The organism is Pseudomonas sp. V88_4 (genome assembly GCF_029967985.1).
GTDB lineage: Bacteria > Pseudomonadota > Gammaproteobacteria > Pseudomonadales > Pseudomonadaceae > Aquipseudomonas > Aquipseudomonas glycinae.
In genome coordinates, this window is sequence record NZ_JASCAF010000002.1 from 340,589 (window position 1) to 571,274 (window position 230,686).

Here is a 230,686-nt window from a genome sequence, read left to right on the forward strand (position 1 = left end):
GTCGATGGGTTCCAGTTCGCCGAACCGTGAGAAGGCGTTAGCGGGGGGATTGAATGTTTCGGTGGTTATGAACTTGTCCGTCAACTTGCCGTCAACGACCAGATCACCTGACAGATAGAGGTCGAGAATGGAAACACGGAGTCTCTCTATTTTTGAATGTTCGCCGTTTGCATTACTCAGGCTGACAGGATGATAAAGCAGTAACCACTCCAGAATGTTGCGCTCACCCAATGACGGGTCGAACCTGGCTTTGAATACTCGTTGTTCAAGATAATCGCCCGCCGGCAAAACGCGTTTCAGCGCTTGCAGTGCCAACTCCCGTCGTTCAGGCGGAACAACTGAAATACCTGTCTCGACTTCATTCAATGCTTCGGCATATTCGCTGAAACGGTTGGCGGCGATGATGAAGGCATCTACGTCATATTCATTGTCGGTCGTCGCAGGCAAGACACCGTTGAGCATTGCCCACTGGATAACCGGCGTGATGGTTGCCAGTTCGTGCATCGCACGTTGAGCGGTACTGACGGGCGCCAGTTCAGAAAATGCCTTCACCCGGGCGTAGGTCATCAGACGCGAAGCGCCGGGCGCGGCGAGCTCAATCAGTGCGACCGCCTGGGACAGAATGACCCAGCCAGGCTTGCCGATCGTCAATTCGACGGGCATTTGCTGAACGAGGAACTGGGGTGCCGCGCCTGCCAGCAACAGGTGTGCGGCCAAAGGCCCCAGTTCAGGCTCCAGCTGCGTTTCGACGATCAGTTGTTTTTCAAATGCCTGTACCACCTGCGAAGGGGTCCTCAAAGCATTGTCCGGTTGATACAGAGCAAACCCGGCGATTGTTTTCGCGTGCCGTTCGACATCGACTTTCAGATCCAGAATCAACGCGGTGGCTGCCAGACATTTGATTTGTCGTTTCGCCACTTCCCGGTCAGCCTGTTCCAGGTGCCATTGCAGCCGCTGATGCAGAACTTCACCCAGCATTCTGGCTTTCGGCGAATCGAGAAAGCGTTCCAGGTAGTCGGCCGCGCGTTCGCGCCGACCAACTTCAGGCACCTGGCGCAGATCTTCCGTGGCAATGAACTTCAACAGACTGGACTGACCTTGCGTGAGCTCGTCAGTGACCAGCGTGATGGTTTTGCGTGCCTCTGCCGACAGGTGAAAAGGCGAGTCGACGGGTTCCCCCAGCAATTGATAAAAGTCGGCTGTATCCGGGCTTTGCGGAATTTCGAACTGAAGAAACTCGACCAGATTACGCACTTGTTCAACATTGCCGGGCAGGGTGTATTCATGAAAGCGAAGCCACTGTTCGACTGCAAAGAACTCCCCGGAAAAAACACAGCCGCCGGTTTTTTCCGCGCAGTCCCCCAACATCAGGATGTCATTGAGCAAGTCGGTGCTAATGGCGGAGTCGTTGGTGATATCAACCCATCCATCCTTGATCAGGACCCTGAGCCTGGCCTGCTCATCAATACAGACAACAGTGTCATCAGGCAGAGAATGTTTCTGCGCAAGGAAAGCAAAGTCCTCGGTTTCGAGCATCTTTGACAAAGCGACGCGGGCAAATTCCAGAGCATTATCAAACGTCGTGCCGGACAAACGGGGCACTGTGGTGTCGCGCAAATCGATGAGTTCAATGTCCGGGCGTTTTCCTGCAAGGGTAGAGAGGCTTGAAGCAATGCTGGATTTTTCTGTTTGATCGAGCTTTCGACGCGAGGCAACATTCCCGAAGTCGAATGTAGCGTCGTCTATATCCAGCAGGCTTGTGCCCTGTGCAAGTTGCATAAGCAATTTATCCTTGGCTTATATTCTGAATTAGTTGTCCTCGGCAGTTATGTAAAAGTTGGTGGTGCGTATAAAACACAACTACGGAACAGTCGCAGAATAGTTTTGTTCTGCGGCTGATGAACAGTTGTAGTTGGTTTCAAAGTTGGTCAGGGCAGATCCAGGATCCGCCCTTTGAATAGTTCGGGAATGGAAGTTGAAACTTTCAGGAACACTCAAGTACGGCTTTGACTTTGTCTCGTAACTGATCGATTGAAAACGGTTTGCCGATCACGTGCATGTCCGCAGGCGCTTCAATCGTCTCTGCGTAACCGCTGGCGAACAGGATGGGCAGAGTCGGGCGCAGTGTGCGGGCTTCGGTAGCCAGTTGACGGCCATCCATGATCGGCAAGCCGACGTCGGTCATCATCAGGTCGATGTGCTGATTCAAATCCTTGAGGATTTCCAGCGCCTGTTCGCTGCCATCGGCCTCCAGAACCCCGAACTCCAATTCCTCCAGCACGTCGACGATCAGCATGCGCACGATGGAGTCGTCTTCTACTACAAGAATGGTGGGCGTGGTAATGGACATAATGGCGGCTCTCAAGAATGGGGTGGGGCGCCGGTCGATCAAAAATGCCGGGCTCTTGCATGAGTAAGTGGCGCATGGCCACAAGTTCCCGAATGGATACAAAAAAGAATAGGCGCAAACGGGCGGGCAAGGATACCTGTTGGCTCGCGATTCGGCGTAGGCAAATGTAGGAAAACAGCACTAAAGCAGTGAGAAAAATGGATCCATACCGCCTTTTTGGGGCAAACTCTCTGGTTTTCAACAGTTCGACAAGGCTGCCACATGTCCTCTCCGTCTTCGGTTGATGAGCAACGGTTTCGCAAACTACTGAGCCGCAACGTCAGTCTGCCGCTGGGCGTCGGCGTCATCAGTGCCGTGTTCTTCGTTTCGCTGATCACCTATTTGTTGTCGGTTATCCAGTGGGTGGAGCACACCGACCGGGTGATCAATAACGCCAATGAAGCAGTGAAACTCACGGTGGACCTGGAAACGGGCATGCGCGGGTATCTGCTCAGCGGCGACGAGCATTTCCTCGATCCGTACGAGACGGCCAAGCCTCGCATTGCTGTAGCTCTGAATACCTTGCTCGAACTGACTGCGGACAATCCGGCCCAGACCGACCGCCTGCGCCGTCTTCAGGCGCTGCAAATCGAGTGGGCGAATTACGCGCAGTCGATGATCGATCTGCAACGCGCCAGTGGCGATTACAAGTCGGCGGTCAAAGCGGGGAAGGGCAAGCGCCTGACCGACGAGATACGTAAGCAGTTCGAAGATGTGATTGAAACCGAACAGTTGCTGCGTGCCTCCCGTAACGAAGACGTGCGCCGCACCACGGTCTGGAGCATCAGTCTTTATCTGCTGTTCGTCGCGGGCATCAGCGGTCTGCTGGCCTATGTCGGCAGGCGCGATTTGCTCAATCTGTCGCAAAGCTATGCCGCGACCCTGGCGGCGCAAGAGGCCAGTGCAAAACGTCTGGAACAGCAAGCCTGGTTGCGCAACGGCCAGACCCAGCTCGCCGAACAAGTGCTGGGGCAACTGACGGTCAATCTGTTGGGGCGCAATATCCTGCAGTTCTGCGCCCAGTATCTCGGAAGCGCCGTGGCTGCGTTGTATGTGCGCGAGGAACATGGCGGCCTCAAACGCGTGGCGACTTACGGCTTCTCCCGCGAACAGGAACAACAGAACCAATCGATCTACAGCGAAGAAGGTCTGGTCGGGCAGGTCGCCCAGCAGGCTCGGCTGATTCGTCTCGACTCGGTGCCCTCCGACTACTTCAAGGTCAGTTCCGGCCTCGGCGAAGGTCTCCCACACAGCGTTCTGGTGGTGCCGACCAGCGATGACGACCGGGTCAACGGCGTGATCGAGCTGGGTTTCCTGCGTCCACTCACCGACCGTGATGTGGCGTTGCTGGAACTGATCGCCGGCAATATCGGCACGTCTATAGAAGCGGCGCGATACCGTCAGCGTTTGCAGGAAGTGCTGGCCGAAACCCAGCAACTCAACGAAGAGTTGCAGGTGCAGCAGGAAGAGCTGAAAACCGCCAACGAAGAGTTGGAAGAACAGTCGCGGATTCTCAAGGAGTCCCAGGCGCATCTGGAAACCCAGCAAGTGGAGCTGGAGCAGACCAACGAGCAACTGGCCGAACAGGCCAAGACCCTGGCCGAGCAGCGTGACGCCATGGATCAGAAGAACAATGAGCTCAATCAGGCCCAAGTGCAGCTCGAAGAACGCGCCGAGGAATTGCAGCGTTCAAGCAAATACAAGTCCGAGTTCCTGGCCAACATGTCCCATGAACTGCGCACGCCGCTGAACAGCTCGCTGATCCTGGCCAAGCTGTTGGCGGAAAATCCGCAGGAAAACCTCAGTGCCGAACAGGTCAAGTTTGCCGAATCGATCTATTCCGCCGGTAACGATCTGCTCAACCTGATCAACGACATTCTCGACATTTCCAAGGTGGAAGCCGGCAAACTCGAAGTGGTGCCGGAGAACACCAGCGTGGCACGTCTGGCCGACGGCTTGCGCGGGATGTTCGAACCGCTGGCGGCAGACAAGCAACTTGCATTCAGTGTCCAGTTGCAGCCCGATGCACCGAGTACGCTGTTCACCGACCGCCAGCGTCTGGAGCAGGTGATCAAGAACCTGCTCTCCAACGCGGTGAAATTTACCGAAAACGGCGCAGTCAGCCTGACCATCGCCGGCCAGCCAGACGATCGCATCGCCTTTATCGTGCGCGACTCGGGGATCGGGATCGCGGCGGATCAACAGGAAAGCATTTTCGAAGCTTTCCGCCAGGCGGACGGCACCACCAACCGCAAATACGGCGGCACTGGCTTGGGCCTGTCGATTTCCCGGGATCTGGCGACGTTGTTGGGCGGCTCGATCAGCGTCAGCAGTACGCCGGGGCAGGGCAGTGTCTTCACCCTGGTGCTGCCGCAGCACTACCGCGAACCGGGCGACGCGCCTGTCGCGCCGCTGACGTTCAGCCCGCCAGCAGCAGCTCCGGTCATGGCATCCGCTGTAGCGGTGTCGCCGCTGGCCTCTGTCGAGATTCCGCGCTTCAACGATGACCGCGATAAAGCGCCGTTCAATAGCCGCTGCATTCTGGTGGTGGAGGACGAACCGAATTTCGCCCATATCCTCTACGACCTGGCCCATGAACTGGGTTATCAGTGCCTGGTCGCCCACGGTGCCGATGAAGGTTATGACCTGGCGAGAGAGTTCGTGCCGGACGCGATCCTGCTGGACATGCGCCTGCCGGATCACTCGGGCCTGACCGTTCTGCAACGCCTGAAAGAACACGCCGAAACCCGGCATATCCCGGTGCACGTGATTTCCGTGGAGGACCGCGTCGAAGCGGCGATGCACATGGGTGCCATCGGTTACGCGGTGAAACCGACCACCCGCGAAGAGCTCAAGGACGTGTTCGCCCGTCTTGAAGCGAAGCTGACCCAGAAGGTCAAACGCGTGCTGCTGGTCGAGGACGATGATCTGCAACGGGAAAGCATCGCCCGCCTGATTGGCGACGACGACATCGAAATCACTGCCGTGGGCCTGGCGCAGGACGCGCTGGAACTGCTGCGCACGACGATCTTCGACTGCATGGTCATCGACCTGAAGCTGCCGGACATGCTCGGCAATGACCTGCTCAAGCGTATGTCCACCGAGGACATCTGCTCGTTCCCGCCGGTCATCGTCTATACCGGGCGTAACCTGACCCGCGACGAAGAGGCCGAACTGCGCAAGTATTCGCGTTCGATCATCATCAAGGGCGCCCGCTCGCCAGAACGTCTGCTGGACGAGGTCACACTCTTTCTGCACAAAGTCGAATCGCAGTTGTCCCATGAACGGCAGAAGATGCTCAAGACCGCCCGCAGCCGCGACAAGGTCTTCGAAGGCCGTAAAGTGCTGCTGGTGGACGACGATGTACGCAACATCTTCGCCCTGACCAGTGCGCTGGAAACCAAGGGTGCAGTCGTGGTGATCGGCCGTAACGGTCGTGAAGCGATTGAAAAACTGAATGAAGTCGAGGACATCGACCTGGTGCTGATGGACGTGATGATGCCGGAAATGGATGGTTATGAAGCCACCATGGAAATCCGCAAGGATCCGCGCTGGCGCAAGCTGCCGATCATCGCGGTGACGGCCAAGGCCATGAAGGACGATCAGGAGCGCTGCCTGCAGGCGGGAGCCAATGATTATTTGGCCAAGCCCATCGACCTGGATCGCCTGTTCTCGCTGATTCGCGTGTGGTTACCCAAGATGGAACGCATTTAGTGGAACGTAGTCATCCCGTTGAACGGAACAGTGAAATCGAACTGCGATTGCTGATCGAGGCGATTTATCTCAAGTACAGCTACGATTTTCGCGATTACTCCGGCGCGTCGATCAAGCGCCGCGTGCAGCACGCATTGAGCCAGTTTGAATGCGCGACCATCTCGGCCTTGCAGGAGAAAGTCCTGCACGACCCGACGGCGTTCATGCAATTGCTGCAACTGCTGACGATTCCGGTCAGCGAGATGTTCCGCGATCCGTCGCACTTCCTGGCGATCCGTCAGGAGGTGGTGCCCCTGCTCAAGACCTATCCGTCGATCAAGATCTGGATCGCCGGCTGCAGTACCGGCGAGGAGGTCTACTCGATGGCGATTCTGCTGCGCGAGGAAGGCCTGCTCGACCGCACGATCATCTACGCCACCGACATCAACCCGCGCTCGCTGGAAAAGGCCAAGCAAGGGATTTTTTCGATGGAGAATGTGCGTGCGTACACCGCCAATTATCAGCAGGCGGGCGGCCAGCACTCGTTTGCCGACTACTACACTGCAGCCTATGGCTACGCGATTTTCGACAAGAGCCTGTGCGAGAACGTGACCTTCGCCGATCACAGTTTGGCGACCGATAGTGTATTCTCCGAAACTCAATTAATTTCGTGTCGTAACGTGTTGATTTACTTCAACAAAAAACTTCAGGATCGAGCGTTTGGGTTGTTCCATGAGTCGTTGTGCCATCGCGGTTTTCTGGTGTTGGGCAGCAAGGAAACCCTGGACTTTTCCAGCTATTCCAACCAGTTCGAACCGTTGGTGAAACAAGAGCGGATCTATCGCAAATCATGATCAGTACAGCGGATTTGCCTCGGGTCGAGGCGATTGTGGTCGGAGCCTCCGCCGGTGGCGTCGAGGCCTTGCTGACCTTGCTCGGTTCGCTGCGGGCCGGGTTCGCGTTACCGATCATCATCGTGCTGCATTTGCCGGAAGAGCGTCGCAGCCAGCTCGCCGAGGTGTTTGCCCGGCGGCTGGCGCTGCCGGTCGCCGAAGCCATCGACAAACAGGACATCACTCCCGGCACGGTGTACTTCGCCACGCCGGGTTATCACTTGTCGGTGGAGCAGGATCGCAGCCTGTCACTGAGCCTTGAAGACCGCTTGCACCATTCGCGCCCGTCGATCGACTTCCTGTTCGAGTCCGCTGCCGATGTTTACGGGCCAGCGCTGGCGGCGGTGTTGCTGACGGGCGCCAACCACGATGGCGCGCGGGGGCTGGCACAAGTCAAATCTCAGGGCGGGCTGACCATCGTGCAGGACCCTGAAGAGGCGCAAGTCGCCACCATGCCTCGCGCGGCGCTGAAAACGCACCAACCGGATTACATCCTTCCCATACACGGCATCGGCCGTCTGCTTGTCGAGCTGGAACGAATCGCATGCTGAGTAATATCCAGGCAAAACTGCTGATCGTCGACGATCTGCCCGAGAACCTGCTGGCCCTCGAAGCGCTGATCAAACGCGAAGACCGCACCGTCTATAAAGCGTTATCGGCGGACGAAGCGCTGTCGCTGCTGCTGCAACACGAATTCGCCATGGCCATTCTCGACGTACAGATGCCCGGCATGAACGGCTTTGAACTGGCCGAACTGATGCGCGGCACCGAGAAAACCAAGAACATCCCGATCATCTTCGTCAGCGCCGCCGGCCGTGAACTCAATTACGCGTTCAAGGGCTATGAAAGCGGCGCGGTGGACTTCCTGCACAAGCCGCTGGATATCCATGCGGTGAAGAGCAAGGTCAACGTCTTCGTCGACCTGTACCGCCAGAGCAAGGCGATGAAGCAACAGGTCGAAGCCCTCGAGCAAAGTCGTCGCGAACAGGAAGCGCTGCTGCAGCAACTGCAGCGCACCCAGGGCGAACTGGAGCAGGCAGTGCGTATGCGCGACGACTTCATGTCGATCGTCGCCCATGAAGTGCGCACACCGCTCAACGGCCTTATCCTCGAAACCCAGTTGCGCAAGATGCACCTGGCCCGCGACAACGCGGCAGCGTTCACCCTCGACAAGATGCACGCGATGGTGGACCGTGACGAACGCCAGATCAAAAGCCTGATTCGCTTGATTGAAGACATGCTCGACGTGTCGCGGATCCGCACAGGCAAGCTGTCGATCCGACCGACTCGTTTCAATCTCGCGCAATTGGTAGGCAATGTGTTGCAAAACTTCGCCCAGCAGATTGAAGCTGCCGAGACGGAAGTCAGCTTCACAGCGGCTGAGCCGGTGGAAGGGCATTGGGACGAGTTTCGCATCGAGCAGGTCGTGTCGAACCTGCTGACCAACGCCTTGCGTTATGGCGGAAAAAGTCCGATCCAGGTACGGGTCTATCGCCAAGGCAATGAAGCCCGGGTCGAAGTTCAGGATCAGGGCATCGGCATCAGCGAGGAGAACCAGAAACGCATTTTTCAACAGTTCGAACGGGTTTCCGCCAAGACGGTGGTGGCCGGCCTCGGGCTGGGTCTGTTCATTTCCGAGCAGATCGTCGCCGCCCATGGCGGCTCCATCGTCGTCGAAAGCAAGATCAACGAGGGCGCCCTGTTTCGCGTTTGTCTGCCGCTCCAGGAAAACGGCGAAACAAACGCAACCTCTGAGTGACCACACGGTCGTATCAGCAGCTATTGACCGAACAAAGGCTTCCCATGAGCGTAGATGCACAAGATGTAGTACTCGTCGTCGAGGACGAACCGGTGATCCTGATGGTTCTGACAGACTATCTGTCAGGCCAGGGCTATCGCGTATTGCAGGCCGAAAACGGCGAGCAGGCGTTCGAGATTCTGGCGAGCAAGCCGCATCTGGACATGTTGATTACCGATTTTCGTTTGCCGGGCGGCATCTCGGGCGTGCAGATCGCCGAGCCTGCTGTCAAATTGCGCCCGGATCTGAAAGTGATCTTCATCAGCGGCTATCCGCAGGAAATCCGCGAGACCGGCAGCCCCATCACTCGCCGGGCGCCGATTCTGGAAAAACCGTTCGATCTGGATGTGTTGCAGGAGAAGATTCAGGAACTGCTGGCCTGAGGCGTGAACCGCCTCAGCTCTTGATCATTTCCCGTACCTTCGCCGTCAGCAGATCGAAGGTGAACGGTTTGGTGATCATCTGCATGCCGGAGTCGAGGAACCCGCCGCGCACCGCAGCGTGCTCGGCATAACCGGTGATGAACAGGACCTTCAAGTCTGGCCGGTATTGCCGGCCGATTTCAGCCAATTGACGTCCGTTCATGCCGGGCAGGCCGACGTCACTGATCAGCAGATCGATGCGTTGTTCCGAATCCAGAATCGGCACGGCTCCGTCGGCATCGCTGGCTTCGACAAATCCATAACCCAGTTCACTCAATACCGCACTGACCAGCACCCGCACCGCTGGGTCGTCTTCGACGATCAATACAGTTTCGCCTTCCATGGCATCGGGTGCCTGTTCCGCGTGCACTGGTGTGTGAGGCAATGATTCGCCCTTGAAGCGCGGAAGATAGAGTCTGACGGTAGTGCCCTCGTCGATTTTGCTGTCGATCGAGACATGCCCGCCGGATTGCTTGCTGAAACCGTAGATCATCGATAGGCCCAGGCCCGTACCCTGGCCGATCGGCTTGGTGGTGAAAAACGGGTCGAACGCGCGATTAATCACACTTTCGGGCATGCCGCAGCCGTTGTCCGTCACGCTCAAAACGACATAATCGCCGGGTTCCAGGTTGCTGTAAGCGTCGGTGAAATCCCGCTCAAGCACCTGATTTCCGGTCTCGACTACCAGGTTGCCGCCATCGGGCATCGCGTCACGCGCGTTGATCACCAGGTTGAGCAGGGCGCTTTCCAGTTGATTCGGATCCGCCTCGGCCACCCACAATTCTTTATGCAGGCGCATGTCCAGCTGAACGCTTTCGTTGAGGCTGCGCTGCAGCAGTTCACCCATCGATTGCACCAGATCGTTCATCTGTACGGCTTTGGAATCCAGCGATTGGCGACGGGAAAACGCCAGCAGACGATGGGTCAGGCCAGCGGCGCGGTTGGCCGAAGTCACCCCGAGATCGATGAGGCTGTCGAGATCGTCAAGACGGCCACGAGCCAGTCGCCGACGCAGCAGTTCGAGACTGCCGATGATCCCGGTCAGCATGTTGTTGAAGTCGTGGGCGATACCGCCGGTGAGTTGACCGACCGCTTCCATCTTTTGTGACTGACGAAGAGCTTCTTCGTTGTGCCGCAGTTGCGCCGTGCGTTCCTCGACTTGTTGCTCGAGGGTTTCGAGGGTTGATTGCAGGCGCCGCTCGCTATTGCTCAGGTCGATCAGGCGATCGCGGGCCTCGTATTGTCGTCGTCGCCCTCGCAGGGCCGTGGAGATCAGGCTGACCAAGGTCACCGGATGGAAAGGGCGCTCGAGAAACGTCACGTTGCCCAGTAATTTGCTGAGCTGAGACGAGGGGCCCTGTCCTGAGCCGCCATGGTGTGTCAGTAGCACAATGGGCAGGTCTGACCAGGCGGGCTGTTGATCGAGATATGACAGCAGGGATTCCAGCTCCGGGCCACGCAGGGCCTCGGCGGCGATTAGCAGTAACCCGGCGCCGGGTTCAAGTTCGGCACAGAGCGTAGCCAGATCGGGCGTGATCAGACCACCGTAGCCGGCCTCGTTGAGGATCATCAGCGCCACCTGGCTGTCGCGCCCCATGGGCGCAAGGATCAGTGCTCGTTCCGACAGCGGTACGGTGACGGTCACAAGTTCTCATCCTTAAGCAGCGGGTTGCTCGCGCCGAGGTAGGTGGGCACGCCGCGCAGTACGCCCTGGAAGGCGTCCAGCGGTTCACCGATGGTCATGCCACGTTTGGAAATACGGTACTCGCGAATGGTTGATTCGTGGCTGCCGGTACGTTTCTTGATAATCGAAATTGCCCGGCGAACCTTGCCGATCGCTTCGAAATAACGCAGCAGAATCACAGTGTCGGCGAGGTAAGTGATGTCGACCGGGGCCTGCATGTCGCCGACCAGACCATGTTGAGCGACGGTCATGAACGTCGCGGCGCCCTTGCGGTTCAGGTACAGCAACAGTTCATGCATGTGCAGCACCAGGGCGTTCTCCTCCGGCATCGCGGCCTGATAGCCGTTGATGCTGTCGATCACCACGGTCTTGATGTCACCTTCATCGACGCAGCGTCGCACCCGGTGGGAAAACTCGCCGGGGGACAATTCGGCGGCGTCCACCTGTTCTATCAGCAGATTGCCGGTGGCCTGCAACGCCTTGAGGTCAATGCCGATGTTGTTCATGCGCTCGAACAGCAAGCCCAGCTCTTCATCGAAAATGAACAGCGCAGCCTTTTCACCACGCGCCACGGCCGCCGCCGCGAAAATCATCGTGATCAAGGATTTGCCCGTGCCCGCCGGTCCGAGAATCAGCGTGCTGGAGCCGGTCTCGATACCGCCACCGAGCAAGGCGTCCATTTCCTTGATGCCGCTGGACAGTTGCAGCCGTGGGTAATCGCCGCGGTGCTCCGCCGCCACCAGACGCGGGAAGACGTGCACGCCATCGCCCATGATGGTGAAGTCATGGAAGCCGCCACGGTATTTCTGGCCGCGGTACTTGATCACCCGCACGCGACGACGTTCAGCGCCATAGTTGGGGGTCAGTTCTTCAAGGCGGATCACGCCGTGGGCGACACTGTGGACGGTTTTATCGAGGGATTCGGTGGTCAGGTCATCCAGCAACAATACCGTAGCGTCGTAACGCACGAAGTAATGCTTGATCGCCAGGATCTGTCGACGGTAGCGCAGCGAGCTTTGCGCCAGCAGGCGAATTTCCGACAGGCTGTCCAGCACGACCCGGGTGGGCTTGAAGCGCTCGACCACTTCGAAAATCTGTTTGGTTGCCTCGCCCAGTTCAAGGTCGGAGGAGTAGAGCAGGCTCTGATGATGCTCGGCGTTGAGCAGGCTTTCCGGGGGAGTCAGCTCGAAAATCTCGATATTTTCGTTCAGCTCCCAACCGTGGGATGCCGCGCCCTGACGCAACTCGCGCTCGGTTTCGGACAGCGTGATGTACAACGAACGTTCGCCGGCACGGGCGCCGGCCAGCAGAAAATGCAACGCGACGGTGGTTTTACCGGTTCCAGGCTCGCCCTCCAGCAAGAAAACGTGACTGCGGGACAGACCACCGGCGAGGATATCGTCCAACCCTTCGATGCCGGTGGCGGCTTTTGCACTGATCAACGCGTTCGATGTAGACAAAAAATGCCCTCTCATGACTAGGGAAAAGGAGGCAGCGGGCGCCGGACGCCGTTTTGCACTACCTGATTACTTGACCCTTTGCCGAGACCACGGTTCCGAGTTTCTTGCCGGATGTGTCCAGATTACCGCTAGAGGCCTTGCTGCAACGAGGGATCGTCCGGGTTCATCTGTTCGAGCTGAGCGAGCAGAATCTGTACGTTCTGCAACTGGCCGCTTTCTTTCCAGTAATTGATCAACAGCACTCGCGCCTTGCGGTCGGCAGGATGGCGCTGGACAATTTCCTGCAACTGCTTTTGCGCCGCTTCCAGCTCTTCGGCGCTGTGCAGGGTGGTTGCGAGGTCGTAGCGATAGTCTTTGTTGTCGGGCTCCAGCTCCACGGCTTTGGACAAGCCGAGCAGGGCATATTCACGTTGATCGTGGTGCAGCAGCCAGAGGCCCAGGGCATGCTGCAGATAGGCCGAATCGGGCTGGGCCTTCAACTGTCGGGCCAGCAGTTGCCGGGCGGCATCGCTCTGTCCCTGACGGTCGAGCACTTCGATCTGCATTACCAGCGCCGGAAGGTTGCCGGGATCCAGGCGCAAGGTCTGCTCCAGTGCTTGCTGTGCCTGTTTCAGTTCGGCGTTGTGCAGATACAGACGCGCCAGCTGCGCATAGTTGGCGGCGCTTTCCGGCTGGCTTTTGAGCGCCTGCTCCCACATGTCGATGCCTTGCTGGAGCGGGGCAAAATACAGGCCCAGTTGATCCGGAGACAAGCCGAGCAGGGCGTTGATCGCAGCAAAGCGTACGGTTTGATCCTCATCGTCGAGCAACGGGCCCAGGAGCAGACTGCGCTGGCCGCCCGGCACCAGGCCGGTCACGCTTTTTATTGCCGCCAGCCGGACCTCCGGCGATTGGTTTTGCAGATCGGCGTCCGCCAGTTTCAGGGCCTGGGGGCTCGGATAATTGGGTAACTCCGCATGCAGCCAGACGCGACGTTTGACCGACAGGTCCGGACGTCCCAGTTGCTGGTACAAAACCCGAGCGGCACCCGGCTGGCCGGCGCGCGCAGCGGCCAGTGCTTCACTGTAACCATGCTTGATCGCTTCCGGCACCACGGGCGCGGTACTGCGCAATGACAGCCAGGCCACGCAGAGGGCCAGCACAAGGCCGAGGCTGATGAGCAAATAACGGCGAGACTGAGACATGCGAATTTCCGAACTTTCGTTTTGTAGCGGAGGTCGCAAGCTTCTGTCAGCTCGCGCCGTGAGTCAAACTCTCTGCCCGATATGACCTACTGCAAGCGTTGAATCGACCTACAGCCCGTGTCCACCCTGTTAGCCGTCATGCCCTCCATGCAGTGTCTACGCTTTCAGAAGTTGTTTCGACGAGGCTATCCATGCAATCCCTGTTCATTTACTTCAGAGCGGTGATCCACCCAAGCCAGGCAGTGCTGCTGTTCGCTTTGCGCACCATCGTCGCCGGATTGCTGACCTTGTACCTGGCGTTCCTGTTCGATCTGGATCAGCCGAAATGGTCGATCATGGCGGTGGTGATCATCAGCCAGCCACTGGCCGGCATGGCGCTGGCACGCAGCTTCGGGCAAATCATCGGGACGACCCTTGGCGCAGTGGTGGCGGTGGTGCTGATGGCGATTTTCCCCCAGGCGCCGTTGCCGTTCATCACGACCCTGGCGCTATGGCTGGCCCTGTGCACGGCCGGCGGCACATTGCTGCGCTACACCAGCTCCCAAGCGTTCGTGCTCAGCGGTTATACCGCCGTGGTGGTGGCGCTGCTGGCGATTCCGGACCAGGACGGCACTTTTCTGCTGGCGGTGACCCGGGTTACTGAAACCTTGCTGGCGGTGGCGTGCGTATGCGTCGTCAGCCTGCTGACGGCGCGGCCCGAAGCGGTATCACGCAACTATTTCGCGAAGGTCGATCAGGTCATCAGACTGGCTGCTACCCATGCTGCCGCCGTGTTGCGCACCGAAGAAAGCGAAGCGGACTTTCAGCGCCGGCAAATGCAGCTGCTGGCGGAAATCAGCGCCCTCGAAGGACTGCGCCGGCATTTATACTTCGACGCCCCGCGCCTGCGCAGTGCCAACAATCTGGTGCTCTTGCTGGGTAATCAACTGATGCTGCTGACCTCGCGCCTGACTGCGTTGCGTCATCAGCGGGAATTGCTCACCGAACGCTGGGAGGGCGATCTACCGTTGGATATCCAGCAATTGCGCGCCGAGGAGCTGGTACTTCTTGATCAGCTCGCACAGCAAGGACGCTCATTGCCAGCCGAAGCGCGACATCAGTTCGTTGCGCTGCAACAACAGTTCGAAGGACTTGCCTACAAGGCCGAACAACTGACGGAAGACATGAGTGCAACCCTGCGCTCGCTGGCCTGGGCATTGCGCTGGGAACAGGCGCGGCTGTTGCAACAACTGGAACAGATACTCGAGTTGAGCGACGCGATACAGGAGGGGCGGGAAGCCAGTTGCATGTTCCGCGGCCAGTCCAGCCCCTTGCACCTGGATTTCACCCTCGCGACGATGAACGCCATCCGCGCCTTCAGCGCGTTGCTGGTAGCCGGATTGATCTGGATCGAGACCGCCTGGGACGGCGCGCGGGGCGGGATGATTCTGGTGGGGATTCTGTGTTCATTGATGGCGACGTTTCCGCGCCCCTTGATCGCCGCGCAGAGTTACGCCCGAGGGTTGGGGCTGGCACTGGTGGTATCGGCGTTCTATCAGTTCATGCTGGTCCCGGCGATCAATGATTTCGAAATGTTGGCCTTGCTGCTCGCGCCTTTGCTGTATGTGATTGCAGTCGGACTGTCCAGCCCGGCCACCGCCGGTATCGGCATGGGCCTGGGCCTGTCGAGTTTCCTGATGCTTGGGCCGCAGAACGTCGGCACCGGGCAGAACACCGCCATTCAATGGTTCGAATTTGCCGGAGCCTACGTCAGCGCAGCGATGCTGGCTCTGATCGTCTACGCCTGGATTTTCCCGTTCCGCCCGGCCCTGCGCATCCGGCGCTTTTACAACGAAGCGCGGGAGCAGGTCTACCAATTGACCAAGAGCCCGGCCAGCGACGAAGAGCAATTTGCCTTCGAAAGTCGAATGGTCGATCGTCTGACCTCGATGCAGGGCGTGTTGCCGGCCGCCAATGATCGGGACATGCAACGTCTGTATGAGATCAGTCTCGCCTGCGTGGCGCTGGGTGTGGCCATGCACCAGCTCAGGCAACAGGCACAGAACAACACATTGCTCACGGACGCTTTCGGTCAAGAACTGTCGACGGCATTGCGTCAGACCGGCCGTTTCGTCGCCGGCCGCCCGGACGTGCGCCTGACACCGTTGCTGACCACGCTGCATGCGCTTGGCGATGAGTTGGATGCCTTGCATGTCGCCACCCATGAACACTTGTGGTCGGTGTTTCGCATGCGTGTGGCCCTGTTGATCGTGGTGTCGTTTCTGGAGCGACATGGCGAGCATTTGCAGCCCGACCGTTCTGAAGGAGAGCCCGTCCTTGCCCATTGATTTCGAGATCGGCGGCGTTTACCTGCCCCCCATTGCTCAGGCCCTGTTACTGGCCATACCGGTTTTTCTGCTGCTCGACTGGGGGTTGCGCCGGCTCGGCGTCCTGCGCTTTGTCTGGCATGAGGCCCTGTTCGAAGGCGCCTTGTACGCCTGTGTATGCGCCACCTTTATTCTGTTAATGGGAGCCTGAAACCTTGAAGACGTTGCTCACTCGATTGACGACATTGGCAGTGGTGCTGCTGGCAATCGTGCTTGGCTGGTTCGCCTGGGAACATTACACCCGGGCGCCGTGGACGCGGGATGCGCGGGTGAGGGCGGACGTGGTGACGCTGTCAGCGGACGTCTCGGGCCGCATCGTCACGCTGGCGGTGCAGGATAACCAGCATGTCGAAAAGGGTCAGTTGTTGCTGGAGATCGACCCGGCTCGCTACAGCCTCGCCGTCGAGCATGCGAAACGCTCGGTGGAGGTCTCAAAGGCCACGCTTGGTCAGTCGCAAGCGGCCATTGTCGCCAGCGAAGCATTGCTCAAACAGCGCCAGAGTGAAGAGCGCCGGCGACGTACGCTCAAGCAGGGGTTCGCGATTTCCGGAGAAGAGTGGGAGAAGTCCAGTACCGACGTGGCGGTGGCCCAGGCCGATCTGCTGCGCAATCAGGCGAATCTCGGCCTGGCCGAAGCCAACGTGCAGCTGGCGATTGCCGCACTGACCCAGGCTGAACTGGATCTGCAACGTACCCGAGTCGAAGCGCCGGTCAGCGGATATGTCACCAATTTGTTGACCCGTCAGGGGGACTACGCGGTGGCCGGCGGTGCCTTGCTGGCGCTGGTGGACAGCAGCTCCTTTTATGTCAGCGGCTATTTCGAAGAAACCAAGTTGCCAAGGATCGAGGAGGGTGACCGGGTGCGGATCGAATTGATGAGCGGGGAAAAATTCGGCGGCACCGTGCAGAGCATCGCCTTCGCCATTGCTGACCGGGAAAACGCGCCGGGCAGTCGCTTGCTGGCCAACATCAACCCCAGCTACACCTGGGTAAAACTCGCGCAACGAGTACCGGTGCGGATCGGTATCGATCCCGATTATTCAGGTAAGGACCGACTGAGAGCCGGCACCACAGCGACAGTTACGGTGCTGGAAAACCCTGAAAGACAGGCGCAAAAAAGCCCCGCGACCGAATGATACGCGGGGCAAAAAATTTGGTTGGTTGCGGCCAACCAAAGGAGCTCTTTAAAAAACTGTTACTTGCTGGCGACCGTCTCTGGCTGCCAGCCACCACCAAGAGCCTTGTAGATCGCGACGATGCCGCGGTACAGGTCCACTTCGGCCTGGGCCTGGCTGTCTTCGGCGTTCAGACGTTCACGCTGGGCGTCGAGCAGCACCAGGAAATCGGTGGTGCCTTCGCGGTAGCGAATCTCGGCGAGGTCGGCAGCCTTGCGGCTCGATTCGCTCTGACGGATCAGCGAAATCAGACGCTGCTGACGCTTGCCGTAATCGCTGAAGGCGTTTTCCGACTCTTCCAAGGCCAGCAATACTTGCTGCTCGTAAGTCGCCAGTGCGCCTTCAGCATCGGCATCGGCGCCGCGCAGACGGGCCCGCACGCTGCCCAGATCAAACGCTGCCCACGTGATGCTCGGGCCTAGCGCCCAGGCGTTGGCCGCCGAGGAACCGATCTGCGAACCACGGCCAGCCGTCCAGCCGAGGAAGCCGCTGAGGCTGACTCGTGGGAACAGGTCGGCCTTGGCCACACCGATACGCGCCGTGGCCGAAGCCAGTTTGCGTTCGGCGCTGAGGATGTCCGGACGGCGTTGCAGCAGTTCGCCCGGATCACCGATCGGCAGAGCCTTGGCAATCGCCGGCAGATCTTTCGGGCTCAGGTCGACGGTCAGTTTGTCCGGACGTTCACCCAGCAGGGTGGCGATCCGGTTTTTCTGCCGGGCCTGTTCCGCCTGCAACTGCGGCACGCTGGCTTCGACCGACGCCAGACGCGCATCGGCCCGTTCAACATCGAGCTGATCGCCAACGCCGGCGTCACGCAGGCTGATGGTGATCTTGCGTGACTCCTGCTGGTTGTTCAGGTTGGCCAGGGCGATCTTTTCCCGCAGTTGGGCACCGCGCAGTTGACCGTAAGCGTCCACCAGTTCGGCAATCATGGTGACTTGCAACTGATACAGATCGGCTTCGGCCGCTTGCTGGTCGGCGTCGCTGGCTTCCAGATTGCGCTGGATGCGGCCGAACAGGTCCAGCTCCCAGGCCATGTCCAGTCCCAGGTCATAGCGTTCGCTGTTGACCCGTTTGGTGGTCTGGCCAGGGATCTGACCTTTGGCCAGATCGCTGCTCGCGCGGCTGGTGATGGTCGGCATCGCATCGTTGCTGACATCGTCGCGGATCGCCCGGGCGGCTTTCCAGCGGGCGAATGCCACGCGCAGTTCACGGTTGCCTTGCAGCGATTGAGTCACCAACTGGTTGAGGGTCGGATCGTCAAACTGCTGCCACCAGATGCCTTCGAATTTCGAACGATCGAAGTTCTTCTGGCCGGCGGCGCCGTCGGTGGCGGACGTGATGTTCGCCGCCTCCGTCGTCGGGGTCTTGTAGTCAGGGCCGACGGCGCAGGCACTCAGGGCCAGCACCAGCAGGCTCGGCAGGAAGACTTTCAGACTCATGGGTGCGCCTCCAGTGGCTTTTGAAGATTTTGCGCCTTGGCCGCTTTGCGAGCTTCACTGCGCTCCACGAAGTTGCGGATCAGCACATAGAACACAGGGGTCAACAGCAGACCGAAGAAGGTCACACCGAGCATCCCGGAGAACACTGCCACACCCATGGCATGACGCATCTCGGCACCGGCACCGCTGGAGAACACCAGTGGCACAACACCCATGATGAACGCGAACGAGGTCATCAGGATCGGCCGCAGACGCAGACGGCAGGCTTCCAGTACAGCTGCCAGCGGATCCAGGCCTTCTTGCTGTTTGTCCTTGGCAAACTCGACGATCAGAATCGCGTTCTTACAGGCAAGTCCCACCAGTACGATCAGACCGATCTGAGTGAAGATGTTGTTGTCGCCGCCAGAGATGATCACACCGGTGATGGCCGACAGCAGGGTCATCGGTACGATCAGGATCACTGCCAGTGGCAGGCTCCAGCTTTCGTATTGCGCCGCGAGCACCAGGAACGCCAGCAATACGCAGAGCGGGAACACGAACAGCGCGGTGTTGCCGGACAGAATCTGCTGGTAGGTCAGGTCGGTCCACTCGTAGGTCATGCCGTTCGGAAGTTCATCCTTGAGCAGTTTCTCGATGGCTTTTTCGGCCTGGCCGGAGCTGTAGCCCGGGGCTGCCGCACCGTTGATTTCAGCGGTGATGAAGCCGTTATAGTGCATCACGCGATCAGGGCCCGAGGTGTCGCTGACCTTGATGAAGGTCGCCAGCGGGATCATTTCGCCTTTGTTGTTGCGTACTTTCAACTGACCGATCTGGTCGGATTCGAGGCGGAACTGCTGCTCTGCCTGAACGTTGACCTGATAGGTACGACCGAAGCGGTTGAAGTCGTTGGCATACAGCGAACCCAGGTAGATCTGCAGGGTGTCGAAGATGTCGCTGACGGCCACGCCGTGGGTCTTGGCTTTTTCCCGGTCGATGGCGGCATCGACCTGCGGCACGTTGACGGTGTAGCTGGTGAACAGGTTGGCCAGTTCCGGAACGTTATGGCTCTTGGCAATAATGTTCATGGTTTCCTTGTACAGCTCTTCGTAGCCCAGGTTGCCCCGGTCTTCGATTTGCAGGCGGAAACCACCGATGGTGCCTAGCCCCTGTACCGGCGGCGGCGGGAAGATCGCCATGTAGGCTTCCTGAATCCCGGCGTACTGGCCGTTCAGGGCACCGGCAATCGCACCGGCGGACATGCTCGGGTCTTTACGCTCGTCGAACGGTTTCAGGGTCACGAACACGATGCCGGCGTTCGGGCTGTTGGTGAAGCCGTTGATCGACAGGCCCGGGAACGCTACGGCACTTTCCACGCCTGGCTGTTTCAGGGCCAGGTCGGACATGCGCTTGATGACGTCTTCGGTACGATCCAGGCTCGCGGCGTCCGGCAGTTGCGCGAAGGCCACCAGATATTGCTTGTCCTGGCCGGGTACGAAACCGGTCGGGGTGCTGGAGAAACCGAAGAAGGTCAGCACCATCAGGCCTGCGTACAGGAAGAGGGCGATGCCGCTGCCACGGATGACCCGGCGCACGGTGCCGACGTAGCCATGACTGGCGCGGTCGAAGAACCGGTTGAACGGACGGAACAGCCAGCCACCGAAGATCTTGTCCAGCACTCGCGAGAAGCGGTCTTTCGGTGCGTCATGACCTTTGAGCAAGACCGCGGCCAGCGCTGGCGACAGGGTCAGCGAGTTGAAGGCCGAGATCACGGTGGAGATGGCGATGGTCAATGCAAACTGTTTGTAGAACTGACCCGTGAGGCCCGAGATGAACGCGGCGGGTACGAACACCGCACACAGCACCAGCGCCGTGGCAATGATCGGGCCGGTTACTTCACCCATGGCTTTTTTGGTCGCATCGAAGGGGTTGAGCCCCAGTTCAATGTTCCGCTCGACGTTTTCCACCACCACGATGGCGTCATCCACCACGATACCGATCGCCAGTACCAGGCCGAACAGCGACAGCGCGTTGAGTGAGAAACCGAACAGGTGCATCACCGCAAATGTACCGATCAACGATACCGGCACCGCCACCAACGGAATGATCGAGGCGCGCCAGGTTTGCAGGAACAGAATCACTACCAGAACCACGAGAATCAGTGCTTCGAAGAGGGTGTGAACCACCGCCTCGATGGAGCCGCGCACGAAGATCGTCGGGTCATAGACGATGCTGTAGTCCATGCCTTGCGGGAAGCTTTTCTTCAGTTCTTCCATCTTGCCGCGAACTTCGTTCGAGATTTCGATGGCGTTGGAGCCAGGACGCTGGAAGATCGGGATCGCTACGGCCGGCTGGTTGTTCAGCAGCGAACGCAGGGCGTATTGGCTGGAACCCAGTTCAACGCGGGCGATGTCCTTCAGGCGAGTGATTTCACCGTTGTCACCTGCGCGAATGATGATGTTCTCGAACTCTTCCTCGGAGACCAGACGGCCCTGAGTGTTCACCGACAGCTGGAAGCTCTGGGCATTCGGGGCAGGGGGCGCGCCCAGTTGGCCGGCAGCCACCTGACGGTTCTGCTCGCGAATCGCGGTCACCACATCGGTTGCCGTCAGATTGCGTGAAGCGGTCTTGTTAGGGTCGAGCCATACCCGCAGCGAGTAGTCGCCCATACCGAACAGCTGCACGTCACCCACACCACCGAGGCGAGCAAGCTCATCCTTGATGTTGAGGATCGCGTAGTTGGACAGGTACAGCATGTCGTAGCGTTTGTCCGGCGAGGTCAAGTGCACAACCATGGTCAGGTCGGGCGACGCCTTGTCGACGGTGATACCGATGCGCGTCACTTCCTCGGGAAGCTTCGGCTCGGTCCGGGTCACGCGGTTCTGCACCTGCACCTGCGCGTTGTCCAGGTCGGTGCCCAGAGCGAAGGTGATGGTCAGGGTGATCTTGCCGTCAGCGGTGGATTGCGAGGACATGTACAGCATGTTCTCGACGCCGGTGATGGCCTGCTCCAAAGGAGCGGCCACGGTTTCACCGATGACTTTCGGGTTGGCACCCGGGAAGTTGGCGCGCACCACCACGGTCGGTGGCACGACTTCCGGGTATTCACTGATCGGCAACTGGAACAGCGAAATCGCACCGGCGATCAGGATCAACAGCGAAAGCACCGCTGCGAAGATCGGCCGTGAAATGAAGAATTGGGAAAAATTCATCGGAGTTGTCGTCCCTTAACCGCGTGGGGTCGCAGCAGCCAGTTTCACAACCGAACCCGGCGCGCCTTTGGCAGGTGCGACTTTGGGCAGGTTGCTGGCTTCCAGCGCTTGTCGTTGTTGAGCGAGAGCGGCAATGGTTTGCTCGCTGGCCATCGGGATCACTTCAGGCGAAACCGGGGAGCCAGGGCGAACCCGTTGCAGACCCTTGACGACGATCGTGTCGTCCTTGTTCAGGCCGCTGCGCACGATACGCAGCCCTTCGATCTTCGGACCGAGTTCAACGGCGCGGTAGGCGGTCTTGTTGTCGCCATCCATCACCAGCACGAACTTCTTGCCGAGGTCGGTACCGACCGCTTCGTCGTTGATCAGCATGGCGTTGTAGGTGCCGCTGCCGACCAGTTTCAGGCGTGCGTACAGACCCGGGGTGTAGCTGCCGTCGCTGTTGTCGAACACCGCGCGACCACGGATGGTGCCGGTCTTCGGGTTGACCTGGTTGTCGATAAAGTTCATCTGGCCCAGGTGCGGGTTGCCGTCTTCATTGGACAGGCCCATGTATACCGGGGTGGTGGCGCCGCGCTGACCCTGACGGGCGAGTTGGGTGTATTTGAGGAATACACGCTCGTCGGCGTCGAAGTAGGCGTAGACCTTGTCGGTGGACACCACGCTGGTCAGCGGGGTGGTATCGGCAGTCACCAGGTTACCGGCGGTGATCTCGGCACGGCTGACGCGGCCGCTGATTGGCGCGGTGACGCGGGTGAAGCTCAGGTTGAGTTTGGCCAGATCCAGTTGCGCTTGCAGGGCGCCGACAGCGGCGCGTGCTTCCTGTGCAGCGCTGGTGCGCGAGTCGGCCAGTTCGGCGGAGATCGCGTTGCTGGCACGCAGGCGTTCGCCTCGGCCGGCTTCGTTTTCACTGCGGGTGGCGTTGGCGCGGGCCTGGGCAACCAGAGCTTCGAGGCGGCGGACCTCAGCCTGGAACGGACGCGGGTCGATCTGGAACAGCAGGTCGCCTTTCTTGACCAGCGCACCTTCGGTGAAGGCGACTTCGTCGATCTGGCCGGAGACCCGCGGACGGATTTCAACGGTTTCCGGCGCCTCGAGGCGCCCGGTGAATTCGTCCCACTCGTTGACCGGTTGTTCCAGCACCTTGGCCACGCTGACCTTGGCAGCGGGCATGGTGGCGGCGGTTTCCGGAGTCTTGCCGCACGCGCTCATCACCAGCACGGCCAACAGAGCCAACGGGAAGCGCAAATGTTTGAGTGATTGTTCCATGGATGCATCCGCCAATGTATTGAAGATGGGCGGATGATGCTCGGCGGGTAGATGGCAAACGAATCGAATGACACGAAGGTAACTATCATTCGGAATGATATAAGCCCGAGGAAAGCCCTCTAGCATGCACCTTTCGTTAGGAGGCTATCAATCGATTCGATGACAATTCTGTGTTGCGTGATCGGCAACTGTCGCAGGCGAAATTGCGCGGTGAGGATTATGCGGCGATTAAATATTCCGCTGAAGTTACCGAGCCTCGACATCCTTGCGGAGCATATGGCGCTTGTTTACAAAGACCTCGCCTGGCTGCTGGAGCAATACGCCAACATCAAGAGTCCTGTTACCCGGAACAGGCAACCCACAACATTTCGCTCTAACATGACCTGATACTCATGCCTCGATGTTTTTCCATTCCCGGACCCTGTGTTTATGAGAGATCTACCCCCGACCGCGACCTTGCGCGCTTTCGAAGTATCCACCCGGCACCTGACTTTCACCGCTGCCGCGCAGGAACTGCATGTGACCCAGAGCGCGGTCAGCCATCAGCTGCGGCACCTGGAAGATCTATGGGGCTTGCAGCTGTTTGAACGGGGCAAGTCGTTACGCCTTACGCCCGCGGGCGCTACCCTGGCGCCGATTGTGCGCGAGTTTTTCATGAGCCTTGAGGCGACGCTGGCTGATCTGCGTGAGCAAAAGGGCAGGGTCCGGCTCAGCGTCAGCACGACGTATTCCTTTGCGTTGAAATGGTTGCTGCCACGCTTGCCGAGCCTGGCCCGCCAGCACCCGGAACTGTTGGTGTCGCTGGACACCACGGACAAGGTCATCCATTTCGCCAGCAGCGAAGCCGATGTCGCGATCCGCTTGGGCAAGGGCAACTACCCCGGTCTGTATTCGCAGTTTTTGTTCGGTGAGCAGGTTTTTCCGGTGGCCAGTCCCGAACTCCTGCAACGCGTCGGAATGCCGGGCAGCCCCGCCGATTTGCTGCAGTTGCCGCTGCTGGCTCGTGACGGCGCCGAACTGGCGCCGAAATGGGAAGCGTGGTTCCAGTCCGTCGGGCTGGCGTTTTCCCCGCTGCGAGAAAGCGTCAGGTTTGGCGATACCAATATGACGGTGGAGGCGGCTTTGCTCGGCCATGGCATTGCTCTGGTGCGCAGCCGGCACGTCGAGAAGGAAATCGACGATGGCCGTCTGGTGCGGCTGTTCGATGTGCCGTTTCAGTCACCGCTCGCTTATTACTTCGTTTGCCCCAAGGGCGTTGAGACGCAGCCGCACATTGAGAGTTTTCGCGAATGGTTGCTCGGTGAGGCGCTTAAAGTGCAAGGCGGGCAGGTTTGAGGCATGAAGAATCACTCATGGTGCAATGAGGAGTCTTCTCTGTAATCAGGCCGCTCAGACTGCCTAGAATGGCCAATGCCTACTCATCTCGTCTTCCTTGTCCTGTTCGCCGCGCTGCTGCACGCCGGCTGGAATGCACTGCTGCGCGGCGGTGCCGATCGGCTTTGGTCGATGACGGTGATGTGCGTTGCCATCGCCATGGCCTGTGCCGTTGCCGCGATATTCATGGCGGCGCCTGCACCTCAGAGCTGGGGGTATGCGCTGCTGTCGGCATTGCTGCATGTTGGTTACAACCTGTTTCTGGTGCGCAGTTACCGGGTCGGCGATCTGGGACAGATTTATCCGATTTCGCGCGGCTCATCGCCTGCGTTGATCACGCTCGGCGCCGCGCTGTTTGCCGGCGAAACCATCACCCCCGGCCAGTTGCTCGGCATTGCGCTGGTGTCAGGCGGAATCATCTCGCTGGCCTTCCGGGGGCGCAGCCTGTCGGTGCCCAGCCTGCCTTATGCGCTGGGCACCGGTGGTTTTATCGCGGCTTACAGCGTGGTCGACGGCATTGGCGCCCGGCTTTCCGGTGCGCCGCTTGCCTACACGGTGTGGATGAGCGCCTTGTGGGGCGTACTGATGCCGGCGGTGTACATCGGTCTGCGCGATGCCCGCAGCCTGTTTTCGATCCGACCCGGAATGTCCGCTGCAGCGATGGGCGGGCTGGTCTCTCTGCTTGCCTATGCAATCGTTATTTACGCGATGAACGAAGCCCCGCTGGGCGCGGTGTCAGCCCTGCGTGAAACCAGCGTGCTGTTTGCGGCGCTGCTTGGCTACCTGTTCCTCGGTGAAACACTTACCGTCCGCCGGATGCTGGCCTGTGTGGTGATCGCCAGCGGCGCGATCATCATCGGCTGAATCGGCTTCATCTGCTCAGGAGTAGTTTTATGGTTAACGTCTCGCAGGCTCCGCTGATTCTGATTACCGGTGGCAGCCGAGGAGTGGGCGCCGCCACCGCCCGACTCGCTGCCGAGCAGGGCTACGACGTGGCGATCAGTTACGTCGCCAATGAGTCTGCCGCGCTGGCGGTAGCGGCAGATGTAGAAGCGATGGGGCGCAAGGCGTTGGCGATGCGCGCCGACAGTGCCGACCCCGAGCAGGTCGCGAGGCTTTTCACAGCGATCGACCGCACGTTCGGGCGCATTGATGTCCTGGTCAACAACGCAGGCGTGCTGGCACAGCAGTCACGCCTTGAAGATCTGGGCTTCGAACGCATGCAACGCATCTTTGCGGTCAATGCGCTCGGGCCGATTCTGTGCGCCCAACAGGCCGTTAAGCGCATGTCTCTGCGGCACGGCGGTGCGGGCGGCGTAGTGATCAATGTGTCGTCGGCTTCGGCGCGTTTGGGCAGTCCGAATGAGTATGTCGACTACGCTGCATCGAAGGGGGCGCTGGAAACGTTCACCATCGGATTCGCCAAGGAGGTGGCGCGTGAGGGCATTCGCGTCAACTGTGTCCGACCGGGCCACATCTATACCGACATGCATGCCAGCGGCGGCGAACCGGGGCGCGTCGATCGGGTCAAGGACTCAATCCCGATGGGCCGGGGCGGGCAGCCGGAGGAAGTGGCGCGGGCCATTTTGTGGCTGGCCAGCGCAGAGGCATCATTTGTCACCGGTACATTCCTCGACGTCACGGGCGGTAAATGAGTCAGAGGCAAGGATCATCGACTCCTTGCGCTCGAGTTCAAGTAACCGCCGGTTGCCTCGCCTTGCGACTCAAACCCGGTGTCCTGCCCGTAATGCGCTTGAATGCACGACTGAAAGCAGCCTGGGAGGTATAGCCCAAGCGCTGCGCCACCTCTTCAATCGGCAGCCTTTCGAGCGTCAGCCACTGGCTTGCAAGCCGCATTCGCAGTTCGGTCACGTAGCGCAGTGGAGTCATGCCAATCGTGACCTGGAAGCGCTCTGCGAATACCGAGCGCGAGGTATTGCAGTGCTCTGCCAACTGCGCAACGGTCCAGTCGCGGCCCGGTTGTTGATGGAGCGCAAGCAGTGCACCGGCCAAGCGTGGATCGCGCAAGGCAGCGATCAGCCCGGAAGCATTGCCGCAGGCGCACTCCACCCAGCCGCGAACAACCATGGCGGCCACCACGTCGGCCAACCGCGCGAGGATACCGGCGAAGCCGACACGGGCGGCGCTGACCTCGCGTTCCATGGCGGTCAGGATCGGTACCAGCCCCGGGTAACGCTGGCCGCCGGCATCAATCAGCATTAAGCCCGGCATCAGCCGGCCGAGCCCATGGATACTGCCCAGTTCAAACTCCATGCAACCACTGAACAAGAGAGTGCTCGGCGTAGGGCTGGCATCGGTTCCGGTATCCACCGCACTGATGGTGTCACCCAAGGTTTCGCCGTTTAAACGGTCAATGTCTTGTACAGGCGCGTCCGGATGGGAAAACAGTTGATGGGCCGCGCCATGGGAGATGAACACGGCGTTGCCGGCAGACAGCGCGTAGGTGTTTCCGTCCTCCATTCGCAGTTCCGCATTGCCGACGGCCATGAAGTGGAACCAGGCGTGCCCAGGCTTTTGCGCGAAGCTCAATCCGAACGTGGGACCCGCTTGGATACGCCGGTATTCAACGCCACGCAGGCGCATGCCGCGCAATAGCTCATTGATGAGGTCCGAGGAGAGAGCAAACTGATCTGCAGACATTGTTCAGGTGTTTTGATCAAAAAGTAGAGACTTTGGATCATAGATCATCCGATTTTCGGCGCCTAGACTTCGGCTCGCAATGAACATTGGGAGAACCGTGCAATGACTGACTGTTTAAGTAACACCGTATCCGACCGCCATTGCGGCGTCGGCGCGGACTTGGAACCTTCGACGCCCGCGTGGATGGCCGTCTTCTCGTTGGCAATGGGGGTGTTCGGATTACTGACCGCAGAATACCTGCCGGCGAGTTTGTTGACGCTGATGGCTAACGATCTGGGAGTGTCCGAAGCGCTGGCTGGCCAGGCGGTAACGGTGACAGCCGTGGTGGCGCTGTTCGCGGGCCTGTTGGTGCCAGGCCTGACCCGCGGCATCGATCGACGTTGGGTGTTGCTGGGTTTTTCCACGTTGATGGTCGCCTCGAATCTGTTGGTCGCCGTTTCCTCCAGCTTCGCGGTGCTGTTGTTGATGCGCATCTTGCTGGGTATTGCCCTTGGCGGGTTCTGGAGCATGGCGGCAGCGGTAGCGATGCGCCTGGTGCCGAGTGCGCTGTTGCCTCGGGCGCTTTCGATCATTTTCAGCGGCATAGCCATCGGGACGGTCGTTGCGGTGCCGCTGGGCAGTTATCTGGGCGGGTTATATGGCTGGCGCAGCGCGTTCTTTGCAGCAGCGGCGGTAGGCATGGTGACCCTGGCTTACCAGTCGCTCACTCTGCCGCGCCTCGCGCCGCGCCGGCCGGCAGGACTGCGCACCGTTCTGGAGGTATTGCTGCGCCCGGGCATCGCCATGGGCATGTTCGGTTGTGTACTGGTGCATAGCGGGCACTTTGCGATGTTCACTTATGTTCGGCCATTCCTAGAAGGGACTACCGGGATCGGCCCGCAAGGATTGTCGCTGATGCTGCTGGGGTTCGGTGTGGCGAACTTCGTCGGCACGTTGTTAGCCGGGAGACTGCTGGAGCGCTACCCGCTGGCCACTCTGGTATTGATGCCCGCGCTGGTCGGCGTCGCAGCACTGGCGTTGGTGCTGTTGCCCGCTTCGGTGCCGGGGCAGGCGGTACTGCTGGCGATCTGGGGCCTGGCCTTTGGTGGTGTGCCGGTGGCGTGGTCGAACTGGGTCGCCAGCGCGGTACCTGATCAGGCGGAAAGCGCCGGAGGCATGGTGGTGGCCTCTGTGCAGTCCGCCATCGCAACGGGCGCGGCTGCTGGCGGCGCGATGTTCAGCCTTGGAGGAAGTGCCGCCGTATTCGTGGCGGCGGCCGTGTTGATGTTGCTGGCCGCGTTACTGATTGCGCTGCGTGTCCGCGTGCCTTCTGTCCATGGCGTTCGCAAGGCCAAACCCGCGTTGCACCTTTGATCCGGTTTGCCAAACCGTTTCGAGCGCGTTCGTAATCAGGAGATGCCGCAAAGGAAGCCTAGAGACTGTCAGGGTCCCCAAAAAACATCTGAATCCGCGACCGCAACCACCGCTCCCCCGGATCATTATCCTGCGACCCACGCCAGGCCATGTGCAGCTCGAACGTGCGCGTCGGCAGCGGTGGGTCTTCGGCCCGCAGACCGCCAGCGGCAGTCAGGGCTTCCGCCGTGTAATCGGGGACGGTCGCGACGATGTCGGTGCCCGCCAGCAGTGTACCCAAGCCGTTGAACTGCGGCACGGCCAATACCACGTGCCGTTTACGCCCGAGTTTTTCCAGTTCCTCATCGACGAAACCACTGAGGTCACCGGCAAACGACACCAGTGCGTGCGGTCGGGCGCAGTAATCGTCCAGGCTCAGCGGCCCCGGTACGGTATCGGCGCGCAACAATTTGGGGGCGCTGCGGCGCAGTACCTTGCGCTTGGCGTTGGCCGGCAGGTCGGTGGTGTAGCTGACGCCGATGGAGATTTCGCCGGAGGCGAGCAGGCCCGGCATCAGGATGTAGTTGACGCGGCGTACCACCAGCACGATGCCGGGCGCTTCGGCGCGCAGGCGCTTGAGCAGCATCGGCAACAGTGCGAACTCGACGTCGTCCGAGAGGCCGATGCGGAATACCGACGTGCTGGTGGCCGGATCGAATTCCGCCGCGCGGCTGACGGCCGTCGAAATCGAGTCCAGGGCCGGGGAGAGCAGGGCGAAGATTTCCACCGCGCGGGCGGAAGGCTCCATGCTGCGCCCGGTGCGCACAAACAACGGGTCGTCGAACAGGCCGCGCAGACGTGAAAGCGCCGCGCTGATCGCCGGTTGTCCGAGAAACAGCTTTTCCGCTGCACGGGTCACGCTGCGCTCATGCATCAGCGTTTCAAACACGATCAACAGGTTGAGGTCGACACGACGCAGGTCATTACGATTCATCTGGAGTCCTGGCAGAGTCATCAAGCTTGACGAGAGTGGCCATATGAGAACAATGGCCGGCATGAATCTTACGGGGAAAGGCTGGTACTCTGCACCGGGTAATTCAGCTTTACTGAGAAGGTTGCAGCAGTTTTTCATGGATTTTTTCGATGCTGGCCATGCTGCGGAATCAATGACAGGCATGTCGACTATTAATAGCCACTGATAGTCGTGGCTGGAAAGCCCAGATAGAGTTCATGGCATTAGAGGTTACTTTGACGAGGTTTGCGATGTCCCGCACGATCCGTTTTCACAAGTTTGGTCCGGCCGAGGTGCTCAAATGCGAAGAGCATGCGGCTGCTCAGCCAGGTCCTGGCGAAGTGCAGGTGCGTGTCGAGGCGATCGGCATCAGCTGGTATGACACGCTCTGGCGTCAGAATCTGGCGTCGTCCCAGGCGCGCCTGCCTTCAGGCCTGGGCCATGAAATGGCCGGTGTGGTCACGGCCATCGGCGATGGCGTCGAAGATCTGGCAGTGGGCGACAAGGTGGCCAGCTTCCCGGCCGAGAGCCCCAACGATTACCCGGTCTACGGCGAACTGATCGTTCTGCCGCGCACCGCGCTGACCCGTTATCCGGACGTGCTCAGCCCGATTGAAGCCAGCGTGCATTACACGCCGCTGTTGATCGCCTATTTCGGCTACGTGGATCTGGCACGAGTCAAACCCGGGCAGTTCGCCCTGGTGACCGACGCCAGCCACTGCGCCGGCCCATCCTTTGTCCAGTTGGGCAAGGCGCTGGGTGTGCGGGTGATTGCTGCCACCAAAACGGCGGAGGAACGTGAGTACCTGCTGTCTCTCGGTGCCGAGAAAGTGATCGTCACCGAAGAAGAAGACCTGTTGATGCGCATCAACAAGATCACCGACAACCGTGGTGTCGACGTTGTGTTCGACGGTCTCGGCGGGCCACAGATGTCGCTGCTCGGCGATGTGCTGGCACCCCGTGGCAGTCTGGTGCTGTACGGCTTGCAGGGAGGCAACCAGACGCCGTTCCCGGCCTGCGCAGCGTTCCAGAAGAACATTCAGTTTTTCGTGCATTGCATCGGCAATTTCACCGGCAAGCCGGAGCTCGGCATCATTCAGGATCACGTCGCCTTGCAGCGTGCCTTGCGTGATATCAACCAGCTCACTGCGGACCGTGTGCTGCTGCCGCTCAAGACCCGCGTGTTTCCGTTCAACGAGTTTGTCGAAGCTCACCGTTACATGGACGAGTGCCCGTGCCGCGAGCGGGTTGCCCTGCAAATCGAAACTGCCTGACCTTCCCGATCAGAGTCCGTGGCCCCACGGACTCTTGTGCGTTTTATCCTTCAGACACCGAGAATCCCTGGGTCAGACACCTGGGGACGTTCAGCAACTGAACTGGTTTTTACTCTCGATCTGTATCTTCTAATTGCCCTCCAGACCCTGATAATTAAATGACTACTTTCATCTCAGGGAATGAGCTATGTCTGTGCATTCTATTTGCTTCGTGCAATATCAAGCGGCTGTTTATCATCGCGCCTCAAACTTTTGTTTAATGTTTGTAGGGGTGCCATGTAATCCTTTCTTTTTTTCTTGTGCTCATCATGTGCAGGGGCTTGTAAGAAGTTTCCTAGGAAAACGCGTTCTCGCGAAGGGCCCAGTAACGGCGCGGCTTTCAGGCTTGCCGTTGGTCAAGCACAAGTGCCGCGCGCTCAACTGTTTCAAATAACTACAAAAACTTAAGTGTTAGCATTTCAGCGTCTATTAATTAATGAAGAATGATTGTGCGTTCACCACTCGTGGCCGCGCGATATAAACCTTTGATACCGGGTGAAGTACTGATGAGCACGATCCATGATCAGGCAATGAATTATGTCTACCAGCAAGTATTGCAACGATTGCTGAGTTTTTTTTCCCGTGCTGAACGCACGGCGTTGCAGTTGCTGATCCAGAGGCTGGCGGTCGCTGCCGGGGGCATGGATCGCATCGGTGATTTCAAGGTGTTGGCGATTCAATCGGGCACGCGCGATTGTTGCTACAGCCTGGCCCTTTTACGTGCAGCCCAGCTGAGCATTGCCGGGCGTGCACCGGCCACGTTTCAGTTGCGGGTCGCTACCCTGCGCAGCAATGGCGTACCGGCTTCGGCATTGCACAACCTGCATCGCTGTTTCAGTGCGCTGTTTCTGCATGACGACCCGAGAGTCGAGCTGTTGATGGTGGATCATCGCGAGATCCTGCCATTCAACCATCTGGCGCCTGTCTGCGACGAGGGGCGCGAGGCCGGCAGACTCAATCTGCTGATGGTGGGGCATCGCCGCGGATGGGATGAGGCGCTGACCCTATGGGATGACCTGTACCTGAGCACTGCCGAGTTCTACGGTCAGGTCGCCCGCTGGAACAACGGGGTCGACGCATTGATCAGCAGCGACAACGCACTCCGTCAGGAGCAGTTTCTGGATGGGCTGGAGCGGGCGGTCCGCAAGGTTGGCCTGGGCGAGCTGTCGCGCAAGGGTGGCGGGTTCGAAGAGCTGTTCTGTCTGCTCGACAGCCTTGGCGGTGATTGCTATCGCGAACTTTATAGCCAGGACGACCGGGTGCCGTGGCGACCGCTCGGTGAATTCGAAGCCTGTCGCCGTACCAGCTATATCGGTATCGACGATATGGTGGTGGGCAAAATGGAAGAGCGGTGGCCCTTGCTCAGCGACTTCCTCGGGTTTCAGGCAGACGACCTGATGCTTGAAGCGCGTACCGGCGAGTGCGCCGATCCTTTGATCGGCGCCTATCTGAAAGGGTTGCAGGCCAGTTACATCGAAGGGCGCACCTATGAGACCGGGGTTTTGGAGTATCAACAGCAATGCCTGGCGACGATGCGCCGCAGGAACACGCCGGAGCAGGTTTGTGAGCGGTTTGAATCCGCGTTCACCAATCTGGCTGATCTCGCAGAGCACCGATCGCTGGCGGCGGCTGCCCTGCAGAAGAACTTCGACCTTGATGAGCCGCAACTGGTGTGCCTGTTGTTCGCACCCTTCATCAATGCAGGCGCTGGCCTTGAGCGATTCCTGCGCACCTGTCATCCGGGGATGCTGGTCGCCATGCCGGAGCTGCACCGCGCCATGCAGGGCCTGCATGCGCCGGAGCAGGTGCTGCAGTGGATGACAGATGTCAGCGGCTTGCCCCTTCGACTGATCAGCCGGTTGTACGCAATGGAAGCAGTCCCGATGGGCGATCACCTCGCAAAAGCGCCCGAGTTGCCCGAGCAGGAAGTCACGCTGGGCGACCGTTCGGCGGAAGGTTGAGTGTGTTTGTATTGCTCGACCACGGGGATCTGCTTGCAGGCGCCCGCTCATGAGTGAGTCGCGAGGATCCGATTTTGCCTATCAGGCGGTCTATCGTTACCTGACGCAACTGATCAGCGAGCCGGGCAGTGAGGGCGCGATTCGACTGCCATCGTTACGGCAGCTGGCCGAGCGGCTTGGCGTATCGATCTCGACCATTCAATACGCCTACGCATTGCTGGAAAAAGAAGGCCGGGTCTATTCCGTGGCCAAATCGGGATATTTCGCACAGCCGACATCGGTGGTCATGCCGCCCGGACGCGGCAGTGATTTGCTGGAAACGGTTTACGTCAACGCCAGGTGCACCGGGATGCAGGTACTCAGCGCCGATGAACCGGCGTCGATCCAGCCCCTTGACCGCCCTTTGCTGATGCTTGAACGAGAGCTGTTGCGCCAGTATCCACGACACTTGCAGACGCCGGCCCAGCCTTGCGGCGAACTGGAGTTGCGCACGCTGCTCGCCGCCCGCTACACCTCATCGGCCGACCATTGCTGGCACGCCGAAGACGTCTATATCGGTGCCGACCTGCGTGGGGTGCTGGAGATCCTTATTGCTGTCCTTGAGCTGCGTCACTCGACGGTGGTGGTCGAGTCGCCATGCGACTGGATGATCCTGCGCCTGTTCCAGTCCGCCGAGGTTCGGGTGATCGAGCTGCCGCTTCAGCCGGACGGGGCTTGCGATCCGCAGAACCTCCAAAGGTTGCTTGAAAGCGAGCGGGTGCGATTGATCCTGCTGTCCTCCAGATTGAACATGCCGCACGGCAGCCGTATCCCGCCGGCCTGCCGTGAGGCCATCGCGGATTTGCTCCTGAGTCATGGCACCTGGTTGCTGGAAAATGATTGTCATGGCGAATTGCTGGACGACGCTGAAGGGGAACCGCTGCGTGAGCTGGTGGATCCCGACCGTCTGCTGGTTTTTTCCATGTTCGAAAAAATCATCGGGGTCGAAGCCCCCTACGGTTTTGTCATCTCGCGACAGTGGCGCGCAGACCTGCAGCGCCATTTCCTGCTGCGTTCGTTTCGTCTGTCGCCAATCCGCCAGAAGGCGATTGCCCGGCTCTATGCGAGCGGGCGGGTCGACCAGCATCTGCCGGTGCTCAAGCACTTGCTCAGGGAGCGTCGAACGCAATGGATCGATTTGATGCGTGAGCGTCTGGGCGACATTGTGCAGATCGTCGAACCTCAGGGAGGCGCAACAATCTGGCTGCATTCTGCACATCCGGTTGCGATGGACACGGTGTTTCAACGCTTGCTCAAGCAGCATGTCTTGATTGCGCCGGGGGAGCTGTTCAGCCTTCAGGGGCTGCACGCGCAATACATGCGCGTGAGCGTCACGGGCAGCGCCGAACACGAGTTGTTAAGACTTGTCGGACTGCTCGGGGATGCGTTACGACTGGCTCCGCGGGCGGATGTTCGAAAACACCCGGCCTGTATGCAATAGACCCCATCGCACTCTGGACGAACTGCCAGTAAACTCGGTTTCAATTTCCTGAACCACTCTATTTCAGAGGTTTTGCATGACACTCAGTCCTTTTGCGGGCAAACCGGCACCGGCAGAACTGTTGGTCGACATCCCGCGACTGGTTACGGCGTATTACACCGGGCAACCCGACGCCTCGGTTTCCACCCAGCGCGTGGCGTTCGGCACCTCCGGGCACCGGGGCAGTTCCTTTGATTTGAGTTTCAACGAGTGGCACGTTCTGGCCATCAGCCAGGCAATCTGCCTGTATCGCGAAGCCCAGGGCATCACCGGGCCGTTGTTCGTCGGTATCGACACCCATGCGCTGTCGACCCCGGCCGGGGCCAGTGCCCTGGAAGTGCTGGCGGCCAACGGTGTGACCGTGATGATCGCCGAAGGCGATGAGTACACCCCGACCCCGGCGGTCTCCCACGCCATTCTTTGCTACAACCGGGGGCGCACCAGCGGCCTGGCCGACGGCATCGTCATCACCCCGTCGCACAACCCGCCACAAAGCGGCGGTTACAAATACAATCCAACCAACGGCGGCCCGGCCGATACCCACATCACCAAGTGGATCGAAGCCAAGGCCAACGAACTGCTGGCCAACAAACTGGCCGGCGTCAAACGCATCAGCTACGAGCAGGCGCTCAAGGCCGAAACCACCCACCGTCACGACTACGTCAACACCTACGTGGCCGACCTGATCAACGTCATCGACTTCGATGCCATTCGCGGCGCCAAACTGCGCCTGGGTGTCGATCCGCTGGGCGGAGCAGGGGTGCGCTACTGGTCGGCGATTGCCGAGCACTATCGTCTGGACCTGGACGTGGTGAACAAGGAAGTCGATTCGACGTTCCGCTTCATGACCGTCGACTGGGACGGGCAGATTCGTATGGACCCATCGTCCAGTCATGCCATGCAAGGCCTGATCGGTCTGAAAGAACGCTTTGACGTGGCCTTCGCCTGCGATCCGGATCACGACCGTCACGGCATCGTCACGCCGTCCGGCGGCCTGCTGGCACCGAACAACTACCTGGCCGTGTCCATCGACTACCTGTTCCAGAACCGTCCGCAGTGGCGCGCCGATGCGGCCGTGGGCAAAACCGTGGTCAGCAGCGGTCTGATCGATCGCGTGGCCAAGCGTCTGGGCCGTCGCCTGTACGAAGTGCCGGTCGGCTTCAAATGGTTCGCCGATGGCCTGTTTGACGGCTCGCTGGGTTTTGGCGGCGAAGAAAGCGCCGGCGCCTCGTTCCTGCGCAAGGACGGCGGGGTCTGGAGCACCGACAAGGACGGTCTGATTCCAGCCCTGTTGGCCGCTGAAATGACCGCCCGTACCGGCCGCGACCCAAGCCAGGCCTACCGTGCGCTGACCGACGAACTGGGCGAACCGTTCTCGGTGCGTGTCGACGCCAAGGCCAATCCAGAGCAGAAAGCCCTGCTGAGCAAACTGTCGCCGGAGCAGGTCACCTCGACCGAACTGGCGGGCGAGAAGATCCAGAGCATTCTCAGCAAAGCGCCGGGCAACGATCAGGCCATTGGCGGTCTGAAGGTGATGACCGAAAACGGCTGGTTCGCCGCACGTCCGTCGGGCACCGAAGACATCTACAAGATCTACGCCGAGAGCTTTATCGGCGACGACCACCTCAAGCAACTGGTGGCTGAAGCGCAAACGCTGGTAGACGGTGCGATCAGCACCCGGTAAATCCAGGCAACGGAAAAGGGCGACCCTGAGGTCGCCCTTTTTTGTGCCCGCGATTCACCGATCAGGCCAGATCCACCAACACGATCTCGCTGTCTTCCAGCGCCGTGACGGTCAACACCTGTTCATCAGCCACTGCCACACCGTCTCGAGCTTGTGCGCGCAAGCCGTTGACTTCAATGACACCCGTAGCGGGAACCAGATACGCCCGGCGTCCGGCATCAAGGCGATATTCAGCGGTTTCACCGGCCTTGATATTGGCCGCCACCAAACGCGCGTCGGCGCGGATGCGCAGGCTCTGGTCGTCACCAGTCTTGCCGCTGGCGAGCGTTACGAAACCTTCACGGTTGCCTTTGGGGAACGGTTTGGCGCCCCAGGACGGCGGCGCGCCGGTTTCGGTCGGCAGAATCCAGATCTGGAAAATCTTGGTATCCGTGGTTTCCAGGTTGTATTCACTGTGGGCGATCCCGGTGCCGGCGCTCATCACTTGCACGTCGCCAGCCTCGGTGCGGCCCTTGTTGCCGAGGTTATCCTGGTGGCTGATCGCACCTTCACGCACGTAAGTGATGATTTCCATGTCGCGGTGGGGGTGAGTCGGGAAGCCCGTACCGGCGGCAATGATGTCGTCGTTCCACACGCGCAGGTTGCCCCAGCTCATGCGTTGCGGATCGTAGTACTCGGCGAACGAAAAATGGTGATGGGCATCCAACCAGCCGTGATGGGCGCCGCCCAGCGAGCTGAAGGGTCTGAGTTCAAGCATGATCGTCTCCTCAAAAGGTTCGTCATGGGGCGTGATGCCTGAGCCACGAAGCGAGACCGGTGATTGATGGCACGCATCATCTATCAGTCAAACATCGATAAAAAGCGTAAAAAGTGCGGCATTCCAATCGAATCAATGGATATATAAAAAGCTCGAAACCGTCTCATCCCACCTTCAATTCATCGCCTAAACCAATGACCTGTAAGCATTTCGCTAGAACAAAAAAGCAAATGCAGACACCATAGCCCACAACAGCCTCACATCCGGAGTCCGTCAGCGTGGCGCAACACACCCCCGATCTTCCTCCCGAACTTCGCCCCCTGGCCGAGATGCCATGGTTCAAACGCCTGGCGGCGCGTTTCCTCGGCCACGGCCTGACGCAACTGCGCGCCCAGCACCGGGCCTCGTGGCTGCATGGTCAGGCCGATGGCTTTCGCAACGGACATACCGCCGGCGTGGATTACGGGTACAAGGAAGGCAAGGCGGACGGGCTGGAAGAAGGCCGCCAGGTTTTGTTGATCCGCGACAGCCGTAATACGGAGCATCGTCCTCCGGGCATCGATAATCATCTGTTCGACGACTGGCGCCTGCCACTTGGCGCAGAACTCAAGAAACGCATGAAAGCCGACGTTGCGCGCCTGCTGCCAGCCCACGCCCAACCAAGCGCGGCGCAATGGAAGATGATCTTCAGCGATACCCCGTCAACCTCGGTGATTGCCGGCGCCGGAGCCGGCAAATCGACCACGCTGGTGTTGCGGATCCTGCTGCTGACTCATTACCTGGGCTTTGAGCTCGATTCGATGACCGTGGTGACCTTCACCCGCGAATCACGCAAGGACTTCATCAAAAAATTGATCGAGCTGTTCGCGTTGTGGGGCCGGGCATTGAGTCAGAACGCTGCGAAGGATCTGGTGCGCACTTTTCACTCGCGGATCTTGCCGATGGTTCGCAGCCTGCCGGGGTTCGAGCGCTTGCAGGCATTCGAAAACCTCAGCCAGCGCGGGCCGGGTGCAGATGAAGACATCGACAGCAATCCGTTCGATTTGCGCATCAACGACGCGCAACGCCAGCAGCTCAACGCCTGCTACCACCGTCTCTACAACCAGGATCCGCGTTTTGCACAACTGATCCAGCCCTTGTCACGGCATGCCCTGCAATTAAAGGAGCTGGAACGCGATCACCCGGATGTGCAAAAGCGCGTGGCCGTGACAGAGCTGGCCGCTCGCCGCGATGAAGAGCTGTGCGACATGATCGAGGATATGTGGCTGGGTGCGGGCGCCTGGCCGATCAAGGGTATCGAGCCCAGCCGCCAGACATTCGAAATCAACGGCGCATCGTTCCATTGCCACGGCTACATCCCAAGTCTGGATGCCTGGGTTGTATTGGGTTTCGATCCTCGGGAAAACCCGCAGGTCTGCCGTCCCAACGCCAAGCTGACGGTGCGTGCAGAGTGGGCAGTCAAGCGCACCCTGTTTCAAGCTTTCTGTCGTAAACCACTGATTTGGCTGGATAGTTACGAATCTTCAAAGCGTTTATTGGCCACGCTGGCAGGCGATGTCAGCGCCGGTCCCGGCTTCGATTACAAGGTCAAGGGCGAGCTGGCGTCCGCGCCACTGCTCGACTGTTTTGTCGCCGCCGCCGGTTTTATCGAGAACCTGGGCCTGGATGTGCCGGACGCCGTTGGCCGCATGAGTTTCGTCAAGGATGATCCAGACCGGTTTTTCTTCGAGGCTTTAAGTCTGTTCTGGCGAGCGCTGGAAGATCACCTTCTGGATCAGAAGCCGCCGGTCATGACTTACAACCGGATGTTCGCGCTGTTCAGCGAGCATTCACCGGAAAACTTCAAGCTGCTCAGCGATGAGCTGTTGCGGCCGATGTCGCACCTGATGATCGATGAGTTTCAGGACGTTTCGCCGCAAATCGTCTCGTGGATTCGCGCCAGTCTCTCGGAAATCCGCAGTCGTGGCCCGGCCATGCACGTCGGACGAGGCGCACAGCGATCATCGTTGCTTTGCGTAGGCGATGACTGGCAATCGATCTATGGCTGGCGCGGCAGTTCGCCAAGCTACTTCATGGAATTCAACAAGGAATTCGCGTCGCCGAGTACGACCCGGGTGATGCTCAGCGACAACTATCGCAGCCATCAGCACATCATCGACGCGGCAGAACATATTGTCCGGGCAGCGCCGGCGATTCCGGGCAAGAAGGCCAAGGCCAGCGGCGAGGAGAGGCCGTTGCAACCAGTCAACGTGCTGGAGCGCGATGATCAGGCACTCGGCCAGCGCCTGGAGGAACACTACCGCAAGGGCGATTCAATTCTGATGCTCTATCGAAAAAGCAGCGATAAGTTATTGATAGAACACCATATTCAGTCTGTAGTTAATGTGGATTCGAGCTTGCCGTACGAGTCCCGCCGACTGAAACAACTGACCTATCACAGCGCCAAAGGTCTGCAGGCCGACGCGGTTTTCCTGCTGGGCGATTGCCAGCACCTGACCAGTTCCCCATACAAGAATCAGGTGTATCGCATGGCCGGACTGGGCAAGGCCGGCGACAGCGAGCCTTATGACAGTGCGCAAAAAGACGAAATCCTTCGCTTGGCCTACGTCGGTATCACCCGTGCAGTCAGCCATTGCTACTGGTACGTCGAGCCGCAAGACACGCAGGCAGTCAACATGCCTCGAGCTTCGGACCGGGTTGCCAAAGGCAAACCGTTCTTCGTCGATCATCGTCCGGAAAAGAAAACGGCCTGAATCCAATGCCCATGAAAAAGCCCGCATGAAGCGGGCTTTTTATTTTAAATCAGTTAGTTACGCGTAACTCTTGAGAGACTCCGGAGGAATGAACGCCTCCAGCTCGTCCTCAACGGCTTCGATTATTCGCTCCACATCCGCCGCGTTCATCACTGTGGCACAGGGGATGCCGGCGATCGCGATCAGGGTTTCGCCGCTGGCCCGATCGAACAGACGCGCGACCAGACTGCCCGGCGCATCCATGGTCGCCTCGAAACCCATGGGATGAAAATGCCAGCGCATCAGCTGGCAGGCATTGGGAAACGTGACCTTGCTTGACCCTTTATTCATGTGTTGCCCGCCTTCTTCATCGAGCGCTTCCGTTCGCTCATGGTAGGTGGGAAGAGCCGTCATTGGCCCAACCGTTGATTGCCTTTAAAAGTAGCATCTGGATGTGAAGTTCCTGTGAGAATTTTCAGTCGATTTAGCGATTGCCGAGATTTTTTTGATGTAAGTCACTGTCCATCGCGACTTTCGGCAAAGTGCCATCACTGTCGGTTATTGAAGCAACATCAGAAGTTGGGCAAGCTCGATTCTTTTTCCATGAGTCTCTTATGCACGCCGACGATGACGGCCCGGAACAGAGCCGGGCCACGGCCGAAACGGTCATGCGCTATCACCTGTGCTGGAAACACCGGGACCTGGATGGCGTCATGGCGCTGTACCACCCGGACATCCAGTACAACGATTTCTTCCAGAACCGCGTGCTCGGCCTCGACGAGTTGCGCGAGTACGTCCGGGTCAGCATGCCGCGCGAGTCCGACGAAGCGCTGGAGCATTGCGACCGCATCCGTATCGACGGCAACACCGCCTTCATTCAATACGAAGTGACTTTGCGCGGTGGTAACGGGCTGGTGTCGTTTCGTTCCAGCGAAGCGATCACGGTCAAGGACGGACAGATCTGGCGGGTCAACGAATATGCGTCGCTGGTGCGCGAACAGGCCGACAGCTTGACGGCAACCCGCCAGCGCCCGGCGACGAGTCGCCTGGGCCTGTCGCCCCGTCAGCTGAGTTTCATGGCCGATGACTTGCAGCAGTATTTCCAGCGTCAGCAGCCTTATCTCGACCCAGAGCTCGACCTGCAACGGGTGGCGAAGGAGTGCGGGTACAGCCGTAACCAGATTTCCTACCTGTTGAATCAGGTGCTGGGGCAAAGCTTCTACCGCTACGTCAATCAGGCGCGCCTGCAGCATCTGTTGCAGTCGCTGGATAACGCCACGCCGCCGTTGCGCATCGATGAACTGGCCTTCGCCGCCGGGTTCAATTCGCTGTCGGCTTTCTATAGCTGCTTTCGCCAGCACACCGGCCAGTCGCCCAAGGCCTACGCGAAGCAAATTTCTTTGCGGACACGCGCGCAAGACAATCCCTGAGTTCTGCCTCTAGGATCGACGCCATCGAAACCTGGATTGGCGGAGTCTTGCATGCCGGCGTGGCGCACTATCAGTTTGTGGATGGATCAACTCGACGAGCCGCTGACCGCGCGCCCGTCGCTTGCGCAGGACCTGGACGTCGACGTGGCGATCATCGGCGCCGGTTACACCGGACTGTGGACGGCGTACTACCTGAAACAACAGGCGCCGAGCCTGAACATCGCCATCATCGAAGCGCAAACCGCCGGGTTCGGCGCGTCCGGTCGCAATGGCGGCTGGTTGATGGGCAATCTGCTGGGCGAGGATCGCCTGCTGGCAGGGCTGTCGCCACAACAGCGCCGCGCTTCATTCGACCTGTTGCACAGCATTCCCGATGAAGTAGAAGTCGTCCTCGAACGCGAAGGCATCGACTGTGATTACCGCAAGGGCGGGGTGCTGTACTGCGCCGCGCGCTATCCCGAGCAGGAAGCCAGTCTTCGTGACTACCTGAACAAGCTCCACGCCCAGGGCCTGACCGACGACGATTACCGCTGGCTAAGCCCGGAGCAACTGGCGCAGCAGTTGCGCATCGCCAAACCCTATGGCGCCATCTTCGCCCCGCATGTGGCGACCATTCACCCGGCGAAACTGGTGCGCGGTCTGGCGCGAACCGTCGAAAGGATGGGGGTGAAAATTTACGAAAACAGCCCGGTGACCCATTGGCAGGCCGGCAGTCTGCGTACCGACAAGGCCAGCGTACGCAGCCGCTGGATTGTCCCGGCCATCGAAGGTTATTCCGTCACGCTGCCGCCGCTGGGCCGTTATCAATTACCGGTACAGAGCCTGATCGTCGCCACCGAGCCGTTGTCCGCCGCAACCTGGGACGCAATAGGCCTGAGCCGAGGCCAGGCTTTCAGCGAGTTCAGCCGTCAGGTCACTTATGGCCAGCGCAGTGCCGACAACCGGCTGATCTTCGGCGCCCGTGGCGGTTATCAGTTCGCTGGCAAGCTGCGCCACAACTTCGACCTGACCCGCGAAGAAGTCGAGCTGCGTCGCTACCTGTTCGGCGAGCTGTTCCCGCAACTGAAAAACGTGCAGATCACCCACGCCTGGGGCGGCAACCTCGGCATGTCCCGGCATTTCAAACCGCACATGCTGTGTGACCGGGCCAACGGCATCGCGCTGTCCGGCGGCTATGGCGGGGAGGGTGTCGGCGCTTCCAATCTGGGCGGACGGACGCTGGCGGATCTGATTCTTGAGCGCGACACCGAACTGACGCATCAGCCATGGGTGCTGCCCGACGGCGGGATCCACGCACTGCGAGCGTGGGAGCCCGAGCCGTGCCGCTGGCTCGGCTACAACGCGATCATCAAAAGCTTCGTCCACGAAGACCAGACCCTGGCCAATCCGGCGACCGCACCCTGGCGGCGCAAGCTTGCCCGCCAGGTGGCCGGATTCATGGAAGGTTTCATGCACTAAACGTTTTACTACGAGACAGGTAACGCCATGAGCATCACCCAATTCAAGAACACCGCCACGTTGCAACTGGATGAGTCCAACCCGGTGGCCGTGCCGCTCGGCACGCCGGTAGCGATTGCCTCGACCACCAGCGTCGAGCGCGACGACGGCGTCGAAACCGGGGTCTGGGAATGCACGCCGGGCCGCTGGCGGCGGCAGATCACCGCTCAGGAGTTCTGCCACTTCATTTCCGGTCGCTGCACGTTCACCCCGGACGACGGCGGCGAAACCCTGCACATACAAGGTGGCGACGCACTGATGTTGCCGGCCAACACGCTCGGAATCTGGGACATCGAGGAAACCGTGCGCAAGACCTATGTCCTGATTTTCTGACGTTTTGATCCTTTTGATTGCCTGCCAACAACAATAGCCAATACAGGAATCGATCCATGATCCGAAAGACCCTCGCGCTCGCACCTTTGATGCTCGCCGTTTCCCTCGCTCAGGCTGCGGATACGGTCAAGGTTTACAACTGGTCCGACTACATCGCACCGGATACCGCCAAAAACTTCGAAAAGGCCAGCGGCATCGGCGTCACCTATGACGTCTACGACAGCAACGAAACCCTAGACGGCAAGTTGATGACCGGTAAATCCGGTTATGACGTGGTGTTTCCCTCCAACCATTTCATGGCGCGGCAGATCGAGGGCGGGGCGCTGAAGAAGCTCGACAAGAGCCAGCTGCCCAACTGGAAGAACCTCAACCCGGTGTTGCTCAAGGCCTTGCAGGCCAACGATCCGGGAAACGAACACGGCTTCCCGTACCTGTGGGGCAGCACCGGCATCGGCTACAACATCGCCAAGGTCAAGGCCGTGCTGGGTGATAACGCGCCGGTCGATTCCTGGGATCTGATCTTCAAACCGGAATACATGGAAAAACTGCAGAAATGCGGCGTGGCGATCCTCGACAACGGCCCGGAACTGCTACCGGCAGCGCTCAATTACCTGGGGTTGCCGCACCACAGCAAGAATCCGGAAGACTATAAAAAAGCCGAAGCGCTGCTGATGAAAGTGCGGCCGTACGTCAGCTATTTCCACTCCTCTAAGTACACCAGCGACCTGGCCAACGGTGACATCTGCGTGGCTGTCGGTTTCTCCGGCGACATCCTGCAAGCGGAAAACCGCGCCAAAGAGGCGAAGAACGGCATCGACATCGGCTACGAAATCCCCAAGGAAGGCGCCGCGATCTGGTTCGACATGGTCGCCATGCCGGCCGACGCACCGGACGAGAAGGCCGGCTACGCATTCATGAACTACCTGCTGCGCCCGGACGTGATGGCCGGCATCAGCAACTACGTGCACTACGCCAATGGCAACGAGCAGGCCGACAGCCTGATCGATCCGGCGATCAAGAACGACACCAAGGTGTATCCGAGCCCGGAAATGATGGGCAAGCTGTTCGCGCTGGAAGCGATGCCGCTGAACATCGACCGGATCCGCACGCGGGTGTGGAACAAGATCCGTACTGGCAGCTGAAGAAAAACAGGCGAGGGCGGCACAGCCCTCGCCTGATTATGTTCTGTCGGAATTACTTGATATCAATACACTGGCATCGCACTGATAAAGTGCAGCAAAGTGAGACGTTGCTAACAAAAAACAACTTACCGATATTTAATATTTAAATAAGAAATCGTCAGACAATTAGGCAGGCTCACCAAACTTGCAACATTCTTTCGGCGGCACGCGCTTTGTTTACGGGAGTTTCCCGGAACAGTTCAATTTGATCTCGAAAAAACGCTAGACGACAGATTTCAAATTGTGTCAGGTTTCTTACGCCTTCATTGGGCGAGTGATAGGACAATCTCGCCAGGGGTTGTCGCTATCGGACAAAAACTGTTCCATTGCTAAACAAGGAAGTGTGTTTATGTCGAAAGTAAAAGCTAACGCTGTTGATACCGCCGAACAGGCTTTCCAGCTGGGCGCGGCGCCGCAACCTCTGGCAGCGACCAGCACGGCGTATAACCAGATCAACAGCTTCAGCCATCAGTACGATCGTGGCGGCAACCTCACGGTCAATGGCAAACCCTCCTTCTCCGTCGACCAGGCCGCCACCCAGCTGCTGCGCGACGGCGCTGCCTATCAGGACAAGGATGGCAGCGGCAAGATCGAGCTCACCTACACGTTCCTGACCTCGGCATCGTCCAGCACGATGAACAAGCACGGGATCAGCGGGTTCAGTCAGTTCAGTACCCAACAAAAAGCCCAGGCCGTGCTCGCCATGCAATCCTGGGCCGATGTGGCCAACGTGACCTTCACCGAGAAAGCCTCGGGCGGTGACGGTCACATGACCTTCGGTAACTACAGTGGTGGCCAGGATGGCGCTGCAGCGTTCGCTTATCTGCCAGGCACCGGCGCCGGTTATGACGGCACGTCGTGGTACCTGATCAACAGTGGCTACACGCAAAACAAAAATCCGGATCTGAACAACTACGGACGTCAGACCCTGACCCACGAAATCGGCCACACCCTTGGTCTGGCGCACCCGGGCGACTACAACGCCGGCAACGGCAACCCGACCTACAACGACGCTACCTACGGGCAAGACACCCGCGGCTACAGCGTCATGAGTTACTGGAGCGAAAGCAACACCAGCCAGAACTTCAGCAAGGGCGGTGTGGAAGCCTATTCCTCCGGCCCGCTGATGGATGACATCGCAGCGATCCAGAAGCTCTACGGCGCCAACATGACCACCCGTACCGGTGATACCACTTACGGCTTCAACTCCAACGCAGGTCGCGACTTCCTCAGCGCCTCGTCGTCGGCCGACAAGCTGGTGTTCTCGGTGTGGGATGCAGGCGGCAAGGACACCTTCGACTTCTCGGGTTTCACCCAGAACCAGAAGATCAACCTCAATGAAGCCTCGTTCTCCGACGTGGGCGGCCTGGTGGGCAACGTGTCCATCGCCAAGGGCGTTACCATCGAGAACGCCATCGGCGGTTCGGGCAACGACCTGCTGATCGGCAACAGTGCGGCCAACGAGCTCAAGGGTGGTGCCGGCAACGACATTCTTTACGGAGCCGGTGGTGCCGACAAGCTGTGGGGCGGCGCGGGTTCGGACACCTTTGTGTTCGCGGCCAGCTCGGACTCCAAGCCGGGTGCGATCGATCAGATCCTCGATTTCGTCAGCGGTCTGGACAAAATCGACCTGACCGGTATCACCAAGGGCGCCGGCCTGCACTTCGTCAGCGCCTTCACCGGCGCAGCGGGTGATGCGGTTCTGACGTCGTCGGGCGGTAACAGCCTGCTGTCGGTGGACTTCTCCGGGCACGGCGTGGCTGATTTCCAGGTCAGCACCGTTGGCCAGGCAGCCACCAGCGACATCGTGGCGTGACGTAACACGGGAAAGCGGCGCGTGATGCGCCGCTTTCTTTACTTGCATCGCCATGGCCGGTAAGCAAGGCTACGTGCCGGAGTGAAATTTCCTATGATCCAATTCGCTATTACCCGCAAAGCGGCGGCGTATCTGTTGCCGATGCTGATGATTTCTGGAGAAACAACCATGGCAAGCAGCCTCAGACTTGAAGACCCATCGGTATTTGCCGGGCAGTGGCAGGCGACCCTGAGCGCCCGCAGTGACAGCCCCGAAGCGCAAGCCCTGCAAGACAAACCGTCGAACACCTGCCAGATCGACCTCGAGGCGAACCAGACCTTGGGCAAGGGCGCCGATTGCCTGAGCGCGTGGTTGCAGGACGCCGCCATCGGCTGGTTTCCCGATCCGGACGGTCTGTCGATCACCGGCAAGGAAGGCTCAAGAATCCAGTTTTTCAGCCGACAACGTGAAGGGCTTTATCTGAGCACTTTGAAGTCGGGCCTGGTGATTACACTTGAGCGTTCCTCGCAGCAGCCGTAACGACCGAAACCGACTGACCGTTTAAATATAAAGCGCCCCGTTACAGTTATAAGCGACAGTGCAATAACTTGCAGGCCGGTTTTAATCGCCGAAGTTGTTGTTGAAGTGTAAGCAGGTACTGGCGGTTTATGTCCCGCACGCCATGCGGACAATTAATTGAAGTCTCGCCAAGCAGGGCGGGAAATACCATTTCAGGAATAATCAATGAAGATGGCGAAGGCCCCAGCCACCGCTCCCTTATTCAAGGCATTAGGTGACTATAAAAGCATTCTGATCAGCGTCGGATGCTTTACCGCACTGATTAACGTGCTGATGCTGGTGCCCTCCATATATATGCTTCAGGTCTACGACCGAGTGCTGTCTTCGCAGAACGAAACCACCCTGGCGATGCTGTCGCTGATGGTCGTCGGTTTCTTCGCCTTCATCGGTCTGCTGGAGGTGGTGCGCAGCTTTATCGTGATCCGCATCGGCAGCCAGTTGGAGCGCCGTTTCAATCTGCGGGTCTATCAGGCGGCGTTCGAGCGCAATCTGTTCAAGGGCGAGGGTAACGCCGGGCAGTCCCTGGGCGACCTGACCCACATTCGCCAATTCGTCACCGGGCCTGCGCTGTTCGCGTTCTTCGATGCGCCGTGGTTCCCGGTTTATCTGTTCGTGATTTACCTGTTCAACGTCTGGCTCGGCGTGCTGGCCACGGCAGGTGCGCTGCTGCTGATCGCGCTGGCGTGCCTGAACGAATACATGACCAAAGAGCCGCTGGGCGAAGCCGCCGGTTTCTCGCAGAAGTCCAGCCAGTTGGCCACCAGTCACTTGCACAACGCCGAAACCATTCAAGCCATGGGCATGCTCGGCGCCTTGCGCAAGCGCTGGTTCCAGGTGCATTCGCGCTTCCTCGGCCTGCAGAATCAGGCCAGCGACACTGGCGCGGTGATCAGCTCGCTGAGCAAAACCTTGCGTCTGTGCCTGCAATCGCTGGTGCTGGGCCTCGGCGCACTGCTGGTGATCAAGGGTGACATGACCGCCGGGATGATGATCGCCGGCTCCATTTTGATGGGCCGGGTACTGAGCCCGATCGACCAGTTGATCGCCGTGTGGAAGCAGTGGAGCGGGGCGAAGCTGGCTTACCGTCGCCTCGATGCGTTGCTGCAAGCCTTCCCGCCGAGCGATGACGCCATGGCGCTGCCGGCGCCGAAAGGCCAGATCACTTTCGAACAAGTCAGCGCCGGTCCTCCGGGCCAGCGCGCCGCAACCCTGCATATGGTCAATTTCAACCTGGGGGCCGGTGAAGTGTTGGGCGTGCTCGGTGCTTCCGGCTCCGGCAAATCGACTCTGGCGCGTGTGCTGGTCGGCGTATGGCCGGCCCTTGGCGGCACGGTGCGTCTGGACGGCGCTGATATTCACCGCTGGAACCGCGATCAGCTCGGCCCGTACATCGGCTATCTGCCGCAGGACATCGAACTGTTCAGCGGCAGCATCGCCGAGAACATCGCCCGTTTCAGCGAAGCCGATCCGCAAAAGGTTGTGGCCGCCGCGCAACAGGCCGGCGTGCACGAACTGATTCTGCGCATGCCACAAGGCTACGACACGCAACTGGGCGAGGACGGCAGCGGTTTGTCCGGCGGGCAGAAACAGCGCGTGGCCCTGGCCCGTGCGTTGTACGGCAACCCGAGCCTTGTGGTGCTGGATGAACCTAACTCCAACCTCGACACCGTCGGCGAAGCCGCGCTGTCCAGCGCGATCGTGCAGCTCAAGGCCCAAGGCACGACTGTGGTGCTGGTGACCCACCGTTCTTCGGTGCTGGCCCAGGCCGACAAGCTGCTGGTGCTCAACGACGGTCGCCTGCAAGCCTTCGGCCCGAGCCACGATGTGCTCAAGGCGCTGTCCGGCAACCCGCCCGGCAACCCGCCACAACAAAATGAAAAACCTGCGCAGGCACCGGCCGGGCTCAGCATGAGCCGACAGTATCAGCCGACGACAAGGAATTCGGGTGTATGAGCAGCGCGAGCATGAACACGCAAAACGAAGCCACGATGGAACACGACTACATCACCGAGCGCCCGGAGCGCGACGCAAAGTTTTTCGCCCGCATGGGCTGGATTCTGGCGCTGGTCGGTGCCGGCAGTTTCTTCACCTGGGCGGCATTGGCGCCGTTGGATCAAGGGATTCCGGTACAAGGCACCGTGGTGGTGTCGGGCAAACGCAAAGCCGTGCAGTCGATGAGCAGCGGTGTGGTCAGCCGGATTCTGGTGCGCGAAGGCGAAATCGTGAAGCAGGGCCAGCCGCTGTTCCGTCTCGACCAGACTCAGGTCGCCGCCGACGTGCAGTCGCTGCAGGCGCAATACCGCATGGCTTGGGCCAGTCTTGCGCGCTGGCAGGCCGAGCGTGACAACCTCAAGCAAGTGACCTTTCCGGCAGAGCTGAGCGACAACGCCGATCCGCGCCTGGCACTGGTGCTGGAAGGGCAACGGCAACTCTTCAGCAGCCGCCGCGAAGCGTTTGCCCGCGAGCAGGCCGCCCTGCGTGCCAGCATCGAAGGTGCCACTGCGCAACTGGCGGGCATGCGCCGCGCCCGTACTGACCTCAACGCCCAGGCCGATTCGTTGCAACAGCAACTGAGCAACCTGCAACCGCTGGCCGACAACGGCTACATCCCGCGCAACCGCTTGATGGAATATCAGCGTCAGCTGTCGCAGGTGCAGCAGCAACTGGCCGAGAACACTGGCGAAAGCGGCCGGGTAGAGCAGGGCATTCTTGAGTCGCGCCTCAAACTGCAACAGCACGGCGAGGAGTACCAGAAGGAAGTCCGCACTCAACTGGCTGACGCGCAACTGAAAAGCGTCACGCTGTCGGAGCAACTGACCTCCGCCGGTTTCGACCTGCAACACAGCGAAATCCTTGCCACCGCCGATGGCGTGGCGGTCAACCTCGGCGTGCACACCGAAGGCGCCGTGGTGCGTCAGGGCGAAACCCTGCTGGAAATCGTCCCGCAAGGCACGCGCCTGGAAGTCGAGGGCCACCTGCCGATCAACCTGATCGACAAGGTCGGCACGCACTTGCCGGTCGACATCCTGTTCACCGCATTCAACCAGAGCAAGACGCCACGGGTGCCCGGCGAAGTCAGCCTGATTTCCGCCGACCAGATGGTCGACGAGAAAACCGGCGTGCCGTACTACGTGCTGCGCAGCAGCGTCAGCGATCAGGCCATGGAAAAACTCAACGGCCTGGTAATCAAGCCCGGCATGCCGGCGGAAATGTTCGTGCGCACTGGCGAACGTTCACTCCTCAACTACCTGTTCAAGCCGCTGCTCGACCGCGCCGGTTCCGCGTTGACCGAAGAATAAGGATGTTCGGCTGTATGAATAAGCTTTCCATGCTGGCGGCAGCGTTCGCGCTGCTCGCGGGCAACAGTGCAGTGGCGGCCATGGGGCCGTTCGAGATCTACGAACAGGCGTTGCGCAATGACCCGGTGTTCCTCGGCGCGATCAAGGAGCGCGACGCCGGCCTCGAAAACCGTGCCATCGGCCGCGCCGGCCTGTTGCCGAAACTGGGTTACAACTACAACAAGGGCCGCAACTCGTCGAAGGCCACGTCCCTCGACGAACGCGCGCGCAATCGCACCGATGAGCGTAATTACAGCAGCTATGGCTCAAGCCTGACCCTGCAACAACCGTTGCTCGACTACGAAGCCTACGCGGCCTATCGCAAGGGCGTGGCCCAGTCTCTGTTTGCCGATGAGAACTTTCGCGGCAAGAGCCAGGAACTGCTGGTTCGCGTACTGGATAACTACACCAAGGCCTTGTTTGCCCAGGACCAGATCGACATCGCGCAGGCCAAGAAAAAGGCCTACGAGCAGCAGTTCCAGCAGAACGAGCACATGTTCAAGCAGGGCGAGGGCACTCGCACCGACATCCTCGAAGCCGAATCGCGTTACGAACTGGCGACTGCCGAGGAAATCGAGGCTCGCGACGAGCAGGATGCCGCGCTACGGGAGCTGGGCGCATTGGTAGGCGTGCCGGCGATGGACATCAGTGATCTGGCGCCGCTGGATCAGAACTTCCAGACGTTCGCCTTGGTGCCGGCCAACTACGACACCTGGCATGAGCTGGCGGTCAGCAACAACCCGAACCTCGCGTCCCAGCGTCAGGCCGTGGAAGTGGCGCGGTACGAAGTCGAGCGCAACCGCGCCGGGCACCTGCCGAAAGTCAGCGCTTACGCCACGATGCGCCAGAACGAGTCGGAAAGCGGCAACACCTACAACCAGCGTTACGAAACCAACACCATCGGTTTCGAAGTCAGCGTGCCGTTGTATGCCGGTGGCGGCGTGTCGGCTTCGACCCGTCAGGCCAGCCGCACCATGGAACAGGCCGAATACGAACTGGACGGCAAGACCCGCGAGACGCTGATCGAGTTGCGTCGCCAGTTCAGTGCGTGCCTGTCCGGGGTCAACAAGCTGCGCGCCTATCAAAAGGCCCTGGCCTCGGCCGAAGCGCTGGTGGTGTCGACCAAACAAAGCATTCTCGGCGGTGAGCGCACCAACCTCGACGCCCTGAACGCCGAACAACAACTGTTTACCACCCGCCGTGATCTGGCCCAGGCCCGCTATGACTACCTTATGGCCTGGACCAAGTTGCATTACTACGCGGGCACCTTGAGCGAGCAGGATCTGGCGCGGGTGGACGAGGCGTTTGGTGTGGCTCGGCGTTGATGTGCATGGCTTCAGACCGGCCCTCACCCTAACCCTCTCCCGGAGGGAGAGGGGACTGATCGGGGGATATTTTGGAGGTACACCGACCTGATCGGGCGTCGCCGAATCCAGCATCGACCCGGTTTTTTCAGGTCGATGTATGACGCAAGACACCTCGGTCAGCTCCCTCTCCTTGGGGAGAGGGCTGGGGTGAGGGGAATGGGCAACACCGCAGAATAAACCTGCATAAAACAATAAAAGTGAGTGGTGAACATGGACGTACGCATCAAGCCGATTTCGGTCGGCACCCTGCTGCTTGTGATTTCTTCGACCCAGGCTCAGGCCCAATACCTCGAAGCCGGAAAACCCGGCGATCCGGCCAGTTGGCGCAGTGCCGAATTCCTGCGGGACTGGGGCCTGGGCCGGATGCAGGCCGATCAGGCCTACGCCGTCGGCATCACCGGCAAGGGGGTGAAAATCGGCGCGCTGGACTCCGGCTTCGACGCCGCCCATCCCGAATTCGCCCGTGACCGCTATCACCCGGTGCTGGCCAGCGGCAGCTACCTCGACGGCTCGCTATTCAACGTCAACGGCACCCTCAACCCGAACAACGACTCCCACGGCACCCACGTGGTCGGCACCATGGGCGCGTCCCGCGATGGCACCGGCATGCATGGCGTGGCGTACAACGCGCAGATCTACGTCGGCAACACCAACAAGAACGACAGTTTCCTGTTCGGCCCCAACCCTGATCCGCGTTACTTCAAAGCGGTGTACGACGCCTTGGCCGATGCCGGCGTGCGGGCGATCAACAACAGTTGGGGCAGCCAGCCGCCGGATGTCAGTTACCGAACCCTCGCGGACTTGCACGCCGCTTACGCTCAGCACTGGAACAAGGGCACCTGGCTGGATGCGGCGGCAGACGTTTCCCGTCGTGGCGTGATCAACGTGTTCAGCGCCGGCAACAGCGGCTACCCGAATGCCAGCGTGCGTTCGGCGCTGCCGTACTTTCAGCCAGACCTGGAAGGCCACTGGCTGGCAGTTTCCGGTCTCGACCAAAGCAATCAGCAAAAGTACAACCAGTGCGGCATCGCCAAATACTGGTGCATCACCACGCCGGGGGCAAAGATCGACAGCACCATTCCCGACGGCGGTTATGCGATCAAATCCGGCACCTCGATGGCCGCGCCACACGCCACCGGCGCACTGGCGCTGGTGATGGAACGCTACCCGTACATGAACAACCAGCAGGCTCTCGAAGTGCTGCTGACCACCGCCACTCAACTCGACGGCTCGGTGACCGACGCGCCGACCGAGCGAGTCGGCTGGGGCGTGGCCAACCTGTACCGGGCGATGCGCGGGCCGGGGCAATTGCTCGGGGCTTTTGACGCGAATCTGGCGGCCGGGCAGAGCGATGTCTGGAGCAATGACATCAGCGACAAGGCGCTGATCCAGCGCCAGAGCGAAGACCTCGCCGAACAAAGCGCCTGGCAGCAAACCCTGCAAAGCAAGGGCTGGCAGAACGGTGTGCCGGCTGGTGCCAGCCAACAGGATCAAACCGATTACGCCGTAGGCATGGCCCGCGACGCAGCGGCGGCCGGTCGGGTTTATCAAGGCAGTCTGATCAAGTCCGGTGAAGGTCGACTGATTTTGACCGGTGACAACACCTATCGCGGGCCGACCACGGTCAATGGCGGTCTGCTGACGGTAAACGGTTCGCTGACCTCCGCCGTGACCGTCAATGACGGCGGCACCCTCGGCGGCTCAGGGCGGATCGGCGCAGTGACCGCCAATAGCGGTGGCCGTGTGGCACCGGGCAACTCGATCGGTATTTTGAACGTGGCCGGTGACGTAACCTTCGCGCCAGGCTCGACCTACGCCGTGGAGTTGTCTCCCACCAGCAGCGACCGCATCGTCGCCGGCGGCAATGCGTCGATCAACGGCGCCACCGTGAGCCTGTCGCTGGAAAACAGCCCGACACTGCTCAGCACCAGCGAAGCCAGAAGCCTGCTCGGCCAGCAGTACAACATTCTGCAAGCGGCGGGCGGCATTCAGGGTCGGTTCGGTGCAGTGCTGCCGGATTATCTGTTCATCGGTGGCAGCCTGGCCTACAGCGGCAACGGCATCGGCTTGAGTGTCGAACGCAACGCGACATCCTTCGCCAGCGTCGGCCAGACCCCGAATCAACGTGCTGTGGCTGCCGCCGTGGAAGGCATGGGCGCGGGCAGTTCGGTTTACGAAAGCCTGCTGTTGTCGGCCACCGCCAGCGACGCGCAACAAGCCTTTCAACAGTTGAGTGGCGAAATCTACCCGGCCCTCGGCTCGATGCTGATCAACGACAGCCGGCAACTGCGCGATGCCATCGGCGAACGCCTGCATGACGCCCAAGCCACGCAAAGCAATGGCTGGATCAAGGCCCTCGGCGCCTGGGGCACAACCGACTCGCGCCACGATACCGCCGGTTACAGCACCTCCATCGGTGGCTTGCTGGCCGGTGTCGACGGCGCGGTCGACGAGCAGACCCGCATCGGTCTGGTCACCGGTTACAGCGACAGCTCGCTGAGCATGGGCTCGGGCACCCACTCCTCGGCCAAGGTCGACAGCTATCACCTCGGCGCCTACGCCGGTCACGACATCGGCGCGTGGCGTCTGAGCACCGGCGCCGCCTACAGCTGGCATCGCGCCGATGTGAAACGCGACTTGCAGTACGGCAACGTCAGCGCCAGGCAGAAAGCCAAAGTCGATGCCGCCACCACTCAGGTATTCGGCGAAGCGGCCTATCGACTGAACCTGCAACCGCTGGCCCTGGAACCGTTCGCCAACCTGGCTTACGTGCACCTCGATACCGACGGCTTCACCGAGAAGGGCGACGCCGCCGCGCTGAAAAGCGGCGACGACCAGCGCGATGCGGTGCTGAGCACCCTCGGCGTGCGGGCGATCAAGAGCTTTGACCTGCCGTCCGCGCAGAAACTGGACGTGAGCGGGCATCTGGGCTGGCAGCACAGCCTGACCGACATCGACTCCGAACAGCATTTGCGCTTCGCCAGCGGCAGCGCGCCGTACACGGTCGAAAGCTCGCCACTGGTGCGCGACGCCGCGCTGGTCGGCGTGCAGGCCAGCCTGGCACTGACCCGCGACGTGCGGGTGAACCTCGATTACACCGGACAACTGGCCAGCCGCGAGAAGCAGCACGGCGTGGGCCTGAGCCTGAACTGGCAGTTCTAAACACACGGATTTTTCGCAACATCACTAAGGAAGGTCGCTGGATGAAAAACAACAACACCCCCGCGCAATCGGGTGGATGCTTTCGCCTGAAAACTCTGAACTTTGCCTTGCTCTGCGCGATGGCCACCTGGGGCAGCGCGCACGCCGCGCCCTACGTGGAAAGCGGCCGGGCAGGGGATCCGGGCAGTTGGCGCAGTGCCGAGTTCAAGGCCGACTGGGGCCTGGGCGCCATCGGCGCGGATTACGCTTACGCCGCCGGCTACACCGGCAAGGGCGTGAAACTGGGGATCTTCGACCAACCGGTCTACGCCGCGCATCCGGAGTTTTCCGGCAGCAACAAGGTCATTACCCTGGTGACCTCGGGGATCCGCGAATACACCGACCCGTACATCCCGGTCAAAGCCGGGGACGCGTTCCGCTATGACGGCTCGCCCTCGGTCGGTTCCGACGGCAAGCTCGGCGCCCACGGCACCCACGTCGGCGGTATCGCCGCCGGCAGCCGTGACGGCGGGCCGATGCACGGTGTCGCATTCGGTGCACAGATCATCAGCGCCGACAACGGCGACCCGGGCCCGGAAGACGGCATCGTGCGCGGCAACGACGGCGCGGTGTACAAGGCCGGCTGGGATGCGCTGATCGCCAGCGGCGCGCGGATCATCAACAACAGCTGGGGCATCGGCATCACCGACCGTTTCGACCTCGGTGGCCGCGACCCGGCGTATCCGCACTTCACCGTCAACGATGCGCAACTGCAGTTCAACGAGATCCGCACACTGCTGGGCACCAAACCCGGCGGCGCCTACGACGGTGCCATCGCCGCCGCACGCAGCGGGATCGTGACGATTTTCGCGGCGGGCAACGACTACAACCTGAACAACCCGGACGCCATCGCCGGCCTCGGTTACTTTGTGCCGGACATCGCGCCGAACTGGATCACCGTCGCCGCATTGCAGAGGAACCCGGATCAGACCAGCGCCAATCCGTACATCATGAGTACGTTTTCTTCGCGCTGCGGCTACACCGCCAGTTTCTGCGTTTCGGCACCGGGCACGCAGATCTACAGTTCGATCATCGAAGGCACCAACGCCGACAACCTGACCACCGGCTACAAGAACTACAACGGCACCTCGATGGCCGCGCCACACGTGGCCGGCTCCATGGCAGTGCTGATGGAGCGCTTCCCGTACATGACCGGCGATCAGGTCGCCAGCGTGTTGCGCACCACGGCCACTGACCTCGGCGCACCGGGCATCGACGCCCTGTACGGCTGGGGCATGATCAACCTGCGCAAGGGCATCGACGGCCCGGCGATGTTCGTCACCGAGCAGGACATTCCCGAAGAATTCCGCATCCAGGGCGCCTACGGTTCCGGCCAGTTCGTGGCCGATCTGCCAGGCATCGGCGCGATCATCGATGCGGGCAAACCCACCGAGCGCGTGTGCAACGACATCACCTGCGGGCTCGACACCTGGCGCAACGATATTTCCGGTCATGGCGGTCTGACCAAGCAAGGCATCGGCACTCTGGTGATGACAGGCAACAACACCTACAGCGGCCCGACTCTGGTCAATCAGGGGCGACTGGCAATCAACGGCTCGCTGCAATCGGCGGTGACGGTCAATGAGGGCGGCGTCCTCGGCGGCAACGGCCGGATCGCCGCGCTGACCGCCAATCGCGGCGGTACCGTGGCGCCGGGCAATTCCATCGGCACCTTGAACGTGGCCGGTGACGTGACCTTCGCCCCAGGTTCGATCTACGCGGTGGAAGTGTCCCCGACCAGCAGTGACCGGATCGTCGCCGGTGGCAAAGCGCTGATCGAAGGCGCAACCGTAACCCTGTCGCTGGAAAACAGCCCGACGCTGTTGACCACCGGCGAAGTGAAAAGCCTGCTTGGCACCCAGTTCAACATCTTGCAGGCAGCGGGCGGCATTGAAGGGCAGTTCGGGCAAGTGTTGCCCGACTACGCGTTCCTCGGCGGCACCCTGGCTTACTCGGCTAGCGGTGTGCAACTGGACGTCGGCCGTAATGGCGCCTCGTTCGCCAGCGTCGGCCTGACCCCGAACCAGCGCGCGGTCGGTGCAGCCGCCGAACGCCTCGGCGCCGGCAATGCGTTGTTCGAAACCCTGTTGCTGTCGCCGTCGGCGGCCGCTGCGCAGGATGCCTTCCAGCAACTGTCCGGCGAGATTCACCCGGCCATCGGCACGCTGCTGATCAACGACAGCCGCTACCTGCGCGATGCCGTGGGCGAACGTCTGCGCGAGCGTGATCTGTTCGATGCCGGCGCGCCGACCGATGACCGCAGCAACGCCTGGCTCAAAGTGCTGGGCGCCTGGGGCAAGAGCGATGGCGGGTCGAAATACGCCGATTCCACCAGCTCCATCGGCGGCCTGCTGGCCGGGGTCGACGGCTTGATCGCTGAAGATACCCGTCTGGGTTTCGTTACCGGTTATAGCGACAGCTCGTTGAGCATGGGAGACGGGACACATTCGTCCGCCTCGGTCGACAGCTATCACCTGGGCGCTTACCTGGGTCATCAGATCGATGCGTTGCGTCTGACCGCCGGTGCGGCCTACAGCTGGCACCGCATCGACGTCAAACGCGACCTGCAGTTCGGAGGCGTCAGCGGCAAACAGAAGACCAAGCGTGATGCAACCACCGCGCAACTGTTCACCGAAGCGGCCTACGACCTGGGCCTGCAACCGATGAACCTGGAGCCGTTCGCCAATCTGGCCTACGTGCACCTCAACAGCGACAGCTTCACCGAGAAGGGTGATGCCGCCGCACTGAAGGGCGGTGAAGACAACCGCGATGTGGTGCTGTCGACCCTCGGTGTGCGGGCCAAACGCACGTTTGCCCTGTCGGAGAAACACCAGCTGGAACTGGGCGCCAGCCTGGGTTGGCAGCACAACTTGAGCAGCGTGGATTCCGACAGTCACCTGGCGTTCGCCAATGGCAACAGTGCGTTCACCGTGCAAAGTGTGTCGATGGATCGAGATGCCGCGGTGGTCGGTGTGCGCGCCGGTCTGGCGCTGAACCGCGATGTTCGGGTCAACCTGGACTACAACGGGCTGATCGGCTCCAACGAAAAGGACCACGGCGTGGGCCTGACGCTGGACTGGCAGTTCTAAGGGGTAACGGCAGTTCTTTCGAGAACTGCCGTTTTTTAAAGGAAGAGAGAGCACAACATGGGACTGTTCGATTACAAAAATGCCGACGGCAAAGCGCTGTACAGCGATGCCATCGCCCTGACGCTGTATGCCTACACGCCGACTGGCCAAGCCTTGCCCGGTACAGGCTGGAAGCCGATCGGCGCCACGGCGCTGGGCTATCAGGGCAAGGTCGGGGCACAGGGCACGTTCTTCGGCGAGAAGGACGGCTTCACCAGCGCCGAAGCCGAAGTGCTCGGCAAGTACGACGCCGCGGGCAAGCTGATCGGCATCGGCGTGGCCTTCCGCGGCACCGGCGGGCTGGGTTACAGCGACACCTTCGGCGACATGAAAAACAATCTGCTGGCTGCCATTGGCCCGTCGGACTACGCCACTCAGTACGCGAAAAACGCCTTCGACAACCTGCTCAAATCGGTAGCGGCTTTCGCTGTCGCCCACGGCATTGCGGCCAAGGACGTACTTGTCAGCGGCCATAGCCTCGGCGGTCTCGGGGTCAACAGCGTGGCGGAGTTGAGCGCGAGCAACTGGGGCGGGTTCTTCAAGGACGCCAACTACATTTCGTTCGCCTCGCCGACCCAGAGCAGCACCGGCACGAACGTGCTGAACATCGGCTACGAAAACGACCCGGTGTTCCGCGTGCTCGACGGCACCACGTTCAGTACCGCGTCGATGGGCAAGCACGACAAACCGCACGATTCGACCACCGACAACATCGTCAACTTCAACGACAACTACGCGTCTACCGCGCAGAACCTGGTGCCGTTCAGCATTGCCAATCCGCTGAACTGGTCGGCCCACAGCTCGCTGGGGTATGCCGACGGCCTGAATCGGGTGATCGCGTCGAAATTCTACGGCCTGACGCACAAGGACTCGACGATCATCGTCTCCAACCTTGAGCAAGCGTCGCGGGGCAAGACCTGGGTCGAGGATCTGGGCCGCAGCGGCGAGCCGCACACCGGCAGCACGTTCATCATCGGCACCGACAGCGGCGACTGGCTCAAGGGCGGGGCGGGCAACGACTTCCTCGAAGGCCTGGGCGGCGATGACCGTTTCCGTGATGACGGCGGTTTCAACATCCTGCTCGGTGGCCAGGGCCACAACACCTTCGAGCTGCAAAAGCCGCTGCAGAACTTCAGCTTCGCCAACGACGGCGACGGCACGCTGTACGTGCGTGACGCCTACGGCGGCATCAGCATGACCCGCGACATCGGCGCGCTGGTGAGCAAGGAGTCGGGTTCGTGGTGGGGCAGCAAGGAAATCACCTGGACGGTCACCGCCAAAGGCCTGGCCAACGGTGCCGAACTGAGCCAGTACAACCATTCGCTCAGCGGCGGCGCCATGGGCGACATCCTCAAAGCCACCGCCGACGGCGACTGGCTGTTCGGACTGGCCGGCAACGATCACCTGCTAAGCGACAAGGCCCACGTGACCTTCGTCGGCGGTGCCGGCAACGACGTGATGAGCGCGGTGGGTGGCAACAACACCTTCCTGTTCAGCGGCGCCTTCGGCTTCGACGCGATCAATGGCTACCAGGGCAGCGACAAACTGGTGTTCATGGGCGTCGAAGGCGCGGGGCAGGGCTACGACTACAAGCAACACGCGTCGCAGTCCGGCAGCGATACTGTGCTGAAGATTGGCGACTTTGCCGTGACGCTGATCGGGGTCGGTGTGGCTAACCTGTCGGATTCGAGTTTCGTCTTCGCCTGACAAACGAAAGTTGTACTGAAATGCTCCGGGGCGCCTCGGGAGGGGCGTTCTGGTTGTGAGCTATCTCTGAACAATTCCAACAAAAAGAGAGGCAACAGCAATGGGTGTGTATGACTACAAGAACTTCGGTACGGCGGAATCCAAGGCGCTGTTCAGCGACGCCATGGCCATTACGCTGTACTCCTATCACAACCTCGATAACGGCTTTGCCGTCGGTTATCAGCACAACGGCTTCGGCCTCGGCTTGCCGGCCACGCTGGTGACCGCGCTGATCGGCGGCACGGATTCCCAGGGGGTGATTCCCGGTATTCCGTGGAATCCCGATTCGGAAAAAGCCGCACTCGACGCGGTGAAAAAAGCCGGCTGGACCCCGATCACCGCCTCGCAACTGGGTTACGAAGGCAAGACCGATGTCCGGGGCACCTTCTTCGGCGAAAAGGCCGGCTACACCAGCGCCCAAGTGGAAATCCTCGGCAAATACGACGCTCAGGGCCATCTCACGGAGATCGGCATCGCCTTTCGCGGCACCAGCGGCCCGCGGGAAATCCTGATCGGCGATTCCATCGGTGACGTGATTAACGACTTGCTCGCCGCGTTCGGCCCCAAGGATTACGCCAGGAACTACGTCGGCGAAGCCTTCGGCAACCTGATGAACGATGTGGTGGCGTTCGCCAAGGCCAATGGCCTGACCGGCAAAGACGTGCTGGTCAGCGGCCACAGCCTCGGCGGGCTGGCGGTCAACAGCATGGCGGACCTGAGCACCAGCAAATGGGGCGGGTTCTTCCAGGATTCCAACTACATCGCCTACGCCTCGCCAACCCAGAGCAGCACCGACAAGGTGCTCAACGTCGGCTATGAAAACGACCCGGTGTTCCGCGCCCTCGACGGCTCGACATTCACCGGCGCCTCCCTCGGCGTGCACGACGCACCCAAGGAGTCGGCGACCGACAACATCGTCAGTTTCAACGACCATTACGCCTCGGCGGCGTGGAATGTGCTGCCGTTCTCGATCGTCAACATTCCGACCTGGATCTCACACCTGCCGACCGCCTATGGCGACGGCATGAACCGGGTGATCGAGTCGAAGTTCTACGACCTGACCAGCAAGGATTCGACGATCATCGTCGCCAATCTGTCGGATCCGGCACGGACCAACACCTGGGTGCAGGACCTGAACCGCAACGCCGAAACCCACAAGGGCAGCACGTTCATCATCGGCAGCGACGGCAACGACCTGATCCAGGGCGGCAGCGGCAACGATTATCTGGAGGGCCGCGCCGGCAATGACACCTTCCGCGATGGCGGGGGCTACAACGTCATCCTCGGCGGTGCCGGTAACAACACCCTCGATTTGCAACAGTCGGTGAACAAGTTCGACTTCGCCAACGACGGCGCCGGCAACCTGTACATCCGCGATGCCAACGGCGGCATCAGCATCACCCGCGACATCGGCAGCATCGTCACCAAGGAGCCAGGCTTCCTCTGGGGCCTGTTCAAGGATGACGTGACCCACAGCGTCACGGCGACCGGCCTGAAGGTCGGCAACAACGTCACTCAGTACGAATCGAGCGTGAAAGGCACCAGCGGCGCCGACACCCTCAAGGCCAAGGCCAGCGGTGACTGGCTGTTCGGGCTGGACGGCAACGACCATCTGATCGGCGGGGCGGGCAACGATGTGTTCGTCGGCGGCGCCGGTAATGATCTGATGGAGTCGGGTGGCGGGGTGGATACCTTCCTGTTCAACGGCACATTCGGCCAGGATCGCGTGGTGGGTTACACCGCCAACGACAAACTGGTGTTCCTCGGCGTGCAGGGCGTGTTGCCGGGCGACGACTTCCGCGCCCATGCCACGGCGGTGGGGCAGGACACGGTGCTGAAGTTTGGCGCTGATTCGGTAACGCTGGTCGGGGTTGCCTTGAACAGCCTGAATGCCGACGGGATCGTGATCGCCTGACGGCAAGGGTGGGGAGGGAGCGTATTCCCTCCCCATAGCAAAAGTGACTCACCAGCCATTCCCTGACTCCAATCCCTGCACCAACAGGAAATGCGGCCTAAAGCCATGACGGCAACGTTCGTCATGTAAGGGTCGCCAACGAGTACAGGAGATTCACACGTGAAAGGTTTCAAGAGGTTTTTCGGTATCGCGGGACTGGCGCTGCTGTCGGCCAATGCCTGGGCCGATCTGCCTCACAGCTCGATTCTGAGCCGCTATGGCGTGACACCCGATCAACTGCCAGAGCCGGCCAAAAGCGAAGATGCCAAACCCGTCGAAGAAAAAAGCCGCTTTCATATCCAGCCCGAACAACCGTTCGTGACCGTTCGCATCGGCGAAGACCATGAGCCGGAAATGACCGGCAACCTGAGCATCGACCGCATGGCGCAACAGGAGCGTCAGCGCTGCCAGCGCTTGCAGGAAGAACTGGTTCGCCGCGGCGAGCGTCCCTTCAGTTGCGACGGCTCCCTGCCGGGCATGGCGTTACCACGCTGACAAATGCAAAAAAGGCTGCGCTCCAACAGAAACGCAGCCTTTTTTGATGTTGTATCCGTCAGTCTTCCTTGCGCACCGTGGCCACTTCGTCGGCACGTACGCGGACTTTGGCGCCGGAAATATCCTTGAACTCGTAGAAGCCGTCCTCGGTTTTGGTATCGGGCATGTCTTCGGTCAGGTACTGGGTGCCGTTCTGCAAGGTCACCACTGTCGGGGTCGAGCAACCGGCCAGGGTCAGCAAGGCTGCAACAGCCAACGGAATTCCGAGAGTCTTGATTTTCATAAGCAAGCATTCCTGTTCATTTCGACCATTGTCGGCCTCTAACGCGGTTGGTGCCATTACGCCCGGAAAAGTTCGATGGCCACCTGAAAAAAACCGTAATGAATGTGCCACCCATCTTTTTCCGTTTGCGCCTGCCGGGGCAGGCTGGTATCTGTACGCATAACCAGTACTTGCTTGCCATGGCCCCGAAATTACCGTGACTGCCAATCCCCTCGACGATCCGTTCTATTACCTCAACAACTTCTGCCAGGTGCTTGATTGGCTTGAGCTTCGTTACGCCGATGTGATGAGCGAAGCGGAACACGCTTTCATTCGCGACTTCACGGCACTGCCGCGCGGATCCCAGGGATTGCTGGTGCGGATGGTGATGCGCAAGGGCGTGCATTTTCGCGCCGGCAAGCTGAATTATCCGGAAATCGGCGACATCGCCGAGGCGGCGCAACCGCTGCTGGATCACGGCTGGCTCGATGAACAGGCGCCGTTGTCGATGACAGATCTGTTCGAGGTGTTGCTCAAGGCCGAGCTCCTGCAAGCCTTCGGCCCGGCCATCGACCAGCCCAAAGGCAAGAAAGTCGACTGGTTGCCGCAGTTGCACGAACAATTCCCCGAGCCCCGCAGTTTCCGGCAATGGTGCCCGGCGCTGGCGGACCGGTTGTTCAGCCTGACGCTGATGGACCTGTGTGATCGTTTTCGCCTGATGTTCTTCGGCAACCTCTATCAGGACTGGTCGGAGTTCGTGCTCGCCGACCTTGGCATCTTCACCTACGAAAAAGTCGAATTCAGCGCCGATTCCCGGGGCTTGCGCAGCCGTGCCGACGTCGATGCCTGCCTGTTTCTGCACGACTGCCAGCTGTATTTCGAAGCCGGCGAGCCGCTGGAGCCGATCGTCGGACAGGTCGCGGCGCTGCATTTTGACAACCCGTGGCTGCAACGTCGGCGCGGCAAGCTGTTGTTCCAAATCGGCCAATACTGCGAGCGCCTGGGCGAGTTTGCCCTGGCGCTGAAGATCTATCGCGACTGCGCCTATCCCGGCGCGCGGTTGCGGATGATCCGCGTGCTGGAACGCAGCGCCGACTACGCGCTGGCCCTGGAACTGGCGGTCATTGCCGAACAGGCGCCGGAAACCGCCACCGAACAGCAGGGCTTGCAACGGATATTGCCGCGCCTGCGGCGCAAGCTCGGCGGGCCGCCGATCAAACGCACGGCGCCGGGCATGGTGGAACGACTGGATCTGCACCTGCCGCGTCTCGATCCGGCGTTGTCGGTGGAATATCACGTTCAGGCGCACCTGCACGAAGAAACGGGGCCGGTGCATTACGTGGAAAACAGCCTGATCAATTCACTGTTCGGCCTGCTGTGCTGGCCGGCGATCTTCGCGCCATTGCCGGGCGCGTTTTTTCACCCGTTCCAGCGCGGGCCGATGGATCTGCTCAATGAAGACTTCCAGCCCCGCCGCGCCGAGCTGTTTCAGACCTGTCTGGCCGAACTTGACGATGGCCGTTATGCCGACACCATCCGCGCGCGGTTCACCGCCAAATGGGGCGTGCAGTCGCCGTTCGTGTTCTGGGGCGCGCTCAATGAAGAACTGCTGGAGCAGGCGCTGGCCTGTCTGCCGGCCGAACACCTCAAGCACTGGTTCAGCCGTCTGCTGCTGGACATCAAGGCCAATCGCGCCGGCATGCCCGACCTGATCCAGTTCTGGCCGCAGCACAAGACCTACCGGATGATCGAAGTCAAAGGCCCCGGCGATCGTTTGCAGGACAACCAGCTGCGCTGGCTGGAGTTCTGCAACACGCACCGGATGCCGGTCGCCGTGTGTTACGTGCAATGGGCGGAGCAGGGCGCTTGAGCTACAGCATCGCTGTGCGGGCGCTGTGCGAATTCACCGCGAAAACCGGTGACCTCGACCTGCGCTTCACCCCGTCACCGACTGCGCTGGAGGGCATCGCCGGGCATCGCACCGTGGCGTCCCGGCGCAACGACGCGTACCAGAACGAAGTGGCGCTGGAGGGCGCAATCGGGCCATTGAAGGTCAAGGGCAGGGCAGACGGCTACGACCCGACGCAGAACTGCCTGGAAGAAGTCAAAACCTATCGCGGTGACCTGAGCAAACAGCCGGCCAACCACCGCGCGCTGCATTGGGCCCAGGCGAAAATCTACGGCTGGTTGATGTGCTGTCGCTTGCAGCTGGAGCAGATCAATCTGGCGCTGGTGTATTTCGACATCGTCACGGAAAAGGAAACCTGTCTGGTCGAAGCGTTCAGCGCCGATGCGCTGTGGCAGTTCTTCGAACAACAGTGCGGTTTGTTCCTGGCGTGGGCCGAACAGGAAATGGCCCACCGCGAAGCGCGCAACCGGGCGGCGCAGCAATTGGGGTTTCCCCATGCCGCGTTTCGCCCCGGTCAGCGTCACCTCGCCGAATCGGTGTTCAAGGCCGTCAGCACCGGCCGCTGTCTAATGGCCCAGGCCCCGACCGGGATCGGCAAGACCCTCGGCACCCTGTTTCCGATGCTCAAGGCCATGGCGCCGCAGCAACTGGACAAGGTCTACTTTCTTACCGCCAAGACGCCCGGACGCAAACTGGCGCTGGATGCGGCGCAAGTGCTGTTCGATCACAGCGAAACCTTGCCCCTGCGAGTGCTGGAAATGGTCGCCCGGGACAAGGCCTGCGAACACCCGGACAAGGCTTGCCACGGTGAATCCTGCCCGTTGGCCCAGGGCTTTTACGACCGTTTGCCCGCTGCCCGCGAAGCCGCCAGCCAATTGCGCCTGCTGAATCAGGCCGCGCTGCGTGAGGTCGCCGTGCAACACGGGGTGTGCCCGTATTACCTGAGCCAGGAAATGGCCCGCTGGGCCGACGTGGTGGTGGCGGACTACAACTATTACTTCGACTTCAGCGCTCTGCTGTTCGGTCTGGCCCAGTTCAATCAATGGAACGTTGCGGTGCTGGTGGACGAGTCGCACAACCTGGTTGAGCGCGGGCGGCAGATGTACAGCGCGACGCTCGATCAGGCAACACTGGGCAGCGTGCGCAAAACCGCGCCCGAGGTCCTGAAGAAGTCGTTGCAACGCGTCAACCGCGAATGGAACGCCTTGCACAATGACCAGTTGGCGCCGTATCAGGCTTACGACAAGGCGCCGGAAAAACTGCTTCAGGCGCTCTCATCCTGCACGGCGAGCATCGGCGACTACCTCAACGATCACCCGCAAGGGCTCGACAGCGGACTCCAGAACTTCTACTTCGAGATGCTGCAGTTCGGCCGAGTGGCGGAACTGTTCGACGCGCATTACCTGTTCGACATCAGCAAACGTGACCTCGAACGCAAACGCCCGTTATCGCAACTGTGCCTGCGCAACGTGGTGCCGGCGGCGTTCATCGGCCCGCGCCTGACCGCGGCGCGCAGCAGCGTGCTGTTTTCCGCCACCCTCAGCCCGCGCCACTATTACGCGGATTTGCTCGGCACCCCGGCCGACACGGTCTGGATCGACGTCGAGTCGCCGTTCAGCGCCGAGCAATTGCAGGTGCAGATCGTCAGCCGGATTTCCACCCGTTTCGCGCATCGTCAGGCGTCGCTGGAACCGATTGTCGAGTTGATCGCCCGCCAGTTCAGTGAACGTCCGGGCAACTACCTGGCGTTCTTCAGCAGTTTCGATTACCTGCAACAGGTCGCGCAGTTGCTGGCCGAGCGGCACCCACACATCACCCGGTGGCAGCAATCCCGAGGCATGGACGAAGGGGCGCGTCAGGCGTTTCTCGATCAATTCACCGCCGACAGCCAGGGTATCGGCTTCGCTGTGCTCGGCGGCGCGTTCGGCGAAGGCATCGATCTGCCCGGCGCGCGGCTGATCGGCGCGTTCATCGCCACCCTCGGACTGGCCCAGCTCAACCCGGTCAATGAACAGATGAAGCGGCGTATGGCCGCGATCTTCGGCGCCGGCTACGACTACACCTATCTGTTCCCCGGCGTGCAGAAAGTGGTACAGGCCGCCGGACGGGTGATCCGCACCCAGCAGGATCGCGGCGTGGTGATGCTGATCGATGATCGCTTTGCCGAGGGCCGGATTCGGCAGTTGCTGCCGCGCTGGTGGTCGCTGGAAGGGAGTGAATGTGCAGGAAATCTGTCGGGTTGACGTACGTTTTCGGGAATTTGAACAGGGCGATTTTCACCGCAGACTGTAGGAATAATCATCTATAAAACAGTGACATACGTTGTAAATATCTTGTCTTTGATGAGGTCAGAAAACCGGTCTTTAGTCAAAGGGCCGGTCACCGGTATCCCTCAAGACGAGATAAGGAAATCATTGCATGTCTGTCACCACTGCCTACCACTACACCTACACGCCGGAGCAGGTCACTGCTGCTTTCGATACCCTCAGCCCGACGCTGTTTTCCGCAGTAACGGCCGAGACCACACCCCGGATGCTGGTCGCTGCCGGCGTGCAAAGTTCGGGCAAAACCTACCTTCTGGAAAAAAGCCTGCTGCCTTCCGGTCGCTATCAAAACCATGTTCGCCTTTACCTTCCCCAGTATCGGGAAAAGCATCCGCAATATGAGGAAATGATCAAATTCGGCGTATTGCATGCCTACGAACACACAGAGACGTTCGTCCGCGATCTGTGCCAGAAGATTTTCGAAAGAGCCTTCAACGAGAAACTCAACATCATTCTGGAGTGCGCATTCGACACCATCGAATTTGCCGCCTTGCCTGAGTACGCCGCCAATGCCGGCTATCAGCTGGAAGTGCACGTGGTCGCCTGCAACTACCCCTTTGCCTTTATTTCCGGGGTTCGACGCGGGCTCAAAAGCCTCGAAAAGGGCGAACTCGAGCGTTTCGTCAAACCGTCGGTGCTGAAAACCAGCCTTGGTAACGCTCATGCGGTGCTGTACACGCTGGAGGCGGCCGCCAAAAAAGTCAGCGGATCGCAGATTTTTCTGTACGAACGCGGCCTGGGGGCCTTGCAGGATCGGGTCCTGCGCGCGCACAGCACATACAGCCTGGACAGCCAGAACAGGCTCTCCATTTCCTCGACATTCACGCCTTACAGCTACGAGGCCTATCAGCGTATTTTCAGCAAATCGGTCAATGGCGAAAGCGAGCGTAATGAAATGGTCAGGGAGAGCCATCTGGCCTTGTCCAAAGCAACGCAATACGCGACGCAGGTACCGGATTTCCTCTTCAATGCGCTTTACGCCAGGATCGTCAGATATGTCCAGCGATGAGCTGCTGTCCCTTGCCTTGCCTGGCCCGGTATGCTTTTGCAGCTGTCCATTCCACCGGTTTGACGCATACTCCTGCCATTGAGAATTTGCTTTGAGCCAAGCCTGATGAGCGAGAACAAGAAGTCCGCTGCAATCGAAGACATGCGCTTTCGTTTGCTGATCGATGCGGTGGTCGATTATGCGATCTACATGATCGACCCCGAGGGGATCATTACCAGCTGGAACTCCGGCGCCAAGCGCTTCAAGGGTTACGAAGAAGCCGAGATCCTTGGCGAGCACTTTTCAAGGTTCTACACCGACGAAGATCGCGCCAACGGTTTGCCGCAGCGGGCGCTGGACACGGCGATTCGCGAAGGCCGGTTCGAGGGGGAAGGCTGGCGGGTACGCAAGGACGGCACCCATTTCTGGTGCCATGTGGTGATCGACCCGATTTTCAGCCCGAGCGGGCAATTGCTCGGCTTTGCCAAGATCACCCGCGATCTGACCGACCGCAAGATGGCCGAAGAGACCCTCAAACAGAGCGAACAGCAGTTTCGTCTGCTGGTGCAGGGCGTCACCGACTACGCGATCTACATGCTCAGCCCCGAAGGCCGGGTGACCAACTGGAACCCCGGTGCGCAGCGGATCAAGGGCTACAAGCCGGAGGAGGTCATCGGCCAGCACTTCTCGATGTTCTACACCCCGCAAGACCGTGAGGCCGGTGAACCTCAGCGTGCCCTGGAGACGGCGGTGCGCGAGGGCCGGTTCGAAAGCAAGAGCTGGCGCCAGCGCAAGGACGGCACGCGGTTTCTGGCGCATGTGGTGGTCGATGCGATTCGCGGCGACACTGGCACTTTGCTCGGTTTTGCCAAGATCACCCGCGACGTCACCGAAGCCACTCAGGCACGACAAGCCCTGGAGAAAACCCGCGAAGCGCTGTTCCAGGCGCAAAAGATGCAGGCCATCGGCCAACTCAGCGGCGGCATTGCCCACGACTTCAACAATTTGCTGACGGTGATCCTCGGCAACCTGGAAATCGTGCGCAAACGCGTCGGCGATGACCCGAAAGTCAGCCGTCTGCTGGAGAACGCCACCCAGGGTGCATTGCGCGGCGTGTCGCTGACCCAGCGCATGCTGGCCTTCGCCCGGCGTCAGGAACTCAAGACCGAACCTGTCGAGATTCCGCAACTGGTACAGGGCATTACCGGGCTGTTGCGCAGTTCACTGGGGCCGGGGATCCGCATCGAAACGCAGTTCCCCGAAGACCTGCAAGCGGTGCTGGCCGACAGTAATCAGCTGGAGCTGGCGGTGCTCAACCTGGCCACCAATGCTCGCGATGCCATGCCCGAGGGCGGCAGCGTCACCCTCAGTGCCGAAGCCGAAGTGGTCAACGAACAGAACGATTCAACGTTGGCGGCCGGGCGTTATGTCTGTCTGCGAGTGAGCGATACCGGTGAAGGCATGGACGCTGACACGCTGGCGTCGGCGACCGATCCTTTTTTTACCACCAAGGGGCTGGGCAAAGGCACGGGTCTGGGGTTGTCGATGGTCCATGGATTCATCGAGCAATTGGGTGGCCGCTTCATTCTGAAAAGCACCAAGGGGCAGGGCACCACCGCTGAACTGTGGTTGCCGGTAGCCATCGAAGGCGCCGCGGCCAAATCGATTGGCTCGAATGCATCCACCGATACCGTGCCGCGCCTTAGCGTGCTGGTGGTCGATGATGACAGTCTGGTACTCACCAGCACGGTTCTGCTGCTGGAAGACCTTGGTCACCGGGTGGTCAGTGCCACCTCTGGCGCCCGGGCCCTGGAGCTGTTCGAACGGGGCGAGGTGATCGATCTAATGATCACCGATATGGCCATGCCGAAAATGAGCGGCGCGCAACTGGCTCACGCCGTGCGCCTGCTAAAGCCGGATCTGCCGATCATCCTCGCCACCGGCTATGCCGAACGCCTCGAAGGATTTGCAGCGGGGTTGCCGCGACTGTCGAAACCGTTCAATCAGCTGAATCTGGTGGAGATCATTGCCCGGTCGATGAAGTGAGTTCAGGGTTTGTGTGTTTTATGCCGCGCATAGCGCGCGAGGATCGGCTGGGTGCTGACGCCGTGCAGCAGAATGCTCAGGGCCACGACCGACAGGGTCAGGTCGGTACACAACGTGGCCACGTTGTCTCCCAGCCCATGGTTCAACGCATAGAAGAGGTAGAACAGACTGCCGATGCCGCGGATGCCGAACCAACCGATCAATAACCGTTGGCGTCCTGCGAGCAACGCCCCCCACGGCATCAACCCCACGCAGACGGGGCGAATGACACAGAACAGCACGCCGCCAACCAGCAGTGCCCGCCAGTCCCAGTGGCTGACCAGCACCACGCCGAGCAGCGTAACCAGAAACACCTCCATCGCCCGCTCCACCAGACCACCGAAGGCGAGCATGTCGCCCATCATGATGCCGGCGGCGACCTGGCTGTCTTCCAGCCGTTCGGTGTTGCCGTGTACCGCTTGCTGCGGCTCGACGTTCTGATGACCGACCACCGGTTGCACCATGTGCTCGGCGGGCGGTTGGTGGGCGCCGGTGGATTTGACTTCCTCCTGACGCAAGCCGAGGCCGGCGGCGAATACCGACAGAAACCCATAGCCACCCATGGATTCCGCCACCACATACGCCAGCGCAATCAACGCCAGGGCCAGATAGTCATTCGGGCTCAGAGTGCTGTCATCGTTGCGGATACGTAGCGAGAGGGTCAGTCGACCGATGCCACGGCCCATCCAGTAGCCGCAAAGCAAACCGGCGGGAACCGCCCAGAGCACGCTGCGCAGAACCCAAGTGGGCCACTCGCTGGCAAACCCTTCACCGTGCAGCAGCAACAGACCAAGGATCACGAACGGAAAGGCAATCCCGTCATTGAGCCCGGCCTCGCCGGACAGGCCGAACCGCACACTGTCGACATCCCGCGCATCGTTGACCTGCACCAGCGCCGCAAGCACCGGGTCGGTCGGCGCCAGAATCGCGCCGATCAGTAGCGAAGGCCCCCAATTGAGATCCAGGCCAAAATGCAGCAACAGGCAGACGCCAATGATCGTCAGCACCATCACCGGCCCCGCCAGGCCGAATGCAATCCGCCAACGTTTGTCGCGCAACGGCAAACGCAGTTTTAAACCGCAGACGAACAGGGAGAACAGCACCGCGACTTCGGTCAGGTGCTCCATCCACAACGAGGCTTCGTCCAGCGGCAGTTTCAGCAGATCGAGCCCTGCCGGCCCGATGCCAACCCCCAGCAGCAGGCAAACAGCCGAGGTGGTGACCGGCATCCAGCGCAGGTACGACGACGTCAGCGCAAGCGTCAGCAGCACGGCACCGAGCACCGCCACCCAGATGATGAAGCTCATGACGCGCGGCCCGTAAGGTCAGTTCTATGCCGCCCCGACATGACGACCTCCTGATTTCTTGCAACCCGAATGGGCCATGAAAGTATGGAGAGGTCGCCCTGTCCAGCGGTTCACTTTTTCTGGCAAGCGGTTCAGAGCATCGGTTTGCCGCCCGTCACGCCGTAGCGCTGGCCGGTGATATAGCTGGCTTCGTCAGACGCCAGCAGCACGTAGATCGGCGCGACTTCCACCGGTTGGCCGGGCCGCCCGAGTGGCGTTTGCTCGCCGAAGTTCTGCACTTCTTCATCGGGCATGGTCGAGACGATCAGGGGCGTCCAGATCGGCCCCGGGGCCACGCAATTCACGCGAATTTCTCTCGGACCGAGCATTTGCGCCAGTCCGCCAGTGAAATTGGCGATGGCTCCTTTCGTCGTGGCGTAGGCGAGCAGGGTTGGCTTGGGCATGTCCGAGTTGATCGAACTGGTGTTGATGATGGAGGAGCCAGGTCCCATGTGTTTGATGGCGGCCTGACACAGGCGGAAGATCGCCGTGATGTTGACGTCGAAGGTCATCACCCATTCGTCGTCGGGAATCTCCTCGAAGGTTTCGTGGGTCATCTGGAAAGCCGCGTTGTTGACCAGCACGTCGATGCGGCCGAAGCGCTCGACGGTCTTGTCCACCAACACCTGGCACTGGGCTTTCTGGGCAATGTCACCAGGCAGTAACAGGCACTGGCGGCCGGCCTGTTCGACCCAGCGCGCGGTTTCCTTGGCGTCTTCGTGTTCGTTGAGATAGGCGACCGCGACATCGGCGCCTTCACGGGCGAAGGCAATGGCCACCGCCCGGCCGATGCCGCTGTCGGCGCCGGTGATCAAGGCGATCTTGCCGGCCAGCCGACCGGAGCCGGTGTAGCTTTGCTCACCGCAATCGGGGTAGGGCTCCATCTTGCGCTGGGAGCCGGGAACCGGCTGCGCCTGTTTTGGGAACGGCGGTTTTGGATAGTCAGTCATCGTCAATCTCCGGGGCTCATGGCAGGTAGGCCGGTTGACCCGGCCAGTCTGCGGTGAGTTCGATCGGATTGACGCTTGGATTTGCCCTGACTTGATTACCGGGACTTGAGGGCTCGCTCCATCCGGGCAATGCCTTCTTCCAGCATCGAACGCGGGCAGCCGAAGTTCAGGCGCACAAACCGTTGGCTGTGATCGCCAAAATCCAGGCCCGGGCTGAGGCCGACCCGGGCGTGGTCCAGGAAAAATTTCTGCGGGTCGTCCAGGTCCAGCGCCGAGCAATCGAGCCAGGCCAGGTACGTGCCTTGCGGCACATTGAGGGTCACGCCGGGCAGGCGGCTGCGCACGGCGTCCACCAGCCAGTCACGGTTGGCTTGCAGGTACTGCTTGAGTTCTTTGAGCCACGGACCGGCTTCGCTGTAGGCCACGCGGGTAGCTTCCATGCCCAGCGGATTGACGCTGTCGACCATGCCGCAACGGGCGTGGTTGACGCGCTCGCGCAGGGCCGCGTCCTGAATGATCATGAACGAAGTCTTGAGGCCGGCGATGTTGAAGGCCTTGCTTGCCGACATCAGGGTGATGGTGCGGCGGGATATTTCCGGGCTCAGGGATGCGGTCGGAATATGCACGCGGCCGTCGTAGCACAGCTCGGCGTGGATCTCGTCGGAGATGATCCAGGCGTCCTGCGCCACGCAGATGTCCGCCACCGCTTGCAGTTCTTCACGGCCAAAGACCTTGCCGATCGGGTTGTGCGGGTTGCTCAGCAGCAGGGCGCCGCCAAAGGTCAGGGATTCACGCAACGCGTCCAGCGGGGTGGCGTAGGTGCCGTCGGCCTGGGCGTTGAATTCCAGCTCGACCTTGTTCAGGCCCCAATGGCCCGGTGCATGGCGCAGCGGCGGATAATTCGGGGTTTGCACCACGACGTTCTGCTGCGGTTGCACCAGCGCCTTGAGCGCCATGTTGAAACCCGATTCCACCCCCGGCAGGAAGATCAGCTCTTGCGGTTTGACCCGCCAGGCGAACTTGTTCCAGAGGTCGGCGACGATGGCCTCGCGCAGGTTGTCCTGGGCCACGCTGTAGCCAACCAATGGGTGCAGCAGGCGTTGTTGCAGCGCCTCGATGACCACCGGCGGCGCGGCGAAATCCATGTCAGCGACCCACATCGGCAACACGTCGGCCGGATAGCGGCTCCACTTGGTGCTGCCGGTGTCGTGGCGGTCGAATACCTGATCAAAATCGAAAGTCATGCGCAGTCTCTGAAGGCGGAGATGGGTCGTGCCCGCCATGATAAGCCCATGCCCCCGGAGGAGCACACAAAACCTGTGGGAGCTGCGGTGCGACGATTCGACTTGCCAGCGATGGCGGTGAGTCAGTCAATATTCATTTCGGATGTGCCGACGTCATCGCTGGCAAGCCAGCTCCCACAGGTATTCATATATTTGGCCGACGGTCGGTTTTCACACAGGTCCCAGAGGCATTGTCTACAGTGAAACAGTCGGTACCTGTGTGCCGCCACCGTGATTGTCCAGAACAAACCCGGCACCAGTACCGGGTTCCACCTGATCAGGAGTGCACGATGGATCTCAGCCGTCGTCAGTTCTTCAAGGTCGCCGGTATCGGCCTTGCAGGCTCTAGCCTGGGCGCGCTGGGTATGGCCCCGACGCAGGCCTTCGCCGAGCAGGTGCGCCACTTCAAGCTTGCCCACACCCATGAAACCCGCAACACCTGCCCGTATTGCTCGGTCGGTTGCGGCTTGATCATGTACAGCCAGGGCGACGCGGCGAAGAACGTTGCGCAAAACATCATCCATATCGAGGGCGACGCCGACCACCCGGTCAACCGCGGCACCCTGTGCCCGAAAGGCGCCGGTCTGCTGGACTTCATTCACAGCCCCGGCCGCTTGCAGTACCCGCAGGTGCGCAAGCCCGGCAGCAGTGAATGGATCCGGATCACCTGGGACGAAGCCCTCGACCGCGTCGCCGACCTGATGAAGGCCGACCGCGACGCCAATTTCGTCGAGCAGAACGCCCAGGGCCAAACGGTCAATCGCTGGCTGACCACCGGCTTCCTCGCAGCGTCGGCGGCGTCCAACGAAGCGGGCTACATCACCCACAAGGTGATTCGCAGTCTCGGCATGCTGGGGTTCGATAACCAGGCGCGTGTCTGACACGGCCCGACGGTGGCAAGTCTTGCCCCGACGTACGGCCGTGGAGCCATGACCAACACCTGGACCGATATCGCCAACGCGAATCTGATCCTGGTGATGGGTGGCAACGCAGCAGAAGCCCACCCTTGCGGCTTCAAATGGGTGACCGAAGCCAAGGCGCACAACGCCGCGCGGCTGATCGTGGTCGATCCGAGGTTTACCCGGACCGCGTCCGTGGCCGATTACTACGCGCCGATCCGCACCGGCAGCGACATCGCGTTCATGGGCGGGCTGATCAATTACCTGCTGACCGAGGACAAGATCCAGCACGAATACGTGCGCAACTACACCGATGTGTCGTTCATCGTCAAAGCCGGGTTCGGCTTCGAGGACGGGCTGTTCACCGGTTACGACGCGGCCAAGCGCAGCTACACCGACAAATCCACCTGGGGTTACGAACTGGGCGAGGACGGCTTCGTCAAAGTCGACCCGACCCTGCAGGACCCGCGCTGCGTCTATCAACTGATGAAGCAGCATTACAGCCGCTACAACATCGACCTGGCGAGCCAGATCTGTGGCATGCCAGTCGATGCCATGAAAAAAATCTGGGAGGAAATCGCCACTTGCTCGGCGCCGGGCAAGACCATGACCATTCTTTACGCGCTGGGCTGGACTCAGCACTCGATCGGCTCGCAGATCATCCGCAGCGCGGCGATGGTGCAACTGTTGCTCGGTAACGTCGGCATGCCCGGTGGCGGGGTCAACGCCTTGCGCGGGCACTCGAATATTCAGGGCCTGACTGACCTCGGTCTGCTGTCCAACGCGCTGCCGGGTTATCTGACCTTGCCGACCGATGCCGAGCAGGATTACGCGGCCTACATCCATAAACGCACGCAAGTCCCGCTGCGGCCGGGGCAATTGTCCTACTGGCAGAACTACAGCAAGTTCCACGTCAGCCTGATGAAAGCCTGGTACGGCGCCAATGCCACCGCCGAGAACCAGTGGGCCTACAACTACCTGCCGAAACTCGACATCCCCAACTACGACATCCTCAAGGTGTTCGATCTGATGGGGCAGGGCAAGGTCAACGGCTACATGTGCCAGGGCTTCAACCCGATTGCCGCGTTGCCGGACAAGAACCGGGTGATGGCGGCACTGGCCAAACTGAAATGGCTGGTGGTGATGGACCCGCTGGCCACCGAAACCTCGCAGTTCTGGGAAAACGTCGGGCCGTTCAACGACGTGAAGAGCGCCGATATCCAGACCGAAGTGATTCGCCTGCCAACGACGTGCTTTGCCGAAGAGGACGGTTCGCTGGTCAACAGCAGCCGCTGGCTGCAATGGCACTGGAAAGGCGCGGACGGCCCCGGCGAGGCGCGCACCGACGTGCAGATCATGAGTGCGCTGTTCCTGCGCCTGCGTGAGCGTTATCAGGCCGAGGGCGGAAAATTCCCCGATCCGCTGTTGAAGTTGTCGTGGCCGTACAAGATCGCCGAAGAACCCTCGCCGGAAGAGATCGCCAAAGAGGTCAACGGCTACGCCACCACTGATTTCACCGATGCCACCGGTGCGGCAATCAAGGGCAATTCGCAACTGGCCGGGTTCGCCCAGCTCAAGGATGACGGCAGCACCGCGTCCGGCTGCTGGATCTTCTGCGGCAGCTGGACCGAGGCCGGCAACCAGATGGCCCGCCGCGACAACGCCGATCCGTACGGCATGCATCAGCATCAGGGCTGGGCATGGGCCTGGCCGGCCAACCGGCGGATTCTCTATAACCGCGCCTCGGCGGACGTCGCCGGCCAACCGTGGGATCCGAAAAAGCGCCTGGTCTGGTGGAACGGCAAGGCCTGGGGCGGCACCGATGTGCCGGACTACAAGGCCGACGTACCGCCGGAAGCCGGGATGAACCCGTTCATCATGAACCCCGAAGGCGTGGCGCGATTCTTCGCCGTCGACAAGATGAACGAAGGGCCATTCCCCGAGCACTACGAGCCGTTCGAAACGCCGATCGGCATCAACCCGCTGCACCCGGAAAACAAGAAAGCCACCAGCAACCCGGCGGCACGGATTTTCGATTCGGTGTGGGACAGCCTCGGCGTGGCCAAGGATTACCCGTACGCCGCCACCAGTTATCGGCTGACCGAGCATTTCCACTTCTGGAGCAAGCACTGCAAGTTGAACGCGATTGCCCAGCCCGAGCAGTTCGTGGAAATCGGCGAAGTGCTGGCCAAGGAGAAGGGCATCGCTGCCGGCGACCGGGTACGCGTGAGCAGCAAGCGCGGGTTCATTGAAGCGGTGGCGGTGGTGACCAAAAGGATCCGGCCGTTGCAGGTCAACAACCAGGTGGTGCACCAGATCGGCATTCCGCTGCATTGGGGCTTCACCGGCCTGACGCGCCACGGTTATCTGACCAACACCCTGGTGCCGTTCCTCGGGGATGGCAATACCCAGACCCCGGAATCCAAGTCATTCCTGGTCAACGTGGAGAAACTATAAATGGCCAGCCAAGACATCATTGCCCGCTCGGCCACTACGACACCGGCACCCTCGGTGCGCAATCAGGAGGAAGTCGCAAAGCTGATCGACACCACCAAATGCATCGGCTGCAAGGCCTGCCAGGTCGCGTGCTCGGAATGGAACGAGCTGCGCGACGAGGTCGGCCACAACCACGGCACCTACGACAATCCGCAGGATCTGAGCGCCGATTCATGGACGCTGATGCGCTTCACCGAGCACGAAACCGACGCCGGCAACCTCGAATGGCTGATCCGCAAGGACGGCTGCATGCACTGCGCCGAGCCCGGATGCCTGGCGGCGTGCCCCAGCCCTGGGGCGATCATCAAGCACGCCAATGGCATCGTCGATTTCGATCAGGACCACTGCATCGGTTGCGGTTATTGCATCACCGGGTGTCCATTCAACATCCCGCGCATTTCGCAGAAGGATCACAAGGCCTACAAATGCACGCTGTGTTCAGACCGGGTGGCCGTGGGGCTGGAACCGGCCTGCGTGAAAACCTGCCCGACCGGCGCCATCGTGTTCGGCACCAAGGACGACATGAAGACCCACGCTGCAGAACGCATCGTCGACCTGAAAAGCCGTGGTTTCGACAACGCCGGCCTGTATGACCCGGCAGGTGTCGGCGGCACCCACGTCATGTACGTGCTGCACCACGCCGACACCCCGAAAATCTACGCCGGCCTGCCGGACAACCCCGAGATCAGCCCGCTGGTGGGCTTGTGGAAAGGCATCAGCAAACCGCTGGGCCTGCTGGCCATGGGTGCGGCGGTGCTGGCCGGGTTTTTCCATTACGTGCGGATCGGCCCGAACCGGGTCGAGGAAGATGAACATCCCGAACCGCCCGACACCTCGGTGCACGTTGTCGATCCGGCGGTGCACACCTTCGACCCACGCGGGGAGGACCGGCCATGAGCAACAAGACGATCCTGCGCTACACCGCCAACCAACGCACCAATCACTGGCTGGTGGCGATCCTGTTCTTCATGGCCGGGCTGTCGGGGCTGGCGCTGTTTCATCCGTCGATGTTCTGGCTGGCCAACCTCTTTGGCGGCGGGCCGTGGACGCGGATCCTGCACCCGTTCATGGGCGTGCTGATGTTCGTGTTCTTTCTGGGGCTGGTGTTTCGCTTCTGGCGCTCGAACTTCTTCATCGACAACGACTGGAAATGGCTGCGGCGCATTGACCGGGTGCTGGTCAACGACGAGGAGACCGTGCCGGCGGTGGGCAAATACAACGCCGGGCAAAAGCTGCTGTTCTGGACTTTACTGCTGTGCATGCTCGGATTGCTGTTCACGGGACTGGTGATCTGGCGCGCGTATTTCAGTCATTACTTCGGCATCACCACGATCCGCTGGGCGATGTTGCTGCACGCTCTGGCGGGGTTTGTGCTGATCCTGAGCATCATCGTGCACATCTACGCCGGGATCTGGATCAAGGGCTCGGTGGACGCAATGATGCACGGCTGGGTCAGCCGCGCCTGGGCCAGGAAACACCATGCACTCTGGTATCGCGAGGTGGACAGCAAAGATCCGCCAGAGCGACCGGTCACGAAAAAGGGCTGACGTTTGCCAACCATCCTCGAACCCGGAGAAATCGAAGCGGCGGCCAGTTCGCCGCCGTTTCTGCACCTGCCGCCGCACGACCTGTTCCTGTTGCGGGCTCAGCGTCTTGAGCGCTTGGCCGAAGGGCATCCGCTGGCCGATTACCTGCGCTTGATTGCTGGCTTATGCCATGTCCAGCAGCAGATCCTCGATGATCCGCCCACGACCGCGCCGCTAGATCAACAGCGACTGGAGGTCTGCCGACAACACGGCATGCCACCGTTCGCCGCCGACACCCTGATTCGCGAGGACATCTGGCAGCTGTATCTTGAGGCCTTGCTCCAGCGTTATGTCGCTCCCGAGCAACCGGCCGTGATCGAAGCCGTGACCACGCTGCGCATCGCCAGCCCCGGCCAGTGGCGCGCGTGGGCGGTGGCGCTGGTCAGCGGCCAGTATTCGTTGGTGCCGGCGGCGCTGGTGCCGTTTCTCGGGGCGGCGCTGCAAGCGGCGTGGAGTCACTGGCTGCTCAGTGCGCAAAATCTGCAACTGACGCCCGGCGACAGCCTCAGCCAGTGCCCGGCCTGTGGCTCGCCGGCCATGGCCGGGGTGATCCGCCATCGCGGCAAGCACAACGGCCTGCGTTATCTGGTGTGTTCGCTGTGCGCCTGCGAATGGCATGTGGTGCGGGTCAAGTGCGTGTATTGCGAGCAAAGCAAAGGGCTTGAATATCTGAGCCTCGAGGATGACCGTCACGCCGCCAATCAGGCGCCGTTGCGCGCCGAAGTCTGTCCCGGCTGCAACAGCTACCTGAAGTTGCTGTATCTGGAGAACGACGGGGAGGGCGAGGCGCTGTCGGCGGATCTGGGCAGTCTGCTGCTCGACATGCGCCTGGCTCAGGACGGCTATCAGCGCCTGGCGCCTAATTTGTTGCTTGCGCCCGGCGACGAATAAGCATCAGCGATGGGGCAATTCAACCCGTGCGCGTAAGCCGCCGCTGCGGCGATTGCGCAAACTCAGTTCGCCACCCTGTTCACGAATGATTCCCCGTGCCGCCGAAAGACCGAGCCCGACCCCGCCGGTGTCGCGGTTGCGCGAGGTCTCGAGTCGGAAGAACGGATCGAACACCCGCTCCAGCGCGTCCTCAGGAATTCCCGGACCCTCGTCTATCACCTCGATGAGGATCGACGTGTCATCGCAGCTCAGCGCCACGCTGGGTCGCTGTCCGTATTTCACCGCGTTATCCAGCAGATTGACGATGACCCGTTTGATGCCCAGCGGCCGGCCGTCATACACCACATGCGCCGGACCGCTGAAACCGATGTCGAGGTGCTGATCGCGGTAGTCATCGACGATGGTTTGCAGCAACTCCGACAGATCGAACGCGGTGGATTGCTCCAGGTGGGTGTCTTCCCGGAAGAACGCCAGGGCGGCGTTGATCATCGATTGCATTTCCTCGATGTCGCGGATCAGTTTGCCCTGATGGTCCAGATCCTCCATGAACTCGCTGCGCAGGCGCATCCGGGTCAGCGGGGCGCGCAAGTCGTGGGAGATGGCGGCGAGCATGTGGGTGCGCTCGCCGATGAAATGCTGGATCTGCGCCTGCATCGTATTGAAGGCGACGATGGCCTGGCGGATTTCATGGGGGCCTTCGAGGTGGATCGGCGGCGCTTTCAGATCTCCGCCAAAACGCCGCGCCGCGTGGGCAAAGCGCTGCAACGGCTGGGCCAGTTGCCGTGTGGCGAGCCAGGCGACCAACAGGGTGGCGACCAGCCCCAGGGCAACGATCACGGCAATCCGCACGTTCAGGCTCAAGCCCCAACTGCGCTCCGGCGGCGTGAACGACAGCCAGCTGTCATCCGCCAGCCGCACCAGCGCCATGTAGTGCGCGCGAGGGCTGCCGGCGGGCCAGTCATCGGGGTTGAACACATCGATCTGTCGGTCATCGCCAAGCAATTGCCGCAGCGCCGGCACTTTTCCGGCCTCGACCTGCTCGCCGTCCCCCGGCAGGCCGAAGTCGACCCGACGAGGTTTCCACACTACCTCAAGCATCGGGCTGCTGGCGGCGCCGGCCAGTTGCGGGCGCAGGTTTGCCGGCGCAGCCTCGATCACTCGGGTGGTGGCGGCGATCTGTTCCAGCAGTCCGGTGCGCTCGATCGGCGGCCGGGCCCAGATGCCGGCGACCTGAACGAACAGTGCATTGAGCAGCAGCGAAGCGAGCATCGCCGCGACGATTGTCAGGGCAATCCGCCGGCTGAGGGTGTCGCGTCGCAGCATCCGGCCGATCATGAGCGGCTGACCTTGGCGGTGAACATGTAGCCGCCGTTGCGCACGGTGCGGATCAGGTCCGGGCGCTTGCTGTCCGGTTCGATCTTGCGCCGCAGCCGGCTGATCTGCACGTCGATGCTGCGGTCGTAGGCGTCGTGGCCCTGGCCGTGGGTCAGGTCGATCAGTTGTTCGCGGGTCAGGATGCGTTGCGGATGTTCGAGCAACACCAGCAGCAGGTCGAATTCGCCAGCGGACATCGGAATCATCACGCCGTCGGGCGAGCGCAGTTCACGGCAGGTGATGTCCAGATGCCAACCGGCGAAGGCCATGACCGGCCGTGAAGGCTCGGCACGGGACGGAGCGTTCTCACCGACCCGACGTTGCAGCGCGCGCACCCGGGCCAGCAATTCCTGTGGGGCGAAGGGTTTGGTCAGGTAATCGTCGGCGCCCAGTTCGAGGCCGACAATGCGGTCGCTCAACTCGGCCATGGCCGTGAGCATGATGATCGGGATGCCCATTTGCGCCCGGACCTTCTGGCACAGGCTGAGGCCGCCCTCGCCGGGCAGCATCAGGTCGAGGATGATCGTGTCCGGCCGCGCCTGCGCGATGGCCGCCCACATGGCCTCGCCATGGGCGGCGACATCGACCTGATAGCCGTGCTGAACGAAAAACTTCTTCAGCAAGGACAGAATTTCCCCGTCGTCATCGACGATCAGCAATCTGCTCACGTTTGCGCAATCCATGAACCCAAAAGAAGCGCATCTAAAACCATTTCGATGCGCCGGTCATATATTTCAATCCTGCAACATTCCTTCAGCGCGGACATCAGCCGGACATCGTCGGGCAAACATCCGCAGGCACTCTGCAGGCCTTCCAACCAAGGGGGCTCAACATGAAGGACATCAACAGCGGCTACATCACCCGGGACCATGGCGCCGTGCGCCCGTTGATCCTGACCCAGCGCACCACCGCACCGGGCCCGGACACGCCGCTCCTGTTCCAGGAGACGTGCCTGGGGCTGGCCAACGATCAGAGTCAGTTGATCCTGCGCCGCTATTTCGAACGGTTCAGCCCGACCGAGGCCCATTGGGTCGAGTACCTGCACACGATTCCTACCGCCGAATTCATTCAATGGATCATGACTCACGGCCAGTTGCGCATCGAGTGCTCCGACAACACCCCGCACAGCCAAGTCCACGCCTGAACAAGGAAACACCATCGATGACTAGCCATCGCTCACTGGCCGTGCTGTTTGCCGCCACCCTCAGCCTGTCGGCGTGCAGCAGCAAGAAGCTTCCAGCCGCGCCGCAGGCCGGGTTTCTACGCGATTACAGCGTGCTCAAGGAAGGGCAGACCGCTTCGGGGCAGACGATCCTGAGCTGGGTCAGCCCGGCATTGGCGAGGGGTCGCTACACCCAGGTTTACCTGGCGCCGAGCCAGTTCTATCCACCGCCCCAGCCTTCGCCGCGCATTCCACAAAGCACCTTGTCGGGCGTGACGCATTATTACGACGCAGCCCTCAGGCTGGAGCTGGGCAAAGTGCTGCCGCTGGCGTCGAAACCCGGCCCCAACACGCTGCTCGTCAAACCGGCCATCACCCAGGTCGCGGCCAGCACACAGGGCCTGCGTTTTTATGAATGGCTGCCGGTGACGCTGGTCGCGGCCGGGGTGAGCAGCGCCACCGGCATTCGTGACCGGGACAGTGAGATCGCCACGGAAGTGTCCTTCGAGGACGGTTCGACCGGGGAGGTTGTGGCCGAGGTGGTGCGCAAGGGCAAGGGCGTGCCGCTGGAGAACGACAAACAGGTCATGACGCCCGATAACGTGAAAGCCGTCCTCGATGGCTGGGCCACGGACTTGAGTCAAACCTATGTGCCGGTTCAGCGAGCCGCGCTGCGCTAGAGGCAGGGTGGTCTAACATCATCAGGCGTATTTCGATTTCGGGAGTGCCTGATGTCCGTGAGTGTTGCCCTGCGGTTACCGTCGATTGACAGCCTGTTGCGCCACCCCGCGTGCCAGCCATTGGCCGAGCGTTACGGGCGCGAGGCGCTGTTGACGGGGTTTCGCCAGTTACTGGATGACTTGCGCGAAGCCGTGGTGGCGGGGCAACTGACCGCCGTTGAAATCAGCCCGGAAGCGCTCGCCGGAAGAGTTGCCGAACGTCTGGCATTGAAGCAGCGCAGCCAGGTGCGCCGGGTGTTCAACCTGACTGGCACGGTACTGCACACCAACCTCGGCCGCGCCTTGCTGCCCGAAGAAGCCATTGACGCCGTGCAACTGGCGGCGCGCTATCCCTTGAATCTGGAATTTGATCTGGCCAGCGGCAAGCGCGGTGACCGCGACGACTTGATCGAAGGCCTGATCCGCGAACTGACCGGCGCCGAAGCCGTGACCGTGGTCAACAACAATGCCGCTGCGGTGCTGCTGACCCTCAACAGCCTCGGCGCGCGCAAGGAAGGCATCATTTCCCGGGGCGAGCTGATCGAGATCGGCGGCGCATTCCGCATCCCCGACATCATGAACCGCGCCGGCGTGCGCCTGCACGAGGTCGGCACCACCAATCGCACCCATGCCCGCGACTACGAGGCGGCAATCAGCCCACGCAGCGGCCTGATCATGCGCGTGCACGCGAGCAACTACAGCATCGAAGGCTTCACCGCCCGGGTGCCGACCTGCGAACTGGCGGCGTTGGCCCATCGGCATGACCTGCCGTTGCTGGAAGATCTTGGCAGCGGCAGCCTGCTGGACCTGACCCGCTGGGGTTTGCCGGCGGAACCGACGGTGCGTCAGGCGCTGCTCGATGGCGCCGACATCGTCACCTTCAGCGGCGACAAATTGCTCGGCGGGCCGCAGGCGGGGGTGATCGTCGGGCGCAAGGACTTGATCGCGAAGATCAAGAAGAACCCGCTGAAACGCGCGTTGCGGGTCGACAAACTGACCCTGGCGGCATTGGAAGCGGTGCTCGGGCTCTATCGCGACCCGGATCGTCTGGCCCAGCGCTTGCCGAGCCTGCGCCTGTTGACCCGACCGCAAGCCGACATTCTGGCCCAGGCCGAACGCCTGCAACCGGCCTTGTCCGAACTGTTGGGCGAAGGCTGGACCGTCACCGCGATGCCGGCGCTGGGCATGATCGGCAGCGGCAGCCAACCGGTGGCGCGCCTGCCGAGCGCAGCGCTGTGCCTGCGCCCGCAAGTCTCGAAACGCCTGCGCGGACGTTGCCTGCTGAATCTGGAAGCCGCGCTGCGCGCCTTGCCGATCCCGGTGCTCGGGCGCATCGATGACGACGCGCTGTGGCTGGATCTGCGGCAACTCGACGATGAACCGGCGTGGCTGGCGCAACTCGGACAGTTGCAAACGTGATCGTCGGCACGGCAGGGCACATCGACCACGGCAAGACGTCACTGCTGCAAGCGCTGACCGGGCAAACCGGCGACCGCCGCCCGCAGGAACGTGAGCGCGGGATGACCATCGACCTCGGTTATCGGTACGCCGAACTGACGCCCGGCGCCGGGCTGACCGGTTTCATCGACGTACCGGGGCACGAGAAATTCACCCACAACATGCTCGCCGGCGCGCAGGGCATCGATCTGGTGTTGCTGGTAGTGGCGGCGGATGACGGGGTGATGCCGCAGACCCGCGAGCATCTGGCGATTGTCGAGCTGCTGGGCATTCCACGGGCGCTGGTGGCGATCACCAAGTGCGACCGGGTCGAGGCGGGCAGGGTGGAGGAAGTTCGCCGACAGGTTGAAAGCCTGCTCGCAACCGGCCCCTATGCCGAAGCACCATTGCTGACGGTTTCCAGCGTGACGGGTGAGGGCGTCGATGCGCTGCGCGAAGCGTTGCGGCAGATAGAAGGCGAGGAGCGCAGTCGCGAAGGCGGTTTTCGCCTGGCCATCGACCGGGCGTTCAGTGTCGCCGGCGCCGGGATCGTGGTGACGGGGACGGGGCTTTCGGGCTCGGTCGCCGTGGGTGACAAGCTCAGCCTCGGCCCGGCAGGCAAAACCGTGCGGGTCAGAGACCTGCACGCGCAGAATCAGACTGCGGAACAGGCCTTCGCCGGCCAGCGCGTGGCCCTGAACATCAGCGCGGATCGCCTGGAACTCGGGCAGATCCATCGCGGGCAATGGTTGCTCGCCGAATGGCTGCACGCACCGACCCAGCGGCTGGACATCGAATTCCGGCTGTTGCCGGGCGAGCGGGTTTTCGAGCATTTCCAGCCAGTGCACCTGCATCTCGGTACGCAGGACGTGATCGCCCGGGTCGCCTTGCTGGAGGGTTCAAGCCTGGCGCCCGGCGAGCGCATGTTTGCGCAACTGCTGACGAACGCCCCGGTGCACGGCGTCCACGGTGATCCGCTGATCCTGCGTGACGCCAGCGCCCAGCGAACGCTCGGCGGCGGGCGCGTCCTTGATCCTTTCGCCCCGGCCCGCCAGCGCCGCAGTCCGCAACGGCTGGCGCAACTGCGAGTGCTGGCAATCAGTTCCGAGCTGGAACAGGCGTTGCCGACGTTGCTGGAATACAGCGAAAGCGGCCTCGACCCGCAGCGTCTGGAACGCCAGTTCAATCGTCCGCGTGACAGCTGGATGCTGCCGGACAACGTCCGCCTGATCGAAACCCGTCAGGGCCCGGTGCTGTTCAATGCGCAGCGCTGGGGGATGCTCAAGTTCAACTTGCTGGAACAACTGGCGCGCTTTCATGAACTGGAACCCGATCAGATGGGCCCGGATCGTGACCGTCTGCGGCGTTTCAGCGGTTTGAGCCTCGAACGCGCGACCTTTATCAGCCTGCTGGAAGAACTGCTCGGCGCCGGTTCACTGGCCGCCAGCGGGCCGTGGCTGCATTTGCCCGACCATCAAGTGCGCATGAACGCCGACGACGAAACCCTGTGGCAGGCGCTGCAGCCATTGTTCGAACAGGCCGGCTTCGATCCGCCGTGGGTACGCGACGTGGCGAAAGTCGTCGGTCAGGAAGACGCGGCTGTGCGTTTGCTGCTGCGCAAACTCGCGCGCCTTGGCGTGATGCATCAAGTGGTGCGCGACCTGTTTGTCACCGACATCACGCTGCGGCAAATGGTGGCGGTGCTGCTGCGCCTGGCCGAAGAAAATCCGCAGATCGAAGTCACGGCATTCCGCGATGCGCTAGGCTTGGGACGCAAGCGCAGTATTCAGATCCTCGAATACTTCGATCGGCTGGGCCTGACCCGGCGCGTCGGCGAAGGCCGGCAAATCCGCACCGACAGTGCGCTGGCCAACCCCGGCGCGGACTGAGTTCAAGGAAGGCAATCGCGCCCGGTGGCGCGGCCGGGCTTCAAACCCGGTTGGGGACGGCATCCGTTCCCGGGCAGGTTCGACTCCGGCTGCCTTCCGCCAATTTCCCTCAAAAGCCCAACGGGTACTGGATCACCACGTAGATCCGGTCGATGTCATCGCCTGCCTGAGCGCTGTTGGCCCGATGCGAAACGTGAGACAGCTGCAGCGACAGATCCTTGGCCGCGCCGGACTGGACGATGTAGCGCAGATCGATGTCGCGTTCCCAGTGTTTGCCGCCGTCCCCTTGCTGAGGCTGATATTCACCGGAGTCCGCGTCGAACGGGTTATAGGCGCCGCCCTTGGGCGCGTGGGTGCCGTCGATGTGGCTGCCGGAAACGTAACGGGTCATGAAGTTCAGCCCGGGAATGCCGAAGGCGCCGAGATCCAGGTCGTAACGCGCTTGCCAGGAGCGCTCGTGAGCGCCGTTGAAGTCGGCGTATTTGATCGAGTTGGCCAGGTAAATCGAGTCGCCACCGACGAAATCGAACGGCGTGTCGCCATTGATGCGTTGCCAGCCGAGCATCACCGCGTGGGCGCCGAAGGTATATTTGCCCGATAGGCTGAACGCGGTGTTGTCGATGTCGCCGGCCAGTGCCTGCCCGGTGTCGCGGGTGTGGTAGACGTTGGCATCGAGCAACAGACCGGACTGTTTGAAATGCAGGTTGGCGTAGTACTGGCGCCAGGTGTCGCTCAGGTCGGACGCATACAGCGCGCCGCCCACCGGGCTGTCACTGAACAGGTCGGTGCCGATAAAGCTGATGCTTTCGCCTCGGGTGCTTGCGCCATAGCCTTGAAAGTCGCCTTTGCCGGAGGAACTGTCCTGGTTCTTGAACGCCGTGAAGCGCCCGGCCACAACCCGCGCGTTTTCGATCTCGCGGCTGTCGAGCAGAAACCCCGTGGCGTATTCCGGTTGCAGGCGTTTGTCCGAGGTGTCGAACACCGGCGTTTCCACGGTCATTTCACCGAAGGCGAGGGTGGTTCTGGAAGCCTTGAGCTTCAGCGCACCGCCAGCGCTGGAATACTCGCTTTCGCTACGGCCGTCGCTGTCTACCGGCAACAACCCGGTGCCGGAGTGCCCCTTGCCACCATCGAGTTTCAGCCCATAAAAGGCGTGGGCATCAAGGCCAAATCCGACAGTTCCATCCGTGAAACCGGATGCAAAAGTGCCGATAAACCCCTGAGCCCATTCCTGTTTGTAGTTTTTACCGGCGGGTGAGGGTGAGCGGTAATCGTTGCTCAGGTAGAAGTTGCGACTGAGCACTTCGGTCTTGGCGTCGTCGAGAAATCCGCTGGCGCAAGCGGTGTCGGCGAGCCCGCCAATCATTAAGACGAGCGCGAGGCGCGGTTTGGATAAAACCATCATTTGTCAGCAACCAGGATTGGCGGAAGGTGACGCCATGCTCACGCGGATCGGCTGCCATCGATTGAGCGCATGTGCTGAGTTGAATGTGTGAACAAGCGTCATGTTCCGTCGGCCGGCTCAGGATTGATTGCGCAAAGCACAAGACTTCACGCTCAAAAGCCGGATAATGGCGGCCAATTTGTTTAGCCCGCTATTCTGGTAACCCGCATGGAAATCAAGGTCAATTTTCTCGACAACCTCCGACTCGAAGCCAAGTTCGATGACTTCACGGTGGTGGCCGACCAACCGATCCGTTACAAGGGCGATGGCTCTGCACCGGGTCCGTTCGACTATTTCCTGGCGTCGTCGGCCTTGTGCGCGGCTTACTTCGTAAAGTTGTATTGCAGTACCCGCAACATCCCGACCGAAAACATTCGTCTGTCGCAGAACAACATTGTCGATCCGGAAAACCGCTACAACCAGATCTTCAAGATCCAGGTCGAGCTGCCGGCAGACATCTCCGAGAAGGATCGCCAGGGCATCCTGCGCTCGATCGACCGTTGCACGGTGAAGAAGGTGGTGCAGGCCGGTCCGGAGTTCGTGATCGAGGAAGTCGAGAACCTCGACGCCGATGCCCAGGCCTTGCTGATGCCGGCTTCCACCTCAGGCGCGGGCACCTGCATTGCCGGCAAGGACCTGCCGCTGGAACAAACCATTGCCAACATGTCGGGGATTCTGGCCGACCTGGGCATGAAGATCGAAATCGCTTCGTGGCGCAACATCGTGCCCAACGTCTGGTCGCTGCACATTCGCGATGCGCAGTCGCCGATGTGCTTCACCAACGGCAAGGGTGCGACCAAAGAGAGCGCGCTGGCCTCGGCGCTGGGCGAATTCATCGAGCGGCTGAACTGCAACTTCTTCTACAACGACCAGTTCTGGGGCGAAGACATCGCCAATGCCGAGTTCGTGCATTACCCGGACGAGCGCTGGTTCAAGCCCGGCGCCAAGGATGAGTTGCCGGCAGAAATCCTCGATGAATATTGCCTCGGCATCTACAACCGCGACGGCGAACTGCGCGGCTCGCACCTGTACGACACCAACTCCGGCAACACCCAGCGCGGTATCTGCTCGTTGCCGTTCGTGCGTCAGTCTGACGGCGAGGTCGTGTACTTTCCGTCCAACCTGATCGAAAACCTGTTTCTCAGCAACGGCATGAGCGCCGGCAACACCCTGGCTGAAGCGCAGGTGCAGTGCCTGTCGGAAATCTTCGAACGGGCGGTCAAGCGCGAAATCCTCGAAGGCGAAATGGCCCTGCCGGATGTGCCGCAGGAGGTGCTGGCGAAATACCCGGGCATCCTCGCCGGCATCCAGGCGCTGGAAGAGCAGGGTTTCCCGGTGCTGGTCAAGGACGCGTCGCTGGGCGGTGAATTCCCGGTGATGTGCGTGACACTGATGAACCCGCGCACTGGCGGCGTGTTCGCCTCGTTCGGTGCGCACCCGAGCTTCGAAGTGGCGCTGGAACGCAGCCTCACCGAATTGCTTCAGGGTCGCAGCTTCGAAGGCCTCAACGATCTGCCGCAGCCGACCTTCTCGGGCCAGGCCGTGACCGAACCGAACAATTTCGTCGAGCACTTCATCGATTCCAGCGGCGTGGTGTCGTGGCGCTTCTTCAGCGCCAAGGCCGACTTCGAATTCGTCGAGTGGGACTTCTCCGGCAACGGCGAAAACTCCAACGCCGAAGAGGCCGCAACGCTGTTCGGCATCCTTGAAGACATGGGCAAGGAAGTCTACATGGCGGTCTACGAGCACATCGGCGCCAAGGCGTGCCGCATTCTGGTGCCGGACTATTCGGAGATCTACCCGGTAGAAGACCTGATCTGGGACAACACCAACAAAGCGCTGCAATTCCGTGCCGACATCCTCAACCTGCACAACCTGAGCAAAGTCGGCCTGCGTAATCTGGTCAAAGGCCTGGAACACAGCGAACTGGACGATTACACCGACATCACCACCCTGATCGGCATCGAGTTCGACGACAACACGCCATGGGGCAAGTTGACCATTCTCGAACTGCGCCTGCTGATCTACCTCGCCTTGCAGAAGTACGAGCAGGCCAAGGATCTGGTCGAAGCCTTCCTGCAATACAACGACAACACCGTCGAGCGCGGCTTGTTCTACCAAGCGGTCAACGTGGTGCTGGAAATGGAGCTGGACGAGGATCTGCAGCTGGAAGACTACGAAGCCAACTTCCGCCGCATGTTTGGCGACGAGCGCATGGATGCGGCGATCGGCTCGGTCAACGGCAGCGTGCGCTTCTACGGCCTGACGCCGACCAGCATGAAGCTGGAAGGGCTGGATCGGCACCTGCGCCTGATCGAGAGCTACAAGAAACTGCACGCGGCGCGAGCCAACTTCGCGGGTTGAGTCCGTTGGCAGCACGTACAAAAAAAGCACCTTCGGGTGCTTTTTTTGTGGTCGGCAAAGGATGGTGTCAGAGCGCGGCTTTCACCTGCAATCCAAACACCAACGCATTGTCGATGTCCTGGCCGGAGAACGCACCCGGTTCGATGATGTATTGCACATTCGGGCGCAGCGTCAGCCATGGGGTAGCTTGATAGCCGTAGCCGAGCTCGATCAATTGTTCGGCGCTGTCCAGATTGGGGAACGCGGCGCCATTGGCCATGGCGGTGTCTTGCAGCACATCGCGGCTGCGCGGGTTTGGCACTGCGCGGCCGTAACCCAGCGCGACGGTGTCGCGAGGGCGGCCTTCGAAAGGCTTGTACAGCACCAGGCCGGTGCCGTACCACTTGCTGAACGGCGAAGCTGCTTCGCTGGCCGCCGAGTATTGGCCGAAGGCGTGCAGACTGCGGCCTTCGGAGGTGTCCGAGGCCCAGACGGCCTGGTCGATCAGGACGTAATGGCCGCCACGTCCGGACACGTCCTTGTCACTGCCGATGCGTTTGACGTCGGAGCTGTCGTAGTAATACCCGAGCTTGTACTCGCCGGGCAGTTTGCCTGCCTGCTTGTAGACAAGTTCGATCGGCACCACGGTGCCGGTGGTGTGTTTCGGGCCCAGGTGCCAGGCGCGGCTGGAATTGCCGTTGCTTTCCGGGTCGACGTTGAACGCCGCCACGCGCAGTTGCCAGGCCGGGGAGAGGTCGTATTTCACCCGCACACCGAGGTGGGCGTTGGGGTAGTTGGTCCAGCCGCTGCCACCGGACATGTTCAGCGGATGGCCGCAGAAACCGGCGTTCATGAAGTTGCAGAGAATGCCGCTGTCCAGCCCACCGAGGTCGTTGCCCATGGCCATGTAGCCGAGTTTGACGTTCAGCGCCGGGGTAAACAGGCTGCGCTCGTAGCTCAGCTCGGTCAGGCGGGTGTAGAGGCCACCGTAGTTTTCCTGGATCGGCAGACGGTTGCCGACCAGGTCTTCCGAGGCACTGTTGCCGCGTCGATCGTTGATGGTCAGCTGAACCTTGCCGGCGTTGTCCACGCCGTACAGTTTGCTCAGGTCGAACTGCGCGCCGAGCTTGATGTTCTGCGAGTAACGCGCCGAGCGGTGCAGGCCGCCGTCGGCGTTGTAGGCGGTTTCGCCGGTGTAATCACCGGTGAACTTGACGCCGTCTTCGTCGAACTGGTGACGCAGGCCGCCCCAGTCGCCGGTCAGGGTGTTGCGGGTAAATACGTTCGAATCGGTATCGGCGAGGGCGGGCAGGGCAGCGCCGCAGGTGAAACCGAACAGCATGCCGGTGAAGACTCCGGCGTGAGAAAAGCGAACAACCAATGACATTGCGCAAATCCAGAACGAAGGACATGAAACAACGCGGCACCCGAAGGTGCCGCGCACAAGTGAAACGAAGGCGAACGCGACGGCTTACGGCAGGGCGTAAGCCATTACGTAGTCGCCACGGTCGGTCGACTGACGAGCGCCACCGGCGGTGATGACCACGTATTGCTTGCCGGTTTTCGGCGACACATAGGTCATCGGGCCACCCTGGCTGCCGACTGGCAGACGCGCTTTCCAGATTTCTTCACCGTTGGCGCTGTTGAACGCGCGCAGGTAGAAGTCCTGGGTGCCGGCGATGAAGATCAGGCCGCCCTGGGTCGACAGTGTGCCGCCGAGGGTTGGCAGACCGATCTTGATCGGCAGGTGCATGCGGATGCCCAGCGGGCCCGTGTCTTCAACGGTGCCGACCGGCACTTGCCAGGCGACTTTCTGGGTTTTCATGTCGATGGCGGTCAACGTACCGAACGGCGGGGCCTGGCACGGAATGCCGGCGACCGACAGGAAGCGGTTTTTGTTCACGGCGTATGGCGTGCCCTTGAGCGGCACGGCGCCCATGCCGGTGTTCAACGCTTCGCCACCGGAAGTTGCCTGGCCTTTGTTCTGCGACGGAATCATCTGAATCCACAGGCCCAGACGCATGTCGTTGACGAAGATGAAGCCGTGCACCGGGTCTGTGGAGATGCTGCCCCAGTTCATGCCGCCCAGCGAACCCGGGAAGCTCAGGGATTTATCAGTGCCCGGCGCGGTGTACAAGCCGTCGTAACGCATCGACTTGAAATCGATCCGGCACAGCAGCTGGTCGTAAGGCGTGGCGCCCCACATGTCCGATTCGGTCAGGTGCTGGGCACCGATTTGCGGCATACCGACCGATTTAGGCTGGGTAGGCGAGTACGGCTCGTTGGGGATATTGGCTGCCTTGACCGGCACTTCTTTTACTTCGGTCAACGGTTTGCCGGTGGCGCGGTCGAGTACGTAAATCTGCCCGGCCTTGGTACCGATCACTACCGCTGGTACGGTTTTGCCGTCCTTGGTGAAGTCGATCAGACTTGGCTGCATCGGCAGGTCGAAGTCCCAGAGGTCGTTGTGCACGGTCTGGAATACCCACTTTTCTTCGCCGCTGTTGGCGTCCAGCGCGAGGATCGACGCGCCGTAGGTGTGATCCAGTTTGCTGCGCTCGACACCATAGATGTCGGTGGACGAACTGCCCATCGGCAGGAATACGGTGTTGGTCGCCGGGTCATAGGACATCGGCGCCCAGCTGTTCGGCGTGCTGCGAACATAAGTTTTGCCATCGGCCGGTGCCTTTTTATCCTGCGGATTGCCCGGGTCGAACGCCCAGCGCATGGCACCGGTCATGACGTCGAAACCACGGATCACGCCGCCCGGCATGTCGGTTTGCACGTTGTCGGCCACACGACCGCCAACCACCACGGTGGTGCCGGCCATCAGCGGCGCGGAGGACAGTTGATAGTAGCTGTCCGGGACATCACCCAGACCGGCCTTCAGATCGACCTGGCCGTTGTTGCCGAAACCCCGGCAGAACTCGCCGGTGTCGGCATCGACCGCGATCAGGCGGGCGTCGATGGTGTTGGTGAGCAAGCGACGCGTGCAGTTGGCGACCGGGGCGGTCGGGGTCTCGCTCACTGGCGAGCTGGCCGGTTTGGCGACGGCGGCGCTGGCGTCGAAATACGCCATGCCACGGCAACGCTGCCAGACTTTGGACTGAGCGTTGATCGCGTTTTTCCAAAGTTCTTTACCGGTGTCGGCATCCAGCGCAATCAGGTTGTTGTGCGGGGTGCAGATGAACACCTTGTTGCCGATCTGCAGCGGAGTCAGCTGGTCTTCGGCGCCGTTGCCGTCGCTTTCGGCGATGTCGCCGGTGTGGTAGGTCCACGCGACTTTCAACTTGTCGACGTTGCTGCGATTGATCTGGTCCAGCGCGGCGAAGCGGCTGCCACCCTCGGTATTACCGTAGTGGGCCCAGTCTTTCTGCGCCTTTTCCGGCTCGACCGGCGTCAGGCCCGGGCCGGTGCCGGTAGGGGCGACGGTCGGGTGCGCGACGAACATGTTGCCGGCAGCCACGGCCAGTCCAACCGCCAGAACAGCCGCAACGTCGTAAGCGCCGCGACCTGCAATGTCGCCATTGGCGCGTTTGAGCAGCGGATAGACCAGCGCAACAACCAGACCCACGGCGCTGAACATGAACAGGCGCGAGAACACTGGCCAGAACACCAGCCCTGCATCGATCACGGCCCAGATGGCGGTTCCAACCAGAAACGCCGCGAACAGCCAGGCACCGGCAGGCTTGCGCAGCGCGATCAGCAGACCGGAGACGGCCATCACCAGACCACCCACCAGGAAGTACCAGGAGCCTCCCAGGCTGACCAATTTCACACCGCCAGCGGCCAGTGCCAAGCCGAGCAGGGCGATGATCACGCCCAGCCCGACCAGAATGAATGTTGATATGCCCGAGAGGCGTTGACTCTGCTTCACGTTGAATGTCCCGTTGAAATGAGGCGAGCATTATATAGTTAGGTAACTACCTAGTTAAATCACTAAATCAGCATGAAGTGTAGTTTGCTGCTCAGCGGAGCGTCGGATCGGGGAACGGTTTGCGCCTGCTAGGCTGCAAGCGATATTGAAATGCGGTTGAAAGTCGAATTTCTGTCAGGGGAAGTGGGATTTATGACAGACATGGCTCGCGCAGAGATTACGCCGGTACCTGGGCTGATTAGACTAATGGCTAACAGCCCCGGCGTCTGAGCGACGGCTGGGCAATGATCATTTTTCCCATTACGCTGAAAAACTTCGTCCGCACCCTACAGAATTTCGTGATCGTGAAGAAAATAGTCCGCGTAGATGACCTTCAGGTATTCGTCACCACGGCTGCGGCCGGCAGTTTCTCCGCCGCCGCCCGATTGCTGGACATTTCTCCAGCCTTGGCCAGCGGAGCGGTTCAGCGTCTTGAAGGCAGTCTTGGAGCAAGGTTGTTCGTTCGCTCGACCCGGCGCTTGAGATTATCGGACGATGGCGAACGCTACCTTTCCCATGCCCGGCAGGCACTCGAAGCGCTCGAAAATGGCGAGATCGCACTGAGTGAAGGTCGCGATGAAATCGCCGGCACGATTCGTTTGTCCATACCGTCGGATATCGGCCGAAACGTGTTGTTGCGATGGCTCGACGACTTTCAGCAACTGCATCCGAAAGTGCTGTTGCAGTTACGGGTCAGCGATCAGATTGCCGACCTGGTCGGCGAACAACTGGATGCCAGTATCCGCTATGGTTTGCTGGCCGATTCCAGCCTCGTCTCTCTGGCCCTGGCGCCGTCGAACAGAAGAACGGTCTGCGCCTCGCCAGACTATCTGGCCCGCCACGGCCGGCCTGCCGCACCGGAAGAATTGGGCAACCATAATTGCCTTCGGTTTGTGATGGGCGAGCAAACCTACGAACGCTGGAGCTTTCATTCGGCCGACGGTGTCAGGACCGTTCAGGTGACGGGCGACCGGGTCAGTGATGATGCCGATATCGTCCGGCGCTGGGCGGTTGCCGGTTTCGGAATCGTCTACAGGTCGAAAATCGATGTGCTGGATGACTTGCGCAGCGGTCGACTGGTGGAGCTGTTCCCGGCAGACGTCGGACAGCCGGCGCCGCTTCAGCTCGTGTGTCCCCATCGCACCTCACTCACACCGGCTGTACAGGCCTTGAGAACTTTCCTGGCGCAACGATTCGAACGTTACGTAGCTCAATGAGAACCTGACGAGGCTGGGGTGCCGCGTCAGGTTCAGGCCGTTGAGCCAGACCTCAATGCTCTGACGTTTCTCTAGTACGTCGCTGCAGGCTTGGCGCCGATCTTCACACGCATCAGGCTGTACGGTTTGACGCGTTTGTCCTGTCCGTCATTAAAACCTGCCGAGCGATGAAGCTGATTGGCGGTGAAATACAGATAGCCGTCTGGGCCGATCGACAACGTATCGGGCCAAAGCACTCGTGAGTCTTCGACCAGCGTCTGCCAGCGACCGTCCGGCAGGCGCTTGCGAATCGCGTTGTGCTCGTAGTCACCGGCGTACACGGCACCGTCGGCATCGGCTTCAAGACCGTCGGAAGCACCTTTTTCACCGAGGTCGACGACGGCTTTTTCCAGTTCGGCATCGCTCACAGCCGGATCACGCAACAGGGCAGTCGGCACGGCGTACAGATGCCTGCTCGATAATGGACAGAAGTAGAGCGTCTTGCCGTCACTGGACAGGGCAATGCCGTCAGACGCCACCGTCAACAGGCCGGTTTTGCCTTGAGCATCGCGCGTCACCAGGGCGGGCTTGCCTTCAACCTTCGGGATAAATGACGGGTCGGCCGAGGTGGATTTGGCGCCAGTCAGTCTGCGGCTGGCCTGGCCACTCGCCAGATCGACCACGATGATGCCGCCCGGGCCACTGACCGAAGAGTCGGTAATGTAGGCGGTCCCTTCCTTGCCTGTACGGAAGTCAAAGCGCACGTCATTGACATAGGTGGTCGGCAGGATGACGTCGTCAGGGAACACAATCGTTCTTGTGATCTTGTCGGACGTCAGGTCGATCGCCACCAGCTTGGCTCCGCCCGCCTGAGGCGCGGAAAACTTCGGTGCTGCCGTGTCGAGCACCCAGACGCGGCCTTTACCGTCGGCAACGACACTTTGCACGCTGATGAATCCCTTGGCCGGGTTCTGCGGATCCGCGACATTGGTTTTCAGATCAGGGTAGGGCACAAGCTGACCGTTGGAAATTTCCGCAACGGTGTAGGGCACGTCATCGCCCCAGCGGGGGAAGTTCACGAAGATACGGCCGGTTTCGGTCACCGTCACGCCTGTCGGCATGGCCCCGTTGAACGCGTAAACACGTTCGATGGCGGCGCCTTTGCCCGTATCACTTTGCGCGACGGCCAGGCCGCTTACGGATACCGCAAGGGCCAGGCCTGCAATTTTAAATAATCTGTTCATGTTCAAGTCCTTGAGCGCCAGTGATGTGAGGAGCCTTCAAGCACGCGTCGCGATAAATCAGTGAGCGCGAGAAGGCAGTGACAGGCTATGCGCGACGACCTTCTCCAGACAGAAGCAGATCGCAGGAAGACTTTCCGCATTTTGCGGAAAATACAAAACTGCCAGCCCTCCATCAGGGTGGGCTGGCAGCTTGACGACAGATGGCTTTAGCGATCAGTTGGCGTTGTAGCGCGGTGCGAGCCGGTTGCTGGAAAGCTCGGAGAACAAGGCCTGGCGGCTGGCTTCGTAATGCTCGTAACCTTGCAGGTCGTGCATCGAGGGGATGGAGATCAGCACGCCGTTGTCGAAATCCTGCAGAGCGCCGGCGACCAGGTCCTGGGCCGACATCACGATGCCCGGATCCAGATGCTCGACAGGCAATCCACCGATTTGCCAGAAGTCGGTCGCGGTTGCGCCGGGCAGGACGGCCTGGATCCGGATGCCTTTATCCGAGAGTTCCTTGTGCAGGGACTGGGTGAACGCGGTGACATAGGCCTTACTGCCGCCGTACACGCCGTTGAGCAGCTCCGGCGCCAGGCTGACGATCGAGGAAATATTGATCACGGCGCCTTGTTCACGGGCGACAAAACCTGGAATCGCGGCGTAGGTCAGGCGGGTGAGGGCGGTGACGTTGAGCGTGATCATCTCGGCCATCCGCTCGACATCACTCTCCAGCAGGCCGGTATGGGTGCCGATACCGGCATTGTTGACCAGCAAGGTGATGCTGGCGTCCTCACGCAACTTGCGTTCGACCTTGGCGAGGTCCTCGGGGCGGCCAAGATCGGCCTGCAACACTTCGATGTTCTGCCGGGTTTCGCTGGTCAGGCGGCTGGCCAGTGCGTTCAGACGTTCGCGGTTGCGCGCCACCAGCACCAGGTCGTAACCCCGGCGGGCAAGGTGTTCGGCGTAAATCGAGCCGATGCCGGTGGACGCGCCGGTGATGAGCGCAGTGCCTTTGTATTGTTGCGTCATGATCAAGCTCCGTGGGTTGGGTGTGGAGCCATGATGAAGGAGGTGGCGGATGTCTTAAACGACGTATATGGTAGTGTTTAAGGACGTTCAAAAAGGAGTTCAGTCATGCATCGCGTCGGCTATCTGATTACCGAAGGTTTTCAGGTGATGTCCCTGGCAACCCAGGCTGTATTCGAGTTCGCCAACATCGTTGCGGGGGAAGAAATCTACAAGGTCCAGAACTTCTCGATCGGCGGTGGGACCGTGCGTTCTTCGTTAGGCATGTACATCGACACGCTCCCTCTGGGCGCTCCGGGATTGGCCGATACCTGGATGATTACCGGTACGCTGACCCCGTTGAATCCACCAGATGAAGAAGTGCTGGCCAGCGTGCGCGCCTTCGTCGATGGAGCCCGACGCACAGCGGGTCTGTGCACCGGCTCGTTCGTTCTGGCGCAGGCAGGGGTTCTGGACGATCGGAGGGCGACCACCCACTGGGCTTATGCGAACAAGCTCCGTGAGCTGCATCCAAGAATCGAGGTCGAGGAAGACCGGATCTTCATCGTCGACGGTCCCGTCTGGACGTCGGCAGGCATGACAGCCGCGCTGGACATGGCGCTGGGCATGGTGGAAAAGGATTTGGGCACGGACATGGCCAGGTCGGTGGCGCACAAACTGGTCATGCATCAACGGCGTTCGGGTGGACAGTCCCAGCATTCGGAACTGCTCACGCTTGCTCCAAAGTCGGACCGTATTCAGAGTGCGCTGGAGTATGCGCGTACGCACCTGAGCCGCCCGCTCAGCGTGGAGGAACTTGCCGACGTCGTGCACTTGAGTCCCAGACAATTCACCCGGGTATTCACTGCAGAGACGGGCCAGTCACCGGCCAAAGCCGTGGAAAGCCTGCGTCTGGAGGCCGCTCGCGTGATGATCGAGCAAAGTCGTCACAGCCTGGATCGCGTGGCGAAGGAAACGGGGTTTCGAGACCGTCGCCACATGCGCGAAGTGTTCATGCGAGGGTTTGGCGTTCCGCCGCAGGCGGTTCGACGAGATGCCAGGCGGATCGGCCAGGAGAATCCATCTGATCGGGCCGCTCATCCGTAAGCGCCCCGATCAGCCAGCGGTCAAAGCCAGGACTTGATTTGCGCGCAGACGGCGTCGGTGGAAATGCCGTAGCGATCATGCAGTGTCGGCAGTGCGCCGGCGTCGAGGAACGCGTCGGGCAACGCGATCTGCCTGAACGTCGGCGTCACTCCGTTGCGCAGCAGTACCCCGGCAACCGCTTCACCCAGCCCGCCAATAATCGAGCTGTTTTCTGCGGTAACCACCAGCCGGCCAGACTTGCGGGCCTCGGCGAGAATGGTCTGTTCATCGAGCGGTTTGATCGTCGGCACGTGCAGTACGGCGACATCGACGCCATCGGTCTGCAACGCCTTGGCGGCCTCCAATGCACGCATGGTCATCAATCCGGTCGAGATGATCAGGACATCGTTACCGTTGCGCAGGGTCTTGGCCTTGCCGATCTCGAATTGATAGCCGTATTCATCCAGCACCAGCGGCACGTTGCCGCGCAGCAGGCGCATGTAGACCGGGCCCTGATGCGCGGCAATGGCAGGCACGGCCTGTTCGATTTCCAGCGCGTCACAAGGGTCGACGATCATCAGGTTGGGCATCGCCCGGAAGATCGCCAGGTCGTCGGTGGCCTGGTGGCTGGGGCCGTAGCCGGTGGTGAGGCCGGGCAATCCGCAAACGATTTTGACGTTGAGGTTTTCCTCGGCAATCGCCATGCAGATGAAGTCGTAGGCGCGACGCGAGGCGAACACCGCATACGTGGTGGCGAACGGCACGAAGCCTTCGCGGGCCATGCCCGCGGCCGCACTCATGAGCAACTGTTCGGCCATGCCCATCTGATAGAAGCGATCCGGGTGGGCCTTGGCGAAAATATGCAGGTCGGTGTATTTGGACAGGTCTGCAGAAAGGCCGACGATGTCCGGACGCTGATCCGCCAGGGCAGCCAATGCATGGCCAAAAGGTGCTGAGCGGGTGGCTTGGCCTTCAGAGGCAATCGAGGCAATCATCGCCGAGGTGGTCAGGCGCTTCTTGATCGGTTCGCCAGTCGAGGTCGGTGTGTTGGCGGTGTTGCTCATTGGTTTTTTCCTTCTTCAAGCGTGGTCAGTGCCAGATCCCATTCGTGTTCGTCCACGCGGATGAAATGGGTCTTTTCGCGGTTTTCGAGGAAGGGCACACCTTTGCCCATGGTGGTGTCGCAGATGATCACCCGTGGCTGAGTACCGGGGTGGTGGCGGGCGGCATCGAAGGCTTTGACCAGTGCGTCCAGGTCGTTGCCGTCGACGCGCTGGGTGAACCAGCCAAACGCTTGCCAGCGATCCACGATGGGTTCGAACGACAGGATCTCGCTGGAATGGCCGTCCGCTTGCTGGTTGTTGACGTCGACGATGGCGATCAGGTTGTCGAGCTTCCAGTGCGAGGCCGACATCACGGCTTCCCAGGTCGAGCCTTCGTTCAGCTCGCCGTCCGACAGCAGGTTGTAGACGAACGATGTCGAGCCCTTGCGCTTGAGACCCAGGCAGGCCCCGACGGCGATGCCCAGCCCCTGACCCAGCGAACCACCGGTGATTTCCATGCCCGGCGTGTAGGCGGCCATGCCCGACATCGGCAATCGGCTGTCATCCGAGCCGTAGGTTTCAAGCTCATCGAGCGGAATGATCTCGGCTTCGATCAGCGCCGCGTACAGCGCAATCGCGTAGTGACCGATAGACAGATAGAACCGATCACGCGGCTCCCACGCCGGGTCTTCGGGGCGATAGCTCAGCGCATGGAAGTAGGCGACCGCGAGCAGGTCGGCGGCACCGAGGGCCTGGCCGACGTAGCCCTGGCCTTGCACCTGACCCATGCGCAAGGCATGGCGGCGAATGTTGTGGGCGCGCTCGGCCAGCGTCTGGGGTGTTGTGAATGAAAGGTTGGCAGTCATGGTGAATTCTCCTGTGAATCAACGATTGACCAGGGCGGCGGGAATGCGCAGGACCAGCGAGGCGCCGATCAGCAATACGCCGGTGATCAGATACATGCCGATAGCGCTGGAGCCGGTGAGTGTGGTTATCCAGCCAATCAGGTAGGGCGAGCAGAAGCCGGCAAGGTTGGCGAAGCTGTTGACGGCGGCGATGCCTGCCGCAGCGGAGACACCGCCGAGCAGCGTGGTCGGGAGCATCCAGAACAGCGAGGTCGCGGACAGGATGCCGGAAGCCGCCAGGCACAGACTGAGAATGGACAGCATCACATTGCCTCCCATCAGCGCCGCGAGGGTCAGGCCGATGGCCCCGGCGATCATCGGGACGATGAGATGCCAGCGGCGTTCGCGATGTTTGTCGCCACTGCGTCCGACCAGCAACATGGCGGCGATGGCACAGAGGTAGGGCAGGCTGGTCAGCAAACCGATCTTCATCGGATCGGAGACCCCGGCATTACGCACAAGGGTCGGCAGCCAGAAGGTGATTGCGTACTGCCCCATCACCACACAGAAATAGATCCCCGCGAGCAGCCAGAGACGACGGTCACGAATGAATTCGCCCACGGACGCATGCGTCACTTTCTGCTGCTCATCCTCCGCCAGCTCACGGGTGATCAGGGCTTTTTCGTCGTCGTTGAGCCAACTGGCCTGATGCACACCATCCTTGAGGTAGCTGAGCACCAACAGTCCGACAACCACCGTAGGCACAGCCTCCAGCACAAACATCCATTGCCAGCCGGCCCAGCCGTGCATACCGGCGAAGTGGTTCATGATCCAGCCGGACAGCGGGCCGCCGACCATCCCCGACAACGGGATGGCGATGAACCACAACACCGTCATGCGCGCACGCCGGTAGGACGGAAACCAGTAGGTGAGGTACAGCAGCAGACCCGGCGCCAGGCCGGCTTCGGCAATGCCCAGCAGAAAGCGCAGGGCGTAGAACTGCCAGGCGGTTTCGACGAAGGCAAAGAGGGCGGAGACAATGCCCCAGGTGATCATGATGCGCGCGATCCAGACCCGCGCGCCGACCTTGTGCAGGATGATGTTGCTGGGCACTTCGCAGAGAAAGTAGCCGATGAAGAACATGCCGGCGCCCAGCCCGTAGACTGTTTCGCTGAGCGCCAGATCGTTCATCATTTGCAGTTTGGCAAAGCCGACGTTGACGCGATCGAGGTAGGCGCACAGGTAGCACAGCATCAGGAACGGCATCAGGCGCCAGGCGGTTTTACGGTAGGCGTTGGAACGCACCGCCGAAACGGCTTCGAGCGACAGGGTAGTCATGGTCTGATCTCTTGTTTTTATTGACCGCCGGGCAAGTCTGCCCGGCCGTATCATCGATCCAGAACCGCACGGGCCGCGAGGCCCGCTACGTGTGTCAGTGAATCAGCATGCCGCCGTTCACATCCAGGGTGATGCCGGTCAGATAGGAGGACAGGTCGCTGGCCAGGAACAGCGCTGCATTGGCCACATCCTGCGCCTCGCCCAGACGCCCCAGCGGAATGCCGTCGATGATCGCGTGGCGGCGTTCGTCCTGCATCAGGCCGCCCGTAATATCGGTGTGAATCAGGCCGGGGGCGATGGAGTTGACGCGCACGTTGTCCGGCCCCAATTCACGCGCCATGGCCTTGGCCAGACCCAGCACACCGGCCTTGGCGGCGCTGTAATGAGGCCCGCCAAAAATGCCGCCGCCGCGCTGCGCGGAAACCGAAGACATGCACACAATGCTGCCGCTGGCTTGCTGGCGCATGAGCGGAATCACCGCCTGAGACATCAGCAACGTACCGCGCAGGCTGACGTCCAGCACCTTGTCGTAATCACCGGGGCGGATATCGAGGGTCTTGAGGGGTTGGGTGATGCCGGCATTGTTGACCAGTATGTCGATCCGGCCAAAGTGTTCGATGATGGTGGCGACAGCCTGCTGCACCTGAGACTCGTCGGCGACGTTGGCAGCCAGGCCGAGATGCCCCTCGCCCAAAGAGGCGGCGGCATCGCGGGCAGCGGATGCGTCCAGATCCAGAATCACCACCCGGGCGCCATGTTGAGCGAAGGTCGTTGCTGTCGCGCGGCCGATACCACGTGCGGAGGCAGCACCTGTGATGATCGCGACTTTGCCTTGAAGAAGCATGGGAGAAACCTCTGATTGTTGTTATTGAGTCGGTCCGTGCAGAACCGATGACTCAGCTTGTCTCCCGGAACGACCCTGAGCAATAACGCAAATCTCACTGGATGCTGAAAAAAATTCAGCACTCGCCAACAGGCGGTTGCGGTGTTTGAATAGCCGAACGCCCGGCCTCAGCCACTTGCAGCGGAACAATCCTCATCATGAGTTCATCTGGCGAAGCTCCGCCGATCCTTCCACCCCTGAAAGCCATTCAGGCCTTTGAGCAAACTGCGCGCTTTGGCAACGTTGCGCGAGCGGCCGAAGTGCTGGACCTGACACCCTCGGCAGTCAGTCACCAACTGGCCAAACTCGAGGCGATGATCGGGCGCCAGCTGTTCCTCAGAACGGCCAGAGGGGTGACGTTGACGCCGGTAGGCGAGCAATACCTCTCCGAGATTTCCGGCATCCTGCACAGCCTGGCGGTGGCAACAGAGCGCGCGACCAGCGATGTCAGCCTCGACTGCCTGCGATTGCATTCGTCACCCAGCTTCGGCCTGCTGTGGCTGATGCCGCGCCTGGAACAGTTTCGCGAAAGCCATCCCGACATTCAGCTCAATCTCTCATGCTCCTATGAATCCCTGCACTTCAGTCGGGACAAGATCGACGTGGACATCCGCCACGGCATGCCGAACTGGCCAAGTTTCGAAGTACGCACGTTGCGCAACGAAAAAATCGCAGTCCTCGCATCGCCCAAGCTTCTGGAAAAACGCCCGATCCGCGCCGTCGCCGACTTGCTGGACTGCAACCTGATCCTGTCGGAGGCGACGCTGATCAAGTGGCCACAACTGTTTGCTCAACACGGGCTGTCGCGCCCTGAAAGCCCGTATACCTTGAGCTTTGACCGCTCCTACATGACCCTCGAAGCCGCCAGCCACGGGCTTGGATTTGCATTGGAAAGCACGCTGCTGGCGCAGGACTACCTGGCGCGCGGCGAGTTGGTCGAAGTGATTCCCGGGCTGAGTGCCCCGATCACCGCACACCACCTGGTTTTCCCGAAGGCGCATGCGGGGTTTCCACGGGTGAGGCGTTTTCTGGAATGGATGCAGCGTGAGTTGGGGCATGACTTCAGTTACTGAAGCACATCCATATTGATCTTGCGCCAACACGCTTCCGAGAAACTGTAAACCGAGAACGCAATGAGCCCCAGGGCCATCACCATCAACACAAGCCATCCAGCGGGTAGATTCTGCAGCGCGTCCAGTGCTTCCTTCATGCCCGGCGGGTCCATGGCTTGATAAGCGGAACCGCTGACGGCCAGCAGCAAAGCAATTTCCATAAACACGATGCCGCGGGCGATCAGGCCGAATCGAGATACCGGACGGACATAGCGCATGACCTCTTCGTCGGCCTCGAAATACTTCTCGAACGAGGCCTTCCAGCCCTTGATGATGTGAGCAATGCCAACTCCCAGCGGGATGAGCGCAATCAGGTACAACAACAGATTCGAGTGTTCCCACGACAAAAGATGTGCCAGCCAATCTTTGGTTTGCTCTGCGGAATGGCTCGAACGGCGGCTACCGCTCACAAGCAGGCCCAATGCAAAAAACGCCAGAGCACCGTTGACCAGACCTCCTGCAAACAGGCCCGCACGAATCACCAGACCTTTGAACTGCGTGCCATGATGATCGACATCGCGTATGGCTTGCAGGACACGCCAGGCTGCAAACGCAAGCAGACCCGCCACCACGAGTCCCACCAGAAAATAGCCGAACGGCTGGCTCAGCAAGGCTTCCAGGCTCTTGTGACTGTCCTTGGGTTTTGTCGAATCATGAGCTGCCAATAACGCGAATATGCCGATAATCAAATAAAGCACTCCGCGAGCGGCGTATCCGCCCCGAGCGAGTATGACGAGACTGCGTTGCGCGGACATTGGATAGATTTCCGAGGACTGGTAAGAGAGCAGACCCTTGTTGCTGAAAGGGGTTCTGTTACAAATCGGAGGCCGGACATTTACCCGGAGTGCGATGAATGAAGGGGACGAGCTGACGTTGCGAGCGGGACGATCCTGACCCATCATTCAGATTCATATTGATGCCGTGGTGAAAATGGACAAGCAACTGGCTGGTTACTCGATTGTATTGACCATCATCTGGGTTTCAGCGGTTATCGCGGTCATGTACTGGATGTCTAATTGAACGTATTGGGTGGCGATGTGGAAGGCGTGGTGTTGGGCGACAAGATTCAGCGAGAAGCGGATCGACTGCTGGCGCAGATTGTCCGGGCAGACTCGATGATCATTGCTGTCAAGGCGGGGGCGCGGGCGGATGGGTTTGTACTGGGACTGGAAACCGGCGGGGCCTTGCGTGCCGGTGATGCCGAGAGGCTGTACATCATTTTCGAAGCCGCGCTGGTGGAGCGTTTGAAGGCATTGTCGCGAGGCTGATCAGATCGGCTGATTGAATCGAAATTCACGAACAGCCATCTACTTGAACTATAAGCTGACCACTCAATGTTCATTTGTACGGGGCGAGGGCATGGACTGGAGTGACATGCGGATCTTCCTGGCGATCGCCCGCAACGGTTCGCTGGGCGGAGCCGCCAGGGAGTTGGGGGTCAGTCACCCGACGGTCGGACGGCGGTTGCAGGTGCTTGAACAAACCAGTGGGCAAGCCTTTTTTCTGCGGACCGCCCAAGGGCTGGTGCTTACGGACAGTGGCGAGAGGATTCTCGGTCTCGCGCAGGATATGGAGCACAGCGCCCTGGCCATCGAACGGCGTCTGGCGGGGCATGGCGATCAGCCGGAAGGCGTGTTGCGCATTTCCTCAGCCGACTGGTTCGCCTGCCATGTGTTGTCGCCGGTCCTCAGCGAACTGGTTCAGCGCTATCCGTTAATCGTGCCCGAAGTCATAGCCGGTCATCGGCTGTTCGACCTTGCCCGCCGGGATGCCGACATCGCTTTCCGGATCGTGCCTTTCACCGAACCCGACATAGTGCACCGCAAGCTGACGACCCTGCCGTACGGGCTCTACGCCGCATTGCATGCCCCTGCGCCGCAGCCGGGCGGCGAGGGGTTGGGCCTGATTCTGATGAACATCGCCCAGTCCCATTACCCGGACGTGCAATGGCTGCAGCAACGCTATCCACTGGCCCGCACCGTGTTCACCAGCAGCAGCCGTACGGTTCAGGCACAGATGTGCGCAAAGGGGCTGGGCGTTGCCGTTTTGCCCCGCGTCCTCGGTGACTCCGTGTCGGGACTTCGACTGCTGGATGAGGACGAGCCACCGCCAGGGCGGGATATCTGGATGGGCTATCACCAGGACATGCGCCAGATGGACCGGCTACGCGCACTGGCTGACCTTGCCTCCAACATGATCGGTGCGGGGTAGCGCGCCTCAGGTCGGGCGAACAGCCGAGGCTTGCGCTACCGTCGCTGACTCGCGCGCTAACGTCAGGCTTATCGCTGCCCCTACGGCCAGGCAAACGGCGATGCACAGAACAGCGATCGTGAGCGCATGAGTGATGCTGACCACCGTCGCCGGTTCTCCCAGCAAGGTGTAAAACACACCGCCAATCAGTGCGACGCTCAGCGATGTGCTGATCTGCAGCGTTGCGCTGGTGATGCCTGCGATCATCCCGGCATATGCTGGCGCCACCCGGCCCGTGACCATGCGCATCAACGTCGGCAGGCCGAGCCCCTGTCCCAGACCGATCAGGAACAGGATGACCGTCAGAGAAGTGAAGGGCGGGGCGAGGGTAGTCGGTGTCACTGACACGAGCCAGCCCAGCCATAGTAATCCGACGACTTCCAGCCCCATGCCTACCGGATTCACGTAACCCCCGAGGACGCGCCTGAGGAGTGGAACCGACAGGGGGCCGAGCAGAAATCCTGCGCCAAACGGCAGAAAGATCAGGCCGGCGTGCAATGCGCTCATATGCAATGCGCTTTGCGTGTACATCGAGAACATCAGAAAAAACACACCGATTGAATAGAAGCAAAGCGCGACCAGAAGCGCTCGCCCCAGGCCCGGTGCTTTCAGTACGGCGGGGGCGAGAATGGGCGTCCCGCCGGCCCTGTGCAAGCGGCTCTCGTAGCGCCAGAACACTACCGCCAGCGCAGGGCTGGCGGCCAGCGACAGCCAGGCCCACCACGGCCATCCTGCCTCGCGGCCTTCAATCAAAGGCACGACCAAAGTGGTCAAGGTCAGCATCGACAACGCGGTGCCCACCAGATCCAGCTTGTTCGCGTGCTGCGCACGGGTTTCTTTGAGTACCGGGATGCCGAACGCAATCACCAGCAACGCAATCGGCAGGTTGACCAGGAAGATCGCGCGCCATCCCATGCCCAGCACATCAACTTCAATCAAAAAGCCGCCCAGTGCCTGACCGATCACAGACGCCAGTCCAAATACGGCCCCGTAAATGCTCAATGCCAATGGTCTTTCCGACGCCGGAAAAATCGCCTGCACTGAAGCAAGTGCCTGCGGGGCCATCACGGCGGCGGTCACGCCCTGCAAGGCGCGTCCGAGGATGAGGATCCACGGCGAAACCGCCAGGCCACACATCAGCGACGCGGCGGCGAAGCCCAACAAGCCAAGGAAGAACATCCTCCCGCGGCCGTACAGATCGCCGAGTCGCCCGCCGGTAATCAGCGTCACGGCATAGAGCGTTGCATAGGAAGAAATCACCAGTTGCTCAGCAGAGGAGGCTGTCCCCAGATCCTCTTGTATCGAGGGGAGGGCGACGTTGACGATAAAAAAATCCAGGGGCGGCAGAAACGCACCGACGAGCAAGATGGCAAACATCAACCAGCGCCGGGGTTCGGGCACTTCGATTTCGATTCGAGACATGACAGGCATCCTGTAGCGAGACTCAGGTTTGACGACTCAAGGGCAAGGCTTTGCGCCTGCTTGGACCAGGTCGCCGGGTCCCAATTTAGGGAATCGCTCCAGCGTTTTCGCCTTACAAAACTGCACGGCCAACGTTCATTCCTGTCAGTGCCGCTCCGCTGCGATGGTGCTCACCATGGGCAGGTCGTTTCAGACATTCCCTTCATCAACGACCGAGGAGTCAGACATGTCAGGTAAATTCAGTGATCAGGTTGCCGTCGTGACCGGCGGTTCCACAGGGATCGGCTTTTCCATCGCGCAAGCCTTGATCGCCGAGGGCGCCAAACGCGTTTACATCACTGGACGGGCAGCAGACAGGCTGGAGGCGGCAGTTGCCAGACTCGGCGACAAAGCTGTCGCGGTGGTTTCCGATGCGCTGCGCCAGCACGTCGAGCAAATCACGCCATTGGGCTACATGGCGCAACCCGAAGAAATTGCCAGCGCGGCACTGTTTCTCGCCTCGGACGACGCCAGATACGTGAACGGCGTGGAGCTGATGGTCGATGGTGGTTTATCGCAAATCTGAAGCAGGGGTTGATTAAGCTCCGTTGGCAGCAGCGGCGGCAGCAAAACTGCTGTCGAGGCAACTGAACCGCATAGGGGTTTTGGTCGTAAAAGGTTTGGAAACGAAGGTTGAGCGGTGTGAGGTCGCGCACTCGCATGCGACGTCTGCAATAATGACGCCCCACTGAGGCGCGAAGGCATCGAGTGCTCGTCTCGGCATCCGGAATCAGGCTTTGGAGGACTTTATGCGTGACATTATTGATGGCTTTCTGCGTTTTCAACGCGAGGTGTATCCACAACGCGTCGAGCTTTTCAGGCAGCTTGCGACAGAGCAAAACCCAAAGGCGTTGTTCGTTACATGCTCGGACAGTCGTGTAGTGCCTGAACTGCTCACACAGCGCGAGCCGGGTGAACTGTTCGTGATCCGCAACGCCGGCAATATTGTGCCGTCATATGGTCCTGAACCCGGTGGTGTTTCGGCCACCGTCGAATATGCGGTTGCAGTGCTTGGCGTACGGGACATCGTGATCTGCGGCCACTCGGATTGCGGAGCGATGGGCGCGATTTCACGCTGCACGTGTCTGGATCATCTTCCGGCCGTTGCCAACTGGCTTCGTCACTCGGACGCCGCGAAAGCGATCAATGCGGCGCATGAGTTCGATACACCGCGCGACAAGCTCGATGGCCTCGTTCGTGAAAACGTGATCGCACAACTGGCGAACCTGCGGACTCATCCATCGGTGGCGCTTGCACTTGAGCAAGGACGCTTGAATTTGCATGGCTGGGTCTATGACATCGAGGCGGGTTGCATCGATGCGCTGGATGGCGCCACTCGACGCTTCGTTCCACTGTCCGATTCACCGACCACCGTTGCCGTCGCTGCGCGCAATGGTGGTCAGATCTAAGGGCGACAGACAGGGCGGGACGGGGAAAATTTCGTCCCGGCCACGGGTCGCAGACATGAATAAAAGGTACCGTCGATAAGCTGGTTTTCTGGAGCGAGAAAAATATCCCAGGCGATTTGCGCAGAAGGGCCTTCGGCATGTCAACGCGACAAAAATGAGGGGATTACCTTCAATTAAGCTACGAATTGAAGCTAACTACACTAAATGATCGTTTAGTAGAGTTATTACGCAACGTATTAATCCCACGGAGCAGGTCATGAATCCACGCCTGATTACTGCGTCAAATCTGGTTGCTGCATTGGACCTTGAGCCTCACGTCGAAGGCGGTTTCTTTCGTAGAACCTATCAGGCCGACCATCGTGACATGCTCGAAACCGAAGGTGGTCAACGATTTCTGATGACGTCGATCTACTACTTGCTGACTGCGGAATCGCCAGTGGGCCAGTTTCATTTCAATCAGTCCGACATCCTGCATTATTTCCATCTGGGTGACGCCATCGAATACAGCCTGATCCTTGCAGACGGTTCATTGCAGACGTTAGTGATGGGCAGCGATGTTCTGGCCGGACAACATTTGCAATTGCATGTACCGGGCGGAGTCTGGAAAGCATCCAGACTGCTGAATGGCGAGAACGGATTTGGTTTGATCAGCGAAGCGGTTTCACCAGGGTTTGATTTCGCCGATATGGAAATCGGAAATCGACGGAAACTCACAACGCAGTATCCGCAGCATCGAGCGCTGATTGAAAAGCTGACGCGTGACGAGGATTGAGAGCGGCACATTTCAAATAGAGGATCTGCAGGCATCAAGGATCAGGTCGTTTGAGAGCGATGCTGGAGATTGAAATGGTGTGCGCAACCGGGCTGGCGTCGTAACATCTTGTTACGTGTAATGTATATTATGTTAAATCACAGGTCATGTCGCTCATGTTCATGAGCCGCCTAAACCACTGATTCGACAAAACCGCTTCTAAAGTCCACGCTCTCAACGTTCCATGTCCTTCGCGTTCATGGCATGTCCGTGAATCAGGTGGCTACCGATGAAGCTGATTCAGTGCCGTTACGTCATTGAACTGAGCGCGTTGCGTATCAAGAGTTTTTAACTCTTTGGGAACGCGGAGAGTTCGATAATCAGCGCTTAGTCCAAGCGTTCTATAACCATTTTCGGCTTCATCGTCTGAGCGACCAAACGCGCCTGTTCGGTCTCTATGAAACTGACGGAGACAAGGCCATGACCGCAACCTCCCGCCTGTTCCAAATCTGATAACTCCGAATCGGCGTTTCGCGAAAGCTGGGTCAGCCTTGGGTCAATAGTCGCCTCTCATAGCCGAACCCAGGTAATAGGCAAACACCACAACTGCATTCAAGAATTCTCACCCGATCACACAAGATTTTTCTTGTTCCCATCCCCTACCCTGATTCCTAGAATTTCCTCGCGCTGCATTCACGTCTTCACGTTGACGCCCACGCGCCTGCGCCTGGGCCCAGATGTCTTCCAGGCCCTGACGGATTTCCTGCGGGTTGGATTTGGCGATGAAGATCAGTTCCGCATGCTTGGCGGCGAACTCTCGACCGCGCCCCGACCAGCCCGCCTGAATCAGCAATGGTGTGCGCTGCGGAGACGGAGCGGTCAGGTGCGGCCCGGCCACGCGATAGTGCGCACCCTGGTGATTGATCGGTCGCACCCGGTCGCCTCTGGCATACAGCTGGCGGGCCTTGTCGGCCACCACGGCGTCGTCGGCCCAACTGCCTTCCCAGAGTTTGTACACCACATCGAGAAACTCCTCGGCACGCTCATAGCGATCGTCATGCTTGATCATTTGCTCCAGCCCGAAATTGCGGGCGGCGCTGGACAGGTAAGAGGTGACGATATTCCACCCCACTCGCCCATTGGTGAGGTGATCAAGCGTGCTGAAGCGCCGGGCGTGGGTAAACGGGTGCTCATAACTGGTGGTCACCGTGACACCAAACGCCAGGTTTTCCGTCACGGCTGCCAACGCCGGAATGATCATCAACGGGTCGTTGGCCGGTGCCTCCACCGCCCATTTCATCGCCGCATCGGCGTTGCCGCCGAACACATCGTAGAAACCCAGCACGTCACCAAAGAACAACATATCGAGGTGCGCCTGATCGGCAATCCGCGCCAGGTTTGACCAGTAGCCCAGCGAGTTGATCGCCAGGCGTTCGTCAGCCGGGTGCGTCCACAGACTCGGCGCACCGCCGCACCCGACGCTGGCTTGTTCATAGAGTGCAAACAGCAGAGGTTTAGGATCGGACATCTGGGTTCCTGCAAGAAATCATTCAAAGGAATGGCTCAGCGCTGATGCTTGAAGCCTCTGCCGTAATGGCGTTCGAGGCGATGCTGGATCAGTTCGAGACCGATGGATAAAAGCCAATAGATGGCGGCTGCGGTGGTCAGCATTTCAATGTAACGGTAGGACGAACGCCCGTACGACTGCGCCAGAAACATCACTTCCCAGACCCCCATGACCGAAATCAGGGAAGAGTCCTTGAGCATCGAAATGAACTGGCTGGTGGTCGGCGGAATGATCGTGCGCATGGCTTGCGGCAGGATGATGTGGATGAACGTCGCGGCCGGCCTCAGGCCCAGTGCAGCGGCTGCTTCGCGCTGACCCGGGGCAACAGCGAGGATGCCGGCACGAAAAATCTCACTCAGATAAGCCCCGTAGTTGAGCGACAGCGCGATGATCCCGGCGCTGATTGCACCCGGCACCACGCCCAACTGCGGCAGCCCCAGATAGATCAACAGGATCTGGATCAACAGCGGTGTGCCGCGAAAGAACGAGGCGTAGAAGCTGGCGATACCAAACGCCACGGCGCTGCTCGACAGCCTGGCCAGCGCGGTGACAAAGCCCAGCAGTAACGACAACCAGATCGAGCAGAAACACAGGAATATCGTCAGCGCAGCGCCCTGCAAGAACCCGTTCGGGCCCAGATGCAGGCCGACCAGGTTCGGCCACTTCTCCAGAATGATCGAAAACTTCAGATCGAAGCGCATGAAAAACCACACGCCCAGACCCGACAGCGCCGCCCATGTCAGATACAGGCGCGTGCGAAAGCCGAATAGCTGACGTGTCAGTGGCGGCTGCTTTTGCGAGCTGACAGCCGCTTTGGCCGGATGCGGATTGATGGCTGTCATTGGCTGATATCAGAACCGATCCACTTGAGGGATATTTTGCTCAGCGTGCCGTCAGTCTTGAGTTGTGCGATGACTTCGGTGACTTTCGCATTCCATTGCGGATCGCCTTTTTCGACCGCCACCACGTTCGGTTCGGCATACAGTGGATCTCCGGCAATCTTGAAGCGCGGGTCCTGAGCGATGCGTTCACGGGCGGTGATGAGGTTGGTGACCATGGCATCCAGGCGCACGCCGGTGCCCAGTGCGAGATCCTGGAAGGCCACGGTTTCATTGTCGTAAGGGGCGATCTGGACATTGTCGAACGGATAGCTCAACGGTTTGTCCTCGGCGCCTTCAATGACCAGATCCTTGTTCAGATAGGCCTCATAAGTCGACGCACTGATCACACCGACTTTTTTGCCGGACAAGTCCTTGCCAGTGGCAATGCCCTTGTCCTTTGCATTGACCACAATCACCGCCGGCGACTGGTAATACTCCACGGGGAAGTCGAACACTTCGGCCCGCGCCTTGCTCGGTGTCATCGAGCACACGCAGATGTCGTATCGACCGTTCCAGTGCCCCGCGGCAATGACGTCCCAGGATGGGGTTTCAAGTTTCAGCTTGACCCCAAGGCGCTCGGCCACAGCCTTGGCCACATCCACGTCGAAGCCGTCGAGCTGGTTCTGGTCATTGAGAAAAGAGAACGGCGGGTAACTCTCCATCAGAACACCGGTGAGCTCCCCTTTTTGCGTCACGCGATCAAGGGTGGGCCCCGCGAATGCTGCAGAGCAACTGACGGCGAGCGCCAGGCCAAGTGTCAAATGTGTCGGGATCTTCAAATGCGAATGCTCCAATCAGGAAAAACCTGATTAGATTAAAACGCACTATAAAATTAATCTGAACTTCGTTTTGGGAATAAAAAGCTGCGCTTGGGCTATATGGATTTCAGACTTCACCCTTAAGCAAAGCGCACTCGACTCCAAGCGCTGTAGGGGCAAGCAAACGATTCACTTGTACGATGTCCTATCACAGGTTATTAGTACGCCTCCCAACAAAAATAAAACCACGGAGATTGCTACATGGACTCATCCCTGTCCGCCAAGCCTGAAAGCCTCGAACAGGTAAAGGGCAATACCCGCCGCAGCTTCCTGAAAAAATCCCTCGCGGTTTCCGCCACGCTCGCCACCGGCTCTGCCTTGCTGCCCAGTCTCGCTGAAGCCGCCGAACCGTTGAGTCAACGCTACCCGGATCCACTGATTCACATCCTCGACGACAGCTTCCTCGACTTGCGTATTTTCAACGCCAGTGTGGAAAAACTTGCCACCGGGATGCGCTGGGCCGAAGGACCAGTGTGGGTCGGTGATGGCCGCTATTTGCTGGTCAGCGACATCCCCAATAATCGCATCATGCGTTGGGATGAAATCACCGAGACCTTCACCGTGTACCGTGAATACTCGAACTTTTCCAACGGGATGTGCCGGGATCGCCAAGGGCGGCTTATCGTCTGCGAAGGCTCTACCACCACCAGCGAAGGCCGCCGCATCACGCGCACCGAATACAACGGCACGACCACCGTGCTGGCCGACAGCTTCGAGGGCAAGCCCTTCAACTCGCCCAACGACATCGTCTGCAAAAGTGACGGTTCGATCTGGTTTACCGACCCGCCATTCCAGACCGGCAACAACTACGAAGGCCACAAAATCACCCCGAGCCAACCCCACGCCGTTTACCGCATTGACGGTGAGAGCAGAAAGGTCACTCGGGTCATCGACGACCTGAACGGCCCCAACGGTCTGTGCTTTTCTCCCGACGAGAAAACCCTGTATGTCGTCGAAGGTCGCGCCAAACCCAATCGCTTGATCTGGGCCATTGCCGTGAAGGAAGACGGCACACTGGGCGAGCGCCGCAAGCACATCGAGGGGCTGGACTATGCGGCAATCGACGGTATCAAGTGCGACGAAGCGGGCAATCTGTGGTGCGGCTGGGGCGGCAATGGAGATCCCAGGGCCGACCTGGAAAAACTCGACGGCGTGCGGGTTTTCAACCCACAGGGCAAGGCCATCGGGCATATTTCGCTGCCAGAGCGCTGCCCCAACTTGTGTTTCGGCGGGCGCGAAGGGAACAGGCTGTTCATGGCAAGCAGTCACTCGATCTACTCGCTTTTTGTGAATACTCGCGGGACTACGTTTGCATTGTGAGCACGCCGTTGTGCTCTTGATCGTTTGCTGAGTCTCGAAACACTATCTTGCCGCGCAACCAGGGATGCGCGGCATTCAACCCTTGCAGTCCCCTGCCTCACCGATGCGGCCTGGGGCTTTCAATCGATAAGTGCCTGAGCCGTTGCTGCCAGCTGACTCCCCACACGGTCCTTCAAACTGTCGATAAAGCGTGTGATCTTGGCATCGACGAACTGTCGAGACGTGTAGACCGCATACACGTTTCGCTCATACGTATGGTAGTCAGGCAGAACCCGCACCAGTTGGCCAGAGCGAAAATCATCGATAGCGGTAAATCCAGCCAGCAAGCCGATACCGGCCCCTTGCCGAATGGCGACCGCCATCGCGTCCATGTCATTCACGCTGAAGCTCGGTCCGGTGGGAACGAAGGTCGCGTCACCTGCTTTGCTCTTGAGCTGCCACTCATCCCGCACATAGTCCACCGTTCCGAGCAGCAAGCATTGATGAGCGCTGAGTTCGTCAGGCGTGGTCGGGGTTCCGTGTCGTTCCAGATAGTCGGGCGACGCGGCCAGAACGCAATGACTGACGCCGATCTTCTGACTGACATACGCTGAATCCGGCAGCGTACGGGCAATCAGGATCGAGACATCCAACTGGTCCTCGAGCAGGTTGGGCATGCGTTGCGAGAGCATCAAATCCACGGTGACGTCCGGAAATTCATCGCGATACGCCAGCACTGCGCCGGTCACCAGGTGCCGAGCGAGTCCAGGTACGCAGTGCACGCGCAAGGTTCCCCTAGGCTTCAAGGCTGCATTGCTCGCTTCGGCTTCTGCACTTTCCAGGTCAGCCAGGATCTTGATGCACCGCTCGTAGAACCGACGACCCGCGTCGGTCACCGAAAGACGTCGGGTAGATCGTTGCAACAGACGCGCATCGAGCACATTTTCAAGTGCCGAGACGGCGCGCGAGACATTGCCGACAGTGGAGTCCAGATGGTTCGCAACGGCCGTGAAACTGCCCATCTCGACCACTTTTACGTACACCGACATATTTGAAAGTTTATCCATCCTGATCGTCCTTCAGACCTGCAATCCGCTTGAGACAAGTGCGGATGCTACACCCTCCCCCTGCCCCCCGATATTACCTCTGGGGACAACAATGATTCCCTCGTGGCCGGCTAAATCAAGCGACTGACCTTCCATAGACTTGGTTTCACGGAGCGCTTGCCCGTCCCTGACAACCAACCAAAGGCCACACCATGAACAACTCCTACGATCAGCTTTATCTTTTCATCGGTGGTGAATGGATCGATGCGCAAGGTCGCTCTACGGCAGCCGTCGTCAACCCTGCGACCGGGCGTGAAATCGGACGTGTTCCCCTCGCCACTGCCGGCGACCTTGACCGCGCCCTGGAAGTGTCCCGAGTGGGCTTCGAACAATGGCGGCAGACGGTGCCGGACCAGCGCGCGAAAATCCTCAAACGCGCCGCCGATCTGATCTTGGAACGAGCCCCGCACATTGCAGCGCAGATGACCCTGGAAGAAGGCAAGCCACTGAGCGAAAGCATGGATGAAGTGGTGCGAGCCGCAGAGTATTTCGAATGGTTCGCCGAAAGCGCTCGGCGCATCGACGGCCGTGTTGTACCTGCCAACCGCCCCGGTGTACTGCAACTGGTCAAACGCCAGGCCATTGGCCCGGTCGCAGCTTTCACGCCGTGGAATTTTCCGGCCATCACGCCTGCCCGCAAACTGTCGGCGGCCCTGGCGGCGGGTTGCAGTGTGATTCTCAAACCCGGAGAAGAAAGCCCTTCCACCGCACTGGCGCTGGCACGGGCGCTGGACGACGCAGGCCTGCCCAAAGGCGTGCTGCAAGTGGTCTTCGGCGTACCGGATCAGGTGTCCAGCCAGCTCATTGCGTCTGCGATCATCCGCAAGGTGACGTTCACCGGCTCGGTGCCCATTGGACGGCTATTGTCGGCCCGCGCCGCCGAGGGCGTGAAACCCATCACCCTGGAACTGGGAGGCCACGGCCCGGTGTTGGTATTCGCCGACGCTGATGTCGAGAAAGCCGCAGTAGAGGGGGTCGCAAACCGCTTTCGCGGTACCGGCCAGGTGTGCATCTCGTCGACCCGGTTCATCGTTCAGCGTGGCGCCTATCAAGCGTTTGTCGATCACTTTGTCGCGGCCACCAAAGCCCTGAAAATCGGCGACGGCTTCGACCCACAGACGCAGGTCGGACCGCTCGCCAACCCAAGGCAGTTGATCAAGATGGAGCAATTGATAGCCGATGCCGTCGAGAAAGGCGCACGGGTATTGGTCGGTGGCGAGGCGCTTCCCGGAGACGGCTTTTTCTTCCAGCCCACCGTTTTGGCAGACGTGCCCATGAACGCCCGCATCATGCACGAAGAACCTTTCGGCCCCATCGCCGTGCTGATGCCTTTCAACGAGCTGGCCGACGGCCTGCAAGAAGCGAATCGATTGCCGTATGGCCTTTCGGCCTATGCGTTCACTTCCAATGCACGAACAGCCATCGACGTGGCCGACGGATTGGAAGCCGGAATGATCGGGATAAACCAGTACCGCATCGTCGCCACCGAGCTTCCGTTCGGCGGCATGAAAGAAAGTGGTCACGGCTCCGAAGGCGGCGTTGAAGGCATCGAGCACTACCTCACCCACAAATTCATCAGCCAGGTTTAAGGGAGCCGCCATGTCCACGATCAATTTCAGCAGTCCTCGCGAAGCGGCCCGGGCGTTCACACCCAAGCTGTCGGATTTCGTCGACGCAACGCTTTATCCGCAGATCTGGGCCGATCCTGGATTGTCACTTCGCGACCGCAGCCTGATTACCGTCGCTGCATTGATTGCCGGGGGGCACTCAGAAGAGTTGCCCGCTCACTTGCGCCGGGCAATCACCAACGGCGTCAGCCTGGACGAAATTGCCGCAGCGATTACCCACCTGGCGTTTTATGTGGGCTTTCCCGGCGCCATCACTGCATCGGCCATCGCCAATGCCACGTTTTCCGACTCGGAGAAGAACCCGCTATGAAAGCGATCAACATCAGAGAATTCGGCGCCGCAGATGTCCTGGAACTCGTCGATGCGCCCGACCCCGAAGTCCGCCCCACCGACCTTCTGGTGCGGGTTTACGCCGCTGGCGTAAACCGTGCCGACCTGACCCATCGCACCGGTGGTTATGGGCATCCGAATTTCGGTGACTCGCTGATCATCGGACTGGAGATCGCTGGCGAGGTGATCGAGACAGGCAGCGAAGTGACTGGCTACGCCGTAGGAGACCGAGTGATGGGCGTCGTTGGCGGTGGCGCCTATGCCGAACTGGCGCGCATCGACTACCGCATGGCCATGCCGATCCCCGCGCAACTGGATTATGTACACGCAGCGGCTATCCCGGAGGTGTTCGTCACCGCCCATGAAGCGATGATGCACTTGGCTCGCCTCAAGTCCGGCGACTCGGTGTTGATTCATGCGGCGGCCGGCGGTGTCGGCTCCGCCGCCGTGCAACTGGCCTACGCCACCGGCGCCACGGTGTATGCCACCACAGAGGGCAGCAAGTTATCGCGTGTCGAACATCTGGGGGCTGACGTCGCGATTGACTACAAGACCCAGGACTTCGCCCAAGTCATTGCCGACAAGACAGATGGTCGAGGGGTCGATGTCGTCATCGACTTCATCGGCGAACCCTACTTCGCACGCAACATTGCCTCGCTTGCTCACGGTGGCCGACTGGTGCAGGTCGGGATTCTGGGCGGTGGCGGCCAGGTAAGCGTGGAGCTCGAACACATCCTCTATCGGCATCTGCAAATCATCGGCACGGTGATGAAATCCCGCACACAACCGGAAAAGCACGCCATGATCCAGCGCTTCCGTGAGCATTGGCTCGATCGCTTCGACGGCGCAGGGAGCCTGGAACCGGTGGTGGACAGCACATTTGCGCTCGCGCGGGCTGCCGATGCTCACCGGCGAATGGAGTCTTCAGAGAATGTCGGAAAAATCATCCTGACCATGCGTCCGGAGGATTCGCCGTAACACACCCGAAGCGTTCAAGGATGAACATTCATTCATCGAGAACAGGATTCGATGCGTCTAGTCTGCGGGTTACGACATAGTGACTACAGGAGTAACCCACCATGTTCTCGCACGAAAGCATCCCGCTGATCATCCTTTTCACCATCCTGCTGCTCGGCGTACTCACCGCCGTCCTTCATCCCGTGCATGCGTTCTACAGTTGGCTCCAGAGGCGCAGGGAAAGATCCGCTGCCGAGGCTGCGAGCGAGGCGGATTCGCACTGATGTGCATGACTGGCCCGGAGGAAACCGGGCCTTTTTCCGCCTGCTGGCGACAGCACCGCAAACCACAGTGAACACTATTCGCGCCCTCTCCCCGCTACCCAGGCAAGCCTTCAGCTTGTGATGTCGGTTCTGCGCATTTGCGCGAAAAAATTACCTCTTGATTGTCAGGTGGCTTTTTTCCGCCTATCGTGAACAAAACCTATACAGAATTGCCTTCCTCGTACAATTATTTTGGGTGCTGATCCGCCATGCGGCGCAACCCTGCCGCAGGAAAGCGAAATTAGACGGCCACAACCCTGTACGCGCGCTTCATGGCGTACAAGAAAGCATTTCCAGCGCGGTTCCTCGACCCCCTCTGCCATCAGGGAGCAAAGCAATGACTCGATTAGTGCTGTTACTGACACTGATACTCAGCATCGCAAGCTGCACCAGCGTGGATGTCAGCCATTATGCCGATCAACAACCAGCCCTCGATCTGCAGCGGTTTTTCAGCCAGCCCGTCAAGGCCTGGGGCATGTTTCAGAAGCGCGGCGGCGAAGTGACCAAGCGTTTCGAAGTCAACATTGTCAGCCGTCGCGAAGGCAACAACCTGATTCTCGACGAGCGCTTCCTGTACAGCGATGGCACCCGCCAACACCGCGTATGGACACTGACGCCCGAGGGCCAGGGACGCTGGAGCGGGCGCGCCGGTGATGTCGTAGGGGTTGCCCAAGGCCAGGTGGCGGGCAACACACTTCACTGGCGTTATCGGCTGAACGTACCGGTCGACGACTCGACCTATGAAATGAGCATGGACGACTGGATGTACTTGATGGATGAGGACACGTTGATCAACCGCACCAGCATGTCCAAGTTCGGGGTGGAAGTCGGTCAGGTGACTTTGTTCTTCCGCCGCCAAGGCCCCGAATCAAGCCAATGAACCGTAAAACGCAGAGCTCCATTGAATGAACGTTACCCGCCGCTTGTGTCTGGTACTGGGCGACCAGTTGTCGTTCGATCTGGCTTCATTACACGCACTCGACGCTGAGCGCGACACCGTGTTGCTGGTTGAAGTCATGGAAGAAGCCAGTCATGTGCCCCACCATCCACAAAAGATTGCCCTGATCTTCAGCGCCATGCGCCATTTCGCCCAGGCGTTGCGGGATCAGGGTACGCGGGTTGAATACGTGACCCTGGATGATCCCGATAACAGCGGTTCGGTGCCCGGTGAGCTGAAACGCTGGCAAGCGTTGTTACAGGCCGAGCAAGTGCACATCACCGAGTGTGGCGACTGGCGACTGGAGCACTCGATCAAGGAATGCGGTTTGCCCATCCACTGGCACGCCGATACGCGTTTTTTGTGCAGTCGCGAAGAATTTGCCGCATGGGCCGAGGGCAAAAAACAGCTGCGCATGGAGTTTTTCTACCGTGAGATGCGTCGCAAGAGCCGCCTGCTGCTCAATGGTGACGGCTCGCCAGTGGGCGGCGCGTGGAACTTCGATGCCGAGAATCGCAAGGCCCTGCCCAAGGGCGTCAAAGCGCCCTACCCGGCACGCTTCAAAAACGACGCCATCACCCGCGATGTACTGGCACTGGTCAAGGCGCGCTTCAGCCAGCACTACGGCGCGCTCGATGACTTCAACTATCCCGTCACCCATGCCGATGCGCAGGCACTCTGGGCGTATTTTCTTGATTATGGCCTGGCCGGGTTTGGCGATTACCAGGACGCCATGGCCAGTGACGAGCCGTTTCTGTTTCATGCGCGCATCAGTGCGGCGCTCAACATCGGCCTGCTGGATCTGCGCCAGCTGTGCAGCGACGTGGAGTCGGCGTACTGGGCCGGCAGCGTTGCGCTCAATGCCGCCGAAGGCTTCATTCGGCAACTGATTGGCTGGCGGGAATATGTGCGGGGCGTGTACTGGCTGAAGATGCCGGATTACGCACTGGGCAACTCGTTTGGCAACACCCGGGCATTGCCCGAGTTCTACTGGACCGGCGATACGCAAATGAACTGCATGCGCCACGCCATCGGGCAAAGCTTGCAGCACGCCTACGCGCATCACATTCAGCGGCTGATGGTCACCGGCAATTTCGCCCTGCTCGCCGGCATCGCGCCGAGCCAGATCTGCGAGTGGTATCTGGCGATCTACATGGACGCCTTTGACTGGGTCGAGCTGCCCAACACGCTGGGCATGGTCATGCATGCCGATGGCGGTTATCTCGGTTCCAAACCCTATTGCGCCAGCGGCCAGTACATCAATCGCATGTCGGATTACTGCCGCGGCTGCGCGTACAAGGTCAGCGAAAGCACGGCGGACAATGCCTGTCCGTTCAATGCGCTGTATTGGCATTTCCTGATGCGCCACGGTGAACTGCTGCGCGGCAATCAGCGCATGAGCATGATGTACAGGAACCTCGACCGCATGCCGGAAACCAAACAACAGGCACTCTGGCAACGCGGCCAGGCACTGTTGGCGCGCCTGGATAACGGCGAATCGTTTTGAAATCAGTGCTCGCCCGAAACGACCTTGCTCCATCAGTGAAACTTAACGACGAAGCAACCAGTCAACGGATCAGCAGCCACAACGCTTCCCGATATTGACTGCACCTGTCGGGCATGCCCGACCCTCCGAAATCGGCCCTTGAAAAACTCAACCAAGAAGGTGAGATGGACACCCTCAAACACCTTAGTCGCGAAGCGCTCGAGTCCGAGGTCAAGCGATTACGCGCCGCCTTGCAGAGCACTGAAGCCGACGATGAGCGCGACATCACGGCGCGACTGCACGCCAGTCAGGCTGCGCTCGCTCGCAGTGAGGCGCGGCAGCGCGCGGTTTTCGAGAGTGCAGTGGATTTCGCGATGGTCGTCACTGACCCCGGCGGATACATCACGGAATGGAACTGCGGCGCAACCAACGTGCTGGGCTGGTCCGCCGAAGAGGTTCGCGGCCAGAGCGCGGCCTGCTTTTTCACACCTGAGGACCGCGCCGCCGGCCGGGTCGAACAGGAAATACAGCGCGCCCTTGTCGAAGGCCGTGCCTACGATGAGCGATGGCATTTGCGCAAGGACGGCGAGCGATTCTGGGCCTCTGGCGAGCTGATGCCGCTCTACGATGAAGACCAGACTCATTTGGGCTTCGTGAAAATTCTCCGCGACCGTACTCAGGAGCATCTGTTCGGGCGCGCCATAATCGAAACCAAGGAACGCCATCGACTGGCCGTCATGGCCACCAGTGATGCGGTGTGGGACTGGGATCTGCAAACCAACCAGATCATCTGGAACCAGGCGTTGCAACAGGCGTATGGTTTCCCGCAGGAGAACGTTGATCCCAGCGGTGACTGGCGGTTCGCGCGGATCCATCCGCAGGATCAGGCGCGGGTGCAGGCATCGATCCGCGCCGCCATCGAAGGCGACGGCACGACATGGAGTGCGGAGTATCGGTTCTGCTGTCAGGATGGCTCCTATGCCGAGGTGCTCGATCGCGGTCACCTGATCCGCAATCAATCCGGCCAGGCCGAACGCATGATCGGCGCGATGCTTGACCTCACGCGCTCGCGCAGTGCCGAAACGGCGTTGCGCCGCAGTGAAGAGCGTTTCAGTACCATTCTGGAAACCATCGAGTCGGCGTTTGCCATCGTCAAAGTCAAATTCGACGCCAACGACCAGCCCGTCGACTACTACTTCGTCGAGGCCAACCCGGCGTTCGAGCGCCAGTGCGGGGTCAACCTGCGCGGTAAATGGGTGACCGAATTCGCGCCCAATCTGGAACGCTTCTGGTTCGAAACCTACGGCCACGTGGCCAAGACCGGGGAGCCGGCGAACTTCGAGAACTACGCCAATACCTTTGAGCGCTGGTTCGATGTGCGTGCGGTGCGCGTCGGTGACCCGGCCGACCGGCAGATCGCGATCCTGTTCAACGACGTCACCGAGCGGCGCGCGGCAGAAGACCGCTTGCGAGCCAGTGAGGCGATCGCCCGGGAGAACGTCGAGCGCGTGCAACTGGCGCTCGCGGCCGGCGCCATTATCGGCACCTGGCACTGGGATCTGCTGACCGACCGTTTTGCCGTCGACGAAGGCTTCGCCCAGGTGTTCAATCTCGACCCGGCACTGGGGCGTGAAGGCCTAAGCCTCGAACAAGTGATCACCAGCGTGCACCCCGACGACCGCGATAGCCTGACCACGGCAATCGACGAAGCCATTAGTCGTGGAGGCGCTTATTCCCATCAGTACCGTGTACGGCGCGAGGACGGCAGATACCAGTGGATCGAGGCGAACGGGCGTGTTGAATGTGCAGAGGACGCAACGCCGCTGCGCTTTCCCGGCGTGCTGATTGATGTCGAGGAGCGCCGCACCGTCGAGGCGGAACGCGACCGGGCTATTGCCGCGTTGCGTTCGCTCAACGACACCCTCGAACAACGGGTGTCATCGCGCACCGCCGAGTTGATGCAAGCAGAGGAGAAACTGCGTCAATCGCAGAAGATGGAAGCGGTCGGTCAACTGACGGGAGGCCTCGCTCACGATTTCAACAACTTGCTGGCCGGCATTTCCGGCGCGCTGGAGTTGATGGGCGCACGGATCAATCAGGGCCGCTTGAGCGAAGTCGACAAATACATGGTGACTGCACAAGGCGCAGTCAAGCGTGCCGCCGCCCTCACCCACCGCCTGCTGGCCTTCTCCAGACGCCAGACCCTCGATCCGCGGCCCACCGACGTCAACACGCTGATGACCGGCATGACCGAACTGATCCAGCGCACGGTGGGCCCGAGCATTCTGCTGGAAACCATTGGCTCGTCGGTGCTCTGGCCGACACTGGTCGATGCCAGTCAACTGGAAAACGCCCTGCTCAACCTATGTATCAACGCCCGCGATGCAATGCCCGACGGCGGACGCATCACCATCGAGACCGCCAATCGCATCATGGACGCCGAGACCGCCGGCGCGCTGGACATGCCCGAGGGCGAGTATGTGTGCCTGTGCGTCACCGATACCGGCACTGGCATGTCGGCCGATGTCATCGCCAAGGCCTTCGACCCGTTCTTTACCACCAAACCGCTAGGCCAGGGCACCGGGCTGGGGTTGTCAATGATCTACGGGTTCGCCAAGCAATCCGGCGGCCAGGTGCGCGTGCACTCGCAGGTCGATCGGGGCACCACGATGTGCATCTACCTGCCGCGTCACCGTGGCGATCCCGTGCAGAGTCACGATGACAAGCACATCGCTCCGGCGTTGCTGCCCAAAGCCAGCGAAACCATTCTGGTGGTCGACGATGAACCCACCGTGCGCGCCTTGTTGACCGAAGTGCTCGGCGATCTTGGCTACAACCTGCTTGAGGCGGGCGACAGCGTTGCCGGACTGAAGGTGTTGCAATCGAACGTGCACATCGACCTGCTGATTACCGACGTCGGCCTGCCGGGTGGCATGAACGGTCGGCAGCTTGCGGATGCCGGCCGGGAGATCCGCCCGAACCTGACCACGCTCTTCATTACCGGATATGCGGAGAACGCAGTGATCGGCGCCGGTCAACTGGGCCCTGGCATGCAGGTGCTGACCAAGCCCTTCGCGGTCGACACACTGGTAGCGCGGGTCAGCGAATTGATGTGCTCAAGATCCGAATGAACGACCGCTGCGGCGGAACAAACCAGGCAAACGGCTGCGGCCAAGGAGTAAGAAATGGTGACTTTCCTGATTTTCCTGATTGCCTGCGGTGCGGCGGCCACCACCGGCATGGTTTTCCAGCCCGGCCAATGGTACGCGCAGCTCAACAAACCGAAGTTCACGCCACCCAACTGGGTGTTTCCGGTGGCGTGGACGACGATCTACCTGCTGCTGGCCTGGGTTGGCTACCGCTTGACCCTGATTCCCGGCAGCGAACAGGTGCTGGCATTGTGGGCCGCGCAGATTGCCCTGAACACGCTGTGGACGCCGGTGTTTTTCGGTGCGCAGCGGATCGTTGCCGCGATGATCATTCTCGTGCTGTTGTGGTTGGTCGTCGCAGCGATGGTGATCCTGGCCTTGCGCCTGGACGTGATTACCGGGTTGATCCTGTTTCCCTATCTGGCCTGGCTGTGTGTCGCTGCGGCGCTTAATTTTTCGATCATGCGCAATAACCGGATTGGTTAGTGTGCGCCCGTCACGAGGATGACGGGCACTTCAACTGGCGCCGGCTACCCGTGACCAATCCCGGCGCGCTCGCTGAATTCAACGCTCAGAAATCCACCGTCGCCGACAGCAGATAGGTTCGCGGCGTCGCCAGCGTCAAACCCGGCTCGCTGTCATCCGAAGCCCCGGCGGAGCTCCAGTAACGCTTGTCCGCCACATTCTCCACGTTGGCCCGCAGCGTGATGGTCTTTTCGTCGACCCTGAACGCGTACCGTGCGCCCACATCAAAGCGCTCCCAGGCGTCAATTTCCTTGTTGTTGGACTGATCCAGATACTGCGAGCCGGAATAGATCCCCCGCCCGGTCAATGTCAGCCCCTGCACGTTCGGCACGTCCCACTCGGCGCCCAGGTTGACGTTGTACTTGGGCGTCGCCGGTGCACGATTGCCGTCGAACGTGCCGTTGGTGGTATGGGTCAGTTCACTGTCGATATACATGAGGCCACCCAGCAGTCGAAAGCCTTTGAGCGGTTCGCCGAACACAGAGAGTTCCACACCGTCGTTCTGCCGTTTGCCGTTGGGGCCGAACACCCGCGTGACGGCGTTGGTTTCGTAAGCCGGCTGCTTGATCCGGAACACCGCCGCGGTCAGGCCGAACGAGCCGGCGTCGTACTTGGCGCCCACCTCGACCTGTCGACTAATGAACGGCGGGAAGATTTCGTCCTCGTTCACAGAGGTCGACGGTGCGATCTTGCCCTGGCTCAAGCCTTCCATGTAATTGGCGTACAGCGACAACCTGTCGGTGGCTTTGAACAGCAGTCCACCCGACGGCGAAACCTTCTCTTCATCGTAAGCCGTGTCGCCCTTGACGTTGTCGGACCAGTCATCAACCTTCACGCGTTGCCAGCGGGCACCAAGCGTCAGCAGCAGGCGGTCATCGAAGAAACCCAGGGTGTCGGCCAACGCCACGCCGCTGAAGCGGTTCTCGGTGTAGACCTCAGGGTCCTGTCGTGTTGGACGCACCGGTTTCGGCGTTTCCACCGGGTGATAGAGATTGCTCGGAGCCGCTGCGTAACGCGCACCACCGTTTTCGAAGTCCATGTAGAAATAGCTGGCGGCCAGATTGATCTCGTGGCTCACGGGTCCGGTGTGAAACCAGTTGCGCACACCGGCCGTTGCCGTACGGACGTTTTCGTCACGGGTGAAATCCCGGGGCTGGACACTGAAGTCCCCGGCGTTGTTGGTCACCGAAACCGCGTGCCGAAGAAAATCGTGATTGCTTTTACGTGCGCCGACACCGCCATACAGCATCGTCGAATCGTTGACATCGAACTCGGCGTTGACCGTACCGAACGTATCTTTGGTGCGCGCCTTGCTCCAGGGTTGCGCGTAGTTATGGCGCACATCACTGGCGCTCGGTACCCGCGCATTGGCGCCGACCTGGACCCGCTCCTGCGGCGCATCGGTGTCACGTTCCGTGTGCCCGACATCAGTCGAGAGGCGCAGGCGCTCACCACGAAAATCCAGGCCCAGCACTGCCATGTCACGATCGACACTTTGATGATCCCACTCGGTATCGCCGGATTGTTTCACGCCGTTGAAGCGCAGGCCGAACTGATTGTCTTCGCCAAACCGCCGGCCGACATCCACCGCGCCGCCGACCTGGTTGTTCGACGCGTAGTTGGCGGTCAATGAAGTGATCGGCGTGTCGGTCGCGCGTTTTGGCACGACGTTGATGCCGCCACCGACGCTGCCGCGCGGAGAGATACCGTTGATGAGTTGGCTCGGGCCCTTGAGGATGTCGACGCGATCGGCCATTTCCATGTCGATCGTGTAAGTGGGCAGCACGCCGTAGAGGCCGTTGTAGGCGACATCGCTGTTGAAGAGGCTGAAACCGCGAATGGTGAATTGCTCGTAGCGGCCGCCGGCCGGGTTGGTTGCGCGGACGGAGGGATCGCCGGCGATCAGATCGCCCAAGGTTCGCGCCTGCTGATTCTTGACCGCCTCGCTGGTGTAGGTAGTCATACTGAACGGTGTTTCCATGAAGTCCCGCGAGCCCAGCAAACCTTGCGAACCCCGTCGCGCCACCTGGCCGCCGGCGAAGACATCCCCTCCACCGGCGTCCTGGGCCCCAAGAATTGAGGTCGGCGCCAGTTGCAGGCTGCCGCCCTCGGGCGCTGGCACCAGAATGTAGGCTTGCTCGCCCACCGGTTGCAGTTGCAGGCCCGAGCCGGAGAGCAGCCGGGCGAAGCCCTCTTCCACCCCGAAATCACCGGCCAGTCCCGAACTGCTGCGCCCGCTGACCAGCGCCGGGTCCACTGACAGATTGACGCCGGCCAGTCCCGCGAAGCGGGTCAACGCGGCACTCAGGCTGCCGGCCGGCACTTGATAACTGCGACGGGCGTCATCGGCCCGGCTCTCGGACATCACAAACGGGCTGGTACTCAGACTCAGCATCAGGCTCAACTGCAATAATGGACGCATACGGCTGGGAAATACTGCGGACATGGGGAGAAGCTCTCGTTTTCAGTTCACTTGACTGAAATGACCAGCGAGGAGAAAAAAAGGGACAGGCTTCAACCGATATTTTTCCGTGGCACCAAAGTGACCCAGTAACGCGTACGAGATTGCACGTCCAGCGGCAAGCTCGCGGCCAGCAGGGTCAGCACGCGATCGGTGTTGTCGAGACGGAAACTGCCAGTGACACGCAAGGTTTCCAGCGCCGGATCCCAGCGCAGCAATCCGGATCGATACCGGCCCAGCTCACGCAGAAAATCCCCAAGCGGCTGGTTTTGCGCCATCAGAACACCGCTGCGCCAGTCCGGCAGCATGGCGTCGAACGTGCCAATCGGGCCAGCACCACTGGCTTGCAGGCTGATCCGTTGCCCCGCATGCAAGGTCAATCCCGGCCCTTGCAGGGGGTGCAGCTGCACAGCCCCGCTGACCACCGCAACCTGACAAGTGCGCTCGTCGAGCCGCACGCAGACTTCACTGCCGCTGACCGTGATCCGACCGTATGGGGAGCGGATCGCCAATGGCGCGGCGCCCGACACCCTGAGCGCCATTTCACCGCGCACCAAGGTTAACTGACGGGCCGCAAGATCGACGTTCAGCGCACTGTCGGTATTGAGCTGCAAGACGCTGCGATCGGCCAGCGGCCATTTTTTGCGTTCACCAGTACCGGTGTGCAAATCGGCGCGCCAGACATCCAGCGGCAATTGACGACTGATCAGCCAGGCCGCTGGCACCAGTGCGGCAACACCGAGCATGCGTTTGAGCGCTGCACGCCGTGCGGGATCTGGTCGGTCCAGGGTGGCCATCGCCAGCGCCGGGGGCAGTTCGCAGAAGCGTTGACGCAACAGTTGGGCTTTTTGCCAGGCGTTTTCGTGGCTGCTGTGACTGTTACGCCACGTTTGCAATCGGGCGTGATCGGCGTCCGTCGCCTCGCCGGATTCAAACAACGCCAACCACTGTGCAGCGGCCCGTGCGACCTCGCGGGCCTCGCTCGACGGTGCCGTGCGCATTACATGTCCACCAGCAGACAGTGTTCGTAAGCCTGGGCCATATAGCGCTTTACGGTGCGTTCGGACACTTGCAGGCGTTCGGCAATTTCGCGGTAGCCCAGGCCTTCGAGCTGACTCCACAGAAATGCCCGGCGTACGGCGCGCGGCAGGCCATCGAGCAATTCATCGAGCGCCTGTAGGGTTTCCAGCAGAATCCAGCGCTGCTCCGGGGACGGCACGCAGTCTTCAGGGAGCTGTGCCAGGGCATTCAGATACGCCTGCTCAAGGCTGCGCCGGGTGTAGAAATTGCTCAGCAGTCGCTTGCCGACCGTCAGCAGATAGGCGCGGGGCTCACGCATATCGACGAGCGCTTGCGAACTGCCGAGCACCCGCAGAAACGTATCCTGACTCAGGTCAGCGGCATCCCACGCATTGCCCATGCGTCGGCGCAGCCAGTTTTCCAGCCAGCCTCGATGATCGAGATACAGGTCGTGCAGGCTGTGTTCCGGTGGCTTGGCCGCTTCAATCATCTCAACAGATCCTGCCTGAAGGATACAAATGAGAGTGATTCTAATTAATATGCTGGCGTGAAACCACGTTCTTTTCCGGCGATTTCAAGCGCGTGCCTGTCACGAAGAAGAAGAGCGCTTCAACGTCTCGCTCGGCAACTCCTTGAACATTGCCCGATAACTGCTTGAAAAACGGCCCAAATGCCAGAACGACCAGTTCATCGCGACCTCCGCCACCGTGGTGTCCGCCGCTGAACGCTTGAGCAGTTCCCGCCGCGCACTGTTGAGCCTGCGCAAACGCAGCCAATGACTCGGCGACATCCCGGTGTAGGCCTTGAAGGTCTGCTGCAACTGGCGCACGGAAACTCCGGCGACACGCGATAACTCAAGCAGATTGAGGGTTTCTTCCGGCGAGTCCGCCGCCCACTCCCCGACGCGTTTGAGCGTGATTCGCTCTTCGGCGCGACGCTGCAAGCCACCGCCGTCCAGGCACACGCTTGCGTTGTCGAGGATGAACAGGCAGTCCTCCAGCAACTGCTGGGTCAGCGCTTCTTTGCTTGGCTGATCAAGGGGTTGCGACAACTTCGTGAGCGTGGAGCTTAACCAGCGGCTGAACAATCCGTTCTGCGCGCCATTGAGCGGCGCCATGAACAAACCTTCCAGCCTGGCCATGTCCAGGCCGTTGCGGCGGACGAAGTCCGGGCCGAACACCACGGCGATTTCCTGGTAGTTCTCCGGGGTGATCCAGATGTTGCGGCTTTCTTCATTGAGCAGATAGAGCGCGTTGTCGCTGCGATCGAAACAGAACGCCAACGACCCTTGCGGCGCGCTGAAATTCTGCTCGACCCGGGTGTTCATCTGTTCTTCGTAAACCTCCACACCCTGCAAATCCAGATAGCGGATCTGTCCGGCGAAATGCCCTGGCGACATTTGCTGGTAATGCTGAACCCAACCCGGCGTGGCGCGGATTTGCTCGGTGACATCGGCGGTGTTGAACGCTTGAACCTGTAGCGGATTACACGTTGTCATGGGAGACCTTGCGCACTCTTTTGGTGCGCTTTGGTGCTGCTGAAAGTGGATAGATGGAACAACAAGGCCCGCCCAAGATAGTCGTCAACGCGCCACAGGGGAAGCCTGCGAAAGATGAAATCGCGCTTCCCCCGCGTCAACAAAACCAACGACGAGGTCTTTATGAATGCCCCTTTCGATCAGCTGTTCACATGGCTGAAAGATCACAAGATTACCGAAGTGGAATGCGTGGTCAGCGACCTGACCGGCATCGCCCGCGGCAAAATTGCACCGACCAACAAGTTCCTGCATGAGCGAGGCATGCGCCTGCCGGAAAGTGTGCTGCTGCAAACGGTAACCGGGGATTTTGTCGACGACGACATCTACTACGACCTGCTCGACCCGGCCGACATCGACATGGTCTGCAAGCCGGTGAGCGACGCGGTGTACGTGATCCCGTGGGCCATCGAGCCGACTGCCATCGTCATCCACGACACCTTCGACAAGTTCGGCAACCCGATCGAACTGTCGCCGCGCAACGTGCTGAAGAAAGTCTTGCAGCTGTACACCGACAAAGGCTGGAAGCCGATCGTGGCGCCAGAAATGGAGTTCTACCTGACCCAGCGCTGCGAAGACCCGGACTTGCCGCTCAAGGCACCGCTGGGCCGTTCCGGTCGCGCCGAAAGCGGTCGCCAGTCGTTCTCCATCGATGCGGCCAACGAATTCGATCCGCTGTTCGAAGACGTCTACGACTGGTGCGAACTGCAAGGCCTGGATCTGGACACGCTGATCCACGAAGACGGCCCGGCGCAGATGGAAATCAACTTCCGTCACGGCGACGCACTGGATCTGGCCGACCAGATCACCGTGTTCAAACGCACCCTGCGTGAAGCGGCGCTCAAGCACAACGTCACCGCAACCTTCATGGCCAAGCCGATCGGCGATGAGCCCGGCAGTGCCATGCACCTGCACCAGAGCGTGGTCGAGATCACCAGCGGCCAGCCGATTTTCGCCAATGCCGACGGCAGCATGAGCGACCTGTTCCGCCATCACATCGGCGGCCTGCAGAAATACATTCCGAAAGTGCTGCCGATGTTCGCGCCCAACGTGAACTCGTTCCGCCGCTTCCTGCCGGACACCTCGGCACCGGTCAACGTCGAATGGGGCGAAGAAAACCGCACCGTCGGCCTGCGGGTGCCGACCTCCGGGCCTGAGGCGATGCGGGTTGAGAACCGTCTGCCCGGCGCCGACGCCAACCCGTACCTGGCCATCGCCGCGAGCCTGCTGTGTGGCTACATCGGTATGGTCGAAGGCGTCGAACCGAGCGCCGCCGTCGAAGGCCGGGCTTACGAGCGCCGCAACCTGCGCCTGCCGATCACCATCGAAGAAGCCCTGACCCAGATGGAAGAGTGCGACACCGTCGCGCAATACCTGGGCAGCAAGTTCGTACGCGGCTACGTCGCGGTGAAACGCGCCGAGCACGAAAACTTCAAGCGCGTGATCAGTTCCTGGGAGCGGGAGTTCCTGTTGCTGAGCGTTTAACCAACAGCCACGTTCCCTGTGGGAGCTGGCTTGCCAGCGAGGGTGTCGGCACAGTCAACATCTCTATCGACTGACCCACCGCTATCGCTGGCAAGCCAGCTCCCACAAGGACCGTACTCGCCTGAAAAATCCAATAATTCGAAGAGGTGTCGATATGCGTCTGTTGAAATCCCTGATTCCCGCCGCGCTGGCCCTGGCGTGCAGTGCCGGTGCCTTCGCCCAACCCCAGGTCAGCGTCTACAACTGGACCGATTACATTGGCGAAACCACCCTCGCCGACTTCCAGTCCTCCAGCGGTATCAAGGTGATCTACGACGTTTTCGACTCCAATGAAACCCTCGAAGGCAAACTGCTTGCCGGCCGCACCGGGTATGACGTGGTGGTGCCGTCCAACCACTTCCTCGCCCGTCAGGTAAAGGCCGGTGCGTTCCTCAAACTGGACCGCTCGCAACTGCCGAACTGGAAAAACCTCGACCCGAAACTGCTGGCCCTGCTTGAGAAAAACGATCCCGGCAACCAGCACTCGGTGCCGTATCTGTGGGGCACCAATGGCATCGGCTACAACGTCGACAAGGTCAAGCAAGTGCTGGGCATCGATCACATCGACTCCTGGGCCGTGCTGTTCGAACCGGAGAACCTGAAGAAACTCACCCAGTGCGGTGTGTCGATGATGGACTCGGCCGATGAAGTGTTCCCGGCGATCCTCAACTACATGGGCATGGACCCGCGCAGCGAGAAACCCGAAGACTACAAGAAGGCCGAAGAGAAACTGCTGAGCATCCGGCCATACATCACCTATTTCCATTCCTCGAAATACGTGTCCGACCTGGCCAACGGCGACATCTGCGTGGCCTTCGGTTATTCCGGCGACGTGTTCCAGGCCGCCAACCGCGCCAAGGAAGCCAAGAACGGCGTGAACATCGCGTACTCGATTCCCAAGGAAGGCGCGAACCTGTGGTTCGACCTGCTGGCGATTCCCGCCGACGCGGGCAACACCAAGGAAGCCCACGCCTTCATCAATTACCTGCTCGATCCGCAAGTGATCGCCAAGGTCAGCGCCTCGGTCGGCTACGCCAACCCGAACCCGGCGGCCAAGCAATACATGGATCCCGGGTTGGTCAACAATCCCGAGGTCTATCCGTCCCAGGAGGTCCTCGACAAGCTTTACATCTCCTCTACCCCGCCCCAGTCGATCATGCGTCTGATGACCCGGTCCTGGAGCAAAGTGAAGTCGAACAAATGAATCAGTACACCCAGGAACACGCCCAGTCCTATTACGCCGCGTCGGCCCGGGCCAGCACACCCTATCCGGAACTTGAGGGTGATCTGATCGCCGATGTCTGCGTGATCGGCGGCGGTTTCACCGGCGTCAACACCGCCATTGAACTGGCGCAGCGCGGGCTCTCGGTGATCCTGCTCGAAGCCCGGCGCATCGGCTGGGGCGCCAGCGGGCGCAATGGCGGGCAGTTGATTCGCGGGATCGGCCATGACGTCGAAGGTTTTGCCCGGCATGTCGGCAGTGAAGGCGTGCGCTACCTGCACCGGGCCGGGATCGATTCGGTGGAGCTGGTGCGCCAGCGCATCACCGACAACGCCATCGAGTGCGACCTGCGCTGGGGCTTCTGCGAGCTGGCCAACACCCCGGCGCAGTTCGACGCCTTCAAGGCCGAGCAGGAAAGCCTGGCGCAGTTGGGTTACCGCCATGAAACGCGGCTGGTCGCCCCTGAGCTGATTCGTCAGCAAGTGGTGAACGCGGGCGTCTACAAGGGTGGCCTGATCGACATGGGCTCAGGGCATCTGCACCCGCTCGACCTGGTCCAGGGCGAAGCGCGGCTGGCTGCCTCCCTCGGGGTGCGGATTTTCGAGCAGAGCCCGGTGCTGGAAATTCTCCACGGCCCGACCGTTCAAGTCCGCACCCAGAGCGGCACGGTACGCGCCGGCAGTCTGGTGCTCGGCTGCAACGCGCATCTGGATGAACTTGAACAGCAACTCAGCGGCAAAGTGCTGCCCGCTGGCAGTTACATCATCGCCACTGAACCGCTGTCGGCGGAACGCGTCGCCGAGCTGATTCCGCAGAACCTGGCGCTGTGCGACCAGAAAGTCGGCCTCGACTACTACCGGCTTTCGGCGGACCGGCGCTTGCTGTTCGGCGGCGCCTGCCATTATTCGGGACGGGACCCGGCGGACATCGCCGCGTACATGCGACCAAAGATGCTCAAGGTGTTCCCCCAACTGGCGGATGTGCGCATCGACTATCAGTGGGGCGGCAAGATCGGCATCACCGCCAACCGCTTCCCACAGGTCGGCCGACTGAAGCTGCACCCGAACGTGTTCTACGCCCAGGGCTATTCCGGTCACGGTCTGAACGTCACCCACTGGTGCGCCAAACTGTTGGGCGAAGCGATTCACGCTGGCCACAGCCAAGGCATGGACGTGTTCAGCAGTGTGCCGCACATGACCTTCCCCGGCGGCCCTACGCTGCGTTCGCCGCTGCTGGCACTGGGCATGTTCTGGTATCGCCTGCGGGAATTGCTGGGCTGACGCGTGCCGGTTAAAGCACCCTGCGCATTTGCTCTATCGCGAAGCACTTCTATATTGATGAAGTGCTTTTGCGTTCCTGACGCTCAGTGCCCACACACCCTGGAGGTCATGGATGGAGTCGTCAGCCGCCGATCAACCGCGAGCGCCCGGTCAGGCGCCGGTCAAGACCCGGCGTTTCAGCATTTCGCTGGTGTGGATCGTGCCGATCGTCGCGGTGCTGGTGGGCCTCTCGCTGGTGGTGCACAACCTGATGCAGGAAGGCCCCACCATTACCGTCACCTTCAAGACCGGCAGCGGCCTGACCGCCAACAAGACCGAAGTCAAATACCGCAACGTAGTGATCGGCCAGGTCACGGATGTCGAACTGAGCGACGACCAGAAAAGCGTCAACGCCACGATCAAACTGGCCAAGCAGGCCGAAACCTTCACCCGCGAAGACTCGCAGTTCTGGGTCGTGCGCCCACGCATTGGTGCGGGCGGTGTCTCGGGCATCGACACATTGCTGTCCGGCGACTACATCGGCGCCGACATCGGGCAGTCCAACTCACGCGCAAAACACTTCAAAGGCCTGGAAAACCCGCCGCCGATCACCTACGGCGAACCGGGTAAACGCTTCAACCTGCATGCCTCGGACCTCGGTTCGCTGGATATCGGCTCGCCGGTCTATTACCGCAAGATTCCGGTGGGCCAGGTGGTGGCCTACGCGCTGGATGCCGATGGCAAAGGGGTGAACATCGAAGTGTTCATCCATGCGCCGAACGACGCCTACGTCACGGAAAACACCCGGTTCTGGAACGCCAGCGGGATTGATGTCAACGTCGGCGCCAACGGTTTTGCGGTGAAAACCGAATCGTTGTCGACCTTGCTGGTAGGCGGCATTGCCTTTCGCGCGCCGGAGTACAGCCCCAACGACGTTGCCGCCGCCGAAGAAAGGACTTACGACCTGTTCGACGACCAGCAAACCGCACTCGCTCCGCCCAATGGCAAGGCGCAATACCTGACCCTGCGTTTCGATCAGGCCCTGCGCGGGTTGAAAGTCGATGCGCCGGTGGAATTCCTCGGCATCGAGATCGGCCGGGTGGTCAGTGTCAACCTGGATTTCGACGCGAAGAAACGCAGCTTCCCGCTCAACGTCGGCATCGTGATTTACCCGCAGCGCCTCGGCCAGGCCCACATCAAGATGCTCAAGGTACTCGACCACAATCCGGACGACGAAGCCGCTGCCGTGCGCCTGATCGGCACCTTTATCGACAACGGTCTGCGTGCCCAGGCTCGCAGCGGCAATCTGCTGACCGGCCAGTTGTACATTGCTCTGGACTTCTTCCCCAAGGCCGAAAAAGTCGCGTTTGACCCCACCGCTCGCCCGATCAGCGTTCCAACCGTCCCCGGCAGCCTCGAACAATTGCAGGAAAAACTCGAAGCGATGATCGACAAGCTCAACAAACTGCCGGTGGAACGGATTGCCGGCAACCTCGACAGCAACCTCGTGGAGTTGCGCAAAGGCCTGACCCAGTTCAATGCCAGGACCCTGCCCGGCGTGCAGAACACCCTCGCCGACCTGAGCAAGACCCTGCAGTCGGCCAGCTCTACCCTGGCCGAAGACTCGCCGCAACGCGAACAACTGACCGAGACCCTCGACGAGCTTGGGCGCATGTCCCGTTCGCTACGTGATCTGTCCGATTATCTGGGCCGTCATCCGGAATCGTTGATTCGCGGCCGCCCCGACAACGCCGCGCCGCTGGATCTCAAAGGGCCGCCGCGCAACTGAGCACAGGAGCTGTCCCATGGCTTTACCGCTGAAGTTCACCGTGCTCGCCATTGGCCTGCTGCTCGGCGCCTGCAAAAGCGCTCCGATCAGCTTTCATACCCTGACGCCGACGCAACCAATGGCCGGCCGCGCCGGCTCGGAAATCACCATCGAAGGCATCAGCGTGCCGCCGCAGGTCGACCGGCCGCAAATCGTGATCCGCCAAGGCAACAGCGGCCTGGCGATCCTTGAGACCGAATGGTGGGGCGCCAGCCTCAGCGATGAGTTGCGCAGCGCGCTGGTGGATCAGCTCAGTAATGCCGGCGGCCCGCGCAAAACCTCCGTGCGCATTGATGTGCAACGCTTCGATTCGATTCCCGGGCAGTACGGGCTGATCGACGTCAAATGGCGCCTGCGCCAGGCCAACGCCGGGGACGACGCCCTGCTCGCCTGCCGCTCGCTGCTGCAAACCCCGTCCGGGCCGAGCATTGACGATCTGGTGGCGGCCCAGCAGAACAACGTCAAGCGTCTGGCCGCGTTGATTGGTCAGGCGGCGGGCACTGCGCGGGGCTGTCCACCGGCGTCCTGAGCGTCCGTGTTCAAAAGGACGGTAAAGCGACAACCGTGGGGCTCACGGGTTGTCAGGTCGACCTGCCAGTGCTCGCGATTGCAAATCCGCTGCACCAGTGACAACCCCAGCCCAAGCCCCTCGCCTCGACGCTCGTCACCCCGCACGAATGGCTGGAACATCGCTTGCCGGCGTTCTTCTGGAATGCCGATGCCACTGTCTTCAACCACAAATCCGCATTCCCCGACGGTCAGCCTGACAAAACCCTGATCTGTGTAATGCCAGGCATTGCGCAGCAGGTTACCCATCACTGACTGCAAAAAGGTCTGGTTGTAACGAGCCGTGCCGGCCGGATTGATGTCGCAAAAAAATTCCAGCCCTTTTTCGCGAATCAGCCGCCCCCAGATCTCCGCCTGAACGCGTGCAACTTCCCCAAGTGAAACGCAAATGTCGCCACCGGTATCTTCCTGGGCGCGGGCGAGCATCAGGAAGGTATCCACCAATTGACGCATTTCATGACTGGCCCGAGCGATGCGGTTGACCTGCGCGGCCGAGCGGGTATCGAGCGATGGATTGGCGAGCAGCAACTCGCAGGCTCCGCCCAGCACCATCAACGGTGTGCGAAGTTCATGACTCACGTCGCTGGTGAACAGTTTTTCCCGGCTCAGCGTTTCGCGCAGGCGACCCAGCGTCTGATCGAACGAGAGTGCCAGTTCTCCGACTTCGTCCGCCGCGTAGTCCGGATGCAGAGGCGGCGCCAGCACCAGTAACTGATCGCGGTGACGTACCTGGCGCGCCAGACGGATGACCGGAGCCATTACCCGTCGCGCCAGCAATCGGCCCAGCACTATCGCCAGCAGAATGCTCAGGATGAACCCGACCGCCACGACAATGAACAACAGACGCTCACGCTGTTCGAGACTTTCCTGGTCACGCAACAGCACGTACTTGCGTCCGCCCACCATCTCGACCATGGCGAAAAAGCCATCGCCCTCGAACATGACCTCCTGAAACCCCGGCGAAAGAGACGCCAGTGACGGAACCAGCGCCATGGAGCCCGGCCCGCCTTCGAAGAAAAACAGCTCGCTCTTTTCCGGTCGATGGCTCCAGCGACTGATGTCATCCATTGCCAGCAAACGATGCAGACCGCCCATCAAGGTCGTGGCCGTCAACTTGTGTTCCACCACATGCACGGTGGCTACGATTCCCAGCGCAAATACGCCGGCCACCAGCGCACTCATCGAGGCGAATACGATGACGATCCGTTTCGTCAGGCTCTGCTTGAAATCCATTCGGCTGGAGGACTCCACCTCGGTTATCAGACTCGGCGGTCAACATCATGTGTGTACTCAATAGATGGACCGAACGGATTCAGCTTCACCTCAAACAGCAACAGTTGTTAAGCCAGCCCGGTAAAAAAAGCGTATTTGAGTCTGGTTATCAGAAACTTGATTAATTGCGCATTTTCAACTCCCGCAAATTTTTCACATGTTCTTCACTGCGGCCCGACGTGAATAGCCCCAACATTCAGCCAGCATTCAAGTACGAAACCATAAAGTTGATTAAATCGCAGGCCAATTGCGCCTGCGAAGTTAAGGGGCATGGCGTGGAGCGACAGATGCTATTAACAGCAGTCTATAAACAACGTCGACTAATGCGACTTGGAAAACTGCTGACGGTTGTCGGTGCAGGGGTGGCGATTGCACTGGTTAGCGGCTTTGTCTGGGTAACCCGCTCCCCCATTGATCTGGGCCACGCGGGGAAGGCCTCAAGGGCTGATTGGACCAGGGCCTGGCAGGCGGGCGAAGTGGTGGCACTGGTGCGCCATGCTGAACGTTGCGACCGCTCCGACCATCTTTGTCTGGGCCCGGAAGACGGCATCACTCAGGTAGGCAACGACTCGGCTGTGCGGGTGGGCAAGGGTTTCACGAGCCTGGGCATGCAGCAGGCACAGGTGTTCACCAGCCCGCTGACCCGGACCGTGCAAACGGCGCGTGCCATGTTCGGGCAGGACGCTACTGCTCAGCCCTGGCTTGAATCCTGCGGTTCGTCGCTGCGTAACGAGGTGGTGGCGCACAAAGTTGCACAGCGCAATCTGGTGCTGGTCACCCACAGCGGCTGCATCAGCGACTTTGAAAAACAGACCGGTTTTCCCCATGCGATCGCCGCTGATTATGGAAGCACGCTGTTTGTTCGCATTGATGCCAAGGGGCAACTTGAAGTGCTGGGCATTCTGAATGCCGAGGCCTGGTCACAACTCAATAGTGATTAACGTCGTGGTTAGAGCTAATTGACAGTTCTGAGCTGTTTTCAATTAAACAAAGCACACTTCATCAAATTGTAATGAGAAATGTATCTGCCCCCGACTTGCTGGACAGCTGGTTTTTTCATGCTTGGCTATATCGCGAGAACTTCGGCCTGGAGGTACGACAGTTCTCTGGATACAGGAAATGCCTGACACCTGCATTCATTCAACACGATGACTCGCCCGCTCAGGAACGCGCCGGGCAGGTCATCGACATCAGAACTTCGTACGGTACCAAGGCTTTGTCATGACGTCTGAAAACAACCCGCTGCGACACACTGCCCTTTTCCCTTCGACGACTGCGGTCGAACGCTGGGCCATCCCCGGCCTTATTTTGGCGTTCGTGATGTTTTACCTGCTGCCATTGATGAGCCACGGCCTGTGGATCCCCGATGAAACCCGCTACGGCCAGATCAGCCAGGAAATGCTGCTGAGTGGCAATTGGGTAGCCCCGCATTTCATGGGCATCCGTTATTTCGAGAAACCGATTGCCGGCTACTGGATGATTGCCATCGGCCAGGCAATTTTCGGTGACAACCTGTTCGGCGTGCGTATCGCTTCGGCGCTGAGTACCGGCGCCAGCGTCTGGCTGACCTACCTGATGGCCCGCCGGCTCTGGAACAACCCGCGCATCAGCGCCGCCAGCGCCCTGCTTTATATGAGTTTCGGGCTGATTGCAGGTCAAGCCGGCTATGCCAATCTCGATCCGCAATTCACCTTGTGGGTCAACCTGAGCATGGTGGCTGCGTGGTTTGCCATCGACAGCCGTACGCCCCGCGCTCGCCTGGGTGGCTGGGCGCTGCTTGGTGTCGCTTGCGGCATGGGGCTGATGACCAAAGGGTTCCTGGCCCTGCTGTTGCCGGTGCTGATCGCCCTGCCCTACATGGTCTGGCAACGGCGCTTCGGTGAGCTGGTGCGTTACGGACTGGTCGCCGTGGTGGTCTGCGCCCTCGTCAGCCTGCCGTGGGTATTGGCAGTCCATTACCGGGAACCGGACTTCTGGCGGTTCTTCTTCTGGCACGAACACATCCGTCGTTTTGCCGCCGGTGACGACGCGCAACATGCCCGCCCGTGGTGGTTCTACCTGCCATTGCTGTTTGCCTCGACCCTGCCGTGGGCGCTGCTTCTACCTTCGACCTTGCTGCGCATGTGGCGCGAAAAGCGTGAGGCAAAAACCGCTTACCTGGCACTGTGGTTCCTGCTGCCACTGGCATTTTTCAGTCTGAGCAGCGGCAAACTTCCTACGTACATCATGCCGTGCCTGCTGCCCGTCGCGCTGTTGATGGGACAGACCGTAGTCAAGTGGCTGGATCAACGCAGTGGCCGGTTCCTGCGCCTGAACGGTGTGTTCAACACGGTACTCGCCAGTGTTGCGCTGGTGGCCCTGCTCTATCTTCAGGCCACGAAGGAAATCTACGAAAACACTGAGATGTTCAGCCTGTCGCTGGCCTATATCGTGCTGGTGGGCTGGATCATCGCCAACGCCTTGCAAGTGCTGCGTCCACTGACGTTGTGGGCCATGCCGGCGCTGGGCATCGGCCTGCTCGTGGCGTTGCTGCCCGCCGCCATGCCGGCGCAGATCGTCAACAGCAAGATGCCGGATCAGTTCATTGCCGAGCATCAACGGGAACTGAGTGAAACCGCGTCCTTGCTGAGCAACGACCTGGGCGCGGCCTCGGCGCTGGCGTGGCGCTTGAAACGCCCGCAAGTGGACCTGTTCAACACCATCGGTGAATTGAAATACGGCCTCGAAGACCCGGCCATGGAAGCACGTAAAGTCACTATGGACGGCGTCGGCCAGTGGATGACCGAAGCGCGGAAGAAAGGCGCGGTCGGCGTGGTCTTGCGCGTCAACAGTACGCAGGAAGAACAGGAAGTCGAATTGCTGCCCGTGGACGGCAAGCATTATCGGCGCGGTAATCTGCACATTTTCATCTTTGCGCAGAAACAGCCATGACGGTGCGCAACAACGACCGCGCCGCCCTGTTGCTCCTGCTGGCGGCCAGCGCCCTGATGTTGCTGCTCGGCCTGGGCAGTCGCGAACTGTGGGGCGCGGAAACCCGCTGGGCGAACATCGCGTTGCAGATGCTGCAAAGCGGTGATTACTTCGACCCGTACCTCAAGGGCGATCCCTACTACGACAAGCCGCTTTTGTCGTACTGGCTGATCACCGCGACCGCCTGGCTGACCGGCAGTCTCGATCACTGGTCGCTGCGCCTGTCTTCGGTGGTGTCCGCGTGGTTGAGCGTGTGGCTGGTGTATCAACTGGGCGAGCAGCGGTTTCGCAAGGGCACGGGACTGATCGCCGGCTGGATGCTGGCGACCACCTTCTATTTCGTGTTCTGGGCGCGGGTCGCCACGGCCGACATCCTGACGGTCTGCGGTGTGCTGGCGGCAGTCTGGTGGTACTGGCGCGGGCCGGACGATACGCGGTTTTCGCGCTATCTGGTGTTCTGCGTCCTGCTGTCCCTGACGTCGTTGTTCAAAGGCCTGATCGGTTTCATCCTGCCCGGGCTGGTGCTGCTGCCGCACCTGTTGCATGAAGGCCGCTGGAAGCGTCATCTCAATCTGAGACTACTCGCCGCGCTGGTGATTGCCGGGGCGTTCTACATGACGCCGTTCCTGCTGTCGCACCTCTATGGCGCGCCAAATTACGGGGAAAGCGGCCTCGGGCTGGTCTTGCGGGAAAACGTCGTGCGGTTTTTCCAGCCATTCGACAACATCGGCCCGATCTACACCTATTTGCTGTACCTGCCGATCTACACCCTGCCCTGGGCACCGTGCTGGATCATTGCCTTGTGGGTCGCAGCGCGGAACTGGAAACACATCGAACCGGACACCCGCTGGCTGATTCAGGGCCTGGGGTTATTAATGTTGTTCTTCACGGCCAGCGGCAGCCGACGCAGTTATTACGTGCTGCCACTGGTGCCGTTCGCGCAACTGCTCGGGGCCTGGTGGATCACCCGGCGCATGGCGGCTCGAAATGCCGCAGGCTCGTTCGGCGGGCGTGGTTTGAAAATCGGTTTCGGCGTGGCCACCGTCCTGCTGCTCGGCATACTCGGTGTGCTTTACCCGTGGACCAACAGCGGAGGCGGTGCAATCCGTTTCGGCGAAACCGTGCGCCTGCAAGCCAGCCAACGCGCTCCCTTGAGTCAATGGCATGTGGTCATGGTCGAGGTCGACAATAAAGTACCGATGTACCTGCAGACCGGCGGTGCGCCGTTCTACTACGTGCCGCAGAGCCGGGATTTCCCGCGCGACGGCGATACCGCAGCCATGATCGCCTGGCTGGAACGCACCAGCGGCCAGCACTGGGATCCGCAGCGGACCCTCTTTGTCGCCCAGTACCGCACCGGCGATCCCGTTCCGCTGAGTCACCTCAGCCGCGATCATCAGGTCATTACCACCACGCCCACCCGCGGCGAACAGCTGTTTCACGGTCGCGAGGATCAAAGCGTCGCCTACCTGCCCCAAGGCTCCTGAAAGACAGCGCCGGGTTCGCCCGGCGTCCCCGCCGAGTGACTGCTAACCTGAATGGCAATGACATGTATTAACGGTTGTTTTGACGTTTTTTTCTCATTTGCCTCTCTACATTGCCAGCCAGCCAACATATGCAAATCATTCGCATTGAAACTCCCGCGAATGCTTGCCCATAACGTCTAAAAACAGGAGCTGCCCCGCCATGAGTCCATCCGTTCCGTCCTTTCTGAAACAGGCCGCGCTGGCGACTGCGCTGCTCGCGGCCGGTCAGGTGTTTGCCGCCGACTCCGTCGGCCTTGTGGTCTACAACGCCCAGCACGAAACCCTGACCAAGGCCTGGGTCGCCGGCTTCACCGAGGAAACCGGGATCCCGGTCACCGTGCGCAACGGCGACGACACGGAAATGGGCAACCAGATTGTCCAGGAAGGCGCGTCTTCTCCTGCCGACGTATTCCTGACGGAAAACTCCCCGGCCATGGTGCTGGTGGACAACGCCAAGCTGTTCGCGCCGGTGGCTCCGGCAACCCTTGAGCAAGTCGATGCGGCTTATCGACCGGCCCACGGTCAGTGGGTCGGCATCGCCGCGCGCTCGACGGTGTTCGTCTACAACCCGGCCAAGTTGCCGGAAAAAGACCTGCCCAAATCCCTGATGGACCTCGCGAGCCCGGCCTGGAAAGGTCGCTGGGCCGCGTCGCCTGCCGGTGCGGATTTCCAGGCCATCGTCGCCGCCGTGCTGGAACAGAAAGGCGAAGCCGCCACCCTCGAATGGCTCAAGGGCATGAAAGCCAACTTCACCGCCTACCGGGGCAACAGCTCGGTGCTCAAAGCGGTGAATGCCGGGCAAGTCGACAGCGGCGTGATCTACCACTACTACGCGTTCGTCGATCAGGCCAAGACCGGCGAAAACAGCAAGAACACTGCCCTGCACTACTTCAAGCATCAGGATCCGGGGGCGTTCGTGAGCATTTCCGGTGGTGGCGTGCTGGCTTCCAGCAAACACCAGGAAGAAGCACAGAAATTCCTCCAGTACATCACCGGCAAACAAGGCCAGGAAGTCCTGCGCACCGGCAATTCCTTTGAATACGCAGTGGGCAAGGACGCCGCATCCAACCCCAAACTGGTGCCGTTGAAGGATCTGGACGCGCCGAAAGTCGATGCATCGAAGCTCGACAGCAAGAAAGCCGTCGAACTGATGACCCAGGCAGGACTGCTTTAATTGATGCCTGAAACTCTGTCGGCGGGGATCGCTGCGGCGCCCTCCGCCCATTTGTCACGCCGGACCCGCGCCCTCAATTGGCGCGGGGGCCCATGGGTGGTCGTGCTGGCCATCGCGGTGTCGCTGCTGTCATTGGTGCCGATCGGTTTTGTGGTCGGCGTGTCGTGGTACACCGGCTGGGCGACTATCGAAGCCTTGGTCTTCCGTCCGCGGGTCGCCGAGCTGCTGATCAACACCGTGCTCTTGGTGCTGATCACGCTGCCGATCTGCATCGTGCTCGGCACCACGCTGGCGTGGCTGACCGAACGCACCGACCTGCCGGGACGGCGATTGTGGTCACTGCTGGCGGTTGCGCCGCTGGCGGTACCGGCATTCGTGCACAGCTACGCGTGGGTCAGCCTGTTTCCGTCGATTCATGGGCTGCCGGCCGGGGTGCTGGTGTCGGTGATCGCCTATTTCCCATTCCTCTATTTGCCGATTGCCGCGACGTTGCGTCGTCTCGATCCGGCGATTGAAGACGTGGCCGAATCCCTCGGCCTGAAACCGTGGGCCGTGTTCTTCCGGGTGGTGCTGCCGCAATTACGGCTGGCGATCTGTGGCGGCGCGTTGCTCGTCGGCCTGCACTTGCTGGCCGAATATGGCCTGTACGCAATGATCCGTTTCGACACCTTCACCACGGCGATCTTCGACCAGTTCAAATCGACCTTTAACGGCCCGGCCGCCAACATGCTCGCCAGCGTTCTGGCGTTGTGCTGCCTGGCGATGCTGGTGGTGGAATCCGGTGCCCGTGGTCATGCGCGATACGCCCGCGTCGGCTCCGGCAGCGCTCGCGAACAACGCACCGTGCGCCTGCAACGACGCACTGCCGCGCTGGGATTGTGCCTGCAAGGCGTGACCTGCCTGCTGGCCCTCGGCGTGCCGATGCTGACGTTGGGCAAATGGCTGATCGCCGGCGGTGCCGAGGTCTGGGAAGGCGAAGAACTGCTGCCGGCATTGCTTCAGACCCTGTCATTCGGCGTGGCCGGCGCGCTGTTGACCAGTCTGGCGGCAATCCCGATTGCCTGGCTGTCGATCCGGGCGCCCGGCAAGCTGCAACGCCTGCTTGAGGGCTGCAATTACATCACCAGCGCATTGCCCGGGATTGTCGTGGCGCTGGCGCTGGTCACCGTGACCATCCATTTCGCCCGACCGATCTACCAGACCACCATTACCGTGCTGCTGGCCTACCTGCTGATGTTCCTGCCCCGCGCGCTGGTCAGCCTGCGCGCCGGGTTTGCACAGGCACCGGTGGAGCTGGAAAACATCGCACAAAGCCTCGGCCGCTCACCGTTGCGCGCCCTGTGGCTGATTACCTTGCGTCTCGCTGCACCCGGTGCGGCAGCGGGCGCGGCGCTGGTGTTTCTGGCGATCACCAATGAACTGACCGCAACCCTGTTGCTCGCGCCTAACGGCACGCGCACCCTGGCCACCGGTTTCTGGGCCATGACCAGCGAAATCGACTACGCCGCCGCAGCGCCTTACGCCCTGCTGATGGTGCTGCTGTCGCTGCCGCTCACGGCCATCCTCTATCACCAATCCAGGCGCAGTGCCGGCCGATGAACGCTCTCGACATCATCAATCTCAGCAAATCCTTCGGCGCGCAAACGGCGCTGGACTCCATCAACCTGTCCGTCCCGACCGGCAGCCGCACGGTGATCGTCGGCCCTTCGGGCTCCGGCAAGACCACCCTGTTGCGGATGATCGCCGGGTTCGAATTCCCCGACGCCGGCAGCCTGACGCTCAACGGCCAGACCCTGGTCGACAGCACCCACGCCGTGCCCGCGTATCAGCGGCAGATCGGGTACGTGCCGCAGGACGGCGCGCTGTTCCCGCACATGACCGTGGCCGACAACATCGGTTTCGGCTTGGCAGAAACCGGCAGCGCCAGAACCGAACGTATTCAGGTGCTGATGGACAACGTCGCCCTGAACGCCGACATGGCCACACGCTGGCCCCACGAGTTGTCCGGCGGCCAACAGCAGCGGGTGTCCCTCGCCCGGGCACTGGCCCAACGTCCACGCCTGATGCTGCTCGACGAACCCTTCTCCGCCCTCGACACCGGCCTGCGCGGCGCCATGCGCAAAATGGTCGCGCGCCTGCTGGAAGAGGCTGGCGTGACCACGATTCTGGTGACCCACGATCAGGGCGAAGCGCTGTCGTTCGCCGACCAGTTGGCGGTCATGCGCGACGGTCGGCTGGTGCAGTCAGGCCATCCGATGGACCTCTACCGCTACCCCAACGATGAGCAAACTGCGCATTTTCTCGGCGACGCCGTGGTCATGCCCGCCCGGATCGAAGCCGGCTGGGCGCACTGCGACCTGGGCCGGGTGATGGTCAACAGCAACGGGTTTGCCGGCGCCGCGCAGATCATGCTGCGGCCCGAACAACTGCAACTGTCGGACATTCCCGCCGACCTTCAGGGCTGCCACGCCGTGGTGACGGATCGAGACTTTGGCGGCAACGTCTGCACCCTGACGGTGGAGCTGCGCACGCAAGCCAGCCCCGGTCGCTCACTGCTGGTGCGCAGCTCCGGCATGCACGCGCCACCGGCCGGCAGCGCCGTGCAATTGTCCATTCTGGGGGCGGCCCACGTCTTTGCAACGCCCTGACTACAGGTCGAAGCGATCCACCGCGCGGCGCCGCTCGTTGTCGTCGCGCACGTCATAGTTGGCGGTCGTCTGGATATTGCTGTGGTGGGCGAGCTTCTGGGCGATCGACAGGTCGTGCTCTTCGATCACCCGTGTGATGAACGAACGCCGGAAATCGTGGGGCATGATCTTCACCCCGACCTGGGTGCCGCGCTGCCGGGCGATGTAATAGATCGCGTGCTTGGTGATGCGCTCGCGGGTGATGTGGCTGCCACGGCGAATCCGGTTGAACAGAAACGCGTCGTCGCTCTCGCCTTCCTTGAGTTCCGAGCGACGAAACTCCAGCCAGGCATTGAGTTTGGCGAACGCCCAGGCTGGCGCGTATTTGATCAGTTGCTTATTGCCCTTGGCAGTCACGCACAGACTGCGTTCGGCGAAATCGACCTGATTGAGGTCCAGATCCACCGACTCCGACTTGCGCATGCCGGTGCCGTACAACAACGCAATCACCGCCGCATCGCGCAAACCTTGTGGCCGTGGATCAGCGGCGCAGACTTCCATCAATTCATGAATCAGCGTGCGCTTCAGATTGCGCCCCTGGGACAGTCGCGTGCCGGCAATGCCTTTGACCGAGCGCATTTTCAATAGATGTTCCTGGCTGATCAGGCTCATGCGCCAGGCTTCATTCATTACACCGCGAATGGCGTTTACATACAGCGAAGAAGTATTCGGTGCGTAATTGTCGGCGCGCAATGCAGCGACTAATGCAACCACATCTTCCGGTTGCAGCGCATGCCAGGGAATTTCTTCGACGTTCATGTCTTCGAAACCGAGACGGTCGGCGGCATCTTGTAAAACGTAACGCATGGTGAGTTGGCTGGAGGGAGCCAGACGCGCCAGATACACGGTCATCGGGTTGGTTTTCAGGGGGTCGGGGGATGCAACGGGTAAGTCAATCAAACGTCGGGCCTTGAGTAAAAACAGTTCAACACAGCAACTAATAACTGCAACATTCTTAATATAAGGAGAACACTTCCGTAGGACTTTTCTACTAAAAACCGCGATAAACGGTAGAAGTCTGAACAGTGGCTGTATGGGTTTCAGATAAACGATTCGCCGACCGGTTTTTCATGTTCCTTTCACAAAAACGGGAATAACCTTAGCTAGATAGGTCCTCAGTCGGAAACGCCCAACCTGCCGGGCATCGCCTGAAAAGTCAACCAACCCCCGACGTCATGCTTACCAAGCAACTCATTGATGCAAAACCTGTTTTTTGCGTCTACGCTGGGATTGGATCCGATGAACAGATGGATCTGTCCATTTTTTTTCGAAATGAGGTGTCCATGAGTCAGGCGTTTCTCCCCTTCTCTCGCCCGAGTATCGGCGATGAAGAAATTGCGGCTGTCGAGCAGGTTCTACGCTCGGGCTGGATCACCACCGGGCCGAAAAACCAGGCACTTGAAGAACAGTTCGCGCAGTACGTGGGATGCAAGTACGCCGTTGCACTGTCGTCTGCCACCGGCGGCATGCACATCACCCTGCTGGCCCTGGGTATCGGCCCCGGCGATGAAGTCATCACGCCGTCGCAGACCTGGGTCTCCACCGCCAACATGATTTCCCTGCTGGGCGCCACGCCGGTGTTCGTCGATGTCGACCGCGACACCCTGATGACCGACGCCGCGCGCATCGAAGCCGCCATCACGCCACGCACCAAGGCCATCATTCCGGTGCACTACGCCGGTGCCGCCTTCGATCTGGATCCGCTCTATGCACTGGCGGACAAGCACGGCATCGCCGTGATCGAAGACGCCGCCCATGCCGCCGGGACCCGCTACAAGGGCCGCCACGTCGGCTCCCACGGCACCGCGATCTTCTCGTTCCACGCGATCAAGAACATGACCTGCGCCGAAGGCGCGATGTTCGTCACCGACGACGAAGCCCTGGCCAACCGTGTGCGCATGCTCAAGTTCCACGGTTTGGGCGTCGATGCCTACGACCGCCTGACCGGTGGCCGCAAGCCGCAGGCTCAGGTCATGGAGCCGGGCTTCAAGTACAACCTGGCGGACATCAACGCCGCCATTGCCCTGGTGCAACTGGAGCGTCTGGACGCCATCAACGCCCGCCGCACCGAACTTGCCAGTCAATACCTGCAAAAACTCGAAGGTCTGCCCGTGCAACCGCTGGCCGTGCCGCAGTACGCCCAACAGCACGCCTGGCACCTGTTCATCCTGCGCATCGACAGCGAGCGCTGCGGGATGGATCGCGAAGCCTTCATGAAGGGCCTGCAGGAGCAAGGCATCGGCACCGGTATCCATTTCATCGCCACCCACCTGCACACCTGGTATCGCCAGCGTGACCCTGACCTGTACCTGCCCGACACCGAATGGAACTCGGCGCGGCTGTGCTCCATTCCGCTTTTCCCCGACATGACCGACCAGGATCTGGATCGTGTTGTCGGCGCCATCGCCACTCTTATGGACAAACGCTCGTGAGACCTTACCCGATTAAATGCGTGTCGATCGTCATCCCGGTCTACAACGAACAGGACAGTCTGCCTGAGCTGCTTCGGCGCACAGAGGCGGCCTGCGCCCAACTCAGACATGACTACGAAATCGTGCTGGTCGACGACGGCAGCCGCGACGAGTCGGCCAGCATGCTGGAAGAAGCCGCCGGTCGCGAAAACAGCCCGTTCGTGGCGGTCATCCTCAACCGCAACTATGGTCAGCACGCTGCGATCATGGCCGGTTTCGAGCAGTGCAAGGGCGACGTGGTCATTACCCTCGACGCTGACCTGCAGAACCCGCCGGAAGAAATTCCGCGTCTGGTGGCCGAAGCTGAAAAGGGTTACGACGTCGTCGGTACCGTGCGCGGCAACCGTCAGGATTCGGCCCTGCGCCGCTACCCGTCAAAGCTGATCAACCTCGCCGTGCAACGCTCCACGGGTGTGGCCATGAGCGACTACGGCTGCATGCTGCGCGCCTACCGCCGCACCATCATCGACGCGATGCTCGCCTGCCGCGAACGCAGCACGTTCATTCCGATCCTGGCCAACAGCTTCGCCCGCCACACCACCGAAATTGTCGTGGCCCACGCCGAGCGTGAACACGGTGATTCGAAATACAGCCCGATGCGCCTGATCAACCTGATGTTCGATCTGGTCACCTGCATGACCACCACGCCGCTGCGTCTGCTGAGCATCGTCGGCTTCGCCATGGCGGGTCTGGGCGCACTGTTCGCCGTTGCGCTGATCGTCCTGCGCCTGGTATTCGGCGCGGTCTGGGCCGGTGACGGCACCTTCGTACTGTTTGCGGTGCTGTTCGTGTTTACCGGTGGCCAGTTCATCGGCATGGGTCTGCTGGGTGAATACCTGGGGCGCATGTACAGCGACGTGCGCGCCCGCCCGCGCTTCTTCATTGAAAAGGTGTTGCGCAGCCAGCCGGCCTCCCCGGCGCCTGCGGTCACCGTTGACGGCCTTACTTCCAATTCCACTTCCGATCAGGTTCTCTCATGAGTGCAAAAACTGTTGTCTTCGCTTACCACGATATTGGCTGCGCCGGCATTGAAGCCCTGCTCAACAGCGGCTATGACATTGCAGCAGTGTTCACTCACGCCGATGATCCGAAAGAAAACACCTTCTACGCCTCAGTTGCACAGCTGTGCGCCAGCAAAGGCATCCCGGTTCACGCGCCGGAAGACGCCAACCACCCGCTGTGGATCGAGCGCATCGCCAAGCTCGACCCTGATTACATTTTCTCGTTCTACTACCGCAACCTGCTGAGCGAGCAACTGCTGGCCCTGGCCAAAAAAGGCGCGTTCAACCTGCACGGCTCGCTGTTGCCACGCTACCGTGGCCGCGCACCGGCCAACTGGGTGCTGGTCAACGGCGAAACCGAAACCGGCGTCACCCTGCACCGCATGGTCAAGCGCGCCGATGCCGGCGCCATCGTTGCCCAGCAACGCGTTGCCATCGAGCGCAGCGATACCGGTCTGACCCTGCACGCCAAACTGCGCACTGCCGCCAGCGACCTGCTGCGTGACACCCTGCCGAACATGCTGCAAGGCAAGATCACCGAAACCCCGCAAGACGAATCGAAGGCCACCGTATTCGGCCGTCGTACGCCGGCTGACGGCAAGCTGGTCTGGGCCAGACCGGCCGAGCAGTTGTTCAACCTGGTTCGCGCCGTGACCCGTCCGTACCCGGGCGCCTTCTGCGCCGTGGGCGAGCACAAGCTGATCGTCTGGAGCGCCGAAGTCGTCAAGGGCAATGAAGGTCAGGCGCCGGGCCGCGTCATCAGTGTCGATCCGCTGCGCATCGCCTGCGGTGAAGATTCGCTGGTGATCAACGCCGGTCAGCGCAACGACAACGGCCTGTACCTCAGCGGCCCGCAACTGGCCAATGAACTCGGTCTGGTGGACGGTTCGCTGCTGCGCGGTGCCGAGTCCGGCCGTGGCCCGCGCCGTACACGGGTACTGATCCTCGGCGTCAACGGTTTCATCGGCAACCATTTGTCCGAGCGCCTGCTGCGTGACGAGCGCTACGAAGTCTATGGCCTGGACATCGGTTCCGACGCCATCGACCGCCTGCGCAGCCACCCGCGTTTTCACTTCGTCGAAGGCGACATCAGCATTCACTCGGAGTGGATCGAGTACCACATCAAGAAATGCGACGTGGTGCTGCCGCTGGTGGCCATCGCCACGCCGATCGAATACACGCGCAACCCGCTGCGGGTGTTCGAACTCGACTTTGAAGAAAACCTGAAACTGGTGCGCTACTGCGTCAAATACAACAAGCGAGTGATCTTCCCGTCGACTTCGGAAGTCTATGGCATGTGCCAGGACAAGCACTTCGACGAAGACCGCTCCAACCTGATCGTCGGCCCGATCAACAAGCAGCGCTGGATCTACTCGGTGTCCAAGCAACTGCTGGACCGGGTGATCTGGGCCTACGGCGCCAAGGGCCTGAACTTCACCCTGTTCCGTCCGTTCAACTGGATGGGCCCACGCCTGGATCGCCTCGACTCGGCGCGCATCGGCAGCTCCCGCGCCATCACCCAGTTGATCCTCAACCTGGTGGAAGGCACCCCGATCCGCCTGTTCGACGGCGGCGAGCAGAAACGCTGCTTCACCGACATCGCCGACGGCGTCGAGGCGCTGGCGCGGATCATCGATAACGACAACGACGTCTGCAACGGCCAGATCATCAACATCGGCAACCCGGAAAACGAGGCCAGCATCCGCCAGTTGGGCGAAGAGTTGCTGCGTCAGTTCGAGGCTCACCCGCTGCGTTCCAACTTCCCGCCGTTCGCCGGTTTCCGCGACGTGGAAAGCAAGGCGTTCTACGGCGCCGGTTACCAGGACGTGGAACACCGCAAGCCAAGCATCGCCAACGCCAAACGCCTGTTGAACTGGGAGCCGACCGTGGAAATGCGCGAGACCATCGGCAACACCCTGGACTTCTTCCTGCGTGAAGCCATGCTCGAAATCGCGGACAAGCGTTGATGCAGGCAGGTCTTCGTATCGATGTCGACACCTACCGAGGCACCCGTGAAGGGGTGCCTCGGTTGCTGGAAATCCTCGACGAAGCGCAGGTCAAGGCAACGTTTTTCTTCAGTGTCGGCCCGGACAACATGGGCCGACATTTGTGGCGCCTGATCCGTCCGCAATTCCTCTGGAAAATGCTCCGCTCCAATGCCGCCGGCCTGTATGGCTGGGACATTCTGCTGGCCGGCACTGCCTGGCCGGGCAAGCCGATCGGTCGCGATCTCGGGCACCTGATGCGTCAGGCCCGGGACGCCGGTCATGAAGTCGGCCTGCACGCCTGGGATCACCATGGCTGGCAGGCCAATGCCGGCACCTGGAGCGACGCGCAACTGATCGAACAGATCCGTCGCGGCGTCGACACCCTGAGCGACATCATCGGCGAGAAGATCCAGTGCTCGGCCGCCGCGGGTTGGCGTGCGGACGAACGCGTGATCGAAGCCAAGGAAACCTTCGGCTTTCGCTACAACAGCGATTGCCGCGGGCAACAACTGTTTCGGCCGCTGCTGGCCGACGGTTCGGTGGGTGCGCCGCAGATTCCGGTGGACATGCCGACCTTCGACGAGGTGGTCGGCCCGACCGTCGCGGCCAAGGACTTCAACGCCTTCATCCTTGACCGGTTCCGTCCGGACAACCTCAACAACTACACCATTCATGCCGAAGTAGAAGGGATTCTGATGGCCGAAGAGTTTCGTCGATTGCTGGCCGATGCACGCCAGCGACATATCGAGTTCAAGCCTTTGGGCGATCTGTTGCCCGAGTTTCTCAACACATTGCCTGTCGGCCGTGTGCAACGTGGCGCCCTCGAGGGCCGTGAAGGCTGGCTGGGAGTGCAAGGCGCATGAGCAAACGCTGGGCTTTGCCGCTGCTGATTGGACTTATCCTGCTGGCTTACCTGCTGCCGCTCGGCACGCATGGCTTGTGGATTCCCGATGAAACCCGTTACGCACAGATCAGCCAGGACATGCTGCTGAGCGGCAACTGGGTGTCCCCGCATTTCATGGGCCTGCGCTATTTCGAGAAGCCGATTGCCGGTTACTGGATGATCGCGCTGGGCCAGGAACTGTTCGGGCAGAACCTGTTCGGCGTGCGTTTTGCCTCGGCCCTCAGCACCGGTTTGAGCGTGCTGTTGTGCTTCCTGGTCGCCCGTCGCCTGTGGAACGAACCGAGCAAGAGCTTCATCTGCGCCTTGCTCTACATGAGCTTCACGGTGGTTGCCGGTCAGGCGGGTTATGCCAACCTCGATCCGCAGTTCACCTTCTGGGTCAACCTGAGCCTCGTCGCCCTGTGGTTTGCCGTTGACAGCCGCAGTACCTGGCAACGTGTGATCAGTTGGGCGGTCCTGGGGCTGGCCTGCGGCATGGGGTTCATGACCAAGGGTTTTCTCGCCTGGCTGCTGCCGGTGTTGATCGCCCTGCCCTGGATGCTCTGGCAGAAGCGCTGGCGTGAACTGCTGATCTACGGTCCGGTGGCGGTTGCCGTGGCGATCGTCGTCAGCCTGCCGTGGGTCCTCGCGGTTCACGCTCAGGAACCGGACTACTGGCGGTTCTTCTTCTGGCACGAACACATTCGCCGCTTTGCCGGTGACGATGCCCAGCACGACGCACCGTGGTGGTTCTACCTTCCGCTGCTGGTCGCGTTCAGCCTGCCGTGGGCAGGCATGCTGCCGCCAGCCTTCAAGCAGGCCTGGCAGACCCGCGCCCAACCGGGCATTGCGTTCCTGCTGCTGTGGCTGGTGATGCCTCTGGCGTTTTTCAGCACCGCCAACGGCAAACTGCCGACCTACATCCTTCCGTGCCTGCTGCCGCTGGCACTGTTGCTGGGTCATGCCCTGGCCGACCGTTTGCGTCTGGAACAGGGCCGGGCACTGAGCATTAATGGCTTGCTTAACCTGGTTCTGGGTGTCGTCACGCTGATCGCACTGGTTTACCTGCAACTGAAAAAACCGGTGTACGACCATGAGCTGCACAGCATGGTGCTGGTGTTCATTGCCCTGATCGGCTGGATCATCGCCAACCTGGCGCAAGCGTTTCTACCGCTGCAGTGCTGGGCCGCTCCGGCGCTCGGCAGTCTGTTGCTGATAGGCGTCCTGCCGGCCGCGCTGCCAAAGTCGGTGGTAGCCAACAAGACTCCGGACCAGTTCATCCTGCATCACCTCGACGAACTGTCCGGCACGGCTCATCTGCTGAGCAACGATCTCGGTGCCGCTTCGGCACTGGCCTGGCGCCTGAAGCAACCCAAAGTGGCGTTGTACAACACCGTGGGCGAGCTGAAGTACGGCCTGAGCTATCCAGAAGGCGCTGAACAGCGGATCACCACCGACGAAGTCCAGCAGTGGGTACGCGATGCCCGCCGCACCGGCTCGGTCGGCGTGGTCATGCGAGTCAAGGGCGACGACGAACTGCGTGAAGTCGACCTGCTGCCCAAGGACGGTACCCGTTACGAGCAAGGCAACCTGGTGATCATCGTCCTGCCCAAGGATCCGTCATGAGTTGGTTGCTGTTGCTGACGGCGTGTCTGCTGACGTGCCTGGGCCAGGTCGCGCAAAAGTATGCAGTGGAAAGCTGGCGCGGGGTCGACTCGTCCTGGGCCGACAAACTGCGCTCGCCGTGGCTGTGGCTGGCCCTGTTCGCACTGGGCTCGGGCCTGCTGGTCTGGTTGCTGGTGCTGCAACGCCTTGAAGTGGGCATCGCGTACCCGATGCTCAGCCTCAACTTTGTGCTGATCACGCTGATCGCGCGTTTCGTGTTTCGCGAACCGATCGATCGCCAGCACTGGATCGGTGTGGCGCTGGTGATTGGCGGCGTGGCACTGCTGGGGCAACAGTCATGAGCCAGGGACGCGGAATCGGCTTCGCCCTTGGCAGCGTGTTTCTGGTCAGCGGCGCCCAACTGGGCATGCGCTGGAGCATGACGCGCCTGCCGCAGCCGGAACAATGGTTGTCCGCGCTGACCACCGGCAACGTCGATCTGACGGCGCTGGCGGTGGTGTTCACAGCCATTCTCGCTTATGCGCTGTCGATGCTCTGCTGGCTCGCCGCCCTGCGCGACCTGCCGCTGGGCCGGGCGTATTCACTGCTGAGCATCAGCTATGCGCTGGTGTACTTGCTGGCGGCCAGTCTGCCGCTGTTCAACGAATCCTTCAGTTTCTCCAAATCACTGGGTGTGGCACTGGTCATGCTCGGCGTCATCACTATCAACACTCGTCCGGCACAAGCGCCCGATTTGAGGAGTGCTCCATGAAAATCACAGTATTTGGAAGCGGTTACGTCGGCCTGGTGCAAGCCGCGGTTCTGGCCGAGGTCGGCCATGATGTCGTGTGCATGGATATCGATCAGAAAAAGGTCGAACTGCTCAGCCAGGGTCACGTCAGCATCTTTGAACCGGGCCTGTCGAGCCTGGTGCGTGAAGGCCTGGATTCCGGCCGCCTGCACTTCACTTCCGATGAAAAGTTTGCCGTACAGCACGGTCGCGTAGCGTTCATTGCCGTGGGCACACCGTCCAGCGAGGATGGCTCGGCCGATTTGAAATACGTGCTGTCGGTGGGCGATGCCGTTGCCCGTCATCGTGAACAGCCGCTGATCCTGGTGGAAAAGTCCACCGTACCGGTCGGCACCGGCGACACCTTGCGTGCGCACATCCAGGCCGCACTGGACAAGGCGGGGCGTGCCTTGCAGTTCGATATCGTCTCCAACCCGGAATTCCTCAAGGAAGGTTCGGCAGTCTCCGACTGCCGCCGTCCGGACCGCATCGTCATCGGCTGCGAAAGCGATGAAGTGCGCGACGTGATGCGCGACCTGTACTCGCCGTTCAACCGCAACCATGACCGCATCATGTTCATGGACCTGCGCAGCGCCGAGCTGACCAAGTACGCCGCCAACTGCATGCTGGCGACCAAGATCAGCTTCATCAACCAGATCGCCGAACTGGCCGAGCACCTGGGCGCCGACATTGAGTCGGTCCGTCAGGGCATCGGCGCCGACACGCGCATCGGTTATCACTTCATCTATCCGGGTTGCGGTTACGGCGGCTCGTGCTTTCCCAAAGACATGCGCGCGCTGATCCACAGTGCCGAACAGGCCCATTGCTCCAGCGACCTGCTGCAAGCGGTCGAAGCGATCAACGAGCGTCAGAAGCACAAGCTGTTCGACCGCATCAATGCGTTTTACAAAGGTGATCTGCGCGGCAAGACCTTCGCCCTGTGGGGCCTGGCGTTCAAGCCGAACACCGATGACATGCGCGACGCGCCCAGCCGCGTCCTGCTCGACTCGCTGTTTGCCGCCGGCGCCAGCGTTCGCGCCTTCGACCCGGAAGCAATGCAGGAAACCCAGCATCTGTACCCGAATGAAGAAAAACTGATGCTAATGGGTACCCCGGAATCGGTACTGTCCGGTTCCGACGCGCTGATCATCTGCACCGAATGGCAGCAGTTCAAGGCGCCGGATTTCGACCTGATCCAGCAACGCCTCAAGGCCCCGGTGATTTTCGACGGCCGTAACCTGTACGACGCCGATCGCCTGGCACGCAATGGCTTCAAGTACTTCCCGATCGGCCGTGGGGATTCGCGCAAGCTGCCGATCCCGCTGCAACAATGGCCTAACACCGCGGACGTCGCTTGATCTCGTTGTCGCCTGTCATCCGCCGGCAGTCCCTGATCGCAGGGCTGCTGGCACTGTTGTTGTTTATCGCCGGGGTTTACGGACAGGCACCCATTGGCTTCGACTCACGTTTTGTACTGTTTGCCCAGGAGATGCTGAGACACGGGCCGACGGTATTCCCCACCACTTATGGCCAGCCGTACGCCGATTATTCGGCCGTATCGACACTGTTCATCTGGCTGTTGTCCCTGCCCTTCGGTGCGATCAATACGCTCACGGCGTGGCTGCCCAGCGCTATCGCCGGCGGGGTGATCGTGACGTTGATGTACCGCTTGCTGGCTGTGCATTCGCAACGCTGGGCATTGACCAGCATTGCGCTGCTGATGCTCACCAGCACCTTCATCACGGAAGTCCGGGCGGTGTCGCAAGACCTGATGCTGGCTGCCGTGGCGCTGTCGGTGTTCTACCTGGGCTACGCACACGACCATTTCGGCTCCGGCCGGCGCTGGCCGCTGATCTTCGTCCTGTTGCTGCTGGGCTTCGGCATCCGCGGGCCAATCGGGCTTGTGGTGCCAACCGGCATGCTCTGCAGCTATTACCTGCTCAACCGTCAGTGGACACGGTTGTTCGTGTTCGGTGTGCTGGCGTCGATCCTGCTCGCGGTGTGTGTCGGCCTGTTGTTGTGGCTAGCCAAGCTCAGCGGCGGCGAGGCTTTCCTGCAAGACGTGATCCGCATGCAGTTCATGGGGCGCATGGACGGCAGCGAAGGCGTCAGCGGTTCGCTGTATTACTTCACCAGCTCACTGGGCAACTACGCGCTGGCGTATCCGCTGGCCTTGCTCGCGCTGGCGGCGGCATGGCTGAGCAAGCCCCGGCAACGCGGCCAGGCTTTGCGACTGGTGCAGTATTGCGCCGCTGCGGGGTTGATCGTGATGCTCGGTCTGTCGATTCCACAGGCGAAGAAGGCGCGTTACCTGCTGCCGATGTTGCCGATGGCAGCCATCATCGCCGCGTATCCGTTCCAGGTGGCTCACGGTCGAGTGTTTGCGTGGCTGCGCGGGATCATTCAGGCCTTGTGGCTGCTGACACCACTGTTGCTGATCGTTGCCCTGCTGGTTGCGCGACGCAAGTTCCCGGAGCTGTTGACCGGTGTCATGCCGGTGCTGATCGTGCTGGGCGTGCTGCAATTGCTGGCGTTGTCCCGACTGTGGAAGCCGCGCTGGCGTGCCGAAGTGCTGGCTCTGAGCGCGGTGCTGGCGTTGTGGACGTTCTATGCGGCGGTGTTCGAACCGGTAGAACGGGATCTCTACGACACCCGTTCTTTCAGTCGTGCAGCGTTCGCTCAGGTTCAACAGAACCCGGCGCCGCTTGTGCTGCATGGCATGGGCAAGGACGCCAAGGCGATCAAGTTCATGGTCAACGTCGAGCAGGACCTGCAACCGCAGTTCACCGAAACCGTTCAACAACTCGAAGCCCTCAAGGCCCCGGCCTGGCTGATCATGGACAGCAAGGACCTGCAATCGCTGCAAGGTACGCCGCTGGCCAGCCTGCAACCGGTCTTGACCGGGCGTTTCGACAAGAACGATTACGTGCTGTTGTATCTGAAACCCTTGTAGTGCCCGGCGAAGGCTGCGATCTTGCGCAAGATCACAGCCTTCGGCCGCTACAGCATGACCTTCACTATTCGCCTCGCCCGGCCCGCCGACGCGGCCACCCTCCCCGCCATCGAACGCTCGGCCGCCGAGCTGTTCCGCCTCGACCCGACACTGGCCTGGCTCGCCGATGCCGACGTAGCGGATGCAGCGCTGCATTTGCAGGCCATCGAGCACGCAAATGTATGGGTTGCAGAAAACTCCGACGGACAACTTGCAGGTTTCTTAAGAGCCGTTGAAATCGACGACCAGTTGCACGTTGAGGAACTGTCCGTCAGCCAACACTTTCAGGGCCGGGGCATCGGTCGCAAGTTACTGTTGGGCGTGATTGAACACGCGCGACAGCGGCAACTTGAGGCGATCACACTGACCACTTTTCGCGACCTGCCGTGGAATGCGCCGTTTTATCAACGAATGGGTTTTACCCTGTTGAGCGCTCACGAAACCGCTGCCTATGTGGTCGAGTTCCTGAACAGTGAAATTGCCCACGGATTACCCGGTGAACGCCGTTGCGCAATGCGGCTGAGGCTGCGCTGATTTATTGCGGTGCCTTCAGATCAACGCCCAACGCCTGAGCGAACGCCTTCACCAACGGACTGCGCACGGTGTTGTGACGCAGGATCAGATTGAACGGCGTGGCGATGTTGATTCGCTCCGGCAACACCGCACGAAACTGCCCCGCCGCCACCAGCGTGGCGGCGTAATGCCGGGGCAGGAAGCCTACGAAGCGCCCGGTCTTGATCAGCAGCGCCACGGCTTCGACCTGGGTCGCCGAGGCGGAAAAACTGTCGTAACGGGCAAAATTCAGTTTGTCGCGATGGATCGCGTAGCGGTGGTTGATGCACTCGTAATCTTGCAGCACGTTGCTACTCATCTGTGACTCGGGCATGTCGAACAACGGATGGCCGACAGCGCAGTAAACTTCCGAACGTTCTTCATATAACGGGTAATAATCGAACTCTTCGCGCTTTTGATAAACCGGGACGATACCGGCAACCAAGCGACCTTCAACCACGCCTCTTTCAACCTCATCCAGCTGGGTCGCCTGAAGTTGAAACCTTACTTTCGGTGAATGTTCATTTATCTTTCTAAGCGCAGCAACTAACGGTGAATTATCGTCGCTAATCGTATTGTCGATCACCCCCACTCCGAGATCCCCGATAAGTTCGTTCTGCGCGGAACTAAGCCGGTCACGAAAGTTGTCGACCGAGGCAAACAGATCAATCGACGCCTGATACACCAGGCGCCCTTCTTCGGTCAGGTGAAACCCTTCACGGCCCCGAGTGCACAGGCGCATGCCGATGCGGATTTCGAGGTCGGAGATCTGTTTGCTGATCGCGGCCAGGCCCACGTTCAGCTCGTTTTGCGCCGCGCTGAAGCCGCCGGCCTCGACCACCGCCTTGAACACCTTGAGCAGTTTGAAATCCAGTCCGCTGAGGGCCAACGGTGCCCGGTGAGCGGTTTTGACCGGTGGGTTTCCGGAATTGGAAAGTGGGGTTTCCATAATGCTGATTTACCTCTGGCGCAATGTTCAACAATCTGTGTCCAACAACAAAAACATCGCCGGCTAATAATAATGATCACAGAAAACCAGCCTTGGCAACCGTCAGAAAATTCCGAACATCAGTGCCAACTCACTGATCGCCAAACATCAAAAGCTGACACTTCGATCAGCTCTTGTCTCTTTGCAACTGCCCTCTTGAAAACTGCTTTGGCCTGATTCCGTCTGCTCACTTTTCAGCGTGTTCGACAGGCCCGGCACATCGATTTCAGTTCGCGTTACCGACGAGGAAAACAACAAATGTCTCAAACCACCGACCGTCTCTGGGGTGCCCGTTTCAAAAGCGGCCCGTCCGCAGCCCTGGCGGCCCTGTCCCGTTGCCCCGAGCGCTATTTCCGCCTGACGCCGTACGATCTGGCCGGCTCCAAGGCCCACGCCGGGGAACTGCAACGTGCCGGCCTGCTCGACGAGCAGGAAACCCGCACGATGATCGAAGCCCTGGACGGCATCGGTGCCGATTTCGCTGCCGGGCGCATCGCCCCGACCCTGGACGACGAAGACGTTCACACCTTTATCGAACGCCTGCTGACCGAACGTCTCGGCGCACTGGGTGGCAAGCTGCGCGCCGGTCGCTCACGCAACGACCAGACCGCCAACGACCTGCGCCTGTTCCTGCGTGATCACGTCCGCACCCTGGCCGTGGAAGTGCTGGCCCTGCAAACGGCGCTGGTGGATCAGGCCGAGCAGCACGTCGAAAGCATCTGCCCGGGTTTCACCCACTTGCAGCAGGCGCAACCGATCGTGTTCGCCCACCACTTGCTGGCCCACGCCCAATCGATGTTGCGTGACGTGCAGCGACTGGTGGACTGGGACGCCCGCACTTCGCTGTCGCCCCTCGGTGCTGCGGCCATGGCAGGTTCCGCGATCGCTCGCCAGCCGCAACAGTCGGCCAAGGAAATGGGCTACGCCGGGGTCTGCGAAAACTCCATCGACGCCGTAGCCAGCCGCGATCACGTCGCCGAGTTCCTGTTCATCGCCAGCATGCTCGGGATCAACATCTCGCGTCTGGCCGAAGAGTTCTGCCTGTGGTCGTCGCGCCAGTTCCGCTGGGTCGATCTGGACGACGCCTACGCCACCGGCAGCTCGATCATGCCGCAGAAGAAAAACCCGGACATCGCCGAACTGGCACGGGGCAAGGCTGGGCGTCTGATCGGCAACCTGACCGGTCTGCTCTCGACGCTCAAATCCCTGCCGCTGTCGTACAACCGCGACCTCAGCGAAGACAAGAACGGCGTGCTCGACAGCGTCGACACCCTGCTGCTGGTACTGCCAGCGATGGCCGGGATGGTCGCGACCATGACCGTCAACGTCGAGGAACTGCGGCGTCAGGCACCACTGGGTTTCACCCTCGCCACCGAAGTCGCCGACTGGCTGGCGGTGCGCGGCGTGCCGTTCAAGGAAGCCCACGAAATCACCGGGGCACTGGTCCAGGCCTGCGAGAAACACGACCTCGAATTGTGGGAAGCCTCACCGGCATTGCTGGCCGAGATCGACCCGCGCCTCACGGCAGACGTGCGTGACAGCCTGACCCTGGAAGCCGCCATCGCTGCCCGCAGCGGCTGGGGCGGCACCGCACCGCAGCAGGTACGCGAGCAGATCGGCCGCCTGAAAACCGCCCTCGCCGCGCAGCAACAGTGGACCGAAAACTACCAGGGCTTCCGCCTCTAAGACACGACAGCTGTCCCTGTGGGAGCTGGCTTGCCAGCGATGGCGTCCAGCCAGTCGACATTGATGCTGGATGACCCACCGCAATCGCTGGCAAGTCGAGTCGTCGCACCGCAGCTCCCACAAGGGCCAGTGTTGGATTTGAAAGTACAGTTCGGAGAAACACCATGAGCCAGACTCAGGCAGAACGACTCCAGGCGGAGCGCAAACTGGCGGAAAACCAGTTCGACATTACCCAGTACCAGCACGTGCCCCGGCGTTATTACGGGCGGATTTTCTTCGCCACCGTGATCGTCATCGCGATCATCGGTCTGGTGCGGGCCTTCGCCGAAGGCAAGATCGAATGGTCGTACATCGGCCAGTTCCTCACCTCCGAAGCGATCATGTGGGGCCTGTTCAACACGATCATCATGGCCGTGCTGGCCATGGCGCTGGGCATCGTATTCGGGGTGATCACCGCGATCATGCGCATGTCGGCCAACCCGATCCTGCGCTACGTGGCAGTGACCTACACCTGGCTGTTTCGCGGTACGCCGCTGATTCTGCAACTGCTGTTGTGGTTCAACCTGGCGCTGATCTTCCCCACCATCGGCATTCCCGGTCTGTTCCAGCTCGATACCGTGAGCCTGATGACCCCGTTCGTGGCTGCCCTGCTCGGCTTGAGCATCAACCAGGGCGCCTACACCGCCGAAGTGGTGCGCGCCGGCCTGCTGTCGGTGGACACCGGCCAGTACGAAGCCGCCAAGTCGATCGGTATGCCGCGCCTGCAGGCGCTGCGCCGGATCATCCTGCCCCAGGCCATGCGCATCATCATTCCGCCGGTCGGCAACGAATTCATCGGCATGGTGAAAATGACCTCGCTGGCGAGCGTCATCCAGTACTCGGAACTGCTCTACAACGCCCAGAACATTTACTACGCCAACGCCCGGGTCATGGAGCTGCTGATCGTCGCCGGTATCTGGTACCTGGCCACCGTCACCGTCCTGTCCTTTGGTCAAAGCCGTCTGGAGCGTCGTTTCGCTCGCGGCGCCGGCAAGCGTTCTTGAGGAATCCGTCATGAGAAACATCGTCAAGGCCGTGAGCCTGAACAAATATTACGACCAGTACCACGCGCTCAAGGACATCAACATCGAAGTCGAGCAAGGCGAAGTGCTGTGCATCATCGGCCCGTCCGGCTCGGGCAAGAGCACCCTGCTGCGCTGCGTCAACCAACTGGAAAAGATCGACAAGGGCGGCCTCTGGGTCGACGGCGAACTGGTCGGCTACCGCGTCGTCGGGCACAAACTGCACGAACTCAACGAGTCGCAGATCGCCCGCCAGCGCCTGGCCACCGGCATGGTGTTCCAGCGCTTCAACCTGTTCCCGCACATGACCGTGCTGCAAAACATCATCGAAGGCCCGTGCCAGGTGCTCAAGCGTTCGCCCAAGGAGGCGCACGAAGAAGCCCTGGAACTGCTGGCCCGGGTCGGCCTGGCCGACAAACGCAACAGCTACCCGATTGAACTCTCGGGCGGTCAGCAGCAGCGGGTGGCGATTGCCCGCGCCCTGGCCATGCGACCCAAGCTGATGCTGTTCGATGAACCCACTTCGGCACTCGACCCGGAACTGGTCGGTGAGGTGCTGTCGGTGATGCGCGATCTGGCGCAGACCGGCATGACCATGATCGTCGTCACCCATGAACTGGGCTTCGCCCGGGAGGTTTCCAACCGCATGGTGTTCATGGACGGCGGGCAGATCGTGGAGGCTGGAAGCCCCGAAGAAATACTAATAAGTCCGCAAAACCCGCGCACCCAAAGCTTCATTTCTGCCGTTCGAACCTGAGGCCCCTTTGGCCTTCACAACACTCATAAGAGAACGTCCATGAAGAACTTCGTCATTCCAGCAGTACTCACCTCCCTGATGTCTTGCGGTTTCGCCGTGGCCGCCGAGTTGCCGGCCAGCATCAAGGAAAAAGGCGAGATCGTCGTCGCGATCATGCCCAACTATCCGCCGATGGACTTCAAGGACCCGGCCACCAACAAGCTCACCGGCCTTGACTACGACCTGGGCAACGCCTTGGCCGAACGCCTCGGGGTGAAGATCAAGTGGCAGGAAACCGGCTTCGAGCAAATGATCAACGCCCTGACCACCGAGCGCGTGGACATGGTCCTGTCGGGCATGACCGACACCGCCGAGCGCCAGGCCAGCGTGACCTTCGTCGACTACTTCACCAGCGGACCGCAGTTCTACACCCTGCAGAAGAACACCGCCACCAACGAGATCATCGACCTGTGCGGCAAGAAAGTCGGTACCAGCCGCCGCACCACGTTCCCGGCTGAAATCGCCGCGTGGAGCAAGGAACACTGTGAAGCCGCAGGCAAACCTGCGATCAACGTGATCGGCACCGAAGGCTCGGCCGACGCCCGTGCGCAACTGCGCCAGAGCCGCATCGATGCGGCGATGCAGGGCAGCGAAACCCTGTCGTACCTCAAGACCCAGGAAAAGGACATGTACAAAACGGTCGGCCAGCCGATCTCCGTGCAGTTCACCGGGTTGGGTGTGAGCAAGAAGAAGCCGGAGCTGAGTGAAGCGGTGAAAGTGGCGTTGCAGAGCATGGTGGATGACGGCAGCTATGGCGCGATTCTGAAGAAATGGGATCTGGAGCTGGGTGCGATCAAGGATGTGACCATTAACGCCGGCAAGTAACTGGTTCCTCTGTGGGAGCGGGCTTGCCCGCGATGGCGCTCGATCAGTCGACATCAATGTTGAATGTACCGGCCTCATCGCTGGCAAGCCAGCTCCCACAGGGGTCGTGAACAGTTGGAGAGTTATCGATGTCCTCCTTGCAACCCACCTGGCCCGACCAGCACAAAGCCTGCCTCGCCCTGGCCTTCGACCTCGACGGCCCGACCGGCGGCGCCATGCTCAACAACTCGATCTGGCACAAACCCGAATACTTCGGTTTCGGCGGCTACGGCCCCTACCGCGCCCTGCCACGCCTGCTGGATCTGCTCGACACCTTCAAGATCCCGACCACGTTCTTCGTCCCCGCCTGGGTCGTGGAAAACTGGCCGAAACAGTGCCAGGCCATCGTCGAGCGCGGTCATGAAGTCGCCTACCACGGCTACAAACACGAATCCTTCTACGCCCTGACGCTGGACCAGCAACAGGCCGTGATGAACAAGTCCCGCGACGTGTTCTGGCAATACCTGCACATCCGCGCCGAGGGCTTTCGCACGCCATCCGGCGACTGGCGCGCCGAAACCCCGGCGATGCTGGCGGACAACGGCGTCATCTATTCCAGCAGCATGCGCGGCGATGATCGCCCGTACCTGGTCAACGTCCCCGGCCACGACACGCCACTGGTGGAAATCCCCGGTCGCTGGGAAATGGACGACTACGCCTCCCTCGCCTACACCCGCGCACCGAACTTTCCGTCCGGCCTCGACCGCACCGCCAGCTACGAGCTGACCCTCGACAACTGGCAGCGCGAGTACGACGGGGCGATGGACGAAGGCCTGTGCCTGACCACCCTGTTCCACCCGAAAATCACCGGCAAACCGGGACGCATCCTGTTGCTGGAGAAACTCTTCGAACACATGCGCCAGCGCGATGACGTGTGGTTCGCCACCTGCCGCGACGTCGCCCGCTGGTGGCTGAAGGAGCATCACCATGGCTGACGCTGACAACCTTTGGCCCGCCGGCAAACGCTGTGCGGTGGTACTGACTGTCGATTACAACGACATCCACGGCATTCTCACCCAGGCCCCGGAAGTCGCCGGGCGCGACAAGACGCTGTCGGTGTGGCGCTACGGCACCCAACGCGGCGTCGAGCGATTGCTCGGTCTGCTCAGGGAACTCGGGGTGCGCAGCAGCTGGTTCGTGCCCGGCATCGTTGCCGAGGAAAACCCGCAACACATCGCAACCATCCAGGCTGACGGGCATGAGATCGCCTGCGCCGGTTACCGCCATCAGGATTACGACACGCTGGATCTGCCGGCGCAGAGTGCGGAAGTCGCCAAAGGTTGTGCAGCGCTGGAAGCATTGACTGGCGTGCGTCCGAACGGTTTCCGGGTTCCGGCGGGCAACGGCGCGCCGGGCTTCATCGAAGCCTTGAAAGGTCACGGCATTCTTTGGTCGTCATCCTGGCGAGGCGATGATCTGCCGTTCTTGCACCCGACCGCGCCCGAAGTGGTCGAGCTGCCGCTGCATTACGAACTGGAAGACGAACCCTACTTCGCATTCAACCTGAGCCCGGCCGTACCGCCGGCGCAATCGCGGATCGCCTCTTACAGCCACACCCTGGGCAACCTGCAAATGGACTTCGCCGGATTCCATCGTTTCGGCCTGTGCTACGTGCTGCGCCTGCACCCGGAAATCATCGCCACGCCGGGGCGCATCGGCGTGTTGCGCGAATTGCTGCAAGGCATTCAACAGCATGACGACGTGTGGATCGCCACTGGCGCCGAAGTCGCGCAGTGGTGGGCGCAAACGGCGGCGCCGGTCGCGCAGGATCATCCGGCCTCGGTGTATGAACGCCATTACCGGGACTACCTCGTATGACTGAACGCATGCAGCGGCTGGCGCAGTTTTGCGTCGAGACCCGCTTTGAAGACCTGCCGCCAGCGTTGGTGGAACAGGCCAAGCGACACATTCTCGACACCTTCGGCGCGGCACTGGCCGGGGCCGACAGTGCGGTGGCGCTTCAGGCGCGGCAGGTGTTCGGTGCCGAACCGGGCACCGCGCTGGTCTGGGGTTCGTCGTTGCGGGTCGGCGGGGGGCATGCGGCGTTGCTCAACGGCATCGCTGCCCATGCGCTGGAACTGGACGACACCGGAGGTTGCGATCACTCCGGCGCGGTGGTGCTGCCGGCGGTGATGGCCGCGCTGTCGCTGGTGAATCGGCCGGTGGACGGTCGCGAATTCATCACCGCCGTGGTGATCGGCTACGAAATCGGCCGGCGGGTGTTGGAAGCCTGCGGCAGTTACTCGGCGCACAACGGCGCCGGCTGGCACTCCACCGCCACCTGCGGCGTGTTCGGCGCGGCGGCGGCCTGCGCGCGGATCTTTGCGCTGGATGTCGGGCAAACCGTGTCGGCGCTGGGGATCGCTGGCAGTTTCAGCGGCGGGTTGTGGGCGTTCATTCATGACGGTTCGCAAAGCAAGAAACTGCACAGCGGCCGGGCGGCCGAGGGTGGTTTGCTCGCCGCGCGCTTTGCCCGCGAAGGCGTCAGCGGGCCGTCGGTGTTGTTCGAGGATGTCTGGGGCGGATTTCTCAAGACCTTGGCGCCGGGCAGCGCACAACCGGATGCGCTGGATGCCGAATTGGGACGCGTGTGGAAACTCGCGCGCTGCTCGATCAAACCCTACGCCGCGTGCCGCGGCACCCATTCGGCGATCGATGCGCTCGGCTTGTTGCTGGAGCAACTGCAGGTCGGCGCGGATCAGGTGGAAGACGTCCAGGTGAATCTGTGCGGCTTTCTGCTCGACATGTGCGGCGGTCGCGACACCCGCAGTCTGGCCGCCGCGCAGATGAGCCTGCCCTATTCCCTCGCTGCGCGACTGGTGCACGGTCATTGCCGACTCGAGGCTTACGACGAACAGCCGCGCAACGATCCGCGCATTGCCCACTGGCTGACGCGCATTCGCCTTGAAGTGGATGAGCGACTGTCGGAGGATGGCGAGCCGGTGGTCATTGTTCGAAGCCGCGACGGGCGTGAGGCGAGCCTGTGTGTCGAGGTGCCGCTGGGCGCGCCGGGCAATCCGCTGAGCGAGGCGGCGCTGGAGGAGAAGTTTTTCAGTCTGGCGTTGCGGGTCATTTTACCGGTCAAGGCTGAGCCGTTATTGGTGCAGTTGCGGCAACTGCAAACGCTGGCTTCCGTGCGCGATCTCGAGCACCTGTTAACCGAATAAGGACATTTGATTTTCCGTGGCTACCTACTCGCTCGTTATCCGCCGCCTGATGATCGTCTCGCTGACCATCGTCGTCAGCCGCGCCATCACCAGCCCGTTGCTCACCCTGTTTTTGAGCAACAAGCTCGGCCTCAACCAACAGGACGTCGGGTTGTTGCTGGGCATCGCGGTGTTCATCGCCACCCTGCTTGCGCTGTACGGCGGCTACATCATCGACCGGCTGGAAAAGCGCCGGTTGCTGATTCTGGCGATGCTCTCCAGCGCCATCGGCTTCGTGCTGCTGACCTTCGCCAAAGACCTGTACCTGACGACCGCCACCCTGGTCATCACTGAAACCGCCTCGGCGCTGTTCTTGATCGGCTCCAAGGCGATCCTCAGCGAAAACCTGCCCATGGGCCAACGGGCCAGGGCGTTTTCCCTGCGCTACACGCTGACCAATATCGGCTACGCCACCGGCCCGATGCTCGGTGTGGTGATCGCCGGGGTGTACCCGATTGCGCCGTTCCTGATAGCCGCCGGCATCGCCTTCGGCAGTATTTTCCCGATGATCGGCATCCCCAGGGATGCCAACCCGGTCGCCGCCATCGGCCAGCCGCAAGGCTTCCTGAAAACCCTCATCACCCTGAAAAACGACCGCACGCTGATCATGTTCACCTGCGGCTGTCTGCTCAGCACCGTGGTTCACGGGCGTTTCACGTTGTACCTGTCGCAATACCTGCTGGTGGTCGAAGACTCGCAGCGCGCCCTGCAAACCATGGCCGCCCTGCTCGCCTGCAACGCCATCGCGGTAATCCTGTTGCAGTACCAGATCGGTCGCTTCCTCAATCGGGAAAAACTGCGCTACTGGATCGCCGCCGGCACCAGCCTGTTCATCCTCGGTTTAATCGGCTTCAGCCTGGCCGACAGCCTGGTGACGTGGTGCATCGCGATGTTCATCTTCACCCTCGGCGAGATGATCATTTACCCGTCGGAATTCCTGTTCGTCGATACCCTGGCCCCGGAAGAACTGCGCGGCAGCTACTACGGCGCGCAGAATCTGGCGGCACTGGGCGGCGCGCTAAGTCCGGTGATCTGCGGCTTCCTGCTGATGCACACGCCCGCGCCGACCATGTTCTATGCCCTCAGCGCATTGACTGCGATGGGCGGTTTCCTGTGTTTCATGAGCGGGCGCCGCGTGGCTTTACTTCACAAATAATGCACTGAAACTGCATTTATATGAATTTGTCAGCATCGTGATTGCTTGGCACACTGTGCGCGTTCCTCCCCCAATAGTTGGAACACTTCGAAGGACTTTCCGCGTTTACGGACAAGTCCTTTTTTTTGCCCCGGATTTCGCAAAGGATCGATTCTGCATGCTCGCTCGCTGGTTGCCCGCCGCCATCAACACCCGCCCCACCGAATGGAGCCGCGCCGCCATCGGCATGGCGCTGGGCACGTTGTTCAGCGTATGGGCGTGCAGTCAGGTATTCGGCATTGAAGTGGCCTACCACTTGATCGGCCCGCTGGGTGCCTCGGCGGTGCTGCTGTTCGCCGTGTCTTCCGGCGCCCTCGCCCAGCCGTGGTCGATCATCGGCGGCTACCTGTGCGCCGGTGTCGTCGCGTTGCTGGTGGCCCACGTCCTCGGCCGAACCCTTGGCAGCGCGTGCCTCGCGGCGGGCATGGCGCTGATCCTGATGTGCTGGCTGCGCTGCCTGCACCCACCGGCCGGCGCCGTCGCGTTGACCATGGTGCTGGCCGACCCGATGACCATCGCCATGGACTGGAAAGCCCTGGAACCGGTGATGCTCAGCGCCGCCTGCCTGCTGCTGGCCGCACTGGCCTACAACAACCTCACCCGCATCCGCTACCCGAAACGCCCCGCCGAACCGGCGCCGGCCCTGGTACCGGTCGACATTCAGGCCATCACGGCCGAGGACCTGAAACGGGCACTGGCGGACATGGAGGCGTTCATCGATGTCACGCCGGAGGATCTGGAACAGTTGATTCATGCTAGTGAACTGCACGCCAAACGGCGGAGCATTGGTGAAGTGCTGGGTGGTCGCAGGTAATACGTGATCCGACCGAAGGTGGTCGAACGCCCTTGCCAAGACATGACCAACGACTACTTTTCAGCTTTGTACCGCACAGATTTGTCTGCCTTTCACTTGGAAGTCTGGCCCGCTGTAATGCCCAGTAGCGATGACATCGGTAGTCTGGCTATGGAAAAACGCTCAACGTTGTTGAGAAGCGAGCTGGCTTTGCGCTTTGACTGAAACGTTACTTTCCTCAAACACCGCATTTCTGCGTAACCAGCAGTCCGCCCAAATGCCCCGCCTGTAGCATGCGGGCACGTGTGTTTTTCGCCAGCTCCGTGAATCTGGTGGTTTTCGAATCCATGGTTTCGAAATCTGCGAGAGGACCGTTTCATGAGCGACCCATTGCTGAAGTTGCTGCAAAAGCCCCTGTTCGACCCCGAAAAGCGCCATCGCGTGTCTCTGCGCGAATACATGGATCTGAATATCGATCGGATGCGCGCAATCATCGGCAACGGGCTCATGACCAATGCCATGTGGCTGAGCCAACCCCGTCAGTCTGAATTCCGGTTGATGCTTGAACGTGCAGCATTGATCGGTGCCGTGGATTACTCCCTGCTTGCCTGCATCGTCGACCACTTCATTGCCGGCGACGCATTTTTTGCACACGGCAGTCAGCACCAGATTGCGCAGTACCACCAGGAAATCTGCCAACTGAAAGCGGTTTACGCCTTTGGTTGCACGGAGATCGCCAGCGGCTCCGATGTGGCTAACCTGCAGACCACGATCAACTACGACCCACACAAACATTGCCTGATTCTGAACTCACCCACGCCGCAGTCCTGCAAGTTCTGGATAGGCAACGCATTGCACGCGGCGGCGGTGGTCATGGTGCTGGGACGTCTGATCGTCAAGGGTGTGGATGAGGGCTTGCACTGGTTTCGGGTACGAATTCGCGAGGAAGAGAATGGCCCGCTCCTGCCAGCTGTCAGGATCACCACCTGCGATCCCAAGGGAGGGATTCACGCCAATCAAGTTGCCGGCATCCGTTTTTGCAACATGAAGCTGCCACTCGACGCACTGATGCAACGCTATGCCAGGTTTTCTGCGCAAGGCGTTTTCAGCAGTGAGATCCCGCCAAAGGAGCGCCTGAAAAGCGCTATGCAGACATTCATCCAGGAGCGCCTGTTCCTCATCGCTGGCGCCCGTGGTGCCGCCGGCATGTGTGTTTATCTGGCGTACCGTTTCGCTTGCCATCGCCTGGTCAAGGGGAACGAGGGAAGCCAGTCTCTCCTGACCAAGGCACTTTTCCGACAACGGCTGTATGCCGAACAACTTAAGGTATTGGCCCTGAAGTTGCTGGAGCAGGCGGTTCTGTCGCGGTTCGAAGCGTGCTGGCATCAGCCAGCACGGCGAAAGGAGCTGCATATTCTCGCCGCTGTCGTCAAAAGTGTCGGCACCTGGCTGGGTCTCGAAGTCATGAGTGCATGCAGGGAGCTTTGTGGTTCGCAAGGCTTCCACCATCACAACCGAATTGTCACCTTGGTCATGGATCACGGCATCAGCACCACCTTCGCGGGCGATAACAACATCCTGTGCTGTCAGGTTGCACGGGACGCCATCAACCGGCCACGATTTGCCAACGAGAACATCGCCCAGCGAATTGAATCGCTGATTGTCGATCAGTGTCGCCGTGCCGGCGATTTTTCCCATCGCCAGGCGGTTGCGCTCACCTATGCTCGAGCGCTGGATCTGATCATCAACGAGGGTAAACACCATCCGCTCGTGTCATCCGAGATATTCGAAGACATCGTCCACGTCTTTTCGCCGAAACTTTACGAATGGGAGCTTGTTGCCAGCACCAAGCTGGAGCAGAACGCCACCGAAGCTCAACTGATCTTGTTAAACAAGCTGCTCAAACCGCCGTCAGAGCTGGTCAGGGCCCCCATCGACAAAAAGAACTACGTAAAGCACTTCACAAAACCGCTGTACGACAGCAAGCCGGACTTCTCGAACCGGAACACGATTCGTAACCCTTACCGGGCCTATACGTGGCTGCGAAAACATCAGCCGGTGTACTGGTGCGAACACTTACAGGCCTGGTTTTTGACCCGTTATTGCGATGTCATCGCCGCACAGGCCGATTCCCGACGATTTTCTTCAAACCGCATGCAACAACTGATCAACGCACGTGTACCTGAAAACAAGCGTACGCATCTGAACGAATTCATCAAGCTGGCGTCCAGGTGGATGTATTCCCAGGATGGCGATACTCACAAGGCCAGTCGCCACTTGCTGGGCAATGCCTTCACCCCTCGCTCCATCGAGGCCTTGCGGACAATCATTCAAGACATCACTGATCGAGAGCTGTCCTGCCTGCACGGACAGATCGATTTGAAGACCGCGCTCTTCGACCGGGTCCCCGCCCTGATTCTGGCCAGGCTTTACGGCATGAAGGATGACGAGGCATTGAGGCTTCGCCGCTGGACACGAGACATCGTCATGTTTCTAGGCGGCAGCCAGGACGCGGATCAGGGGCCGGACCAGGCTCTGGAAGGCATCAAGGAAATGTACGCCTTTTTCGCTGAGCTCATTGAACAACGGCGCAGGCAACCCAGGGATGATCTCGTGAGCCGGGTACTGGAGAGTGGCCAGAACAGCGCCGCCAGTCTTGATGAAGTGCGGGCACAGATCGTGTTCATTCTGGTGGCGGGTTATACCACCAGCGCAGACCAGCTATGCCTCGGCCTGTTGCATTTACTGAAGCATCCCCAACAACTCGAAGCCCTGTTGGCAGACCCGACATTGATCGGCTCCTTCATTGAAGAAATGCTGCGCTTTGATCCTGCCGGCTCCCTGAGCCATCGGTTGCTGATGGAAGACGTCACCATCGATGACGTCACGATGAAAAAAGGGCAGCTGGTTTACCTGATCCGGGCCTCCGCCAATCGTGATCCGGAAAAGTTCCCCGATCCCGACAAATTCGACATTCGTCGTGCGAAGAACGAGCACCTGACGTTTGGAAGAGGTGAACATTTCTGCATGGGCACGGCGCTGTTCAGACTTGAGGCCGAGATTGTATTCAGCTCGCTGTTGAAACGCTTCCCCCACTTGCACCTCATCGCGCGGCGGCCTGCCACGTGGCGCAACAGCAACTTGCAGTTCCGGGGGTTGAAGACGCTTCCGGTCGATCTGGGAACAGGAGTCTGAACCATGAAATTCAAACGTGTTTATTCCGGAGCACCTTGGGAACGCCTTGCCGGTTACTGCAGAGCCGTGAAGGCTGGTAACACTATTCTGGTCGGAGGTACGGTGGCATTTCGCAAGAACGGCAAGCCCTTCAAACCCGGCGATGCCTATGCCCAGACACGGCGATGTCTGAAAATCATCGAACAGGCGCTAAAGCAACTGGGTGAGGATCGTACCCGCATCATTGCCACGCGCATGTACACCACCAACATGGATCTCTTGCCAGAAATCGCGCGGGCGCACAAAGAGTTTTTCGAAGGGTATCCACCGACGACAATGCTGCTGGAAGTCTCTCGACTGGTCAGCCCTGAATACGTTATCGAGATCGAGGCAGAGGCCCGTTCGGGCAAGGACTGCGGCCGTGGATGAAACCTCGTTGACTGTAGAGGACGCCAGATCGGCGTTGCGTCAGGCGCAAGTCACCTGCGTTCATGATCTGGCGATCGAAAGCCATGGCCGGTCACTGCCGCTGCGTCTCTACGCGCCACCAGGCAAGGGGCCGTTTCCCGTGCTGGTTTTCTTCCATGGCGGTGGTTGGGTCACGGGAGACCTGGACACGCATGACGGGTTCTGTCGGTTGATGTGTGAGTGGGCTGGTTGCGCCGTCGTCGCCGTTGATTACGCCCGCCCTCCGGAACACTTGTTTCCGACAGCTCTGGAAGACTGCTGGACAGCTTTCAAGTGGGTGACACGTCAAGGCGCCGATTGCAAGCTGGATACTTCAAGCATTGCAGTCGCAGGGGGTGGTTCAGGAGGCGGGATGGCCGCCGTCATCAGCCAGCGCGACGCTAAATGTGACAAGCCATGTATCTGCTTTCAACTGCTGCTTTACCCTCTGCTCGACTGTCACAATCGCCGCCGCTCCCACACGAGATTCGGGCAAGGATATGGACTGACTGTCGACCTGCTCGAATGGTACCTCGGCCAATACCTGCCACCCGGAACATCGCGCGTGGATACACGGCTGTCGCCCCTGCTCAGTGACTCGCTGCATGGATTGCCCCGGACAATGATCATCACCTGCGGACTTGATGTCCTGCGCGATGAAGGCCGTGCTTACGCTGCGCAACTGCGGGCCGCGGGTGTCACTGTCGAACACAAAGAGTTTTCAGGGATGCGCCACGGTTTCATGAACTACCCGGCCGCCCATGATGAAGCCCGACGAGCACTGCTGCTTTGCGCCCGAACCCTTCAGGCACAGCTTCGCGCAGAGTAATGAAAGGGACTCGAGTCAGCGTCTGCAAGCCGCTTTCCAGACAAGGCAAAAATGCAGACACCCCATGCACATATCCCCGTTGTACATGGCAAATTTGCACTGTTACGATCCGGTAACGCTCGCGCGCGAGCTTCTCGAATAAAGACAATAAAAGCAGGGAGTTAGTGATGACTGCTCAGGCTTCATCCCCGCGGACTTCGTCCATGGATGCCACGCCACACGAAGTGCTGGCCGAGGTTCGCAATCACATCGGTCATCTGACCCTCAACCGCCCCGCAGGCCTCAATGCCCTGACCCTCGACATGGTGCGCCAGCTCCAGCAACACCTGGACGCCTGGGCCGCCGATGCCGATATCCACGCGGTCGTGCTGCGCGGTGCCGGCGAGAAAGCCTTCTGTGCCGGTGGCGACATTCGATCGCTGTACGACAGCCATAAAAACGGCGATACGCTGCACGAAGATTTCTTCGTCGAGGAATACGCCCTCGACCTGACGATCCACCATTACCGCAAACCGGTGCTGGCGCTGATGGACGGTTTCGTCCTCGGCGGCGGTATGGGCCTGGTGCAAGGCGCTGATCTGCGGGTGGTCACCGAGAAGAGCCGTCTGGCGATGCCGGAAGTGGCGATCGGCTATTTCCCGGATGTCGGTGGCAGTTATTTCCTGCCACGGATTCCCGGCGAGCTGGGGATTTATCTGGGCGTCAGCGGCGTGCAGATCCGTGCGGCGGATGCGCTGTATTGCGGGCTGGCCGACTGGTATCTGGACAGCAGCCAACTCGGCACCCTCGACGAACAGCTCGATCACCTGGAGTGGCACGACACGCCGTTGAAGGATCTGCAAAACCTGCTGGCCCGCCACGCCGTGCAAACCCTGCCGGATGCGCCGCTTGAAGCCTTGCGCCCGGCCATCGATCACTTCTTCGCGTTGCCGGACGTGCCGAGCATTGTCGAGCAACTGCGTGCCGTGACGGTCGCCGACAGCCACGAATGGGCGACCACTACCGCCGACCTGCTGGAAACCCGCTCGCCGCTGGCCATGGGCGTGACCCTGGAAATGCTGCGTCGCGGCCGGCACCTGAGCCTGGAACACTGCTTCGCCCTCGAACTGCATCTGGATCGCCAGTGGTTCGAACGCGGCGACCTGATCGAAGGCGTGCGCGCCCTGCTGATCGACAAAGACAAATCACCACGCTGGAATCCGCCGACCCTGGCTGCGCTGCACGCCGAACAGGTCGCGAGTTTCTTCCACGGTTTCGCTGAGAGCGGGAGCTGAGCCATGCACGATCTCGAATTGACTGAAGACCAGGTAATGATCCGCGACATGGCCCGGGACTTTGCCCGTGGCGAAATCGCCCCCCACGCGCAAGCCTGGGAAAAGGCCGGCTGGATCGATGACGGTCTGGTGGCGAAGATGGGCGAACTCGGCCTGCTGGGCATGGTGGTGCCGGAGGAATGGGGCGGTACTTACGTCGACTACGTGGCCTATGCGTTGGCGGTGGAAGAGATTTCCGCCGGCGACGGCGCCACCGGCGCCTTCATGAGCATCCACAACTCGGTGGGCTGCGGGCCGGTGCTCAATTACGGCAGCGAGGAACAGAAACAGACCTGGCTGGCGGATCTGGCCAGCGGCGCGGTGATCGGCTGCTTCTGCCTGACCGAACCCCAGGCCGGTTCCGAAGCGCACAACCTGCGCACCCGTGCCGAACTGCGCGACGGCCAATGGGTAATCAACGGCGCCAAGCAATTTGTCAGCAACGGCAAACGGGCGAAACTGGCGATCGTGTTCGCCGTCACCGATCCGGATTTGGGCAAACGTGGCATCTCGGCGTTTCTGGTGCCGACTGATACGCCAGGTTTCATCGTTGATCGCACCGAACACAAGATGGGCATCCGCGCCTCCGACACCTGCGCGGTGACCCTGAACAATTGCAGCATTCCTGAAGCGAACCTGTTGGGTGAACGCGGTAAAGGTCTGGCGATTGCCCTTTCCAACCTGGAAGGCGGACGTATCGGTATCGCGGCGCAAGCATTGGGCATCGCCCGCGCAGCGTTCGAAGCGGCGCTGGGTTATGCCCGTGATCGGGTGCAGTTCGGCAAAGCGATTGTCGAGCACCAGAGCATCGCCAACCTGCTGGCCGACATGCAGATGCAGATCAACGCAGCACGCTTGATGATTTTGCATGCTGCGCGGCTGCGTACGGCGGGTAAACCGTGTCTGTCGGAGGCTTCACAGGCCAAGCTGTTTGCGTCGGAAATGGCCGAGAAGGTGTGCTCGTCAGCGATTCAGATTCATGGCGGGTATGGGTATCTGGAGGATTACCCGGTGGAGAGGTATTACCGGGATGCGCGAATTACCCAGATTTACGAGGGATCGAGCGAGATACAGCGGATGGTGATTGCTCGGGAGTTGAAGAACTATCAGCTCTGACTGATCGCCCCCACGCAATGCGTGGGGGCGAACGTTATTACTTGCCCAGGAACTCGGCAGGCCGCTTCGCCACAAACGCCGCCATCCCTTCTTTCTGATCCTGCGTTGCAAACGCCGCATGGAATACCCGGCGTTCAAAGCGCACGCCTTCAGTCAGATTCACTTCAAACGCGCGGTTGACGCTTTCCTTGACCATCATCGCAATCGGCAGCGACTTGCTGGCGATCACCGCCGCGACTTTCAGCGCTTCATCCAGCAACTCGGCACTCGGCACGATCCGCGCGACGATGCCGCAGCGCTCGGCTTCCACCGCGTCGATCATGCGTCCGCTCAGGCACATTTCCATGGCCTTGGCCTTGCCCACCGCGCGGGTCAGGCGCTGCGTGCCGCCCATGCCCGGCAGCACGCCGAGGTTGATTTCCGGCTGGCCGAATTTGGCGTTGTCGCCGGCCAGGATGAAGTCGCACATCAGCGCCAGCTCACAGCCGCCGCCGAGGGCAAAACCGTTGACCGCGGCGATGATCGGCTTGCGCCGGTTGGCCACGCGATCGCTGTCGCTGAACAGGTCGTCCATGTAGATCTGCGGGTAGGTCAGATCGGCCATTTCCTTGATGTCGGCGCCGGCGGCGAAGGCCTTGGTCGAGCCGGTGATGACGATGCAGCCGATGTTCGCGTCGGCTTCAAACCCATCGAGCGCGCGATTCACTTCGCTGACCAGTTGCGCATTCAGGGCATTCAGCGCCTGCGGGCGATTGAGGGTGATCAGGCCGACGCGGCCATGGGTTTCCAGCAAAATCGTTTCGTAACTCATGTGCAGATTCCTTTTCAAAGATTGCGCGAAATGACCATGCGCTGAATGTCGCTGGTGCCTTCGTAGATCTGGCAGACCCGCACGTCGCGGTAGATGCGCTCAAGCGGGAAGTCGTTGAGGTAACCGTAACCGCCGAGGGTTTGCAATGCCATGGAGCAGACCTTTTCAGCCATTTCCGAGGCGAACAGTTTGGCCATCGATGCCTCGACCAGTGCCGGCTGACCGCTGTCGCGCAGGGCGGCGGCGTAATGCACCATCTGCCGCGCCACGGCGATCTGGGTCGCCATGTCCGCCAAGCGAAACGCCACGGCCTGATGCTCGATGATCGGCTTGCCGAAAGTGTCACGTTCACGGGCGTAATCGCGGGCCGCTTCGAACGCGGCGCGAGCCATGCCCACCGATTGCGAGGCGATGCCGACGCGGCCGCCTTCGAGGTTGGCCAGAGCGATCTTGTAGCCCTCGCCCTCCTCGCCCAACCGGTTGGCTACCGGCACTTTCACGTCTTCGAACAGAATCTGGCAGGTGTCCGAGGCGTGCTGGCCGAGCTTGTCTTCGACGCGGGCGACTTTGTAGCCCGGCGAGTCGGTCGGCACGATGAACGCTGTGATCCCACGCTTGCCGGCACTCGGGTCAGTCACGGCAAACACGATCACGATCCCGGCGTTCTGCCCGGAAGTGATGAACTGTTTGCAGCCGTTGAGCACATAGTGATCGCCTTCCAGCCGCGCGCGGGTTTTCAGGCTACTGGCATCGGAACCGGCCTGCGGTTCGGTCAACGCGAAAGCACCGAGCATCTCGCCGCTGGCCAACGGCTTGAGGAAGCGTTCGCGCTGGTCGTCGTTGCCGAACTTGAGGATCGGCACGCAACCCACCGAGTTGTGCACGCTCATGATCGTCGAGCAGGCGCCGTCGCCGGCAGCGATTTCTTCCAGGGCCATGGCGTAGGCCAGATAACCGGTATCGCAACCGCCCCACTGCTCCGGCACCAGCATGCCGAAGAAGCCCAGCCCGGCCATTTCGCCGATGGCTTCCTTGGGGAAACGGTGCTCGCGATCCCACTCGGCGGCGAACGGTTTGAGCCGTTCCTCGGCAAACTGCCGGGCCATGTCGCGGATTTGTTGTTGGTCGTCATTGGGAATCATGGCAAATCCTTAAAATCCGGTGACAACACAAAACCCTGTGGGAGCTGGCTTGCCAGCGATGGGGCCGTGTCAGTGAACATATTGGCTGTCTGCCCCAACGCCATCGCGGGCAAGTCGAACCGTCGCAGCGCCGCTCCCACAGGGTCCATTGTCAACGTTAGTAAACGCACTCCACGGCCATCGCCGTGGCCTCACCGCCGCCGATACAGATCGCCGCGACGCCGCGCTTCAGGCCTTTCTGGCGCAGGGCCGAGAGCAAGGTCACCAGAATCCGCGCGCCGGACGCACCGATCGGGTGACCGAGGGCGCAGGCACCGCCGTGGATGTTGAGCTTGTCGTGAGGAATTTCCAGGTGGGTCATCGCCGCCATGCCGACCACGGCGAAGGCTTCGTTGACTTCGAACAGATCGACCTGATCCAGCGACCAGCCGGTTTTCTTCATCAGCTTCTTGATCGCGCCAATCGGCGCCACCGGGAACAGGCCCGGGGTGTCAGCGAAGGCTGCGTGGCCGTGAATCACCGCCAGCGGCTTCAGACCCTGCTTTTGCGCTTGCGACTTACGCATCAGCACCAGCGCAGCGGCGCCGTCGGAGATCGAGCTGGAGTTGGCAGCGGTCACGGTGCCGCCCTCGCGGAACGCCGGTTTCAGCGAAGCGATCTTGTCCAGTTTCGCTTTTGGCGGCTGCTCGTCGTTGCTGATGACCACTTGTTCCTTGCCGACGGTCACGGTCAGCGGAACGATTTCGTCCTTGAAGCTGCCGTCCTTGATCGCCTGCTGGGCGCGGGTGGTAGAGGCGATGGCGAAAGCATCCTGAGCCTCGCGGCTGAAGTCGTTGGTTTCAGCGCAATCCTCGGCGAAGGTGCCCATCAGGCGGCCCTTGTCGTAGGCGTCTTCGAGGCCGTCGAGGAACATCGAATCCAGCACCCGGCCGTGGCCCATGCGGTAACCGGCACGGGCGCGATCCAGCAGGTACGGCGCGTTGGACATGCTTTCCATGCCGCCGGCGATCACCACATCGGCGCTGCCGGCCAGCAGCATGTCGTGGGCCAGAATGGCGGTTTCCATGCCCGAGCCGCACATCTTGTTGACCGTGGTGCAACGGGTGGATTTGTCCAGCCCGGCGCCCAGTGCAGCCTGACGTGCAGGCGCCTGACCAAGACCGGCCGGCAGTACGCAGCCGAACAACACTTCATCGACCGCATCGGCGGCCACACCGGCACGCTCAACCGCCGCCTTGATTGCAGCGGCGCCCAGTTGCGGCGCGGTCAGGCTTTTCAATTCGCCCTGAAAACCGCCCATCGGGGTGCGGACGGCGCTGACGATGACAATCGGATCGTTGGAGATGGTCATGGGAATTCCTCCTTACTTGGCGGCCATGCGCAAGGCACCGTCGAGACGGATCACCTCGCCGTTGAGCATGCTGTTTTCAATGATATGCCGCACCAGCGCGGCGTACTCGGCCGGTTTGCCCAGACGCGGCGGGAACGGTACGCCGGCGGCCAGCGAGTCGCGCACTTCCGGGGTCATGCCGGCCATCATCGGGGTTTCGAAGATGCCTGGGGCGATGGTCATCACGCGGATGCCGAAGCGCGCCAGTTCGCGGGCGGCAGGCAGAGTCAGGCTGGCGATGGCGCCTTTGGACGCGGAATACGCGGCCTGGCCGATCTGGCCGTCGAACGCCGCAACGGAAGCGGTGTTGATGATCACACCGCGCTCACCGTCGGCGTTGGCTTCGCTTTCGGCAATCGCGGCTGCCGCCAGACGCAGCATGTTGAAACTGCCGATCAAGTTGACGTTGATCACCTGGGCGAAGCTCGCCAACGCATGCGGACCGTTCTTGCCGAGGATCTTCTCGCCGCGAACAATGCCGGCGCAGTTCACCAGACCATTCAGGCTGCCGAAGGCTTTTACCGTTGCTTGAACAGCGGCTTCGGCGGCGGCTTCGTTGCTGATGTCGGCCACCACGCTTTGCGCGCCGAGGCGCTGGGCCTGGGCGGCAACGGCTTCGGCGTTCATGTCCACCAGCATCACTTTGGCGCCGGCGTTCACCAGCAATTCAGCGGTGGCGGCACCCAGGCCGGACGCGCCGCCGGTGACGATAAAAACCTTGTTCTCGATCTGCATGACTGTTTCCTTGGATTCAAGCTGAAACGTTGTGCGCCGCAGCCTCTTGAGCCTTGGCGATTTCCTGGTTGCGCAAGATAAAGCGCTGCAATTTGCCGCTCGGGGTTTTCGGCAACTCGCTGACAAATTCGATTTCACGGGGGTACGAATGCGCGGCCAGACGCTTGCGCACGTGCTGCCGCAGTTCTTCGGCCAACGCCGGTTCGGCGCGGTATTGCGGGTTGAGCACGACGAAGGCTTTGACCAGTTCGGTGCGCTCGGGATCGGGCTTGCCGACCACTGCCGCTTCAACGACGGCAGGGTGTTCGATCAGCGCGCTCTCCACGTCGAACGGGCCAACCCGGTAGCCGGACGTGGTGATCACGTCATCGCTGCGACCGACGAAGCTGATGCTGCCGTCCGGGTTCCACTCGACGGTGTCGCCGCTCAGGTAGTAATTGCCGACGAAGGCCTTGGTCGGCACGCCTTCATAGCCGGCGAACCAGCACATCGGCGACTGTGTGCGGTCGATGGCGAGGATGCCGGGCTGGCCGACGCTGAGTTCGTTGTTCTGCTCGTCAAGCACCACGATGCGATGGCCCGGCGAAGCAAAACCGGCGGCGCCGAGGTGGATCGGGTGTTCGAGGCCGTGGTGGTTGCACAGGACCATGCCCAGTTCGGTCTGGCCGTAGTGGTCGTGAATGACCACGCCGAGGTTGTCGGCGAACCAGCGGATCACTTCCGGATTCAACGGCTCGCCGGCGCTGCTGACGATGCGCAGCTTGCCCTTGATCGACTTGGCGAACTCGTCGCCGCCGGCAATCAGCAGGCGATACGCAGTGGGCGAACCGGTGAGGTTGGTGATGCCGTACTTGTTGATCACCCGGCAGGTGCTTTCGAGGGTGAACGGGCCATCGTAAAACGTGATCGGATGGCCCATCGACAACGGGCCGGTGACGCCGAAATAGATGCCGTAGGCCCAGCCCGGATCGGCGACGTTCCAGAACGCATCTTCCGGGCGCAGATCCACGGCATCGCGGGTGTAGCTCTGGAACGCGACGATGGCCTTGAGCGGCACCGACAGCGCCTTCGACGGGCCGGTGGTACCCGAGGTGAACATCAGCAGGAACGGGTCTTCGCCGGTCAGCATCAGCGGCTCGCAGACACTGGAATGGTTGGGCAGCTCGGCCCAGAAACTGAAATCGCCACGAACGATGCCCTGGCCTTTCGGACCACCGACAGTGACCAGCGTCGGGCAATCGGCGACTTCGCTGAGTTTTGGCCGATTGACTGCATCGGTGACCACGACTTTGGCACCGGAGCTGTTCAGGCGATGTTCGAGGGCTTTGGGGCCGAACGCGGTGAACAGCGGTTGATACACCGCGCCGATGCGCCAGGTGGCGAACACGGTGATCAGCAATTCAATGTTGCGCGGCAGCAGGCCGGCGACCTTGTCGCCCTTCTGCACGCCCTGGGCGAGAAGGAAATTGGCGAAACGCGCGGCTTTGTCCTGCAGGTCGCTGAAGGTGTACGTCGCACTGGCGCCGTCGCGGCCTTCCCAGAACAACGCGATGCGCCCCGGCAAGGCGTGACGGTCACAACATTCGACGCAGGCGTTGAGCGCCTCGAGCGTACCGCTGAGTGCGGCGTCCACGGTGTGCTGATAATCAAACTGCTGGGTGGCAGACAAGTAATCGCGCATTGCCAGAATCCCTCTGTGTTTTTATTAGGTTGGGGAACCGTAAACAACAGAGGAATACTCGCGCCGCACGCTGGCTGCGGCAATGGTCAAAGCCCTCAAAGTGGATGACTGGTTTGGCCAAGGTTTGCGTCGATTCGAGGATCAGACCGCTTCGTTGAGAATCAAGCTGCGGTAATGCCCCGGATTGGTCCCCGACCACTTGCGAAACGCCTTGTAGAACGAACTCGCATCGGCAAACCCCAGCCGCGTGGCAATCTCGGCAAAACTGATCGACGGCTCCGCCAGCCAGGTAATCGCCAGTTCCTTGCGCACGCTGTCCTTCAAACCCTGATAAGTCTGCCCTTCTTCGGCGAGACGTCGGCGCAAGGTCGAGGCCGACATGCACAACTGCTGGGCCAGTGCGTCGGTTTCCGGCCAGTGATCGGCGGACAACTGACGCAGATCCTGCTTGATTCGGCTGGCGAGGCTGTCCGGGTCGCGGTACTTCACCAGAATGTTGGCCGGGGCATGGGCGAGGAAGCGTTTCAATTCCTCGGCACTGCGTTTGATCGGCAGATCCAGCACGTCAGCCGCGAAAATCATCCGCGTGCGCGGCCGGTCGAAGCGCAGGTTTTCCGAGAACATCACCCGATAGTCATCACAAAAATCCGGCGCCGGGCAGCGCAGCTCGATGGCCAGGATCGGAATTCGCCGCCCCGCCAGCCAGCACGCCACGCCGTGGACGATCATCCAGTAGGTGAAATAGGTGAAAGCGCGGCGCGGTTCCGGGTCGTCTTCCAGCAAAACGATCTCCGCCAGACTCTGCTGGTGCACCAGTTGCGCCGGCAGACGCTCAAGCATCAACGACAGAAAATTCAGACCGCTGCTCAGCCCCGCAGCCAGGTTCGGCTGGGCCATGGCGCTGCGGCACAGGAACTCCAGGCTGCCGGATTTCAGCTTGCGTGGGTCCATGCCAAAGAATTCGTCATCGCCGCGCCGCGCCAGAAGGCGCCACAACCGCGCGTACTGGCTGGCCGGCACGCGGACGTCATCGGTGGACAGCAGCGCCGGAGCAATCCCGACCTTGCTCAAGACTTCCTCCGTGGCCACGCCCGGGGCACAACTTTGCAGCAGTGCTTCGCGCACCAGTTGAATGGCGATGGTGTCTTTTTCCGACATGGAGCGCGCGCAATCCTGTTGCTGTTCGAGTGGCGGGCATCTTAGCGCAGCTGGCTGGATGGCGTGGATGTTCAGACTCGTTCAGCTGAGGTTCAGGTAAATGTCAATGAATGCCATGTGAGAATGACTTTCATTATGTTACAACTTGTAACCTCATTTCGTTACACAGTGATCGTCGAATGCTCGTTCCCTTTTTGATCATGTTGCGCGAAGGCATCGAAGCCGCGCTGATCGTTGGCATCATCGCCAGCTACCTGCAACAGACCGGCCGTGGCCAGTGGATGCCGGCGGTGTGGATCGGGGTGTTTCTCGCCGCTGCGCTGGCGTTGCTGGTGGGCGGTGGCCTGGAGCTGGTCAGCGCCGAATTCCCGCAAAAGCAGCAGGAATTGTTCGAAGGCGTGGTCGGGCTGGTGGCCGTGGGCATTCTCAGCTCGATGGTGTTCTGGATGCGCAAGGTGGCGCGTTCGATCAAGCATTCACTGCAAGCCTCCCTCGATCATGCGTTGACCGCGTCGAAGCATCAGGTCATCGCGCTGATTGCCATGGTGTTTTTCGCCGTGGCCCGGGAAGGTCTGGAAACCGTGTTCTTCCTGCTCGCCGTGTTCCAGCAGAGCGAAGGCCCGGCCGCGCCGATCGGCGCCCTGCTCGGCCTGATCCTGGCGGTGATCGTCGGCTTCCTGATCTACAGCGGCAGCATGCGTTTGAACCTGTCGGCGTTCTTCCGCTGGACCGGGCTGTTCATCCTCGTGGTCGCCGCCGGGATTCTCGCCAACTCGGTGCAGGCCCTGCATGAAGCCGGGGTGTGGAACCACCTGCAAACCGTGCTCTTCGACTTCAGCGCGACGCTGCCGATGGACGGCCCGCTAGGCTCGGTGCTGGCCGGCATGTTCGGTTATCAGGATGCACCGACCGTCAGCACCCTCGGCGCGTACCTGATTTATCTGCTGGTGGCACTGGTCATGTTCTTCATGCCAGCGCCCAAGCCTGCTGCCCAATCGTCTTCCGTTTCCAGCCAATAAGGGCCTTCATGTCAAAGCCTAATATTCCTCAGGCCTCGCCTCCCCGCGCCTTGCGCTGGGCGGTGGCCGGTTCGGTGGTCGTGATGATCGCCGCCGGTGGCCTGTTCTACTACGCCTCGAAACTGGCCGCCGCCAAACGTCAGCACAACCGTGACGAAGTGGTGGTCAACATTCATCCGCACAGCTGCGAACCGAACGCCCTGACGGTGCCGGCCGGTCGCGCCAGTTTCCGCATCGTCAATCGCTCCGACCGGGCGGTGGAATGGGAAATCCTCGACGGCGTGCTGGTGATCGAAGAGCGCGAGAACATCGCGCCGGGCCTGAGCCAGGTGATCAACGCCAACCTGCAACCCGGCGACTACGCCATCACCTGCGGCCTGCTGAGCAACCCGCGCGGCACCCTGCACGTGACACCGACCGCCGCCTCGGATGCCGCCGCCAAGGCCAAGCCGTCGATGGTTGCCTTCGTCGGGCCGCTGTCGGAGTTCCGCGTCTATCTGGCCAGTCAGGGCAGCGCGCTGATCAAAGCCGTGACGGCGCTCAATCAAGCCATCGACAGCGGCGATCTGGCCCAGGCCCAGGCTTTGTACTTGCCGGCCCGTGCCGCGTACCAGCGTCTGGCCCCGGCCGCACAACGCCTGGCGGACCTGGACAACAGCATCAACGCCCGCGCCGATTACTTCGAAAAACGCGAGCAGGATCCGGCCTTCGTCGGCTTCCACCGCCTCGAATACGCGCTGTTCCAGCAACGCAAACTCGACGGCCTGACACCGATTGCCCAAGGCTTGCTCGACAACGTCACCACGCTGAAACAACAGCTGCTGGCCCAGTCGCTGCCACCGGAGCAACTGGTGGAAATCGTCGTGCGCAACCTCAACACCCTCGCCGACGTGCGCGCCGCCAGCGGCGAAGAGGAGCGCTACAGCCACAGCGATCTCAACGGCTTCGCGGCCAATCAGCAAACCGCGCGCAAAGTCGTCGAACTGCTGCGCCCGCTACTGAGCAAATCCGCCGCCGACCTGCTGCCGAAAATCGACGGTGCGCTGGCTGATTTTGATACCTCGCTGAACAGCTTCAAGGTCAAGGATGGCTACGCCAGTTACGACACCGTCAACGGTGAGCAACGCAAGCAGATCGCCGACAAGGCCAAGGCCCTGGCCGACGCCCTCGACGCCATTGATCCCGCCCTCGGCCTCTCCGGCCTGTAAGCAGAAGACGACTACCGATGAACGATTCCGAACACTTCAACCTGCAACGTCGCCGCGTACTGATGGGTATGGGCGCCGCCGGCGTCGCACTGGCCGGCACCGCTCTGAGCTGCCCGGCGATGGCCGCCGCCCCTGCGCAAGTCACCGAAGCGCCGAGCAGCGACAAGACCCAGGATCATCACGACTTTCACGGCGTGCATCAGAGCGGCATCGTCACCCCGCGTCCGGCGGCCGGCATGCTGGTGTCGTTCGATGTGCTGGCCAGCGACCGTGAAGACCTGGAGCGTTTGTTCCGCACCCTCAACGAGCGCATCGCGTTCCTGATGAAGGGCGGCCCGGTGGCGCAGATCGATCCGAAGCTGCCGCCGCCGGATTCCGGCATCCTCGGCCCGGTGGTCACCCCGGACAACCTGACCATTACCGTGTCCGTCGGCGAGTCACTGTTCGACGAGCGCTTCGACCTCGCGTCCGCCAAACCCAAGCGCCTGGTGCGCATGGTCGGCTTCCCCAACGATGCGCTGGAAGCCGATTGCTGCCACGGCGACCTGAGCCTGCAGTTCTGCTCCAACACCGCCGACACCAACATCCACGCCCTGCGCGACATCGTGAAGAACCTGCCGGACCTGCTGCTGGTGCGTTGGAAGCAGGAAGGCAGCGTGCCGCCGCAAGCACCGGCCAAGCCCGGTGTGCCGGCGCAATCGGCGCGTAATTTCCTGGGTTTTCGCGACGGCTCGGCCAACCCGGATTCCAACGACGGCAAGGCCATGGATCGCATCGTCTGGGTGCAACCGGGCAGCGACGAACCGGCCTGGGCGGCCCACGGTAGTTATCAGGCAGTGCGGATCATCCGCAACTTCGTCGAACGCTGGGACCGCACGCCGTTGCAGGAACAGGAAAGCATCATCGGCCGGGTGAAAACCACCGGCGCGCCGATGGGTGCCAGCCATGAGACCGAAGTCCCGGATTACAGCAAGGACCCGGAAGGCAAGCTGACCAAGCTCGACGCGCACATTCGCCTGGCCAACCCACGCACCGCCGCGAGCCAGGCCAACCTGATCCTGCGCCGGCCGTTCAACTACTCCAACGGGGTGAACAAGAACGGCCAGCTCGACATGGGCCTGCTGTTCATCTGTTACCAGGCCGACCTGGAAAAAGGCTTCATCACCGTGCAGACCCGCCTCAACGGCGAACCGCTGGAGGAATACCTCAAGCCGGTCGGCGGCGGTTACTTCTTCACCCTGCCGGGTGTCACGGGCGACAAGGATTTCATCGGTCGTTCGCTGCTTGACGCTACTCAACCAAAAACAACTGCATAGCATTCAACAGGAGCCGCCCCCATGAAAAAAACGCCACTCGCGTTATTGCTGACCTTAGGTTTGCTCAACACCCCGCTGTCGGCGTTCGCCGCAACCGCACCACTGGATCTGGTGGGGCCGGTGTCGGACTACAAGATTTACGTCACCGAACAACTGGATGAACTGGCCAGCCACACCCAACAGTTCACCGACGCGGTGAAAAAAGGCGACCTGGCCACCGCGCAAAAACTCTACGCGCCAACCCGCGTTTATTACGAGTCGATCGAGCCGATCGCCGAGCTGTTCAGTGACCTCGACGCGTCCATCGACTCCCGCGTCGACGACCACGAGCAAGGCGTGAAAGCCGAAGACTTCACCGGTTTCCACCGCATCGAATACTCGCTGTTCTCGGAAAAAAGCACCAAGGATCTCGACGCCCTGGCCGATGGCCTGAACAAGGACGTGAAAGACCTGCAGACCCGCGTCGCCGGCCTGACCTTCCCGCCGGAAAAAGTCGTCGGCGGCGCCGCTGCGCTGCTCGAAGAAGTCGCCGCGACCAAGATCTCCGGTGAAGAAGACCGTTACAGCCACACCGACCTGTACGACTTCCAGGGCAACATCGACGGCGCGAAGAAAATCGTCGACCTGTTCCGTCCGCAGATCGAGAAACAGGACAAGGCCTTCGTCGCCAAAGTCGACAAGAACTTCGCCACCGTGGACAAGATCCTGGCCAAGTACAAGACCAGGGACGGTGGTTTCGAGACTTACGACAAGGTGAAGGACAACGACCGCAAGGCGCTGGTCGGCCCGGTCAATACCCTGGCGGAAGACCTTTCCACATTGCGTGGAAAATTGGGCCTGAACTGAGTTCTATACCGCTCTGTAGTGCCTCATCGCGGGCAAGTCGAAACGTCGCACCGCCGCTCCCACAGGTTTTGTGCCGTTCACGGAGTCGTGATCCGGCACAGTTCTTGTGAGAGCGGGCTTGCCCGCGATGGCGCCTTAGGCTGCGCTAAGGATCTCAGACCTTAGAGAATGCGATAGAGCAACCGCTCGACCCGCACCCGGCTCACACGCTTGAGAAATTTCGCCACACCCGCCGGATAGTCCGGCAAGGCTTCCAGATCCTGGAAACGTGCGATCCGCGTGGTGTGTTCGAAGATGTTTTCCAGCTCCAGACGACGCGGCTCCAGCCACTCGCCTTTCGGGTCATCGATCAGCAAGGCGTTTTCCAGATCGAGACGGAACGCCCGCGGATTGAGGTTGTTGCCGGTCAGCAGCGTGTAGCGCTGGTCGATCCACATGCCCTTAAGGTGATAGCTGTTGTCGCCTTCACGCCACAAATGCAGGTTCAACTGGCCGCTGTCGATGTTGCGCTGATGTCGCTTGGCGAAACGGCGCAGGCTGATCTCGTACAGATACGGCAGCGCGGCGATCACCTTGAACGGCTCGCTCGGCGGGATGTAGAAGTCGTTGGCGGTCTTGTCACCGACCACGATGTCAATCTTCACGCCGCGCGCCAGCGCCCGGTTGATCTCGCGGATCACGCCCAGCGGCAGGTTGAAGTACGGCGTGCAGATGGTCAGTTGCTTTTGGGCACTGGCGATCAGCTCCAGAATCACCCGGTTCAGCGGGTTGTTCTTGCCCACGCCGAGCAACGGACTGACCGACAGGCCGGTATGCGCCGTGCTGCCGGCACTGGTGTCGTACGCCGCGTATTTGAGGCGGCTGCGCAGATCGCCGATGTCGTTGCGCAGGCTGCGGGTGGTCGGCAGGTTCGGCAGGTCGAGGCGATGCACCGCTTTCGATTCGATCAGGCCGTGCTTGACCAGATGGTGCATCGAATCCGCCAGTTCGCGGCTCTGCAACACGTGATAACGGTCGAAACGGTACTTGTCGAACTTGTGCAGGTAGACGTTGTTCAGGCTGGCGCCGCTGTAGACCACGCAATCGTCGATCACGAAGCCTTTGAGGTGCAGCACGCCGAACAGCTCGCGGGTTTGCACCGGCACGCCGTAGACCGGCACCACGCTCTGGTGGGTGCGGGTCATTTCCTGATACCACGCCGAGTTGCCCGGCTGTTTGCCGGCCCCGATCAAGCCGCGCTGAGCCCGCAGCCAGTCGACGACCACCGCGATTTCAAGCTCGGGACGCTTGAGTTTGGCGGCGTGCAAGGCATCGAGAATTTCCTGGCCGGCTTCATCGTTCTGCAGATAAAGCGCGACGAGATAGATGCGCTGGGTCGCCTGGGCGATTTTTTCCAGCAGGCAACGGCGGAAATCGGCGGCACCGGGCAGGATCGTCACGGCCTCGGCGGTCAGCGGAAAGCTGCACAGTTTGGGCAGCAGAGAGCGTTTGAAAAGCAACGGCATAGGGCTCGCAATGGGTCGAATCCGAAGAACCCGAGAGCTTACACCATCAACTCCTTCGGGTCTTGTGAGTGTCTGTAATGACTTCATCACCAGCCGCCAGGTTCCCTCGGCTGAAATGCATTTTCCTGTGGGAACCCGCCTGCTGGCGATCACTAAATTCAAGATGAACAAAATATTCGCTTGACCAAGGAGAACGATCGTTCTACTGTTCACCACATGAACGACATCACACGCAACGACACGACCCGAGACATCATTCTGGATGTCACCGAAAAGTTGATCTACAAAAGTGGCATTGCTGCCACCGGCATGGATCTTCTGGTGAAAACCGCCGGTGTTTCCAGAAAGAGTATCTACCGCTACTTCGCCAACAAAGAGGAGTTGACCGTCGCCGCCCTGCAACGCCGCGACGTGCGCTGGATGCACTGGTACAGAAGCGCCGTCGATCAGGCCGAAACCCCGGCCGATCGCCTGCTCAACCTGTTTACCGTGCTCAAGGGCTGGTTCGCCTCGGAAGGCTTTCGGGGCTGTGCCTTCATCAATACCAGTGGCGAAACCGGTGATCCCGAGGATCCGGTTCGCAAGGTCGCCAAAGACCACAAACAGAAACTGCTCGACTACCTGTGCGAGCTGTGTACCGAACATGGTGCCGAGGACCCGCAACTGCTGGCCAAACAGCTGCTGATCCTGATTGACGGCGCCATTACCATAGCGCTTGTGATGGGTGATCACAGTGCCGCCGATAATGCGCAATGCATGGCGCGAAAGTTATTGGACCTGTAACGCCTTAATAAGCCTGACACGTTGTTTAACTGTTAATAGATCGGGAGACAAACATGTCTACTGCAGCCGAAGTTCGTCCGCCATTGCCACCGTTCAACCGTGAATCGGCCATTGAAAAAGTTCGTCTTGCCGAGGATGGCTGGAACTCCCGCGACCCGGAGCGCGTGTCGCTGGCCTACACCCTGGACACCAAATGGCGTAACCGCGCCGAATTCGCCAACAACCGCGAAGAAGCCAAGGGTTTCCTGACCCGCAAATGGGCCAAGGAACTGGACTACCGCCTGATCAAGGAACTCTGGGCCTACTCCGACACTCGCATCGCCGTGCGCTACGCCTATGAATGGCACGACGACTCGGGCAACTGGTTCCGCTCCTACGGCAACGAAAACTGGGAGTTCGACGAGCACGGCCTGATGTTCCAGCGTTATGCCTGCATCAACGACATGCCGATCAAGGAAAGCGAACGCAAGTTCCACTGGCCGCTGGGCCGGCGCCCGGATGATCATCCGGGGTTGTCGGAACTGGGTCTGTAACTTGAAATCGACCTGATCGCTGTGGGAGCTGGCTTGCTGGCGATAGCAATTGAACATTCAACACCTGAGTTGACTGACAGACCGCTATCGCTGGCAAACCAGCTCCCACAGTTTTTTTGGTGTTCAGGCTACTTCGGCGGCCTGAGCCGATTGCGCTTTGGCCTCCAGCTCCCGCACCAGCGGCAACACCCGTTGACCGAAATACTCCACCTCCTCCTGAAAATGCAGGAACCCCGCCAATACCAGGTCCACCCCCACCGCTTTCAACGCGACGATCCGCTCGGCAATCTGCTGTGGCGTACCGATCAGATTGGTTTTGAAACCGTCGTTGTACTGCACCAGATCTTCAAAGGTCGATTTGGCCCAATTACCTTCACCTTCCGGCGACGCCCTGCCCGCCTGTTTAGCCGCATCGCCGAAGGCATTCACCGCTTCCGGGTCAGCCTGATCGATGATCTGCGCCAGCACCGCTTTGGCTTCTTCTTCGGTATCTCGGGCGATCACAAAAGCATTCACCCCGATTTTTACTGAATGATGGTTTGCCGCCGCTTTGGCGCGAATGTCGTCGACCTGCGCCTTGATGCCCTCGACGCTGTTGCCGTTAGTGAAATACCAATCCGACACCCGTGCCGCCATGTCACGTGCGGCCCGGGAGCTGCCACCCTGAAAGATTTCCGGGCGACCCAGCGGTTTCGGTTTGAGGCTGTAGTTGTCGAAGCGATAGAAATCGCCACGGAAGGTGAAGTTGTCCTGACTCCAGATCCCTCGCAATGAACGGATGAACTCCTCCGAACGACGATAGCGCTCGTCGTGCTCCAGCCAATGCTCGCCAATGGCCTGGAATTCGCCCTTGAACCAGCCGCTGACGATATTCACCGCAATCCGGCCGTTGGTGAGTTGATCGATGGTCGCCAATTGTTTGGCCGCCAGTGCCGGTTGCCACGGGCCGGGCAAGATCGCGGCGATGACCTTGAGTTTGCTGGTGGCCGCGAGCAGCGCATGGCTGAAGGCAACCGATTCATGCTGGAACTCGGCGCCGTAACCGGCGGTGAAGCGGATTTGCGTCAGGGCGTATTCGAAACCCGCCGCCTCGGCCAGTTGCGCCAGCTTGCGGTTGTAGTCGATGCCCCAGTCGGTGCGCTGCTCGATCTTGCTGACCACCAGCCCACCGCTGACGTTCGGCACCCAGTAGGCAAATTTAACGGCTTGCTGACTCATTGGCGTGTCCTCGGGACAGTTGATGAAGATGAGTGAGCTAGAGCAGCAAGCGTGCCAGCGGCGGGAGACCCGGTTTTATTGGGGATACAGGCAATCGGCATGCATCGTGGGAGGGTGATTTGTTGGGTGCCTGTTTGGTGGGCAACAGTTGAACAGTCGGGGAAAGGACTGGCCAGCGATGAGGCCATATGGGTCGCCGCAACACCTGGAAATGAGTAACATGACTGCCCTCCCCGCAGCCCAGTTCTGCGCCCTGCCGAATAAGCCGATTCCATGCCTTTCGAACTCAGCGTTGACCTCACCACCCTGGCCGTTCTGGCCCTTGTCGCTTTCATTGCCGGATTCATCGACGCCATCGCCGGCGGTGGCGGTCTGTTGACCACGCCTGCGCTGCTCACCGCCGGCCTGCCGCCGCACCTGGTGCTCGGCACCAACAAGTTGAGTTCGACCTTCGGTTCGGCCACCGCCAGTTTCACCTTCTACCGACGCAAGCTGTTCCACCCCAAGCAGTGGATGCACGCCATCGTCGGCACGCTGGTCGGTGCGCTGACCGGCGCCATCGTCGCCCATTACCTGCCCGCCGAATGGTTGAACAAGATGCTGCCGGTGATCGTCTTCGCCTGTGGCCTGTACCTGTTGTTTGGCGGCACGCCGAAAGCGCCGCTGGACAGCGACGCACCAATCAAGAAGAAGTGGCAATCGACCCAGGGCTTCAGCCTCGGTTTCTACGACGGCGTGGCCGGCCCCGGCACTGGCGCGTTCTGGACGGTCAGCAGTCTGCTGCTGTACCCGATCGATCTGGTCAAGGCCAGCGGGGTGGCGCGCAGCATGAACTTCGTCAGCAACATTGCGGCGCTGTCGGTGTTCGTGTTTTCCGGGCAGGTGGACTGGATCATCGGCCTGAGCATGGGCCTGTCGGTGATGGTTGGCGCATTCTTCGGGGCGCGCACCGCGATCAGCGGCGGCGCCAAGTTCATTCGTCCGGTGTTCATCACCGTGGTGCTGGGGTTGACCGTGCGCCTAGCCTGGCAGCACTGGTTCAGCGTGGCCTAAGCGCCGCGCCACATAGACGTCGATCAGGTATCGGGCAATCGATTTGGACGCCGGCAACGGCGGCAGATCGTGCACGTTGAACCACTGGGCGTCTTCGATCTCGTCTTCCTGGCAGACAATCTCGCCACCGGCGTATTCGGCATGGAAGCCGAGCATCATCGAGTGTGGGAATGGCCAGCACTGGCTACCCATGTACTGGATGTTCTTCACCTCGATCTGCACTTCCTCGCGCACTTCGCGGATCAGACAATCCTCGGCCGACTCACCCGGTTCGGCAAACCCGGCCAGCGTGCTGTAGACCCCGGTGACGAAACGCGGTGAGCGCGCCAGCAGCACTTCATCGCCACGGGTCACCAGCACGATCATGCTCGGCGAAATCCGCGGATAACTGCGCAGATCGCAGGGCTGGCAATACATCGCCCGCTCCCGTGGCACCTGGGTCATGGCCTGACCGCAGTTGCCGCAGAACCGGTGTTCGCGCGCCCAAGTGCCAATCTGCGCGGCGTAGCCCAGCACTTTGTAGATCGTGTGATCGCCGTCGAGCATGAACGCCCGAAGGCCTTTCCAGCTGCAGCCCGGCACCTCGCTGGTGCTATGCAGTTCCAGCAGATACACCGGTTCGCCATCGAGATGACCGATACCGTGCTCGGCGAGGATCGACAAGTCCTGGCGCTTGAGCCATTCCCGGGGGAACAGCGCGCCGTTGTCATCGAACAGGAAACCCTCGGGGCTGCGCGCCACGGCCCAGCCGCCGGGTTGATCGGTGTCCAGTACTGCAGTGGTCCAGCGAGATGTCATGGTTTCTCAATCCAGAAATTCGGGTTTCTGTTTGCTCATATGGGCGGCCATGGCCACGCGCAAATCGTTGGATTGCAGCATGGCGGCGTTCCAGGTGGCAACGTACTCGAGACCGTCGTCGATGCGATGGTCGCGCATGTAGCTGATCATTTCCTTGGTGCCGGTGACCGCGATCGGCGACTTGCCGGCGATGTCCCGGGCAATGTCCATCACGCCTTCGATCAAGCCGTCCTTGTCGCTGTAGACGCGATTGACCAGGCCGATGCTGCGCGCTTCTTCGGCGCCAAAGGTGCGACCGGTGTAAGCCAGTTCACGCAGCATGCCGTCACCGATGATCCGTGGCAACCGTTGCAGGGTGCCGACGTCAGCCGCCATGCCGATGTCGATTTCCTTGATCGAGAATTGCGCGTCTTCGGCGGCGTAGCGCATGTCGCAGGCGGCGATCAGGTCGATGGCGCCGCCCAGGCAATAACCCTGTATCGCTGCGAGTACCGGTTTACGGCAATTGTCGACCGCATTGAAGGACGCTTGCAGGGTCAGGATCTTCTTGCGCAGCAGACGCGCGTTGCGGCCGACGTCCTTGCCCAGTTCATTGGCCACACCGGCCAGCATCATCAGGTCAATGCCCGAGGAAAAGTGTTTGCCGGCACCGCTAAGCACCACCACCCGCACTTCGTCGGTGTCGTCGATCCACTGGAACACCTCGACGATTTCGCTCCAGAACGCGGCGTTCATAGAATTGATCTTTTCCGGACGATTGATCTGCACATGGGCGATGTTGTCGGCCAGTTCGACGCTGAAGGCGGTGTATTGAGTCATGGCAGAAATCCTTTACCGGGCTGAAATGAGGCCCGAACTATAACAAGGCATCAGCAAGGCGGTTCGGCCAAATGCGGGACTCTAGCCGTTCTTGACCGCGACGAAGGCGGCGGTCTCGTAAGGCACCGTCACCACCTCCCTGCCCCGCAGCTGTGGCTCGCCGGCAATCAGTTGAGCAATCTGCTCGTCGATCTTCGCGCGCTGCTGATCGCTCAGCGCGGCAATGAAACTGGTGGAGCGTACCCGGTTGAAAATCACATCTTCCGGCGAGCCGGTGTGGCCATGCTGAAAGTGCTGGGCCTGCAATGGCCCGAACGCCGGATGGGGAAAAGCCTTGCGCCATTCGCCGGTATAGAAGCGCGGTGTATCGCCTTCCAGCGCATTGACGATGGCGTCCAGCTTGGGCACCCAGTCGATCCGGGTGTCGCGCAGGTTCCAGATCAGGCCCAGCTTGCCGCCCGGTTTGAGGACCCGAGCGATTTCATCCAGCGCCTCGCGACTGGCAAACCAGTGAAAGGCCTGCGCGCAGACCACGGCATCCACCGAGGCGTCGGGCAACGGCAGATCCGTTGCCGTACCGCTGACGGCCAGCACCTGCGGCCAGGCCAGCGACAGTTTTTCCAGCATCTGCGCCACCGGCTCCACGGCAATCACCTGGGCGCCGGTCGCCACCAGCCGTCCGGTGAACTTGCCGGTGCCGGCGCCGAGGTCGATAACGGTCTTGTGGCCATCGAGGCCCAGTGTGCCTGTCAGCCATTCGCTGACGGCCGGCGGATAGTCGGGCCGGCCTTTGACGTAGGTGTCGGCAGCGGTTTTGTAGCCGCTGGCGGCCGAGTGGTGAACCTGATCTTTCATGGCCAAACTCCCATGGTAGAACTGCAGATCGACAACGAATGCTGACGAGCATAGCGCCGGAAAAAGGGCTTTCCTTTAACAAAGCCTGACAAAGCAATGAATAAATTTTCACCCTGTGGTGTTCATAGGGAAACATGACCCCTTGTGGAGCCTTGCCCATGACTATCCGTTCCGTTATGTTCGCCGCCCCGTTGCTGGTGGCCGCGATGTTGTCCAGCCCTTTGGCCCTGGCCCACGGCGATGAAGACGAGCCGGTGCAGAAACCCAACTGCCCGAAAGGCCAGGTGTTCGACACCAAGACCCAGAAGTGCGTGATGCAGACCAGCCAGCTGGTGCCCGACGCCGACCGGACCGACTACGCCTACCGTCTGGCCAAGGCCGGCCGTTATGAAGAAGCCCTGGCGCTGCTCGATACGCTGGAACAACCGAACACCGCCAAGGCCCTCAACTATCGTGGTTACGCCACGCGCAAACTGGGGCGCACTGACGAAGGCATCGGTTATTACCTGCAATCGGTGAAACTCGATCCGCAGTACGCGCAGGTCCGCGAATACCTGGGCGAGGCTTACGTCATCAAGGGCCGTGTCGATCTGGCGCAGGAACAGTTGCAGCACATCCAGAAGATCTGCGGCACGACCTGCGAGGAATACCGGGACCTGGCCGAAGCCATCAATGATTCATCGAAAACCTGACACGACACGCGGAGGCGAACATTTTCAGCGATCAGGCCTTCAGAGCCGAACTCGGGCAACATCTGGCGCGTCTGTGGCGTTACGGCTTGCTGCTGTCGCGCAATCGGCACGTGGCCGAGGATCTGGTGCAAGCCACCTGCGTGCGGGCGCTGGAGCGTTCGGGGCAGTATGTGGCCGGCACGCGCATGGACCGCTGGCTGCTGAGCATTCTGCATTCGATCTGGCTCAACGAAGTGCGCGCCCGCCGGGTGCGCCAGGGCCAGGGCGTGGCGGACGCCGACAGCCAGCTGACGTTCGATGGTGAATACGCCGCGCAAACCCACGTCATGGCCGCGCAGGTGATCCGCCGGGTCGATGCGCTGCCGGAAACCCAACGTGAAACGGTGTATCTCGCTTACGTCGAGGGCCTGTCCTACCGCGAAGTCGCCGAAATCCTGCAAGTGCCGATCGGCACGGTCATGAGCCGCCTGGCCACCGCGCGCCTGAAACTGGCCGAATACCCGCCGCTGCAAGCGGTCCCGAACACCCCCGCAGGAGACCGGCAATGAATACGCCTTCCGACGAGCAACTGGTGGCGTATCTGGACGATGAACTGGATCGCGAACAGCGCAGCCAACTGGACAACCTCATCGCCGACGATCCGCTGCTGAGTTTGCGGGTGCAATGGCTGAGTCGCAGCAACCTGCCGTTCAAGGCTGCCTACGACGAACTGGCGCATCAGGCGCCGCTTGATCGCTTGCAGGCCCGGCTCGATGCCGCGCCGTCACCGCAGAAGCCGGGTTTCAGCCGACGCTGGTTCATCGGCGCAGCGGCAGCGGGCGTGGCGCTCGCAGGTGTCGCGGCGGACCGCTTGTTCCTGGCCTGGCAAACGCAGCAATCGCACAATTGGCGCGAACGGGTGGGCGATTACATGGCGCTGTATGTGCCACAGACCTTTGAGCATTTACCTACCGACGAGGCCTCGCAATTGGCGCAGTTGCGAACCGTCGATGCGCGGCTCGGCGTGAGTCTGTCGCCGGCGAAACTGAAACTGCCCGGTGCGCAGTTCAAACGTGCGCAATTGCTTGAATATGACGGTGTGCCGATTGCGCAGATGACCTGGCTCGATGCCAAACATGGCCCGCTGGCGCTGTGCGTCACCCGAACCAACAGCGGCAGCCAGCCGCTGGCCCATGAGCGCCGGCACGGAATGAACGTGGCGTACTGGACCGAGCGTGAACACGCCTGGATGCTGATCGGCCATCACCCGGCTTCCGAGCTGGAAGACATGGCGAAAATGTTTAAGACCCGGCTGAACGTTTAAAGAATTTTGTCACTATGCTGCTCGGGTGATTTTCCCAGAAGGATGGATTTATGCCGATTTCGCCACGTACAGCCCTGCTGGTCATCGACGTGCAGAACGACTTCATTCCCGGCGGCCAGTTGGCCGTGCCGGAAGGTGATTTGATTGTTCCGTTGATCAACCGGCTCGCCGGGCAGTTCAGGCAAGTGGTCATCGCACAGGACTGGCACCCTGCCGGGCATGCCTCGTTTGCCTCCAGCCATCCCGGCCGCCAGCCTTATGAGGTGATTCAACTACCGTATGGCGAGCAGACGCTATGGCCGGATCACTGCATTCAGGGTTCACGCGGTGCCGAGTTTCACACGGGCCTCGATCTGCCCCACGCGCAATTGATCATCCGCAAGGGCTGCAACCCGGACATCGACAGTTATTCGGCGTTTCTGGAAGCGGATCGCGTCACGACCACGGGCCTGGCCGGTTATCTGAAGGAACGCGGTATCGACACGGTGTACATGGTCGGTCTGGCGCTGGATTTCTGCGTGATGTTCTCCGCACTGGATGCACGGGCGGCGGGGTTCAATGCTTTTGTGGTGCTGGATGCGTGCCGGGCGATTGATTTGAATGGCTCGCTGGCGTCGGCGATCGAACGGATGCAGGTGGCCGGGGTTGGATTGATCAAGTCGACTGAACTGCTCTGATGATGCTGACTCCCACGCTGAGCGCTCAGCGTGGGAACGATCATCAAGTCGGGGTTGGCAGCCAGAGCCTGAACCGCGCCCCACCCAACGGCGAACCCTCCACCGTCAACGTCCCGCCCTGCGCTTCCAGCGCCCGCCGGCTGATCGCAAGCCCCAGGCCAAACCCGCCGGTCGCCCGATCGCGGCTGCGGTCCAGTCGATAGAACGGCTCGAAAATCCGCTCCCGCTCATCTTCCGGAATGCCGATCCCGTCATCATCCACCCAGATCTCACAGCCCTTCGGACAGACCTGCACACCGATCTGAATGCGTTTTTCGCAGTAGCGCATGGCGTTGCGCAACAAGTTCTGAATCGCGCGCGCAGTCAGGCGCGGGTCGAGGGAAAAGCGTTCCAGCTGATTGTGCAGAAGCACATCGATGACGATTTCCGGGGATTCCAGTTCTTCATCGACGCTGCCCAGAATGCTGTCGATGAACTCGTCCAGCGACACTTCGACCTGCTCCGGCAACTTCGCCGGATTCTGCAGTCGACTGTAGGACAGCAACTCCAGCACCAATTCATCGAGTTCACGAATATGCGCGACCAACCCTTGCAGGCGCTCGCGGCTGGCTTGCGGCAAGTCGTCGGACAGCGCCAGCGCCAGGCCGAAGTCCAGGCGGGTCAGCGGCGTGCGCAGCTCGTGGGACACGGCGTTGAGCAGATCCCGTTGCTGATTGAGCAGGTTTTCGATATCACCGGCCATGGTGTCGAACACGTGGGCCAGACTGCCGATATTGGAACTCGGGCCGATTTGCGTGCGCTCGCTCAAATGACCCTTGCCGAAGCGTTCTGCCGTGCCCTTGAGGCGCTCCAGATCACGCCAGTGCGGACGAAACCAGAGCAACAGGCACGCCAGCAGACTCGCGCCGATCAGCACGTTGATGCTCCAGTACAACAGGTTCACGTCCATCGGGTCCGGCGGCACCACCATCTGCACCGCCATTTCGTCGTTCAGCGGCGTGACCGCCAGCGTGCGCCAGCCCCAGTCGCCGACCCGCACCATGTTCTCTCCGCGCCGCAGCCGTTCTTTCTCGATGGCGGTGAAGCCAGCGTCATCGATACGGGCAAGCACGATGTGCAGCGGCTGGAAATCCTTGTCCATCGACGCCGCGAGCGCCGGCCACTGATCCTGCGGCACCGCGCGAAACTGCTTGGTGATCAGCGATTGCAGGCCTCGGGAATAGTCGAGGTTGTAAGTGACGAATCGCTGCTTGAACGCCATCACTACCAGATCCGGCACCAGATAGATCGCCGCACTGTAGGAGACGATCGTCACCAGATAGAGGCGAAACAGGATTCTGAACATCGAATCAGCATTCCCACTCGGAACGGCTGAACAGATACCCCTTGCCCCACACGGTCTTGATCTTGCGCGCCTCGCCGGCGTGGTCGTCGAACTTGCGCCGCAGTTTGGAGATCGCCACATCCACCGAACGGTCGGTGCCGTTGAATTCGATGCCGCGCAGGCGTTGCAGGATCTGATCGCGGCTCAGCACTTCCCCGGCATGACGGGCCAGCACCACCAGCAGGTTGTATTCGCCGCTGGACAGCTCGACCGGCTGTTCGCGCCAGGTCACCGTGCGCTCCGACAGGTCGATGCACAGGTTGCCCATCAGAATCCGGTCGTTGGCGGTCATCGGCTCACCGAGGCTGCTGCGCCGCAACAAGGTGCGAACTCGCGCCAGCAAAACCCGTGGTTCGCAGGGTTTGGTCACGTAATCGTCGGCGCCCATTTCCAGGCCCAGCACCTGATCGTGGCTATCGTCGCGGGCGGTGAGCATCAAAATCGGCAGCGTTGCCGAATCGGCGCGCAGCAGGCGACAGACCTGCAAACCGTCGAGGCCCGGCAGCATCAGGTCGAGAATCACCAGATCCGGCGGATTGAGCCGCGCCCGTTCGCGCACATGGTCGCCACGGCCGATCACGCTGACGGAATAGCCGTTGCGCTCCAGGTAGCTCGAAATCAGTTCGGCGAGGGCGGTGTCGTCTTCGACCAGGAGGATGTTGGGCATTGATGATCCAGATATTGCAGGGGTGTTTGTCAGGGCCTCTTCGCGAGCAAGCTCGCTCCCACATTGAATTTGTGTCGTTCACAAAACCTGTGGGAGCGAGCTTGCTCGCGAAAGCGGCTTAACAGTCACGAAATAATCCAAGGCGTAAAGGATATACGCCCTCACTCGTCCCCGAGCAAAACCCTTACACAATTTCACACAGCACCTACAAAGCTTCACCGCTACCCTCGGCGACTGTCCGTAGGATGCGCAGATCAATATTGGGGGTTGTACATGTCGAAGAATCTGCTGGCCGGGCTCGGCCTGATCGCATTGGCGCTGACGCTGAGTGCCTGTGATAAATCCTCCAACGCCGAGGAACAGGCGCCGCCGGCCACCGTGCGGATCGGAACCCTTGAGGCGCTCCCCCTGTCGATCAGCAGCGAACTGAGCGGGCGGATTGCCGCGCCGCGCATCGCCGAAGTCCGCGCCCGGGTGGCCGGGGTCGTGCTGCAACGCACCTACCGCGAAGGCAGCGACGTGAAAAAGGGCGACGTGCTGTTTCGCATCGATCCGGCACCGTTCAAGGCTGACCTCGATAGCGCCGAAGCCGCCCTGCGCAAGGCCGAGGCCAACGCGTTCCAGGCGAAACTGCAGGAGCAGCGCTACGCCCAGTTGATCGACGACAAGGCCATCAGCGCTCAGGATTACGACAACGCCCGCGCCAACGCCCGGCAGACCGCCGCTGACGTTGCCGCCAACAAGGCAGCCGTCGAGCGCGCGAAGCTGAACCTCGGTTACGCCACCGTCACCGCGCCGATTTCCGGGCGCGTCGGCCGTGCCTTGGTCACCGAAGGTGCGCTGGTCGGCCAGAACGAAACCACGCCCATGGCGCTGATCCAGCAGCTGAACCCGATCCACGCCGACCTGACCCAGTCGACCCGCGAACTCAACGAGTTGCGCCGGGCATTCCGTTCCGGCCAGTTGCAGCAGGTCGGCCAGGATCAGGTCAAGGCCACGCTGATCCAGGACGACGGCAGCCTCTATCCGCTGCCGGGCAAATTGCTGTTCAGTGACATTACCGTCGATCCGGGCACCGGTCAGATCATCCTGCGCAGCGAGTTCCCCAATCCGGATCTCGATCTGTTGCCGGGTAGCTACGTTCGCGTGCGTCTGGAGCAAGGCGTGATCCAGCACGGCCTGACCGTGCCACAACGCGCGGTACAACGTGACAGCGCCGGTGTGGCGCAGGTCCTGACGGTCGACGACCAGATGCGCGTCGCCCAGCAGCCGATTCAGCTCGGCGCGGTACAGAACGACCGCTGGATCGTCACCGGCGGCCTCAAGGCCGGCGACCGCATTGTCATCGAAGGCCTGCAACACGCCCGTCCGGGCGAAGTGGTGCAGATCGACGACACCCCTCTTCCACTTGCCCAGACCTCTGGTCAGTAAGCAGGACGCTCTTCTATGCCGCAGTTTTTTATCGACCGCCCGGTGTTCGCCTGGGTCGTCGCGCTGTTCATCCTGTTGGCCGGTGCGCTGGCCATCCCGCAATTGCCGGTGGCGCAATACCCCGACGTCGCGCCGCCGCAGATCGAAATCTATGCCGTGTACCCGGGCGCCTCGGCGCAGACCGTCGACGAAAGCGTGGTCAGTCTGATCGAGGAAGAGCTCAACGGTGCCGATCACCTGTTGTATTTCGAATCCCAGAGCAGCCTGGGTAGCGCCACGATCAAGGCGACGTTTCAGCCGGGCACCAACCCGGAGCTGGCGCAGGTTGATGTGCAGAATCGCCTGAAGGTAGTCGAGTCGCGCCTGCCGCAAGCGGTCAATCAGCAAGGCTTGCAAGTGGAGAAAGTCTCCGCAGGTTTCCTGTTGCTGATCACTCTGACCTCCAGCGACGGAAAGCTCGACGACGTGGCGCTCAGCGATTACCTGGCGCGCAACGTGATGAATGAAATCAAGCGCATCGACGGCGTCGGCAAGGCCCAGTTGTACGGCGCCGAGCGGGCGATGCGGATCTGGGTCGATCCGCAGAAGCTGATCGGTTTCAACCTGACGCCGGCCGACGTCAACGCCGCCATCGTCGCGCAGAACGCCCAGGTCTCGGCCGGCAGCATCGGCGATCTGCCGAACCCGAGCACTCAGGAAATCACCGCGACGATTCTGGTCAAGGGTCAGCTTTCGACGCCGGAAGAGTTCGCCGACATCGTGCTCAAGGCCAACCCGGACGGCTCCACCGTGCGCATCAAGGATGTGGCGCGGGTCGAGATCGGCAGCCAGGAATACCAGTTCGGCACCCGTCTTAACGGCAAGCCGTCCACTGCCGTCGGTGTGCAACTGTCGCCGGGCGCCAACGCCCTCAGCACCGCGACCTTGATCCGGGCGAAGATGGATGAGCTGTCGCGCTACTTCCCGGCGGGCGTGGAATACAAGATTCCTTACGATACGTCGCCATTCGTGAAGGTCTCGATCACCAAAGTGGTCTACACCCTTGGCGAAGCGATGCTGCTGGTATTTGCGGTGATGTTCCTGTTCCTGCAGAACATCCGCTACACCCTGATTCCGACGCTGGTGGTGCCGGTGGCATTGATGGGTACTTTTGCGACGATGCTGGCGCTGGGCTTCTCGATCAACGTGCTGACCATGTTCGGCATGGTGCTGGCCATCGGCATTCTGGTGGACGACGCCATCGTGGTGGTGGAGAACGTCGAGCGGATCATGGCCACCGAAGGCTTGTCACCCAAGGAGGCGACACGCAAGGCGATGACCCAGATCACCGGCGCGATCATCGGCATTACCCTGGTGCTTGTCGCGGTGTTCATTCCGATGGCGTTCATGCAGGGCTCGGTGGGCGTCATCTATCGCCAGTTCTCGCTGTCGATGGCCACCTCGATCCTGTTCTCGGCATTCCTCGCCCTGACCTTGACCCCGGCGTTGTGCGCAACGCTGCTCAAGCCGATCGCCAAAGGCGAACACCACGAGAAAACCGGTTTCTTCGGCTGGTTCAACCGCCGTTTCGAGCAGTTGACCGATCGCTATCAGGGCTGGGTCGGCTACGCACTGAAACGCACCGGTCGTTATTTGCTGATCTACGGCGTGTTGCTGGTGGGGCTGGGGCTGTGCTTCGCGCGCCTGCCCTCCTCGTTCCTGCCGGTCGAGGATCAGGGTTACACCATCACCGATATTCAACTGCCACCCGGTGCGAGCAAGAACCGCACGGTGCAGGTGGTCGAGCAGATCGAAGCGCACAACGCCAGCGAACCGGGCGTGGGCGACAGCACCGTGATTCTCGGGTTCAGTTTCTCCGGCAGCGGCCAGAATGCTGCGTTGGCGTTTACCACGCTCAAGGACTGGTCGCAGCGTGGCAGCGACGACTCGGCAAGTTCGATTGCCGACCGCGCCAACATCGCCCTCAGCCAGATCAAGGATGCCGTGGCCTTCGCCGTGCTGCCGCCGCCGGTGGATGGTCTCGGCACCTCCAGCGGCTTCGAGTTCCGCTTGCAGGATCGCGGGGGCCTGGGTCATGCGACCTTGATGGAAGCGCGCACCCAGTTGCTCGCCGCCGCCGAGAAAAGCCCGATCCTGATGAACGTGCGTGAAAGCGCGCTGGCCGAAGCCCCCCAAGTGCAGCTGGAAGTGGACCGCAAACAGGCCAATGCGCTGGGGGTTTCGTTCGCCGACGTCGGCAATGCGCTGTCCACCGCCATCGGCTCTTCGTACATCAACGACTTCCCCAATCAGGGGCGCATGCAACGGGTGGTCGTGCAGGCTGAAGGCGATCGCCGCAGTCAGGTCGATGACCTGCTGAAAATGCACGTGCGCAACGACGCCGGGAAAATGGTGCCGCTGTCTGCGTTTGTCCGGGCCACATGGACCCAGGGCCCGGCACAGTTGACCCGCTACAACGGCTACCCGGCGATCTCGATTTCCGGCGAACCAAAACCCGGCCACAGCACCGGCGAAGCCATGGCGGAGATCGAACGACTGGTGGCACAAGGGCCGAAAGGTCTGGGTCAGGAATGGACCGGTCTGTCGTTGCAGGAACGTTTGTCCGGCAGTCAGGCGCCGATTCTGCTCGGGCTTTCGCTGCTGATCGTGTTCCTGTGTCTGGCGGCGCTGTACGAGAGCTGGTCGATTCCGACATCGGTGTTGCTCGTTGTGCCGCTCGGTGTACTCGGCGCGGTGCTGGCGGTGACCTTGCGCGGGATGCCCAACGATGTGTTCTTCAAGGTTGGCCTGATCACCATCATCGGCCTGTCGGCGAAAAACGCGATCCTGATCATCGAGTTTGCCAAGAGCCTGTATGACGAAGGTCACGATCTGATCGACGCAACGCTGCAAGCCGCGCGCTTGCGGTTGCGTCCGATTGTCATGACCTCGCTGGCATTCATTCTGGGTGTGGTGCCGCTGGCGATTGCCACGGGCGCGAGTTCGGCGAGTCAGCAGGCGATTGGTACCGGGGTGATTGGCGGGATGATTACCGCCACATTGGCGGTGATCTTTGTGCCGGTGTTCTTCGTAGTCGTGATCAAACTTGTGCGCAGGTTCACAAAGCCTGATTGATAGAGCGCTCCCGGCGCGGTGGCCAGAGGTCGCCGCGCTGGGCTAAGGTGTCTGAACCACCCTGGCCCATTGAGTCCCCATGCGCTTCCTTGCCCGCACCCACCCTCGTCTTTCCGCCGCCGCATTGTTCGGTCTTGCCGTCGGCCTGCTGGTCCCTGCCGACTCCGTCATCAGCAAAACCCTCATTGGCTGGAACGCCGGGGTCTGGACCTATCTGCTCCTTATGTTCTGGCTGACAGCACGCGCAAAAGCACCGGATGTCAAACGCATCGCCGAAGTCGAGGACGAAAACGCCGGACTGGTGTTGTTCGTGGTGTGTATCGCGGCGCTGGCCAGTCTGGCGGCCATCACCCTGGAACTGGTCGGCAGCAAGGACCTGCAAACTTCCCACAAGCTGCTGCACTACGGCTTTACCGCGTTGACGGTGATCGGCTCATGGTTGCTGATCGGGGTGATCTTCAGCGTCCACTACGCCCGGCTGTTTTACACCTGGGACGGCAAGGAGCCGGCGCTGCGCTTTGCCGAAGGCCTGACGACGCCCAATTACTGGGACTTTCTGTACTTCTCGTTCACCATCGGCGTCGCTGTGCAGACGGCGGATGTCGGCGTGGCCACGCGGGAGATCCGCAAGATCGTGCTGGCGCAGTCGTTGATCGGGTTTGTATTCAATACGGCGATTCTGGGGTTTTCGATCAATATTGCGGCGGGGTTGTTTGGTTGACTGGGCCAGAGGACTGCCAGTGGCTTTTGTTACAAGTATTCTAACGAGTTCTTATACCTTGGCCTTGACCTACCATTGATTAGCCTCACAAGTTCCGCCTTTTGTAAACTGTCAACTCTGACAGTTTACAGCCGCCCTATAATCACGCTTACATTGATCATCCAGGATTAGGGCATACGACCTTTGGATACCTTACTTATTGTAACGGAGAGCGAATCCATGAACGTGGCGATCAAACGTGCGAGTTTTGCACCTGGAAATTTTTTCAATGCTTCAGCATATCCAGCGTCAGATATTGAGGATTTTGTTGCGACATCTCGCCTGATAGCACAAGAGAAAGTAGGCCCTGAAAAAGTCGAGGCCATTCATGTGACAGCCATTCACCGTCTCGGGTTGAAGACAAGAGCCAGCAAAAGCCAGACCGCTCGAGAAATCAATATCTTGATGCCTGCCAATTTAGCTTTGGGCAATTATATTTTGAAAACCCGTCACGACGTTGATTTCAGCTTCAAGGATGCAGAACTCAATATCTTTGAAGGTGTATCAGGCGAAATCAAACTGGAGCCAGCGCAGGAAGATGAAAACGTCAGGGGTAGTTTTCAAGTCGAGGTGGAAGACCCTCGCACTGAGGGAAAAACTTTTCTGTTGAAGGGGCAATTTCAGGTATTAAAAAAACCAGATTAATTTCCTGCTGAAAAAGGGAGACTCGCGCCTCCCTTTTACTATTCAAAACGTGTAATGAACACCCATATTCATACCAAAATCCTTGTTTACGCTGCCACCTTTACTGGTATCGAGTTCTGCGTGAATTTGCCAGCGATCACTCAATGTCCAAGAGGCACCCGCCCCCACCTCAAACTGGCTACCGGACAAGTCGTTGTTGAACTTGTTATCGTTGACACGTACTTCGTTAGTATTTATGAACTCATGTACGAGCGCAGCACGGATATGCGGCTGCAGGACACTGCCATCTGACAGCGTCACTCCCCGCCCCAATGTGACACCGGCTTTGCCCAGCATGGAGCGCGTCGTGTCCGCATCTGCGCGCAAACCGTTGTCAAACGTGAAGTCTTTGCCTTGAACTGACGCTGCCTGCCACTGGGTAAAGACTTCAGCGTAGTAGCCGTTCCGAATCTCGATGTGTTTGCCAAACTCCACCGATGCACTGACCCCAAAGTTTTTGTAATTGCCTTTGGTACGGGTGCCATCGCTCACCGTCACCTTTGCATCGTTGCGAAAATGGTTGAGCTTGGCAACGGTGTCCAGGTAATACCCGCTATCCCCCATCCATGTGCCGTAGGCGCCAATTGAGGTACTGTCGATTTCGCCAGAGCTGCCGCGACTGAGATCAAGGTCTGATTTGCTATAACCGGCAAAAAACCCCAGCAGTACACGCTCGCCTGCGATCTGAATCGGGGTATCCACTCCCATCGCCAATCCATACTGGTTTTGGCTATAGCCGTTGCCGTACGCATTATTAGTGATGCTGAAGCGATTGCCATACGAGCGCACCCAGCCTCCCGTCTGCCCGCCGTTTACCCGCAAGTCGCCCATACGATTGTTCAGGGAAGTCATTTCGCCGTAAGTCACTGTCGGTGTGGTACCAAAAATGGCCATCACCGACCGGGTCGGGGTGCTGACGACATCTTTATTCGGTTGCAGGAACCAGTCGTTCCCTTCCTTGACCAACTTGTACGTGAACGCGCCGACATCGACCTTAGATCCGACCAGACCGTACTCGGCAGTACCCGCAACGCTCTGCACCACCTTGATTGACGAATCATTGACAGGGTCCAGACCTGTGCTGGATACCATTAACTGATGATTGCCGGCCGCACTGCCAGTCACGTTCAAGAGGTCGCTGACCCCTCTGGTGAAATCAGTCCCCATTTCAAACGTACCGCTGCCGGAGAGGTTCGCCACATTCAGCTGGAAGTATTGCTGATTCTCTCCCAGCTTTACCCGTCCCCCATTGCTGAGGGTCAGATTGTTCAGCCCCTGCGTTTCTGTCATCTGCCACAACGCCTGATTGCTGATGGCAAAGTTGGCGACATTTTCGACCTTCCCCGTCAACGTTGCACTGTTGTCCAGCCTTAGCGCAGTGACACTGTTCGCGGCACCTGAAATATTGCCAGTCATGACACTGCGATTATTGATTGTCGTACTGACAACACTCTGCAGATCCCCGGTCAATGTGGAGGCGTTGTCAATCACCACGCTCGTGGCACCTGAAACGTTACCCGTCATGCTTGCGCGATTGTTAAGCGTAGCGCTCGTGACGTTTTGCAAGTTGCCAGTCAATGCCGCATTGTTTTGCAGGGTGATATTTGCAGTGCTGCCTGACGCTACGTCAACGTTTCCCTTCAGAACACTGTTATCAACGATAAAAATTGCAGATGCGCCAGGGCGGACTTCAAGCAGAGTGTCATTCCCGCCGGTCAGCGTCGAACCATTGCGCACGTCAATGTTGGCGACGGTAGGAAAGTTCGGCGCATTGATGCCGACGACAATAGCCGAGCCACTCCGGCCTTCGACATGGGTACCGTCAAGAACGACTGATGTTGGAATAACGGCGGACGCCTGAGTATCCGTACCGACGGTCAAACCGTTAAGGCCACCCGTTATGGTACTTGCGCTTGCAGATAACGAGCCCTCCAGCAGGCGGATGCCAAAACTGCTGGCCCCCGAGCCCTGGACGGTCGAATTCTGTACGTTGATTTCACTGAATCGGTTGCCGGCAATCCCCCCTGTCAGACCTCGAACAACAGACCCTTCATGCACGTTTACCATCGAGCCACCGGCACTCGAAACATTTCGCGTAGCTAATATGCCGATACCACCGGCACTGGTGACTGTCGATCCCTTTAACGTGGCACTGGCGTTAGTCAGGGCAATGCCTTGCGCCGCACTGGCTGATGTGACTGTCGAGTTGCTGAGGTCGATTATTCCCCCCGCGGAACTAGTGATATCAAGGGTTTTGGCGTCAGTACCAATGAGTGAAGCATTGGTTTGAAGTTGCCAGGAGTCCAGTGGTGTACTGGCATCGATTGTCTGGGTAGTACCAGACGGAATGGTGGCGGCGTGACTGAAAGTCGGGTTGAGTAAAAAAGGGATGCATGACAATAAACAAATACTGACTGTCGGGCCTTGTGAGGCAAAGTCTATCTGTGACGACATGGTTGAGCTCCATTCGATTGCGCTTCTGAAGGAACCGGCATTTGTCCTCAACAATCTGAAGGCTGAACCGGAAACGGCCGCCAGACTACGGAGATAAAAACCCTATATATGTAGGAGAAGTCTCTATTTCCATAGGATTCCTCCGCACTCTTCGTACGACCACACACTTTCAAAAGTAAAAGTATTCGCCAGCACAGATGAAAATCGCACTCCTGCGTTCCTCAACAGTGCTGGCGAATCAACTTCACCCATCAAGGCACTTCAGGACGCTCCTCCTCGCAATACACCAGACTTGAGTTCAGAAGCGCGACGGCCGCTGTTATTTCGGCCGTAACGCCGTTGACCGTATAGGAAATACGGGCATAACGGGTGACAGGGCGCTGACCCGGTGCAGGGCTTGGCAACTGGATCAATCTGATCTTCTCGTACTCCGTGAGCACGAACTCCAGATCGCCCGTTGCAGGCATCGGAGCCGAGCGCGTGATCTCAGTGTCCGGAATGTCTGTTCCCGTCGGCAAGTTGGTAGTGCGGCCCACGAACCTCAGGTCAACAGTTGCTGCGGACGGAATATTGAGATCCCGACGCACCCTGATTCGCAGCTGCCGAGGCCGATACGGCGGCATTGGGCCGTTAGCTACTTGCGGGTGGTTCAGGCTGGGGCAGTTGATGGAGGTTACGATTCGCTCAGGTACCAGTCCGGTGGGGGTACTAAAGGCCGAAACGACAATCTGCGGCGTTGGCAGGTTGATGACAATCGCCGTCACCGCCACGTCAGTCGGTGGCGTCTGCTCCATCACGTTGGGACTGCCCGGGTATTCGATGGTGATATATGCCTTACGTGCATCTGCCCCCGTACCGTTACCCTCAATGCGAATGATGTCCCAAGGCAATGTTGTCGTGACTTTGGTGTCGCCGATCCGTACCGGAATCGATGCGCCGACCTGCTTACCCTGATAATAGAACCTGACAAGCTCACGCCCGGTGACAGGACGATTGGCGTCAGTCCACACCGGCCAGGTCATCACTGCATCCAGACCAGCCTGATCCGGGCCCAATACATTGGGCGCAGGTACTGGAGTGCCTGCACCCTGTACTACCACTGCATCGATGTTAGGGTTAGGCAGGTCTGGCAGATTGGGCTGCTCGGGGCCCGCATACGCGAGGTCGGCGATACCGAAGCTTGATAGTGAGGTGGGATTGGGTGTGATTGTCGGACGGATCAGTTCATACCAGTATTCGAACTCCACCTCATCGGCCCCATTGGGGTCTCCGAAGAGCTGCGCCATCGTGTCGTAATCCAAATCGAATTTCAGCGTCCCGGGCGTGCCTGCAGGGGGGATCGTCTGCTCGGGAAGATCGATAGGTGCTCCGGCCTTATCCGACGTCAGATGAGGAACAATCCGATCGCCTGGCAGAGAGTTCAGTGGAAAATCGATTTCCATGATGGCTTTGGTCGGATCTGCAAGGGTGACCAGACTGATGGGGATAGAGCCGTTGGGGCCTGTGACCGGAATTCTTGGAAGGTCCAATACCGGTGCGGGCGCCTTGACCCGACGGAACAGATTGGTGATTGCAGAGTTGTTGCTGATATTTCCAGGCTCATCCGTGAGGTTATAAGCGTAAAAATATACCCCGTCAGAGAGATCCCTCAGATACGAAAGCGGGACATTGATGATCCCAGTCGCAGGCAGAGGAAAATCTCCGACAGCGGGGCCTTCACCCTGCATGAGCGAAAACGTGGTCTTCGTAGAGATATAAAAATTGACTTTATCTTTTGTCGCTTCGAACTTTTGATACGCCGTCGGAATGGTAAAGTTCAAGCCAGCAGCGTTAGCAGGATCGCTCAACCATGCTTCGTCGATAACCGCAGGGACACCTGGCCCAAGGGTCAATAGCGCGGGCCGGTTTCCTGTACCATTCGGCCCGCCAGGCTGTCGCTGATAAGGTGCGGTCTGATCGAGCAGAATCTCTGCGAAAGTGGTCGAGGTGTCGACGTTGTCGAAGACGTCATAAATAAAAAAAGCAAGCTCATAGGACGTGTAATCACCATCCACATGAAAGACTTCCCTGACATTGGCGGGAATATCCACGTCAAACACAATCGGAAACGTCCAGTCCCCACCGGGCTCATCGGCCCTTAACTTGGTCGCAACCACAAAGGTGGGATCGAATTCGACAGGAATCGTACCTTTGGGAAAAAGATGAAGTTCAACTCTTGCACCTCCGTCAGGAGACATATCGTCAATTTCAGTCAGCTCGACTTTAAAACGTCTTTCTTCGATAAGTTGCTTATACGTCAACCTTCCATCCGGCAAATTATCAACAACAACCGGAGGCAGAGCCAATACACTTCTACCAGACTTAACCTGCATATTCATGTTGCACGCTCCATCGAAAGTTAATCATTTGATTATTCAAGCTAATGCCCGATAGATCACTACGCGACTGCAGGCTGCATATTTCAGGCGTTGACGGTTATTGCTGCTTGAAGCCAATTGCCCCGACTTCTAGGGTCCACAAAACCCACTGCCCCCAGGTATCACTCGATCAATCTTTACCAGTCCGCTTACCGAGCGCCCCAAACCGATACCGTTTCGATAGAGGGTGTAACTGGCGACTGCGGAGGCATTTTTTTCCATCGGCCGAATATATTGGTCGTAATGTTCCGACCTCAGTTCAAACGTGAAACCGTCAGCCGAACCGGCTTCCGCCAAAGTCAACGTTTTAGTAAACCGCCCTGCTGTTCCTTCAATGGCCCCGACTCCATTAAGACTTGCAAATCCCTGCCAATCCAGAGTGCACACATCATCCTTTGAAAACCGCCCGGGCTGCGCAGGTACTTTGATGATTACGGTTTCCCACAGTTTTGGAACAGATTGACAGTTGAGATATCCCCAAAGTGTTGCGCTGGGGAATTGAGGTTCCGCGAGGTTGACGGGAATCAAACGACGGACGGTGAACCATTGTGGCAATGAAGTATCCGTGTTTTCGGTATCTTCCGAGGTCACTCGATATCTCAGTCGAATGTTTCCTTCACGCTGAAGATATTGCGCATCTAATCGAAAGAACGCTGGGACGATAACCGGCACGGGAAGTCTTTCACTATGAAACACCTTTTCACTTTCTTCTGGCGCACCTGGCTCCAACACCATGATTTCTATTAAATCGCCATTGCCAGGCTCAATCGACGGATTAGGCCATACAGGGATACGCAATATCGCACCGCTGATTGACGCTTCTGGCGGCAGCAGGCCATCAGGTCCGACCCCATCAATGGAAAGGGGCGCAGCGAGCACACCGGTATCACTAACTTGGCTAGGTGAAAAACCCATCAGATTGAACCCCTTAAAGCCTGACGCGCATGTCTGAATTAAACGTGGTTATTCAGTTTTCGCCTACTGTCAAATCTGACAGGTAATTCGACCGCTTGTCGGGTATTCAGGCATTCAGTCGTGCCACGACCACAAACGCGGCTTGACGAAGAACCCGCGACTGGTGTTATCTGAAACCGGTTTCAGAACATTCTTTAACCACATACCGACAACAAGAAAGCCATTGACATGAACGATTTCTCCGCCGCCCAGCGCAGCCGCGTAACCATGCTTGACGTCGCCGAACACGCCGGCGTGTCCAAGGCCAGCGTTTCGCGTTTTATCGGCGATGACCGCGCCCTGCTCTCCGATGCCATTGCCCAGCGCATCGAGCAGGCGATTGCCGAACTCGGCTATCGCCCTAATCAAATGGCCCGTGGTTTGAAACGCGGCCGCACCCGCCTGATCGGCATGCTGGTGGCCGATATCCGCAACCCTTATTCGATTGCCGTGATGCACGGGGTGGAAACCGCCTGCCGCCGGCACGGCTACAGCCTGGTGGTGTGCAACACTGACCGCGACGACGAGCAGGAGCGCCAGCACCTGGCGCTGTTGCGCTCGTACAACATCGAAGGGCTGATCGTGAACACCCTGGGCCATCATCGGGATGAACTGGATGAACTGAAGCGGGAAATGCCGCTGGTGCTGGTGGATCGCAAGGTCGACGGGCTCGACAGCGATATGGTCGGACTGAACAACCCGCAGGCCATCGAGATGGCGCTCGAACATCTTCAGCAGCGTGGCTATCGCGATGTGCTGCTGGTGACCGAAGCCTATGACGGCACCAGTTCGCGGATCGAGCGGGTCAGCAGTTTTCAGCAGCAGATTGGCCAGCGCAAAAGCATGAATGGTGCGGTGCTGGAAACCGGTTCGAGCCTTGCGAACGATCTTCAAACTTTTTTGAACACACCTGATAACGGCCCGAAAGCCCTGTTCTGCGCCAATGGCGTGGCGGCGCTGGCTTGCACCCTGGCACTGCGCGAGATCGGCTGCCGGTTGTTCGAGGATGTCGGGCTGATCGCGCTGGATGATCTGGACTGGTATCCGTTGGTGGGCAGCGGGATTACCGCCCTGGCCCAGCCAACCGCCGAGATTGGGGCGCAGGCGTTTGAGTGTTTGCTCAAGCGGTTGCGTGGGGATGATGAAGCGGCGCGGACGCTGGATATTGCGCCGGTGCTCATTGAGCGTGGTTCAACCCAAGGGAAATCGGCTGACTGATCAGGCCCCATCGCTGGCAAGCCAGCTCCCACAGGTAATCGGGTGTACTTAAGTTTCGTGAACGATCCCGCATCTGTGGGAGCTGGCTTGCCAGCGATGAGGCCCGAAAGAGCACTGCATACAACCTGCTGATTTTTTTTGAACAAAAATGAAACCGGTTTCAGAGGTAAATAAAAATGAATAAACCCGCCGTTTCCATCAGCCTGTCCAGCTACGGCGCCGACCTCGTCCGACGTGATGGTCAGGCTTCGTTCATCGAAGTGCTCGCCGCTGCCGGTGCCAATCGCATCGAATGGCGCGAAGAGTTGCTGACCAACGAAGTCCCCGAACAACTTGCCGCCGCCACGCAAGCTCAAGGCCTGCAAAGCATCTACTCTTCGCCCACCGAACTGTGGCTGGCCGGCCAGTCGCGACCCAATCCCGAACTCATCACCGCTCTGCAAAACGCCGAAGCGTTCGGCTCAAAATGGTTGAAGGTGTCGCTGGGTTTCTTCACCGACAACAACGACCTGCAGACACTTGCGCAGATCCTCAAGCAAAGTCCGGTGCATCTGCTGGTAGAAAACGACCAGACCCTGCACGGCGGTCGCATCGAACCGTTCCAGCGCTTCTTCGCCGCCGTCGAGCAACACAACCTGCCGATCAAGATGACCTTCGACATCGGCAACTGGCAGTGGCAAGACCAGTCGGCCACCAACGCCGCTCGACTGTTGGGCCGTCACGTCGGTTACGTGCATTGCAAAGCCGTGGCCCGCCGTGCCGACGGCAAACTGGTTGCCGTGCCGCCCGCCGCCACTGACCTGCATCTGTGGGAACAACTGCTGCGGCACATGGCCCAAGGGGTCATGCGCGCCGCCGAATACCCGTTGCAGGGCGATGACCTGGTGCAACTCACCACCGAACACGTCGCCGCCCTCGTCCGCCTCGGTCAGTCCCGCCTGGAGCCTGCTCATGTCTGAGATCGATATTCTGTCGTTCGGCGAAACCATGGCCATGTTTGTCGCCGAACAGGGTGGTGATCTGGCGGCTGTCGAGCATTTCCACAAACGGATTGCCGGGGCCGACAGCAACGTTGCCATCGGGCTGTCTCGACTGGGTTTCAAGGTGGCGTGGCTTAGCCGGGTCGGTGCTGATTCGCTGGGACGCTTTGTCGTCGAAACCCTGGCCCGCGAAGGTCTGGACTGCAGCCATGTCGAAGTCGACAACGCTCACCCGACTGGTTTCCAGCTCAAGTCGCGCAACGATGACGGCAGCGATCCGACAGTCGAGTACTTCCGTCGCGGCTCGGCGGCCAGTCATCTGTCGCCACAGTCGATTACCCCGACGCTGTTGAATGCCCGTCACCTGCACGCCACGGGTATTCCGCCGGCGCTGTCCGGGTCGGCACGGGAAATGTCCCGTGAGCTGATGACCCGCATGCGCAACGCCGGTCGCAGCGTGTCGTTCGACCCGAACCTGCGCCCGAGCCTGTGGGCCAGCAAACGGGAGATGATCACCGAGATCAACCGACTCGCCGCTCTCGCTCACTGGGTTTTGCCGGGGTTGAGCGAAGGCCGCCTGCTGACGGGATTTGAAGACCCGGCGGATATCGCCGCGTTCTATCTCGATCAGGGTGCCGAAGCCGTGGCGATCAAGCTCGGGCCTCAAGGTGCGTATTACCGCACGCACCTGGATCAGGGGTTTGTCGCCGGGGTGCCGGTCAAAACCGTGGTCGATACGGTGGGCGCCGGCGATGGATTTGCGGTCGGGATGATCAGTGCCCTGCTGGAGCATCAGAGCTTTCCCGAGGCGGTCAGACGCGCCAACTGGATTGGCAGTCGGGCGGTGCAGAGCCGTGGCGACATGGAAGGACTGCCGACCCGATCCGAACTCACCGCTGAACTCGAAGCCGCCATCGCTGGCAAGCCCTCTCCCACAGGTTTTGTGTACTCCACGGACACTGTGGGAGCGGGCTTGCCCGCGATGAGGCCCTGACCGGCAACACATTTTTTGAACCTGCTGCGACAAAAACAACAAGCTCAGGAGCAAGACCATGAAAACCGCAACTCTCGCCACCCGCCGCTGGTGGTACATCATGCCGATCGTGTTCATCACCTACAGCCTGGCGTACCTGGATCGCGCCAATTACGGCTTCGCCGCCGCCTCCGGGATGGCCGCCGACCTGATGATCACGCCGGGCCTGTCCTCGCTGCTCGGCGCGCTGTTCTTCCTCGGTTACTTTTTCTTCCAGGTGCCCGGCGCGATCTACGCGCAAAAGCACAGCGTGAAGAAGCTGATCTTCGTCAGCCTGATTCTCTGGGGCGGGCTCGCCACGCTGACCGGCGTGGTCTCCAACGCCTATTGGCTGATCGTCATCCGCTTCATGCTCGGTGTGGTCGAAGCGGCGGTGATGCCGGCGATGCTGGTGTACCTGTGCCATTGGTTCACTCGTGCCGAACGCTCGCGGGCCAACACCTTCCTGATCCTCGGCAACCCGGTAACGATGCTGTGGATGTCGGTGGTTTCGGGGTATCTGGTGCAGCATTTCAGCTGGCGCTGGATGTTCATCATCGAAGGGCTGCCGGCGGTGCTCTGGGCGTTTATCTGGTGGAAACTCGCCGATGATCGTCCGGCCCAGGCCAAGTGGCTCAGCGACCGGGAAAAACACGATCTGGAAAGCGCTCTGGCCGCCGAACAGGTCGGGATCAAAGCGGTGAAGAACTACGCCGAAGCGTTCCGTTCGCCGAAGGTGATCATTCTGGCACTGCAATTTTTCTGCTGGAGCATCGGCGTCTACGGCTTCGTGCTGTGGCTGCCGTCGATCCTCAAGGCCGGCGCACAGATGGACATGATCGAGGCCGGCTGGCTGTCGGCGTTGCCGTATCTGGCAGCGGTAATCGGCATGCTGCTGGTGTCGTGGGGCTCGGACAAACTGCAAAAGCGCAAACGCTTCGTCTGGCCGCCGCTGCTGATCGCCTCGGTGGCGTTCTACGGTTCCTACGCCTTGGGCGCGGAGCATTTCTGGTGGTCGTACACGCTGCTGGTGATCGCCGGCGCCTGCATGTACGCGCCTTACGGGCCGTTCTTCGCCATCGTCCCGGAGATTCTGCCGGCCAACGTTGCCGGTGGCGCGATGGCGCTGATCAACAGCATGGGCGCGCTCGGTTCTTTCGGCGGCTCGTACCTGGTCGGTTACCTGAACAGTTCCACCGGATCGCCCGGCGCTTCGTATCTGTTGATGAGCGGCGCGCTGATGCTCTCGGTGGTGCTGACGATTTTTCTCAAGCCCGGCGCCAGCGACCGGGTGACGGCCAAGCGCGTCGCACCGCGTCCGCAGCCGGCCCATTCCTGAATTGATGGAGAGATGACTGCGATGAAAAAGCAGGTTGTGCTGTACAAAAAACTGTCGCCGGCACTGATGGCGCGCCTTGAGGAACAGGTCGAGGTGACACTGATCGACAGCCTCGACGCCGACGGCCTGATGAAACTGCGCGACGCCCTGCCAGCCGCCCACGGATTGCTCGGCGCGAGCCTGAAACTGGACGCGACGCTGCTTGATCTGGCGCCGAAGCTTGAAGCGATATCCAGCGTCTCGGTGGGTGTCGACAACTACGACATCGATTACCTGACCGGGCGCAAGGTCATGCTGACCAACACCCCGGACGTGCTCACCGAAACCACCGCCGACACCGGTTTCGCACTGATCCTGGCCACCGCACGGCGCGTGGTCGAACTGGCCAACATGGTGCGTGGCGGTCATTGGCATCGCAGCATCGGCCCGGCACATTTCGGCACCGATGTGCACGGCAAGACGCTGGGCATCATCGGCATGGGGCGGATCGGTGAGGCGTTGGCACAGCGTGGACATTTCGGCTTCGGGATGCCGCTGATCTATCACAGCCAGTCGCGCAAACCGGCGGTTGAAGAACGTTTCGATGCACAGTACCGCAGCCTTGAATGCTTGTTGCAGCAGGCGGATTTCATCTGTTTGACCCTGCCGCTGACGGCGCAGACTGAAGGTTTGATCGGTGCTGAACAGTTTGCGTTGATGCGTCCGGAAAGCATCTTCATCAACATCTCACGGGGCAAAGTTGTGGATGAGGCGGCGATGATCGACACCTTGCGGCATAACCGGATTCGCGCGGCGGGGCTGGATGTGTTCGAACGTGAGCCGTTGAATCACGACTCGCCGTTGTTGCAGTTGAACAACGTGGTGGCGACGCCGCACATGGGTTCGGCGACCCATGAGACGCGCGAAGCGATGGCGCGGTGTGCGGTGGAGAATCTGTTGGCGGCGTTGGCTGGGAAGAAGCCCGCCAATCTGGTGAATCTATTGGCGTGGCAAGGCTGAAGGTTTCTTTTACTGAAAGGGCCCTATCGCAGGCAAGCCAGCTCCCACAGGTTTATCGGCAATCACAATTCTTGTGTACTACACCAACACTGTGGGAGCTGGCTTGCCAGCGATGGGGCCACATCATTCAGGCACTGCGCACCTGGAGAAGCTGCGCAGCACAAAGGGCAATCCTTGAACACGCATCCGCCAGCCGCACCCGGTCCACCACCAACCCGATGCGGATATGCCCCGCCGCACTCGGCCCGAACGCCTCGCCGGCCAGCACTGAAACGCCATAGCCTTCCAGCAAGCGTTCGGCAAAATCCTGCGCGCCGATTCCGGTCTGACGCACGTCCACCATCACGAACATCCCGCCATCGGGCTTGATCGGGTACACCCCCGGACAGCCGCGCAAGCGCTCGCACACCAGATCCCGACGCAAACGGTATTCCTCACGCATCTGCGTCACTTCCGGCAGATCCTTCTCCAGTGCGACCTGCGCGGCTTTCTGCACAAAGTCCGGCAGACCGAACAGCATGCTCAACGACAGGTTCACCAGATGTTCAGCCAGCGGTTTTGGCCCGATCATCCAGCCGATGCGCCAACCGGTCATGGCGTGGGATTTCGACAGACTGTTGATGGTCGCGGTGCGCTCGGCCATACCCGGCAGACTGGCCGGGCTGACGTGCTCACCTTCGTATAACAATTCGCTGTAGACCTCGTCGCTGATCAGCCACAAGTCATGACGGACGCACAACGCCGCCACCTCCTGCCAGATCAACAGCGACAGACTCGCACCGGAAGGATTGTTGGGGCTGTTGAGCAGCATGGCCCGAGTCTTCGGGGTGATGCGCGCCGCGACATCCACCGGGTCAACGCGAAAGCCGTTTTCCGGACGAACCGGCACTGGCACCACGGTCGCGCCGCAAGCGCCAAACACGCCTTCGTAGGTGACATACATGGGTTCGGCGACGATGACCTCATCGCCGGGATCGAGCAGACACTGCGCCACCGAATACACCGCGCATTGCGCGCCGGGCAGCACGATCACATGGTCGGCATCCACCTCCTGACCGCTGCGCCGCCGATGGCGCTCGGCAATCCGCTTGCGCAGCTCCAGCCGGCCGCGCACTTCGGAATAATGGGTATCACCCGCCAGCAGGCTGTCGATGGCGCCGTGGATGATCGGCAGCGGCGTATCGAAATCCGGATCACCCACCGACAGCAGCAACACATCGACCCCTTCGGCGCGCAGCTCCAGCGCTCGGTCGTGAATCCGCCAGGCTGCTGCACCCTCCCCGGCGATTCGTTGGGTCAAGGCTGAATAGCGCATGTACGTCTCCTGATTGCGCGGTCTCCAGCCTTCACCCTAGGTCAAATCACAAACCGCGCCACCATCGCGTTCAAATCCACCGCCAGGCGCGACAGTTCGTGGGTAGCGGCGCTGGTCTGGTTGGCCCCGGCGGCCGATTGGGTGGCCAGGTCGCGGATGTTCACCAGGTTGCGATCGACCTCGCGGGACACCTGCGCCTGCTCTTCCGAGGCGCTGGCGATCACCAGGTTGCGCTCGTTGATCTGGTGAATCGATTGAGTGATCTGCTCCAGCGCGACGCCGGCGGCGCGGGCCATTTCCAGAGTGGTCTGGGTGCGCTGGTTGCTTTGCTGCATCGATTCGACCGCTTCGCCGGTGCCATTCTGGATACCGGCAACCATTTTTTCGATTTCCTGAGTTGACTGCGCGGTGCGATGGGCCAGTGCGCGAACTTCGTCCGCTACCACGGCGAAACCGCGCCCCGCTTCACCGGCACGGGCTGCTTCGATGGCGGCGTTGAGTGCCAGCAGATTGGTCTGCTCGGCGATGGCGCGGATCACGTCCAGCACTTTGCCGATGTCGCGGCCCTGAGCCGCCAGGCCTTCGATCATCTGTGCGGTGCTCTGCACGTCGTGGGTCATGGTCTGGATCGCATCGACGGTTTTCACCACTTGGTCGCGACCTTCGCGGGCGGCGTGGGTCGACTGGTTCGAGGCTTCGGAGGTCGACACCGCGTTGCGTGCCACCTCTTCCACCGCGGCGGTCATTTCGTTGACGGCGGTGGCGGCCTGTTCGATTTCGTCGTTCTGCTGTTGCAGACCACGGGAGGCCTCTTCGGTCACGGCGCTGAGTTCTTCGGCGGCGGCGCCCAGTTGCGTGGCGGAGCCGGCGATCTGTTCGATGGTCTTGCGCAGGTTGCTCTGCATCGCGGCCAGCGCTTCAAGCAGGCGCGCCGGTTCGTCCTTGCCGTCGACTTCGATGACTTTGGTCAGGTTGCCGCCGGCAATGGTTTGCGCGGCCGCCACGGCACGGTTGAGCGGAGTGACGATGCTGCGGGTCAGCAGCCAGGCCAGCAGCACGGTCAGCAACGCGGCAATCACGGCCACGGCGACGATGCCGGTAATGGCACTGTTGTAATACTCACCCGCCTGAATGGAAGCGTCTTTCGCACCGGCGGCGTTGATCGCAATCAGCTTGTTGAGCTGTTCGCCCATCTGGTCGGTGCCGTCCTTGATCTTCGTGTTGATCAGGGCGCGCATCTCTTCGAGCTTGTCCTGACGCGACAAATCCATCATTTGGTTCTGGGCTTGCAGATAGTTGTCCAGCGTCGTCGCGAAGGCCTGATATTGCGCACGCTCTTCACTCTCAGCGGGCAACGCGGCGTAAGCGGCCTGGGCGCTGCGCACTTTGTCCACCAGCACGCCGATGCGAGTCTGTGCTTCCTGCAGGCCTGCAGCTTCACGGTTGACCAGAATCCGGAACGATAGAATCCGCAGACGCAATACGTTCTCCGTCATCACCCCAAGATAAGTAACGCTGGGCAACTGATTCGTCTGCATCTCGACGGACGCCTGACGGATGATCGACATACGGTTGACGGCAAACACGCCGAGCACAATCACCAGCAGGGCAATAAAGGCAAAACCGAGGAAGGCACGGGGCGCGATATTCAGATTACGCAAGGACATAGGAGGACTCTCGGATAGTTGAAACTACTAGCGTCCATGCCCTGTTCACTGGCCCTTGTGCGGGCTTCAGTCCGGCGTCACTGTTTCAGGAAGTCTTGTGCGCGCCTGATCTCTGTATCGGCCAGGCTTGAGGAATTTTGCAGGTAAAGAGCAAATATTTTTCTAATTATTGCGAGTGTTTCGCTATTGAAACACCCGACGTTTTAGATGATGGGTGACAGGTCAGGTCGGAGTCGCCATGCGCCAGACGCGGGCTATATCAGTGGCGCGTTCGCGCAACAGGCGTGGTGCTTCGGCGCAGGCTTGTTCGAGGGTCATCGGGCCGCTGGTGACGGCGAATGCTGCGTCGATACCGTGATCGTAAAGAGCTTGATAGCCCTCGCCCAAAGTCCCGGCAATGACGATCACCGGTATGCCGTATTGCTTGGCGATCCGCGCCACGCCGAACGGGGTTTTGCCGCGCAGGGTCTGGGCATCGAAGCGCCCTTCGCCGGTGATCACCAGATCCGCACCGTTTACTGCATCGGCCAGCCCGACCAGTTCCGCGACCACTTCAACCCCGGCCTGGAACTGCGCGCCGAGAAACGCCTTGGCCGCAAAGCCCAGTCCACCGGCAGCACCGCTGCCCGGCTCGTCCCGAACATCCTTGCCCAGCGCTTGCGCGCAGAGTTCGGCGAAGTGGCCGAGGGCCTGATCCAATTGTTGTATTTGCGCAGGGGATGCGCCCTTCTGCGGGCCGAAAATCGCCGAGGCGCCGTGAGGGCCACACAGCGGATTATTGACGTCGGCGGCGATGTCGAAACGCACTTGCGCCAGACGCGGGTCGAATTCGCTCAAGTCCAGTCGTGCGAGTTGCGCCAGCGCCAGACCGCCCGGCACCAGCGATTGCCCTTGAGCATCCAGCAATTTCACCCCCAACGCCTGCATCGCGCCGGCGCCACCGTCATTGGTGGCGCTGCCGCCGATGGCCAGAATGACCCGCTGTGCGCCGGCATCCAGCGCTGCACGGATCAGTTCACCGGTGCCGAACGTGCTGCTGATGCAGGCATCGCGCTGCCCCGGCGGCACCAGTTGCAAGCCGCTGGCCTCGGCCATTTCAATGATTGCGGTGTGGTTGTGCGGCAGCCAGCCCCACGCCGCATCGACCGCCGCGCCCAACGGGCCGCGCACGCGGGTCCGGCGCAGTTCGCCTTCGCACGCGGCGAGAATCGACTCCACCGTGCCTTCGCCACCGTCGGCCATCGGGCATTTGACCAGCGTCGCCTGCGGCCAGACCTGCGCCAGGCCCAGCGCAATGGCTTCTGCAACGCCTTGAGCACTCAGGCTGTCCTTGAACGAATCGGGGGCGATGACGATTTTCATGCGATTTCTCCAGTTCCAATGCCCCTCATGCTGCCAGTCGCCTTGCCCGTTGACGCCTGTCCGCTGCACAAGTGGCGCAGGCGTTTATTGTTCATTTCGACAAATCGTCGGTCTGCGGCAGCAATTGCACACCCAGATACAGCGCCAGCATGCCATCGAGTTTCAGAGGATCGACCCCGCTCAACTCGGCAATCCGCTCCATCCGGTAACGCAGGCTGTTGCGGTGAATCCCCAAGGCATCGGCGCAGGCCTGGCTCTGCCCGTCGTGATCGCACCAGCTGCGCAAGGTCGCGAGCAACTGGCCGTTGCTGTCCTTGGCGATCACTTTGCGTAGCGGTTTGAGCAGTTCATCCAGCGCATCGTCGTTGCGATGACGCCAGAGCATCACCGGCAAGCGATAGCGATTGAGGGTCAGCAGCCGTGAGCGCGGCAGTACTTCGCGGCCATAGGCGAGCAAATCGCCGACCCGCCGATAGCAACGTCGCAGCCCGGCCAGCCCATCGGCCTGCCCGCCGACGGCAATGCGCAGGATGTTCCAGCCCAGACCATCGAGTTTTTCCAGCAGTCGATCATGCTCGACGTTCTGACTCGCCGGCCGGCACCACAGCAGTGACGACTTCGCTGAACTGACGCACCAACTGTCGGGAAAACGCGACATCAGCCAGGCACTCAGCGCCTCGACGGTTTGGCCCGGCCCGTGTTCCAGCCCCAGCTCGAACAGATACGGTACCCGCGTCAGTTGCGGCTTGAGCCCAAGTTGCTGGGCTTCGTCGACCAGCCTTGGCGAATCCCCCGCCTCGCTCAACAGCAAGGCCAGCAAATCATCGCAACGCTGCCGCCGCCATTGCTGCTCGGATTGCTGATTGCGCTGGCCGACCAGCATTTCGGCGGTCATGCGCACCAGTTCGGCGTAGGTACGCAATTGCTCGGGCTCGCCAGTGATACCGAGCACGCCGATCAACCGTTGATCGAGCAGCAACGGCAGGTTGATCCCCGGCTGCACCCCTTTCAGATGCACGGCGGTCTGTGCGTCGATCTCCACCACCCGCCCGTTGGCCAGTACCAGTTGCGCGCCTTCGTGGCGGGTGTTGATCCGCTCCGGCTCGCCGCTGCCGAGGATCAAGCCCTGGCTGTCCATGACGTTGACGTTGTACGGCAAAATGGCCATGGCCCGGTCGACGATGTCCTGGGCGAGGTCGTGATCGAGTTCGAACATAAGGGCTGGAATCCTTGAAAACAGGCGCGGACGGTTGTTCACCCGCACAGGGTCTGGCAGCAAACCCTGTGCTCAGGCACAAAGACAATCCGGCCAAAGGTGGCCGAGACTCTCAGGGCGATCAACGTTACCCTTTGCATCGCAAAAAATCATAATAAAGAGAGAGCCGCCATGTCGCAGAGCGCCGCTGCCGCCCAGACCATCGCTGACGATAAAAATGCCGTCTACAAACGCATCACCCTGCGTTTAATCCCCTTCATCTTCATTTGCTACCTGTTCAACTACCTCGACCGGGTCAACGTTGGATTTGCCAAACTGCAGATGCTCGACGCGCTGAAATTCAGCGAAACCGTGTACGGCCTCGGTGCCGGTATCTTCTTCATCGGCTACGTGCTGTGCGGCGTACCGAGCAACCTGGCGCTGACCAAATTCGGCCCACGGCGCTGGATCGCGCTGATGATGATCACCTGGGGCACGCTGTCGACCTGCCTGCTGTTCGTCACCACGCCAACCCAGTTCTACACCCTGCGCCTGTTCACTGGCGCCGCCGAAGCCGGGTTCTTCCCGGGTGTTGTGCTGTATCTCTCGCAATGGTTCCCGACCTTCCGCCGTGGCCGGATCATGGCGTTGTTCATGTCGGCGATCCCGGTGTCCGGCCTGCTCGGCAGCCCGTTTTCCGGCTGGATCCTCAACCACTTCGCCGCCGGCCAGGGTGGTCTGGCCGGCTGGCAGTGGATGTTCCTGCTGCAAGGCATTCCGACTGTAATCCTCGGCGCACTCGCCTACTTCCTGTTGAGCGACAACTTCGCCAACGCCAAATGGCTGACCCCGCATGAGCGTTCGGTGCTGGAGGCCGATCAGGCCGAAGACCTGGCGAACAAACCTAAAACCACGTCCGATTCGCTGATCGCGGTGTTCAAGAACCCGGCGATCTGGGCCTTCGGCCTGATCTACTTCTGCATCCAGAGCGGCGTGTACGCGATCAACTTCTGGCTGCCGTCGATCATCAAGAACCTCGGCTTCAGCGACAACCTGGTGATTGGCTGGCTGAGCGCGATTCCGTATCTGCTGGCGGCGGTATTCATGCTGGTGGTCGGTCGTTCGGCGGACTTGCGTAAAGAGCGTCGCTGGCATTTGGTGGTGCCAATGTTGATGGGGGCGATTGGTCTGCTGATCGCGGTGAACTTCGCGGCGAATCCGGCGATTGCGATTCTCGGTCTGACCATTGCGACCATTGGCGCGTTGACCGGTCTGCCGATGTTCTGGCCGGTGCCGACTGCCATGTTGAGCGCGGGTGCTGCGGCGGGTGGGCTGGCGTTGATCAACTCCATGGGACAGATGGCAGGGTTCCTCAGCCCTTACCTCGTGGGTTGGGTGAAGGACAGCACCGGGTCGACCGACGCGGCGCTTTATCTGCTGGCGGGTGTGATTGTTGGCGGGAGTTTGCTGGCGTTGCGGATGACGCGGACGTTGCGGGCTTAAGTCTTAGTCGAAATACAGAAACGGCCCTTTTCGGGCCGTTTTTTTTGGATCTGGCTACAGCGGCGCTTCAGCCTTCAGTTCCAGATTATCCAGCGCCCGATTCACCGCCAGTTCCCCCAGCATGATCAGTTGCGCGATCCCCAGCAGCACATGCCGATGCGAGCCGTCCACCAGCCCGGCGAAGTCGGTGGCCATGGTTTTGGCCGAGGTCAGGGTTTCGCAGGCGTCGGCCAGCAGTTCTTCGCTGTCGATGCCGGGGGCGATGAGGTAGCGGGTGTTGGGTTTGAGCAGCGGTTTTCTGGGGAGCAGCGGATTGAGGTAGTGGTCGAGGGCGCGTTCGGCGGCTTCGTGGAATTTCTTGGAGTCGAGGGTTTCGTAGGGGGACGTTGAATCGGCTTCGGGTGGGTTGGGTGTTGGTTTGATCATGGTGGAACTCCTAAGGCACATATATGGAGCCACCACTCTCGCTACCAAACGATGGTGGTGGCCAGACGCAGGTTGGTAGACCGGGCCTTAGGAGAAACGGCGCACCCGAAGGTGCCCTGCGAATGACCACCATAAAACAGAGACAAAAGACTCTACAAAATGGAGCACTCTGCACTTAAAGACCCGGGCTACCAAACCCGATCGCTGTTCTTTTCAGCGACGGGACAACGATAAAACCCGGCCCTTGAGCGCACAAGCCGGCGGATTCTGGCGCAGTCGTAGGCAACGGCGCAAGGTTGTGTAGCCTGGGGTGCATGTCCGAACGTGTCCATTAAACGCCACGATTAAACACTCACAAAATCCCCGTTTTTGCATCCAGTTCCAGCACCAGGCCTCCCGGCATCTGCACAAAAATCTGCCAGATCCCGTCCTCCGGCACCTGCGCCACCTGATACGGCAACCCACTGCCCTGCACCCGCTTCAAAACCACCGCCGCGTCTTCATCGGTACGAAACGCAATATGACTCAACGCCGCCTCATCCAGCGGCGGCTGCTCAATCACATGCACCAACGCCTCCCCATCCTGATACAACCACCGCCCGGGAAACGGAAACGGCGGCCGCCGCCCCGGCGTCAATCCCAGCAATACATTGAAGGCGTCCTGAATCGGTTGCCCGTCCGGCGCATTGAACGCCAGGTGATCGAAGTGCCAGGTCATAACAATCCACCTCCGTCGACGTCGATGATGCTGCCACTGATGAAACCGTTTTCCATGACCAGCATAAACGCGGCGGCCAGGTCCTGCGGCGTGCCGATCCGGCCTACCGGCAGCGCCGCCGAGGTACGGGCGAACATTGCATTGCGCTGGCTTTCGTCCATGCCGGCGTAGGCTTCGGTGTCAGTCACGCCGGGGCTGATCACGTTGACCCGGCGCGGCGCCAGCTCCTTGGCCAGTTGTTTGGCCAGAGCTTCCAGCGCGGCATTCAACGTGGTCTTGATGAATTGCCCCGCTACGAATTTGCGCGACAGCAAGCCCGACGTCAGGGTGATGCTGCCCCGCTCGCTCAGGTACGGCAGCGCCGCTTGAATCGCGCGCAAAGTGCCCCAGAATTTCACGTCGAAGGCCTGCTGCGCTTGAATCAGATCGCTGTCGGCCAGAGGCTTGGCGCTGACGCTCGGCCCGGCGGTAATCACCAGATGATCGAGGGCGCCGATGCGCTCGAACAGTTGACGCAGCGAAGCGTCATCGGTGACATCGCCTGTTTCGTGACGGACACCATCATCCTTTTCGGACGTTTCAACACGGCGCCCGACCGAATAAACACGGGCGCCGAGTTCCGCGGCGTTCGACGCGACGGCGGCGCCAATGCCGCTGCTGCCGCCGATGACCACAACAGTCTGGTTGTCGAATGGTTTCATGAGAGTTCTCCGGTGGGCTTGAGGAGATTGCATCTTCCCCGGTTGCCAATCGCAGAAAAATCCCGGTAAATCGGAAGGATCTTTAAAGGATTTTTACCAATGAGCTCGATTCTTGATCTTGAGATCTTCGTCCGCACCGCCGACTCCGGCAGCATTTCCGCCGCCGCCCGGGCGCTGGAGTTGACACCGGCCGCCGCCAGCATCGCGTTGAAACGCCTTGAAACCCGCCTCGGCATTCGCCTGTTCGCCCGCTCGACGCGCAGCATGCGCCTGACCGAAGAAGGCCGGCGCTATCTGGAAAGCGTGCGCCTGGCACTGGCCACATTGGCCGAGGGCGAACAGGCGCTGAAGCAACAGACCGAAGGCCTGAGCGGCGTGTTGCAACTGGCGGCGCCGTCGGACTTCGGGCGCAACGTGTTGCTGCCGTGGCTGGACGATTTCAAGCGCGAGCACCCGCACATTCAACTGCAATTGCTGCTCAACGACCGGCATGCGGATCTGTTTCGCGAGACGGTGGATGTGGCACTGCGCTTTGGCGTGCCGAGTGATTCGACGCTGGTGGCGTTGCCGATTCTGCCTGAGCATCGCCGTGTGGCCTGCGCCAGTCCTGCGTATCTGGAACGCCACGGTACACCGCAAAATCCTGCCGAATTGAGCGAGCACAGCGCCCTGCTCTACCTGCGCAACGGTCGGCCCTATAACACCTGGCGCTTCCATCGCGAGGACGAGACGGTCGAGGTCGAAGTGCGTGGCGACTACCTCAGCGACGACGGCGAAGTCGCCCGCCGCTGGGCGCTGGCCGGGCACGGCATCGCCTACAAGGCCTGGCTCGACGTGGCCGAAGACGTGCGTGCCGGGCGGCTGCTGACGCTATTTGATGACTGGCATGGCGAGAGCGTGCCGTTCAATCTGTTGTGCCCGCACCGGGTGCAGGTGTCGGAGCGGGTCAAGGTGTTGCAGGCGTTTTTGCGCGAGCGCTGCGAGGCGTTGCGGCGATAAATTCACTTTGCCGCGCCGGGCGCTTCTGGTATTTGATGGAAGCTTTCCCACCGACAAAAGGATTTCGGCATGAGCTATCGCACACTGGGTCACTCGGGGTTGCAGGTGTCCACTCTCACCCTCGGCACGATGATGTTCGGCGAACAGACCAGCGCGGAAGACTCGCTGCGCATCATCGACAAGGCCTGGGATCAGGGCATCAATTTCATCGACACCGCCGACGTCTACACCAACGGCCGCTCGGAAGAGATCGTCGGCGAAGCCATCGCCCGTCATCGGCATGAATGGGTGCTGGCGACCAAAGTCGGTTTCGGCCCGGTGGATGGTGTGCCAAACCGCAGCGGTCTGAGCCGCAAGCACATCTTCAATGGTCTGGAAGCCAGCCTGACCCGGCTCGGCACCGACTACCTCGACATCTATTACCTGCACCGCGAAGACCACAACACCCCGCTGGAAGTGACGATCTCGGCGATTGGCGATCTGATTCGCCAGGGCAAGATCCGTTATTGGGGCCTGTCGAACTATCGCGGCTGGCGGATTGCCGAGGTGATCCGCGTGGCGGACAAACTCGGCGTCGATCGCCCGGTAATCAGCCAGCCGCTGTACAACATCGTCAACCGTCAGGCCGAGACCGAGCAGATCACCGCCGCCCAGACTTACGGCCTCGGCGTCGTGCCTTACAGCCCGCTGGCCCGTGGCGTGCTCAGCGGCAAGTACGCACCGGACGTGACCCCGGACGCCAACAGCCGTGCCGGGCGCCAGGACAAGCGGATTCTGGAAACCGAGTGGCGGGTGGAGTCGTTGCGCATTGCCCAGCAGATTCAGCAATACACCCAGGAGCGTGGGGTTGGGATTGTCGAGTTTGCGATTGCCTGGGTGCTGAACAACGGCGCGGTGACGTCGGCGATTGTCGGGCCGCGTACGGAAGAACAGTGGGATGCGTACACCAAGGCGCAGGCGGTGAAGATCACGGCGGAGGATGAGGTGTTTATCGACTCGCTGGTGACGCCGGGGCATGCGTCGACGCCGGGATTCAACGATGTCAGCCATTTTGTGTCGGGGCGCAAACCCCATCAGGCTTAGGATTTCCCCTAAACCTTGAACAGCCGATACAATCGGCTGTTTTTTATCGAATCAAGCGCGATCAAACGGAAGCTGATTGATCGTTCGGAATTTGCCAGGGATCAGCACATGTTCAATCGCTCCGCCGAGCTCTTCAGGAAGCCACTGCGCGGGCTGCTGTTCAAATTGACGGGCGATAAAGATCTGCGCCCCCTCACTTTTGCTATAGAGCCCGCAACTTTCGGCGATCGCCGCCCTTCCCTCGCGTACCGGGCCGACATTGACGGACTTCGCGCCATCGCTGTTCTGCTAGTGTTGATCTTCCACGGCGGACTGGCGCTTTTCCCGTCCGGCTTCATCGGCGTCGATATCTTCTTCGTGATTTCGGGTTATTTGACCACCGCTATCATCATGAAGTCGCTGCACAATGACACGTTCACTTTCTCGGGGTTCTACACGCGCCGGATCTGGCGACTGCAACCGGCCGTTATTGCATTATTGATCGTCACATTGTTGCTCACGACGCTGCTGTACTTGCCCGATGATTACGTCGATTTTTTAAAAAGCGAAAAGTACACCTCGTTAATCATCTCCAACCAGTACTTTTCCAAAGCGACAACGGGTTACGCCACACCGGATGCGGCAAGCCTGCCGCTGTTGCACACCTGGTCTCTGGCCATCGAATGGCAGTGGTATCTGATACTCCCCTTGGGCATCTGGCTGCTCAACCGCTATCTGCCGAAAGTTATTTTCAAAGCGGCGGTGCTCGGCCTGACCGTGGCAGCAATGGTGCTCGCGCTGTACCTGTCTTACGCCACGCCTGAGAAAAACTACTACTTCTTCGCTGCGCGGATTTTCGAATTGATGATCGGCTCTTGCGCGGTCATCTTCAGTACGGGCAAGTTCGGGCTCAATCGCTTGAGCGCCTCTGTGGTCTGTGCACTCTCTCTGGTCACGATCATCTATTGCGCCACCCGGGACGATATCTTGCCGGGATTCCCGCAATACCATGCCATTGCCGTGTGTCTCGCCACTGCAGCGTTGCTGTATCAGGGGATTGGTGATGTAAGCATTTTCGCCAAGCTGCTCGCGTTCAGACCCATGGTGTTTATCGGCACGCTCTCGTACTCCTTGTATCTATGGCACTGGCCGATCCTGGCGGTGATGAATTACATGGGAATCGCGCTAACCCCGTCGATGACAATCATTTACTTCGTTTGCACTTTCGTCTCGGCCTGGCTCTCTTATTTGCTGATTGAAAACAAGTTCCGCAAGGCACGATTTGGTTTTGCCAAAACGCTCGTGGTGCTGATGATTTTGCCCGCTATCAGCCTGTCGCTGCTGCACGCGGCCAGTGTCAGGCACGAGGGTTGGCCGGGCCGCTTCAATCAGGGCTACAGCAACATGCTCAACGATTTGAAAGCATCCGTGCCAGCTGCTCGGGAAGGATGTCTTGGTGTCAGCGATGGTGCCGATCCTGGTTGCATATCGGGCGTCGATCACGCGGCGCCACAAATATTTCTGATGGGCGATTCGTTTTCGAATCACTACTGGGGTTTCGTTGAAACGCTGGCCAGGGACGCCAATCTTGCTGTACTCGCACAGGCTTACCCGGCATGCCTGGCGTTGCCCGGGATCTACCAGTACGACGCGAAAAAATACAAGAACGCGTTGTTTCAAAAATGCCACGACGCCGCTCAACGCTATTACGAGATGATTGCAAACAAGCACTTCAAGTATGTGATTGTGGGCCAGTTCTGGGAGGCTTATCTGAACGGTGACATCGTCACTAAACGCGATGATCCTCAAAGCCTGGAACTGTCTCGACAACGCTTTGGCGTAGCAATCCGGCAAGCCCTGGATATTATCGTCGCATCAGGCGCTATCCCGGTGTTTCTGGAGAACACGCTGCCCATGCCACCCGGGATCAACGCGTGCCTGTTGCGCCATGTCAAGTTGCGTGGGTTGATGGACAGTGCCGAGCAAGGCAACCTCTGCGCTACTACGCCATGGTCCGGCAGCAAAGAACCAGCGCTGGAAACACTCTTTAATGACCTGAAGACTGAGTACCCCGGATTAATTGTCATTGACCCGAAAACCGTGCAATGCACGGATGATGCCTGCATGAACACGGTTAACGGTTTTCCGGTCTATCGTGACATAGGGCACATCACCGATTACGCCTCTTACAAGTTTGGCGAGATGTACCTCATGAACTTTGGCAATCCCTTGCAAGTTGCGCAGTGATGATTCGTGCCTCCGGACGGCTCCGCCGCAAGGCTGAACGCTTCGCGAGCAGGCGAAGGTCTACAGGCTGTTTGACGTGTGGCAAATATTGAGCATCTGCCCAATATTCAGCACAAAAACCACGTATCCTTCGCTCCCCGTTTGACCATCACCCCCGCGAGGACAGTTTGTCTAAAGGTATCGCTCTATCGGTAACAGCCTCGACGCTGTTTGCCGTCATGTATTACTACACCTCGTTGCTCACCCCGTTGAGCGGCGTGGAAATCTTCGGTTGGCGGATGCTGCTGACCGTGCCCTGCATGACCCTGTTCATGTTGTTGTCCGGCGAATGGCGGCGCGTGCTCGAACTGCTGCGCCGGGTTCCTGCGCTTCCCAAATTGATCGGTGGTCTGATTCTCTCGTCAGCACTGCTCGGCGTGCAGTTGTGGCTGTTCATGTGGGCGCCGCTCAATGGCTACAGCCTCGACGTGTCGCTGGGCTACTTCCTGTTGCCGCTTGCCATGGTGCTGACTGGGCGCATCGCTTATGGCGAAAGCCTGTCGTACTTGCAGAAAGTCGCGGTGTTTTTTGCCAGCCTCGGCGTGTTGAACGAGCTGTATCAGGTCGGCGGGTTTTCCTGGGCGACGCTGGTGGTGGTCGTCGGTTACCCGCTGTACTTCGTGCTGCGCAAATACCTCAAGACCGACAACCTCGGTGGTTTGTGGGTCGACATGACGCTGATGCTGCCGGTGGCGTACTGGTTTGTGCGCGGCGGCGAACAGGGTTTCGGCGTGTTCGATCAATACCCGGCGCTGACGTGGCTGATTCCGCTGCTCGGCCTGATCAGTGCCTCGGCGCTGGTGGTGTACATCATTGCCAGCCGCTTGCTGCCGTTCAGCCTGTTCGGTTTGTTGAGTTACGTTGAGCCGGTGTTGCTGCTCGGTGTGGCGCTGCTGCTTGGCGAAAGCATCAAGCCGGGTGAATGGCTGACCTACATCCCGATCTGGCTCGCCGTGGTGGTGCTGGTGTTCGAAGGCTTCAAGCATCTGATGCGCCAACGGCGCCCGTAAGACGCGCAATAAAAAGCCCGGCCTGCAACATTGCAGGCCGGGCTTTTTTACATCTGCAGATTACTCGGTAGCGAGCACGCCACGACGCACCTGGTCACGCTCGATCGATTCGAACAATGCCTTGAAGTTGCCTTCGCCGAAACCATCGTCGCCTTTGCGCTGGATGAATTCAAAGAACACCGGGCCCATCAGGGTTTCCGAGAAGATCTGCAGCAGCAGACGCTTGTCTTCCTTGTCCGATGCGCCATCGAGCAGGATGCCGCGCGATTGCAGTTGATCCACCGGCTCACCGTGGTTCGGCAGGCGGCCTTCGAGCATTTCGTAGTAGGTGTCCGGCGGCGCGGTCATGAAGCGCATGCCGATCTTCTTCAGCTGATCCCAGGTCTTGACCAGGTCGTCGGTGAGGAAGGCCACGTGCTGGATGCCTTCGCCGTTGAACTGCATCAGGAACTCTTCGATCTGCCCGGCGCCCTTCGACGATTCTTCGTTGAGCGGGATGCGGATCATGCCGTCCGGCGCGGTCATCGCTTTCGAGGTCAGGCCGGTGTATTCGCCCTTGATGTCGAAGTAGCGGATCTCACGGAAGTTGAACAGCTTCTCGTAGAAGTTCGCCCAGTAGGCCATGCGACCGCGATACACGTTGTGGGTCAGGTGATCGATGATCTTCAGGCCGGCACCGACCGGGTTGCGGTCAACGCCTTCGAGGAACACGAAGTCGATGTCATAGATCGAGCTGCCTTCACCGAAACGGTCGATCAGGTACAGCGGTGCGCCGCCAATGCCTTTGATCGCCGGCAGGTTCAATTCCATCGGACCGGTTTCGATGTGGATTGGCTGGGCACCGAGTTCCAATGCGCGTTTGTAAGCCTTCTGCGAATCCTTGACCCGGAACGCCATGCCGCAAACGGATGGACCGTGCTCGGCCGCGAAGTAGGAAGCAACACTGTGGGGTTCGTTGTTGAGGATCAGGTTGATCGCGCCCTGGCGGTACAGGTGCACGTTCTTGGAACGGTGGGTCGCGACCTTGGTGAAGCCCATGATCTCGAAGATCGGCTCCAGGGTGCCAGGGGTCGGCGATGCGAACTCGATGAACTCGAAGCCCATCAGGCCCATTGGGTTTTCGTATAAATCTGCCATGGTTGGCGCCTCATCATTCTTATCAATTAACCAGAGTTATTTGTCAGTAATGCTGAGACCGATGGGTGGCGCACAGGAGATGCCACGCACACTGCGGGCGAGGAAATCACCGTAGATCAGTTGAAACCCGAATATCTTCATTGTCGACCCAAGGCTCTTGCGGGCGAGGCTTCTGCTGCCAGAAGACGATTATTATTGTATGCGTAACCCGATTCTACACAGCGTAAATAGGGTTGTCTGCCCTCTCTATAAAATCCGCTTTGTTCGGCCCGCTGCAAGGGGTTTGTTGC

183 protein-coding genes, 1 tRNA gene and 3 pseudogenes (2 of these 187 cut by a window edge) are annotated in these 230,686 nt (G+C 60.5%); 122 read left to right on the forward strand and 65 right to left on the reverse strand.

Annotated elements, in window-relative coordinates; translation table 11 throughout:
- Positions 1–1,779: the start of a hypothetical protein gene (locus QLG12_RS04200; protein WP_282473977.1), read on the reverse strand. Its footprint begins 2,088 nt before the window's first position; only the first 1,779 of its 3,867 coding nucleotides appear in the window; the start codon lies at positions 1,777–1,779; its stop codon lies off the left edge, out of view.
- 205 nt (positions 1,780–1,984) lie between these two features.
- The gene (locus QLG12_RS04205; RefSeq protein ID WP_085654080.1) at positions 1,985–2,350 is read right to left on the reverse strand and encodes a response regulator; all 366 of its coding nucleotides are present in this window, start codon (positions 2,348–2,350) and stop codon (positions 1,985–1,987) included.
- A gap of 261 nt (positions 2,351–2,611) precedes the next feature.
- On the opposite strand from QLG12_RS04205, the gene QLG12_RS04210 reads away from it, so the two are divergent.
- The 5 genes from QLG12_RS04210 to QLG12_RS04230 are packed head-to-tail and all read left to right on the forward strand — an operon-like array spanning position 2,612 to position 9,156.
- A complete protein-coding gene (locus QLG12_RS04210; protein WP_197868153.1) occupies positions 2,612–6,103 on the forward strand; it encodes a response regulator in 3,492 nt (1,163 codons plus the stop codon).
- A complete protein-coding gene (locus QLG12_RS04215; RefSeq protein WP_064381715.1) occupies positions 6,103–6,936 on the forward strand; it encodes a protein-glutamate O-methyltransferase CheR in 834 nt (277 codons plus the stop codon). Before QLG12_RS04210 ends, QLG12_RS04215 begins: the two co-directional genes overlap by 1 nt.
- Entirely contained in the window at positions 6,933–7,526 is a 594-nt protein-coding gene (locus tag QLG12_RS04220; protein ID WP_197868151.1) for a chemotaxis protein CheB, read from the forward strand. The genes QLG12_RS04215 and QLG12_RS04220 overlap by 4 nt, the downstream gene beginning before the upstream one ends.
- Positions 7,520–8,734, forward strand: coding sequence for a hybrid sensor histidine kinase/response regulator (locus QLG12_RS04225; RefSeq protein ID WP_197868150.1), 1,215 nt, complete (start codon positions 7,520–7,522; stop codon positions 8,732–8,734). Before QLG12_RS04220 ends, QLG12_RS04225 begins: the two co-directional genes overlap by 7 nt.
- A gap of 44 nt (positions 8,735–8,778) precedes the next feature.
- Positions 8,779–9,156 (forward strand): response regulator, encoded by a 378-nt coding sequence (locus tag QLG12_RS04230; protein ID WP_007954537.1) that lies wholly within the window; start codon positions 8,779–8,781, stop codon positions 9,154–9,156.
- 13 nt (positions 9,157–9,169) lie between these two features.
- On the opposite strand, the gene QLG12_RS04235 is transcribed toward QLG12_RS04230, so the two are convergent.
- The 3 genes from QLG12_RS04235 to QLG12_RS04245 all read right to left on the reverse strand — a co-directional run bounded on the left by QLG12_RS04235 (position 9,170) and on the right by QLG12_RS04245 (position 13,523).
- Positions 9,170–10,840: an ATP-binding protein gene (locus QLG12_RS04235; RefSeq protein WP_197868149.1), complete on the reverse strand. Its 1,671-nt coding sequence runs from the start codon at positions 10,838–10,840 to the stop codon at positions 9,170–9,172.
- Positions 10,837–12,339, reverse strand: a complete 1,503-nt coding sequence (locus QLG12_RS04240; RefSeq protein ID WP_197868148.1) for an ATPase domain-containing protein — start codon at positions 12,337–12,339, stop codon at positions 10,837–10,839. The genes QLG12_RS04235 and QLG12_RS04240 overlap by 4 nt, the downstream gene beginning before the upstream one ends.
- 128 nt (positions 12,340–12,467) lie before the next feature.
- Positions 12,468–13,523, reverse strand: coding sequence for a tetratricopeptide repeat protein (locus QLG12_RS04245; RefSeq protein WP_108561875.1), 1,056 nt, complete (start codon positions 13,521–13,523; stop codon positions 12,468–12,470).
- A gap of 191 nt (positions 13,524–13,714) precedes the next feature.
- Between QLG12_RS04245 and QLG12_RS04250 the strand changes: the two genes are divergently transcribed.
- The 3 genes from QLG12_RS04250 to QLG12_RS04260 are packed head-to-tail and all read left to right on the forward strand — an operon-like array spanning position 13,715 to position 17,025.
- Positions 13,715–15,850, forward strand: coding sequence for an FUSC family protein (locus QLG12_RS04250; RefSeq protein WP_197868146.1), 2,136 nt, complete (start codon positions 13,715–13,717; stop codon positions 15,848–15,850).
- Complete coding sequence (locus QLG12_RS04255; protein ID WP_064381702.1) at positions 15,840–16,040, forward strand: DUF1656 domain-containing protein; 201 nt, start codon at positions 15,840–15,842, stop codon at positions 16,038–16,040. The genes QLG12_RS04250 and QLG12_RS04255 overlap by 11 nt, the downstream gene beginning before the upstream one ends.
- Positions 16,041–16,044: 4 nt before the next feature.
- Entirely contained in the window at positions 16,045–17,025 is a 981-nt protein-coding gene (locus QLG12_RS04260) for an HlyD family secretion protein (RefSeq protein WP_236192899.1), read from the forward strand.
- Between the two features lie 59 nt (positions 17,026–17,084).
- Here the strand turns inward: QLG12_RS04260 and QLG12_RS04265 are convergent, their stop codons facing one another.
- The 3 genes from QLG12_RS04265 to mexE are packed head-to-tail and all read right to left on the reverse strand — an operon-like array spanning position 17,085 to position 22,963.
- Positions 17,085–18,506: a TolC family protein gene (locus QLG12_RS04265; RefSeq protein ID WP_011334070.1), complete on the reverse strand. Its 1,422-nt coding sequence runs from the start codon at positions 18,504–18,506 to the stop codon at positions 17,085–17,087.
- The gene (locus QLG12_RS04270; protein WP_064381697.1) at positions 18,503–21,694 is read right to left on the reverse strand and encodes an efflux RND transporter permease subunit; all 3,192 of its coding nucleotides are present in this window, start codon (positions 21,692–21,694) and stop codon (positions 18,503–18,505) included. Before QLG12_RS04270 ends, QLG12_RS04265 begins: the two co-directional genes overlap by 4 nt.
- 15 nt (positions 21,695–21,709) lie before the next feature.
- Complete coding sequence (gene mexE / locus QLG12_RS04275) at positions 21,710–22,963, reverse strand: multidrug efflux RND transporter periplasmic adaptor subunit MexE (protein WP_011334072.1); 1,254 nt, start codon at positions 22,961–22,963, stop codon at positions 21,710–21,712.
- Between the two features lie 429 nt (positions 22,964–23,392).
- On the opposite strand from mexE, the gene gcvA reads away from it, so the two are divergent.
- The 3 genes from gcvA (at position 23,393) to QLG12_RS04290 (ending at position 25,992) form a co-directional block, all read left to right on the forward strand.
- Positions 23,393–24,298 carry a transcriptional regulator GcvA gene (gcvA, locus tag QLG12_RS04280; RefSeq protein WP_282473978.1) on the forward strand — a complete coding sequence of 302 codons (906 nt, stop codon included), beginning with the start codon at positions 23,393–23,395 and terminating at the stop codon, positions 24,296–24,298.
- Positions 24,299–24,373: 75 nt separating this feature from the next.
- A complete protein-coding gene (locus tag QLG12_RS04285; protein WP_282473979.1) occupies positions 24,374–25,201 on the forward strand; it encodes an EamA family transporter in 828 nt (275 codons plus the stop codon).
- Positions 25,202–25,230: 29 nt separating this feature from the next.
- On the forward strand, positions 25,231–25,992 hold the full coding sequence (locus QLG12_RS04290) for an SDR family oxidoreductase (protein WP_197868141.1): 762 nt from the start codon (positions 25,231–25,233) through the stop codon (positions 25,990–25,992).
- Positions 25,993–26,029: 37 nt separating this feature from the next.
- On the opposite strand, the gene QLG12_RS04295 is transcribed toward QLG12_RS04290, so the two are convergent.
- Positions 26,030–26,998: an AraC family transcriptional regulator gene (locus QLG12_RS04295; protein WP_197868140.1), complete on the reverse strand. Its 969-nt coding sequence runs from the start codon at positions 26,996–26,998 to the stop codon at positions 26,030–26,032.
- A gap of 102 nt (positions 26,999–27,100) precedes the next feature.
- Between QLG12_RS04295 and QLG12_RS04300 the strand changes: the two genes are divergently transcribed.
- Complete coding sequence (locus QLG12_RS04300) at positions 27,101–28,351, forward strand: MFS transporter (RefSeq protein ID WP_197868139.1); 1,251 nt, start codon at positions 27,101–27,103, stop codon at positions 28,349–28,351.
- A 58-nt stretch (positions 28,352–28,409) separates the two neighbouring features.
- Here QLG12_RS04300 and QLG12_RS04305 read toward each other — a convergent pair whose 3' ends face one another.
- Complete coding sequence (locus QLG12_RS04305; protein ID WP_039768298.1) at positions 28,410–29,324, reverse strand: LysR family transcriptional regulator; 915 nt, start codon at positions 29,322–29,324, stop codon at positions 28,410–28,412.
- Positions 29,325–29,593: 269 nt separating this feature from the next.
- On the opposite strand from QLG12_RS04305, the gene QLG12_RS04310 reads away from it, so the two are divergent.
- The 4 genes from QLG12_RS04310 to pgm all read left to right on the forward strand — a co-directional run bounded on the left by QLG12_RS04310 (position 29,594) and on the right by pgm (position 35,819).
- The gene (locus QLG12_RS04310) at positions 29,594–30,616 is read left to right on the forward strand and encodes a zinc-dependent alcohol dehydrogenase family protein (protein ID WP_064381679.1); all 1,023 of its coding nucleotides are present in this window, start codon (positions 29,594–29,596) and stop codon (positions 30,614–30,616) included.
- Between the two features lie 545 nt (positions 30,617–31,161).
- Positions 31,162–32,616 (forward strand): hypothetical protein, encoded by a 1,455-nt coding sequence (locus QLG12_RS04315; protein WP_236192893.1) that lies wholly within the window; start codon positions 31,162–31,164, stop codon positions 32,614–32,616.
- Between the two features lie 49 nt (positions 32,617–32,665).
- A complete protein-coding gene (locus tag QLG12_RS04320; RefSeq protein WP_197868137.1) occupies positions 32,666–34,096 on the forward strand; it encodes a PLP-dependent aminotransferase family protein in 1,431 nt (476 codons plus the stop codon).
- Between the two features lie 76 nt (positions 34,097–34,172).
- A complete protein-coding gene (gene pgm, locus QLG12_RS04325; protein ID WP_197868136.1) occupies positions 34,173–35,819 on the forward strand; it encodes a phosphoglucomutase (alpha-D-glucose-1,6-bisphosphate-dependent) in 1,647 nt (548 codons plus the stop codon).
- 61 nt (positions 35,820–35,880) lie between these two features.
- Here pgm and QLG12_RS04330 read toward each other — a convergent pair whose 3' ends face one another.
- Positions 35,881–36,576 (reverse strand): pirin family protein, encoded by a 696-nt coding sequence (locus QLG12_RS04330; protein ID WP_197868135.1) that lies wholly within the window; start codon positions 36,574–36,576, stop codon positions 35,881–35,883.
- 278 nt (positions 36,577–36,854) lie between these two features.
- On the opposite strand from QLG12_RS04330, the gene QLG12_RS04335 reads away from it, so the two are divergent.
- A complete protein-coding gene (locus QLG12_RS04335; RefSeq protein ID WP_282473980.1) occupies positions 36,855–39,329 on the forward strand; it encodes a UvrD-helicase domain-containing protein in 2,475 nt (824 codons plus the stop codon).
- 57 nt (positions 39,330–39,386) lie between these two features.
- Here the strand turns inward: QLG12_RS04335 and QLG12_RS04340 are convergent, their stop codons facing one another.
- Positions 39,387–39,659 carry a DUF1652 domain-containing protein gene (locus QLG12_RS04340; RefSeq protein ID WP_011334086.1) on the reverse strand — a complete coding sequence of 91 codons (273 nt, stop codon included), beginning with the start codon at positions 39,657–39,659 and terminating at the stop codon, positions 39,387–39,389.
- A gap of 263 nt (positions 39,660–39,922) precedes the next feature.
- On the opposite strand from QLG12_RS04340, the gene QLG12_RS04345 reads away from it, so the two are divergent.
- The 14 genes from QLG12_RS04345 to QLG12_RS04410 all read left to right on the forward strand — a co-directional run bounded on the left by QLG12_RS04345 (position 39,923) and on the right by QLG12_RS04410 (position 61,352).
- Positions 39,923–40,738 carry a helix-turn-helix domain-containing protein gene (locus tag QLG12_RS04345; RefSeq protein ID WP_011334087.1) on the forward strand — a complete coding sequence of 272 codons (816 nt, stop codon included), beginning with the start codon at positions 39,923–39,925 and terminating at the stop codon, positions 40,736–40,738.
- Positions 40,739–40,789: 51 nt separating this feature from the next.
- The gene (locus QLG12_RS04350; RefSeq protein ID WP_236192891.1) at positions 40,790–42,196 is read left to right on the forward strand and encodes an FAD-dependent oxidoreductase; all 1,407 of its coding nucleotides are present in this window, start codon (positions 40,790–40,792) and stop codon (positions 42,194–42,196) included.
- Positions 42,197–42,223: 27 nt separating this feature from the next.
- Positions 42,224–42,568: a cupin domain-containing protein gene (locus QLG12_RS04355; RefSeq protein WP_011334089.1), complete on the forward strand. Its 345-nt coding sequence runs from the start codon at positions 42,224–42,226 to the stop codon at positions 42,566–42,568.
- A 56-nt stretch (positions 42,569–42,624) separates the two neighbouring features.
- On the forward strand, positions 42,625–43,710 hold the full coding sequence (locus QLG12_RS04360; protein WP_197868131.1) for a polyamine ABC transporter substrate-binding protein: 1,086 nt from the start codon (positions 42,625–42,627) through the stop codon (positions 43,708–43,710).
- A 388-nt stretch (positions 43,711–44,098) separates the two neighbouring features.
- Entirely contained in the window at positions 44,099–45,565 is a 1,467-nt protein-coding gene (locus QLG12_RS04365) for a serralysin family metalloprotease (protein WP_236192890.1), read from the forward strand.
- Between the two features lie 93 nt (positions 45,566–45,658).
- Complete coding sequence (locus tag QLG12_RS04370; protein ID WP_159085215.1) at positions 45,659–46,084, forward strand: AprI/Inh family metalloprotease inhibitor; 426 nt, start codon at positions 45,659–45,661, stop codon at positions 46,082–46,084.
- A 204-nt stretch (positions 46,085–46,288) separates the two neighbouring features.
- Positions 46,289–48,076: a type I secretion system permease/ATPase gene (locus QLG12_RS04375; RefSeq protein ID WP_282473981.1), complete on the forward strand. Its 1,788-nt coding sequence runs from the start codon at positions 46,289–46,291 to the stop codon at positions 48,074–48,076.
- Entirely contained in the window at positions 48,073–49,422 is a 1,350-nt protein-coding gene (locus QLG12_RS04380) for an HlyD family type I secretion periplasmic adaptor subunit (protein WP_085654085.1), read from the forward strand. Before QLG12_RS04375 ends, QLG12_RS04380 begins: the two co-directional genes overlap by 4 nt.
- A gap of 2 nt (positions 49,423–49,424) precedes the next feature.
- Positions 49,425–50,786: a TolC family outer membrane protein gene (locus QLG12_RS04385; RefSeq protein WP_197868129.1), complete on the forward strand. Its 1,362-nt coding sequence runs from the start codon at positions 49,425–49,427 to the stop codon at positions 50,784–50,786.
- A gap of 252 nt (positions 50,787–51,038) precedes the next feature.
- Positions 51,039–53,990, forward strand: coding sequence for an autotransporter serine protease (locus QLG12_RS04390; protein ID WP_282473982.1), 2,952 nt, complete (start codon positions 51,039–51,041; stop codon positions 53,988–53,990).
- A gap of 41 nt (positions 53,991–54,031) precedes the next feature.
- Complete coding sequence (locus QLG12_RS04395) at positions 54,032–57,118, forward strand: autotransporter serine protease (RefSeq protein WP_282473983.1); 3,087 nt, start codon at positions 54,032–54,034, stop codon at positions 57,116–57,118.
- 57 nt (positions 57,119–57,175) lie between these two features.
- Positions 57,176–58,864, forward strand: a complete 1,689-nt coding sequence (locus QLG12_RS04400; RefSeq protein WP_282473984.1) for a polyurethanase — start codon at positions 57,176–57,178, stop codon at positions 58,862–58,864.
- Positions 58,865–58,964: 100 nt separating this feature from the next.
- Positions 58,965–60,818: a polyurethanase gene (locus QLG12_RS04405; protein ID WP_282473985.1), complete on the forward strand. Its 1,854-nt coding sequence runs from the start codon at positions 58,965–58,967 to the stop codon at positions 60,816–60,818.
- A 159-nt stretch (positions 60,819–60,977) separates the two neighbouring features.
- A complete protein-coding gene (locus QLG12_RS04410; RefSeq protein ID WP_282473986.1) occupies positions 60,978–61,352 on the forward strand; it encodes a hypothetical protein in 375 nt (124 codons plus the stop codon).
- Between the two features lie 58 nt (positions 61,353–61,410).
- Here the strand turns inward: QLG12_RS04410 and QLG12_RS04415 are convergent, their stop codons facing one another.
- Positions 61,411–61,635: a YgdI/YgdR family lipoprotein gene (locus QLG12_RS04415; RefSeq protein WP_039768348.1), complete on the reverse strand. Its 225-nt coding sequence runs from the start codon at positions 61,633–61,635 to the stop codon at positions 61,411–61,413.
- 196 nt (positions 61,636–61,831) lie between these two features.
- Here QLG12_RS04415 and QLG12_RS04420 point away from each other — a divergent pair, with 196 nt between their 5' ends.
- From QLG12_RS04420 to QLG12_RS04435, 4 genes are all read left to right on the forward strand, one after another.
- Positions 61,832–63,484: a VRR-NUC domain-containing protein gene (locus QLG12_RS04420; RefSeq protein ID WP_282473987.1), complete on the forward strand. Its 1,653-nt coding sequence runs from the start codon at positions 61,832–61,834 to the stop codon at positions 63,482–63,484.
- Positions 63,481–65,766 (forward strand): ATP-dependent DNA helicase, encoded by a 2,286-nt coding sequence (locus tag QLG12_RS04425; RefSeq protein ID WP_282473988.1) that lies wholly within the window; start codon positions 63,481–63,483, stop codon positions 65,764–65,766. The genes QLG12_RS04420 and QLG12_RS04425 overlap by 4 nt, the downstream gene beginning before the upstream one ends.
- Positions 65,767–65,941: 175 nt before the next feature.
- The gene (locus QLG12_RS04430) at positions 65,942–66,856 is read left to right on the forward strand and encodes a zeta toxin family protein (protein WP_282473989.1); all 915 of its coding nucleotides are present in this window, start codon (positions 65,942–65,944) and stop codon (positions 66,854–66,856) included.
- 105 nt (positions 66,857–66,961) lie between these two features.
- Positions 66,962–68,881, forward strand: coding sequence for a PAS domain-containing sensor histidine kinase (locus tag QLG12_RS04435; RefSeq protein ID WP_282473990.1), 1,920 nt, complete (start codon positions 66,962–66,964; stop codon positions 68,879–68,881).
- 2 nt (positions 68,882–68,883) lie between these two features.
- Here QLG12_RS04435 and QLG12_RS04440 read toward each other — a convergent pair whose 3' ends face one another.
- From QLG12_RS04440 to QLG12_RS04450, 3 genes are all read right to left on the reverse strand, one after another.
- Complete coding sequence (locus QLG12_RS04440; protein WP_282473991.1) at positions 68,884–70,227, reverse strand: cation:proton antiporter; 1,344 nt, start codon at positions 70,225–70,227, stop codon at positions 68,884–68,886.
- Between the two features lie 131 nt (positions 70,228–70,358).
- Positions 70,359–71,216 carry a glucose 1-dehydrogenase gene (locus tag QLG12_RS04445; protein ID WP_236192881.1) on the reverse strand — a complete coding sequence of 286 codons (858 nt, stop codon included), beginning with the start codon at positions 71,214–71,216 and terminating at the stop codon, positions 70,359–70,361.
- A gap of 95 nt (positions 71,217–71,311) precedes the next feature.
- Positions 71,312–72,460, reverse strand: coding sequence for a PatB family C-S lyase (locus tag QLG12_RS04450; protein WP_282473992.1), 1,149 nt, complete (start codon positions 72,458–72,460; stop codon positions 71,312–71,314).
- A 329-nt stretch (positions 72,461–72,789) separates the two neighbouring features.
- Here QLG12_RS04450 and fdnG point away from each other — a divergent pair, with 329 nt between their 5' ends.
- From fdnG to fdhE, 4 genes are read left to right on the forward strand one after another with little or no spacing between them, the layout of a single operon-like run.
- Positions 72,790–75,855, forward strand: a complete 3,066-nt coding sequence (fdnG, locus tag QLG12_RS04455) for a formate dehydrogenase-N subunit alpha (protein WP_282473993.1) — start codon at positions 72,790–72,792, stop codon at positions 75,853–75,855.
- Positions 75,856–76,791 carry a formate dehydrogenase subunit beta gene (fdxH, locus tag QLG12_RS04460; protein ID WP_197868115.1) on the forward strand — a complete coding sequence of 312 codons (936 nt, stop codon included), beginning with the start codon at positions 75,856–75,858 and terminating at the stop codon, positions 76,789–76,791.
- Positions 76,788–77,441 carry a formate dehydrogenase subunit gamma gene (locus tag QLG12_RS04465; RefSeq protein WP_282473994.1) on the forward strand — a complete coding sequence of 218 codons (654 nt, stop codon included), beginning with the start codon at positions 76,788–76,790 and terminating at the stop codon, positions 77,439–77,441. Before fdxH ends, QLG12_RS04465 begins: the two co-directional genes overlap by 4 nt.
- A 3-nt stretch (positions 77,442–77,444) precedes the next feature.
- Entirely contained in the window at positions 77,445–78,371 is a 927-nt protein-coding gene (fdhE, locus tag QLG12_RS04470) for a formate dehydrogenase accessory protein FdhE (RefSeq protein WP_282473995.1), read from the forward strand.
- 3 nt (positions 78,372–78,374) lie between these two features.
- Here fdhE and QLG12_RS04475 read toward each other — a convergent pair whose 3' ends face one another.
- Positions 78,375–79,706 (reverse strand): ATP-binding protein, encoded by a 1,332-nt coding sequence (locus QLG12_RS04475; protein ID WP_282473996.1) that lies wholly within the window; start codon positions 79,704–79,706, stop codon positions 78,375–78,377.
- Entirely contained in the window at positions 79,703–80,428 is a 726-nt protein-coding gene (locus QLG12_RS04480) for a response regulator (RefSeq protein ID WP_282473997.1), read from the reverse strand. Before QLG12_RS04480 ends, QLG12_RS04475 begins: the two co-directional genes overlap by 4 nt.
- Before the next feature lie 149 nt (positions 80,429–80,577).
- On the opposite strand from QLG12_RS04480, the gene QLG12_RS04485 reads away from it, so the two are divergent.
- From QLG12_RS04485 to QLG12_RS04505, 5 genes are all read left to right on the forward strand, one after another.
- A complete protein-coding gene (locus tag QLG12_RS04485; RefSeq protein WP_282473998.1) occupies positions 80,578–80,889 on the forward strand; it encodes a hypothetical protein in 312 nt (103 codons plus the stop codon).
- A gap of 17 nt (positions 80,890–80,906) precedes the next feature.
- On the forward strand, positions 80,907–81,587 hold the full coding sequence (locus QLG12_RS04490; RefSeq protein ID WP_197868110.1) for a DUF3313 domain-containing protein: 681 nt from the start codon (positions 80,907–80,909) through the stop codon (positions 81,585–81,587).
- 51 nt (positions 81,588–81,638) lie between these two features.
- Complete coding sequence (gene selA / locus QLG12_RS04495; RefSeq protein WP_282473999.1) at positions 81,639–83,045, forward strand: L-seryl-tRNA(Sec) selenium transferase; 1,407 nt, start codon at positions 81,639–81,641, stop codon at positions 83,043–83,045.
- Positions 83,042–84,952, forward strand: a complete 1,911-nt coding sequence (gene selB, locus QLG12_RS04500) for a selenocysteine-specific translation elongation factor (RefSeq protein ID WP_282474084.1) — start codon at positions 83,042–83,044, stop codon at positions 84,950–84,952. The genes selA and selB overlap by 4 nt, the downstream gene beginning before the upstream one ends.
- A gap of 6 nt (positions 84,953–84,958) precedes the next feature.
- A tRNA-Sec gene (locus QLG12_RS04505) sits at positions 84,959–85,054 on the forward strand.
- 7 nt (positions 85,055–85,061) lie between these two features.
- Here the strand turns inward: QLG12_RS04505 and QLG12_RS04510 are convergent.
- The gene (locus QLG12_RS04510; protein ID WP_197868108.1) at positions 85,062–86,357 is read right to left on the reverse strand and encodes an OprD family porin; all 1,296 of its coding nucleotides are present in this window, start codon (positions 86,355–86,357) and stop codon (positions 85,062–85,064) included.
- Between the two features lie 207 nt (positions 86,358–86,564).
- Here QLG12_RS04510 and QLG12_RS04515 point away from each other — a divergent pair, with 207 nt between their 5' ends.
- Positions 86,565–88,760: an OsmC domain/YcaO domain-containing protein gene (locus QLG12_RS04515; protein ID WP_282474000.1), complete on the forward strand. Its 2,196-nt coding sequence runs from the start codon at positions 86,565–86,567 to the stop codon at positions 88,758–88,760.
- Between the two features lie 67 nt (positions 88,761–88,827).
- On the opposite strand, the gene QLG12_RS04520 is transcribed toward QLG12_RS04515, so the two are convergent.
- Positions 88,828–90,126 (reverse strand): carbohydrate porin, encoded by a 1,299-nt coding sequence (locus QLG12_RS04520; protein ID WP_282474001.1) that lies wholly within the window; start codon positions 90,124–90,126, stop codon positions 88,828–88,830.
- A gap of 84 nt (positions 90,127–90,210) precedes the next feature.
- A complete protein-coding gene (locus QLG12_RS04525) occupies positions 90,211–92,616 on the reverse strand; it encodes a glucose/quinate/shikimate family membrane-bound PQQ-dependent dehydrogenase (protein ID WP_282474002.1) in 2,406 nt (801 codons plus the stop codon).
- Between the two features lie 284 nt (positions 92,617–92,900).
- Between QLG12_RS04525 and QLG12_RS04530 the strand changes: the two genes are divergently transcribed.
- Complete coding sequence (locus QLG12_RS04530; protein WP_197868101.1) at positions 92,901–93,872, forward strand: LysR family transcriptional regulator; 972 nt, start codon at positions 92,901–92,903, stop codon at positions 93,870–93,872.
- 71 nt (positions 93,873–93,943) lie between these two features.
- On the opposite strand, the gene QLG12_RS04535 is transcribed toward QLG12_RS04530, so the two are convergent.
- The gene (locus QLG12_RS04535; protein WP_282474085.1) at positions 93,944–95,095 is read right to left on the reverse strand and encodes an L-dopachrome tautomerase-related protein; all 1,152 of its coding nucleotides are present in this window, start codon (positions 95,093–95,095) and stop codon (positions 93,944–93,946) included.
- A gap of 213 nt (positions 95,096–95,308) precedes the next feature.
- Positions 95,309–96,106, reverse strand: a complete 798-nt coding sequence (locus QLG12_RS04540) for an SDR family oxidoreductase (RefSeq protein WP_197868100.1) — start codon at positions 96,104–96,106, stop codon at positions 95,309–95,311.
- A 105-nt stretch (positions 96,107–96,211) separates the two neighbouring features.
- On the opposite strand from QLG12_RS04540, the gene QLG12_RS04545 reads away from it, so the two are divergent.
- Positions 96,212–97,189, forward strand: coding sequence for a GlxA family transcriptional regulator (locus QLG12_RS04545; protein WP_197868099.1), 978 nt, complete (start codon positions 96,212–96,214; stop codon positions 97,187–97,189).
- A 20-nt stretch (positions 97,190–97,209) separates the two neighbouring features.
- Here the strand turns inward: QLG12_RS04545 and QLG12_RS04550 are convergent, their stop codons facing one another.
- The 4 genes from QLG12_RS04550 to QLG12_RS04565 all read right to left on the reverse strand — a co-directional run bounded on the left by QLG12_RS04550 (position 97,210) and on the right by QLG12_RS04565 (position 101,238).
- Positions 97,210–98,232 carry a transketolase family protein gene (locus QLG12_RS04550; RefSeq protein ID WP_282474003.1) on the reverse strand — a complete coding sequence of 341 codons (1,023 nt, stop codon included), beginning with the start codon at positions 98,230–98,232 and terminating at the stop codon, positions 97,210–97,212.
- Positions 98,229–99,077, reverse strand: coding sequence for a transketolase (locus QLG12_RS04555; protein ID WP_197868097.1), 849 nt, complete (start codon positions 99,075–99,077; stop codon positions 98,229–98,231). The genes QLG12_RS04550 and QLG12_RS04555 overlap by 4 nt, the downstream gene beginning before the upstream one ends.
- 18 nt (positions 99,078–99,095) lie before the next feature.
- Positions 99,096–100,394, reverse strand: a complete 1,299-nt coding sequence (locus QLG12_RS04560; RefSeq protein ID WP_282474004.1) for an MFS transporter — start codon at positions 100,392–100,394, stop codon at positions 99,096–99,098.
- A 94-nt stretch (positions 100,395–100,488) separates the two neighbouring features.
- The gene (locus QLG12_RS04565; protein ID WP_085745652.1) at positions 100,489–101,238 is read right to left on the reverse strand and encodes an SDR family NAD(P)-dependent oxidoreductase; all 750 of its coding nucleotides are present in this window, start codon (positions 101,236–101,238) and stop codon (positions 100,489–100,491) included.
- 197 nt (positions 101,239–101,435) lie between these two features.
- On the opposite strand from QLG12_RS04565, the gene QLG12_RS04570 reads away from it, so the two are divergent.
- Complete coding sequence (locus QLG12_RS04570) at positions 101,436–102,350, forward strand: LysR substrate-binding domain-containing protein (RefSeq protein WP_011334135.1); 915 nt, start codon at positions 101,436–101,438, stop codon at positions 102,348–102,350.
- On the opposite strand, the gene QLG12_RS04575 is transcribed toward QLG12_RS04570, so the two are convergent.
- Positions 102,344–103,144, reverse strand: coding sequence for a DUF1206 domain-containing protein (locus tag QLG12_RS04575; RefSeq protein ID WP_282474005.1), 801 nt, complete (start codon positions 103,142–103,144; stop codon positions 102,344–102,346). The genes QLG12_RS04570 and QLG12_RS04575 overlap by 7 nt on opposite strands.
- A 282-nt stretch (positions 103,145–103,426) precedes the next feature.
- On the opposite strand from QLG12_RS04575, the gene QLG12_RS04580 reads away from it, so the two are divergent.
- The gene (locus QLG12_RS04580) at positions 103,427–103,657 is read left to right on the forward strand and encodes a hypothetical protein (protein WP_197868347.1); all 231 of its coding nucleotides are present in this window, start codon (positions 103,427–103,429) and stop codon (positions 103,655–103,657) included.
- A 91-nt stretch (positions 103,658–103,748) separates the two neighbouring features.
- Positions 103,749–104,600, forward strand: a complete 852-nt coding sequence (locus QLG12_RS04585) for a LysR family transcriptional regulator (RefSeq protein WP_282474006.1) — start codon at positions 103,749–103,751, stop codon at positions 104,598–104,600.
- Between the two features lie 6 nt (positions 104,601–104,606).
- On the opposite strand, the gene QLG12_RS04590 is transcribed toward QLG12_RS04585, so the two are convergent.
- Complete coding sequence (locus QLG12_RS04590) at positions 104,607–106,061, reverse strand: MFS transporter (protein ID WP_282474007.1); 1,455 nt, start codon at positions 106,059–106,061, stop codon at positions 104,607–104,609.
- 226 nt (positions 106,062–106,287) lie between these two features.
- Here QLG12_RS04590 and QLG12_RS04595 point away from each other — a divergent pair, with 226 nt between their 5' ends.
- The 3 genes from QLG12_RS04595 (at position 106,288) to QLG12_RS04605 (ending at position 108,281) form a co-directional block, all read left to right on the forward strand.
- A complete protein-coding gene (locus QLG12_RS04595) occupies positions 106,288–106,626 on the forward strand; it encodes an SDR family oxidoreductase (protein ID WP_282474008.1) in 339 nt (112 codons plus the stop codon).
- Positions 106,627–106,849: 223 nt separating this feature from the next.
- Positions 106,850–107,509, forward strand: coding sequence for a carbonic anhydrase (locus tag QLG12_RS04600; RefSeq protein ID WP_011334144.1), 660 nt, complete (start codon positions 106,850–106,852; stop codon positions 107,507–107,509).
- A gap of 256 nt (positions 107,510–107,765) precedes the next feature.
- Positions 107,766–108,281, forward strand: a complete 516-nt coding sequence (locus QLG12_RS04605; protein WP_282474009.1) for a cupin domain-containing protein — start codon at positions 107,766–107,768, stop codon at positions 108,279–108,281.
- Between the two features lie 667 nt (positions 108,282–108,948).
- On the opposite strand, the pseudogene QLG12_RS04610 reads toward QLG12_RS04605, so the two are convergent.
- From QLG12_RS04610 to QLG12_RS04620, 3 genes and pseudogenes are all read right to left on the reverse strand, one after another.
- Positions 108,949–109,788: pseudogene (locus tag QLG12_RS04610) on the reverse strand (NtaA/DmoA family FMN-dependent monooxygenase); the annotation flags it as partial.
- Positions 109,789–109,823: 35 nt separating this feature from the next.
- Positions 109,824–110,669, reverse strand: a complete 846-nt coding sequence (locus QLG12_RS04615) for an amino acid ABC transporter permease (protein ID WP_236192859.1) — start codon at positions 110,667–110,669, stop codon at positions 109,824–109,826.
- Positions 110,666–111,487 carry an ABC transporter substrate-binding protein gene (locus QLG12_RS04620; protein ID WP_282474010.1) on the reverse strand — a complete coding sequence of 274 codons (822 nt, stop codon included), beginning with the start codon at positions 111,485–111,487 and terminating at the stop codon, positions 110,666–110,668. Before QLG12_RS04620 ends, QLG12_RS04615 begins: the two co-directional genes overlap by 4 nt.
- A gap of 240 nt (positions 111,488–111,727) precedes the next feature.
- Between QLG12_RS04620 and QLG12_RS04625 the strand changes: the two genes are divergently transcribed.
- The gene (locus tag QLG12_RS04625; RefSeq protein ID WP_282474011.1) at positions 111,728–112,846 is read left to right on the forward strand and encodes an SMP-30/gluconolactonase/LRE family protein; all 1,119 of its coding nucleotides are present in this window, start codon (positions 111,728–111,730) and stop codon (positions 112,844–112,846) included.
- Positions 112,847–112,965: 119 nt separating this feature from the next.
- Here QLG12_RS04625 and QLG12_RS04630 read toward each other — a convergent pair whose 3' ends face one another.
- On the reverse strand, positions 112,966–113,892 hold the full coding sequence (locus QLG12_RS04630) for a LysR family transcriptional regulator (RefSeq protein WP_197867778.1): 927 nt from the start codon (positions 113,890–113,892) through the stop codon (positions 112,966–112,968).
- A gap of 191 nt (positions 113,893–114,083) precedes the next feature.
- Here QLG12_RS04630 and QLG12_RS04635 point away from each other — a divergent pair, with 191 nt between their 5' ends.
- From QLG12_RS04635 to QLG12_RS04670, 8 genes are all read left to right on the forward strand, one after another.
- Positions 114,084–115,520 (forward strand): NAD-dependent succinate-semialdehyde dehydrogenase, encoded by a 1,437-nt coding sequence (locus QLG12_RS04635; protein WP_282474012.1) that lies wholly within the window; start codon positions 114,084–114,086, stop codon positions 115,518–115,520.
- Positions 115,521–115,530: 10 nt separating this feature from the next.
- Entirely contained in the window at positions 115,531–115,869 is a 339-nt protein-coding gene (locus tag QLG12_RS04640) for a carboxymuconolactone decarboxylase family protein (protein WP_197867780.1), read from the forward strand.
- Complete coding sequence (locus QLG12_RS04645; protein WP_282474013.1) at positions 115,866–116,867, forward strand: NAD(P)H-quinone oxidoreductase; 1,002 nt, start codon at positions 115,866–115,868, stop codon at positions 116,865–116,867. Before QLG12_RS04640 ends, QLG12_RS04645 begins: the two co-directional genes overlap by 4 nt.
- Before the next feature lie 101 nt (positions 116,868–116,968).
- The gene (locus QLG12_RS04650; protein WP_165369533.1) at positions 116,969–117,130 is read left to right on the forward strand and encodes a hypothetical protein; all 162 of its coding nucleotides are present in this window, start codon (positions 116,969–116,971) and stop codon (positions 117,128–117,130) included.
- Between the two features lie 376 nt (positions 117,131–117,506).
- Positions 117,507–118,049: a DUF3833 domain-containing protein gene (locus tag QLG12_RS04655; RefSeq protein WP_282474014.1), complete on the forward strand. Its 543-nt coding sequence runs from the start codon at positions 117,507–117,509 to the stop codon at positions 118,047–118,049.
- A 25-nt stretch (positions 118,050–118,074) separates the two neighbouring features.
- Positions 118,075–119,613 carry a cryptochrome/photolyase family protein gene (locus tag QLG12_RS04660; RefSeq protein WP_197867784.1) on the forward strand — a complete coding sequence of 513 codons (1,539 nt, stop codon included), beginning with the start codon at positions 118,075–118,077 and terminating at the stop codon, positions 119,611–119,613.
- 164 nt (positions 119,614–119,777) lie between these two features.
- Positions 119,778–122,723, forward strand: coding sequence for a PAS domain-containing protein (locus QLG12_RS04665; RefSeq protein ID WP_282474015.1), 2,946 nt, complete (start codon positions 119,778–119,780; stop codon positions 122,721–122,723).
- A gap of 54 nt (positions 122,724–122,777) precedes the next feature.
- Entirely contained in the window at positions 122,778–123,227 is a 450-nt protein-coding gene (locus QLG12_RS04670) for a TspO/MBR family protein (protein ID WP_108562004.1), read from the forward strand.
- 85 nt (positions 123,228–123,312) lie between these two features.
- Here QLG12_RS04670 and QLG12_RS04675 read toward each other — a convergent pair whose 3' ends face one another.
- The 4 genes from QLG12_RS04675 to QLG12_RS04690 all read right to left on the reverse strand — a co-directional run bounded on the left by QLG12_RS04675 (position 123,313) and on the right by QLG12_RS04690 (position 128,245).
- Positions 123,313–125,712 (reverse strand): TonB-dependent receptor, encoded by a 2,400-nt coding sequence (locus QLG12_RS04675; protein ID WP_282474016.1) that lies wholly within the window; start codon positions 125,710–125,712, stop codon positions 123,313–123,315.
- Positions 125,713–125,780: 68 nt separating this feature from the next.
- A complete protein-coding gene (locus QLG12_RS04680; RefSeq protein ID WP_282474017.1) occupies positions 125,781–126,728 on the reverse strand; it encodes a FecR domain-containing protein in 948 nt (315 codons plus the stop codon).
- A complete protein-coding gene (locus tag QLG12_RS04685) occupies positions 126,728–127,237 on the reverse strand; it encodes a sigma-70 family RNA polymerase sigma factor (protein WP_282474018.1) in 510 nt (169 codons plus the stop codon). The genes QLG12_RS04680 and QLG12_RS04685 overlap by 1 nt, the downstream gene beginning before the upstream one ends.
- Before the next feature lie 99 nt (positions 127,238–127,336).
- Positions 127,337–128,245 (reverse strand): helix-turn-helix domain-containing protein, encoded by a 909-nt coding sequence (locus QLG12_RS04690; protein ID WP_282474019.1) that lies wholly within the window; start codon positions 128,243–128,245, stop codon positions 127,337–127,339.
- Between the two features lie 162 nt (positions 128,246–128,407).
- Between QLG12_RS04690 and QLG12_RS04695 the strand changes: the two genes are divergently transcribed.
- The 5 genes from QLG12_RS04695 to QLG12_RS04715 all read left to right on the forward strand — a co-directional run bounded on the left by QLG12_RS04695 (position 128,408) and on the right by QLG12_RS04715 (position 134,643).
- Positions 128,408–129,766, forward strand: coding sequence for a glutamine synthetase family protein (locus QLG12_RS04695; protein ID WP_282474020.1), 1,359 nt, complete (start codon positions 128,408–128,410; stop codon positions 129,764–129,766).
- Positions 129,767–129,920: 154 nt separating this feature from the next.
- Positions 129,921–131,009 (forward strand): polyamine ABC transporter substrate-binding protein, encoded by a 1,089-nt coding sequence (locus QLG12_RS04700; RefSeq protein ID WP_197867790.1) that lies wholly within the window; start codon positions 129,921–129,923, stop codon positions 131,007–131,009.
- A complete protein-coding gene (locus tag QLG12_RS04705; protein ID WP_282474021.1) occupies positions 131,006–132,307 on the forward strand; it encodes an FAD-binding oxidoreductase in 1,302 nt (433 codons plus the stop codon). Before QLG12_RS04700 ends, QLG12_RS04705 begins: the two co-directional genes overlap by 4 nt.
- A gap of 112 nt (positions 132,308–132,419) precedes the next feature.
- Positions 132,420–134,075: an MlaD family protein gene (locus tag QLG12_RS04710; RefSeq protein WP_197867792.1), complete on the forward strand. Its 1,656-nt coding sequence runs from the start codon at positions 132,420–132,422 to the stop codon at positions 134,073–134,075.
- 16 nt (positions 134,076–134,091) lie between these two features.
- A complete protein-coding gene (locus tag QLG12_RS04715; RefSeq protein WP_282474022.1) occupies positions 134,092–134,643 on the forward strand; it encodes a PqiC family protein in 552 nt (183 codons plus the stop codon).
- Here QLG12_RS04715 and QLG12_RS04720 read toward each other — a convergent pair.
- Positions 134,601–135,914, reverse strand: coding sequence for a HAMP domain-containing sensor histidine kinase (locus tag QLG12_RS04720; protein WP_282474023.1), 1,314 nt, complete (start codon positions 135,912–135,914; stop codon positions 134,601–134,603). The genes QLG12_RS04715 and QLG12_RS04720 overlap by 43 nt on opposite strands.
- Positions 135,915–136,276: 362 nt before the next feature.
- Between QLG12_RS04720 and QLG12_RS04725 the strand changes: the two genes are divergently transcribed.
- The 6 genes from QLG12_RS04725 to QLG12_RS04750 all read left to right on the forward strand — a co-directional run bounded on the left by QLG12_RS04725 (position 136,277) and on the right by QLG12_RS04750 (position 144,271).
- On the forward strand, positions 136,277–136,894 hold the full coding sequence (locus tag QLG12_RS04725; RefSeq protein ID WP_282474086.1) for a histidine phosphatase family protein: 618 nt from the start codon (positions 136,277–136,279) through the stop codon (positions 136,892–136,894).
- A 280-nt stretch (positions 136,895–137,174) separates the two neighbouring features.
- Positions 137,175–138,884, forward strand: coding sequence for a lipid IV(A) 4-amino-4-deoxy-L-arabinosyltransferase (gene arnT / locus QLG12_RS04730; RefSeq protein WP_282474024.1), 1,710 nt, complete (start codon positions 137,175–137,177; stop codon positions 138,882–138,884).
- Positions 138,881–140,410: a glycosyltransferase family 39 protein gene (locus QLG12_RS04735; RefSeq protein ID WP_197867796.1), complete on the forward strand. Its 1,530-nt coding sequence runs from the start codon at positions 138,881–138,883 to the stop codon at positions 140,408–140,410. The genes arnT (QLG12_RS04730) and QLG12_RS04735 overlap by 4 nt, the downstream gene beginning before the upstream one ends.
- A 199-nt stretch (positions 140,411–140,609) precedes the next feature.
- Positions 140,610–141,623 carry an iron ABC transporter substrate-binding protein gene (locus QLG12_RS04740; RefSeq protein ID WP_197867797.1) on the forward strand — a complete coding sequence of 338 codons (1,014 nt, stop codon included), beginning with the start codon at positions 140,610–140,612 and terminating at the stop codon, positions 141,621–141,623.
- 3 nt (positions 141,624–141,626) lie between these two features.
- On the forward strand, positions 141,627–143,222 hold the full coding sequence (locus tag QLG12_RS04745; protein ID WP_282474025.1) for an iron ABC transporter permease: 1,596 nt from the start codon (positions 141,627–141,629) through the stop codon (positions 143,220–143,222).
- Entirely contained in the window at positions 143,219–144,271 is a 1,053-nt protein-coding gene (locus QLG12_RS04750; RefSeq protein ID WP_282474026.1) for an ABC transporter ATP-binding protein, read from the forward strand. The genes QLG12_RS04745 and QLG12_RS04750 overlap by 4 nt, the downstream gene beginning before the upstream one ends.
- Here the strand turns inward: QLG12_RS04750 and QLG12_RS04755 are convergent, their stop codons facing one another.
- Positions 144,272–145,162, reverse strand: coding sequence for a tyrosine-type recombinase/integrase (locus QLG12_RS04755; RefSeq protein WP_197868058.1), 891 nt, complete (start codon positions 145,160–145,162; stop codon positions 144,272–144,274).
- A gap of 431 nt (positions 145,163–145,593) precedes the next feature.
- Here QLG12_RS04755 and arnB point away from each other — a divergent pair, with 431 nt between their 5' ends.
- From arnB to QLG12_RS04805, 10 genes and pseudogenes are all read left to right on the forward strand, one after another.
- Positions 145,594–146,742 (forward strand): UDP-4-amino-4-deoxy-L-arabinose aminotransferase, encoded by a 1,149-nt coding sequence (gene arnB, locus QLG12_RS04760; protein WP_197867800.1) that lies wholly within the window; start codon positions 145,594–145,596, stop codon positions 146,740–146,742.
- A complete protein-coding gene (gene arnC, locus QLG12_RS04765) occupies positions 146,739–147,761 on the forward strand; it encodes an undecaprenyl-phosphate 4-deoxy-4-formamido-L-arabinose transferase (protein WP_282474027.1) in 1,023 nt (340 codons plus the stop codon). The genes arnB and arnC overlap by 4 nt, the downstream gene beginning before the upstream one ends.
- A complete protein-coding gene (gene arnA / locus QLG12_RS04770; RefSeq protein ID WP_197867801.1) occupies positions 147,758–149,749 on the forward strand; it encodes a bifunctional UDP-4-amino-4-deoxy-L-arabinose formyltransferase/UDP-glucuronic acid oxidase ArnA in 1,992 nt (663 codons plus the stop codon). The genes arnC and arnA overlap by 4 nt, the downstream gene beginning before the upstream one ends.
- The gene (gene arnD, locus QLG12_RS04775; protein WP_197867802.1) at positions 149,749–150,633 is read left to right on the forward strand and encodes a 4-deoxy-4-formamido-L-arabinose-phosphoundecaprenol deformylase; all 885 of its coding nucleotides are present in this window, start codon (positions 149,749–149,751) and stop codon (positions 150,631–150,633) included. Before arnA ends, arnD begins: the two co-directional genes overlap by 1 nt.
- Positions 150,630–152,279, forward strand: coding sequence for a lipid IV(A) 4-amino-4-deoxy-L-arabinosyltransferase (gene arnT / locus QLG12_RS04780; RefSeq protein WP_236192844.1), 1,650 nt, complete (start codon positions 150,630–150,632; stop codon positions 152,277–152,279). The genes arnD and arnT (QLG12_RS04780) overlap by 4 nt, the downstream gene beginning before the upstream one ends.
- Positions 152,276–152,620, forward strand: coding sequence for a 4-amino-4-deoxy-L-arabinose-phosphoundecaprenol flippase subunit ArnE (gene arnE, locus QLG12_RS04785; RefSeq protein ID WP_065257283.1), 345 nt, complete (start codon positions 152,276–152,278; stop codon positions 152,618–152,620). Before arnT (QLG12_RS04780) ends, arnE begins: the two co-directional genes overlap by 4 nt.
- The gene (gene arnF, locus QLG12_RS04790; RefSeq protein WP_197867804.1) at positions 152,617–153,030 is read left to right on the forward strand and encodes a 4-amino-4-deoxy-L-arabinose-phosphoundecaprenol flippase subunit ArnF; all 414 of its coding nucleotides are present in this window, start codon (positions 152,617–152,619) and stop codon (positions 153,028–153,030) included. Before arnE ends, arnF begins: the two co-directional genes overlap by 4 nt.
- Positions 153,027–154,387 (forward strand): annotated as a pseudogene (locus QLG12_RS04795) (UDP-glucose/GDP-mannose dehydrogenase family protein). The gene arnF and the pseudogene QLG12_RS04795 overlap by 4 nt, the downstream one beginning before the upstream one ends.
- Before the next feature lie 15 nt (positions 154,388–154,402).
- Entirely contained in the window at positions 154,403–156,001 is a 1,599-nt protein-coding gene (locus QLG12_RS04800; RefSeq protein ID WP_282474028.1) for a glycosyltransferase family 39 protein, read from the forward strand.
- Between the two features lie 54 nt (positions 156,002–156,055).
- Positions 156,056–156,574: a GNAT family N-acetyltransferase gene (locus tag QLG12_RS04805; protein WP_197868059.1), complete on the forward strand. Its 519-nt coding sequence runs from the start codon at positions 156,056–156,058 to the stop codon at positions 156,572–156,574.
- 1 nt (position 156,575) lies between these two features.
- On the opposite strand, the gene QLG12_RS04810 is transcribed toward QLG12_RS04805, so the two are convergent.
- Positions 156,576–157,541, reverse strand: a complete 966-nt coding sequence (locus QLG12_RS04810) for a LysR family transcriptional regulator (protein WP_197867807.1) — start codon at positions 157,539–157,541, stop codon at positions 156,576–156,578.
- Positions 157,542–157,838: 297 nt separating this feature from the next.
- Between QLG12_RS04810 and argH the strand changes: the two genes are divergently transcribed.
- From argH to QLG12_RS04880, 14 genes are all read left to right on the forward strand, one after another.
- Positions 157,839–159,266 carry an argininosuccinate lyase gene (gene argH / locus QLG12_RS04815; protein ID WP_085745592.1) on the forward strand — a complete coding sequence of 476 codons (1,428 nt, stop codon included), beginning with the start codon at positions 157,839–157,841 and terminating at the stop codon, positions 159,264–159,266.
- Between the two features lie 164 nt (positions 159,267–159,430).
- On the forward strand, positions 159,431–160,309 hold the full coding sequence (locus QLG12_RS04820) for an amino acid ABC transporter permease (protein ID WP_085687163.1): 879 nt from the start codon (positions 159,431–159,433) through the stop codon (positions 160,307–160,309).
- Between the two features lie 10 nt (positions 160,310–160,319).
- Complete coding sequence (locus tag QLG12_RS04825) at positions 160,320–161,084, forward strand: amino acid ABC transporter ATP-binding protein (protein ID WP_039768627.1); 765 nt, start codon at positions 160,320–160,322, stop codon at positions 161,082–161,084.
- A 39-nt stretch (positions 161,085–161,123) separates the two neighbouring features.
- Positions 161,124–161,948: an ABC transporter substrate-binding protein gene (locus QLG12_RS04830; RefSeq protein WP_197867808.1), complete on the forward strand. Its 825-nt coding sequence runs from the start codon at positions 161,124–161,126 to the stop codon at positions 161,946–161,948.
- A 128-nt stretch (positions 161,949–162,076) separates the two neighbouring features.
- Positions 162,077–162,922, forward strand: coding sequence for a polysaccharide deacetylase (locus tag QLG12_RS04835; RefSeq protein WP_282474029.1), 846 nt, complete (start codon positions 162,077–162,079; stop codon positions 162,920–162,922).
- A complete protein-coding gene (locus QLG12_RS04840) occupies positions 162,915–163,805 on the forward strand; it encodes a polysaccharide deacetylase family protein (RefSeq protein ID WP_282474030.1) in 891 nt (296 codons plus the stop codon). The genes QLG12_RS04835 and QLG12_RS04840 overlap by 8 nt, the downstream gene beginning before the upstream one ends.
- Complete coding sequence (locus QLG12_RS04845; RefSeq protein ID WP_282474031.1) at positions 163,802–165,154, forward strand: MmgE/PrpD family protein; 1,353 nt, start codon at positions 163,802–163,804, stop codon at positions 165,152–165,154. The genes QLG12_RS04840 and QLG12_RS04845 overlap by 4 nt, the downstream gene beginning before the upstream one ends.
- Positions 165,155–165,170: 16 nt before the next feature.
- Positions 165,171–166,349: an MFS transporter gene (locus QLG12_RS04850; protein WP_282474032.1), complete on the forward strand. Its 1,179-nt coding sequence runs from the start codon at positions 165,171–165,173 to the stop codon at positions 166,347–166,349.
- Between the two features lie 157 nt (positions 166,350–166,506).
- Entirely contained in the window at positions 166,507–167,202 is a 696-nt protein-coding gene (locus QLG12_RS04855) for an HPP family protein (RefSeq protein ID WP_282474033.1), read from the forward strand.
- A 357-nt stretch (positions 167,203–167,559) separates the two neighbouring features.
- Positions 167,560–170,376, forward strand: a complete 2,817-nt coding sequence (locus tag QLG12_RS04860) for a cytochrome P450 (RefSeq protein ID WP_282474034.1) — start codon at positions 167,560–167,562, stop codon at positions 170,374–170,376.
- Positions 170,377–170,379: 3 nt separating this feature from the next.
- A complete protein-coding gene (locus QLG12_RS04865) occupies positions 170,380–170,784 on the forward strand; it encodes a RidA family protein (RefSeq protein WP_282474035.1) in 405 nt (134 codons plus the stop codon).
- Positions 170,777–171,631: an alpha/beta hydrolase gene (locus QLG12_RS04870; RefSeq protein ID WP_282474036.1), complete on the forward strand. Its 855-nt coding sequence runs from the start codon at positions 170,777–170,779 to the stop codon at positions 171,629–171,631. The genes QLG12_RS04865 and QLG12_RS04870 overlap by 8 nt, the downstream gene beginning before the upstream one ends.
- Positions 171,632–171,798: 167 nt before the next feature.
- Positions 171,799–172,905: an enoyl-CoA hydratase/isomerase family protein gene (locus QLG12_RS04875; protein ID WP_282474037.1), complete on the forward strand. Its 1,107-nt coding sequence runs from the start codon at positions 171,799–171,801 to the stop codon at positions 172,903–172,905.
- Positions 172,906–172,908: 3 nt separating this feature from the next.
- Positions 172,909–174,060, forward strand: coding sequence for an acyl-CoA dehydrogenase family protein (locus QLG12_RS04880; protein ID WP_282474038.1), 1,152 nt, complete (start codon positions 172,909–172,911; stop codon positions 174,058–174,060).
- Positions 174,061–174,097: 37 nt separating this feature from the next.
- Here QLG12_RS04880 and QLG12_RS04885 read toward each other — a convergent pair whose 3' ends face one another.
- The 6 genes from QLG12_RS04885 to QLG12_RS04910 form a co-directional block, all read right to left on the reverse strand.
- Complete coding sequence (locus tag QLG12_RS04885; protein WP_197867816.1) at positions 174,098–174,871, reverse strand: enoyl-CoA hydratase; 774 nt, start codon at positions 174,869–174,871, stop codon at positions 174,098–174,100.
- Positions 174,872–174,885: 14 nt separating this feature from the next.
- Positions 174,886–176,013: an acyl-CoA dehydrogenase gene (locus QLG12_RS04890; protein WP_114883249.1), complete on the reverse strand. Its 1,128-nt coding sequence runs from the start codon at positions 176,011–176,013 to the stop codon at positions 174,886–174,888.
- 157 nt (positions 176,014–176,170) lie between these two features.
- Positions 176,171–177,364: an acetyl-CoA C-acyltransferase gene (locus QLG12_RS04895; protein WP_236192830.1), complete on the reverse strand. Its 1,194-nt coding sequence runs from the start codon at positions 177,362–177,364 to the stop codon at positions 176,171–176,173.
- Positions 177,365–177,376: 12 nt separating this feature from the next.
- Positions 177,377–178,138, reverse strand: coding sequence for an SDR family NAD(P)-dependent oxidoreductase (locus tag QLG12_RS04900; protein WP_197867819.1), 762 nt, complete (start codon positions 178,136–178,138; stop codon positions 177,377–177,379).
- A 16-nt stretch (positions 178,139–178,154) separates the two neighbouring features.
- Positions 178,155–179,819, reverse strand: coding sequence for an AMP-binding protein (locus QLG12_RS04905; RefSeq protein WP_197867820.1), 1,665 nt, complete (start codon positions 179,817–179,819; stop codon positions 178,155–178,157).
- A 141-nt stretch (positions 179,820–179,960) separates the two neighbouring features.
- On the reverse strand, positions 179,961–180,977 hold the full coding sequence (locus QLG12_RS04910; RefSeq protein WP_236192828.1) for an AraC family transcriptional regulator: 1,017 nt from the start codon (positions 180,975–180,977) through the stop codon (positions 179,961–179,963).
- Positions 180,978–181,156: 179 nt separating this feature from the next.
- Between QLG12_RS04910 and efeU the strand changes: the two genes are divergently transcribed.
- The 4 genes from efeU to efeO (QLG12_RS04930) are packed head-to-tail and all read left to right on the forward strand — an operon-like array spanning position 181,157 to position 185,366.
- Positions 181,157–181,996 carry an iron uptake transporter permease EfeU gene (gene efeU, locus QLG12_RS04915; RefSeq protein ID WP_064381482.1) on the forward strand — a complete coding sequence of 280 codons (840 nt, stop codon included), beginning with the start codon at positions 181,157–181,159 and terminating at the stop codon, positions 181,994–181,996.
- An 8-nt stretch (positions 181,997–182,004) separates the two neighbouring features.
- On the forward strand, positions 182,005–183,204 hold the full coding sequence (gene efeO / locus QLG12_RS04920) for an iron uptake system protein EfeO (RefSeq protein WP_282474039.1): 1,200 nt from the start codon (positions 182,005–182,007) through the stop codon (positions 183,202–183,204).
- A gap of 17 nt (positions 183,205–183,221) precedes the next feature.
- Positions 183,222–184,520 carry an iron uptake transporter deferrochelatase/peroxidase subunit gene (efeB, locus tag QLG12_RS04925; RefSeq protein WP_236192826.1) on the forward strand — a complete coding sequence of 433 codons (1,299 nt, stop codon included), beginning with the start codon at positions 183,222–183,224 and terminating at the stop codon, positions 184,518–184,520.
- Positions 184,521–184,541: 21 nt separating this feature from the next.
- Positions 184,542–185,366, forward strand: a complete 825-nt coding sequence (efeO, locus tag QLG12_RS04930) for an iron uptake system protein EfeO (RefSeq protein WP_039768660.1) — start codon at positions 184,542–184,544, stop codon at positions 185,364–185,366.
- A gap of 161 nt (positions 185,367–185,527) precedes the next feature.
- On the opposite strand, the gene pssA is transcribed toward efeO (QLG12_RS04930), so the two are convergent.
- On the reverse strand, positions 185,528–186,871 hold the full coding sequence (gene pssA, locus QLG12_RS04935; RefSeq protein ID WP_282474040.1) for a CDP-diacylglycerol--serine O-phosphatidyltransferase: 1,344 nt from the start codon (positions 186,869–186,871) through the stop codon (positions 185,528–185,530).
- Between the two features lie 216 nt (positions 186,872–187,087).
- On the opposite strand from pssA, the gene QLG12_RS04940 reads away from it, so the two are divergent.
- Both QLG12_RS04940 and QLG12_RS04945 read left to right on the forward strand, forming a co-directional pair.
- Positions 187,088–187,654 (forward strand): TetR/AcrR family transcriptional regulator, encoded by a 567-nt coding sequence (locus QLG12_RS04940; protein WP_197867825.1) that lies wholly within the window; start codon positions 187,088–187,090, stop codon positions 187,652–187,654.
- Between the two features lie 53 nt (positions 187,655–187,707).
- Complete coding sequence (locus tag QLG12_RS04945; protein ID WP_007951263.1) at positions 187,708–188,187, forward strand: nuclear transport factor 2 family protein; 480 nt, start codon at positions 187,708–187,710, stop codon at positions 188,185–188,187.
- Between the two features lie 123 nt (positions 188,188–188,310).
- On the opposite strand, the gene sfnG is transcribed toward QLG12_RS04945, so the two are convergent.
- Positions 188,311–189,405 carry a dimethylsulfone monooxygenase SfnG gene (gene sfnG, locus QLG12_RS04950; RefSeq protein ID WP_282474041.1) on the reverse strand — a complete coding sequence of 365 codons (1,095 nt, stop codon included), beginning with the start codon at positions 189,403–189,405 and terminating at the stop codon, positions 188,311–188,313.
- A 273-nt stretch (positions 189,406–189,678) separates the two neighbouring features.
- Here sfnG and QLG12_RS04955 point away from each other — a divergent pair, with 273 nt between their 5' ends.
- On the forward strand, positions 189,679–190,458 hold the full coding sequence (locus tag QLG12_RS04955; RefSeq protein ID WP_011334290.1) for a TSUP family transporter: 780 nt from the start codon (positions 189,679–189,681) through the stop codon (positions 190,456–190,458).
- Here QLG12_RS04955 and nudC read toward each other — a convergent pair.
- From nudC to QLG12_RS04970, 3 genes are all read right to left on the reverse strand, one after another.
- A complete protein-coding gene (gene nudC / locus QLG12_RS04960) occupies positions 190,426–191,256 on the reverse strand; it encodes an NAD(+) diphosphatase (protein ID WP_282474042.1) in 831 nt (276 codons plus the stop codon). The two genes, QLG12_RS04955 and nudC, sit on opposite strands and share 33 nt — an antisense overlap.
- 6 nt (positions 191,257–191,262) lie before the next feature.
- A complete protein-coding gene (locus QLG12_RS04965; RefSeq protein WP_011334292.1) occupies positions 191,263–192,075 on the reverse strand; it encodes a crotonase/enoyl-CoA hydratase family protein in 813 nt (270 codons plus the stop codon).
- Between the two features lie 81 nt (positions 192,076–192,156).
- Positions 192,157–192,930: a class I SAM-dependent methyltransferase gene (locus QLG12_RS04970; RefSeq protein ID WP_197867828.1), complete on the reverse strand. Its 774-nt coding sequence runs from the start codon at positions 192,928–192,930 to the stop codon at positions 192,157–192,159.
- 158 nt (positions 192,931–193,088) lie between these two features.
- Here QLG12_RS04970 and QLG12_RS04975 point away from each other — a divergent pair, with 158 nt between their 5' ends.
- From QLG12_RS04975 to pncA, 4 genes are all read left to right on the forward strand, one after another.
- A complete protein-coding gene (locus QLG12_RS04975) occupies positions 193,089–193,622 on the forward strand; it encodes a tetratricopeptide repeat protein (RefSeq protein WP_197867829.1) in 534 nt (177 codons plus the stop codon).
- 89 nt (positions 193,623–193,711) lie between these two features.
- Positions 193,712–194,170 carry a sigma-70 family RNA polymerase sigma factor gene (locus QLG12_RS04980; protein WP_282474087.1) on the forward strand — a complete coding sequence of 153 codons (459 nt, stop codon included), beginning with the start codon at positions 193,712–193,714 and terminating at the stop codon, positions 194,168–194,170.
- Positions 194,167–194,925 carry a twin-arginine translocation signal domain-containing protein gene (locus QLG12_RS04985; RefSeq protein ID WP_236192822.1) on the forward strand — a complete coding sequence of 253 codons (759 nt, stop codon included), beginning with the start codon at positions 194,167–194,169 and terminating at the stop codon, positions 194,923–194,925. Before QLG12_RS04980 ends, QLG12_RS04985 begins: the two co-directional genes overlap by 4 nt.
- A gap of 50 nt (positions 194,926–194,975) precedes the next feature.
- On the forward strand, positions 194,976–195,602 hold the full coding sequence (pncA, locus tag QLG12_RS04990; RefSeq protein ID WP_197867831.1) for a bifunctional nicotinamidase/pyrazinamidase: 627 nt from the start codon (positions 194,976–194,978) through the stop codon (positions 195,600–195,602).
- 43 nt (positions 195,603–195,645) lie between these two features.
- Here pncA and QLG12_RS04995 read toward each other — a convergent pair whose 3' ends face one another.
- Positions 195,646–196,947 carry an ATP-binding protein gene (locus tag QLG12_RS04995; RefSeq protein ID WP_197867832.1) on the reverse strand — a complete coding sequence of 434 codons (1,302 nt, stop codon included), beginning with the start codon at positions 196,945–196,947 and terminating at the stop codon, positions 195,646–195,648.
- 4 nt (positions 196,948–196,951) lie between these two features.
- The gene (locus tag QLG12_RS05000; protein WP_007960391.1) at positions 196,952–197,653 is read right to left on the reverse strand and encodes a response regulator transcription factor; all 702 of its coding nucleotides are present in this window, start codon (positions 197,651–197,653) and stop codon (positions 196,952–196,954) included.
- A gap of 273 nt (positions 197,654–197,926) precedes the next feature.
- Between QLG12_RS05000 and QLG12_RS05005 the strand changes: the two genes are divergently transcribed.
- From QLG12_RS05005 to QLG12_RS05020, 4 genes are all read left to right on the forward strand, one after another.
- Positions 197,927–199,084: an efflux RND transporter periplasmic adaptor subunit gene (locus QLG12_RS05005; RefSeq protein ID WP_282474043.1), complete on the forward strand. Its 1,158-nt coding sequence runs from the start codon at positions 197,927–197,929 to the stop codon at positions 199,082–199,084.
- A gap of 15 nt (positions 199,085–199,099) precedes the next feature.
- Complete coding sequence (locus QLG12_RS05010) at positions 199,100–202,198, forward strand: efflux RND transporter permease subunit (protein WP_236192820.1); 3,099 nt, start codon at positions 199,100–199,102, stop codon at positions 202,196–202,198.
- Between the two features lie 79 nt (positions 202,199–202,277).
- Complete coding sequence (locus tag QLG12_RS05015; protein ID WP_282474044.1) at positions 202,278–202,919, forward strand: DUF1345 domain-containing protein; 642 nt, start codon at positions 202,278–202,280, stop codon at positions 202,917–202,919.
- Between the two features lie 219 nt (positions 202,920–203,138).
- Positions 203,139–203,603: a hypothetical protein gene (locus QLG12_RS05020; protein ID WP_197867836.1), complete on the forward strand. Its 465-nt coding sequence runs from the start codon at positions 203,139–203,141 to the stop codon at positions 203,601–203,603.
- Positions 203,604–203,645: 42 nt separating this feature from the next.
- Here QLG12_RS05020 and QLG12_RS05025 read toward each other — a convergent pair whose 3' ends face one another.
- The 3 genes from QLG12_RS05025 to QLG12_RS05035 all read right to left on the reverse strand — a co-directional run bounded on the left by QLG12_RS05025 (position 203,646) and on the right by QLG12_RS05035 (position 209,428).
- Positions 203,646–206,096, reverse strand: coding sequence for an autotransporter outer membrane beta-barrel domain-containing protein (locus QLG12_RS05025; protein ID WP_282474045.1), 2,451 nt, complete (start codon positions 206,094–206,096; stop codon positions 203,646–203,648).
- Between the two features lie 251 nt (positions 206,097–206,347).
- Entirely contained in the window at positions 206,348–208,474 is a 2,127-nt protein-coding gene (locus tag QLG12_RS05030; protein WP_282474046.1) for a hypothetical protein, read from the reverse strand.
- 129 nt (positions 208,475–208,603) lie between these two features.
- Positions 208,604–209,428, reverse strand: a complete 825-nt coding sequence (locus QLG12_RS05035) for a hypothetical protein (protein ID WP_282474047.1) — start codon at positions 209,426–209,428, stop codon at positions 208,604–208,606.
- A 228-nt stretch (positions 209,429–209,656) separates the two neighbouring features.
- Here QLG12_RS05035 and QLG12_RS05040 point away from each other — a divergent pair, with 228 nt between their 5' ends.
- The 5 genes from QLG12_RS05040 (at position 209,657) to QLG12_RS05060 (ending at position 215,015) form a co-directional block, all read left to right on the forward strand.
- Entirely contained in the window at positions 209,657–210,685 is a 1,029-nt protein-coding gene (locus QLG12_RS05040) for a LacI family DNA-binding transcriptional regulator (RefSeq protein ID WP_197867838.1), read from the forward strand.
- 176 nt (positions 210,686–210,861) lie between these two features.
- Entirely contained in the window at positions 210,862–211,644 is a 783-nt protein-coding gene (locus tag QLG12_RS05045) for a TIM barrel protein (RefSeq protein ID WP_282474048.1), read from the forward strand.
- On the forward strand, positions 211,637–212,659 hold the full coding sequence (locus QLG12_RS05050) for a sugar kinase (RefSeq protein ID WP_282474049.1): 1,023 nt from the start codon (positions 211,637–211,639) through the stop codon (positions 212,657–212,659). Before QLG12_RS05045 ends, QLG12_RS05050 begins: the two co-directional genes overlap by 8 nt.
- Before the next feature lie 58 nt (positions 212,660–212,717).
- Positions 212,718–214,016 (forward strand): MFS transporter, encoded by a 1,299-nt coding sequence (locus QLG12_RS05055; protein WP_282474050.1) that lies wholly within the window; start codon positions 212,718–212,720, stop codon positions 214,014–214,016.
- Positions 214,017–214,037: 21 nt separating this feature from the next.
- Entirely contained in the window at positions 214,038–215,015 is a 978-nt protein-coding gene (locus tag QLG12_RS05060) for a D-glycerate dehydrogenase (protein ID WP_282474051.1), read from the forward strand.
- A gap of 127 nt (positions 215,016–215,142) precedes the next feature.
- Here the strand turns inward: QLG12_RS05060 and QLG12_RS05065 are convergent, their stop codons facing one another.
- The 4 genes from QLG12_RS05065 to QLG12_RS05080 all read right to left on the reverse strand — a co-directional run bounded on the left by QLG12_RS05065 (position 215,143) and on the right by QLG12_RS05080 (position 220,575).
- Complete coding sequence (locus tag QLG12_RS05065) at positions 215,143–216,330, reverse strand: pyridoxal phosphate-dependent aminotransferase (RefSeq protein ID WP_282474052.1); 1,188 nt, start codon at positions 216,328–216,330, stop codon at positions 215,143–215,145.
- A gap of 41 nt (positions 216,331–216,371) precedes the next feature.
- On the reverse strand, positions 216,372–217,997 hold the full coding sequence (locus QLG12_RS05070; RefSeq protein WP_282474053.1) for a methyl-accepting chemotaxis protein: 1,626 nt from the start codon (positions 217,995–217,997) through the stop codon (positions 216,372–216,374).
- Between the two features lie 222 nt (positions 217,998–218,219).
- The gene (locus QLG12_RS05075; protein WP_282474054.1) at positions 218,220–219,359 is read right to left on the reverse strand and encodes a glycerate kinase; all 1,140 of its coding nucleotides are present in this window, start codon (positions 219,357–219,359) and stop codon (positions 218,220–218,222) included.
- A 91-nt stretch (positions 219,360–219,450) separates the two neighbouring features.
- The gene (locus tag QLG12_RS05080; RefSeq protein ID WP_282474055.1) at positions 219,451–220,575 is read right to left on the reverse strand and encodes a sugar diacid recognition domain-containing protein; all 1,125 of its coding nucleotides are present in this window, start codon (positions 220,573–220,575) and stop codon (positions 219,451–219,453) included.
- 171 nt (positions 220,576–220,746) lie between these two features.
- Between QLG12_RS05080 and QLG12_RS05085 the strand changes: the two genes are divergently transcribed.
- Positions 220,747–222,057 carry an MFS transporter gene (locus QLG12_RS05085; RefSeq protein ID WP_282474056.1) on the forward strand — a complete coding sequence of 437 codons (1,311 nt, stop codon included), beginning with the start codon at positions 220,747–220,749 and terminating at the stop codon, positions 222,055–222,057.
- A gap of 54 nt (positions 222,058–222,111) precedes the next feature.
- Here the strand turns inward: QLG12_RS05085 and QLG12_RS05090 are convergent, their stop codons facing one another.
- The 3 genes from QLG12_RS05090 to QLG12_RS05100 all read right to left on the reverse strand — a co-directional run bounded on the left by QLG12_RS05090 (position 222,112) and on the right by QLG12_RS05100 (position 223,902).
- Positions 222,112–222,483 (reverse strand): DUF6124 family protein, encoded by a 372-nt coding sequence (locus QLG12_RS05090; protein WP_197867847.1) that lies wholly within the window; start codon positions 222,481–222,483, stop codon positions 222,112–222,114.
- 352 nt (positions 222,484–222,835) lie between these two features.
- Positions 222,836–223,201: a hypothetical protein gene (locus QLG12_RS05095; RefSeq protein WP_197867848.1), complete on the reverse strand. Its 366-nt coding sequence runs from the start codon at positions 223,199–223,201 to the stop codon at positions 222,836–222,838.
- On the reverse strand, positions 223,198–223,902 hold the full coding sequence (locus QLG12_RS05100) for an SDR family oxidoreductase (RefSeq protein WP_236192805.1): 705 nt from the start codon (positions 223,900–223,902) through the stop codon (positions 223,198–223,200). The genes QLG12_RS05095 and QLG12_RS05100 overlap by 4 nt, the downstream gene beginning before the upstream one ends.
- A gap of 99 nt (positions 223,903–224,001) precedes the next feature.
- Between QLG12_RS05100 and QLG12_RS05105 the strand changes: the two genes are divergently transcribed.
- The 4 genes from QLG12_RS05105 (at position 224,002) to rarD (ending at position 229,259) form a co-directional block, all read left to right on the forward strand.
- Positions 224,002–224,901 carry a LysR family transcriptional regulator gene (locus QLG12_RS05105; RefSeq protein WP_236192804.1) on the forward strand — a complete coding sequence of 300 codons (900 nt, stop codon included), beginning with the start codon at positions 224,002–224,004 and terminating at the stop codon, positions 224,899–224,901.
- 69 nt (positions 224,902–224,970) lie between these two features.
- Positions 224,971–225,984, forward strand: a complete 1,014-nt coding sequence (locus QLG12_RS05110) for an aldo/keto reductase (RefSeq protein ID WP_197867851.1) — start codon at positions 224,971–224,973, stop codon at positions 225,982–225,984.
- A gap of 108 nt (positions 225,985–226,092) precedes the next feature.
- Entirely contained in the window at positions 226,093–228,210 is a 2,118-nt protein-coding gene (locus QLG12_RS05115) for an acyltransferase family protein (protein WP_282474057.1), read from the forward strand.
- 167 nt (positions 228,211–228,377) lie between these two features.
- Positions 228,378–229,259: an EamA family transporter RarD gene (gene rarD / locus QLG12_RS05120; protein ID WP_282474058.1), complete on the forward strand. Its 882-nt coding sequence runs from the start codon at positions 228,378–228,380 to the stop codon at positions 229,257–229,259.
- Positions 229,260–229,319: 60 nt separating this feature from the next.
- On the opposite strand, the gene hppD is transcribed toward rarD, so the two are convergent.
- Together hppD and QLG12_RS05130 are read right to left on the reverse strand one after the other, a co-directional pair.
- Positions 229,320–230,396 (reverse strand): 4-hydroxyphenylpyruvate dioxygenase, encoded by a 1,077-nt coding sequence (gene hppD, locus QLG12_RS05125; RefSeq protein ID WP_011334325.1) that lies wholly within the window; start codon positions 230,394–230,396, stop codon positions 229,320–229,322.
- 246 nt (positions 230,397–230,642) lie between these two features.
- Positions 230,643–230,686, reverse strand: a pseudogene (locus tag QLG12_RS05130) (EamA/RhaT family transporter) (its annotated part continues 85 nt past the right edge of the window); the annotation flags it as partial.

Bases quoted from the DNA above. Each gene is read 5' to 3' on its own strand.
- QLG12_RS04205 (WP_085654080.1), bottom strand. From the start codon at position 2,350: ATGTCCATTACCACGCCCACCATTCTTGTAGTAGAAGACGACTCCATC.
- QLG12_RS04210 (WP_197868153.1), top strand. From the start codon at position 2,612: ATGTCCTCTCCGTCTTCGGTTGATGAGCAACGGTTTCGCAAACTACTG.
- QLG12_RS04220 (WP_197868151.1), top strand. From the start codon at position 6,933: ATGATCAGTACAGCGGATTTGCCTCGGGTCGAGGCGATTGTGGTCGGA.
- QLG12_RS04225 (WP_197868150.1), top strand. From the start codon at position 7,520: ATGCTGAGTAATATCCAGGCAAAACTGCTGATCGTCGACGATCTGCCC.
- QLG12_RS04230 (WP_007954537.1), top strand. From the start codon at position 8,779: ATGAGCGTAGATGCACAAGATGTAGTACTCGTCGTCGAGGACGAACCG.
- QLG12_RS04245 (WP_108561875.1), bottom strand. From the start codon at position 13,523: ATGTCTCAGTCTCGCCGTTATTTGCTCATCAGCCTCGGCCTTGTGCTG.
- QLG12_RS04250 (WP_197868146.1), top strand. From the start codon at position 13,715: ATGCAATCCCTGTTCATTTACTTCAGAGCGGTGATCCACCCAAGCCAG.
- QLG12_RS04265 (WP_011334070.1), bottom strand. From the start codon at position 18,506: ATGAGTCTGAAAGTCTTCCTGCCGAGCCTGCTGGTGCTGGCCCTGAGT.
- QLG12_RS04270 (WP_064381697.1), bottom strand. From the start codon at position 21,694: ATGAATTTTTCCCAATTCTTCATTTCACGGCCGATCTTCGCAGCGGTG.
- mexE (WP_011334072.1), bottom strand. From the start codon at position 22,963: ATGGAACAATCACTCAAACATTTGCGCTTCCCGTTGGCTCTGTTGGCC.
- gcvA (WP_282473978.1), top strand. From the start codon at position 23,393: ATGAGAGATCTACCCCCGACCGCGACCTTGCGCGCTTTCGAAGTATCC.
- QLG12_RS04285 (WP_282473979.1), top strand. From the start codon at position 24,374: ATGCCTACTCATCTCGTCTTCCTTGTCCTGTTCGCCGCGCTGCTGCAC.
- QLG12_RS04290 (WP_197868141.1), top strand. From the start codon at position 25,231: ATGGTTAACGTCTCGCAGGCTCCGCTGATTCTGATTACCGGTGGCAGC.
- QLG12_RS04295 (WP_197868140.1), bottom strand. From the start codon at position 26,998: ATGTCTGCAGATCAGTTTGCTCTCTCCTCGGACCTCATCAATGAGCTA.
- QLG12_RS04300 (WP_197868139.1), top strand. From the start codon at position 27,101: ATGACTGACTGTTTAAGTAACACCGTATCCGACCGCCATTGCGGCGTC.
- QLG12_RS04305 (WP_039768298.1), bottom strand. From the start codon at position 29,324: ATGAATCGTAATGACCTGCGTCGTGTCGACCTCAACCTGTTGATCGTG.
- QLG12_RS04310 (WP_064381679.1), top strand. From the start codon at position 29,594: ATGTCCCGCACGATCCGTTTTCACAAGTTTGGTCCGGCCGAGGTGCTC.
- QLG12_RS04315 (WP_236192893.1), top strand. From the start codon at position 31,162: ATGAGCACGATCCATGATCAGGCAATGAATTATGTCTACCAGCAAGTA.
- QLG12_RS04320 (WP_197868137.1), top strand. From the start codon at position 32,666: ATGAGTGAGTCGCGAGGATCCGATTTTGCCTATCAGGCGGTCTATCGT.
- pgm (WP_197868136.1), top strand. From the start codon at position 34,173: ATGACACTCAGTCCTTTTGCGGGCAAACCGGCACCGGCAGAACTGTTG.
- QLG12_RS04330 (WP_197868135.1), bottom strand. From the start codon at position 36,576: ATGCTTGAACTCAGACCCTTCAGCTCGCTGGGCGGCGCCCATCACGGC.
- QLG12_RS04340 (WP_011334086.1), bottom strand. From the start codon at position 39,659: ATGAATAAAGGGTCAAGCAAGGTCACGTTTCCCAATGCCTGCCAGCTG.
- QLG12_RS04345 (WP_011334087.1), top strand. From the start codon at position 39,923: ATGCACGCCGACGATGACGGCCCGGAACAGAGCCGGGCCACGGCCGAA.
- QLG12_RS04350 (WP_236192891.1), top strand. From the start codon at position 40,790: ATGCCGGCGTGGCGCACTATCAGTTTGTGGATGGATCAACTCGACGAG.
- QLG12_RS04355 (WP_011334089.1), top strand. From the start codon at position 42,224: ATGAGCATCACCCAATTCAAGAACACCGCCACGTTGCAACTGGATGAG.
- QLG12_RS04360 (WP_197868131.1), top strand. From the start codon at position 42,625: ATGATCCGAAAGACCCTCGCGCTCGCACCTTTGATGCTCGCCGTTTCC.
- QLG12_RS04365 (WP_236192890.1), top strand. From the start codon at position 44,099: ATGTCGAAAGTAAAAGCTAACGCTGTTGATACCGCCGAACAGGCTTTC.
- QLG12_RS04370 (WP_159085215.1), top strand. From the start codon at position 45,659: ATGATCCAATTCGCTATTACCCGCAAAGCGGCGGCGTATCTGTTGCCG.
- QLG12_RS04375 (WP_282473981.1), top strand. From the start codon at position 46,289: ATGAAGATGGCGAAGGCCCCAGCCACCGCTCCCTTATTCAAGGCATTA.
- QLG12_RS04380 (WP_085654085.1), top strand. From the start codon at position 48,073: ATGAGCAGCGCGAGCATGAACACGCAAAACGAAGCCACGATGGAACAC.
- QLG12_RS04385 (WP_197868129.1), top strand. From the start codon at position 49,425: ATGTTCGGCTGTATGAATAAGCTTTCCATGCTGGCGGCAGCGTTCGCG.
- QLG12_RS04390 (WP_282473982.1), top strand. From the start codon at position 51,039: ATGGACGTACGCATCAAGCCGATTTCGGTCGGCACCCTGCTGCTTGTG.
- QLG12_RS04395 (WP_282473983.1), top strand. From the start codon at position 54,032: ATGAAAAACAACAACACCCCCGCGCAATCGGGTGGATGCTTTCGCCTG.
- QLG12_RS04400 (WP_282473984.1), top strand. From the start codon at position 57,176: ATGGGACTGTTCGATTACAAAAATGCCGACGGCAAAGCGCTGTACAGC.
- QLG12_RS04405 (WP_282473985.1), top strand. From the start codon at position 58,965: ATGGGTGTGTATGACTACAAGAACTTCGGTACGGCGGAATCCAAGGCG.
- QLG12_RS04415 (WP_039768348.1), bottom strand. From the start codon at position 61,635: ATGAAAATCAAGACTCTCGGAATTCCGTTGGCTGTTGCAGCCTTGCTG.
- QLG12_RS04430 (WP_282473989.1), top strand. From the start codon at position 65,942: ATGTCTGTCACCACTGCCTACCACTACACCTACACGCCGGAGCAGGTC.
- QLG12_RS04435 (WP_282473990.1), top strand. From the start codon at position 66,962: ATGAGCGAGAACAAGAAGTCCGCTGCAATCGAAGACATGCGCTTTCGT.
- QLG12_RS04440 (WP_282473991.1), bottom strand. From the start codon at position 70,227: ATGAGCTTCATCATCTGGGTGGCGGTGCTCGGTGCCGTGCTGCTGACG.
- QLG12_RS04445 (WP_236192881.1), bottom strand. From the start codon at position 71,216: ATGACTGACTATCCAAAACCGCCGTTCCCAAAACAGGCGCAGCCGGTT.
- QLG12_RS04450 (WP_282473992.1), bottom strand. From the start codon at position 72,460: ATGACTTTCGATTTTGATCAGGTATTCGACCGCCACGACACCGGCAGC.
- fdxH (WP_197868115.1), top strand. From the start codon at position 75,856: ATGGCCAGCCAAGACATCATTGCCCGCTCGGCCACTACGACACCGGCA.
- QLG12_RS04465 (WP_282473994.1), top strand. From the start codon at position 76,788: ATGAGCAACAAGACGATCCTGCGCTACACCGCCAACCAACGCACCAAT.
- QLG12_RS04475 (WP_282473996.1), bottom strand. From the start codon at position 79,706: ATGATCGGCCGGATGCTGCGACGCGACACCCTCAGCCGGCGGATTGCC.
- QLG12_RS04480 (WP_282473997.1), bottom strand. From the start codon at position 80,428: ATGGATTGCGCAAACGTGAGCAGATTGCTGATCGTCGATGACGACGGG.
- QLG12_RS04485 (WP_282473998.1), top strand. From the start codon at position 80,578: ATGAAGGACATCAACAGCGGCTACATCACCCGGGACCATGGCGCCGTG.
- QLG12_RS04490 (WP_197868110.1), top strand. From the start codon at position 80,907: ATGACTAGCCATCGCTCACTGGCCGTGCTGTTTGCCGCCACCCTCAGC.
- selA (WP_282473999.1), top strand. From the start codon at position 81,639: ATGTCCGTGAGTGTTGCCCTGCGGTTACCGTCGATTGACAGCCTGTTG.
- QLG12_RS04510 (WP_197868108.1), bottom strand. From the start codon at position 86,357: ATGATGGTTTTATCCAAACCGCGCCTCGCGCTCGTCTTAATGATTGGC.
- QLG12_RS04515 (WP_282474000.1), top strand. From the start codon at position 86,565: ATGGAAATCAAGGTCAATTTTCTCGACAACCTCCGACTCGAAGCCAAG.
- QLG12_RS04520 (WP_282474001.1), bottom strand. From the start codon at position 90,126: ATGTCATTGGTTGTTCGCTTTTCTCACGCCGGAGTCTTCACCGGCATG.
- QLG12_RS04530 (WP_197868101.1), top strand. From the start codon at position 92,901: ATGATCATTTTTCCCATTACGCTGAAAAACTTCGTCCGCACCCTACAG.
- QLG12_RS04535 (WP_282474085.1), bottom strand. From the start codon at position 95,095: ATGAACAGATTATTTAAAATTGCAGGCCTGGCCCTTGCGGTATCCGTA.
- QLG12_RS04540 (WP_197868100.1), bottom strand. From the start codon at position 96,106: ATGACGCAACAATACAAAGGCACTGCGCTCATCACCGGCGCGTCCACC.
- QLG12_RS04545 (WP_197868099.1), top strand. From the start codon at position 96,212: ATGCATCGCGTCGGCTATCTGATTACCGAAGGTTTTCAGGTGATGTCC.
- QLG12_RS04550 (WP_282474003.1), bottom strand. From the start codon at position 98,232: ATGAGCAACACCGCCAACACACCGACCTCGACTGGCGAACCGATCAAG.
- QLG12_RS04555 (WP_197868097.1), bottom strand. From the start codon at position 99,077: ATGACTGCCAACCTTTCATTCACAACACCCCAGACGCTGGCCGAGCGC.
- QLG12_RS04560 (WP_282474004.1), bottom strand. From the start codon at position 100,394: ATGACTACCCTGTCGCTCGAAGCCGTTTCGGCGGTGCGTTCCAACGCC.
- QLG12_RS04565 (WP_085745652.1), bottom strand. From the start codon at position 101,238: ATGCTTCTTCAAGGCAAAGTCGCGATCATCACAGGTGCTGCCTCCGCA.
- QLG12_RS04570 (WP_011334135.1), top strand. From the start codon at position 101,436: ATGAGTTCATCTGGCGAAGCTCCGCCGATCCTTCCACCCCTGAAAGCC.
- QLG12_RS04575 (WP_282474005.1), bottom strand. From the start codon at position 103,144: ATGTCCGCGCAACGCAGTCTCGTCATACTCGCTCGGGGCGGATACGCC.
- QLG12_RS04585 (WP_282474006.1), top strand. From the start codon at position 103,749: ATGGACTGGAGTGACATGCGGATCTTCCTGGCGATCGCCCGCAACGGT.
- QLG12_RS04590 (WP_282474007.1), bottom strand. From the start codon at position 106,061: ATGTCTCGAATCGAAATCGAAGTGCCCGAACCCCGGCGCTGGTTGATG.
- QLG12_RS04595 (WP_282474008.1), top strand. From the start codon at position 106,288: ATGTCAGGTAAATTCAGTGATCAGGTTGCCGTCGTGACCGGCGGTTCC.
- QLG12_RS04600 (WP_011334144.1), top strand. From the start codon at position 106,850: ATGCGTGACATTATTGATGGCTTTCTGCGTTTTCAACGCGAGGTGTAT.
- QLG12_RS04605 (WP_282474009.1), top strand. From the start codon at position 107,766: ATGAATCCACGCCTGATTACTGCGTCAAATCTGGTTGCTGCATTGGAC.
- QLG12_RS04615 (WP_236192859.1), bottom strand. From the start codon at position 110,669: ATGACAGCCATCAATCCGCATCCGGCCAAAGCGGCTGTCAGCTCGCAA.
- QLG12_RS04625 (WP_282474011.1), top strand. From the start codon at position 111,728: ATGGACTCATCCCTGTCCGCCAAGCCTGAAAGCCTCGAACAGGTAAAG.
- QLG12_RS04630 (WP_197867778.1), bottom strand. From the start codon at position 113,892: ATGGATAAACTTTCAAATATGTCGGTGTACGTAAAAGTGGTCGAGATG.
- QLG12_RS04635 (WP_282474012.1), top strand. From the start codon at position 114,084: ATGAACAACTCCTACGATCAGCTTTATCTTTTCATCGGTGGTGAATGG.
- QLG12_RS04640 (WP_197867780.1), top strand. From the start codon at position 115,531: ATGTCCACGATCAATTTCAGCAGTCCTCGCGAAGCGGCCCGGGCGTTC.
- QLG12_RS04645 (WP_282474013.1), top strand. From the start codon at position 115,866: ATGAAAGCGATCAACATCAGAGAATTCGGCGCCGCAGATGTCCTGGAA.
- QLG12_RS04650 (WP_165369533.1), top strand. From the start codon at position 116,969: ATGTTCTCGCACGAAAGCATCCCGCTGATCATCCTTTTCACCATCCTG.
- QLG12_RS04655 (WP_282474014.1), top strand. From the start codon at position 117,507: ATGACTCGATTAGTGCTGTTACTGACACTGATACTCAGCATCGCAAGC.
- QLG12_RS04660 (WP_197867784.1), top strand. From the start codon at position 118,075: ATGAACGTTACCCGCCGCTTGTGTCTGGTACTGGGCGACCAGTTGTCG.
- QLG12_RS04665 (WP_282474015.1), top strand. From the start codon at position 119,778: ATGGACACCCTCAAACACCTTAGTCGCGAAGCGCTCGAGTCCGAGGTC.
- QLG12_RS04670 (WP_108562004.1), top strand. From the start codon at position 122,778: ATGGTGACTTTCCTGATTTTCCTGATTGCCTGCGGTGCGGCGGCCACC.
- QLG12_RS04675 (WP_282474016.1), bottom strand. From the start codon at position 125,712: ATGTCCGCAGTATTTCCCAGCCGTATGCGTCCATTATTGCAGTTGAGC.
- QLG12_RS04680 (WP_282474017.1), bottom strand. From the start codon at position 126,728: ATGCGCACGGCACCGTCGAGCGAGGCCCGCGAGGTCGCACGGGCCGCT.
- QLG12_RS04685 (WP_282474018.1), bottom strand. From the start codon at position 127,237: ATGATTGAAGCGGCCAAGCCACCGGAACACAGCCTGCACGACCTGTAT.
- QLG12_RS04690 (WP_282474019.1), bottom strand. From the start codon at position 128,245: ATGACAACGTGTAATCCGCTACAGGTTCAAGCGTTCAACACCGCCGAT.
- QLG12_RS04695 (WP_282474020.1), top strand. From the start codon at position 128,408: ATGAATGCCCCTTTCGATCAGCTGTTCACATGGCTGAAAGATCACAAG.
- QLG12_RS04700 (WP_197867790.1), top strand. From the start codon at position 129,921: ATGCGTCTGTTGAAATCCCTGATTCCCGCCGCGCTGGCCCTGGCGTGC.
- QLG12_RS04705 (WP_282474021.1), top strand. From the start codon at position 131,006: ATGAATCAGTACACCCAGGAACACGCCCAGTCCTATTACGCCGCGTCG.
- QLG12_RS04710 (WP_197867792.1), top strand. From the start codon at position 132,420: ATGGAGTCGTCAGCCGCCGATCAACCGCGAGCGCCCGGTCAGGCGCCG.
- QLG12_RS04715 (WP_282474022.1), top strand. From the start codon at position 134,092: ATGGCTTTACCGCTGAAGTTCACCGTGCTCGCCATTGGCCTGCTGCTC.
- QLG12_RS04720 (WP_282474023.1), bottom strand. From the start codon at position 135,914: ATGGATTTCAAGCAGAGCCTGACGAAACGGATCGTCATCGTATTCGCC.
- QLG12_RS04725 (WP_282474086.1), top strand. From the start codon at position 136,277: ATGCGACTTGGAAAACTGCTGACGGTTGTCGGTGCAGGGGTGGCGATT.
- arnT (WP_282474024.1), top strand. From the start codon at position 137,175: ATGACGTCTGAAAACAACCCGCTGCGACACACTGCCCTTTTCCCTTCG.
- QLG12_RS04735 (WP_197867796.1), top strand. From the start codon at position 138,881: ATGACGGTGCGCAACAACGACCGCGCCGCCCTGTTGCTCCTGCTGGCG.
- QLG12_RS04740 (WP_197867797.1), top strand. From the start codon at position 140,610: ATGAGTCCATCCGTTCCGTCCTTTCTGAAACAGGCCGCGCTGGCGACT.
- QLG12_RS04745 (WP_282474025.1), top strand. From the start codon at position 141,627: ATGCCTGAAACTCTGTCGGCGGGGATCGCTGCGGCGCCCTCCGCCCAT.
- QLG12_RS04750 (WP_282474026.1), top strand. From the start codon at position 143,219: ATGAACGCTCTCGACATCATCAATCTCAGCAAATCCTTCGGCGCGCAA.
- QLG12_RS04755 (WP_197868058.1), bottom strand. From the start codon at position 145,162: ATGACCGTGTATCTGGCGCGTCTGGCTCCCTCCAGCCAACTCACCATG.
- arnB (WP_197867800.1), top strand. From the start codon at position 145,594: ATGAGTCAGGCGTTTCTCCCCTTCTCTCGCCCGAGTATCGGCGATGAA.
- arnA (WP_197867801.1), top strand. From the start codon at position 147,758: ATGAGTGCAAAAACTGTTGTCTTCGCTTACCACGATATTGGCTGCGCC.
- arnD (WP_197867802.1), top strand. From the start codon at position 149,749: ATGCAGGCAGGTCTTCGTATCGATGTCGACACCTACCGAGGCACCCGT.
- arnT (WP_236192844.1), top strand. From the start codon at position 150,630: ATGAGCAAACGCTGGGCTTTGCCGCTGCTGATTGGACTTATCCTGCTG.
- arnE (WP_065257283.1), top strand. From the start codon at position 152,276: ATGAGTTGGTTGCTGTTGCTGACGGCGTGTCTGCTGACGTGCCTGGGC.
- arnF (WP_197867804.1), top strand. From the start codon at position 152,617: ATGAGCCAGGGACGCGGAATCGGCTTCGCCCTTGGCAGCGTGTTTCTG.
- QLG12_RS04805 (WP_197868059.1), top strand. From the start codon at position 156,056: ATGACCTTCACTATTCGCCTCGCCCGGCCCGCCGACGCGGCCACCCTC.
- QLG12_RS04810 (WP_197867807.1), bottom strand. From the start codon at position 157,541: ATGGAAACCCCACTTTCCAATTCCGGAAACCCACCGGTCAAAACCGCT.
- argH (WP_085745592.1), top strand. From the start codon at position 157,839: ATGTCTCAAACCACCGACCGTCTCTGGGGTGCCCGTTTCAAAAGCGGC.
- QLG12_RS04820 (WP_085687163.1), top strand. From the start codon at position 159,431: ATGAGCCAGACTCAGGCAGAACGACTCCAGGCGGAGCGCAAACTGGCG.
- QLG12_RS04825 (WP_039768627.1), top strand. From the start codon at position 160,320: ATGAGAAACATCGTCAAGGCCGTGAGCCTGAACAAATATTACGACCAG.
- QLG12_RS04830 (WP_197867808.1), top strand. From the start codon at position 161,124: ATGAAGAACTTCGTCATTCCAGCAGTACTCACCTCCCTGATGTCTTGC.
- QLG12_RS04835 (WP_282474029.1), top strand. From the start codon at position 162,077: ATGTCCTCCTTGCAACCCACCTGGCCCGACCAGCACAAAGCCTGCCTC.
- QLG12_RS04840 (WP_282474030.1), top strand. From the start codon at position 162,915: ATGGCTGACGCTGACAACCTTTGGCCCGCCGGCAAACGCTGTGCGGTG.
- QLG12_RS04845 (WP_282474031.1), top strand. From the start codon at position 163,802: ATGACTGAACGCATGCAGCGGCTGGCGCAGTTTTGCGTCGAGACCCGC.
- QLG12_RS04855 (WP_282474033.1), top strand. From the start codon at position 166,507: ATGCTCGCTCGCTGGTTGCCCGCCGCCATCAACACCCGCCCCACCGAA.
- QLG12_RS04860 (WP_282474034.1), top strand. From the start codon at position 167,560: ATGAGCGACCCATTGCTGAAGTTGCTGCAAAAGCCCCTGTTCGACCCC.
- QLG12_RS04865 (WP_282474035.1), top strand. From the start codon at position 170,380: ATGAAATTCAAACGTGTTTATTCCGGAGCACCTTGGGAACGCCTTGCC.
- QLG12_RS04875 (WP_282474037.1), top strand. From the start codon at position 171,799: ATGACTGCTCAGGCTTCATCCCCGCGGACTTCGTCCATGGATGCCACG.
- QLG12_RS04880 (WP_282474038.1), top strand. From the start codon at position 172,909: ATGCACGATCTCGAATTGACTGAAGACCAGGTAATGATCCGCGACATG.
- QLG12_RS04885 (WP_197867816.1), bottom strand. From the start codon at position 174,871: ATGAGTTACGAAACGATTTTGCTGGAAACCCATGGCCGCGTCGGCCTG.
- QLG12_RS04890 (WP_114883249.1), bottom strand. From the start codon at position 176,013: ATGATTCCCAATGACGACCAACAACAAATCCGCGACATGGCCCGGCAG.
- QLG12_RS04895 (WP_236192830.1), bottom strand. From the start codon at position 177,364: ATGACCATCTCCAACGATCCGATTGTCATCGTCAGCGCCGTCCGCACC.
- QLG12_RS04900 (WP_197867819.1), bottom strand. From the start codon at position 178,138: ATGCAGATCGAGAACAAGGTTTTTATCGTCACCGGCGGCGCGTCCGGC.
- QLG12_RS04905 (WP_197867820.1), bottom strand. From the start codon at position 179,819: ATGCGCGATTACTTGTCTGCCACCCAGCAGTTTGATTATCAGCACACC.
- QLG12_RS04910 (WP_236192828.1), bottom strand. From the start codon at position 180,977: ATGTCGGAAAAAGACACCATCGCCATTCAACTGGTGCGCGAAGCACTG.
- efeU (WP_064381482.1), top strand. From the start codon at position 181,157: ATGCTCGTTCCCTTTTTGATCATGTTGCGCGAAGGCATCGAAGCCGCG.
- efeO (WP_282474039.1), top strand. From the start codon at position 182,005: ATGTCAAAGCCTAATATTCCTCAGGCCTCGCCTCCCCGCGCCTTGCGC.
- efeB (WP_236192826.1), top strand. From the start codon at position 183,222: ATGAACGATTCCGAACACTTCAACCTGCAACGTCGCCGCGTACTGATG.
- efeO (WP_039768660.1), top strand. From the start codon at position 184,542: ATGAAAAAAACGCCACTCGCGTTATTGCTGACCTTAGGTTTGCTCAAC.
- pssA (WP_282474040.1), bottom strand. From the start codon at position 186,871: ATGCCGTTGCTTTTCAAACGCTCTCTGCTGCCCAAACTGTGCAGCTTT.
- QLG12_RS04940 (WP_197867825.1), top strand. From the start codon at position 187,088: ATGAACGACATCACACGCAACGACACGACCCGAGACATCATTCTGGAT.
- QLG12_RS04945 (WP_007951263.1), top strand. From the start codon at position 187,708: ATGTCTACTGCAGCCGAAGTTCGTCCGCCATTGCCACCGTTCAACCGT.
- sfnG (WP_282474041.1), bottom strand. From the start codon at position 189,405: ATGAGTCAGCAAGCCGTTAAATTTGCCTACTGGGTGCCGAACGTCAGC.
- QLG12_RS04955 (WP_011334290.1), top strand. From the start codon at position 189,679: ATGCCTTTCGAACTCAGCGTTGACCTCACCACCCTGGCCGTTCTGGCC.
- nudC (WP_282474042.1), bottom strand. From the start codon at position 191,256: ATGACATCTCGCTGGACCACTGCAGTACTGGACACCGATCAACCCGGC.
- QLG12_RS04965 (WP_011334292.1), bottom strand. From the start codon at position 192,075: ATGACTCAATACACCGCCTTCAGCGTCGAACTGGCCGACAACATCGCC.
- QLG12_RS04970 (WP_197867828.1), bottom strand. From the start codon at position 192,930: ATGAAAGATCAGGTTCACCACTCGGCCGCCAGCGGCTACAAAACCGCT.
- QLG12_RS04975 (WP_197867829.1), top strand. From the start codon at position 193,089: ATGACTATCCGTTCCGTTATGTTCGCCGCCCCGTTGCTGGTGGCCGCG.
- QLG12_RS04985 (WP_236192822.1), top strand. From the start codon at position 194,167: ATGAATACGCCTTCCGACGAGCAACTGGTGGCGTATCTGGACGATGAA.
- pncA (WP_197867831.1), top strand. From the start codon at position 194,976: ATGCCGATTTCGCCACGTACAGCCCTGCTGGTCATCGACGTGCAGAAC.
- QLG12_RS04995 (WP_197867832.1), bottom strand. From the start codon at position 196,947: ATGTTCAGAATCCTGTTTCGCCTCTATCTGGTGACGATCGTCTCCTAC.
- QLG12_RS05000 (WP_007960391.1), bottom strand. From the start codon at position 197,653: ATGCCCAACATCCTCCTGGTCGAAGACGACACCGCCCTCGCCGAACTG.
- QLG12_RS05005 (WP_282474043.1), top strand. From the start codon at position 197,927: ATGTCGAAGAATCTGCTGGCCGGGCTCGGCCTGATCGCATTGGCGCTG.
- QLG12_RS05010 (WP_236192820.1), top strand. From the start codon at position 199,100: ATGCCGCAGTTTTTTATCGACCGCCCGGTGTTCGCCTGGGTCGTCGCG.
- QLG12_RS05015 (WP_282474044.1), top strand. From the start codon at position 202,278: ATGCGCTTCCTTGCCCGCACCCACCCTCGTCTTTCCGCCGCCGCATTG.
- QLG12_RS05020 (WP_197867836.1), top strand. From the start codon at position 203,139: ATGAACGTGGCGATCAAACGTGCGAGTTTTGCACCTGGAAATTTTTTC.
- QLG12_RS05025 (WP_282474045.1), bottom strand. From the start codon at position 206,096: ATGTCGTCACAGATAGACTTTGCCTCACAAGGCCCGACAGTCAGTATT.
- QLG12_RS05030 (WP_282474046.1), bottom strand. From the start codon at position 208,474: ATGAATATGCAGGTTAAGTCTGGTAGAAGTGTATTGGCTCTGCCTCCG.
- QLG12_RS05035 (WP_282474047.1), bottom strand. From the start codon at position 209,428: ATGGGTTTTTCACCTAGCCAAGTTAGTGATACCGGTGTGCTCGCTGCG.
- QLG12_RS05040 (WP_197867838.1), top strand. From the start codon at position 209,657: ATGAACGATTTCTCCGCCGCCCAGCGCAGCCGCGTAACCATGCTTGAC.
- QLG12_RS05045 (WP_282474048.1), top strand. From the start codon at position 210,862: ATGAATAAACCCGCCGTTTCCATCAGCCTGTCCAGCTACGGCGCCGAC.
- QLG12_RS05050 (WP_282474049.1), top strand. From the start codon at position 211,637: ATGTCTGAGATCGATATTCTGTCGTTCGGCGAAACCATGGCCATGTTT.
- QLG12_RS05055 (WP_282474050.1), top strand. From the start codon at position 212,718: ATGAAAACCGCAACTCTCGCCACCCGCCGCTGGTGGTACATCATGCCG.
- QLG12_RS05060 (WP_282474051.1), top strand. From the start codon at position 214,038: ATGAAAAAGCAGGTTGTGCTGTACAAAAAACTGTCGCCGGCACTGATG.
- QLG12_RS05065 (WP_282474052.1), bottom strand. From the start codon at position 216,330: ATGCGCTATTCAGCCTTGACCCAACGAATCGCCGGGGAGGGTGCAGCA.
- QLG12_RS05070 (WP_282474053.1), bottom strand. From the start codon at position 217,997: ATGTCCTTGCGTAATCTGAATATCGCGCCCCGTGCCTTCCTCGGTTTT.
- QLG12_RS05075 (WP_282474054.1), bottom strand. From the start codon at position 219,359: ATGAAAATCGTCATCGCCCCCGATTCGTTCAAGGACAGCCTGAGTGCT.
- QLG12_RS05080 (WP_282474055.1), bottom strand. From the start codon at position 220,575: ATGTTCGAACTCGATCACGACCTCGCCCAGGACATCGTCGACCGGGCC.
- QLG12_RS05085 (WP_282474056.1), top strand. From the start codon at position 220,747: ATGTCGCAGAGCGCCGCTGCCGCCCAGACCATCGCTGACGATAAAAAT.
- QLG12_RS05090 (WP_197867847.1), bottom strand. From the start codon at position 222,483: ATGATCAAACCAACACCCAACCCACCCGAAGCCGATTCAACGTCCCCC.
- QLG12_RS05095 (WP_197867848.1), bottom strand. From the start codon at position 223,201: ATGACCTGGCACTTCGATCACCTGGCGTTCAATGCGCCGGACGGGCAA.
- QLG12_RS05100 (WP_236192805.1), bottom strand. From the start codon at position 223,902: ATGAAACCATTCGACAACCAGACTGTTGTGGTCATCGGCGGCAGCAGC.
- QLG12_RS05105 (WP_236192804.1), top strand. From the start codon at position 224,002: ATGAGCTCGATTCTTGATCTTGAGATCTTCGTCCGCACCGCCGACTCC.
- QLG12_RS05110 (WP_197867851.1), top strand. From the start codon at position 224,971: ATGAGCTATCGCACACTGGGTCACTCGGGGTTGCAGGTGTCCACTCTC.
- QLG12_RS05115 (WP_282474057.1), top strand. From the start codon at position 226,093: ATGTTCAATCGCTCCGCCGAGCTCTTCAGGAAGCCACTGCGCGGGCTG.
- hppD (WP_011334325.1), bottom strand. From the start codon at position 230,396: ATGGCAGATTTATACGAAAACCCAATGGGCCTGATGGGCTTCGAGTTC.